The 227,142-nt window shown below is 69.5% G+C and carries 207 protein-coding genes, 1 tRNA gene and 1 riboswitch (2 of these 209 running past the window's edge); of the genes, 100 read left to right on the top strand and 108 right to left on the bottom strand.

Annotation, left to right across the window (positions count from 1 at the left end):
* Positions 1-340 carry the 3' portion of a CHAD domain-containing protein gene (locus Q0C38_RS01305; protein WP_291295239.1) on the top strand. Its footprint begins 1,133 nt before the window's first position, so only the last 340 of its 1,473 coding nucleotides appear in the window; its start codon lies off the left edge, out of view; it ends in the stop codon at positions 338-340.
* A 3-nt stretch (positions 341-343) separates the two neighbouring features.
* Here the strand turns inward: Q0C38_RS01305 and Q0C38_RS01300 are convergent, their stop codons facing one another.
* The 3 genes from Q0C38_RS01300 to Q0C38_RS01290 form a co-directional block, all read right to left on the bottom strand.
* Positions 344-1,147, bottom strand: a complete 804-nt coding sequence (locus Q0C38_RS01300; RefSeq protein WP_291295238.1) for a sulfite exporter TauE/SafE family protein — start codon at positions 1,145-1,147, stop codon at positions 344-346.
* A 75-nt stretch (positions 1,148-1,222) separates the two neighbouring features.
* Positions 1,223-2,899 (bottom strand): iron ABC transporter permease, encoded by a 1,677-nt coding sequence (locus tag Q0C38_RS01295; RefSeq protein WP_291295237.1) that lies wholly within the window; start codon positions 2,897-2,899, stop codon positions 1,223-1,225.
* A 15-nt stretch (positions 2,900-2,914) separates the two neighbouring features.
* Entirely contained in the window at positions 2,915-3,940 is a 1,026-nt protein-coding gene (locus Q0C38_RS01290) for an ABC transporter substrate-binding protein (RefSeq protein ID WP_291295236.1), read from the bottom strand.
* Between the two features lie 160 nt (positions 3,941-4,100).
* Between Q0C38_RS01290 and Q0C38_RS01285 the strand changes: the two genes are divergently transcribed.
* The gene (locus Q0C38_RS01285; protein ID WP_291295235.1) at positions 4,101-5,024 is read left to right on the top strand and encodes a glycerophosphodiester phosphodiesterase; all 924 of its coding nucleotides are present in this window, start codon (positions 4,101-4,103) and stop codon (positions 5,022-5,024) included.
* 22 nt (positions 5,025-5,046) lie between these two features.
* Here the strand turns inward: Q0C38_RS01285 and Q0C38_RS01280 are convergent, their stop codons facing one another.
* From Q0C38_RS01280 to Q0C38_RS01270, 3 genes are all read right to left on the bottom strand, one after another.
* The gene (locus Q0C38_RS01280; RefSeq protein WP_291295234.1) at positions 5,047-5,682 is read right to left on the bottom strand and encodes a hypothetical protein; all 636 of its coding nucleotides are present in this window, start codon (positions 5,680-5,682) and stop codon (positions 5,047-5,049) included.
* A gap of 420 nt (positions 5,683-6,102) precedes the next feature.
* A complete protein-coding gene (gltA, locus tag Q0C38_RS01275) occupies positions 6,103-7,452 on the bottom strand; it encodes a citrate synthase (protein WP_291295321.1) in 1,350 nt (449 codons plus the stop codon).
* 181 nt (positions 7,453-7,633) lie between these two features.
* On the bottom strand, positions 7,634-8,269 hold the full coding sequence (locus tag Q0C38_RS01270; RefSeq protein ID WP_291295233.1) for a thermonuclease family protein: 636 nt from the start codon (positions 8,267-8,269) through the stop codon (positions 7,634-7,636).
* A 151-nt stretch (positions 8,270-8,420) separates the two neighbouring features.
* Between Q0C38_RS01270 and Q0C38_RS01265 the strand changes: the two genes are divergently transcribed.
* Both Q0C38_RS01265 and Q0C38_RS01260 read left to right on the top strand, forming a co-directional pair.
* Complete coding sequence (locus Q0C38_RS01265; RefSeq protein WP_291295232.1) at positions 8,421-9,332, top strand: 3-hydroxyacyl-CoA dehydrogenase NAD-binding domain-containing protein; 912 nt, start codon at positions 8,421-8,423, stop codon at positions 9,330-9,332.
* Complete coding sequence (locus tag Q0C38_RS01260) at positions 9,325-10,032, top strand: aspartate/glutamate racemase family protein (protein WP_291295231.1); 708 nt, start codon at positions 9,325-9,327, stop codon at positions 10,030-10,032. The genes Q0C38_RS01265 and Q0C38_RS01260 overlap by 8 nt, the downstream gene beginning before the upstream one ends.
* Here Q0C38_RS01260 and Q0C38_RS01255 read toward each other — a convergent pair.
* From Q0C38_RS01255 to Q0C38_RS01230, 6 genes are all read right to left on the bottom strand, one after another.
* Complete coding sequence (locus Q0C38_RS01255) at positions 10,029-10,217, bottom strand: hypothetical protein (RefSeq protein WP_291295230.1); 189 nt, start codon at positions 10,215-10,217, stop codon at positions 10,029-10,031. The two genes, Q0C38_RS01260 and Q0C38_RS01255, sit on opposite strands and share 4 nt — an antisense overlap.
* A 101-nt stretch (positions 10,218-10,318) precedes the next feature.
* Positions 10,319-10,558, bottom strand: a complete 240-nt coding sequence (locus Q0C38_RS01250; protein WP_291295229.1) for a hypothetical protein — start codon at positions 10,556-10,558, stop codon at positions 10,319-10,321.
* 170 nt (positions 10,559-10,728) lie between these two features.
* Positions 10,729-11,799, bottom strand: coding sequence for a tartrate dehydrogenase (locus tag Q0C38_RS01245; protein ID WP_291295228.1), 1,071 nt, complete (start codon positions 11,797-11,799; stop codon positions 10,729-10,731).
* A 115-nt stretch (positions 11,800-11,914) separates the two neighbouring features.
* Complete coding sequence (locus tag Q0C38_RS01240) at positions 11,915-12,328, bottom strand: hypothetical protein (protein ID WP_291295227.1); 414 nt, start codon at positions 12,326-12,328, stop codon at positions 11,915-11,917.
* A 91-nt stretch (positions 12,329-12,419) separates the two neighbouring features.
* On the bottom strand, positions 12,420-13,829 hold the full coding sequence (locus tag Q0C38_RS01235) for an amidase (protein WP_291295226.1): 1,410 nt from the start codon (positions 13,827-13,829) through the stop codon (positions 12,420-12,422).
* A gap of 48 nt (positions 13,830-13,877) precedes the next feature.
* On the bottom strand, positions 13,878-14,858 hold the full coding sequence (locus Q0C38_RS01230) for a mitochondrial fission ELM1 family protein (protein ID WP_291295225.1): 981 nt from the start codon (positions 14,856-14,858) through the stop codon (positions 13,878-13,880).
* A gap of 62 nt (positions 14,859-14,920) precedes the next feature.
* Between Q0C38_RS01230 and Q0C38_RS01225 the strand changes: the two genes are divergently transcribed.
* The 5 genes from Q0C38_RS01225 (at position 14,921) to Q0C38_RS01205 (ending at position 21,348) form a co-directional block, all read left to right on the top strand.
* On the top strand, positions 14,921-15,634 hold the full coding sequence (locus tag Q0C38_RS01225) for an orotate phosphoribosyltransferase (protein ID WP_291295224.1): 714 nt from the start codon (positions 14,921-14,923) through the stop codon (positions 15,632-15,634).
* Entirely contained in the window at positions 15,631-17,355 is a 1,725-nt protein-coding gene (locus Q0C38_RS01220) for a peptide ABC transporter substrate-binding protein (RefSeq protein ID WP_291295223.1), read from the top strand. Before Q0C38_RS01225 ends, Q0C38_RS01220 begins: the two co-directional genes overlap by 4 nt.
* 7 nt (positions 17,356-17,362) lie before the next feature.
* A complete protein-coding gene (locus Q0C38_RS01215) occupies positions 17,363-18,307 on the top strand; it encodes an ABC transporter permease (protein WP_291295222.1) in 945 nt (314 codons plus the stop codon).
* A gap of 10 nt (positions 18,308-18,317) precedes the next feature.
* The gene (locus Q0C38_RS01210; protein ID WP_291295221.1) at positions 18,318-19,202 is read left to right on the top strand and encodes an ABC transporter permease; all 885 of its coding nucleotides are present in this window, start codon (positions 18,318-18,320) and stop codon (positions 19,200-19,202) included.
* A 103-nt stretch (positions 19,203-19,305) separates the two neighbouring features.
* Entirely contained in the window at positions 19,306-21,348 is a 2,043-nt protein-coding gene (locus Q0C38_RS01205; protein WP_291295220.1) for a PhoX family phosphatase, read from the top strand.
* Positions 21,349-21,406: 58 nt separating this feature from the next.
* Here Q0C38_RS01205 and Q0C38_RS01200 read toward each other — a convergent pair whose 3' ends face one another.
* From Q0C38_RS01200 to Q0C38_RS01190, 3 genes are all read right to left on the bottom strand, one after another.
* Positions 21,407-23,080 carry a PhoX family phosphatase gene (locus Q0C38_RS01200; protein ID WP_291295219.1) on the bottom strand — a complete coding sequence of 558 codons (1,674 nt, stop codon included), beginning with the start codon at positions 23,078-23,080 and terminating at the stop codon, positions 21,407-21,409.
* 10 nt (positions 23,081-23,090) lie between these two features.
* A complete protein-coding gene (locus tag Q0C38_RS01195) occupies positions 23,091-25,397 on the bottom strand; it encodes a molybdopterin-dependent oxidoreductase (RefSeq protein ID WP_291295218.1) in 2,307 nt (768 codons plus the stop codon).
* Between the two features lie 105 nt (positions 25,398-25,502).
* Positions 25,503-26,639: an alpha/beta hydrolase gene (locus tag Q0C38_RS01190; RefSeq protein WP_291295217.1), complete on the bottom strand. Its 1,137-nt coding sequence runs from the start codon at positions 26,637-26,639 to the stop codon at positions 25,503-25,505.
* Between the two features lie 167 nt (positions 26,640-26,806).
* Between Q0C38_RS01190 and Q0C38_RS01185 the strand changes: the two genes are divergently transcribed.
* Complete coding sequence (locus Q0C38_RS01185) at positions 26,807-28,222, top strand: aspartate aminotransferase family protein (RefSeq protein WP_291295216.1); 1,416 nt, start codon at positions 26,807-26,809, stop codon at positions 28,220-28,222.
* Positions 28,223-28,396: 174 nt separating this feature from the next.
* Here the strand turns inward: Q0C38_RS01185 and Q0C38_RS01180 are convergent, their stop codons facing one another.
* From Q0C38_RS01180 to Q0C38_RS01170, 3 genes are read right to left on the bottom strand one after another with little or no spacing between them, the layout of a single operon-like run.
* Positions 28,397-29,347 carry a DUF697 domain-containing protein gene (locus Q0C38_RS01180; protein ID WP_291295215.1) on the bottom strand — a complete coding sequence of 317 codons (951 nt, stop codon included), beginning with the start codon at positions 29,345-29,347 and terminating at the stop codon, positions 28,397-28,399.
* Positions 29,344-30,747, bottom strand: a complete 1,404-nt coding sequence (locus Q0C38_RS01175) for a YcjX family protein (RefSeq protein WP_291295214.1) — start codon at positions 30,745-30,747, stop codon at positions 29,344-29,346. Before Q0C38_RS01175 ends, Q0C38_RS01180 begins: the two co-directional genes overlap by 4 nt.
* Positions 30,748-30,755: 8 nt before the next feature.
* Positions 30,756-31,751, bottom strand: coding sequence for a polyprenyl synthetase family protein (locus Q0C38_RS01170; RefSeq protein WP_291295213.1), 996 nt, complete (start codon positions 31,749-31,751; stop codon positions 30,756-30,758).
* A 224-nt stretch (positions 31,752-31,975) separates the two neighbouring features.
* Here Q0C38_RS01170 and Q0C38_RS01165 point away from each other — a divergent pair, with 224 nt between their 5' ends.
* The 3 genes from Q0C38_RS01165 (at position 31,976) to Q0C38_RS01155 (ending at position 33,455) form a co-directional block, all read left to right on the top strand.
* Positions 31,976-32,197: a DUF2007 domain-containing protein gene (locus tag Q0C38_RS01165; protein WP_291295212.1), complete on the top strand. Its 222-nt coding sequence runs from the start codon at positions 31,976-31,978 to the stop codon at positions 32,195-32,197.
* Positions 32,194-32,946 carry a tRNA1(Val) (adenine(37)-N6)-methyltransferase gene (locus Q0C38_RS01160; RefSeq protein WP_291295211.1) on the top strand — a complete coding sequence of 251 codons (753 nt, stop codon included), beginning with the start codon at positions 32,194-32,196 and terminating at the stop codon, positions 32,944-32,946. Before Q0C38_RS01165 ends, Q0C38_RS01160 begins: the two co-directional genes overlap by 4 nt.
* Positions 32,947-33,098: 152 nt before the next feature.
* Positions 33,099-33,455 carry a hypothetical protein gene (locus Q0C38_RS01155; protein WP_291295210.1) on the top strand — a complete coding sequence of 119 codons (357 nt, stop codon included), beginning with the start codon at positions 33,099-33,101 and terminating at the stop codon, positions 33,453-33,455.
* 22 nt (positions 33,456-33,477) lie between these two features.
* Here the strand turns inward: Q0C38_RS01155 and Q0C38_RS01150 are convergent, their stop codons facing one another.
* From Q0C38_RS01150 to Q0C38_RS01140, 3 genes are all read right to left on the bottom strand, one after another.
* Positions 33,478-33,759, bottom strand: a complete 282-nt coding sequence (locus Q0C38_RS01150; protein ID WP_291295209.1) for a hypothetical protein — start codon at positions 33,757-33,759, stop codon at positions 33,478-33,480.
* Between the two features lie 182 nt (positions 33,760-33,941).
* Positions 33,942-35,024 carry a ribonucleotide-diphosphate reductase subunit beta gene (locus Q0C38_RS01145; protein ID WP_291295208.1) on the bottom strand — a complete coding sequence of 361 codons (1,083 nt, stop codon included), beginning with the start codon at positions 35,022-35,024 and terminating at the stop codon, positions 33,942-33,944.
* A 96-nt stretch (positions 35,025-35,120) separates the two neighbouring features.
* Positions 35,121-37,016, bottom strand: a complete 1,896-nt coding sequence (locus Q0C38_RS01140; protein ID WP_291295320.1) for a ribonucleoside-diphosphate reductase subunit alpha — start codon at positions 37,014-37,016, stop codon at positions 35,121-35,123.
* A gap of 366 nt (positions 37,017-37,382) precedes the next feature.
* Here Q0C38_RS01140 and Q0C38_RS01135 point away from each other — a divergent pair, with 366 nt between their 5' ends.
* Together Q0C38_RS01135 and Q0C38_RS01130 are read left to right on the top strand one after the other, a co-directional pair.
* Complete coding sequence (locus Q0C38_RS01135) at positions 37,383-37,511, top strand: hypothetical protein (RefSeq protein WP_291295207.1); 129 nt, start codon at positions 37,383-37,385, stop codon at positions 37,509-37,511.
* 231 nt (positions 37,512-37,742) lie between these two features.
* On the top strand, positions 37,743-38,069 hold the full coding sequence (locus Q0C38_RS01130) for a hypothetical protein (protein WP_291295206.1): 327 nt from the start codon (positions 37,743-37,745) through the stop codon (positions 38,067-38,069).
* A gap of 51 nt (positions 38,070-38,120) precedes the next feature.
* Here the strand turns inward: Q0C38_RS01130 and Q0C38_RS01125 are convergent, their stop codons facing one another.
* The 7 genes from Q0C38_RS01125 to Q0C38_RS01095 all read right to left on the bottom strand — a co-directional run bounded on the left by Q0C38_RS01125 (position 38,121) and on the right by Q0C38_RS01095 (position 46,211).
* Positions 38,121-38,465, bottom strand: a complete 345-nt coding sequence (locus tag Q0C38_RS01125; RefSeq protein WP_291295205.1) for a DUF5368 domain-containing protein — start codon at positions 38,463-38,465, stop codon at positions 38,121-38,123.
* Between the two features lie 12 nt (positions 38,466-38,477).
* Positions 38,478-39,770, bottom strand: a complete 1,293-nt coding sequence (locus Q0C38_RS01120; protein ID WP_291295204.1) for an NAD(P)/FAD-dependent oxidoreductase — start codon at positions 39,768-39,770, stop codon at positions 38,478-38,480.
* A gap of 141 nt (positions 39,771-39,911) precedes the next feature.
* Positions 39,912-41,495 carry an aspartate:alanine exchanger family transporter gene (locus Q0C38_RS01115; protein ID WP_291295203.1) on the bottom strand — a complete coding sequence of 528 codons (1,584 nt, stop codon included), beginning with the start codon at positions 41,493-41,495 and terminating at the stop codon, positions 39,912-39,914.
* A 76-nt stretch (positions 41,496-41,571) separates the two neighbouring features.
* On the bottom strand, positions 41,572-42,540 hold the full coding sequence (locus Q0C38_RS01110; RefSeq protein ID WP_291295202.1) for a D-2-hydroxyacid dehydrogenase: 969 nt from the start codon (positions 42,538-42,540) through the stop codon (positions 41,572-41,574).
* The gene (locus Q0C38_RS01105; protein ID WP_291295201.1) at positions 42,540-43,763 is read right to left on the bottom strand and encodes a Xaa-Pro peptidase family protein; all 1,224 of its coding nucleotides are present in this window, start codon (positions 43,761-43,763) and stop codon (positions 42,540-42,542) included. Before Q0C38_RS01105 ends, Q0C38_RS01110 begins: the two co-directional genes overlap by 1 nt.
* A gap of 82 nt (positions 43,764-43,845) precedes the next feature.
* Positions 43,846-45,222 (bottom strand): oxygen-independent coproporphyrinogen III oxidase, encoded by a 1,377-nt coding sequence (hemN, locus tag Q0C38_RS01100; RefSeq protein WP_291295200.1) that lies wholly within the window; start codon positions 45,220-45,222, stop codon positions 43,846-43,848.
* A 68-nt stretch (positions 45,223-45,290) separates the two neighbouring features.
* Positions 45,291-46,211 carry a LysR substrate-binding domain-containing protein gene (locus Q0C38_RS01095; protein ID WP_291295199.1) on the bottom strand — a complete coding sequence of 307 codons (921 nt, stop codon included), beginning with the start codon at positions 46,209-46,211 and terminating at the stop codon, positions 45,291-45,293.
* Between the two features lie 171 nt (positions 46,212-46,382).
* On the opposite strand from Q0C38_RS01095, the gene Q0C38_RS01090 reads away from it, so the two are divergent.
* Positions 46,383-46,631, top strand: a complete 249-nt coding sequence (locus Q0C38_RS01090; protein WP_291295198.1) for a DUF1127 domain-containing protein — start codon at positions 46,383-46,385, stop codon at positions 46,629-46,631.
* A gap of 232 nt (positions 46,632-46,863) precedes the next feature.
* Here Q0C38_RS01090 and Q0C38_RS01085 read toward each other — a convergent pair whose 3' ends face one another.
* Positions 46,864-48,159 carry a M20/M25/M40 family metallo-hydrolase gene (locus tag Q0C38_RS01085; RefSeq protein WP_291295197.1) on the bottom strand — a complete coding sequence of 432 codons (1,296 nt, stop codon included), beginning with the start codon at positions 48,157-48,159 and terminating at the stop codon, positions 46,864-46,866.
* Between the two features lie 77 nt (positions 48,160-48,236).
* On the opposite strand from Q0C38_RS01085, the gene Q0C38_RS01080 reads away from it, so the two are divergent.
* Both Q0C38_RS01080 and Q0C38_RS01075 read left to right on the top strand, forming a co-directional pair.
* Positions 48,237-49,007, top strand: coding sequence for a class II aldolase/adducin family protein (locus tag Q0C38_RS01080; protein ID WP_291295196.1), 771 nt, complete (start codon positions 48,237-48,239; stop codon positions 49,005-49,007).
* Positions 49,008-49,069: 62 nt separating this feature from the next.
* Positions 49,070-49,774 (top strand): RraA family protein, encoded by a 705-nt coding sequence (locus Q0C38_RS01075; RefSeq protein ID WP_291295195.1) that lies wholly within the window; start codon positions 49,070-49,072, stop codon positions 49,772-49,774.
* Between the two features lie 48 nt (positions 49,775-49,822).
* Here the strand turns inward: Q0C38_RS01075 and Q0C38_RS01070 are convergent, their stop codons facing one another.
* A complete protein-coding gene (locus tag Q0C38_RS01070) occupies positions 49,823-50,614 on the bottom strand; it encodes an HpcH/HpaI aldolase/citrate lyase family protein (RefSeq protein WP_291295194.1) in 792 nt (263 codons plus the stop codon).
* 249 nt (positions 50,615-50,863) lie between these two features.
* Here Q0C38_RS01070 and Q0C38_RS01065 point away from each other — a divergent pair, with 249 nt between their 5' ends.
* The 7 genes from Q0C38_RS01065 (at position 50,864) to Q0C38_RS01035 (ending at position 57,995) form a co-directional block, all read left to right on the top strand.
* Positions 50,864-52,219, top strand: a complete 1,356-nt coding sequence (locus Q0C38_RS01065) for an ABC transporter substrate-binding protein (protein ID WP_291295193.1) — start codon at positions 50,864-50,866, stop codon at positions 52,217-52,219.
* Between the two features lie 74 nt (positions 52,220-52,293).
* On the top strand, positions 52,294-53,247 hold the full coding sequence (locus tag Q0C38_RS01060; RefSeq protein ID WP_291295192.1) for a carbohydrate ABC transporter permease: 954 nt from the start codon (positions 52,294-52,296) through the stop codon (positions 53,245-53,247).
* Between the two features lies 1 nt (position 53,248).
* Positions 53,249-54,145 carry a carbohydrate ABC transporter permease gene (locus Q0C38_RS01055; protein WP_291295191.1) on the top strand — a complete coding sequence of 299 codons (897 nt, stop codon included), beginning with the start codon at positions 53,249-53,251 and terminating at the stop codon, positions 54,143-54,145.
* 9 nt (positions 54,146-54,154) lie between these two features.
* Entirely contained in the window at positions 54,155-55,255 is a 1,101-nt protein-coding gene (locus tag Q0C38_RS01050) for an ABC transporter ATP-binding protein (RefSeq protein ID WP_291295190.1), read from the top strand.
* Positions 55,256-55,257: 2 nt separating this feature from the next.
* Entirely contained in the window at positions 55,258-56,016 is a 759-nt protein-coding gene (locus Q0C38_RS01045) for an SDR family oxidoreductase (protein ID WP_291295189.1), read from the top strand.
* Positions 56,017-56,091: 75 nt separating this feature from the next.
* The gene (locus Q0C38_RS01040; RefSeq protein WP_291295188.1) at positions 56,092-57,171 is read left to right on the top strand and encodes a malate/lactate/ureidoglycolate dehydrogenase; all 1,080 of its coding nucleotides are present in this window, start codon (positions 56,092-56,094) and stop codon (positions 57,169-57,171) included.
* Between the two features lie 11 nt (positions 57,172-57,182).
* Positions 57,183-57,995, top strand: a complete 813-nt coding sequence (locus Q0C38_RS01035; RefSeq protein ID WP_291295187.1) for a VOC family protein — start codon at positions 57,183-57,185, stop codon at positions 57,993-57,995.
* Here Q0C38_RS01035 and Q0C38_RS01030 read toward each other — a convergent pair.
* Genes Q0C38_RS01030 through Q0C38_RS00935 form a run of 20 tightly spaced genes read right to left on the bottom strand, consistent with a single transcriptional unit; the run spans position 57,992 to position 84,816 of the window.
* On the bottom strand, positions 57,992-61,639 hold the full coding sequence (locus Q0C38_RS01030; RefSeq protein ID WP_291295186.1) for a DUF6519 domain-containing protein: 3,648 nt from the start codon (positions 61,637-61,639) through the stop codon (positions 57,992-57,994). The genes Q0C38_RS01035 and Q0C38_RS01030 overlap by 4 nt on opposite strands.
* Positions 61,640-61,691: 52 nt before the next feature.
* Complete coding sequence (locus tag Q0C38_RS01025; RefSeq protein WP_291295185.1) at positions 61,692-63,983, bottom strand: hypothetical protein; 2,292 nt, start codon at positions 63,981-63,983, stop codon at positions 61,692-61,694.
* On the bottom strand, positions 63,980-67,528 hold the full coding sequence (locus Q0C38_RS01020) for a baseplate J/gp47 family protein (protein WP_291295184.1): 3,549 nt from the start codon (positions 67,526-67,528) through the stop codon (positions 63,980-63,982). Before Q0C38_RS01020 ends, Q0C38_RS01025 begins: the two co-directional genes overlap by 4 nt.
* Positions 67,529-67,531: 3 nt before the next feature.
* Entirely contained in the window at positions 67,532-70,120 is a 2,589-nt protein-coding gene (locus tag Q0C38_RS01015) for a hypothetical protein (protein ID WP_291295183.1), read from the bottom strand.
* The gene (locus Q0C38_RS01010; protein ID WP_291295182.1) at positions 70,117-70,494 is read right to left on the bottom strand and encodes a GPW/gp25 family protein; all 378 of its coding nucleotides are present in this window, start codon (positions 70,492-70,494) and stop codon (positions 70,117-70,119) included. Before Q0C38_RS01010 ends, Q0C38_RS01015 begins: the two co-directional genes overlap by 4 nt.
* 4 nt (positions 70,495-70,498) lie before the next feature.
* Entirely contained in the window at positions 70,499-70,768 is a 270-nt protein-coding gene (locus Q0C38_RS01005; RefSeq protein ID WP_291295181.1) for a hypothetical protein, read from the bottom strand.
* A 6-nt stretch (positions 70,769-70,774) separates the two neighbouring features.
* Positions 70,775-71,497 (bottom strand): phage baseplate assembly protein V, encoded by a 723-nt coding sequence (locus tag Q0C38_RS01000; RefSeq protein ID WP_291295180.1) that lies wholly within the window; start codon positions 71,495-71,497, stop codon positions 70,775-70,777.
* Positions 71,498-71,511: 14 nt separating this feature from the next.
* Positions 71,512-72,645, bottom strand: coding sequence for a phage late control D family protein (locus tag Q0C38_RS00995; protein ID WP_291295179.1), 1,134 nt, complete (start codon positions 72,643-72,645; stop codon positions 71,512-71,514).
* 3 nt (positions 72,646-72,648) lie between these two features.
* Positions 72,649-72,930 carry a hypothetical protein gene (locus Q0C38_RS00990; protein ID WP_291295178.1) on the bottom strand — a complete coding sequence of 94 codons (282 nt, stop codon included), beginning with the start codon at positions 72,928-72,930 and terminating at the stop codon, positions 72,649-72,651.
* Positions 72,931-72,939: 9 nt separating this feature from the next.
* The gene (locus tag Q0C38_RS00985) at positions 72,940-73,587 is read right to left on the bottom strand and encodes a hypothetical protein (RefSeq protein ID WP_291295177.1); all 648 of its coding nucleotides are present in this window, start codon (positions 73,585-73,587) and stop codon (positions 72,940-72,942) included.
* On the bottom strand, positions 73,584-75,068 hold the full coding sequence (locus tag Q0C38_RS00980; RefSeq protein ID WP_291295176.1) for a hypothetical protein: 1,485 nt from the start codon (positions 75,066-75,068) through the stop codon (positions 73,584-73,586). Before Q0C38_RS00980 ends, Q0C38_RS00985 begins: the two co-directional genes overlap by 4 nt.
* A 2-nt stretch (positions 75,069-75,070) precedes the next feature.
* Positions 75,071-75,988 carry a DUF4157 domain-containing protein gene (locus Q0C38_RS00975; RefSeq protein ID WP_291295175.1) on the bottom strand — a complete coding sequence of 306 codons (918 nt, stop codon included), beginning with the start codon at positions 75,986-75,988 and terminating at the stop codon, positions 75,071-75,073.
* A 50-nt stretch (positions 75,989-76,038) separates the two neighbouring features.
* Positions 76,039-77,271 carry a DUF4157 domain-containing protein gene (locus Q0C38_RS00970; RefSeq protein WP_291295174.1) on the bottom strand — a complete coding sequence of 411 codons (1,233 nt, stop codon included), beginning with the start codon at positions 77,269-77,271 and terminating at the stop codon, positions 76,039-76,041.
* 5 nt (positions 77,272-77,276) lie between these two features.
* A complete protein-coding gene (locus tag Q0C38_RS00965) occupies positions 77,277-77,501 on the bottom strand; it encodes a hypothetical protein (RefSeq protein WP_291295173.1) in 225 nt (74 codons plus the stop codon).
* Positions 77,498-79,441: an ATP-binding protein gene (locus tag Q0C38_RS00960; RefSeq protein ID WP_291295172.1), complete on the bottom strand. Its 1,944-nt coding sequence runs from the start codon at positions 79,439-79,441 to the stop codon at positions 77,498-77,500. Before Q0C38_RS00960 ends, Q0C38_RS00965 begins: the two co-directional genes overlap by 4 nt.
* A complete protein-coding gene (locus Q0C38_RS00955) occupies positions 79,438-80,706 on the bottom strand; it encodes a Pvc16 family protein (RefSeq protein ID WP_291295171.1) in 1,269 nt (422 codons plus the stop codon). The genes Q0C38_RS00960 and Q0C38_RS00955 overlap by 4 nt, the downstream gene beginning before the upstream one ends.
* A gap of 3 nt (positions 80,707-80,709) precedes the next feature.
* Positions 80,710-81,486: a hypothetical protein gene (locus Q0C38_RS00950; RefSeq protein ID WP_291295170.1), complete on the bottom strand. Its 777-nt coding sequence runs from the start codon at positions 81,484-81,486 to the stop codon at positions 80,710-80,712.
* Positions 81,483-82,232 carry a hypothetical protein gene (locus Q0C38_RS00945; protein ID WP_291295169.1) on the bottom strand — a complete coding sequence of 250 codons (750 nt, stop codon included), beginning with the start codon at positions 82,230-82,232 and terminating at the stop codon, positions 81,483-81,485. The genes Q0C38_RS00950 and Q0C38_RS00945 overlap by 4 nt, the downstream gene beginning before the upstream one ends.
* Before the next feature lie 12 nt (positions 82,233-82,244).
* Positions 82,245-82,769 carry a phage tail protein gene (locus Q0C38_RS00940; protein ID WP_291295168.1) on the bottom strand — a complete coding sequence of 175 codons (525 nt, stop codon included), beginning with the start codon at positions 82,767-82,769 and terminating at the stop codon, positions 82,245-82,247.
* Between the two features lie 46 nt (positions 82,770-82,815).
* The gene (locus tag Q0C38_RS00935; RefSeq protein ID WP_291295167.1) at positions 82,816-84,816 is read right to left on the bottom strand and encodes a phage tail sheath C-terminal domain-containing protein; all 2,001 of its coding nucleotides are present in this window, start codon (positions 84,814-84,816) and stop codon (positions 82,816-82,818) included.
* 406 nt (positions 84,817-85,222) lie between these two features.
* Here Q0C38_RS00935 and moaA point away from each other — a divergent pair, with 406 nt between their 5' ends.
* The 4 genes from moaA (at position 85,223) to Q0C38_RS00915 (ending at position 88,482) form a co-directional block, all read left to right on the top strand.
* The gene (gene moaA / locus Q0C38_RS00930) at positions 85,223-86,212 is read left to right on the top strand and encodes a GTP 3',8-cyclase MoaA (protein ID WP_291295166.1); all 990 of its coding nucleotides are present in this window, start codon (positions 85,223-85,225) and stop codon (positions 86,210-86,212) included.
* Between the two features lie 58 nt (positions 86,213-86,270).
* Positions 86,271-86,717, top strand: a complete 447-nt coding sequence (locus tag Q0C38_RS00925) for a hypothetical protein (RefSeq protein ID WP_291295165.1) — start codon at positions 86,271-86,273, stop codon at positions 86,715-86,717.
* A 30-nt stretch (positions 86,718-86,747) separates the two neighbouring features.
* A complete protein-coding gene (locus Q0C38_RS00920) occupies positions 86,748-87,578 on the top strand; it encodes a carbon-nitrogen hydrolase family protein (protein WP_291295164.1) in 831 nt (276 codons plus the stop codon).
* Positions 87,579-87,723: 145 nt separating this feature from the next.
* The gene (locus tag Q0C38_RS00915; RefSeq protein ID WP_291295163.1) at positions 87,724-88,482 is read left to right on the top strand and encodes an NAD kinase; all 759 of its coding nucleotides are present in this window, start codon (positions 87,724-87,726) and stop codon (positions 88,480-88,482) included.
* A 63-nt stretch (positions 88,483-88,545) separates the two neighbouring features.
* Here the strand turns inward: Q0C38_RS00915 and aroB are convergent, their stop codons facing one another.
* Positions 88,546-90,294 (bottom strand): 3-dehydroquinate synthase, encoded by a 1,749-nt coding sequence (gene aroB, locus Q0C38_RS00910; protein WP_291295162.1) that lies wholly within the window; start codon positions 90,292-90,294, stop codon positions 88,546-88,548.
* Positions 90,295-90,338: 44 nt separating this feature from the next.
* Between aroB and Q0C38_RS00905 the strand changes: the two genes are divergently transcribed.
* Genes Q0C38_RS00905 through Q0C38_RS00890 form a run of 4 tightly spaced genes read left to right on the top strand, consistent with a single transcriptional unit; the run spans position 90,339 to position 92,956 of the window.
* A complete protein-coding gene (locus tag Q0C38_RS00905; protein WP_291295161.1) occupies positions 90,339-90,512 on the top strand; it encodes a hypothetical protein in 174 nt (57 codons plus the stop codon).
* A gap of 18 nt (positions 90,513-90,530) precedes the next feature.
* Complete coding sequence (locus Q0C38_RS00900; protein ID WP_291295160.1) at positions 90,531-91,451, top strand: tyrosine recombinase; 921 nt, start codon at positions 90,531-90,533, stop codon at positions 91,449-91,451.
* 36 nt (positions 91,452-91,487) lie between these two features.
* Positions 91,488-92,447 (top strand): acetyl-CoA carboxylase carboxyltransferase subunit alpha, encoded by a 960-nt coding sequence (locus Q0C38_RS00895; protein WP_291295159.1) that lies wholly within the window; start codon positions 91,488-91,490, stop codon positions 92,445-92,447.
* Positions 92,448-92,452: 5 nt separating this feature from the next.
* Positions 92,453-92,956 carry an MAPEG family protein gene (locus Q0C38_RS00890; protein ID WP_291295158.1) on the top strand — a complete coding sequence of 168 codons (504 nt, stop codon included), beginning with the start codon at positions 92,453-92,455 and terminating at the stop codon, positions 92,954-92,956.
* Between the two features lie 3 nt (positions 92,957-92,959).
* Here the strand turns inward: Q0C38_RS00890 and Q0C38_RS00885 are convergent, their stop codons facing one another.
* Positions 92,960-93,625 (bottom strand): hypothetical protein, encoded by a 666-nt coding sequence (locus tag Q0C38_RS00885; protein WP_291295157.1) that lies wholly within the window; start codon positions 93,623-93,625, stop codon positions 92,960-92,962.
* Positions 93,626-93,647: 22 nt separating this feature from the next.
* Positions 93,648-94,109 (bottom strand): GNAT family N-acetyltransferase, encoded by a 462-nt coding sequence (locus Q0C38_RS00880; protein WP_291295156.1) that lies wholly within the window; start codon positions 94,107-94,109, stop codon positions 93,648-93,650.
* A gap of 98 nt (positions 94,110-94,207) precedes the next feature.
* Here Q0C38_RS00880 and Q0C38_RS00875 point away from each other — a divergent pair, with 98 nt between their 5' ends.
* Positions 94,208-94,963: a hypothetical protein gene (locus Q0C38_RS00875; RefSeq protein ID WP_291295155.1), complete on the top strand. Its 756-nt coding sequence runs from the start codon at positions 94,208-94,210 to the stop codon at positions 94,961-94,963.
* Here Q0C38_RS00875 and Q0C38_RS00870 read toward each other — a convergent pair.
* Positions 94,923-95,540 carry a Crp/Fnr family transcriptional regulator gene (locus Q0C38_RS00870; RefSeq protein ID WP_291295154.1) on the bottom strand — a complete coding sequence of 206 codons (618 nt, stop codon included), beginning with the start codon at positions 95,538-95,540 and terminating at the stop codon, positions 94,923-94,925. The two genes, Q0C38_RS00875 and Q0C38_RS00870, sit on opposite strands and share 41 nt — an antisense overlap.
* Positions 95,537-98,266, bottom strand: coding sequence for a preprotein translocase subunit SecA (secA, locus tag Q0C38_RS00865; RefSeq protein ID WP_291295153.1), 2,730 nt, complete (start codon positions 98,264-98,266; stop codon positions 95,537-95,539). Before secA ends, Q0C38_RS00870 begins: the two co-directional genes overlap by 4 nt.
* A gap of 314 nt (positions 98,267-98,580) precedes the next feature.
* On the opposite strand from secA, the gene Q0C38_RS00860 reads away from it, so the two are divergent.
* Genes Q0C38_RS00860 through Q0C38_RS00845 form a run of 4 tightly spaced genes read left to right on the top strand, consistent with a single transcriptional unit; the run spans position 98,581 to position 102,495 of the window.
* Positions 98,581-99,471: a peptidylprolyl isomerase gene (locus Q0C38_RS00860; protein ID WP_291295152.1), complete on the top strand. Its 891-nt coding sequence runs from the start codon at positions 98,581-98,583 to the stop codon at positions 99,469-99,471.
* 12 nt (positions 99,472-99,483) lie between these two features.
* Positions 99,484-100,713: a bifunctional glutamate N-acetyltransferase/amino-acid acetyltransferase ArgJ gene (gene argJ / locus Q0C38_RS00855; protein WP_291295151.1), complete on the top strand. Its 1,230-nt coding sequence runs from the start codon at positions 99,484-99,486 to the stop codon at positions 100,711-100,713.
* Positions 100,694-101,698: a bifunctional GNAT family N-acetyltransferase/(deoxy)nucleoside triphosphate pyrophosphohydrolase gene (locus Q0C38_RS00850; protein WP_291295150.1), complete on the top strand. Its 1,005-nt coding sequence runs from the start codon at positions 100,694-100,696 to the stop codon at positions 101,696-101,698. Before argJ ends, Q0C38_RS00850 begins: the two co-directional genes overlap by 20 nt.
* Positions 101,699-101,724: 26 nt before the next feature.
* A complete protein-coding gene (locus Q0C38_RS00845; RefSeq protein WP_291295149.1) occupies positions 101,725-102,495 on the top strand; it encodes a molybdopterin-binding protein in 771 nt (256 codons plus the stop codon).
* A gap of 7 nt (positions 102,496-102,502) precedes the next feature.
* On the opposite strand, the gene Q0C38_RS00840 is transcribed toward Q0C38_RS00845, so the two are convergent.
* The 3 genes from Q0C38_RS00840 to Q0C38_RS00830 form a co-directional block, all read right to left on the bottom strand.
* Entirely contained in the window at positions 102,503-103,522 is a 1,020-nt protein-coding gene (locus tag Q0C38_RS00840; RefSeq protein WP_291295148.1) for a succinylglutamate desuccinylase/aspartoacylase family protein, read from the bottom strand.
* Positions 103,512-104,672 carry an acetylornithine deacetylase gene (gene argE, locus Q0C38_RS00835; RefSeq protein WP_291295147.1) on the bottom strand — a complete coding sequence of 387 codons (1,161 nt, stop codon included), beginning with the start codon at positions 104,670-104,672 and terminating at the stop codon, positions 103,512-103,514. The genes Q0C38_RS00840 and argE overlap by 11 nt, the downstream gene beginning before the upstream one ends.
* A gap of 134 nt (positions 104,673-104,806) precedes the next feature.
* On the bottom strand, positions 104,807-104,950 hold the full coding sequence (locus Q0C38_RS00830) for a hypothetical protein (RefSeq protein ID WP_291295146.1): 144 nt from the start codon (positions 104,948-104,950) through the stop codon (positions 104,807-104,809).
* 279 nt (positions 104,951-105,229) lie between these two features.
* On the opposite strand from Q0C38_RS00830, the gene Q0C38_RS00825 reads away from it, so the two are divergent.
* The 8 genes from Q0C38_RS00825 to Q0C38_RS00790 all read left to right on the top strand — a co-directional run bounded on the left by Q0C38_RS00825 (position 105,230) and on the right by Q0C38_RS00790 (position 114,645).
* Positions 105,230-106,201: a metalloregulator ArsR/SmtB family transcription factor gene (locus Q0C38_RS00825; RefSeq protein ID WP_291295145.1), complete on the top strand. Its 972-nt coding sequence runs from the start codon at positions 105,230-105,232 to the stop codon at positions 106,199-106,201.
* A gap of 12 nt (positions 106,202-106,213) precedes the next feature.
* A complete protein-coding gene (gene metH / locus Q0C38_RS00820; protein WP_291295144.1) occupies positions 106,214-109,714 on the top strand; it encodes a methionine synthase in 3,501 nt (1,166 codons plus the stop codon).
* Positions 109,715-109,939: 225 nt separating this feature from the next.
* The gene (locus Q0C38_RS00815) at positions 109,940-110,827 is read left to right on the top strand and encodes a cation diffusion facilitator family transporter (RefSeq protein WP_291295143.1); all 888 of its coding nucleotides are present in this window, start codon (positions 109,940-109,942) and stop codon (positions 110,825-110,827) included.
* Entirely contained in the window at positions 110,811-111,626 is an 816-nt protein-coding gene (locus Q0C38_RS00810; protein ID WP_291295142.1) for an ABC transporter substrate-binding protein, read from the top strand. Before Q0C38_RS00815 ends, Q0C38_RS00810 begins: the two co-directional genes overlap by 17 nt.
* Positions 111,627-111,628: 2 nt before the next feature.
* Positions 111,629-112,555, top strand: a complete 927-nt coding sequence (locus tag Q0C38_RS00805) for an iron ABC transporter permease (RefSeq protein WP_291295319.1) — start codon at positions 111,629-111,631, stop codon at positions 112,553-112,555.
* Positions 112,552-113,277 (top strand): ABC transporter ATP-binding protein, encoded by a 726-nt coding sequence (locus tag Q0C38_RS00800; protein WP_291295141.1) that lies wholly within the window; start codon positions 112,552-112,554, stop codon positions 113,275-113,277. Before Q0C38_RS00805 ends, Q0C38_RS00800 begins: the two co-directional genes overlap by 4 nt.
* On the top strand, positions 113,274-114,032 hold the full coding sequence (locus tag Q0C38_RS00795) for an energy transducer TonB (RefSeq protein WP_291295140.1): 759 nt from the start codon (positions 113,274-113,276) through the stop codon (positions 114,030-114,032). Before Q0C38_RS00800 ends, Q0C38_RS00795 begins: the two co-directional genes overlap by 4 nt.
* Before the next feature lie 22 nt (positions 114,033-114,054).
* Positions 114,055-114,645: a cob(I)yrinic acid a,c-diamide adenosyltransferase gene (locus Q0C38_RS00790; protein ID WP_291295139.1), complete on the top strand. Its 591-nt coding sequence runs from the start codon at positions 114,055-114,057 to the stop codon at positions 114,643-114,645.
* A gap of 56 nt (positions 114,646-114,701) precedes the next feature.
* Here the strand turns inward: Q0C38_RS00790 and Q0C38_RS00785 are convergent, their stop codons facing one another.
* From Q0C38_RS00785 to Q0C38_RS00775, 3 genes are all read right to left on the bottom strand, one after another.
* Complete coding sequence (locus Q0C38_RS00785; protein WP_291295138.1) at positions 114,702-116,690, bottom strand: TonB-dependent siderophore receptor; 1,989 nt, start codon at positions 116,688-116,690, stop codon at positions 114,702-114,704.
* Between the two features lie 158 nt (positions 116,691-116,848).
* Positions 116,849-117,071: riboswitch (cobalamin riboswitch) on the bottom strand.
* A gap of 45 nt (positions 117,072-117,116) precedes the next feature.
* Positions 117,117-117,806, bottom strand: coding sequence for an exopolysaccharide biosynthesis protein (locus Q0C38_RS00780; RefSeq protein ID WP_291295137.1), 690 nt, complete (start codon positions 117,804-117,806; stop codon positions 117,117-117,119).
* A 194-nt stretch (positions 117,807-118,000) separates the two neighbouring features.
* Complete coding sequence (locus Q0C38_RS00775) at positions 118,001-118,846, bottom strand: enoyl-CoA hydratase (RefSeq protein WP_291295136.1); 846 nt, start codon at positions 118,844-118,846, stop codon at positions 118,001-118,003.
* Between the two features lie 100 nt (positions 118,847-118,946).
* Between Q0C38_RS00775 and Q0C38_RS00770 the strand changes: the two genes are divergently transcribed.
* The 4 genes from Q0C38_RS00770 (at position 118,947) to Q0C38_RS00755 (ending at position 124,051) form a co-directional block, all read left to right on the top strand.
* Entirely contained in the window at positions 118,947-119,627 is a 681-nt protein-coding gene (locus Q0C38_RS00770) for a DUF1194 domain-containing protein (RefSeq protein ID WP_291295135.1), read from the top strand.
* 77 nt (positions 119,628-119,704) lie between these two features.
* Positions 119,705-120,844: a 2-aminoethylphosphonate--pyruvate transaminase gene (locus tag Q0C38_RS00765; protein ID WP_291295134.1), complete on the top strand. Its 1,140-nt coding sequence runs from the start codon at positions 119,705-119,707 to the stop codon at positions 120,842-120,844.
* Positions 120,845-120,931: 87 nt separating this feature from the next.
* Entirely contained in the window at positions 120,932-122,320 is a 1,389-nt protein-coding gene (locus Q0C38_RS00760; protein WP_291295133.1) for an aminotransferase, read from the top strand.
* 60 nt (positions 122,321-122,380) lie between these two features.
* The gene (locus Q0C38_RS00755) at positions 122,381-124,051 is read left to right on the top strand and encodes a formate--tetrahydrofolate ligase (protein WP_291295132.1); all 1,671 of its coding nucleotides are present in this window, start codon (positions 122,381-122,383) and stop codon (positions 124,049-124,051) included.
* A 3-nt stretch (positions 124,052-124,054) separates the two neighbouring features.
* On the opposite strand, the gene Q0C38_RS00750 is transcribed toward Q0C38_RS00755, so the two are convergent.
* From Q0C38_RS00750 to Q0C38_RS00720, 7 genes are all read right to left on the bottom strand, one after another.
* Positions 124,055-124,927 carry an N-formylglutamate amidohydrolase gene (locus Q0C38_RS00750; RefSeq protein WP_291295131.1) on the bottom strand — a complete coding sequence of 291 codons (873 nt, stop codon included), beginning with the start codon at positions 124,925-124,927 and terminating at the stop codon, positions 124,055-124,057.
* A gap of 2 nt (positions 124,928-124,929) precedes the next feature.
* Positions 124,930-125,619, bottom strand: a complete 690-nt coding sequence (locus tag Q0C38_RS00745) for a DJ-1/PfpI family protein (protein ID WP_291295130.1) — start codon at positions 125,617-125,619, stop codon at positions 124,930-124,932.
* Complete coding sequence (locus Q0C38_RS00740) at positions 125,616-126,602, bottom strand: ABC transporter ATP-binding protein (protein ID WP_291295318.1); 987 nt, start codon at positions 126,600-126,602, stop codon at positions 125,616-125,618. Before Q0C38_RS00740 ends, Q0C38_RS00745 begins: the two co-directional genes overlap by 4 nt.
* An 80-nt stretch (positions 126,603-126,682) precedes the next feature.
* Positions 126,683-127,660 (bottom strand): ABC transporter ATP-binding protein, encoded by a 978-nt coding sequence (locus Q0C38_RS00735; protein ID WP_291295129.1) that lies wholly within the window; start codon positions 127,658-127,660, stop codon positions 126,683-126,685.
* A gap of 3 nt (positions 127,661-127,663) precedes the next feature.
* On the bottom strand, positions 127,664-128,578 hold the full coding sequence (locus tag Q0C38_RS00730) for an ABC transporter permease (protein ID WP_291295128.1): 915 nt from the start codon (positions 128,576-128,578) through the stop codon (positions 127,664-127,666).
* Positions 128,575-129,552: an ABC transporter permease gene (locus Q0C38_RS00725; protein ID WP_291295127.1), complete on the bottom strand. Its 978-nt coding sequence runs from the start codon at positions 129,550-129,552 to the stop codon at positions 128,575-128,577. Before Q0C38_RS00725 ends, Q0C38_RS00730 begins: the two co-directional genes overlap by 4 nt.
* Positions 129,553-129,660: 108 nt before the next feature.
* Positions 129,661-131,250 carry an ABC transporter substrate-binding protein gene (locus Q0C38_RS00720; protein WP_291295126.1) on the bottom strand — a complete coding sequence of 530 codons (1,590 nt, stop codon included), beginning with the start codon at positions 131,248-131,250 and terminating at the stop codon, positions 129,661-129,663.
* 562 nt (positions 131,251-131,812) lie between these two features.
* Between Q0C38_RS00720 and Q0C38_RS00715 the strand changes: the two genes are divergently transcribed.
* Positions 131,813-132,097: a hypothetical protein gene (locus Q0C38_RS00715; RefSeq protein WP_291295125.1), complete on the top strand. Its 285-nt coding sequence runs from the start codon at positions 131,813-131,815 to the stop codon at positions 132,095-132,097.
* Between the two features lie 69 nt (positions 132,098-132,166).
* On the opposite strand, the gene Q0C38_RS00710 is transcribed toward Q0C38_RS00715, so the two are convergent.
* Positions 132,167-136,015, bottom strand: coding sequence for a tandem-95 repeat protein (locus tag Q0C38_RS00710; RefSeq protein WP_291295124.1), 3,849 nt, complete (start codon positions 136,013-136,015; stop codon positions 132,167-132,169).
* Positions 136,016-136,320: 305 nt separating this feature from the next.
* Between Q0C38_RS00710 and Q0C38_RS00705 the strand changes: the two genes are divergently transcribed.
* A complete protein-coding gene (locus Q0C38_RS00705; protein WP_291295123.1) occupies positions 136,321-136,569 on the top strand; it encodes a hypothetical protein in 249 nt (82 codons plus the stop codon).
* A 76-nt stretch (positions 136,570-136,645) separates the two neighbouring features.
* Here the strand turns inward: Q0C38_RS00705 and Q0C38_RS00700 are convergent, their stop codons facing one another.
* The 8 genes from Q0C38_RS00700 to Q0C38_RS00665 all read right to left on the bottom strand — a co-directional run bounded on the left by Q0C38_RS00700 (position 136,646) and on the right by Q0C38_RS00665 (position 146,947).
* Entirely contained in the window at positions 136,646-137,410 is a 765-nt protein-coding gene (locus tag Q0C38_RS00700; RefSeq protein ID WP_291295122.1) for a DUF1217 domain-containing protein, read from the bottom strand.
* 10 nt (positions 137,411-137,420) lie between these two features.
* Positions 137,421-137,858, bottom strand: coding sequence for a flagellar biosynthesis regulator FlaF (locus Q0C38_RS00695; RefSeq protein WP_291295121.1), 438 nt, complete (start codon positions 137,856-137,858; stop codon positions 137,421-137,423).
* 97 nt (positions 137,859-137,955) lie between these two features.
* Positions 137,956-139,185 (bottom strand): flagellin, encoded by a 1,230-nt coding sequence (locus Q0C38_RS00690; protein WP_291295120.1) that lies wholly within the window; start codon positions 139,183-139,185, stop codon positions 137,956-137,958.
* A gap of 346 nt (positions 139,186-139,531) precedes the next feature.
* Entirely contained in the window at positions 139,532-140,770 is a 1,239-nt protein-coding gene (locus Q0C38_RS00685) for a flagellin (RefSeq protein ID WP_291295119.1), read from the bottom strand.
* A 284-nt stretch (positions 140,771-141,054) separates the two neighbouring features.
* Entirely contained in the window at positions 141,055-142,200 is a 1,146-nt protein-coding gene (locus Q0C38_RS00680) for a flagellin (RefSeq protein WP_291295118.1), read from the bottom strand.
* 14 nt (positions 142,201-142,214) lie between these two features.
* A complete protein-coding gene (locus Q0C38_RS00675; RefSeq protein WP_291295117.1) occupies positions 142,215-143,798 on the bottom strand; it encodes a flagellar hook-associated protein FlgK in 1,584 nt (527 codons plus the stop codon).
* 29 nt (positions 143,799-143,827) lie between these two features.
* Positions 143,828-146,335, bottom strand: a complete 2,508-nt coding sequence (locus tag Q0C38_RS00670; RefSeq protein ID WP_291295116.1) for a flagellar hook-basal body complex protein — start codon at positions 146,333-146,335, stop codon at positions 143,828-143,830.
* 222 nt (positions 146,336-146,557) lie between these two features.
* Positions 146,558-146,947, bottom strand: a complete 390-nt coding sequence (locus Q0C38_RS00665; protein WP_291295115.1) for a flagellar biosynthesis repressor FlbT — start codon at positions 146,945-146,947, stop codon at positions 146,558-146,560.
* Between the two features lie 584 nt (positions 146,948-147,531).
* Here Q0C38_RS00665 and Q0C38_RS00660 point away from each other — a divergent pair.
* The 11 genes from Q0C38_RS00660 (at position 147,532) to Q0C38_RS00610 (ending at position 159,757) form a co-directional block, all read left to right on the top strand.
* Positions 147,532-149,079 (top strand): flagellar hook-length control protein FliK, encoded by a 1,548-nt coding sequence (locus Q0C38_RS00660; protein WP_291295114.1) that lies wholly within the window; start codon positions 147,532-147,534, stop codon positions 149,077-149,079.
* An 18-nt stretch (positions 149,080-149,097) separates the two neighbouring features.
* Complete coding sequence (locus Q0C38_RS00655) at positions 149,098-149,763, top strand: flagellar hook assembly protein FlgD (RefSeq protein WP_291295113.1); 666 nt, start codon at positions 149,098-149,100, stop codon at positions 149,761-149,763.
* Between the two features lie 136 nt (positions 149,764-149,899).
* The gene (gene fliF / locus Q0C38_RS00650; RefSeq protein WP_291295112.1) at positions 149,900-151,579 is read left to right on the top strand and encodes a flagellar basal-body MS-ring/collar protein FliF; all 1,680 of its coding nucleotides are present in this window, start codon (positions 149,900-149,902) and stop codon (positions 151,577-151,579) included.
* Positions 151,580-151,592: 13 nt separating this feature from the next.
* Positions 151,593-152,609: a flagellar motor switch protein FliG gene (gene fliG / locus Q0C38_RS00645; protein ID WP_291295111.1), complete on the top strand. Its 1,017-nt coding sequence runs from the start codon at positions 151,593-151,595 to the stop codon at positions 152,607-152,609.
* 1 nt (position 152,610) lies between these two features.
* Entirely contained in the window at positions 152,611-153,369 is a 759-nt protein-coding gene (locus Q0C38_RS00640) for a hypothetical protein (RefSeq protein ID WP_291295110.1), read from the top strand.
* Positions 153,359-153,715 carry a flagellar motor switch protein FliN gene (gene fliN / locus Q0C38_RS00635; protein ID WP_291295109.1) on the top strand — a complete coding sequence of 119 codons (357 nt, stop codon included), beginning with the start codon at positions 153,359-153,361 and terminating at the stop codon, positions 153,713-153,715. The genes Q0C38_RS00640 and fliN overlap by 11 nt, the downstream gene beginning before the upstream one ends.
* 28 nt (positions 153,716-153,743) lie before the next feature.
* On the top strand, positions 153,744-155,147 hold the full coding sequence (locus Q0C38_RS00630) for a sigma-54 dependent transcriptional regulator (protein ID WP_291295108.1): 1,404 nt from the start codon (positions 153,744-153,746) through the stop codon (positions 155,145-155,147).
* 14 nt (positions 155,148-155,161) lie between these two features.
* Positions 155,162-157,282, top strand: coding sequence for a flagellar biosynthesis protein FlhA (flhA, locus tag Q0C38_RS00625; RefSeq protein ID WP_408869993.1), 2,121 nt, complete (start codon positions 155,162-155,164; stop codon positions 157,280-157,282).
* 3 nt (positions 157,283-157,285) lie between these two features.
* Positions 157,286-158,254, top strand: a complete 969-nt coding sequence (locus Q0C38_RS00620; RefSeq protein ID WP_291295107.1) for a hypothetical protein — start codon at positions 157,286-157,288, stop codon at positions 158,252-158,254.
* Between the two features lie 19 nt (positions 158,255-158,273).
* The gene (locus Q0C38_RS00615) at positions 158,274-159,059 is read left to right on the top strand and encodes an AAA family ATPase (protein ID WP_291295106.1); all 786 of its coding nucleotides are present in this window, start codon (positions 158,274-158,276) and stop codon (positions 159,057-159,059) included.
* Between the two features lie 35 nt (positions 159,060-159,094).
* A complete protein-coding gene (locus tag Q0C38_RS00610) occupies positions 159,095-159,757 on the top strand; it encodes a DUF2889 domain-containing protein (RefSeq protein WP_366937224.1) in 663 nt (220 codons plus the stop codon).
* On the opposite strand, the gene Q0C38_RS00605 is transcribed toward Q0C38_RS00610, so the two are convergent.
* Positions 159,682-160,017 carry a ribbon-helix-helix domain-containing protein gene (locus Q0C38_RS00605; protein WP_291295105.1) on the bottom strand — a complete coding sequence of 112 codons (336 nt, stop codon included), beginning with the start codon at positions 160,015-160,017 and terminating at the stop codon, positions 159,682-159,684. The two genes, Q0C38_RS00610 and Q0C38_RS00605, sit on opposite strands and share 76 nt — an antisense overlap.
* 93 nt (positions 160,018-160,110) lie before the next feature.
* A complete protein-coding gene (locus Q0C38_RS00600; RefSeq protein WP_291295104.1) occupies positions 160,111-160,401 on the bottom strand; it encodes a BolA family transcriptional regulator in 291 nt (96 codons plus the stop codon).
* A 59-nt stretch (positions 160,402-160,460) separates the two neighbouring features.
* Between Q0C38_RS00600 and Q0C38_RS00595 the strand changes: the two genes are divergently transcribed.
* The 4 genes from Q0C38_RS00595 (at position 160,461) to Q0C38_RS00580 (ending at position 165,033) form a co-directional block, all read left to right on the top strand.
* Positions 160,461-161,048 carry a J domain-containing protein gene (locus tag Q0C38_RS00595; RefSeq protein WP_291295103.1) on the top strand — a complete coding sequence of 196 codons (588 nt, stop codon included), beginning with the start codon at positions 160,461-160,463 and terminating at the stop codon, positions 161,046-161,048.
* A gap of 79 nt (positions 161,049-161,127) precedes the next feature.
* Complete coding sequence (gene cobS, locus Q0C38_RS00590) at positions 161,128-162,138, top strand: cobaltochelatase subunit CobS (protein WP_291295102.1); 1,011 nt, start codon at positions 161,128-161,130, stop codon at positions 162,136-162,138.
* Positions 162,139-162,151: 13 nt separating this feature from the next.
* Positions 162,152-164,035 (top strand): cobaltochelatase subunit CobT, encoded by a 1,884-nt coding sequence (gene cobT / locus Q0C38_RS00585; protein WP_291295101.1) that lies wholly within the window; start codon positions 162,152-162,154, stop codon positions 164,033-164,035.
* A gap of 113 nt (positions 164,036-164,148) precedes the next feature.
* Complete coding sequence (locus tag Q0C38_RS00580; protein ID WP_291295100.1) at positions 164,149-165,033, top strand: esterase-like activity of phytase family protein; 885 nt, start codon at positions 164,149-164,151, stop codon at positions 165,031-165,033.
* Here the strand turns inward: Q0C38_RS00580 and Q0C38_RS00575 are convergent.
* The 6 genes from Q0C38_RS00575 to Q0C38_RS00550 form a co-directional block, all read right to left on the bottom strand.
* Positions 165,025-165,906, bottom strand: coding sequence for a trypsin-like serine protease (locus Q0C38_RS00575; RefSeq protein ID WP_291295099.1), 882 nt, complete (start codon positions 165,904-165,906; stop codon positions 165,025-165,027). The genes Q0C38_RS00580 and Q0C38_RS00575 overlap by 9 nt on opposite strands.
* A gap of 225 nt (positions 165,907-166,131) precedes the next feature.
* On the bottom strand, positions 166,132-167,352 hold the full coding sequence (tgt, locus tag Q0C38_RS00570) for a tRNA guanosine(34) transglycosylase Tgt (protein ID WP_291295098.1): 1,221 nt from the start codon (positions 167,350-167,352) through the stop codon (positions 166,132-166,134).
* Positions 167,349-168,122 (bottom strand): queuosine precursor transporter, encoded by a 774-nt coding sequence (locus Q0C38_RS00565; protein WP_291295097.1) that lies wholly within the window; start codon positions 168,120-168,122, stop codon positions 167,349-167,351. Before Q0C38_RS00565 ends, tgt begins: the two co-directional genes overlap by 4 nt.
* Positions 168,123-168,208: 86 nt before the next feature.
* Positions 168,209-168,502, bottom strand: coding sequence for a 50S ribosomal protein L28 (rpmB, locus tag Q0C38_RS00560; RefSeq protein WP_291295096.1), 294 nt, complete (start codon positions 168,500-168,502; stop codon positions 168,209-168,211).
* 135 nt (positions 168,503-168,637) lie between these two features.
* Positions 168,638-168,886 (bottom strand): hypothetical protein, encoded by a 249-nt coding sequence (locus tag Q0C38_RS00555; RefSeq protein WP_291295095.1) that lies wholly within the window; start codon positions 168,884-168,886, stop codon positions 168,638-168,640.
* Between the two features lie 62 nt (positions 168,887-168,948).
* A complete protein-coding gene (locus Q0C38_RS00550) occupies positions 168,949-170,733 on the bottom strand; it encodes an ABC transporter ATP-binding protein/permease (RefSeq protein ID WP_291295094.1) in 1,785 nt (594 codons plus the stop codon).
* 296 nt (positions 170,734-171,029) lie between these two features.
* On the opposite strand from Q0C38_RS00550, the gene Q0C38_RS00545 reads away from it, so the two are divergent.
* Both Q0C38_RS00545 and Q0C38_RS00540 read left to right on the top strand, forming a co-directional pair.
* On the top strand, positions 171,030-171,911 hold the full coding sequence (locus tag Q0C38_RS00545) for an NUDIX hydrolase family protein (protein WP_291295093.1): 882 nt from the start codon (positions 171,030-171,032) through the stop codon (positions 171,909-171,911).
* 118 nt (positions 171,912-172,029) lie between these two features.
* Positions 172,030-173,718 (top strand): methyl-accepting chemotaxis protein, encoded by a 1,689-nt coding sequence (locus Q0C38_RS00540; RefSeq protein ID WP_291295092.1) that lies wholly within the window; start codon positions 172,030-172,032, stop codon positions 173,716-173,718.
* Between the two features lie 8 nt (positions 173,719-173,726).
* Here the strand turns inward: Q0C38_RS00540 and gluQRS are convergent, their stop codons facing one another.
* The gene (gene gluQRS, locus Q0C38_RS00535) at positions 173,727-174,584 is read right to left on the bottom strand and encodes a tRNA glutamyl-Q(34) synthetase GluQRS (RefSeq protein WP_291295091.1); all 858 of its coding nucleotides are present in this window, start codon (positions 174,582-174,584) and stop codon (positions 173,727-173,729) included.
* 42 nt (positions 174,585-174,626) lie between these two features.
* Here gluQRS and Q0C38_RS00530 point away from each other — a divergent pair, with 42 nt between their 5' ends.
* Both Q0C38_RS00530 and Q0C38_RS00525 read left to right on the top strand, forming a co-directional pair.
* Entirely contained in the window at positions 174,627-175,325 is a 699-nt protein-coding gene (locus Q0C38_RS00530) for an alpha/beta hydrolase (protein WP_291295090.1), read from the top strand.
* Between the two features lie 201 nt (positions 175,326-175,526).
* Positions 175,527-176,102 carry an HNH endonuclease gene (locus Q0C38_RS00525; protein WP_291295089.1) on the top strand — a complete coding sequence of 192 codons (576 nt, stop codon included), beginning with the start codon at positions 175,527-175,529 and terminating at the stop codon, positions 176,100-176,102.
* A 3-nt stretch (positions 176,103-176,105) separates the two neighbouring features.
* Here Q0C38_RS00525 and Q0C38_RS00520 read toward each other — a convergent pair whose 3' ends face one another.
* Positions 176,106-177,509, bottom strand: coding sequence for an MFS transporter (locus Q0C38_RS00520; RefSeq protein WP_291295088.1), 1,404 nt, complete (start codon positions 177,507-177,509; stop codon positions 176,106-176,108).
* Positions 177,510-177,818: 309 nt separating this feature from the next.
* Here Q0C38_RS00520 and Q0C38_RS00515 point away from each other — a divergent pair, with 309 nt between their 5' ends.
* The 6 genes from Q0C38_RS00515 (at position 177,819) to Q0C38_RS00490 (ending at position 179,748) form a co-directional block, all read left to right on the top strand.
* Positions 177,819-178,061, top strand: coding sequence for a hypothetical protein (locus Q0C38_RS00515; RefSeq protein ID WP_291295087.1), 243 nt, complete (start codon positions 177,819-177,821; stop codon positions 178,059-178,061).
* A 57-nt stretch (positions 178,062-178,118) separates the two neighbouring features.
* Complete coding sequence (locus Q0C38_RS00510) at positions 178,119-178,589, top strand: OmpA family protein (RefSeq protein WP_291295086.1); 471 nt, start codon at positions 178,119-178,121, stop codon at positions 178,587-178,589.
* A gap of 53 nt (positions 178,590-178,642) precedes the next feature.
* Positions 178,643-178,954: a BON domain-containing protein gene (locus Q0C38_RS00505; RefSeq protein WP_291295085.1), complete on the top strand. Its 312-nt coding sequence runs from the start codon at positions 178,643-178,645 to the stop codon at positions 178,952-178,954.
* A 43-nt stretch (positions 178,955-178,997) separates the two neighbouring features.
* On the top strand, positions 178,998-179,207 hold the full coding sequence (locus Q0C38_RS00500; RefSeq protein WP_291295084.1) for a DUF3185 family protein: 210 nt from the start codon (positions 178,998-179,000) through the stop codon (positions 179,205-179,207).
* A gap of 70 nt (positions 179,208-179,277) precedes the next feature.
* A complete protein-coding gene (locus Q0C38_RS00495) occupies positions 179,278-179,430 on the top strand; it encodes a DUF3309 family protein (RefSeq protein ID WP_366937226.1) in 153 nt (50 codons plus the stop codon).
* 162 nt (positions 179,431-179,592) lie between these two features.
* Positions 179,593-179,748 (top strand): DUF3309 family protein, encoded by a 156-nt coding sequence (locus tag Q0C38_RS00490; RefSeq protein ID WP_291295082.1) that lies wholly within the window; start codon positions 179,593-179,595, stop codon positions 179,746-179,748.
* Here Q0C38_RS00490 and Q0C38_RS00485 read toward each other — a convergent pair.
* The gene (locus tag Q0C38_RS00485) at positions 179,745-180,329 is read right to left on the bottom strand and encodes a demethoxyubiquinone hydroxylase family protein (protein WP_291295081.1); all 585 of its coding nucleotides are present in this window, start codon (positions 180,327-180,329) and stop codon (positions 179,745-179,747) included. The genes Q0C38_RS00490 and Q0C38_RS00485 overlap by 4 nt on opposite strands.
* Positions 180,326-180,826, bottom strand: a complete 501-nt coding sequence (locus tag Q0C38_RS00480; protein ID WP_291295080.1) for a disulfide bond formation protein B — start codon at positions 180,824-180,826, stop codon at positions 180,326-180,328. Before Q0C38_RS00480 ends, Q0C38_RS00485 begins: the two co-directional genes overlap by 4 nt.
* 112 nt (positions 180,827-180,938) lie before the next feature.
* Between Q0C38_RS00480 and Q0C38_RS00475 the strand changes: the two genes are divergently transcribed.
* The 4 genes from Q0C38_RS00475 (at position 180,939) to Q0C38_RS00460 (ending at position 183,057) form a co-directional block, all read left to right on the top strand.
* A complete protein-coding gene (locus Q0C38_RS00475) occupies positions 180,939-181,565 on the top strand; it encodes a glutathione S-transferase family protein (protein WP_291295079.1) in 627 nt (208 codons plus the stop codon).
* A 10-nt stretch (positions 181,566-181,575) separates the two neighbouring features.
* Positions 181,576-181,974, top strand: coding sequence for a cupin domain-containing protein (locus Q0C38_RS00470; protein ID WP_291295078.1), 399 nt, complete (start codon positions 181,576-181,578; stop codon positions 181,972-181,974).
* Positions 181,971-182,909, top strand: a complete 939-nt coding sequence (locus Q0C38_RS00465; RefSeq protein ID WP_291295077.1) for a tripartite tricarboxylate transporter substrate binding protein — start codon at positions 181,971-181,973, stop codon at positions 182,907-182,909. Before Q0C38_RS00470 ends, Q0C38_RS00465 begins: the two co-directional genes overlap by 4 nt.
* A 59-nt stretch (positions 182,910-182,968) precedes the next feature.
* A tRNA-Leu gene (locus Q0C38_RS00460) sits at positions 182,969-183,057 on the top strand.
* Positions 183,058-183,464: 407 nt separating this feature from the next.
* Here the strand turns inward: Q0C38_RS00460 and Q0C38_RS00455 are convergent.
* The 7 genes from Q0C38_RS00455 to Q0C38_RS00425 form a co-directional block, all read right to left on the bottom strand.
* On the bottom strand, positions 183,465-184,592 hold the full coding sequence (locus Q0C38_RS00455) for a hypothetical protein (RefSeq protein ID WP_291295076.1): 1,128 nt from the start codon (positions 184,590-184,592) through the stop codon (positions 183,465-183,467).
* Positions 184,593-184,602: 10 nt separating this feature from the next.
* Entirely contained in the window at positions 184,603-186,870 is a 2,268-nt protein-coding gene (glf, locus tag Q0C38_RS00450) for a UDP-galactopyranose mutase (RefSeq protein WP_291295075.1), read from the bottom strand.
* A 73-nt stretch (positions 186,871-186,943) separates the two neighbouring features.
* Positions 186,944-187,867, bottom strand: coding sequence for a manganese catalase family protein (locus Q0C38_RS00445; protein WP_291295074.1), 924 nt, complete (start codon positions 187,865-187,867; stop codon positions 186,944-186,946).
* A 122-nt stretch (positions 187,868-187,989) separates the two neighbouring features.
* Positions 187,990-188,451, bottom strand: coding sequence for a DUF421 domain-containing protein (locus tag Q0C38_RS00440; RefSeq protein WP_291295073.1), 462 nt, complete (start codon positions 188,449-188,451; stop codon positions 187,990-187,992).
* An 11-nt stretch (positions 188,452-188,462) separates the two neighbouring features.
* Complete coding sequence (locus Q0C38_RS00435; protein WP_291295072.1) at positions 188,463-188,990, bottom strand: hypothetical protein; 528 nt, start codon at positions 188,988-188,990, stop codon at positions 188,463-188,465.
* 28 nt (positions 188,991-189,018) lie between these two features.
* Complete coding sequence (gene ligD, locus Q0C38_RS00430) at positions 189,019-191,412, bottom strand: DNA ligase D (RefSeq protein ID WP_291295071.1); 2,394 nt, start codon at positions 191,410-191,412, stop codon at positions 189,019-189,021.
* A gap of 1 nt (position 191,413) precedes the next feature.
* The gene (locus Q0C38_RS00425) at positions 191,414-192,316 is read right to left on the bottom strand and encodes a Ku protein (RefSeq protein ID WP_291295070.1); all 903 of its coding nucleotides are present in this window, start codon (positions 192,314-192,316) and stop codon (positions 191,414-191,416) included.
* A 339-nt stretch (positions 192,317-192,655) separates the two neighbouring features.
* Here Q0C38_RS00425 and Q0C38_RS00420 point away from each other — a divergent pair, with 339 nt between their 5' ends.
* Positions 192,656-193,525 (top strand): SDR family oxidoreductase, encoded by an 870-nt coding sequence (locus Q0C38_RS00420; protein ID WP_291295069.1) that lies wholly within the window; start codon positions 192,656-192,658, stop codon positions 193,523-193,525.
* Positions 193,526-193,618: 93 nt separating this feature from the next.
* Here the strand turns inward: Q0C38_RS00420 and Q0C38_RS00415 are convergent, their stop codons facing one another.
* Both Q0C38_RS00415 and Q0C38_RS00410 read right to left on the bottom strand, forming a co-directional pair.
* On the bottom strand, positions 193,619-196,018 hold the full coding sequence (locus Q0C38_RS00415; RefSeq protein ID WP_291295068.1) for a PAS domain-containing protein: 2,400 nt from the start codon (positions 196,016-196,018) through the stop codon (positions 193,619-193,621).
* Between the two features lie 370 nt (positions 196,019-196,388).
* Positions 196,389-198,269: an AsmA family protein gene (locus tag Q0C38_RS00410; protein WP_291295067.1), complete on the bottom strand. Its 1,881-nt coding sequence runs from the start codon at positions 198,267-198,269 to the stop codon at positions 196,389-196,391.
* A gap of 197 nt (positions 198,270-198,466) precedes the next feature.
* On the opposite strand from Q0C38_RS00410, the gene Q0C38_RS00405 reads away from it, so the two are divergent.
* The 5 genes from Q0C38_RS00405 to Q0C38_RS00385 all read left to right on the top strand — a co-directional run bounded on the left by Q0C38_RS00405 (position 198,467) and on the right by Q0C38_RS00385 (position 204,223).
* Positions 198,467-198,964 (top strand): PRC-barrel domain-containing protein, encoded by a 498-nt coding sequence (locus tag Q0C38_RS00405; RefSeq protein WP_291295066.1) that lies wholly within the window; start codon positions 198,467-198,469, stop codon positions 198,962-198,964.
* A 109-nt stretch (positions 198,965-199,073) separates the two neighbouring features.
* A complete protein-coding gene (locus Q0C38_RS00400; RefSeq protein ID WP_291295065.1) occupies positions 199,074-200,609 on the top strand; it encodes a glucan biosynthesis protein in 1,536 nt (511 codons plus the stop codon).
* Positions 200,597-202,807, top strand: a complete 2,211-nt coding sequence (gene mdoH, locus Q0C38_RS00395) for a glucans biosynthesis glucosyltransferase MdoH (protein ID WP_408869992.1) — start codon at positions 200,597-200,599, stop codon at positions 202,805-202,807. Before Q0C38_RS00400 ends, mdoH begins: the two co-directional genes overlap by 13 nt.
* Positions 202,808-202,893: 86 nt before the next feature.
* Positions 202,894-203,385 (top strand): ferritin-like domain-containing protein, encoded by a 492-nt coding sequence (locus Q0C38_RS00390; protein ID WP_291295063.1) that lies wholly within the window; start codon positions 202,894-202,896, stop codon positions 203,383-203,385.
* A 247-nt stretch (positions 203,386-203,632) separates the two neighbouring features.
* Positions 203,633-204,223, top strand: coding sequence for a PRC-barrel domain-containing protein (locus Q0C38_RS00385; protein WP_291295062.1), 591 nt, complete (start codon positions 203,633-203,635; stop codon positions 204,221-204,223).
* 83 nt (positions 204,224-204,306) lie between these two features.
* Here Q0C38_RS00385 and Q0C38_RS00380 read toward each other — a convergent pair whose 3' ends face one another.
* A complete protein-coding gene (locus Q0C38_RS00380; protein ID WP_291295061.1) occupies positions 204,307-204,597 on the bottom strand; it encodes a hypothetical protein in 291 nt (96 codons plus the stop codon).
* A 223-nt stretch (positions 204,598-204,820) separates the two neighbouring features.
* Here Q0C38_RS00380 and Q0C38_RS00375 point away from each other — a divergent pair, with 223 nt between their 5' ends.
* The 5 genes from Q0C38_RS00375 to Q0C38_RS00355 all read left to right on the top strand — a co-directional run bounded on the left by Q0C38_RS00375 (position 204,821) and on the right by Q0C38_RS00355 (position 207,993).
* Positions 204,821-205,408 carry a sigma-70 family RNA polymerase sigma factor gene (locus Q0C38_RS00375; protein ID WP_291295060.1) on the top strand — a complete coding sequence of 196 codons (588 nt, stop codon included), beginning with the start codon at positions 204,821-204,823 and terminating at the stop codon, positions 205,406-205,408.
* 162 nt (positions 205,409-205,570) lie between these two features.
* The gene (locus Q0C38_RS00370) at positions 205,571-205,699 is read left to right on the top strand and encodes a hypothetical protein (RefSeq protein WP_291295059.1); all 129 of its coding nucleotides are present in this window, start codon (positions 205,571-205,573) and stop codon (positions 205,697-205,699) included.
* Positions 205,700-205,796: 97 nt separating this feature from the next.
* Positions 205,797-206,669, top strand: a complete 873-nt coding sequence (locus Q0C38_RS00365) for a hypothetical protein (RefSeq protein WP_291295058.1) — start codon at positions 205,797-205,799, stop codon at positions 206,667-206,669.
* A gap of 170 nt (positions 206,670-206,839) precedes the next feature.
* A complete protein-coding gene (locus tag Q0C38_RS00360; protein ID WP_291295057.1) occupies positions 206,840-207,250 on the top strand; it encodes a hypothetical protein in 411 nt (136 codons plus the stop codon).
* A gap of 35 nt (positions 207,251-207,285) precedes the next feature.
* Positions 207,286-207,993, top strand: a complete 708-nt coding sequence (locus tag Q0C38_RS00355; protein ID WP_291295056.1) for a PIG-L deacetylase family protein — start codon at positions 207,286-207,288, stop codon at positions 207,991-207,993.
* A 175-nt stretch (positions 207,994-208,168) separates the two neighbouring features.
* Here Q0C38_RS00355 and Q0C38_RS00350 read toward each other — a convergent pair whose 3' ends face one another.
* On the bottom strand, positions 208,169-208,420 hold the full coding sequence (locus Q0C38_RS00350; protein WP_291295055.1) for a hypothetical protein: 252 nt from the start codon (positions 208,418-208,420) through the stop codon (positions 208,169-208,171).
* Between the two features lie 233 nt (positions 208,421-208,653).
* Here Q0C38_RS00350 and Q0C38_RS00345 point away from each other — a divergent pair, with 233 nt between their 5' ends.
* The 4 genes from Q0C38_RS00345 (at position 208,654) to Q0C38_RS00330 (ending at position 212,182) form a co-directional block, all read left to right on the top strand.
* Positions 208,654-210,822, top strand: a complete 2,169-nt coding sequence (locus Q0C38_RS00345) for a hypothetical protein (RefSeq protein WP_291295054.1) — start codon at positions 208,654-208,656, stop codon at positions 210,820-210,822.
* Positions 210,823-210,956: 134 nt separating this feature from the next.
* A complete protein-coding gene (locus tag Q0C38_RS00340) occupies positions 210,957-211,310 on the top strand; it encodes a Rap1a/Tai family immunity protein (RefSeq protein ID WP_291295053.1) in 354 nt (117 codons plus the stop codon).
* Positions 211,311-211,336: 26 nt separating this feature from the next.
* Positions 211,337-211,639, top strand: coding sequence for a YMGG-like glycine zipper-containing protein (locus Q0C38_RS00335; protein ID WP_291295052.1), 303 nt, complete (start codon positions 211,337-211,339; stop codon positions 211,637-211,639).
* An 84-nt stretch (positions 211,640-211,723) separates the two neighbouring features.
* Complete coding sequence (locus tag Q0C38_RS00330; RefSeq protein WP_291295051.1) at positions 211,724-212,182, top strand: N-acetyltransferase; 459 nt, start codon at positions 211,724-211,726, stop codon at positions 212,180-212,182.
* Between the two features lie 2 nt (positions 212,183-212,184).
* On the opposite strand, the gene Q0C38_RS00325 is transcribed toward Q0C38_RS00330, so the two are convergent.
* Genes Q0C38_RS00325 through Q0C38_RS00315 form a run of 3 tightly spaced genes read right to left on the bottom strand, consistent with a single transcriptional unit; the run spans position 212,185 to position 215,127 of the window.
* On the bottom strand, positions 212,185-213,111 hold the full coding sequence (locus tag Q0C38_RS00325) for an alpha/beta fold hydrolase (protein ID WP_291295050.1): 927 nt from the start codon (positions 213,109-213,111) through the stop codon (positions 212,185-212,187).
* A 10-nt stretch (positions 213,112-213,121) separates the two neighbouring features.
* Positions 213,122-214,579 (bottom strand): carboxylesterase, encoded by a 1,458-nt coding sequence (locus Q0C38_RS00320; RefSeq protein WP_291295049.1) that lies wholly within the window; start codon positions 214,577-214,579, stop codon positions 213,122-213,124.
* 17 nt (positions 214,580-214,596) lie between these two features.
* A complete protein-coding gene (locus Q0C38_RS00315) occupies positions 214,597-215,127 on the bottom strand; it encodes a hypothetical protein (RefSeq protein ID WP_291295048.1) in 531 nt (176 codons plus the stop codon).
* A gap of 261 nt (positions 215,128-215,388) precedes the next feature.
* On the opposite strand from Q0C38_RS00315, the gene Q0C38_RS00310 reads away from it, so the two are divergent.
* Positions 215,389-215,628 (top strand): hypothetical protein, encoded by a 240-nt coding sequence (locus Q0C38_RS00310; RefSeq protein WP_291295047.1) that lies wholly within the window; start codon positions 215,389-215,391, stop codon positions 215,626-215,628.
* An 86-nt stretch (positions 215,629-215,714) separates the two neighbouring features.
* Here Q0C38_RS00310 and Q0C38_RS00305 read toward each other — a convergent pair whose 3' ends face one another.
* The gene (locus Q0C38_RS00305) at positions 215,715-217,403 is read right to left on the bottom strand and encodes a methyl-accepting chemotaxis protein (protein ID WP_291295046.1); all 1,689 of its coding nucleotides are present in this window, start codon (positions 217,401-217,403) and stop codon (positions 215,715-215,717) included.
* A 47-nt stretch (positions 217,404-217,450) separates the two neighbouring features.
* On the opposite strand from Q0C38_RS00305, the gene Q0C38_RS00300 reads away from it, so the two are divergent.
* On the top strand, positions 217,451-218,176 hold the full coding sequence (locus tag Q0C38_RS00300) for a DsbA family oxidoreductase (protein ID WP_366937223.1): 726 nt from the start codon (positions 217,451-217,453) through the stop codon (positions 218,174-218,176).
* Here the strand turns inward: Q0C38_RS00300 and mfd are convergent.
* Positions 218,173-221,649, bottom strand: coding sequence for a transcription-repair coupling factor (gene mfd / locus Q0C38_RS00295; RefSeq protein WP_291295045.1), 3,477 nt, complete (start codon positions 221,647-221,649; stop codon positions 218,173-218,175). The genes Q0C38_RS00300 and mfd overlap by 4 nt on opposite strands.
* Positions 221,642-221,944, bottom strand: a complete 303-nt coding sequence (locus Q0C38_RS00290) for a succinate dehydrogenase assembly factor 2 (protein WP_291295044.1) — start codon at positions 221,942-221,944, stop codon at positions 221,642-221,644. The genes mfd and Q0C38_RS00290 overlap by 8 nt, the downstream gene beginning before the upstream one ends.
* 86 nt (positions 221,945-222,030) lie before the next feature.
* Between Q0C38_RS00290 and recG the strand changes: the two genes are divergently transcribed.
* The gene (recG, locus tag Q0C38_RS00285; RefSeq protein WP_408869991.1) at positions 222,031-224,142 is read left to right on the top strand and encodes an ATP-dependent DNA helicase RecG; all 2,112 of its coding nucleotides are present in this window, start codon (positions 222,031-222,033) and stop codon (positions 224,140-224,142) included.
* Between the two features lie 32 nt (positions 224,143-224,174).
* Complete coding sequence (gene gltX / locus Q0C38_RS00280; RefSeq protein WP_291295042.1) at positions 224,175-225,569, top strand: glutamate--tRNA ligase; 1,395 nt, start codon at positions 224,175-224,177, stop codon at positions 225,567-225,569.
* Here the strand turns inward: gltX and Q0C38_RS00275 are convergent.
* Entirely contained in the window at positions 225,566-226,516 is a 951-nt protein-coding gene (locus Q0C38_RS00275) for a ketopantoate reductase family protein (protein ID WP_291295041.1), read from the bottom strand. The genes gltX and Q0C38_RS00275 overlap by 4 nt on opposite strands.
* A 25-nt stretch (positions 226,517-226,541) precedes the next feature.
* Positions 226,542-227,142 carry the final stretch of a M20 family metallopeptidase gene (locus tag Q0C38_RS00270; protein ID WP_291295040.1) on the bottom strand. It continues 794 nt past the right edge of the window, so only the last 601 of its 1,395 coding nucleotides appear in the window; its start codon lies beyond the right edge, outside the window; the stop codon is at positions 226,542-226,544.

Raw genomic sequence — 227,142 nt, 5'->3', positions numbered from 1 at the left:
TGGCGAGGATCTCGCGGGGCTTCCGGTCGAGGCGCTGCACGCGCTCAGGCTCGATGCCAAGCGGCTGCGCTATGCGGCTGAGATGTTCGGCCAGTTGTTCTCGCCGAAAAAGGCGCGTCGCTTCCTCCGCGCGCTCGCCGCCGTGCAGGAGGAGCTTGGCCACATCAACGACGCCGCCGTTGCCGCCACGCTGCTCGGCCACCTCGCGGAACCGCATGAGGCCCGTGCCTTCGCGGTCGGCGTGGTCGAGGGCTGGATCGCGGCGAAATCCGACGGTGCGCGCGAGGCCGCGTTCAAGGCCTGGGACAAGTTCCTCGAGCGCGAGACCTTCTGGGACTAGCGCTCAGGCGATCAGCCCGTCGTAGAGAAGCTTCAGGCCCGTCACGAACAGGAGCGCGAAGACGATCCTGTAGAACAGCGCATCGGTCACCCGCCGCGACAGCCAGAGGCCGAGGAACACGCCGATCGGGGCGGTCGGCAGAAGCAGGGCGGAGGTGGCGAGATTGGTTACGTTCAGCTGGCCGAGCCAGGCGTAGGGCACGAGCTTCACGTAGTTCACCATCGCGAAGAACATCACCGTCGTGGCGTTGAGCAGCGCGCGCGTATAGCGCCGCGGCAGGAGATACATCGCCAGCGGCGGCCCCCCGGCATGGGCGAGCGTCGAGGTGAAGCCGGAGGCGAGCGAGGCAGCGAAGGCGGCTGGCCGGTTCTCCCCCGGCGGTTCCCCTGCCGCCATCCCCCGCGCGAGCCAGGCCTTGCCCCAGGCATGCAGGGTGAACAGCACCGCCACGGCGCCGATCAGCGTCTTGACCGCGCGGTCTGAGAGTTCGCCGAACGCAAAGGCGCCGAGCGCGATGCCGACGAGCGCGCCGGGCGCGAGGATCAGCATGAGCCGGCGGTTCCATTCACGCCGGTAGGCCCAGATGCCGACGATGTCCATCGCGCAGAGGATGGGGAGCACGATGCCGGCTGCCTGGCCGGCTGGGATGGTCAGCGCCAACGCCGGCACGGCCAGGTTGCCGCCGCCCGAGGCGAAGCCGCCCTTGCTGATGCCGGTGACCAGCAGCGTCGGGATCGCGAGCGCGTAGAACCAGGGCTCGGCGATCGGCCCGGGAAAACCCGCGGCAAGGCTTGCAAGCAGCGACATCGCGGATGCTTCTGACGAGGGCAGGGAGTGGCGTGTATGGCACGCGTCGGCTGGTTCGTCCCGCAGTGGCGCGGATCAGGCACTCCAGGGCAGCGTGCCGGGCGGCAGGCGGCGGGCGAGAAGGCTTGCGGCCCCCATCAGCCCGAGCACGAGCGCGAGCCCGACGACGGACACGGCAGCGGCCTGCCCCACCGCGCCGCCGTCATGCAGCCCGAACACGACGACGCCGAGCGTCTGGCTGCCCGCGGCATAGAGCAGGATCGAGACGGTGATCTCGTTGAGCGCCGCCAGCGCGACAAGGATGCCCGCGGCAGCGGCCGAGGGGGCGAGCAGTGGCAGCGCGATCGTGATCAGCCTGCGCAACGGTCCTGCGCCGGCCAGCCGCGCTGCTTCCTCGAGCGCCGGGTCCAGCCGCGCGGCGGAACCTGCGATGGGCTTCAGTGCGAGCGACTGGAAGCGGGCGAGATAGGCGATCAGGATCAGCCCGAGCCCGCCATACAGGGACACGCCGATCAGCGGCAGCGGGCGGAGATGCACGAGGATCACCGCCACGCCAAGGCACACGCCGGGCAGCGCATAGGGCAGGTCGATCATCGCGCGCACCACGCCGGCAAGCCTGACGCGCACCATCGCGAGGGCGAGGCCGACGAGGACCACTGCCGCGGCGGCAGAAAGGGCAAGGCTGTTGCGGAACGCCAGCGCGGTATTCTGCTGCACGAACAAGACAGTCTCGAGGTTGCGCAGCGTCACCGTGGCCAGCGTCAACGGAACGCCGATCGCCGGGACAAGAGCGGTGGCGACGAGGGAGGCAAGCGGCAGCGCCAGCACGGCGGCGAGATAGAACACGAGGGCGGCGAACACCGCCCAGCGCCAGGGCCCGAGGGCGAGCTTCGGGGCAGGTGCCGTCGCACCGGCCGTGATGAAGCGCCGCGACCGCCGCCCTGCCCGCGCCTCGGCCCAGAGCGCGGCCGCGGCGAGGGCGGCGAGCAGCAGCGACAGGAGTGCGGCTTCCGACAATCCCGCAGGCCCGAGCCCGGCAAGCCGTTGCCAGATCAGCACGGTGAGCAGCGTGTGGTTGGCCGGGATGCCGAGCAGCGCGGCGATGCCGAAATTGCCGATCGCGGCGACGAAGGCGAGCGCCAGCGCACCGGCCAGCGCCGGCACCAGCAGCGGCAGCACGACGCCCTGCAGCACTGCACCCCGCCCGGCACCCGCCAGCCGCGCCGCCTCGACGAGCCCTGCGGGAAAACGCCTGAGGGCGGCCATCAGCGGCAGGAACACGAGCGGCGCATGCTGCACGCCGAGCAGCAGCGCGATGCCGCCAGGCCCGTAGAGCGGGTGCCGCGCACCGAGCGGCGGGGCGAGGCCGATGGCGTTCAGCAGCGTCGATGACGGCCCGAGCGCGCTGATCCAGGACAGCGCCGCGATCTGGGGCGGGATCAGCATCGGCACGACGAAGAGAAAGGTGAGCATGCGCCGCGCAGGAATCCGGCAAAGCCCGAGCGCGAGTGCCGCCGCCGTGCCGATCAGGGCCGAGAGCGCCGTCGCGGCGGAGGCGACGATGAGCGTGCGCCACGCCGCGCGCCACACCCGCGGATCGGAAAAGACGCGGAGTGCCAGGTCAGGCGGCGCGCCGGGCAGCGAGGGCGCGACGCCCTCGAGCGCGAGCCGCGCCATCGGCAGCACCGAGATGGCGAGGATCCAGGAAAGCAGGAGGGGGAGGAGAAGCCTCTCCCCGGCCGTGCGGCCCATCCGGCGCGCGAACGCCTAATGGCCCATCATGATGGCGAACCGGCGCTGCACGTCCTCCGCCTCGGCCAGCGCGCGCTTGGGGTCGAGCGGCATGACGCGGATCGTCTCCGGATCGGGAAAGCCCGCGGGCGGCGCGATGGCCGGGTCGGCCGGCAGGAAGCCCTGGCGCGCGGCAAGCTCCTGCCCCTCGCGCGACAGCAGGAACGCGACGAAGGCCTTCGCCGCCGCCTCGTTGCGCGTGCCCGCAAGGATCGCCACCGGCTCGGTGATGGCGGAGACGCCTTCGGCCGGGAACACGAACTGCACCGGCGCGCCCTTCGCCGCCTCGCGGATCGGCAGGTAGTCGATGATCATGCCGAACGCCTTCTCTCCGCCGGCGACCGACTGCATCACTGCCCCGTTGCCGCCGCGCACGGAGAGCCCGTTGGCGGCCACGCGCTGCAGATACCCCCACCCAAGCGCAGGGTTCTGCACGATCGCGTAGAGGTGGATCAGCGCCGCCCCGGAGACGCTGGGCGAGGGCATGGTGGCGAGCCCGCGCGCGCGCGGATCGGCGAGGTCGGCCCAAGCGGTGATGGGCATCGGCGCGCGGGCGTTGCGCGCGATGCCGGTGGTGATGAGCTTGGTGCCCCAGTAGAAGCCATCGGCATCGACATGCGCCGCCGGCACGCCGCCGCGCGGCGCATCGGCCCAGCGCAGCAAGCGGTTTTCGGCCTTCAGCGTTTCCATCGTCAGGCTGTCGGCGATCAGCAGCAGGTCGGCCCGCGGGCTGCCAGCCGCGAACTCCGCGCGCAGCCGGGGGATCAGCGCGCTCGTCCCGCCCCTCACCCATTCGACCGCGACGCCCGGATGGCGCGCGCGGAATGCATCGACCGTCCCTTGCGCGTCGGCATCGAGTTGGCTCGTGTAGAGGACGAGGCGGCCGGAGACGGATTGAGTAAGCGGCTGGGACGTCCCTTGGGCCTGAACGCCCTGCGGCATGAGGCCGAGCAGCGAAGCGGCAAGTGCCGCGGCAAGCGGGCGACGCGGATACGACGTCATCGATGAGGTCCTTTGGTCGGGGCGGGGCGTTGCAACGCTTCTCTAGCGGTGCAAGGGATGGTGGGGCAGAGGGGAAGCGTGAAGAATGCATGACACACGGCATTACCTGAGCGGGTTTGCTGCGTTCGTCATGGCAGGTCTGATCGGAGGGGGAAGCGGCATGGCGTTCGACTTGCAGGGCCATCGCGGGGCGCGGGGGCTGGCACCGGAGAACACGCTCGAAGGCTTTGCGAAGGCACTCTCGCTCGGCGTCACCACGCTCGAGATGGATACCGGCATGACGGCCGACGGCGTCGTCGTCGTCATGCACGACCTGTCGCTCAACCCGGACATCACCCGCCTGCCCAACGGCGCCTGGCTCGCGGGGCCGGGCCCTTCCATCCGCTCGCTCACCCTCGCGGAGCTCCAGGCCCACGATGTCGGGCGGATCCGCCCCGGAACACGCTATGCCGCGACCTTCCCCGACCAGGTGCCGGCCGACGGCGCGCGGGTGCCAACGCTCGATGCCGTGCTCACGCTCGCCAACGCCGCGAGCCACACGGTGCGGTTCAACATCGAGACCAAGGTGTCCCCGCTACAGCAGGGCCTGACCGTCGCACCCGAGGTGCTAGCCGCGGGCGTAGCCGATGCGCTCGCCCGTGCGGGGCTGACGGAACGGGCCGTGGTGCAGAGCTTCGACTGGCGGTCGCTCGACTGGCTGAAGCAGCATCGCCCGGAGGTCGTGCGCAGCTACCTGACCTCTCAGACCCCGGGCTTCGACACGGTGTCCTCCCGCGACGGTCGCCCCTCGCCCTGGCTCGGCGGGCGGGACGCCGCGGCCTACGGCAATTCCGCGCCGAGGCTCGTCGCTGCCGCCGGCGGCAACGTGTGGTCACCCAACCATCGCGACGTGACGGAGGCGAGCCTGGCGGAGGCGCGGCTGCTCGGCCTCACGGTGGTGCCCTGGACGGTCAATGACGTGCCGACGATGGAGCGGCTGATCGGCTGGGGAATCGATGGCATCATCACCGACAGGCCAGACCTGCTGCGTGGCGTCCTGGCAACGAGGGGGATCGCCCCTCCCCCACCCTCCCCCGCCCCTTGACGGGGAGGGGTATCCTTCACGATCAAAGGCTTCCGTCGAAGAAGTTGTTGGATGCCGATAGCCGCGACATGAGGGATCGCATGCCCGGCTTATCGTAGCCCTTCTCCTCCGTCAGCGCGCCCATCGGGCAGAAGAACTCGTGCGCATGGGGCACCTGCCCGGTGACGAAGTGGTCGTATTGCCGATCCTTCAGGCCGTAGAGCACCCGCATGTCGCGCACTGGAAGGGTGAGCGGGGCGACCGGTTCGTCCTTCAGGATGCCGGTCAGGCGCCAGCGCGGTGTCGGATCCTCGGGCGAGACGGGGCCGGTGAGCCACGGCAGCGGGCAGATCGCCAGCAGCGAGTGCGTCGACGGCGCGAAGCGGGAACGCTTATCGAGCAGGTTCTGGAACGAGGAGCAGGCCTCGATCGCGACGACGTCGCACCATGGCTCAGCTGCCGTACCGCCGAACTGGAGCCACATCCCGTCAGGCAGGGTGCGGAGCCGGTCGGTGCCCGGGATCTTGAGGAAGGGCGAGGCCGGCGATTGGTGTTCCGATGGTCTCGCACGGAGGGTCGGGACGGGGCCGTTCCCCCGCGGCGCCAGGCCAGGAAGGACCTGGGGCCACTTTCGCAACTGCTGCCGAACCAACGCGTCAAGTTTCGCGTGTCGCTCCATGAGTCAAGGCTCCCTGTCTGCGACGCATGCCATGATGTGAATCCTGGGGACAACCCTGGGGAAAATTCAAGCGCAAATTTCAACCTGGAATAGAATTAACGCACTATGGCGCATGCAGTGAGTCAGATGAGAGCTGACGGGACACTCACGGAGAGCGCGCATGCAGCCGCGTGAGTCGCGTCTCATGGGACGAAGACGGACGGTGACTTTGATTCAAGATCAGCGATCTACCGTCATGACCTGATACGGGCCCACGCGGCGCCCGATCGGCTGCGGGACGCCTTGGGCCCGATCACGGCGGCGTGGGTGAATGACGATGCACGTGCAGCGTCGATATCGATTCAACCCTAGCGCGATCTGTCTGTGGATAAACAAAAGGGCGCGCCCGGCTTGGCGCGCCCTTCCGTAGAAGCCGGGCGCTCAGCCGCGGTCAGCGAGCGCGCTGACATCACGCTGCGGCGCGCCGGTGTAGAGCTGCCGCGGCCGGCCGATGCGCTGCGTCGGGTCCTCGACCATCTCCTTCCACTGGCTGATCCAGCCTGTGGTGCGCGCGACCGCGAACAGCACGGTGAACATGCTGGTGGGGATGCCCATCGCCTTCAGGATGATGCCCGAATAGAAGTCGACGTTCGGGTAGAGCTTGCGGGCAACGAAGTACTCGTCATGCGTGGCGATGTTCTCGAGCTCAATGGCGAGGTCGAGCAGCGGCTCGTCCTTGATGCCGAGCTCGCGCAGCACCTCGTGGCAGGTCTGCTGCATGATCTTCGCGCGCGGGTCGAAGTTCTTGTACACGCGGTGGCCGAAGCCCATCAGCCGGACGTGGCTGTCCTTGTCCTTCACCTTGGCGATGAAGTCGGGGATGTTCTTCACATGGCCGATCTCGGCCAGCATCTTCAGCACCGCCTCGTTCGCGCCGCCATGCGCCGGGCCCCAGAGGCTGGCGATGCCGGCGGCGATGCAGGCGAACGGGTTGGCGCCAGTCGACCCGGCGAGGCGGACCGTCGAGGTCGAGGCGTTCTGCTCATGGTCGGCGTGCAGGATCAGGATGCGATCCATCGCACGCGCGAGAACCGGGCTCACCTGGTACGGCTCCGCCGGCACGGCGTTCATCATGTAGAGGAAGTTCTCGGCGTAGCCGAGGTCGTTCCGCGGATACATGAAGGGCTGGCCGATCGAGTACTTGTAGGCCCAGGCGGCGATCGTCGGCACCTTGGCGATCAGGCGGAATGCGCTGATCGTCCGGTGCGTCTCGTCGGTGATGTCGAGGCTGTCGTGGTAGAACGCGCTCATCGCGCCGACCACCGCCGTCATCACCGCCATCGGGTGGGCGTCGCGGCGGAACCCGTCATAGAACCGGCGAAGCTGCTCGTGGATCATGGTGTGGCGCGTGACACCCGTGTCGAACTCGGCCATCTCGGCCTTGGTCGGCAGGTCGCCGTTCAGCAGCAGGTACGCCACCTCGAGGAAGCTGCACTTCTCGGCCAGCTGCTCGATCGGGTAGCCGCGATGGAGCAGGATGCCGGCATCGCCGTCGATGTAGGTGATCTTGCTGTCGGTCGCCGCCGTGCCGCCGTAGCCGAGGTCGTAGGTGAAGAGGCCGAGCTCCGGGTAGACCTTGCGGATATCGACGACCGAGGGCCCGATCGTGCCGGGGATCACCGGCAGGGTGATCGACTTCCCGGTGCCATCCAGCGTCAGCGTCGCGCTGCCTGGCTGATTATGGCCATGCTGCGCATCGGGGAGTTTGGCCTCTGCCCCTGGCTTGGACATCTCGTTCATGGCCTTTCTCCCCTACCCTCTGGACCCGCGCTGCCCCTCGCCGCGCAGGTTGTGCCAAACGGCCGATATCGGCGGCCTCGACGGAAGCCTCGCACGGACCGGTAAACGCAATGCACCATACGCCCCGCACGCCCGGGCACGCAACGTGCGGCAGTGCAGCATTGCTGCGGCGTCAGTTGGCTCTGCGCCAGCTTTCCGGCGTGTCGAATCGCCCTTCCCAGAGGCCGTTGCGCGCCGAGCGTGCCTGCGCTTCCGCCACGCCATAGCGCGAGGGGCCGCGCCTGCCCTCGGCGAGCGCAAGCGCCCAGCCCGAGGCGACCATCGCCTCGGCGAGGTCCAACCCATCCGCATGACAGATGCCCACCGCACGCCCATACCGGTCGCGCCCGGTGACGCCGCAGGCAACGCCGCGGCGCCGCACCAGCGTGAACAGGTGACGGGCAGCCGCCTCGCCGCAATCGAAACGCGAACCGTTTGCCCGCTGGCAGACTTGGCCGCGCTCAGGCGCGTCGAGGCCGGCGAGCCGCACCGTCGCATCTCCAAGCTTCAGCGTATCGCCATCGACGACGCGCACATCGGTCGCGCGCACCACGATCTCGCGCGGCAGCGGCGCCTCTGCCTCAGGCTTGGATGGCGGCTCCGGCGCCAGGCCAAACCAGGCGGCAAGGGCGGCACCGGTGAAGCTCGCGAACGCAGCCGCGATCCAGCCGCCACGGCCGCCGCGCGCGCGGGCGCCGCTCCCGATTGACGGTTTCCGCGCGAACAGCCGCCTGCCGCCTTGCGCGTGCCCGCCCCGTGCGCCTCTCACCGGCCCCGCCCCAAACCCCATCGCCCCCGTGCCGTTTTGGCCCCATCCTGGCGTGGCCAATCGACACGAGAGGTGCTAGCCCGCGCGTCGCGCTGGAGCAAGGCGAAGGGGTCGGGCCATGCAGCAACCTGGAGGCGAGCAATTGGGGCCGGTGGCGATCATCGGGACCGGGCTGATCGGCGCCGGCTGGGCGGCGCTGCTGCTGTCGCGCGGCATCGCCGTGCGTGCGTGGGACCCCTCGCCCGGCTTCCGCGACCGGCTCGTCGCCGCGATCGGCGCACGCGCCCCGGCGCTCGCCGCCCTCGGCGGCGCGCCTGACCTCGCGCTGCTCACCTGCCACGACACGCTCGAGGGCGCCGTCGCCCCGGCCCGCTTCGTGCAGGAGAACGCGCCCGACACCGAGACCGCGAAGCGCCCCCTCTTCGCCGCGCTCGATGCCGCGACGCCACGGCAGACGGTGATCGCGTCATCGACGAGCGCGCTGATCCTCACCCCGCTGGTGTCCGATCTCGCGGGGGCGGATCGTTTCATCCTCGGCCATCCCATCAACCCCGCCGATCTCATGCCGCTCGTCGAAGTTTCGGGAGGCGAACGAACCGCTCCCGAGACGATCGCCGCTGCCGTCGCGTTCTACCGCGCGATCGGAAAGCGCCCCGTCGTGCTCAGGCGCGAGATCGCGGGCCACATCGCCGGCCGCCTCGCCGCCGCGCTCTACCGCGAGGCGGTCGCGCTGGTCGAGGACGGCATCGCCGATGCAGCGACCGTGGACGAAGCGCTCTCGGCCTCGATGGGCCTGCGCTGGGCAGCGACGGGGGTTCACCTCTCCTACCATCTCGGCGGCGGCCCGGGCGGGCTTGCGCACTATCTCGACCATCTCGGCCCGGCGCAGGAGCGGCGCTGGGCCAGCATGCGCACGCCGCGCCTCGATGCCGCGCTGAAGGCGAGGCTGGTCGCGGGCGTCGATGCCATCGCTGGCGGAAAATCGATCGCTGAGCTCGAGGCAGGGCGCGACGCGCGCCTCGTGGCCCTTCTCCGCGCGCTCGGGAGCACGTCCAATGGCTGAACCAATCATCGGCATCCTGGGCGGCATGGGGCCGCTGGCTGGGGCGGATTTCCTCGCGCGCCTGACGCTCGCGACGGAGGCCGCGCGCGACCAGGACCATCTCCGCGCCGTGCTCTGGTCGGACCCCACCGTGCCTGACCGCACGGCGGCCGCACTCGCGGGCGGCCCCTCGCCGCTGCCGGCGATGCTCGCCGGCGTGCGCGTGCTCGAACAGGCCGGTGCCGGGTGCCTCGCCATCCCCTGCAACACCGCCCATCTCTGGGCAGACGGGATCACCGCGGCGACGCGCCTGCCGCTGATCCACATCGTCGACGCTGCCGCTGCGGCACTCGCGGCACGGGGCATCGGGGGCGGAACGATCGGGCTGATGGGAACGGCAGCGACGCTGCGCCTCGGCCTCTACCAGGACCGGCTCGCCGCGCACGGCTATGCCTGCCTGGTGCCGACGGAGGCCGAGATGGCCGAGGCTGTGAGCCCGGCGATCGCACGCGTCAAGGCGAATGACCTCGCAGGTGCCGCGGCGCCGCTGCTCGGCGTGGCGACGGCGCTGGCGGGGCGTGGCGCGGCGGCGGTCGTCCTCGGCTGCACCGAGATCCCGCTGGCCCTGCGCGGGCCTGACGCGGAAGCCTCAGGCCTGATGCTGGTCGACACGATCGACGCGCTCGCCCGCGCCGTGCTCGCGTGGGCGAGACCTGGCTAGACCAGCAGAAGGATCAGCAGCGCTGCGGCGAGCGAGACGAAGGCGAAGGCGTTCAGCGCCGTGACGGTGCGCGCGGGGAGCGCATCGATCACCCGGTCGAGCAGCAGGCGCGAGCGGCTGGCGCGCAGCACCACCTTGCGCTGGCGTGGCTGGCGGTCGGCGCGTGAGGTGATGGTCTGTGTCATCGATGGTCCCCTCGGCTTGGCCGGCACACGGCGCGCCCGGCGGCGGGGAGCATCAGGCATCGATACGTCGGAAACGGACGCAGCAGGAGAGGCGAGCAGCCTCAGTCACATGCGCAGCCCGGCGTGGGAGCAGCGTCGCGGCGCACGACGTGATGGTCGATCCATTCCGCGACGAGCCGCCGAGCCTCGCTGACGGAGGCCTCCGGGTGGTGGATGCGATAGAGCGTCGTGCAGGCGCCGAAGGCGGCCATGTCGTCCGTCCCGTGCGCGCGCAGATCCTTGTAGGCCGTGACGACAGCCCGTTCGCAACGCCGCGTGATCTGGCCGAAGTCCCGTCCCATCAGGCAAACCCCGCTCGGCCCGGTGGGCCGCCCTGTTCCCGCACGCACCGCTCCGGCGCGTCGTCAAATGCGAGTCACTCGCAACTGACGCCGATAGTTATAGGCACGATTCAACGACCGTTCAATCGTCATCACGGCCTGACACTCCCGGCATGGCGGGCCGGGCACCCTCACCCTTGCGCGATCACCTCGGCGATCGCCCGGCCCACATCCACCGTTCCCGCCTGCCCGCCCATGTCGCGCGTCCGCGGGCCCCGCTCCAGCACCGTCTCGATCGCAGCGACAATCGCATCCGCCGCGGCCTTTTCACCCAGATGCTCGAGCATCATTGCACCCGACCAGATCTGCCCGATCGGGTTGGCCACCCACTTGCCGGCGATGTCGGGCGCCGAGCCGTGCACCGGCTCGAACATCGAGGGGTGCGCCTTCTCCGGGTTGATGTTGGCCGAGGGCGCGATGCCGATCGAGCCCGCCACGGCAGGCCCGAGGTCGGACAGGATATCGCCGAAGAGGTTGGAGCCGACGACAACGTCGAACCAGTCGGGGTGCTGCACGAAATGGGCGCAGAGGATGTCGATGTGGAACTGCTCGGTCTTGACGCCGGGGTAGCGCGCGGCGGCGGCGGCGAAGCGCTCATCCCAGTAGGGCATGGTGAAGGTGATGCCGTTCGACTTGGTGGCCGACGTGACCAGCCTGCGCGGCCGCGTCTCGGCGAGCCTGAACGCATAGTCGATGATGCGATCGCATCCGATGCGGCTGAACACGCTCTGCTGCGTCACGAACTCGCGCTCGGTGCCGGTGAACATCCGGCCGCCGGAGGAGGAGTATTCGCCCTCGGTGTTCTCGCGCACGACGATGAAGTCGATGTCGGCGGGAGTGCGGTTGGCCAGCGGCGTCCTGGCCCCAGGCATGAGCCGGCAGGGGCGGATGTTCGCGTACTGGTCGAAACCGCGGCGGATCGGGATGAGAAGGCCCCAGAGCGAGACGTGGTCAGGCACGCCGGGCCAGCCGACGGCGCCGAGGAAGATCGAGTCGCTCTCGGCCAGCAGGTCGAGGCCATTCTCGGGCATCATCGCGCCGGTCTTGGTGTAGCGGTCGCACGACCAGTCGTACTCGGTGCAGGCGAGCGAGAAGCCGAAGCGACGGCCAGCCGCCTCGAGCACGCGCAACCCCTCCGGCACGACCTCGCGACCGATGCCGTCACCCGGGATCACGGCGATCCTGTGCGTGCGTTCGGCCATTGCAGCGTCCCCCATGTTGCCATTCCGTCAAGGCGGGGCGGACCATAGGCGGCGGGAACGGTTCGTCAATCGCCAGCCCGCGCTGTCGCGGGCTGGCGCTGGACGGAAGTGGGGGTCAGCGGCGCTTGGGCGTCCGCTTCGCCGCCGCCGGCTTGCGCGTGGCCGGCTTGGCCTTGGCTGCCCGTGCGCGCGGCGTGGCGCTGCGCATCACGGAGGCCTGGTGCACCGGCATCGCGCGGCGGACGGCACGCTCGGTGACCTCGCCGGCCGCTTCGACCATCTCCGTAACCGCTGCCGCTGGCCCGCTCGCGCCTTTGGTGGACGGCATGGTCCATGCCGCGCTCCAGAACCGCATGGCTTCGCGGTTGAAGGCGTCGAAGCCTGCCGCCTGCATCCGGGAGAGCTCGGCAGTCCAGAAGCCGCGGACGGTTCCCGCCATCGTGTTGGCGAGGCTGAGCCACTGGCTCATGAAGGGATTGCTCATGAAGAGCCGTTGCATGGTCTTTGGGTCGATTGCTGTGTATGTCATGGAGGAGAAATGGTGCGCCGCAGCATGAATTGCGACCAAGCAGTCGCACCCTGCTGATCACAACCCCGATACTGTCGTTGCGCGGGCGGGGTCAGTCCTCCACCGGTGGAACATTCGCCACCAGCCACCGGGCGATGCCCGCCACCGCGGCATCATCATGCTGCTGCCCCATCACCTGCACGCCCACAGGCAGGCCCCCCACTGCCATCAGCGGCACGGTGACGACGGGCGCGCCGAGGATCGAGCTCATCGCGTTGTAGGAGGGATCGCCGGTGGTGTGGCTGATCGTGCCGCGCGTGCCGGCCTCGGTGCCGAGCTTCGGGGCGGGGCCGAGGGCGGCGGGCGCGATGAAGCCGTCGGTCACGGGCGAGAGAGCCGCGAGCCTTGCCCGCGCCTCCGTCCGCCGGCGCAACAGGTCACGATAGGCATCGAGCGTGATCGACCGGCCGAGCACCAGGCGCGCGCGAAGGCTGTCGCTGATCCCGTCAGGGTGCTGCGCGATCATGTTCTCGACCGACCAGCGCATCTCGTACGCGCACATCTCCGTCGAGAGGTTCATGCTGTCGGCCACCGCCGCCTCGAGCGCATCGAGGGCGGGATTCTCGCCCGGGTGGATCACCGCGACGCCCGCTGCGCGCAGCGCCTCGAGCACGCGCGCGAAGGCGGCCTTCGTCGGCGCATCCGTCAGCTTCCAGCCCTCGCCGTGCAGCACGGCGAGCGTCGCTGGCTTGCGCGGCTCAGGCGGCGCTGCCGGGCCGAACAGGCCGGGGTAGCCAGGGTCGCCACCCGCGCGCCGCGCGATCTCGGCGGCGACAAGCCACATGTCCTCGGCCACCCCGGCATGCACGCCGACCGTGGAGTGCGACAGCCCCTGCCTCTCCCCACGGTTCAGCGCGCCCTGCGTCGGCTTCAGCGCCCAGTTGCCGCAGAAGCTCGCGGGACGGATGACGGAGCCGACCACCTGCGTGCCGATCGCCACCGGCACCATCCGTGCGCCGACCGCCGCACCCGAGCCGGAGGAGGAGCCGCCTGGCGTGCGCGAGGCGTCGAAGGGGTTCGTCGTCGGCCCCGGATGGCTCATGCCAAGCTCAGTCGTGACGGTCTTGCCAAGGACTAGCGCGCCCGCCTGCCGCAGTGCCTGGACGAGGGCGCTGTCACGCTTGGGGTGATTGTCCTTGAACAGGGGCGAGCCCATGCGGGTTGGCATGTCGTGCGTCTCGATCAGGTCCTTGATGCCGATGGGCATGCCGTCGATCGGCGAGAGTGGCATTCCGGCCCTCCACCGCGCGGTGGAGGCATCCGCCGCCTCGCGCGCACCCGCCTCGTTCAGCGCCACCCAGGCCTGCACCCGCGGCTCGCGCGCGACGATCGTGGCGAGGCACCGCTCGAGATAGTCGCGCGGGCTGTCGGTGCCTGTTGCGAACACCTCTGTCGCATCGTGGAAGGTGAGTGGGCGGAAGCTGCCCGGGCTGTAGCTCTCGCGCATCGGTGCATCGGTCATCGTCGTGCCCCTCCCGTTGATAAGGCCAGTGTGCCGTGCCTCGCCGGATCAGACCACACCGCGTGCGCGGATTTCCCCGGCCACGCGGGACGCTTCGTCGAGCCGGGCGCGCTCTGCTCCCTCCAGCGTATCGGCCAAGGGTGCGGCAAGCCCGGCAGCGACCAGGCTCGCATGGAACCGCGCATGGCGCGGGCCAGCGAGGCCTGGTGGCGACCAGAAGAACACCGGCGCCTCGCTCATGCAGGCTTCCGACAGCATCGAGACGCTGTCGCCTGTCACCACGATCGCGTCGGCCGCACCCAGCAGCCCGGCATAGGGGTTCTCTCCCGCCTTGCCGAAGCGGTGCAGCAGGTGCGGCACGGCATCGAGCCCGGCGGCCAGCGCCTCCTCGGCCAGCGTTCCGGTGCGGCGGCTGGTGGTCGCAAGAACCGATCCACCCGCCGCGAGCGCGAGGCCAGCCACGCGCGTCGCGAGGTCGCGCGCCAGCGCGGGGTCGAGCCCCTCGGCTCGGACAGGGCCGCCGACGAGGAGCGCTACGCGCGGCCTTGGCAGTTCGGCAATGCGCGGGGCAAGGCGCGCAGCGGCTTCGGCGAGCACGCTGGGCGTCATCCGGTGCGGCGCGCCGATCACCTGGAGGATGTTCGCCGTCGTGGCCGGCGCGTCATGCACCGGGATCACGAGGAGGTCGAACCGATCCGGCGCGATGCCAGGCCGCATCACGTGCACCAGCCGCGCGCCGGATCGTCGCTTGAGCCAGAGTGCGACGGGTGCGGCGCGCCGCCCAGCGGCGATGACAAGCTTCGGCCAGGGCGGGGCGAGCGCGGCCCGCGCCTCCGCCGTGAGCCCCGTCAGCGAGCCCCAGGGCAGCAGGTTCGGCAGGCGCGACAGCGCGGTCCAGCCGAGGGGCTTGACGGCGAAGGGCTCGCCCAGCCGCTCGGCGATGCCAAGCGCCTGCGCCGCCGTTCCCGCACGAGGGTCTGCCAGCACCCACACCGCTTCACGCGCGGCTTCGGTTGTGAAGCTCTCCATGCAAGGCTAGGTAGGGAAAGACAAGTAATCAGCTGACACCAAGACTTGGGAGCCTCCACCGCATGTCGGATCGCCACGCCACCGTCTGGGACCGCGACGCAGCACTCATCGCCGCCCGAATCCTGCTCGACATCAAGGCGGTCAACTTCAGGCCGGAGGAGCCCTACACCTTTACCTCCGGCTGGAAGTCACCCGTCTACATCGATTGCCGCAAGATCATCTACTTCCCCCGCGCGCGCGCCAAGATCTGCGATCTCGCGGTGGAAAAGATCGGCCGGCATGTCGGCTACGAGACGTTCGACGTGGTGGCGGGCGGCGAGACGGCCGGCATCCCCTTCGCAGCCTGGATCGCCGACCGGATGCTGACCCCGATGGTCTACGTGCGGAAAAAGCCCAAGGGCTTCGGCCGCAACGCGTTGATCGAGGGCGATGCGCCGGAGGGGCAGCGCACGCTGCTGGTCGAGGACCTGACGACGGATGGGCAGAGCAAGATCCGCTTCGCCCAGGGGCTGCGCGATGCCGGTGCCATCGTGAACCACACCTTCGTGGTGTTCTACTACGGCGTGTTCCCCGGCTCGTTCGAGACGCTGAAGGCGATGGATGTCAGCCTCCACCACCTCTGCACCTGGTGGGATGTTCTCGAGGTCTGCCGCACCAACCCCTATTTCAGCGACAGCGCGCTCGCCGAGGTGCGGAAGTTCCTCGATGACCCGGTGACGTGGTCGACCTCCCGCGGCGGCATCGGCTCCACCGCCGAGGCGAAGGCGGAAGGATGAGGCGCGCGGCCCTCGCCGTCTTCGCCGCATGCCTGGCCACGGCGCCGGCAGCGGCGCAGCCGCGCGAGGCGCCCGCGCCTTCATCCGCGCAGCCGCGCGAGGCGCCCGCTTCTTCATCGGCGCAACCGCGCGATCAACTGACGATCGGCATCACGCAGTTTCCCTCGACGTTCCATCCCGCCATCGAGAACATGGCGGCGAAAAGCTACATCCTCGGCCTCGCCCGCCGGCCCATGACCGTCTACGACGCCGACTGGCAGCTCACCTGCATGCTCTGCGTCCGCCTGCCGACGATCGAGAACGGCGATGCGGTGCCCGAGACTGCGCCGAACGGCAACCCGGGCATCCGCGTCACGTATCGCATCCGTGACGATGCCACCTGGGGCGACGGAGCCCCCGTCACCGCCGATGACCTCGTGTTCTCGTGGACGGCAGGGCGTGAACCCACCACCGGCATGGGCCCTGCCGAGTTCTACCGCTCGCTGCACCGCATCGAGGTGATCGACGCGCGCACGCTGACGCTGCATTTCGACAAGCTCACCTTCGCCTACAACGCGATCAACGATTTCCATCCCCTGCCTGCGCGGCTCGAGAAGCCGGTATGGGAGGCCGATCCGCGCGGCTACCGCACGCGCACCCTGTACGATCGGGAAACGACAAATCCCGGCCTCTGGAACGGCCCCTATCGCGTCACGGGCGTGCAGGCCGGTGCCTCCGTCACGCTCGAGCGCAACCCTGCCTGGAGGGGTGCCGCCCCCGCCTTCCGCCGCATCGTCGTGCGCACGATCGAGAACACCACGGCGCTGGAAGCTGCCCTTCTCGCGGGCCAGATCGACATGATCGGCGGCGAGCTCGGGCTGGCACTCGACCAGGCGCTGGCGCTCGAGAAGCGGGCAGCCAACCGCTTCCGCTTCCACTACCAGCCGGGGCTGATCTACGAGCATCTCGACGTCAACCTCGACATCCCGGCGTTGCAGGACGTGCGCGTGCGTCGCGCGCTGTCGGCGGCGATCGACCGCAGGCAGATCGTCGACCGCCTCTTCGAGGGGCGGCAGCCGGTCGCGCGCAGCTTCGTCAACCCGCTCGACTGGATGGCGGACGAGAGCGTGACGGCGCCGGAGTTCGACCTCGCCCTCGCACGCCGCCTGCTCGACGAGGCCGGCTGGCGGCCGGGGCCCGACGGCATCCGCCGCAACGCCACCGGCGAGCGCCTGTCGCTCGAGCTCATGACCACCGCCGGCAACCGCTCGCGCGAACTCGTGCAGCAGGTGCTGCAGGGCATGTGGCGGCAGGCCGGAATCGAGGTGCGCATCCGTAACGAACCGCCGCGGGTGTTCTTCGGCGAAACCGTCTCGCGCCGCCGCTTCCAGGGGCTCGCGCTGTTCGCGTGGATTTCCTCGCCCGAGAACGTTCCGCGCACGATCCTGCACTCCTCCGAAATCCCGCGCGAGGAAACAAACTGGTCGGGCCAGAACTACACCGGCTTCCGCAACGCCGAGATGGACGAGCTGATCGAGCGCATCCCCCTCACGCTGGAGAAGGAGGAGCGCCGGCCGATGTGGCGCCGCGTGCAGGAGATCTACACGTCCGAGCTTCCCGTGCTGCCACTCTTCTTCCGCTCCGACGCGCATGTCTGGCCGCGCTGGCTCGACGGCGTTCGCCCGACGGGCCATCTCGCGCCATCGACACTCTGGGTCGAGCAGTGGCGGGCCACGCAGTAGGGCCGGTATGCTGCGGCTGATCGGCGGGCGGCTCGTCCAGGCCGCGATCACGCTCGCCATCCTCTCCTTCGCGACGTTCCTGCTGATCGGGCTGATGCCCGGCGACCCGATCGACCTCGCCATCGCCGGCGACCCCCGGCTCGGGGCTGAGGATGCCGCGCGGATGCGCGCGCTGCATGGGCTCGACCAGCCCTTGCTCGCGCGCTACTGGGCCTGGGCGACCGGCGCACTCCAGGGCGAGTTCGGATTCTCGCGCCTGTTCGCGAAACCCGCCGCCGAGGTGCTTGGCGATGCGCTCATCGCCTCGCTCGCGCTGCTCCTGCCGGCGACGTTCCTGTCGGCCGGCATCGGCATCACGCTCGGGGTGCTGGCCGCGCGCAAGCCGCGCTCGGCGCTCGACTACACCGTGAACGTGATCGCCTTCGCGGGGGTGTCGCTGCCGTCGTTCTGGCTCGGAATCCTTCTCGTCATCCTGTTCGCCGTCACGCTCGGCTGGCTGCCGGCTGGCGGACCGCCGGATGCGCCGGGGATCATCCCCTGGCTGCGCCATCTCGCGCTGCCCATGCTCACGCTGACCGTGCTCGGCCTCGCCGGCTACGCGCGGCAGACGCGGGCGGCGATGATCGAGGCGCTCGGCGATCCGTGGATCCGCACGGCATTGGCGAAGGGAGCAAGCGAGCGGCGCATCGTTCTCGGCCACGCCTTCCCCAACGCGGCGGTGCCCATCGTCACCGTCGCGGCGCTCGATTTCGCGACGCTGGTGTCTGGCGCACTCGTCACGGAGGCGGTGTTCGCCTGGCCTGGCATGGGCAAGACGATCTACGACGCGATCCTCGGCAACGACTACAATCTCGCCCTTCTTGCCCTGCTGCTCTCGGCGGCCGTGACGCTTGCCGCGAGCCTCGCGGCCGACATCGCGCAGCTCGCGATCGATCCCAGGGTCAGGGCGTGAGCGTGCGCGCATGAACGGGCGGGCGTGGCAGCGGTTCCGGGGCCATCACGCGGCCGTCGCGTCGGTGTTCCTGCTCGCGCTGATCGCTGCCGCGGCACTTGCCGCACCGCTGGTTGCCGCGGCACTGGGGCATGACCCGTTCATGCCCGATCTGTTCAAGCGCTACGAACCCGCCTCTGCCGCGCACCCGCTCGGCACGGACGAGCTGGGGCGCGACCTGCTGCTGCGGCTGCTCTACGGCGCGCGGGTGTCGCTTGCGGTGGGCCTCGTCGCGGCGCTGGTATCGGCGATCATCGGTACTGCCGTCGGACTCGCGGCGGCGTGGTTCGGCGGCGCGCTGGATGCCGCGCTGATGCGTCTGGCGGATGGGCTGCTCGCCCTTCCCTCGCTGCCACTGCTGATCGTTCTCGCCGCGGTCGATCCGGCCCGCCTCGGCCTGCCGCGCGGAGCGATGTGGTTCGACCTCGCGCGCATCGTGCTGATCATCGCGGTGTTCGGCTGGGTGAAGGTCGCGCGGCTGGCCCGTGCCTCGGCACTCTCGATCCTGCGGCGCGACTATGCCCGCGCGGCGGTGGCCCTCGGCGCCTCGGGCGGGCGCGTGCTGTGGCGGCACGTGGCCCCCAACCTCGCCGCCCATGTGACGGTGGCGAGCACGCAGACGGTGGGTGCCGTCATCCTGCTCGAAAGCGTGCTGTCGTTCCTGGGCCTCGGCATCCAGCCGCCGCTGCCCTCCTGGGGCAACATGCTGGCCGGCGCGCAGGAGCTCGTGTTCGCCGCCCCGATGGCCGCCGTGTGGCCGGGGATGATGATCTTCGCGACCGTGGTCGCGACCAATTTCATCGGCGATGGCCTGGCCGACGCGCTTGACCCGCGCGCGGAGATGGTACGGGCGTAAGGCTGGTTGCGGCTGTCACGAAACCTTCGCGGAGACCGTGCGCGCCAGCCGCTAGATATCCACGGCCGTTGCGGCCAACGCAGCGCATCCGATGGAGCGATCGATGAGCAACACCACCGTCACCCTGCATGACGCAGGCGAGGGCGACGAACCCGTTTGCAACACTTCCGGCAACCCGACCTTCGGCGACATCATCGAGGCGCATCTCTCGCGCCGTGGCGCCCTGCTCGGCGGGCTGACGGCCGCCGTCGGCGCGATGCTGGTCCAGCCAGGCCCGGCCGCGGCGCAGGGGACCACGCCGGCTGCCTCGTCAGAGCCGATGCTTGGCTTCAGCGCCGTGCCGACCGCGGAAGGTGACCGGATCGTGGTGCCGCAGGGCTACACCGCGCGCGTGATCGCAGCGTGGGGCGAGCCGATCACGGGCAGCTTCCCGCGCTTCAGCGCCAGCGCCAGCGGCGCCGACCAGGGCATGCAAGTCGGCCAGCACCATGACGGGATGCACTTCTTCCCGATCGAGGGCCGCTCTCCCGACCGGGGCAGCTCGACCGACGGGCTGCTCGTGCTGAACCACGAGTATGTCGAGCCGCGCTTCCTCCACGCCGCCCGCTATGCCGGGCAACGGCTCGGCGGCTCCGCCGTCGTGATCGCGAACGACAAGCGCGAGACGGACGAGGTGCTGAAGGAGATCAACGCCCACGGCGTCAGCGTCGTCCGCATCGCACGCCAGGCCGATGGCACCTGGGCGGTCCAGCGCGATGCGCGCAACCGCCGCATCACCGGCCAGACGCCGATGGAGATCGCCGGCCCCGTGCGCGGCACCGACTTCCTGCGCACGAAGTACAGCCCCGAGGGCACCCGCACGCGCGGCACACTGAACAATTGCGCGCATGGCGTGACGCCCTGGAATACCTACCTCACCTGCGAGGAGAACTGGGCCGGCTATTTCCGCAACGGCACCACCTCAGGCGACCGTCCCACCCTGCCGCGCGAGCAGGCACGCTACGGCGTCTCCACCCGCCGCGGCCGCTATGCGTGGGAGCTCGCCACCTCCGGCGCCGACGAGTTCGTCCGCTTCGACGCGACGCCCACCGGCGCCAACGCGACGGCCGACTACCGCAATGAGCCGAACGGCTTCGGTTGGGTGGTCGAGATCGACCCGTTCAACCCGGAGAGCGTTCCGGTGAAGCGCACCCATCTCGGCCGCTTCGCGCATGAGGGCGTCGTCTTCGGCCCGGCACGCGAGGGCCGCCCCGTCGTCGCGTATTCGGGCGACGACGCGATGTTCGAGTACATCTACAAGTTCGTCTCCGCCCGCCCCTACACGGCAGCGACGGCGAATGGCAGCCTGCTCGATGAAGGCACGCTCTATGCCGCCAAGTTCAACGATGACGGCACGGGTGAGTGGCTTGCACTCGCCCCCGGCCAGAACGGGCTGACGGCGGCTGACGGGTTCGGCACGCTCGCCGAAATCCTCGTCAACACGCGTGCCGCCGCCGACAAGGCGGGCGCGACGAAGATGGACCGGCCCGAGTGGGGTGCCGTCGATCCGCGCAGCGGCGAGGTCTACTTCACGCTGACCAACAACACCCGCCGCACCGCGGAGCAGGCGGACCGCGCCAACCCGCGCGGGCGCAGCCAGTTCGGCCACATCATCCGCTGGCGCGAGGCGAATGACGACCACGCAGCGACGCGCTTTGCCTGGAACATCTTTGTCCTCGCCGGCCCCGAGGCCGACAGCCGCACTTCGGCTGGCCGCGCGCTCGGCACCGACAGCATCTTCGCCTGCCCCGATGGCCTCTGGTTCGATGCCGCAGGCCGGATGTGGATCCAGACCGACATCGGCGAGAGCCAGCAGAACAAGGGCGACCTCGCCGTGTTCGGCAACAACCAGATGCTCGCCGCCGACCCGACCACGGGCGAGATCCGCCGCTTCCTGACCGGCCCGGTCGGCCAGGAAATCACCGGCGTCATCACCACGCCGGACCGGCGGACGATGTTCGTCAACGTCCAGCACCCGGGTGCGACAACGACGTCTGACGATTTCGCCGCCGGCAAGCCCAACAGCCTCTGGCCGGATGGCGAGGGCGTGCCGCGCTCGGCCACGATCGTCATCACCAAGAACGACGGTGGCATCATCGGCACCTGAGGCGACGCCCCTCGCAACGCCTGGAAGGGCCCCGCCGCGCGCCGGGGCCCTTCTGCGTTCAGCCGCCGAAAGGCCCGCCCCTGTCGCGTGAGAGCGCGATCACGGTCGAGCGTGGCGGGCGGTTCGGGTCGAGGTCCGGCCAGCGCGTGGCGGGCCGCGTGAAATCCGCCCCCTGCTCGAAGCCAGGGGTGCGCACGGCGGTGATGAGCGTGGACCCATCGGGCGTGAGCGCGACGCCGCCCATCCGCGCCCCGCGCGGGGCGGCGTAGATGGCCTGAACCACGCCTCGCTGCGCGCCAGAGGCGGTGCCGCAGACGAACACGCCATCGGCGATGTTGGTCGCACGCTGCAGCCCCGGCGTCGCGTTGCCCTGCGCTGTGCCGATCCAGAGCCGCCCGCGCTGGTCGACCGCGAGCGATTCAGGTGCGGCCAGCCAGGCACGCGTGCCTGGGCCGTAGCGCGCCGTCGTCGCAGGTGCCGCGAGATCGCCGCCGAGGATCAGCACGGTTGCCTCGGCCTCCGCCGCCGCATGGTCGCCACCCGCTGGCGTGATTTCCGCCACGTGGCCCCAGGTGTTGACCGCGCGCGGGTTGACGATGTTGGTCCGCGCAGCACCGCGCGAGGGGTTGCCGCGGCAGGCGAGGAACACGCGGCCATCGGGGTGGACCGCCAGCCCCGCCGGCGCGTCGAACACAGACCCGCCTGCTGCCGTGGCGGCGGCGCGAAGGTCGAGCAGCGCCTCGGGTGTCGAGGGCAGAGCCCGCCACTCGATGCGCCGTGGCCCGACGCCGGCGACCGAGAGCGTGCCCTCGTCGAGCAGCCCGTCATTCGCCGCACGGTCGGTCGCATCAACGGGGCGGGCGGAGACGAAGCGGTAGAGATATCCGTCAGCCCGCCCCTCGCTCATGTAGACGACGAGCCTGCCATCGGCCGCGAGTGCCGTCGCGAGTCCGGAACGGGGGAAGCGGCCGAGTGCCGTGCGCTTGGAAGGCACGTAGGTCGGCTCCAGCGGGTCGAGCTCGACCACCCAGCCGAAGCGCATCTCCTCGTTCGGATCGGCGAAACGGCCGCCGAGCGACCGCCAGCGCGAGAGCGCAGGTGCTGCATCGCCCTCGCCGAGCAGCATGGTGCGCCAGGGCGTCGGGGTCCCTGCGGTGGGTGCGATGATGCCGCGCACGGCGGCCCCTGCCGGGTCCTCGGCGGTTCGCTGGCGGACATGACCGGCAAGCGGGCCGCCGACGCGGCAGAGCGTGGTCGCCGTCAGCCGCCGTTGCTGGAAGCCGCCGCGTGCGATCACCCAGCGTCCACCCTGCGCGACGAGGTTGATCACCGAGGCGCCGACGGAGGCGATCTCCACCTCCGGCATGCTGCGCATCGCGGGGAACATCATCGCGGGCTCGGCGTCCGGGTGCGCGACGACGAGGACGAGGCGGGCGACGCCATCGGCCGCCGGAGGGGGCGAGACGATGCCGACCGTGACGGCATCCCACGCGAACTGCCCGCGCGCGGCAGCCTCGCCCGGCACGTCCGGGTTCCAGGGCGGGGCGTCGAACGCCACCGCATCGCCCCAGCGGATCAGCACGTCGCGGTGATAGCCGCGCGCGACGCGGTCATCGAGCGCGATCTCCTGCGTCACGTCGATCACGTCGGACAGGCGCGACTGCGCCGAGGCGGGCACGGCCGCGAGCGCAGCGGCGCCGGCGAGCAGCGTGCGTCGGGTGGTGATGATCATGCCGCCCCCTTCAGGTGGTTTCCGTCACCGGCGGCTCGTGCACGCGAACCGGTGGCGCCGTCTCCTCATACCGCACGATCTCGACGAGACAGGATTGCGCGACCGGCCCCTGGCCGAGCCTTGATGTACCTTCATCGCGCGTGAGCACGTTCGGGTTGCCATGCACGCAGAGGGAGCCAGGCTCGCCCGGCACCGCCGGGTCCATCCATGCACCTGTGGCCATGGCGACGACGCCGGGCAGGATCCCCTCGCTCACCACCACGCCGGCGAGGCAGGCGCCGCGATCGTTGAACACGCGCACGATGTCGCCGGCAGCAAGCCCGCGTGCGGCGGCGTCCTCAGGCCCGATCAGGATCGGCTCGCGCCCCGCCACCTTGGAGGCGAGGCTGACGCGCCCCTGGTCGAGCTGGCTGTGCAGGCGCGTGGCAGGCTGGAACGAGAGCAGGTGAAGCGGGAAGCGGCCGGCCTCCGGCGCGCCAAGCCACTCCTTCGGTGCGAACCACACCGGATGATCCGGGCAATCGTCATAGCCGAAGCCGCCGATCGTTCCGCTCACGAGTTCGACCTTGCCTGACGGCGTATTCAGCGGGTTCGCTTCCGGATCGTTCCGGAAGTCCTCGAACAGCACGAAGGGCTTCTCGGGTGCGGGAAACTCGACATGGCCCGCTGCCCAGAACGCATCGAAATCCGGCGTCTCGATGCCCGCCCGCGTCCAGGCAGCACGCGCCTGGCCGTAGAGGTGGCGCAGCCACGCGCTCTCGTCGCGCTGTTCGGTGAAGGCGTGGCGCACGCCAAGCGCATCGGCGATGTCGGCGAAGATCGCAAAATCATCCCGCGCCTGGCCCTGTGGTGCCACGGCCTGCTTCATCGCCATCACGTGCCGGTCGCGGCTCGAGGCGCCGATGTCGTTGCGCTCGAGTGTCGTTGTCGCCGGCAGGACGATGTCGGCGTGCCGGGCGAGGGTGGTCCACCACGGCTCGTTGACGACGATCGTCTCCGCCTTCGCCCAGGCGCGGAGCAGCCGGTTGAGGTCCTGGTGGTGGTGGAACGGGTTGCCGCCCGCCCAGTAGATCAGCTTCGTGTCGGGATAGGTGATCCACCGTCCGTTGTAGTCGCAACCGCCGCCTGGCTGCTCGAGCATGTCCGTCACGCGCGCGACGGGGATGAACAGGCCGACGGGGTTGCGCCCGGCGTTGAGCTGCGGCACTGGCAGGTCGATCCGCGGATTGCCGACGCCGTTGATCGAGCCGTAGCCGAAGGTGAAGCCCGTGCCTGGGCGGCCGATGCCGCCGGTGATGGCCGCAAGTGCCACCGTCATCCAGTAGGGCTGCTCGCCCCAGTCCTGCCGCTGGATCGACCAGGCCGAGGTGATCATCGTCGGGTTCGCCGCCATCGCGGCGGCGAGGCCGGCGATCGTTTCCGCATCAATGCCCGTGACCGGGGCGGCCCAGGCGGGTGTTTTCGCCACGCCGTCAGCCTCGCCCAAGATGTAGGCGCGCAACTTCTCCCACCCGACGCAGTGGGTGGCGAGGAAGGCGCGGTCCTCGCGCCCGGCGGCGACGATCGCGTGTGCCAGCGCCAGCATCAGCGCCGTGTCGGTGCCGGGGCGGATCGGCAGCCACTCCGCGCCCAGCCAGTCAGGCGTGTCCTGCCTGAGCGGCGAGATGTTGACGATGCGCAAGCCAGAGGCCGCCGCCTGGCGCAGCCAGTGGCGATACTGTCCCTCGCCCGCCCCGCCGGCGCAGACCTCGCCATTCTTCAGCGGCAGCCCGCCGAAGCAGACCATGAGTTTCGCGTTGTCGATGATCGAGGGCCAATCGGTCGCCGGCCCCTGGATGCAGTCATTCGTGCCGACGATGTGGGGCATCAGCGTCATGCCCGCGGCGTAGCTGTAGTTCGTCACCTGCCCGGTGAAGCCGCCGGCGACGTTCAGCATGCGGTGGAGTTGCGTGCGCGCATGGTGGAACCGCCCGGCCGAGGCCCAGCCATAGGAGCCGCCGAAGATGCTCGCATTGCCGTGATCCTGCCGGACGCGGCCAATCTCGCCGGCAACCAGCCTGATCGCCTCGTCCCAGCTCACCGGCACGAAAGCCTCGCCGCCGCGCATCGCCCCGGCGCGCTCGCCGCGCAGCCAGCCGGCGCGCACATAGGGCCGGTCGATCCGCGTGCGGGAGTGGACGATGTCGGGGACGCTGTCGATCAGCGTTCCGGGGTGCCTGTCGCCGGCGAAGGGGCGGACGGCGGTGACCTGCCCGTCCTCGACGAGGGCATCGAAGGCGCCCCAGTGGCTCGCATGCGGGATCGCGGTGACGGTCATGGCCTGGTCCTTCGTTCCACCCCTGCGCAGCGGGGGGCCCTCGCCCTTTGGCCAAGGGTGTTACACCGGGACGGAGCGCTCGGCCAACCTTCTGCGCAACCGCGATCAGGCGAGGCGATAGCGGCGCAGCCCGATCGGCCTTCGGTTCGCGATCGCCTCGGGGGCACTGCCAGCCATCACGCGCACCATGTCGCGCTGCACAAGGGGGGAAAGCCTGCCGTAGAAATGCCCGGCCATGTCCCCCTCCCCCGTGATCACAGCACCGACATCGACAGTCGAGAGCGCTGGACCCGGCAGGGGATCATCGGGCCCGGCTCGGCCGAGCCGCAGGCCGGCAAAACGGACAGCCTCGCTCGCCTTCAGCGCACCATCGGTCTCGCTGCTGTAGACGACGACGTGGCGCGCGAGGGCAAGCAGCGGGCGAAGCGCGCCGCCCTTGGCGAAGGCGTTCTTCTCGATATCAGCGCCCGTGCTCAGCACCGTGTCGAGCAGCCAGCCAGCTTGGCTCCCCGCCTGCACGTACCCAGGGCGCATAGCGGCAAGCGCGGCGGCGAGCACCTGGTGCCCCAGGCTCTGCACCACGAGGTGGATCCGCACCGGCCGCGGCGGCGGGCCAGGCCGCTTCGCCTTGGCATGGCGAAGTGCGGCCGCCCGCGCACGATCGGCCACGAAGGCGGAGAAGCGGGCGAGGAACCGATGAAGGCCAACGCCCGACATCGCCGCATCCCCGGCATCCGACCAGTAGGCCTTGGCGGTCAGCGCACCGTCGGACGGCCAGGTGAAGGCGATCGGCACGAGCGGCAGCAGGCGCGCATCATCCGCGATCGCTGCCTGCACGGCGATGTTGTGGGCCACCTGGGCGGTCACCGCGAGGGCTTCGTCGAAGCTCGTCTGGTAGCCATGCACGTAGACTAGGATGTCGGCCCGCGCGTTGCCGGCCTTGTCGAGCAACCTGTCCTCGATGCTGCTCAGCAGCGCGGTGCTTCCAAGCGCGAGGTGATCGGGGTCGGCAAGCTCCTCCCTGTACACGGCGAGTGAGACGCGCGTCGGCCGGTCGAGGGCAGGAATGCCGGCGGCAAAACCGGTGAAGCTGGCGCTGCCGTAGCGGAGCTCCTTCGGGCCTTGCGGGCCGAAGCCTTCGCCGAAGCCGGTCGGCGCCTTGGCAGGGCCGGTCGGGTTGCGGTTGGTGCAGAAATGGATCGACAGATCGCCTGCCTGCTCGCTCGCTGGTCCCTTGCCCATGGCCTCGCGCCTTTTCCTGCCCTTGGCGAAGGCTCACGGAGGGCGGGGGCGGCGTCTGTGCGCAGGCGCACAGCATCGCATTCACGCAGGGCGGCCTTTCGTTCCGCGCGGGGTTCCGGGCGGCGTCGCACAGGCCTAAGGTGGTCCATCCGACGAAGGAGAGCCCCATGACCCCGCCGCCGATCGGCAACAGCGCCGCAGCCCGCGACATCGCCGCAGTGCTCCACCCCTACACTGACCTGAAGGCGCACCAGGAGAACGGCCCGCTCGTGATCGCACGCGGCAAGGGCGTGCGCGTATTCGATGAGAACGGCAAGGCCTACATCGAGACCGTGGCGGGCCTCTGGTGCGCCGCACTCGGCTTCGACAACGAGCGGCTGGTGCAGGCCGCCGTGCGGCAGATGCGGGAGCTGCCCTTCTACCACGCCTTCACCGGCCGCTCGCACGAGCCGATGATCCGGCTGGCCGAGATGCTGCTCGAGCGTGCGCCCGCTGCGAATGGCGGGCGGATGAGCAAGGTGTTCTTCGCCAATTCCGGTTCGGAAGCGAACGATACCGCAATCAAGATGATCTGGTATGCCAACAATGCCTGGGGGCGGCCGCAGAAGAAGAAGATCATCGGCCGCGTGCGCGGCTATCACGGCATCACGATCGCCTCTGGCTCGGCCACCGGCCAAGTGGCGAACCACAAGGCGTTCGACCTGCCACTCCCCGGCTTCTTCCACACGATGTGCCCTTCCTACTACCACGCCGGCCTGCCGGGCGAGAGCGAGGAGGCGTTCAGCCAGCGCTGCGCCGATGAGCTCGAGAAGCTGATCCTCGCCGAGGGGCCGGACACGATCGCGGCGATGTTCGCCGAACCCATCCAGGGGGCCGGCGGCGTGGTCGTTCCGCCGAAGGGCTATTTCGCCGCGATCCAGAAGGTGCTGCGCAAGTACGACATCCTGCTCGTCGCCGACGAGGTGATCACGGGCTTCGCGCGCACCGGCAACTACTGGGGCAGCCAGACCTACGACATGGAGCCCGACATCCTCGTCTGCGCCAAGGCGCTCTCCTCCTCCTACCTCCCGATCAGCGCGGTGATGGTGAACCAGCGCGTGTTCGACGGGCTGGCGGCGAAAAGCCACGAGATCGGCACGTTCGGCCACGGCTTCACCTATTCCGGCCACCCGGTTCCGGCCGCGGTCGCGATCGAGACGCTGACGATCTATGACGAGATCGACATCGTCGGCCATGTTCGCGAAGTGGGCGCGCATTTCCAGGCCGAACTTCGCCGCCGCTTCCAGGACCATCCGCTGATCGGCGAGGTCCGCGGCATCGGGCTGATCGGCGCGGTGGAGCTGATCGAGGACAAGGCAGCGCGGAAGAACTTCGATCCCTCGCGCAAGGCCGGCCCGAAGCTGGTGAAGCTCGCGGAGGCGAACGGGCTGATCTGCCGTGCGATGGTGCTCGACAGCATCGGGTTCAGCCCGCCGCTGATCATCACCAAGGAGGAGATCAACGAGATGCTCGACCTGTTCGAGAAGACCGTCGACGACCTCGCCGTCCAGCTCCGCCGCGAGGCCATCGCGCCCGTCGCGTAGCGCTGATGCGCGCCGCGCCGGCAGCGGCGAAGCCGCGCGAGGCGCGCTCTTTCAACGCCTCAGCGGCGAAGCCGCGCGAGGTGCGTTCTTTCAAGCCTTCGCCGGCAGCGGCGAAGCCGCGCGAGGCCCGCTCTTTCAACGCCTCAGCGGCGTAGCCGGGCGAGGCGCGTTCTTTCAAGCCTTCGGCGGCAGCGGCAGGCAGGCCGCTGCCGTCGCGACCGCGAGGCGGTAGAGGCGGAACGCGGCGATGCCGGCGCCGGGAACGGCGGCGGCAAGGTCGCGCACCACCGGCGTCGCCCCGACGAACCCCTCCGCCGCCGTCTGCGCGATCAGGTCGGCGCCCGCCGTGGTGGCGGCGATCGAGATGGTCCGCCGCATCAGCCGCGCGGTGCCGAACAGCCCGGGCCTGAGCCCGTGCAGCGTTGCCACCTCACGCACCACGCGCAGGCCACGCCACAGCGCGATCACTCCATCGAGCCCAGGCGAGGGAGAGAGGGCGACGATCGCGCCCCCCTGGACCGCGGCGCGGCGGCCGATGCGGGCCGCCTCACCCGCGAGCGGCGCGGCGACGCCGGCGCGGAGATGAGCCGCGATCTCGGCGACGGAGCCAGCAGCGCTGATGGCCGGTATGACGCGGTCAGCCTCAGGCACGCGGCGCGCCACGCTGCGCACCCATGCAAGAGCACGCGAGCGCGTCTCCTCGATCGGTGCGGCAGGATCGGCGAGCAGCGCGGCAAGCCCATCGACGGTGCCGAGCGAGGCGAGCCCCCGCACCTCGCGCAGCATCGCAGCGCCCAGCAGCGCCGCACCCGTCCCGGCAGCGGCGAGCGAGAGCCAGCCGAGCAGCGGCGAGGTCGCGAACTGGTCTGCCACCACCGAGGCGAGCCCGAAGCCCGCCCAGGTGGCGAGCAGCACCGCGATCCCTGACGCTGCGAGCCCGAGCGTGCCCATTCCCGCGCGCGGCACCGAGAGATCAGCCGGCGCCCAGGGAACGGCGACAGCACCCTTGCCGCCCTCCTCGACGAGCAGAGCGGGCGTGCGCAGCGCATCGCTCGTGCGCGTCGGCGGCGGCTCAGCGGCGCTGTCATCAGCAAAGCCGGGTCGGCGCGGTGGGTCGGCGCTCATGCGAGGGCATCCCCGATCAGGTCGGCGAGAAGCGTGTCGAGCCCGAGATGCGGCACGCCGAGGCGCGCATCGGGCGCGAGCAGGGCCGGGCGGAACCCCTCGAAGCGGAACGGCGGGCCGGCCCAGAAGGTTGCGCCTGGCCGTTGCGGCGGGACGTGGCCTGGATCGAAGCTGCGGCGCCCGCCTTCGCCGAGGGGAATGCCCGAGACGGCGGCGATCTCCGCCCCGCCGCGCTTGACCGCCGTGTCCTCGGTCGCGCGGAGCGCGGCGATGGCGTGAACGCTTCGCCCCTCCCCCGATGCGGCATCGCCAACCAGATCGCGCAGCAGGGAGGCGAGTGCGGGGCGGGTCGCCGCAGGCACATGGTCGGCCTTCGTGGCGGCGAAGGCGAGATGCGTCGGCTGCGCCTGCCCAAGCAGGCGCGCGAGCAACCCGTCACGGCGGAGCACCTTCGCGATGGCGCCGATCGCACGCGCCGTGTCCTCGAACGCCGCTTCGCCGGCGTGCAACGCGCCAAGCACGTCGACCAGAACCACCTGGCGGTCGAACCGGTCGAGCTTGCCGCGAAACTCGGTCTGCTCCATGTCGACGAGGTAGGCGGCGTGGCGGTCGGCCAGCAGCGCGCCGAGCGTTCCGGGGGCAGGACGGTCGCCCGCGTCCGGCAGCGGGAAGAAGTAGAGAACCGGCGCCTCGCCGCGCGGCCCCGGGTTCAGCGCACGCCCAGGCTGGAGCCAGCGGAGGCCGTGGTCGCGCAAGGCGAGCAGCGCGTCGCGGTAGAGGCCCCAGCCGCGGCGGGCCACCGCTTCGTCGCCCGGGTCGGACGCGCGCACGCCGGAGAGCCAGGCGAGGAACTGCGCCGCCTCCCCCGCGCGCATCGGGTGGGCGAGAGAGGCCATGGTCTCGCGCGACCAGTCGGCGTAGCCCTGGCCGAGCATCGGCAGGTCGAGCAGCCATTCGCCGGGATAGTCGAGCACCTCGAGCGTCACGCGGCGCGGGCCTGCGAGGCGGCTGAACGCCCCGGCACGGTCGAGCGTGAGGGTGAGCGCGATGCGCGAGAGATCGGTCGTGCGGTCGGGCCAGGCGGGCTCGCGCCCGGCCAGGCGGTCGAGCTTCGGCGTCAGGTCGAAATGCGGAAGCGTCGAGGAGCCAGAGGGAGCGACCGTCACCTGCCGCAGCCGCCCGACATCGCCGATCCGCCGCGCGAGGGCGGGGAGCGTGTCGAGCCGGCGGCCCATCGCCAGCAGGTTGGCGATCATCGAGACGATGAACACCGTCTTGCCCGCTCGCGACAGGCCGGTGACGGCGAGGCGGATCGTCGTCTCGTTCAGCGTATCGTCGGCTGTGCGAAGGCCGCTCTCGATCAGCGAGCGGAGATAGGCGACGGGATCGGCGAGGGGCAATGCCCGGCCTATCTGACCCGCGCGATGCAGAAATCCACGATGCCGGAGAGCGCGCGACGCTCGGCGCAATCGGGGAAGGCGGCGAGTGCGGCGCGCGCACGCTCGCCATACGCCTCGGCGCGGCGGATGGATTCCGCCAGCGCGCCGCAGCGTGCCATCAGCCGCATCGCGGTGGCGAGGTCATCGTCGTTCTGCTCCTGCGCCTCGATCACGCGGCGCCAGAACACCCGCTCCTCCTCGTCGCCGGCGGCGTAGGCGAGCAGGACGGGAAGCGTCACCTTCCCCTCGCGGAAATCGTCACCCACGGTCTTGCCGAGTCGCGCCTGCTCGGCGCCGTAGTCGAGCACGTCATCGACCACCTGGAAGGCGATGCCGAGGTTGAGGCCGTATTCCTCGAGTGCCCGCTCCTCCTCCGGCCCGCGATCAGCCACCACGGCGCCGATCCGGGTGGCGGCGGCGAAGAGCGCGGCGGTCTTGCAGCGGATGACCTCGAGATACTGCGCCTCGGTGGTCGCCAGGTCGTTCTGGGTGACAAGCTGCAGCACCTCACCCTCGGCGATCGTGCTCGAGGCGGCGGAAAGGATGGCGAGAACGGCGAGCGACCCATCCTCGACCATCAGCTCGAAGCTGCGGCTGAACAGGAAATCACCCACCAGCACCGAGGCCTTGTTGCCGAACACGGCGTTGGCCGAGGCGAGGCCGCGGCGCAGCGTGCTTTCGTCAACCACATCGTCATGCAGCAGCGTGGCGGTGTGGATGAACTCGACGCAGGCGGCGAGATTGATGTGCCGCGCCCCGCTGTAGCCGGAGAGCCTCGCCGCAGCGAGCGTGAGCATGGGGCGGATTCGCTTGCCGCCGGCGGCGACCAGGTGGGCAGCGAGACGTGGGATCAGCTCGACCGGGCTGTGCATCCGCGCCACGATCACGCGATTGCAGGTCTCCAGGTCGTCACCGACGAGGTTGGAGAGGACGGTGAGCGCATCCTCGGTGACGGATCCTGGCACGGATCCTGGCACGGATCCTGGCACGGATCCTGGCACGGATCCTGGCACTGTTCCCGGGGCCTGGGGCGCGCGCAGGGGCGGCATGGCCCGCTCTGCGCCCGGCATCTCCTCTGCAGTCGTCTGCTCGGCCAAGGCCCGCACGCGGCTCTCCGGATTGCTTGACCATCCCCTGGTCCAGGTCAGGATATTGGCCGGCGGAAAACCGGGTCAAGGCAAGTGGCGCGATGCATGAGCTCCTGCGCACCAATGATGTCGTCCGCTTGAGCTATCTTCGGGCGGTCCTGGCCGATGCCGGCATCCCCACAATCGTGCTCGACCAGCACATGAGCGTGCTCGAAGGCAGTGCCGGGGCGATTCCCCGCCGGCTGATGGTGGCGGAGGAGGACGAGCGGGCGGCGCGCGCGCTGGTCGCTGCCGCCGAGGCCGATCTCGGCCCAGCGGCGTGAGTGCCACGAGAGAGCCGACTCGGCTGCTCGGCGGCCGCGTGCTGCTCGACCAGCGCGAGGCGGGGCTGCGCGCGACGATCGACCCCGTGCTGCTGGCCGCCTTCGTGCCGGCACGGCCTGGAGAGGCGGTCCTGGAGGCTGGAGCGGGGGTCGGGACAGCGTCGCTCTGCCTTCTCGCGCGGGTTTCCGGCGCGCGCGCGGTGGCGGTGGAGCGTGACGCGGCGCAGGCAGCGGCAGCAGAGGCGAACGCGGCACTGAACGGCTGGAGCATGCGACTGGGCGTGATCGCCGGCGACATAGCAGCCCGGGGCACCGCCCATGCAGCCGCGGCGCTGGGGCCGTTCGCCCATGCGATGGCCAATCCGCCCTGGTTCTCCGAGGGCAGCCTGCCCGATGCGCCACCAAGGCGGGCGGCCAAGCACGCGGAGGCTGCGGCCACGCTGGGGCCCTGGGTGTCATTCCTCGCCCGCAGGGTTGAGCAGGGCGGGACGGTGACGCTCGCGCTCACACCGGCACACCTCCCCGACGCCCTCGCAGCCCTCGCTGCCGCGCGACTCGGGTCGGCCACCCTGCTGCCGCTCTGGCCGCGGGCAGGGCTGCCTGCGAAGCGGCTTCTGCTCGCGGGCCGGAAGGGCGGGCGGGGGGCGTGCCGCATCCTGCCAGGCCTCGTGCTTCACCGCGCCGACGGCGCGTTCACCGACGAGGCAGAAGCGGTGCTCCGGCACGCCGGCACGCTCCCGCCAACGTGACCCGGCCAGGAGCGTGCAGCGGTGCGCGATGCCCGATCGAAGGCGGATTCGTGGCGGGGGCGGACATGGTCCCGCCATGGGGTGGGCGGAGACTCGGCAGGGCTGGATCAGCGCCGCGGGGATCGTCCCGGCGGCAGACCAGGGAGCGGACGATGCCGGACCGTCGCGTGACCACACCACTCGCTGCTTTGCTGCTGGGCGGCGGGCTCGCGCTCGCGCCGACGGCAGCAGAAGCTGATCGTGACCGCGGCCGCCACGGCGGATGGCATGGGCACCAGCGTGGCCATGGGCCCGGCTGGGGACACGGGCCGAGTTGGGGGCATGGCGGCGGCTGGGGCTATCGCCCGCCGGCGGTCATCATCTTGCCACCGCGCGCCTATCGCCCGCCGCCGGTCATTGTCATCCCCGGCTACGCGGTGCCCTACGGCCATGGCTACGGGCAGGGTTGGGGCTATGGCCCCCACGGCGGCGGCGGGGCTGAGTTCGGCGTGCGCATCCCGTTCCGCTGACTGGAGCGCACGGCGCGGCGGCTCAGTCGTCGCGCGCCTCGGGGTGGCGGAGGTGCCAGAGCCGCTCATGCGCGGCGACCAGGCTCTCCATGTTCTTCCGCCGGTTCGTGTCGGGAGAGAGCGGGCGGCGCGTCAGCATCATCTCGAGGATGTGCAGCAGTTGCTCGCCAACCTCGAAATCGCCCTGGTCGCACGCGTGGTGGAACGCAATCAGGATCTTGTCCGACAGGCGGCGGCTGTAGCGCGGCGGGTGCCGTACCCCTTCCCGCGCCGGATGTTCAAGTTCAGCATCGTCGACACCCATGACATCCCTCTCCGGCCGCGAACGCCACCACGCTCGCCCCAAGCCCTGCCTTCACGAAGCATGAGACTAGCGCGGAATCACCACGCAACTGAACCCCTCACCGCAGCCGCGTGACGGGACCGTGATGCCGCAGCGCAGCATCACGCTCGCAGCATCACGCCCAGCACACTGCGGCAACGCGGTCAGGCGAGCGCGATCGCCCCGCTCGGCTGCTTGTCGGTGAAGGTGGCATCCGCGAACGCCTCCTCCCACGTGCCGACGGTCGAGGCCTTGGAATACTCGGTCGCGCGGTTCTCGAAGAAGTTCGTGTGCTCGATGCCGTTCAGCATCTCGTCGAGCCACGGCAGCGGATTCTTCGCGACGTGGTACATCGGCTCGAGGCCGAGCTGCACGAGGCGCCGATCGGCGATGAAGCGGATGTACTGCTTCACCGAGGGCGCATCGAGCCCCTCGACGCCGCCGAGCTCGAAGGCGAGGTCGATGAACGCATCCTCGTGCTCGACGATCGTTGCGCAGATGAGATAGATTTCGCGGCGGAGTTCGTCCGTCCAGATCTCGGGGTTCTCCTGCACGAAGGTGCGGAACAGGCGGATCACGCTGAGGCAATGCAGCGTCTCGTCACGCACCGACCAGGAGACGATCTGGCCCATCCCCTTCATCTTGTTGAAGCGGGGGAAGTTCATGAGGATGGCGAAGGAGGCGAAGAGCTGCAGCCCCTCGGTGAAGGCGCCGAAGGCGGCGAGCGTCTTGGCGATCTCGGGTTTGCTGTCGACCCGGAAGGTCTGCATGTAGTCGTACTTGTCCTTCATCTCCTTGTAGCGGAGGAAGGCCTGGTACTCGAGTTCCGGCATGCCGATGGTGTCGAGCAGGTGGCTGTAGGCGGCGATGTGCACCGTCTCGATGTTGGAAAACGCCGAGAGCATCATCAGCACTTCGGTGGGTTTGAACACCTGGCTGTAGTGCTTCATGTAGCAGTTGTTCACCTCGACATCGGCCTGGGTGAAGAACCGGAAGATCTGCGACAGCAGGTTGCGCTCACCGGCGGAAAGGTTCTTGTGCCAATCCTTCACGTCATCGGCGAGCGGCACTTCCTCGGGTAGCCAGTGGATGCGCTGCTGCGTCAACCACGCGTCATAGGCCCAGGGGTAGCGGAAGGGCTTGTAGACAGGGTTCTCGGTGAGCAGGTCGAACCGCACCGGCAGCTCGTCGGGCGAGTGCCCACCGTTGCGGTGCCCGTTCGTTCCGTTCGGGTGTCCATCAGCCATCGCTCGTCTCCCGTCATGATCCGCAGGTGACGCGGGGGCCAGACGGCCCCCGCTCACGCATCCCCATGCCATCGCCACCCAGCCTGACTGGCTGCCTCACTGGCAGGCGAGGCATTCCTCGTAGTCCGTCGTTTCGCCGGTCTTCGCTGCTGCCGCCACCAGCGGGAGCGGCACCGCGATGTCGTTGGCCACGCCCGGCACCGGCGCGCGCACGGTGCCGATCGACATCTCCGCCTTCTCGCTCACCGTGTCGGCGCGCTGGATGGAGAGCGAGCGGCAGTAGTAGAGGCTCTTCACGCCCTTCTTCCAGGCCTGGTAGTGGATCTGGTGCAGGTCGCGCTTATGCGCGTTGGCGGGCAGGAACACGTTCACGCTCTGGCTCTGGCAGATGAAGGGCGTACGGTCCGCCGCATGCTCGATCACCCAGCGCTGGTCGAGCTCGTAGGCCGTGCGGAACACCGCCTTCTCGTGCTCGTCGAGGCAGTCGAGATGCTGCACCGAGCCCTTGTTCACCGTGATCGACGTCCAGGTGTCCTCGTCGTCGCGGCCCTTCGACGCGAGCAGCTTCTGGAGGTCGCGGTTGCGCACCACGAAGCTGCCCGACAGCGTCTTCTGGATGAACACGTTCGCAGCGATCGGCTCGATCCCCGGGCTGGCGTTGCCTGCGATCACCGAGATCGAGGCGGTCGGCGCGATCGCGATCTTGTTCGAGAAGCGCTCCATGATGCCGTAGTCGGCGGCATCGGGGCATGCGCCACGCTCCTCGGCCAGCGTCCGCGAGGCAGCGTCGCACTGCGCCTTGATGTGCCGGAAGATGCGCTTGTTCCACACCTTCGCGATCACGCCCTCGAACGGCACCATCTTCTGCTGCAGGAACGAGTGGAACCCCATGACGCCGAGGCCCACGCTGCGCTCGCGCATCGCGGAATAGCGCGCGCGCTCCATCCCCTCCGGCGCACGGTCGATGAAGTCCTGCAGCACGTTGTCGAGGAACCGCATGATATCCTCGATGAAACGTGGCTCGTTCTCCCACGCATCCCACGTCTCGAGGTTGAGGGAGGAGAGGCAGCACACCGCCGTACGCTGCTTTCCGTCCTTGTCGAGGCCCGTCGGCAGCGTGATCTCGCTGCAGAGGTTGGACGTCTTCACCTCGAGGCCGGCGAGCTTCTGGTGCTCGGGGCGCGCGTTGTTCACATGGTCGGAGAACACGAGATAGGGCTCGCCCGTCTCGATCCGCGCGGTGAGGATGCGGATCCAGAGCGCGCGGGCAGAGACGGTGCGCACCACCGCCCCGTCCTTCGGGCTGGTGAGCGCCCACGGCTCATCGGCCTCCACCGCCCGCATGAAGGCATCGGGCACCAGGACGCCGTGATGCAGGTTCAGCGCCTTGCGGTTCGGATCACCGCCGGTCGGCCGGCGGATCTCGACGAACTCCTCGATCTCCGGGTGGCTCAGCGGCAGGTACACGGCCGCAGAGCCGCGGCGGAGAGAACCCTGGCTGATCGCGAGCGTGAGGCTGTCCATCACCCGGATGAAGGGGATGACGCCGGAGGTCTTGCCGTTATGGCCGACACGCTCGCCGATCGAGCGCAGGTTGCCCCAGTAGCTGCCGATGCCGCCGCCCTTCGAGGCGAGCCACACATTCTCGTTCCAGAGCCCGACAATGCCGTCGAGGCTGTCGGTCGCCTCGTTCAGGAAGCAGGAGATCGGCAGGCCGCGCGTCGTTCCGCCATTGGACAGAACCGGTGTCGCGGGCATGAACCAGAGCTGCGACATCGCATCGTACAGGCGCTGCGCATGGCCGGCATCGTCGGCGTAGTAGGAGGCTACGCGGGCGAACAGGTCCTGGTAGCCCTCGCCCGGCATCAGGTAGCGGTCATCGAGCGTGGCACGGCCAAAATCCGTCAACAATGCATCGCGCGAACGATCGACGCGCACGGGGTGCCGGCCGGGCAGTTGCACCGTGTCGAGGTTCACAACGTCAAGCGTCATCGTGTCCGGCACGCCACCCTCCCGATCCGCATTGCCGATCCGCCCGGCACGCCATGGCGAGCATGCAGAGGCTGAGCCTCCACATCAAGATGTAGCGCCAAGTGACGGCGCGAAACACGAAATACGGTGTCGCGCCTGTCACCCGGTTGCCACAGCCGCTTGGCCAAGCCACCCTATGTTCCTGCTATGTTCGCAGGGATCGGGCCGGTCCGCCAGCGCCGCGTGTGTCATAGGCGGCGACTCCGCCTTCCGCCATGCCGCCGACAGCACCATGCCCGCGATCCACGTTTTCCCCATCATTAGCCGGCGGCTTCATCGCGTTATCCCCGCTGCTCACCCAATCCACAGGGGGCCAGCACCGGCCGGTTGCGCACACCCACCGACACGACGCTCGCACTGCTGAACGAGACGACGTTCCTCGCACGGCGAATGCGCGAGGATGCCGGTGCCGAACGTGCCGCGATCTCGCCATCGCGAACCGGGCGGGTGAACTGAACACCGCCCGCCTGTCCCGGTTGATGACACGCCGCGGTGCGGCTGAGCTCGCCTGGCGCCGCCTCGTCGAACTCAGCCCGGCTGGCACGGCAGCGCCGGAGACGCGGGCGGCCTTCGCGGCCACCAGCGATCTCTATTTCGGTGGCTTCATCCCAGTGCGCGACAGGGTGCTCGCCGCCGCAGCGGGAGGTTCCCCGCCGCCGATCGCCTTCGCGAGATGGCAGGCCCTCGATGACCGCACCGGGGAACACCAGGCCGGCGCTTCCACGCACCGTACGCGAGGACGACGACGTTGGCGTGATCGTCCGCGCCGTCGGTGCGCAGGGCGAACAGACTGCTGCAAGGCTGGCGGAGGAAGCAGATCGGCAGCGCGTCGCGGCGGAGCAGATCGAACGCGTCAAGCGGCTTGAAGCGTTCGTCGCACAGCAGGCGGGGATCGTCCGCGCCCGGATCAGCGACTTTCGCAAGGACGTTCGTGCTGCCGAGAGCATGACCTGCCGTCGCTGCCCATGGCCCGGCGCTATCCGTCGCGGGGAAACACCACCCGCGTCAGGATAGCGTCGGCATCAGCGGCGGGGCGCGCTGCGGCAGCGCATACTGCTGCACGGATCACGCCGCGCGACGGAGCATGCCCATCAACCCATAGACGCCCATCGTCGCGCCCACCGCACCGGCGGCGAAGATGAGCGCGATGAGCACCCAATCGATCGGCCCGCCGATATCGCGGAAGCCGGAATTCGTCACCGCCTGCATGACAAGGACGGCGGCGACACCGCCGACAAGCCCAGCCCCCTCGGCCCAGAGCAGGCGCCGCGACACCACGCCACGGTCGCGAAGCAGCACGACGGCGAGCAGCACCGTCGCTGCAACGGCAAGCGCTGCGATCACCCACAGCCACGGCCCCAGCATCTCCTGGAACACCGCGACGAAGGTGCCGATATCGAGTTCCTTCATGGTCCCCTCCCCCTACGCCAGGCCGCGCAGCATCGCGAGATAGGTCGGCTTCAGCCCGACCTCCTTCATGATCCAGCTCACCCACAATTCCTCGAGCGGCGCGATCACGCCGGGGAATGACGGGACGAGATTGTCGTCGTAGTCGAACTCGACCAGCATCGCGCGGCCGACGCGCGTGATCATCGGGCACGAGGTGTAGCCGTTGTAGCGCTCGGTGCTCTCGCGCCCCTCGATGTCGGCGACGAGATGATCGACGGCAACGGGCACCTGCCACTTCACCGAGGCGGCCGTCTTGCCCTTCGGCACGCCGGCGACGTCACCCACCGCGAACACGTTGGCGTAGCGGCGATGGCGCAGCGTCGCGCGATCGACCTCGGCCCAGCCATCCGCGGCAAACGGCCCCTGCTGCCAGCGGAGCGGCGAGTTGCGCACCACCTCTGGCGCGCGCATCGGCGGCACCACATTGATGAAATCGTATCGTATCGGCACCATTCCGGAGGCTGTCCTGAACGTGGCCGTCCGCGCGCCCGGGTCGATCGCCGCGAGCTCATGCTCGTGGTTCACCGTGATGCCGCGGTCGCGATACAGCATGCGGAGCTTTTCCGCGACGATCGGCACGCTGAACAGCACCTTGTTGTGCGCGTTGTAGATGAGCTCCGCCTTGCCGCGGTTGCCGCGGCGCCGCAGCGTATCGTCGGTCAGGAACGCGTATTTCAGCGGCGCGCCGGCGCATTTCATCTCGGTCGAGGGCCGGCAGAACAGCGCGGTGCCGCCACGGTCGGCGAAGGCCGACATCGCGCGCCAGGTCGCCGCCGCAGCCTCCGGCCCGGCATAGACGGAGCCAAGGCCATCGCGGCCGATGCGCGCGATATCCATGCCCGCGATGGCGGCGTAGTCGAGCGAGAGGCCGGTGGCGAGGATCAGGAAATCATAGTCGAGGCGCTGGCCACCGGCGGTCGTCACGCGGCGCGCCTCGGGGTCGATCTCCACCGCCCTGTCCTCGACCAACCGCACGCTGGGGCTGACGAAGTCTGCGGTCCGGCTGACAGCGTAGGCCGCCGGCTTCAGCCCGGCCGCAACCAGGGTGAAGCCAGGCTGGTAGTAATGCGCCTTCCTGGCATCGACGAGGGTGATGGTCGCCCCATCAAGGCGCTGCGCCAGTCGCGAGGCCATCGAGAGCCCGGCAGCGCCAGCCCCGAGGATGACGATGCGCGCCCGCGTCGCGACGGAGGCGCGCGTCGGGGCGAGCGTCGCCGTGGCCGCGAGCGCCGATGCCGCGGCAAGGAAGAAGCGGCGGCCGGGCATGCCCTGCCGTACTGGTGCTGGCAACATGATCCTCCCTTCCGGCCGTTGCGTCCGGCCAATAACACTTCATATTCGAAGTTATGAACTTATGAATGGAACCACGATCTTTCATTGATTCACATCAATGGGTGTTCAGCGCGCTCAGCCGGGGGTGGAGGCAAGCGTGACGGCAACCTGGGCGGCGATCACCTTCGCGATCGTCATCGAGGGGAAGATCGTTGCGTAGCCGACATCGACGCGGTCAGACTGCAGGCGCCGCGCGCCATAGGCCGGGATGGCCGGGTTGCCTGTCGCCCCCGCCATGACGCCGATCAGCGAATCGTAGGGCACCTTCAGCACGAGCAGCCCGATGAGGAGCACGACGCCGACATTGGCGCTGAGCACCAGCGCGGCGGCGAGCAGGATCGGCACGCCCGATCGCGCCACCTCGTCGACGAAGGGCCTGCCCGCTCCCATTGCGACGGCGGCGAGGAACACCGTCAGCCCGAAATTGCGCAGCACCAGGTTGGCCGTCATCGGCATGCGCCAGCCGATCGGGCCGGTGCGGCCGAGCGCGCCGAGGATCAGCGCCACGATCAGCGGCCCGCCGGCGACGCCGAGCGTGAACACCCCAACGCCCGGCAGCGGGCTCGGCACGACGCCGAGCGCAAGGCCAAGCACCATGCCGAACCCGACCGAGACGTAGGAGAACTCCGCGTTGCCGCGGATCGAATCGCCGAAATGCGCACGCACCTCTGCCAGCTTCGCCGCCGGTGCAAGAACCACCACGCGGTCGCCCGCCTCGAGCATCAGGTCAGGCTCGGCGATCAATTCCGCGTCGCCACGACGCACATGCGTGATGCGCATCGGAAAGCCGGGCGAAGGCAACTCGGCGATCATGCGGCCGAGCAGGCCTGGCTTGGAGACGAACACGCGGACGATGTCGAGGTCGCGCCTGTCCTTGGCGATGCGCTGCGGATCGGCCGTGCCCAGCAACGCGATGGCCGCGTCGAGTGCTGCGGGAAGGCCCAGCAGCAGAAGCGCGTCATCCTCCTCCAGCGTCAGCGCTGGTTCGGCCAGCATGTTCATGTGGTCGCGCCTGAGGCCGCTGATGCTCACGCCAGCGGGGAGCGAGGCAGCGACGGCAGCGATGTTGCGGCCGATCATGCCGGGCTGCGTGACCGTCACCTCGGCGAAGCGCAGCGCCGCCGCGGGGTTCGCGATCACGGGCTTCAGCCAGGCGGTGACGAAGTGGATCGCGAGGATCGGCCCGATCACGCCGATCGGATAGGCCACCGAATAGCCGATCGCGGGGTCCTTGCTGCCGGCCGCGGCGAGCGCTGCCTGGAGTGCCGCGGTGGATGTGCCCGCCCCGGCGAACAGGCCGACCGAGATCGGCACGGAAAGCCCGAGCAGACTGCCCGCCTGGACCGCGACGAGGAGGGACGCAAGGACGGCCGCGAGCGCGAGTGCGTTCCACACAAGCCCGGGACCCGCGAGCCCGGCGAAGAACTGCCTGCCGTACTGGATGCCGACGCCGTAGAGGAACATCAGCAGGCCCAGCGTGCTGACCATCCCCGGCGGAGCCGCGCGCGGCGCAAGCGCGCCGACGAACAGCCCTGCGAACAGCACCGCGCCGACGCCGAGCGAGAAGCCGCGGACCGAGACCTGCCCGAGTGCGTAGCCCACCCCGATGACCAGGAACAGCGCAAGCAGGGGCTGCGCCTCGAGAAAGGCCGCGATCACGGTCGTTTCGCCTCCACGGCATGATGCCGCGCGCCGAGCCTGCGCCCCGGCCTGGCCGCCCCGCAAGCGCCGCGCGTCAGACGACCTGGTTCTTCAGCTCCTTTTCGCCACGCTGCAGCCGCCCGAGATTCTCCATCAGCAGGTCGAGCACGTTGTCCTCGTAGGACCGCGTCTCGCCGCCCGTGTGCGGTGTGATCAGCACGTTCGGCATCGACCACAGCGGGCTTTCCGGCGGCAACGGCTCCGGCTCCGTGACGTCGAGCGCGGCGCCCGCGATCCGCCCCGCCTGAAGGGCCACGACGAGCGCGCCGGTGTCGACCACCTTGCCGCGGGCGGCATTGACGAGGATGGCAGAAGGCTTCATCAGGCCAAGCGCCGCGGCGCCGATCAGTCCCGTCGTTTCGGGCGTCAGCGGGCAGGTCAGCGCCACCACATCGGCGCGCGGCAGCAGCGATGGCAGCGCGGCGAGGCCATGCACCTCGTCAGCCCCCTCCCCGCCCGAAGCGGGGTTGCCGCGGATGCCGATGACGGTCATGTCGAAGGCCTTGGCCAGACGCGCGAGGCGCCCGCCAATGCGGCCAAGCCCCACCACCAGCATCGTCTTGCCGCCGAGCTCGTCCTCGCGCTGGCCAAGGTCGCCGATCATGCCGCGCCAGAACGGCTTGCCCTGGTTGTCGCGCGCCTCGGGGATGCGGCGATACATCGCCAGCACCAGCGCCATCGCATGATCCGACACAGCGCGCGCATTCGCCCCCTGTGCCGAGGCGAGCCGGATGCCGTGCGCGGCGAACACCGCCTTGTCGTACTGGTCGACGCCGGCGCTGATCGACTGCACGAAGCGGAGCTTCTTCGCATCCGGCGCGAGCGCGTTGTTCCAGAAGCCGGAGACGACGAGGACGTCGAGCTCGCCAACGCGCGCGGCAAGCTCCTCGCGCGAGCGGAGCTCGATGAAGGGCAGCCCGGTGTTCCGCAGCGGGAACCGCTCGCCGAAGCGATAGGCGATGTGGGCGAAGCCGATCAGCGGGTTTTTCGGGAAATCGCTCATCACCTGGCCTCCACGCCGAACGGATCGTCAACGGAATGGGCGGGCGCGGTGAACCATGCAGCGCCCTTCTCCGTCACATGGATGTGGTCCTCGAGCCTGATGCCGCACTCGCCATACACGGCGAGTGTCGGCTCGATCGAGCCGCACATGCCGACATCGAGCGGCAGCGCGTTGCCCTTCACGAAATAGGGCTCCTCGTGCCCGTCCATCCCGACACCGTGACCGACGCGATGCGGCAGCCCGGGCGTCTTGTAGCCAGGCCCGAAGCCTGCCGCGACGATCACGCCGCGCGCGGCATCGTCAAGCGCGCCGCAGGCAACACCCGGGCGCGCTGCGGCAAAGCCTGCCGCCTGGCTCTCCTTCACCGTGTTCCAGAGGAAACGCTGGCGCTCAGTCGGTTCGCCGAACACGTAGGAGCGGGTGATGTCGGAACGGTAGTTGTGCAGCGACGCGCCGCAATCGATCAGCACCATGTCGCCTGCCTTGAGCGTCTGCGGATACGGCACGCCGTGCGGATAGGCGGATGCTTCGCCGAACAGCACGATGTTGAACGGGCAGCCGCCATCGAAGCCCGCCTTGCGATGGGCGGCATCGACGAAGGCCTGCACCGCCGTCGTGGCGATCCCCTCGTGCAGGATGCGCGCCGCGGCGGCGTGGATGTCGACCGTGGTCTTCATCGCCTGGGTGATGAGTGCGATCTCGTGCCCGGTCTTGCGCTGACGGAGGAACGAGGCGATCGAGGCCGACCTGCCGTAGCGGTAATCGGCCCCGCCCGTCTCGCGGATGCCGTGCGCGATGAAAGCGTGCGCGAGATCATCGATCGCGATGCCGCCAGAGGTGATCTGGAGCGACCGCAGCGTGTCGTAGAAGAGCGCGAAGGGGTCCTCGTCCTCCTCCCACCCGCGCACCGGGGCGGGGATGGGTTGCATCGCGCGGATGCGCTCGGCCTCGAATTCGGGGCAGATGAAGGTGATCTCGCCGCGGCGCGGCAGGATCGCGCCCACCATGCGCTCCGACTGGCCGTGGCGAAGGCCGGTGAAGTAGGCAAGGTTCGTGGTGCCGTCGAGCCACATCGCCTCGACGCCCTGCTCCTCCATCACCACGCGCGCGGCAGCGACCCGGCGGGCAATCTCCTCCGCCCCGATCGGTGGCACGGCATCGCGCATGGAGGTAATCGCCGCTAGTTCCGCCTCTGCGGTGCTGCCGCCGACGCCGATCGTCATGGTGTGATTGTCCCCGGTCCGTGTATCCCGCGCTCGGGACGCAGGCTGCTACACCCCGCGCCCGCGGTCCAGACCAGGACAGCTACACGGCGCGCGCGTGGCGGCGGGCCCCGGAGTCCTGCCGGGAGTCGAGCCGATGGTCGAACAGCGCGGCGACCGTGCGCAGGAAGGCGCGGCCGCGCGGCAGCACCGCGATGCGCCAGCCCTCGCGCACGACAAGCCCGTCGGCGGCCATCGCATCGACCTGCGGCAGGATGCCGGCAAAGCGGCTGGCCGGGACCTTCCATGCGCGGCAGACCGCCCCGACATCGACGGCAAGGTCGCACATCACCCGCTCGATCAGCGCCGCACGCAGGCGATCCTCGTCATCCAGCGCCGTGCCGCGCGCGATCGCGAGGCGGCCGGCGGTCACGGCATTGCGCCAGGCAGGGATGCCCGCCTCGTTCTGCGCATAGCCATCGGGCAGTGCGGTGATCGCCGAGGCGCCAAGGCCGAGCAGAACGGGGGCAGCATCATCGGTGTAGCCCTGGAAGTTGCGGCGCAGCGTTCCCGCTTCCTGCGCACGGCTGAGCGGATCGTCGGGCTTGGCAAAGTGGTCAAGGCCGATCGCGGCATAGCCGGCCGTGTCGAACACGCGGGAGGCTGCGTGGAACTGAGCGAGCCGTGCGGCGGCGTCGGGCAGCGTCGCGTCGTCGATCATGCGCATGTTGCGCTTCATCCACGGCACATGCGCATAGCCGAACAGCGCCACGCGATCAGGCGCGAACTTCAGCGCCTCGCGAGCGGTCAGCGCCACCGAGAACTCGTCCTGGTGCGGCAGGCCGTACATGAGGTCGAGGTTGATCGCCTCGATCCGCGCGCCGCGCAGCCGCGCGATCGCGTCCGCCACCATCGCGAGTGGCTGAACGCGGTTGACGGACTTCTGCACTTCCGGGTTGAAATCCTGCACGCCAAGGGAGGTGCGCGTCACCCCGCTCGCGGCCAGCGCGGCGATCATCGGCCGCGTCAGCGTGCGCGGATCGAGCTCGACCGCGATCTCGGCATCGGGGGCAAGGTCGAACAGCCGGCGGATTGCGGCATCGACACGGCCCCAGTGCGTGGGCCCCAGGATGGAGGGCGTGCCGCCGCCCCAGTGGATGCGCGTGACGCGCATGCGGGCGGGCAGGCGAGCGGCCAGGAGCTCGGCTTCGGCGATCAGGTCGCGGGCATAGGCCTCCACCGGCGCCATGGTGTTGGCCACCATGGTATTGCAGCCGCAGTACCAGCACATGCGCTTGCAGAAAGGCACGTGGAGATAGAGCGAGACCGGAGCGCCTGGGTCGAGGCGCGCGAGCCATGATCCGACCGTATCGGCATCGATCCCCGGGTGGAACGAGACTGCCGTCGGGTAGCTGGTGTAGCGGGGAACGCGGCCGTCCCAGCGCGCGATCAGGTCAGTCCAGGGAACCGTGGCTTGCATGGCGAAAAGCTTCGACCCGCGCCAGCGGCGGATGCATTGCGCCAGATCAATTCGCGAATGCGAACGAATCACGCAGCGGGTGCGACCAACCCCTCGGCGGCTGCCTCTGCCCGGAACGACGCGGCGATATGGCGGGCGAGCGCATCGGCAAGCGGCTGGCGCGCAGTGGGGGCGACAGCGAGCGCGATCGAGAAGCCGGGCAGCGGCGGCAGGCCTTCCGCAGGGCCGAGGATGCGCAGGCCTGGGGGCAGCGTACAGGGCGTGTTGACCGAGATGGCAAGGCCGGCGAGCACGGCGGAATGCTGCCCAGCCTGGCTGTTTGAGAGATAGGCCACGCGGTAGCGGCGCCCGGCCTCGTCAAGCGCACGCTCCGCGCTCCGCCGCCACGTGCATGCGCCGTGGCCGAGCGCGAGCGGCAGCGGATCGCGCTTGTGCAGGTCGGGATGGTCGCGAGAGCCGACCCAGAGAAGCGGCCCCTGCCATACCACTTCCGCGCGCGGCGGCGCACAGCCGACCGAGATGAGCGAGAGGTCGATGTCGCCGGCCTCGAGCTGTCCGGCGAGGTTCTCGGACGGCTCGCACACCACCAGCATCTCGACATCCGGGTGGGTCGCGGCGAAACGCGCCATGATGTCGGGGAGATAGCGCGTGGCATAGTCGTCAGGCGCGCCGATGCGGACGGTGCCGGTCAGCCGCGGCGCGCGGAAGGCAGCGACGATCTCGTCGGTCATGCCGACCACGCCGCGGGCGCGGGCGAGCAGGAACTGGCCATGCTCGGTCAACTCGGTCCGCCGCCCTGCCTTGCGGAAAAGCGGTTTGCCGAGCAGCTCCTCGAGGCGTCGCATCTGCATCGAGACGGCCGATTGCGTGCGGCCGACGACGGTTGCGGCATGGGTAAAGCTGCGCCCCTCGGCGATCAGCACGAAGCTGCGCAGCAGGTCGGTGTCCAGGCCGGTCGGTGCGTTCATGAGGTGGGTGGGTGCGTTCATCTGGCCCTCCGTTGGCCCTCCGTTGGCCTTCCGTTCGCCTTCTGGCACCGATGATGTTTCATGATCGACCAAATCACATCAATGCATTTCTGTGATGGGTTGGGAGTGTGCAGAGTGCATGGCGCGGCGGCATCAGGCCCCCGCGAACCAGACCAGAGAGGAATCCGGACCATGTCCGCCCCCACCATCGCCACCAGGACCACTCAAGCCGGATTCGCGGGCGGTGCCCAGCCCGCGCCGGTCTCGCTGTGGACGGTCATGCGCCGGATGTGGGTCGCGGTGACGACGCGACACGAGCTCGCCTCGCTCGACGAGCGCATGCTGCACGACCTTGGCCTGTCGAAAGCGGACGTTTTCCGCGAGGTCGGACGCGCCCCGTGGGACACGGCCCCGGTGCGGCGCGGCGACAGGATGCTCTGACGCGCGAAGGGGGCGGCGGCTCCCCGTTGCCAGCCGCCCCCGGAGCGCGATCCACCCCCCCGGCTGGATCGCGCTCCATGACAGGCCTCCCCAGGCCCCTGAAGTCATTAATAAGATAAACCTCGTCAAATCATCCCGAATGACGGTTGTTTACCGCAACCCACGCGCGACCACAAGCGTGAATCGCCGTAATAACGATCATTCTCTGTTTTTTGGACGCGTTGGACCAGCACTACAATCTTTGGTTGCCTCCGCCCCTGAGTGCGAGCCAGTCAAAGGCCGCCAGCGCATGCGCCTTGGCGATGTGCAGGAACTCGGCCACCGTCACGTGCTCGTCAGCCCGCCCCATGCTCACCGGCGAGGGGCCATAGAGGTAGGCCGGCACGCCCGCATAGCGCCAATATCGGCTGTCCGATCCGCCGAGGCTCGAGCACGGCACTGGGCGCGGCGCGCCGAGGTCATGCTCCACCACATCGGCGAGGATGCGCACCATCGGGTCGTCCGGCGGGGCGAGCGACGGCGGGTAAGAGTGTGTCTCCGTCACCACCCATGACGCCTCGGGGAAGCCGCCGAGGATGCGCGCCACGTTCGCCTCAACGGCAGCGCGCGTCAGGCCCCAGGGGTAGCGGATATCGCATTCGAGCTCACACAGGTCGGGCAGCTGGTTCACCTTCCGCCCGCCGCGGATCACGCCGGCGTTGAACGCGATCTGCCGCACCCACCGGCTTGCCCCCTGCCCGAGCCCCGCGTCATGGGCGGCGATCGTCGCAGGATCGTCCAGCGCGCGGGCCACCGCGTCGGGTAGTGGCGGTGCGAAGCCGTGCAGCGCATCGAGGGCCTGGACAATCGCGGCTGCGATCTTGATCGCGCTCGGCGACAGGTGGGGATAGCCGCCGTGCCCGCCGGGGGTACGCACCGTCACGGTGAAGCGCAGCGTGCCCTTCTCCATGAAGCGGATGTTGTTGATGCCCGAAGGCTCGCCGTTCAGCAGCACGTCGCCCCTGATCGCCTCGCCCATCGTCTCGAACAGCCACTTCGTGCCGAGCGCACCGCCCGTCTGCTCGTCGCTCACCGCCGTCAGCGTCACGCGGCCGGGGAGGACATCGCGGAACCGGTGCAGCGCGGCGAAGGCGATGCTGCTCGCCGCCGTGCCGGTCTTCATGTCGGCCGCGCCACGGCCGTAGAGCCGCCCTTCGCGGAGTTCGCCCGACCAGCCATCGGCGTCGTTCGGCGGGAACACGTCGATATGGCCGTTGAACACGAGATGCCCGCCCTCGCCTTCACCCCGGCCATCGAACGCAGCGACGAGGTTGGGCAGCTCAGGCCGCGCGGCATGGATGCGTGCCGGGCACCCCTCGACGTCGAGGAACGCCGCCAGCACCGCCGCCGCTGGCCGCGTGTCGCCGGGCGGGTTTGCCGATGGCGCCCGCAGCAGCCGTTGCAGCAGCGCGACCTGCGCACCCTCCGTCGCGCGCAGATGCGCGATCAGCGCCAGCCGCGCCGCAGCGATCCCATCGCGTTGCCCCATCACCGGTCCCCCGTGTTGCATGCGGGTGAGGCTAGGCCGATGCTCTCCTTCCGTCACGCCACCGGAACCGAGCCGCCATGACCCTGATCGCCCCGCGCCCGCCGCAGCCGAACCATGCGCCGTCGGAGCGCGACCTCCGGGAGGACCTTGCCGCCGCCTACCGGCTGATCGCGAGATTCGGGATGGACGACCTGATCTACACCCATCTCTCCGCCCGCCTGCCGGGGGACGGGGAGCCGCGCTTCCTCATCAACCCCTACGGCATGCTGTTCTCCGAGATCACCGCCTCGTCCCTCGTCGTGATCGATGTCGAGGGCAACCCGATCGGCGAGCAGGCGTGGCCGGTGAATCCCGCCGGCTTCGTCATTCATTCCGCGATCCACATGGGCCGCGACGATGCCCATTGCGTGATGCACACCCACACGCTCGCCGGCATGGCGGTCGCGGCGACGGAGGATGGCATCCTGCCGCTGAACCAGATCAGCATGGAGTTCCACGGCCGGGTCGCCGTGCACGACTACGAAGGGATCGCGGCCGACGACAATCTTGACGAGCGTGGGCGGCTCGTGCGTGACCTTGGCGCGCTCAACTGCGCTCTGCTGCGCAACCACGGGCTGCTGACGGTCGGCGAGACGGTCGCCGAGGCCTTCTACTATATGTACTATCTGGAGATGGCCTGCCGCATCCAGGTGGCGGCTACCGGCATGAGCCGCCCGCTCTCGCTGCCGCCCGCCGCCGTCGTGGCGCGCACGCGCGACCAGTTCAGCGGTGGTTCCGACAAGGGATGGCGCCCGTGGGCGGCACTCCGCCGCCTGCTCGACCGCGAGGACCCCTCCTACCGCGACTGAGGATGCGCAGGCATAGTGCACCAGCCAGCCGCCATGGCCACTCAACCGGGGAAGGAGACATGATGACAGCCCACGATCCTGCGCTGCTCGCCGCACTCGCCAAGATCGATACGCCGACGATCTGCAACGCGCTCGAGGAGCTGGTCTCGCCGCGCCAGCTGATCCGCTTCACGACGAAGCCGTTCGTGACCAATGACAGCCCCGATGCGATCTTCATCGGCTATGCCCGCACCGCGATGATCCGCGCCGAGGCGCCGCCCTCGATGAGCCCGGCCGAGCGCAAGGCGCTCCGCCTCCGCTATTACGAGCATGTCGCGACCGCCACGCCTGGCCCGAACGTCTCGGTGATCCAGGACATCGACAGCACGCCCGGCACCGGCGCCTTCTGGGGCGAGGTGCAGACCACGGTGCACAAGGGGCTCGGCGTCGCGGGCTGCGTCACCAACGGCTCGATCCGCGACCTCTCGATGATGGCGCGGCCCTTCCCGATGATCGCCGGCATGCTGAACCCGAGCCACGCCTTCGTGCATGTCGTCGCCGTCGGCGTGACGGTGAGCATCCACGGCATGACCGTGCATGACGGCGAGCTCGTGCACGCCGACCGTCACGGCGCCTGCGTGATCCCGCACGACGTAGCCGCGAAGATCCCGGCCGTGAACGACCTGCTGACGCGCCGCGAGGCGGTGATCCTCGGTGCCGCCCGCAAGGCCGATTTCAGCATCGACGTGCTGCGCGAGGCGCTGTCGAAGGCCGAAGAGATCCACTGACGCGAAACGGCCGGGCGGGTAACGCCGCCCGGCCGCGATCACGCCGCCTCAGTAGGGGCCGGTGCCCTTGGCCGGGCCTGCCGTGCCCTTCGTCGCCGCCACCGCCGCCTTTGCCGCGTTCACGAGCAGGGCCGTGTCGGCCAGCACCGTGGCGAACTGGAAGCCCATCTCGAACATCCGGCGCGCACCCTCGGGGCTCGAGGTGTGCGTGCCCGGAACGATGCCGTGCTTCTTGGCCGTCTCGCAGATCTTCCGCATCGTCGCGAGCGTCTTCTCGCTCGTCGGGTCGCCGACCGGGCCCTCGCCGAGGGCGAGGCCAAGGTCAGCCGGCCCGACATAGATCGCGTCGAGCCCCGGCGTCGACATGATCGCGTCGAGGTTGTCGAGGGCCGGTGCGGTCTCGATCATCGCGAAGGTGACGATCGTGTCGTTGGCGTGCTTGGCGTAGTCGGAGCCGGCGTACCAGTTCGCGCGCGTCGGGCCGAAGCTGCGGTAGCCGTGCGGCGGGTAGCGGCAGGCCTGCACGAAGCGCTCGCACTCGGCACGGTCATTGATCATCGGGCAGATGATGCCGTAGGCGCCGCTGTCGAGCAGTTTCATGATGATGCCGGGCTCGTTCCAGGGAACGCGGGCGAGCGGCACGATGTCGGATGTGCTGATTGCCTGCAGGATCGGCAGTGCGGTGTCGTAGTGCACCAGCCCGTGCTGGAGATCGACCGTCAGGCTGTCCCAGCCGCCCTGGACCATCGCCTCGGCGGCCGCGCCGGACGGGATGCCGCACCACCCGTTCACCACCGTTCCGCCGGCCTTCCAGATCTCACGAAGCTTGTTGGCGCGCACTGCCCATCCTCCGGTTGTCTTGACCGCGCAGCGGATGCCGCGCCGTGCCGCATCTGAGCGCATCGGCGCGCGACGGCCAAGCCGGCACGAAACATGGCAGTGGTTTCATGGTGCCCGTTGCGTTGCTTCGCAGTGCAACGTTACAGTCCACCACCAGCCCCGGCTGAATCCTTGTTGCAATGCAACAAGCGAGGCACGGGAAACGACGGCAGAAACCCGGATACGGGACGCAAGCAGGGGAGAAACAGGATGACCAACGCGACACTATCGCGCCGTTCCGCGCTCAAGGCGGGGATCGGCGGCGTCGCGGCCTCGGCGCTGGCAGCGCCGGCCGTGCATGGCCAGCCGCGCACCACCATCCGATGCGGCTTCTGGGATCACTGGGTTCCCGCCGGCAACGGCGCGCTGCGCGAGCTCTGCGCGGCCTGGGGCCAGCGCGAGCGCGTCGACGTGCAGGTCGACTTCATCACCTCGGTCGGCCGGCAGAACGAGCTCACGATCGCTGCGCAGGCGCAGAGCAAGTCGGGCCACGACATCCTCTCCTTCCCGACCTGGTTCCCCGCCGCCTATGCCGACCAGCTTGTCCCGATGGACGACGTGATGGGCAGGCTCGCCGCCAAGTACGGCGCAGTGACGCAGGCCGCCGAGTACCTGGCCAAGCGCGACGGCAAGTGGGTTGCCGTGCCGGCCGTGTCCGGCACGCAGATGAAGCCCTGCCTCGGGCGCATCGACCTGCTGAAGCAGCATGCCGGGTTCGACCCGCGCGAGATGTGGCCGGCGGCCGACCGTGCCGGGCCGGGGGCCGATGGCTGGAACTGGGATGCCTTCCTCGCGGCCGCCGAGAAGTGCCACGCCGCAGGCGTTCCCTTCGGCCTGCCCATGGGCAGCTTCTCCGATGCGGTCGACTGGGTGGGCGCGCTGTTCGCCTCGTTCGGCGCCAACATGCTGGACGAGCGTGGCCGCCCCACGGTCAGCGGCAACCAGAAGCTGCGCGCGGCAGTCGAGTACATGGCGAGGCTCGCGCGCTTCCTGCCGAACGATGTGTGGGCATGGGATGACGCCTCGAACAACCGCGCCATCCAGGGCGGTCGCTCGGCGCTGATCTTCAACCCGCCCTCGGCCTGGGCGGTGGCGCGGCGCGACAACATGGCGGGCCACGACCAGCAATGGACCTTCCCGATGCCGTCGGGGCCGGAGGGGCGGTTCACGCCGTACCTGCCGTATTTCTGGGGCATCTGGAACTTCAGCCGGAATGTCGGGCCGTCGAAGGCGCTGATCGAGTTCCTCTCCGAGCGCGAGTCGGCCGATAAGCAGACGACGATCAGCAACGGCTACGACATTCCGCCCTTCGCCAGCATGAACGACTTCGCGGTGTGGCAGAACGAGGGGCCGCCGACGGGCGTGGTCTACAACTACCCGATCAAGCCGCACCACAACGCCAGGACCTCGGTGGCCTTCGCGCCCGCGCCTCCGGAGATCGCGGTGCAGGCCTACACGCAGGGCCTGAACACCGGGTTGATCGCGCGCATCGCCCAGGGCGGGCAGACGGTCGACCAGGCGCTCGGCTGGGCCGAGCGCGAGCTGCGCAATTTCGCGCGCGGCTGACGGTCGCGCGGTCGAGGCACGGTTGGGCGCCGGCGGAGCGTGTTCCGCCGGCGCCCGCATCCCTGGAGGGCGTGATGGCACCTGACGGAACTGCCAGGCCGGCGCTTTCCACGCGGCCGGCGATCAAGGGGCGCTCGCCTGGCGTCTCCTCGCTGGAGCGCCTGGCGCGACGGCGGTCGTCCATCGCGTTCCTCATGACGCTGCCGCTGATCCTCGTGATCGCGGGCCTCGTCGCCTACCCAGCCGCCTGGGCGATCTACCTTTCGACGCTGAACCGCCGGATGACGGCGAATATCGGGTTCGAGAACTACCTGATCCTGCTCGATTCCGAAACGTTCCGGATGATCATCTGGCAGTCCTGCTTCTTCGCCCTCACGGCCGTGTTCCTGAAGGCGCTGATCGGCTTCTGGCTGGCCCACATGCTGCACAACATCCCCACCAAGGGGCAGCGCAAGTGGCGCGGCATGCTGCTGATCCCGTGGGTGATCCCGCCGGCGCTGTCGACCCTCGGCTGGTGGTGGATGTTCGACCCGTCCTACTCGTCGATCAACTGGATCATCAACGTCTTCGGCTTCCCCTCGATCCCCTGGCTCGGCACGCCGTGGTGGGCGCGCATCGCCGTCATCACCGTGAACGTGTGGTATGGCGCGCCATTCTTCATGATCATGTACCTCGCCGCGCTGAAGAGCGTTCCCGAACAGCTCTACGAGGCCGCCGCGATCGATGGCGCGACGTCATGGCAGAGGCTGCGCTTCATCACGCTGCCGATGATGCAGAACATCATCTCGATCACCGTGCTGTTCAGCCTGATCGTGACCTTCGCCAACTACGACATCGTGCGCGTGCTCACCAATGGCGGCCCGCGCGACACCACCCACCTCTTCGCGACCTACGCGTTCCAGGTGGGCATCCTCTCCGCGAACCTGCCGCGCGGCGCGGCGGTGTCGCTGTTCATGCTGCCGATCCTCGCCGTCGCTGCCTACTTCATCCTGCGTGGCGTGACGCGGCGCACCAAGGAGATCGCCTGACATGGCCGACGCAGCGGCGAACCGCGACTTCCCGCGCGCCTACACCAAGGCGGGCAGCCTGCATAGCGAACGGCTCTGGGCACTGCGCGTCTCCTACGTCTCGCTGGCCATCGCCTCGCTGATCTTCCTCGCCCCGCCCTTCTACATGCTCATCACGAGCCTGAAGACGAACACCGAGATGGCCGACCAGACGCTGAGCCCCTGGCTGGTCCGCGACCCCACGCTCGAGCACTACGCCGCCATCCTTGGCAACCCGATCTTCCTGACGTTCTTCAGGAACAGCATCGTGGTGACGCTGCTCGTCGTCGCGATCACGATGGTGATCTCGGTGCTGGCCGCCTTCGCGCTTTCCCGCATGCGGTTCTGGGGCAGCCAGGCGCTGGCCACCGGCGTGTTCCTGACCTACCTGGTGCCCGACACGCTGCTGTTCATCCCGCTCTACCAGATCGTCGGCGGGCTCGGCCTGCTCAACTCGATCTGGGGCCTGGTGCTGGTCTACCCGACGCTGACGGTGCCGTTCTGCACCTGGATCATGATCGGCTACTTCGCGTCCATCCCGAAGGAGCTCGACGAGGCGGCGCTGATCGATGGTGCGACCTGGCCGCAGATGCTGATCAAGATCTTCATCCCCGTGGCCCTGCCCGGCATCATCGCCGCGACCATCTTCGCCTTCACCGTCTCCTGGGCCGCCTTCGTGTATCCGACCGCGTTCATCACGCGGCCCGACCAGATGCCGTTGACGATCGGCATCGTCAGCCAGCTGGTACGCGGCGACACCTTCGCCTGGGGGCAGATCATGTCGGGCGCGCTGATCGCGGCGCTGCCGCCGGTGATCGTCTATGTGTTCCTGATGGACTACTACATTGCCGGGCTGACCGCCGGCGCGACGAAAGGATAGGGCTCGCCCATGGCGCAGGTATCGCTCCGCAGGATCGTCAAGGAATACGAGGGCCAGGTCCAGGCGGTGAAGGGCATCGACCTCGACATCGAGGACGAGGAGTTCGTCGTCCTCGTCGGCCCCTCGGGCTGCGGCAAGTCGACGACGCTGCGCATGATCGCAGGGCTCGAGGAGATCACCTCGGGCGAGATCGCGATCGGCGGCGAGGTGGTGAACGACATCCCGCCGCGCGACCGCGACATTGCCATGGTGTTCCAGAACTACGCGCTCTACCCGCACATGAGCGTCTACGACAACATCAGCTTCGGCTTGAAGCTTCGCAAGTTCTCGCGCGAGGAGATCAAGCGGCGGGTGGACAATGCCGCCCGCATCCTCGGCATCGGCGAACTGCTCGAGCGCAAGCCGAAGGCGCTCTCGGGCGGGCAGCGCCAGCGCGTGGCAATGGGCCGCGCCATCGTGCGCGACCCCAAGGTATTCCTGTTCGACGAGCCGCTCTCAAACCTCGACGCAAAGCTCCGCGTGCAGATGCGCACCGAGATCAAGCAGGTGCACCAGACGGTGCGCACCACCACCGTCTACGTCACGCATGACCAGGTCGAGGCGATGACGCTGGCCGACCGCGTGGTGGTGATGAATCACGGCATCATCGAACAGGTGGGCCCGCCGAACGAGCTCTACCGCAACCCCGCCACCATCTTCGTCGCAGGCTTCATCGGCAGCCCCGCGATGAACATGATCCCAGCCACGCTCACGCAGGCCGCCGGCGCGCTGAGCGTGCAGCTCGGCGACGGACTGTCCGTTCCGGTGCCGGAGGAGCGAACGGCGCGCTACGCCCCGCATGCGAACAAGGACCTACTGTTCGGCATCCGCCCCGAGCACCTGACGGAAGCGACCCGCATCGACAAGCAGAACCTCGCCCCGCTGACCGTGAAGCTCGACGTGATCGAGCCGATGGGGATGGAAACGCTGGTGCATTTCCACATCAACGGCACGAGCGTGTGCGGCCGCGTCGACCCTGCCGCCGGTGCCGTCGCCGGCACGATGATGCCGCTCGCCGCGCACATGGAGCACATGCACCTGATCGACAAGACATCCGGGAAGGTTCTCTGACCATGGCCGGACGGCTCGACGGAAAGGTCGCCTGGGTCACCGGCGCGGGCAGCGGCATCGGCCGCGCGGCCGCTGTCGCACTCGCGGCGGAAGGGGCAAAGGTCGCACTCACCGGCCGCCGCACCGCCCCACTCGAGGAGACGGCCGCGATGATCGGCGGCGGGCCCTTCGTCGCTGCCGCCGACCTGACTGATGCCGCGCAGGTCGCCACGGCACGCGATGCCGTGCTCGCGGCCTTCGGGCGGCTCGATATCGTCGTCAGTAATGCCGGGCTCAACGCGCCGGAGCGACGCTGGGCCGTGCTCACGCCCGCAACGATCTCGGCGCTGGTCGATGGCAACCTGAAGGCGCCGGCCTATGTGGCGCAGGCAGCACTGCCGGCCTTGCGCGCATCGCAGGGCATCATCGTCCACATCGCCTCCTGGGCGGGGCGGTTCATCGGGCACGTGTCGGGCCCCACCTATGTCGCGGCCAAGCACGGGCTCGTCGCGCTCTCCCACACGCTGAACATGGAGGAATGCGGCCACGGCGTCCGCTCGACCGTGATCGAGCCTGGCGAGGTGAACACCCCGATCATGGACCTTCGCCCCGTGAAGCTGCCGCCGGAGGTGCGCGCCCGGATGCTGCAGCCAGAGGACGTTGCCGCGGCGGTGCTGTTTGCCGTGACGATGCCCCCGCACGCCTGCATCAACGAGATCCTGATCAGCCCGACCGCCAACCGCGGCTACCTCGCCGAGATGGCCCGCGCGGCGCAAGGCTGAAGGGCCCGCCTGCGGGGTTGACCTCCCCGGCGCTCCGCGCTTGCTTCTGACCGGTTCCACCATCGGGAAAATTCCATGCTCATCACCGTCGCCGAGCTCAAGAGCTTCGTCGCAACGATCTTTGCCAAGGCCGGAACGTCGGAGGCGGAAGCCGCGCGCATCGCCGGCTACCTCGTCGAGGCCAACCTCGTCGGCCATGACAGCCACGGCGTGGTGCGCGTGCCGCGCTACATCCAATGGCTGAACGAAGGCAAGGTGCTGGCCGACGTGACGCCGGAAACGGTCGTCGACACGCCCGTCCTCGCGGTCGTCGACGGCAAGTTCGGCTTCGGACAGACGGTGACGCCCATCGCGGTGCAGCTCGGCATCGACAAGGCCAAGGCCATGGGGCTCTCGGCCGTGGCGCTCCGCAACAGCGGCCATCTCGGCCGGGCCGGCGACTGGGCGGAGATGGCGGCAGCGGCCGGGCTGATCTCGATCCACTACGTCAACGTCCAGGGCTCGCTGCTCGTGGCCCCGTTCGGCGGCGTCGACCGCAGGCTGTCCACCGCCCCCTATGCAATGGGCGTTCCGCTCCCGAACCGTCCGCTCATCCTCGATTTCGCGACGAGCCACGTCGCGGAAGGCAAGGTGCTGGTGGCCAGCCGCGGCGGCAAGAAGCTGCCGCCCGATGCGCTCATCCGCCCCGACGGCACCTTCTCCGGCGACCCGGTGACGCTCTACGGCGAGAACCCCGATCGCAACCCCGAGAATGGCGAGGGGGCGATCCGCGCCTTCGGCCTGCACAAGGGCTCCGGCCTCGCCTTCATGTGCGAGATCCTCGGCGGCGCGCTCACCGGCAACGGCACCTGCGGCCCGCGCGACGGCGCGCGCGGGCGCATCACCAACGGCATGATGAGCTTCTACATCCGCCCCGATGTGCTCGGCTCCGTCGAGGAGATGGCGGAGCGGGCAGAGCGTTACATCGCGTTCTACAAGTCATCCCGCCCGGCCGAACCCGGTGGCGAGATCCTGATCCCCGGCGAGGTCGAGAACCGCTCCCGCGCCGAGCGTGGGGCGAAGGGTGTTCCGCTGCCGGATGATACCTGGGGAAGCATCGTCGCCACGGCGCGCGAGGTCGGCATCGCCGACGCTGGTATCCCGAAGGCCGCCTGAGGCCAACCGAGATGCTGCGTCACACGGGCGGCGTCGATCATTGCATCGTCCTGGTGAACGACCTCGCCGCCGCGCGCGAGGGGTGGGAGCGCCTGGGCTTCCGCACCTCGCCGCGCGGCGTTCACTCGGCCCTCATGGGAACCGCCAACCACACCATCATGCTGGCCGATGACTATATCGAGCTGCTGGGCACCGTCTCGGAGACGGAGCAGAACCTGAAATGGCGCGAGCGGCTGACGGGCCCCGGCGAAGGCCTCGTCGCGATCGCGCTGCGCGCCTTCGATGCCGCTGCCTCGCGCGCCGAGCTTGCCGCACGCGGGGCTGATCCGCTGCCATTGCTGCATTTCGGGCGGGCCGTTGCCATGCCCGGTGCCGGCGCGATCGAGGCGCGGTTCGATGTGTTCCACCTCCGGAACGAGACCGCCCCCGGGCTCCGCCTGTTCTTCTGCCGCCACCTCACGCCGGGTGCGACCTGGCCGCCAGGCCTGACGGATCATCCCAACGGTGCCGTGGCGCTCGAGCGCTTCACCGTGCTGGCCGACGATCCAGCAGGGGCGGCCGAGGCAACCGCGCGGCTGCTCGATCGCACGGTCGTCGCGGGCGATGATGGTCTCGCGGTCGAGACGGGCCGTGCGCAGCTCGTCTTCGCCGACGCTGCCGGCCGCCCGCCGGGCATTGCCGCGATCGCCGTGCGCGTGCGTGACCTTGACGTGGCAGCCGCGGCACTTGCCGCCGGCGGGATCGACGCGACGCGACGCGACGATGCACTTGATGTCGCCCCAGCAGCGACGAACGGCGCGGCACTCAGCTTCATCAGGGCTTAAGCCACCACGTTCACGACGCCATTGCTGCCGGTGAGCTGGCCGCTCGTCGCGTTGCCGGCCCACGCGACCTGCTTCGGCCCTTCGACGCGCACGGAGGGCGTCCGCCCCGAACCGCGGATCACATTGGCCGAGACGCTGACAAGCGCATCCTCGGTCACGCGCAGCGACACGGTCGCGGCATTGCCGGGGCTGTCGAGCGGACCCCAATGCTCGACCACGTTGCCGGTGACGAGGGCCTGGCGGAACCGCGGCGGATCGCCCTCGGTCTTGATGCCCTCGCGCACCTCGACCAGCGTATCGACCGAGGGCCCCCGCACCCGGTTGTCGGTGATCGCGACACTCGCAGCCCAGAGCTGGTCGTTCGCCGGCGGGAAGCCCTGTGCCGCGAGCGGAATGACGACGATGGCGCGATGCGGCTTCGCACGCTCGTCGCTCAGGATCTTCAGGCCCTCGTCGGTGCGCGCAGGGTTGCTCCAGCTCACGTCGTTGCCGTGCACCGTCACGCGCGGGGCCGCGAGCGAGATCGCCTGGGCGATGCGCGCCCGCTCACCGGTCAGAGGCCAGCCCGTGTCGTGGATCGCGTTGTGCTCGATCACGACCTCGGTGCTGTCGACCAGCGCTTCCTTCTCCACCGCATGGTCCATCGCAGCGAAGGATAGGGCGACTGCGCTCGTGGCATCGACCCCACAGCGCACGAGCGTGTTGCCCGACACCGCGAGCCTGCCGCCCGCCACCTTGCCGGAATGCAGGCCGAGGATGCCCTGCTGCGCGCTTGCCGCGATCACGTTGCCGAGGATGGCGACGCGCGTGACATCGACCGTCATCACGCCGATGCGGCAGCCGAAGGCGCCGTTGCCGTCGATGCGCACGCCCTCGCCGCCGATCGCAATGACGCCGGCATGCGCGCCGACAGCGACGTTGCCCGCGACGAGCCCTGCCTCGCACCCGTTGAGCGCGACCGCATAGGCCCTGCCCGAGACCATGTTGCCGATGATCTCGACGCCGCTCGATGCCGCGCCACCGAGGCCGGAGGCGATGCCGAAGCTCAACGCTTCCGCCCCCTCGCCTTTCGATGCGACGACGATATCGTTGCCGGTGACGAGCCGTGCCCCCTGCCCTGCGAGAACGCCGCCATAGGGCCCCGTGCGCCAGGCCATCACGTTCTCGGAGACGGTCGCGTTCTGCGCCGCGGCGATGATGGCAAACGGGATCCTGTCGAGGCCTGTGCCGACCGTCGTCGACACGCCTGTCGTGGCATTAGTCGCGCCCGTCGTCGTTGCCGTCCCGGCGGATGTGCCGGCAGCATTCGTGATGGGCCCGGTGCCCGTTCCCGCGGTGAGCCGCGACATCGCCGCCGTGACATGCTCCGAGACGTCGATCGCGAGGCCGGGAGGGAGCGACGAGACGCGCGTCGTTCCCACCGTGCGGGAGACGCGCATAGCCTCCGCCGAAATCTCGGCACGCTCGCGCGAGACCACTACGGCATCGCGTCCTGCCAGCGTCCCGCTCGGCGGGGCCGTCGGCGGCGCAGCGACTGCGGGCGTGTCCGCCTCCTCCTCAGCGGCCGGTCCGCTGCGCAGCACGATGTTGTCGGCGATCAGCGCAAGCGTGGTGCCGAGGCTCTTGCCGCCCATCTGCTCGGTGCCGGCGAGAATCCCGATGCGATAGCCGATCGCCGTGTTCCCGGTGACGCGCAGCGCACCGCCGCACGCGAGAACGACGACAGCGGCGAACCCGGCATCGGATGCAGGCAGCCGCGCATCGAGGCGCGCCGTGCCCGCCTCGTCGGACGGATCGGCGATGAACACACAGTCATGCACGGCAAGATCAGCCGTCTCGCCCTCTGCCCTCACGCCGATCAGCAGCCGCTCGACGATCGAGGCCTCGATCGTCACGTCACGCCCTTCGGTGAACACCGCGGCGACGCCACCGCCGAAATCCTGCACCAGGAACCGGCAATGCGAGACATGCACCCGTTGCGCGGAGGCATCGATCATCAGCAGCCCGCCCTCCGTCTTGCGCTCGACCAGGCTGCCCAGCTGGAACACGATGCCGGAGATCGTGACATCGGTGACGGCGGCGCGCTGCGCGGCGGCCCCGCCGATGCGCAGATGCGGCACCTCGCCGGCACGCGTCAGCACGGCCGCCCCCGGCGCCTCGGCGTGCAACGACACGCGCGAGCGGCGGATCATCAGCGCGGCGCGCAGCGGATGGACGCCGGCCTTGAGGCAGACGCAGCCGCCCTCCTGCGGCAGGCTGTCGATCGCTGACTGGATGTCCTCTCCCGGCCGCACCACCACCGTGCAGCATCCCTCGCCGCCCTGGGGGGTGAGCGGCGGCCAGAGCGTGCGGCAATCGGATGGCTCGTCATTGCCGCTGACATTGGCGACCGCCGCTAGCTGCGCGACATGGTGGATCGGCCCATGCGGGGGTGCCGCGCTCAGCTCCTCGACGGAGGCATCGGCCGTGCGCGCGGCGAATACCCACCAATCGCCGGCGCGGAATTGCGCGCCCGCGCCATCGAGCGTGAAGTCGACCTCAACGCCTTCCTCGAGCGCAATCATCCCGCCGGCCACGCTCATCAGCCCGTTCGCGTCGAGGCTGTTGCGTGGGGCTGCCTGGTCCCAGCGGATGATCCGGGTGCGGCGCGCGGCGAGCGCGGCCGCAGTTGCGCCGAACGCGCGCCCGCCCGTTTCCGGAATGACGCGATCGAGAACGACGGCGAACCCGTCCTGCCCCGCCTCCTCGAGCGGCGGCTCCGCCACCTGCGCCATCGCCCCGCTCTCGCCGTTCAGGAACCTGTGCTCGTCGGTGATCTCCACCCAGTCACCGGCAGCGATCCGCAAGGCGGGGTCACGCCCGATGCGAGCGACTGTGAGGATGCTCACCTCCTTCGACCCACGCATTTCCTTCCGCATGCCGAGGACGGGCGAGCGGATCGATGCATTGTCGCGCGAGAACTTGAACCGCGCGGCGGACGTTGCGCCCCCGGCATGGACCTCGACGCGATAGAGGCGATTCTCGAGCCCGCGATACCCTGTCTTCGGCGCGATCAGGCATGGGTCCTCCGGCGCGGGAGGGGCGACCGCCCGCGTCGTGAGTCTGGCCGGTGAGGCGGCATCGAGCGGTGCCCCGCAGGCAGCCTGGCGTGCGGCCGCAACACGCACCTGCCACACCGTCTGCAGCCGTGCTGCCGTGTCGACGCCGCCCAGGGCAACATCGAGGAGAGAGGGGTCCTCGACCCACGTCACCTCGCGCTGCCACACGTCGAGGAACACGTTCGCCCCGCCGCCGGTGGGAAGCGCCAGCGGATCGGGCAGGAAGGGCTGCTTCAGGTAGCTGATCGGCTTGCCGTCCTCGGCGAAGGCCTCGGCGAGGAGGCCCTCCACGTACATTCGCCCCGGCTGGATGGAGAGGTCGCGTGGCGGCCCCGCAATGATGCCGATGCGGAATGCCTGGTCGGTCGAGAAGCGGCTGACGGCAGCGCGGCCGAACGTGTCGCGCGCCTGGCGGCGGATCCGCTCCTGCACGATCTCCGCCTGCTCGTTCCAGTCGGCGTCGACCTGGACGCGGCCCTGCTGCATCAGCACGGCGGCGAAACGCTTGCGCGGATCGTGCGTCTGGCGTGAGTAGTCGCCGGCCATGGCCTCTCTCCTCCGGTCCCGTCCTTGCGGCGCGTGTGCGCCGCGGCGGCCGTTACGTTACGAACACGACACCGGGCTCGAGGCCCAGCGGCAGGTATTCCTCTAGCCGCCGCATCAGGTTGGCGAGGCGCTGCGGCTCCTTCAGGTGGCACGTCACGCCCATCGCAGACCCATCCTCCGCCCCCTCGGCGATGCCCGTGGGGCAGGCGCGGCCGAGCTGCGCATAGGCAGGCTGGCCGTATCGGACGGCGGCAAACACCGGCTGCATGCGAAGCCGCGCGCGCGCTGCCGCTGTCGCACGCTGCGCCGCCGTCAATGCTGCCCCCTTGGCCTCCTCGGCTTCGGCGATCGCATCCGCCTCGGCGAGGTCTGGCTGGCACCGCACGCGGCGCGGTGTCGCACTGCCCTCGCCGGTATAGCTGAACCGCACGCAGCCCTCGCCGCGGCGGGCAATGCGGACGGTGCCACGCACGATGGACGTATCGAGCATCGGCAGGCGGATCGCGCGCACGTCGCCGAACACGGTCGTGCGTTCGATGACGAGCGACGGTGCCTCGCCGTTGGTTCCAGGCCCGGTGATCGCAGCGGTGTTCACCCCATCGACGATGCTGTCGAGGATGACGAGCTGCCGCGCATGCGCAGGCACGCGGAGGGGACCGATGATGGAGAACGCACACTCGACCGAGAGGCCGGTATTGCGCGGGTTCGCCGCCGTGCCGCCCGCGACGGTGAGCGACGGCTCCACCGGTCCGGCTGGCGGCGGCGAGAGCGGGCCGGTACCGGCGATCACGCGCCCCGGCACCAGCGTGCAGTGAATGAACCTCAGCCGCCTCAACGTGCCGGTGAGCGAGACCGCGCCCTCGATCAGCAGGCCCGACAGCGTCACCATGCTTTCGGGATGGTCGCCGGTGATGGCGAGCGGCTGGTCGAGCCGGAGATGCGGCCGGGCACGGTCGGCCGCCTCGATCGCGAGGATGCCGCGGCGGCCCGTGACGGGATCGGGATCGGCCGGTTCGATCGCGAGCGCGCCGGCAGTCGTCTCGTGATAGGAACGACTGTCGTCGACGCGGATCACCGCGTCCGGCTTTCCATCCGCCGCCCACGCCGTCAGCGCCGCGCGCAGCGTGTCGTGGCCGCCCGCACCCACGCGGTAACGCCGGAGGCCGAGGTCACTCCGCAGCCGCCACGCCGCGCGGCCATAGGGGCCGCTGCCGAGATCGGCCACCGACGCCTGCACAATGCCGACCCGCAGCGCCCGTGCCGAGAGCGACGCGCCGAGTGCGATGCGGCCCGTGCGGACGTCGAGGCCGACGAGATCGCCTGACGGCCTCGCCCAGGGATCAAGCGTCACGCACCGCACGCGGTGCGCGGGGATCACGTCCTCCGTCCCATCCGGCCGCACCAGCGTGATCGAGACCGACGTCTCGCCCCCGCCAGCGCCAAAGGGACCGAACAGCGCGCTCACCGGTGCCGAAGCGGCGCGCGCGGCGACGAGGTCGTCATGCAGCAGCCCGGGCCGGATCGGGCCCGGAACGTGCAGCTCCGTCGCCTGGCCGGCCTCGTCATCCTCGCGGCGCTGTCGGAGGAACAGCGGCGCGTCCTGCCCGAGCGGCGATGCGCGCCAGCGCCAATCGGCCGGGCTCGCCTCCGCCCGCGCCGCGACACCGTCGAGCGGCTGCGGCCTCAAGCGCCAGAGAAAGAAGCCGACCTTGGGAATGCCGTGCCGCCCGTCGAACGTGCCGAAGGGGCGCACATCGACGGTGCGCGTCGCTCCATCGAAGGGGCCCTGGATGCGTTCGGCCACGCGCGTGTGGCGCAGATCGGTCCATCCACCCGCCTCCGGGCGCACGTGGTTGCGGATCGCCTGCGTCCAGCCGAGCGTGACGAAGAACTCGACGAGCCGCGTGGGCCAGCCGGTGACGTCGCGCGCCAGTTCCTCCAGCATCGGCGCCGTGCCCTTGCGGCGACGGTAGTAGATCGTCTTGGCCACATCGGGGCGCGCACGGGCGGCGATGCCGGGCATGAGCCGCGCGACCCCCGCAGCAGCGACCGCGCCCGCGAGGTCGGGAAACAGCGTGTGCCACAACGGCGGCTCCGGCTGCGCCGAGGAATCGAATAGCGGCGACGTGCCGACGAGATCGCCGATATAGGGCACCGCCCATGGATCGCATGTCTCGACGAACAGGCCGTCATGGAGGCGATGGACGTCGTTCTCGAGAACGGCCGCCTGCTCCTCCAGCACGCCGAGCAGGGCGCGGAGCTGCCCGCCCGTCTCGGCATCGCGCTGCCGCCAGAAGGCGGGCAGCTGGCGATAGAGCCTGCCTTCGGCCGCATCCGTCGTCATGCGATGCCTCCCGTCGCTGCGAGAACGATGTCGCGCGCCTCGGCAAAGGCCTGCTCTGCCGGAACGATGCGGGGACGCACCGTTCCGAACAGCTCGGCAAGGATCGGGTCAGCCCCCGTGCCGGCGGAGGGGCGCGCGGGGAAGAGGCGGAGATGCGGCTGGAGGCTGCCGGGCGCGAGATCGCGCGCCTTTCGCCCGGCCGCACTGAACCCCGCCATGAAGCGGAACCCGAGCGTGTCGAGATCGAGGCCCGCGACGCCTGGCACCGCCATGACGGCCAAGTCGATGTCGCTCCGGTGCAACGGCTCGCCAAGGCCCATGCGGGTGAAGGAGAGGCGCTCATGCAGCGCCGCGCGCACGGCGGCGAGCACCTCCTCGCGCACGAAGCCATCGGCGACGAAGAGCGTGCCGGAGAGGCGCAGCGGCACGCGCAGCGCAGCCCCGAGCATCAGCCGCCGCGTGGTGTCGCGCGCGGCATCGAGCAGGCCACGCAGGGTCGCGAGCGTCGTGTCAGGCAGCACTGCCCCGTCAGGCCCCGCGACGGTGAGGAACACGGCGCGCTCGATGCCGCTCCACACCCAGTCGGCGCGCGCCTTGGCGGCAAGCCCCGTCTCGACGGCGAGAACCGCAAGGTCAGCCAGGCTGACCGCCCTGCCGAAGCTCCGCACCTTCGCGGGCGCTGCGGTGCGCACGTCATCGGCGCTCTCGGGATCGGCGGCACCCGACGCGGCAAGCGGGTTCGCACCATCGCGCAGGCCCGCGGGGCGGGTGAGCAGGATGGAGAGCTGCCCCGCGCGCACGTTGCCGGCAAGGCCGAGCCCGGTGCGATAGCGCACGCGCACATTGCCGCGCCCTGAGGGCAGCCGTGCGCCGTTCACGCCATCGCCGAAGCGAACGGTCGTCTTGCCGCCCTCCGCCTCCTCGAGAACGCAGATCCGCTCGGCCGGCCCCCGGCCATGGAGCGTGTCGACGACGGGCCACGCCTCGCCATCGACCAGGACGGTGATCTCCGGCTTGCCGCGGATCATTGCGGGATCGGCACGCCGCGTCACCGGCGCCTTGCGCAGGGCGAAGCGCTGGAACGGGCGGGCCGCGTTGCCGTCGCCGAGGATTTCCTCGGCCTGCGTCTCACCCTGGCCTGCAAGTGCGACGTTGCCCTGCATCTCGGCCGTCGCGGCCGCGAGCGGCTTCGGCAGCGGTGGCGTGAAGTCGATCGCCAGCAGCGCGCGGCCGCCGCCGTCGCTGAGCGGGATGGCGGCAGAGCCGGTGACGGTCGCGGTGTGTGTCGTCGTGCCATCGCTCAGCACGATGCGGCGCTTTGCCGGAATGCTTCCCAGCACAGGCAGCGGCACGGTGACGCGACTGCCCGCGATGGTTGCCGGATAATCGTGGCGCCGCGCGGCGATGAACGGCTGCGACACCTGCCAGAACCGCACCGTTCGCCGATCGGTGACCGCACCGAGGCCGGGGGAGAGGATGGTCCAGTCACGCCAGGTACCGGCGATGTTGCTGCGTGCCCGCAACGTTCCGTCTGCCCAGCGTGCGGTGACAACCTCGCGCCCGCCGCCGAAGGCGAGAACCGGATCACCCGCGACGGCGCCGCCAAGGTCGATCGGCGCAGCGGCACCGCCGAAGCTGAGGCGCAGCAGCTTCACCGCCCCCTCGCCGTCACGCCAGGCGAAGGAGTAACCGGATGGAGTCGGCAGCAAGGCAGGGCGGCCGCGCGCACCCTCGGTGCCCGGAAGCGCCAGCCAGCCCGACCATTGGCCGGGAATGCCGAGGGCAAGCCGCAGCGCACTGTCCGCCGCCGTGCGTGCGACGACGACGAACACCGAGCCAAACGTGCCGATCGCGACATCGGGCGCCATCTCGAGCTCCGCGAGCCGCCGCCAGTTGCTCGGCGTGCCATCGGCGCCGACGAAGATCGACCAGATCGACCGGTCGGCCCCGCGCGTGACGGCGCAGGCGGTGCCGGCGATGTTCGCGGGGATGCCGGGGCCAGCAGGGATCGCGGCGGCAACGACGGGGCCCGTGACGATGCCGCGCAGGCTCTGCCAGCCACCCCACGTGATCGTGCCGAGGCCGGAGGCCGACGCGTGCAGCAGAACATCGCCGTCGCCACGCGCGAAGGCGCGCAGCGTTGCGGGAGCAGAGGCGACGACGGCAGGATCGTCCACCACTCCCGGGGCTGCGATGCGCGTCCAGGCCTGCGTGATGAAGCCGGCCGAGTGCAGGTGCATCAGGGCGCCCTCGGTGCGGGCGACGACATCGAGGCGCGTGAGCGTCGACACGAGTTGCGGGTCACCGATGATGGCGCCAGAGGGCGTGGCGCCGATCTGGACGTCGAGCGCCTCCGTCCAGCGCTCGGCAGCAACGCCTGGTGCGTTGGAGGAGCTCGACAGCGGCACGCCCGTGGTGGCGCGGAACACGACATCGACGCGCTGGTCAGCCTGCACCTGCATCGTCGGCCGGCCAAGCGCGGTGGCGGCGACCTTCATCGTCGTCACCGTATCGGTGATGCCGCCGAAGGTCGCAGTCTCCTCGGCGACGGAGGTGGCGACGACGGCGTTGACGCGCCCGCCCAGCGCCTTGGCGATGAAGGCAGCGCCCGGCTTCACGCCGTCGATCTTGCCATCGAGCGGATAGGTTGCATCGCCGGAGGGGAGGGTGAGATTTTCCTTCACCGCCTCCCACCCGGGTGATTTCGTCCAGGCATTGCCCGACTTCACGCCAGGGTCGTAGACCATGCGTTCTTCAGGCTGGTTGTGGCCGAACAGCTTGAAGCTGCGCTCGACCTTCGCGAGCTGCGCGCCGGCCGGCATCGGTGCCTGCATCGGCGGCGTCCAGCCGAGGCCGCGCGCCGGCCCCTCGCCGGAGACACGTTCTGCCGTCTTCTCCTCCAGCGCACCGGCCCAGAAGGCGAGCAGCGCATCGCCTGCCGCAAGCTTCGCCGGTGCAGTCGGGATGGCGGCGGAGCGGCTGCCCGAGGCGAACGGATCGTAGGCAAAAGGAACGCCGCGCACCTCGAGCCGGTTGAGCGCTGCCTCGCCCGCCACCTCCTCGATCAGCTCGAAGACCTGCGGCACTTCGTCCTGGCCCGGCACGCTCATCAGCTTGAGGCCAGGGCGGAGCGCGACGGCTGCGTCCTTCTCCAGCGTGAAGGCGACGAGTGCCTCGGCCGCAAGCCCGGCGAAGGGCTTGTAGTCGAGCAGGCGGGTCAGACGCCGCACACTGTCGCGCGAGACGGCCGTGCGCAGATAGGCCTCGTTGGCGATACGTTCCTGGTAGAAGGTCAACACATCGGCCATCGCGGCCCAGAGCTCGATCAGCGTGATGGCGTGATCATCGCCCTCGCGTGTGGAGAGCGCGGGAAGGGCCACCGTCAGGTCGCGCAGCGCGGCGGCGCGGAAGCCTGCGAAGCTGCCGCTGCGCCAGGCAATGGCGGGCAGCGAGGGGCGGTTCCAGATCGTGGCTGGTGCCTGCGGCGCATCACTGGCGTTGCAGCCGCAGAAGCCAGGATCGGTCAGGCGTGGATCGGCTGCCATGGCTCAGCCCTCTCCATCAATCTCGATGATGAGCACGCCGTTCTCCGGCCGCGATGCATCCGCATCGAGCCGCGGCAACTCCCACAACCCGAAGCGCATGAAGCCGGTGGCAAGTTCCCCTGCCGGCGATGCCCAGTAGCGATGGAACGCCCGCACGATGCAGGAGGAAACACCTGGAATGCCGGCAACCGTCGCGATGATGCGCGAGAGCTGCACCGTATCGCCGAACCGTGCGGTGCGGATGTTGAACAGCCCGCCGCGCCCGACCAGCGCCTCGCGCACCACCGGCACGACGGCGGAGCGGAAATGCCCGGGTGCGACGCAGAGGCCGATGCGCAGCATGATCGGCACGTACTGCCCCGCCCTCACCGCGAGGTCGCGGCCGGCAAGCCGCCAGCGGTTCAGCATCGCCGCGCGCGAGGCAGCGAAGCCCTCGGCGAGCGCTGCACCACCACCAGGCAGTGCGATGAGATCGGCCGGGTCTGATGGGTGAAGGGCGACGAACACGGTGTGCCAGCTTCCGGTCCAGCGGATCGCTGCACGCGCGGCGGCGATGCCGGGAAGCGACAGGGCGGCACGCTCCCAATCCGATTCCGTCACGGCGCGGTACTGCACCGCATGCATGGCCGCGGGCGCATTGCCGCGCACCGCAGCGAGTGCCTCTGGCTCGGTACCATCACGGGCTGCGATCGGCTGCCACACGGCGGTGACGCCTGGGAACGGGGGCGGCGGGGCGGAGGGGTTCGCGGGGTCGATCATCGCGGCCGCATCGGGCCGCGCGACATGCACGAGAGAGCCCGCCCCAATGTTCCCCGCGCCGCCGTTGCCGATGCGGAACCGGGCCACCACAGCGGCATCCCCAGGCAGCCGGCGGCCGAACGCGTCATCGCCAAAGCGGAGGATCGCTGTCCCTGCGTCATCCACCTCGGCCACGAAATGCGTGTCGAACGGATCGCTGCCCAGCAGGTCAGGCACCGCGCGCCATATGGCCGGTTCCTCGGCCGGCGTGTCGACCACCAGCACGACGGCGGCCTTCGCCGCCGCCGCCGGCATTGCCAACACGTGGCGCGAGGCCACCGCCCTGCCGTCGGCCGCGAACACGGCATCGTCGTCCATCGCCTGCATCGTCAAGGGCGCGGCGGGAAGGGTGAGCGTTGTCGTGCGCCCGCGCGTCACGGCCTGGCCGAGCGTTCCGTCATCGGAACGGGCAACGATGGTGCGGCCATGATCGACCGGCACGACGTTGCCGCGCGCCTGGCCGGCATGCGGCACCGCGGCACCCGTCAGGTCACGGCCGGTGATCGTGAGCGGAAAGCCGGGCGCCTCAGCCTTGTCCCAGCTCACGCGCAGCAGCGGCATCACCGGATCGCCACCGGCGGTGACGCGCCGCGGCGCCGGGCCGGCGGGCAGCAGATCGGCCGTCGCGGTGAAGGCAGGGTCGGTGCTGTCGGCAAGCGCGGTGATGCGGACAGCAACGCGGCGGGCAGGATCGGCGTCAGGCGCGGCGCCGGTCTCAGGCCCCTTCGCTTCCCACAGCACGATCCAGTCACCAACGGCCAGCGGGGGACGGATGATCGTGCCGTCATCCTGCACGGCGTAGAGGAACGCCGCCGTCGCCGCCTTCGGCAGGCAGCATGCGCGGCCGCCGAAATCATGCAGCCAGAGGCGGTTCAGGTCAGGGTCGCACAGCGTGCGTGCCGTCGCCTCGAACACCGTGACGCCGGCGAGCGCAGGGTCGCCCTCATGATCGAGCGTGATCGTGTCGGGGATCAGCGGCCCAGGGGCTGCCGCCTCGCCGCGCAGCGGCGCGGTGATGCGCGTCATCGCCTGCGTCTCTGCCGGAACCGTTCCGGGCCCGGACACATCAAGCTGGATGAAGCCCCAGCCATTGCGCCCGTCATGCATCCGGTAGTCCACGAGTCTCGCGTGGCGCCGACCGGAGATGCGCATCCGCGCCGTCTCGATCGAGGCTTCCGTGCCGGCCGCATCCTGCATCCACGCCAGCCTGTCGCCCTCAGCAGCGAAGAGTTCGACGAGCACCGCGGCAGGTTCCGCCGGGTGCGTCTCGGTCCATCGCGGGTTCCGTGCGCGGGCGAGGTCGAGCAGCATCGCGCGGAAGCTCTCGAAATCCCGCGCCATGTAGTCGAGCGCCGGCACCTCTCCCTCGGGCGGATCGCACACGGGCGCGACACGACAGTCGAGGTCGGATGGGCAGCCCGCCTTGAAGTTGATCGCCGCCGAGCCGAGCACGCCGTCGATGCCGTGCGAGGCGGGGTCGCGCACCACCAGGCGATAGGCGGAGAAATCGCCAGCCTCGGTGACGAAGACGCGCAAGCTCGTTCCGCTGCCGGCCTCGGTCCCGGTGATGCCGATGCCGACGACGCGCGCTCCCCCCTCGATCAGCAGGTCGGACGGCGTCAGCGTCGGCGGTGCCTTCAGGAACACCGCCTCGAGCACATGCCTGCGGCCGGGGGCGGCAAGCGGCGCATGGCGATACTCGACGAAGTCCAGCCCGTTCAGCGTCGGGTGGGCGCGGATGATTGCGCGGCGCTCGTCCTCGCCGCAGGCGGGAATGGCGGCGTCGACGCTCATGACCCACCCGCCGGCATGGTGAACGTTTCCGCCCGCGTCTCCGCCGTGCCGCGCGGGGCATACACAACCGTCACGATCAGCGAACTGTCCTCGACCACGGCGGTGACGCGCTGGACGCTCACCCAATCCTCGAGCCAGCGCATCAGCGCACCCTGCACCATCTGCTGCGTCGCGGCAGCGAGCGCATCGGACGCCGGCTGGAACAGGAGTTCGCGCAGCCCGCATCCGAAATCGGGCCGCATCGGCCGCTCGCCAGGGGCGGTGAACAGCACCTGCTCGATCATCTCGCGGATATGCCGCTCGCGCCCGACGGTGGCGGCACGGCCGCGCGCATCCGGCTGGAAGGGATAGGAGAGATAGGCTGTGGCCGGCATCGCCCTACTCCGCCGTGAGGTTCGGGTGGCGATAGACATCGTTCGCACTCGTATCGACATCGATCTCGAACGATTGCTTGCGCGCGACGAGGTGCTTCACCACCCCACGGCCGATGGCGCAGAAGAAGCGCCTGCGCTCGCGCACCGCCTCCTCGTTGCCGTTGGACAGCGTCGGCAGGCCGTCGGCGAGGAGCAACGCGTTCAGCTCTTCCTCGATCGCGAGTGCGATCGAATCGCCAATGTTGTCGGGCGTGCCGCCCTTGAGCTTGCCCATCGCCCACTACTCCAGGAACACTTTGGTCGACAGCATGCTCGGCGGCGGGATCGGGAACACCGGCATGGGTGGGGCCGGCGTCACGGGCAGCACGCCTGCGGCCGTCTCGCCCGGGTGCATATGCGATTGCAGCATCGCCACGAGCTGCCCGAGATAGGCGACCAGCAGGTCGCCCTTCACGTGCGGGTGCGGTGCCGCGACCGACCCGTGCTTAACGAACGGTGCCTCCGACACGACGTTGAGCGCGCCCTTGATCGTGACCGTCGCCGTCGGAACGCTGAGCTCGACCATGTGCAGCTTCATGCCGTCGGACAGCGTCACGGTCTGGGCCATGTCGTCCATCATCACGGTCAGCCCCGTCTCGGTGCGCCAGATGCGCGTCGTCAACGGCTGCGCGGGCCCGCCTGCCGGCTGCACCGGGATCGTTCCGGTGGGCCACCAGCCGCCCGTCCAGATCGGCATCGAAGGGTCGCCCGCCTCGAACTCGATCCACACGCTCGCGCCCACGGGCGGGATGGAGAAGAAGCCCGAGAGCGGCCCCGCGTAGGGTACGCATGGGCTTGCCCAGCCAGACGGGATCTCGCCGAGCACGGCGGGCACCATCGCCTGGATGCGGCCCTGCTGCATCGGGTCGATCGTGTTCAACACCGTGCCGCGATACTTGCCGTAGAAGCGATCGCGTGCCTCGCCGCCGGCCTGTGCGGCCATCTCGTCGATCGTGATGGGCATCGTTCCCCCTCCCCTCAGATCGCGCCAAGCGGATCGATGAAGATCTCGGCCCCTGTCAGGCCAAGCGCATTGCGCGTCGCGGTGAAGCTCTGCGTCCACGCACCGGTGGAGATGCTGTGGCTGACGCGCGTGACGTACCAGACGCCGCTATACGCACGCCCGGCACCGCGCACGAGAACCGGCAGGCCAGGCCTGAGCACCCGGCCGTACTTCACCGCGTCGACCGTACCCGTGCCGGTCAGCGCCCGCGATGACCGGTCGACAATCGCCTGGTTCTGGCGGAACAGCTCAGCCGGGTTCGCCGCATCGCGTGCCGTGGGGCGGCTGATGCGCGGGGGGATGACGCGAAACAGCGTCGGCTCGAGCCCCTCCGGCGGCAGCAGGGGTGCCACCGCGGGAGCAGGGATCGGTACCCCCGAGCGTGGATCGGCTTCCGCCGAGACGGCAGAGGTCGGCTGCAGCGTGTCGTAGGTGACGTCGAAATCGACGAGGTTGGTCGCCGTGCCGAAATCGACGCTGAGCACCCCCTGCGGCGGCACTGTCGTGAGCGGGGGATGGAAATGCCCGGCATCGAGCCCGGTGATCGGATCGGGCTGGAGGTAGCACTCGTAGCCGAGCGCGCGAGCCATCTCGCGCAGCATCCGGCCGTCGGTGCCGCGCTGGATCGTCGTCGTGTCGGCGATGGTGCGCGTCGGCGGGGTGGGCAGCGGCAGCGGCGTGATGGCGTAGCGGCCGAGGATGGTGGTGGCGATCGTCGCCGGGTCCATGTTCGGGTGCGGCATCGGCTGTTCGACGAGGTTCATCAGCGTCGCCGTCGCATCCATCGCGACCACCTCGGCCGTCGTGCCGCTCGCCGCACCGCGGCCGGTCTGGCGCACCTCTCGCACATAGCCGTTGATCAGCGTCTCGGGCAGCGGCGGGCCGGAGGAGACGGAGACGGTGATCGGTACCAGCGGGCGGAACACGTCCGCCACCGGCGGGTCCCAGTCCCCCATGAAGTTGCGCGAGAGGTTGAAGCGCAGCCGCAGCACCGAGGCGGCATCGACCGAGGTCTCGACCTCGATGCCCTCGAGCGCCGACATGAACGGGGGCAGCAGCGGCGCGAAGGCCGCACGCACCATGAAGAAGGGCTGCCCGAATGACGGCATCGGCTACACCCCCGGCCCAGGGACGGCGATCACAGTGCCAGGCTCCGCCACCAGCGCATCAGGGTCGAGCGAGAGCCCCGCATCGGCGATGCGCCACCAGAGGCGGCCATCGCGCATCGTCGCGTAGGCGACACGATCGAGCCGCTCATCCTGCCGCACGGTGAAGAGCGTGGCACCGCCGGCGGGCGGGATGATGCGCAGCGTCTTGTAGCGGATCGTGCGGCCATCCTCCGCGACATGCGTCGCATCCGGCACGGCCTCGTAGCGGCTTCCGCGTTCGAACATCGCTTCCCCCTAGATCGATGCGGACGCGCCGAGCGAGGCGACGTTCGAGACGAGGTTCATCGCTGCCAGCACCTCCTTCTGCGTGAATGCCGCCATGTAGACCCAGTACGCAGGACTCGTCGGATCGAGTTCGCGGTAGGTCAGCACGCGCATCGAGAGTTCCGCCCGCGCGAGCGTCGGGTTCAGGCCCGGGTCGAAGGCCTGTTCCGTGATCGAGACGGATTGCACGCGAACCGGCAGCACGCGCGCAGGTCCCCAGACGAACAGGGCAAGCGGCACCGGCTCGCCACCGATGAACGCACCGCCGGCGAGTGCCAGCGCCTGGTTGGCGATCACGAGCGGCAATGGCGGGTAGAGCAGCCCCTCCAGCATCGCGAGCGCCGGGTGGAGGCCCACCGCGGCGGTCAGCCCATCGCCCTTCTCCAGCTGGTCGGCCGCATCGATCTCGACGGAGAGGCTGATGGTTTCCTCTGGCGGCCCATCCGCGCGCATCGCGTCGCCACGGCCGACGCCACCTTCCGCCGTCCGCGGCGTGAGGCTGCGCGTGAGCGTTTCGGGATTGTACTGGAAGATCACGACCGATGGCACGAGGTCAGGGAAGGCATAGGCGACGAGCGCCCCCTTCAGCACGCGTGGCGCGGTGGACAGGCCCGTCATGGGGTCCACCCTGCGCGAGGAACGACAGGCTCCCAAACATAACCGAACGGCCCGCCGCCATAGGGGACGGCGCAGGTCGTCGGGCAGTTCGGCCGGTTGCCGCCGCTCGCATACGCTGTCGCGCCGCCGTCATAGGTGGCGACGGCCCAGCGCGTCGGCGGCTCCGGATCATCGCGGTCGAGCCGCTTGTAGGCCTGGACCATGAGCGTGGTCGCGTCACGCGAGAACACCGCAGGCGGCAACAGGCAGTTCCCGAGGTCGCCGCTGCCGGCAAGCCAATCATGACACTCGCGCATCATGATCCCGTACGTCCCATAGTTCGCCGTGCCTGACACCCAGCACTCGTTGCCAATCTGTACCGTCGTGGCACAGGTCGTCGGCGTCTCGTGAACGCGGTCGCCGAGCGATGCTGCCGGATCCGGGGTCGGCGGCTGCCCACATGCGGGGCTGAATGGCGGGTCACGGAGATACGCCGCCGAGCCAAGGAAGAGGCCGAGCGTATCGAATGCATCGCGGTTCAGGTTCAGGCCGAGCCCCATCAGGACAGCCTGACCGCCCATCACCACGTTGCCGGTCTCGGCAATATGCCGCAGGCCGGCTCCCACCGTGGAGGGGCTGATCGCGCCACTCCCCACGATGACCGGGTTCACGAGGCGTGTGCAGGCGGCACATTTCTGGTCGGGGGGCAGCGGGCGGAAGCCGCGCTGCACCCGGCCCCAGACCTCGCTCGTCTGCGTCGTCACGTCAGGCCCGCAGATGGAGCCGATCGGCGGGAGGATGCCCAGCTCCTCGGCGGCTCGTTCGCGTTCCGCAATCCGGTCGGCCGTCTCGCGCCGCGACTCTGTCGCCTCCTCGCGAACACCGCCCGCGGCAAGCACCCGGTCAACGGCATCCGCGACGGATGCGCCCGCGCCAGTCACGACGCGCCCTGCCTCGCGTCCGAGCGCGGCCAGGTCCTCCGGCAACGAGGCGACGCGGTCGATACCGGCCTCGACCAGGCGAATGAGCGCGAGAAGGGCACTCGCATCCGTCACGACGGTGAACGCGAGGGCCTGGATGATCGCCCGCGCCACCACCAGCACGGCCTGCCAGAGAAGCATTGCCGCAGCGTCTGCCGCACGCGCCAACTCCGACCCGATCGCCGCGACCGCCTGATCGACCAGGGCGACGAGCTCGGCGAGGTAAGCGTCGGCCAGCTGCTCTCCCCGGGCAAGACGTTCTGCGGCATCCGCGAGCGCTTCCGCCGCCTCCTGCTCGACATCGCCGGCTGTCGGCAGCGCGATGTCCCTGCCAGCACCGCCATCGTCACGCCGCAGGACGCCCGGGTCTGCAAGGCGCTGCGGTGCGGCGGTCAGCCCCGACAGGACCCGTGCGGCAACCCACTCGGCATCGACCTCGGCAGCATCGTTCGCCGCGCCCAGCGTCCAGGGCGATGACGCGTATGGCGCGGGCGCGGGTGCGAGGGCTGCGGCGGCGCGCATCGTCAGCTCCCCCTGCACAGTTTGGGATCACCCGGCTGGGCGAAGCACGAGGCCTCGCAGCTGCGCGGCAGGTCCTCGCCGAACTGGCCGCGCACGACGTGGATGATCTCATGCAGGATGGTGGAGGCGAGTGGCCCACACGTGCCGGCAGCGAGCGCCGCGGTGCCGACGGTGAAGATATTCGCCGGGATCGAGAAGCCGGTCGCCTCTGCGCACGCACCGGGCGTCTGGAGCGCGGCGCTGTCGGCGCAGTGGAAGTCGAGGCCGTGCTTCTTGAGGTTTGCCTGGATAGCCCCGCGCGGCTTCGGCGCGATGCACTTGGCCGTGAAGATGGCATCGAGCGCCGATGTCACGGCCGTCCGCATCGTGGCGAAGGAGAAGCCTGCCGTCGTCTCGCAGTCAGACCGGATCAGCACGGTCACGCCATGGGCTGAGAAACTGCGGTTGCGCGGTGCGGGCGCCGGCTGCCTCCGCAGCGTCGGCGCCCCGCCTTCGGCAACGACGTGGGCGAGCTCGTGCGCGAGCAGGTGCCGCCCCGCGCCCGTCCCGGGGCGATAGGCGCCCTCGGCGAACACGATGTCGCGGCCAAGCGCGAAGGCCCGCGCGCTGACGCTGCGCGCCGCACGATCGGCACGCCCGCCCGTGTGCAGCCTCACGCCGGAGAGATCAGCCGCCATGCCGGCGCCGAAGAACCCAGCATCGTTGGCCGCGAGCGGCTTGCCCGGCTCGGCGAGTGCCGCACCCACCGCACCTGCCGCGTCGGGGGAGACCGCACCGCCATCGCCTCGCCGCGACAGCCTCTCCTCTCGCTCGCACGCGTCGCAGGTCCGCCTGAGCGTGGGGCCCGCGAGGACCCGCGCGGCCACCGCATCTGCGTCCGCCTCCGCCGCATCGTTCGCGGCGCCAATGCGGAACGGCATCGGTGCCGGCGCGGCAGCGTGGCTCGGACCATCTCGGACAGCGAGGCTTCTCATGGCTTCCGCTCCTCACCACCGCCGAACACACCCGGCACCAGCTTGGCGAGATCGATGGTGACGAGGACACCGAGGTTCGGCCGCGTGTCCTTCGGCCCCACGGGCTCGGGCAGCGATCGCATCGGCGTCATCATCTCGCCATCGGGGGAGCGGATCGGGAACGGCCCCGTCATGAAAGGCCCCTGCCCAAGCCCCCCCGTGACGGACAGCCCCGGAATGATCCCCACCTTTGCCTTCAGTGCGGTGAGCGTCCAATTCTCGCCTGTCGGATCAACACTCCACCCAGCATCGATGGAGAGGCTCGTGATCGGCCACGTCGAATCCTCGGGCCTGAGTGCATCGAGCAGCCGCGTGCCATCGAAGCCGAGCTTGAAGGTGAGCGGCCCGTCCTTCGCCTCCGGGAGCTTGTAGGCGAAGGAGGTGAGCGGCCAGCCGGGGATCAGCTCGGTCGGTGCGAGAAGGTTCAACCCCGACAGCGTCTTCCGCCCCGCAGGGTCGCCGAGCATCGCACCGACGCCGAGCAGGTACGTTCCGGCACCAAAACTTGTGACCGCCGCCTGCTCGGTTGGGCTGAGCTGGTCCCAGCGCCGCTCGGCCTCCTGCTTCGCAGGCTCGATGATCTTCTTCTTCACCTTCTCCTGCTTCGCCGCTTCGGCAGCGACGATCTTCAGGCTCTCGATAATGACGTCGGGCTTCTCCTTCGCTTTCTCCGGCTCCTTTCCGCCTGCGGGCGGCTCGCGGCGAAGCACGCCGCGCGCCTGCGCGACATGGGCGAGCTCATGCGCGAGAAGCCGCCTGCCCTCGCCCGTCGCCGGCCTGTACTCGCCGTGGCCGAACACGAGGTGATCGCCGAGCGCGAAGGCACGCGCGCCGACGCTTTGCGCCGCCCGCGCCGCCGCGCCATCGCTGTGGACGCGCACGGCGGACAGGTCATGCCCCATGCGTTCGCCGAAGAATGCCGCGTCAGCCGCGGCGAGCGTCTCGCCAGGCCGCGACAGCGCGGCGTTGACCGAGGCTGCTGCCCTTGGCGAGACGGCCCCGCCATCGGCGCTGCGCGACAGCGTCTCCTCCTGCTCGCACGCGGCGCAACGTCGCCGGAGCGTCGGCGCCGCGAGTACGCGATCAGCGACGGAATCAGCCTCCGCCTCGGCATGATCGTTCGTGGCCCCGATGCGGAAGCCCACCGCCACGGGGGAGGCTTGCATCGGCGCGTCTGTCGCGCGTGCCATTGCCCTCATCGCGCGCGCCCCCGGGCTGCCCGCCCGACGGCCGAGGCGGCGTCGGAGAGTGTCGCGTCATGGCGCAGCGGCGGCTGCGTACGCGTCTGCTGCTCGCCCTGCTCGCGGGCAAAGGCGGCGCCGATCGCGCTCCTCACCTGCTCGGCCGATGGTGCGGGGCCGGCGAGCCCTGTGATCCGCACGCGGCGGATGGTAAGCGGGGATGTGCGATCGTCGCTCATCGTGGCACCCCGCCGGCCAGGCGTCCGAGCTTGGCAAGCTCGCGCCGCGCTGCGGCCTGCATGTGGCGCGTGGCGATCGGCGCCCCTTCTGCCGCGGCCATCGCCGCACCGTTCAGCGCCACGGTGCGGATCGCCCCGCCAGGCAGGTCGAGCCGCGCGAGCGCATCGAGATCGAGTTCGCCGCGCGGTGCCTTCGGCGGCACGTGCCGCTCCCAGATCGCGCGGCGCGCCGCCTCGTCCGGGAACGGCAGGTCGACGGCGTAGCGGATGCGCCTGAGGAAGGCCTGGTCGAGATTGCCGCGAAGGTTCGTCGCCAGCACCGAGAGGCCCCGGTAGCCCTCCATCCGCTGCAGCAGGTAGCCGACCTCGACATTGGCGTAGCGGTCGTGGCTGTCCTTCACCTCGCTGCGCTTGCCGAACAGCGCATCCGCCTCGTCGAAGAACAGAACCGCGCCGCCTGCCTCTGCGGCATCGAACACGCGGCGGAGATTCTTCTCCGTCTCGCCAATCCATTTCGAGACGACTCCGGAAAGATCGATCCGGAAGAGATCGAGCCCCAGCTCGCCGGCCAGGACCTCGGCCGCCAGAGTCTTGCCCGTGCCGGACGGCCCGGCGAGCAGCAGTGCGATGCCCTCGCCCCGTCCGCCGTCATGCGCGAAGCCCCAGTCGCCATCGACGATGTCGCGCACCCGCGCCGCCGCCGCCACCTCGCGCAGGGCTGCAACCGCATCGGGTGGCAGCACGAGATCGGACCATCTCGCGCGTGGCACGATGCGCTGGCCGAGGGATGCGAGCAGCGGCGACGCCTCGTCGCGCGCGCGCCCCCAGAGCCGCTCCGCCCCGCCGCCGCCGGCAGCGGCCCGCGCCAGCGCCTCGGGGGCGAGGGAAAACTGCGCGGCCAGCCTCTGCGCATCGCGCCGTGAGAGCCGGGGCACGGCGCTCCGCCACATCGCCGTGCGATGCGCGAGATCGGCGGACGGGAGCGCATGCTGCACGACGCTCGGGGGCAGGCCAGCGGCGCTGCGTGCGAGGATGAGCAGCGTGCCGCAGGGGTGTTCGATGAGACGCTGCCGCAGCACTTCGTCAAGGTCACTGCAAAGGTCGAGAACGAAGGCGAGGCGCGACAGCACGCCCTCACGTGCCGCAAGGGCCAGCGCGGCATCGCGCGCCGAAGGCTCCGCCGGAAGCCGTGCCGGATCGAGCCGCACGGCAACGCGGCCGGCAAGCGATGCTGCCTCGGCGGCGGCGATGCTGCCGCCTGCCTCGGGCGATCCGATCAGCGCGGCGACATTCCCCTCACCGAGCGAAGCAGCCGCGCTGCGGGCGATTGCGCGAAGCGATGGCGGCAGGCCCTGTCGCGACAGCGGCGCGATGAATGAGGCTTCGGGGTCGAGCCGGTCGAGTCCGAGCAGGAAATCGCGCACACGTGCGCTGAGCCGCATGGGCGCAGAGGCAAGCGGTGCGGCACCGTCGATCTCGATCAGGCGCAGAGCGCTGAGCGTTGCCGAGGGTGCGAAGGCGAGCAGCGCCGACGGTGTCGTGTGCCCCGCAAGTGCCGCCGCGAGTCCCGGCGTCGGGCGCCCTGCGCTTCCCACGCGGGCGAGCAGCGCGGCCACCTCGGCATCGGCTTCAGCCGCGAGGCATAGCAGCATCGCATCGGCCTCGAAACCGCTGAGCCCGCAGCGGTCGGCAAGCGCCTGGCGCGCCGGCACGTGCCCGCTTGCCGCCAGCGCAGCAGCGGCCTCTGCCTCGGCGAGGTCGATTGCCCTCTGCCGCTCGGCAACAGCGTCTGACGCTGCGCGGTCAGGCGAGACGCGGGCGGCGAGCGCAAGTTTGATCCGCTCGATGCCGAGCGCGAGATGCCGGTCGTTCCAGCCCTGCCAGCCTGTCGGCTGGCCAACACCCTGCCAAGCCGGAAGCGGTGAGACGGGCGCGTTCATGATGGCAGCGCCACGGCGTCGGCGCTGTCGGCGCCGTTCACGCGCACGCGCACCGGCTGGCCCGCCGCATCGGCGGCGGCAAGGCCGAGATCGGCAAGCCGCACCTGTATGGACGCAGGCGTGGCAGCCGCCGTTCCGAGGGGCGGGTCGATCACGGCGGCTACCGCGTCACCCACCGTCACGAGCGTCGCCGCACCTGGTGCGAACAGCCGCTCACCCGTCACCGAGACACGCGCGGAAAGGCCCCCGCCCGCTGGCAGGACCGCGGCGGACGTGACGCGCGGGATCAGCATCAGCACGGTGGTATCGGAGAGGTGCCGCGGCGCCGGCGGATCGGCGAGGTCGGCGATCGGCAGCCCCTTTCCCTCACCGCCGCCGACGCCTTCCGGCGTGCGTTCCACGATGACACGGAGTGCGAGCACGCCAGGCTGAAGCGCTGCATCGTCAGGGATCGCGGGCGTAATGATCGTTCCGGTCGCATCGGGTGCCACCACCACGGGCGCGAGATCGCCGAACTGGACGAGCGTGCGCAGGCCGGTGACGTTGCGCCCCTCGATCGTCACGGCATCGCCGATGCGCACGCGACGCTCGCCTGGCACGCCGGTGCGCCAGGCATCGCCGATGATCGGCGGCGCGAAGGGCTGGAGGTGGATGCGCCGCTCAGTGACCGGAAGCGGTGCAGGGCGGCGGTCGCGCGCGGCGAGCTCCACCACCGAGACGCTGATGAGTGCGCCGCGGCGCAGCGGGCTCGTGTTCAGCGCCGACCAGATCTGCGTGAGCTCGCCCAACTCGGCGCGACGCAGGGTGATGGTCAGCCGCTCGGTCTGGCCGAGCAAGGCCAGGTCCATCACCGGTGCCCCCAGCGGCGCATCGACCACGCCGGTGCGGCGGACGCGCATCGCAGGCGTGATCACCGCATGCTCATGCAACGTCGCGAGTGCATCGGCGAGGGCTGCCTGTGCCTCGAGCTCCGCCCCAGGGGCGACTTCGTCGGCGGCGTGCGTGGTCAGCAGGTAGGTGAGGTCGAGCGCGAGCGGGGTGCGCACCGGCACGCGGCCCTGGAGGTCGGGCCGAGGTGCCAGGTTCATCAGATGCGGGCTCGGCGAGAGATGCAGCAGGTAGAGATTGACGCGCAGCCCAGCAGCTTCCGACGGCGTCACGTCTGGCGGCGAGAGGGTGACGGCGAGCCCATCCTGCGCCATGCGGTCGAGCAGCAGCGTACGCAACGTGCGCGAGGCACCGGCGAGGGGGAGATGCCCCGCCATCGCCTACCAGGGCCTGTCGCGACCGCTGCGCATCGCGGCGTAGCGGGTGAAGCTTCTGTCGGGCGCCGGGCGCGGGGCCGGGACCGCCCGTTGCGGCGGTGCAGCGATCACCACCTCGACCGTGCCGATGCTGATCGGCGGCGGTGCCGGTGGGGGCGGCGCTGCCTCGGCGGCAGGCGCGGGTCGCATGGTTGCAGGCTCCGGCATCACGCGCTGCGGCAGGACCGCAGGCGCAGCGGTGTCGCGCGGCGCGAGGGCAGCGACAGGTGCGGAGGCCGGCGTGGCTACCTCGCCGCTATCGATCGCGATCGACACGGGTGCGTCAGCCGCCCTGACCGGGCTGCGCAATGGCACCGACGGCGCGGAGGCCGCAGGGAGAGCAACCGGCACCGCGGCGGCCTGTGGCCGTGCGTCGGAGCCCGCTGGCAATGCAGTAGCACGACCCGGCGTCGTCGCGAGCGGCGGCTGCACAGGCGTGGCGGATGCGGGCAACGAAGACGGCAGGGGCAGTTCGATCGCCACGCTTGAGGGCGGCGCTGTCGCGCGTGGATGGAGCGGGTGCCGGGTCGGCTGCGGCGCGGCCATCGCCGGCGGTGCGGCCGCTGCGCGGCGAAGCGATGGCGGCGGCGGCGCGGAGGGAAGGGTCGCGCGCAGCATCGCCGTCCCGATCGCGGCTGGCGCATCGATCGCAGGCTGCGCGGTCTCCGGCATGGCACGTGGTGTCCGCGACGCCGGGGCTGCCGCGCGCGCGATCAGTCCGGCGAGGCGTGCGATACTCATGCCGCACCCAGTGCAGCGGCGTAGGCCTTGCGGCGGCGGCGCGGCATCGCGAGGATTGACGCCTCCTCCCAGCCCGTGCGCGCGGCGATCGCCAGCACCTCGGCAAACAACGCGTCCTCCTGGCCAGCAAGCTCGGCAAGCAGAAATCCGGCGGGATCGAGCACGGCCGACAGCGCCGCACCACAGGACGGACAGGCGCAGGCGAGCACCGTCTCCGCGTTCGGATCGAGGGCGAGCAGATGCGACGCAGCAGCATCGGCCACCGCGTCAGGCAGGTCGGCGATGGGCACGTCACGCCCCCCAGCGTCTGTCGCCGAGACGCAGCGCGTGAGCAGCGCCCGTGCCGCTGCCAGCGGATCGCCCACAGCACCCGCTGCCAGGACATCGGCCACGCGCGGGGCCCGGCAGGTGAGCACGATGCCGGCCGCCACGATCACCGCTTCGACGGATGCGGCCGGAGCGACGAGGTCACGCGCATCGAGGTCCAGCGACAGAACCTCGCCGCAGGCGGAGCAGGTGAGCGATGTGCGCAGCGGACCATCGAGGCTCGCCGAGCGAAGCCTGAGTGCCAGCGCCTGCGCCTCGCCGACCGTGAGGGACGATGCGTCGGGCAGCGCCGCACCCTCCTCCCGCGCCGCGCGTTCCAGCAGACTGGTGACCAAGCCGAGGACGGGTGCACCGTTCGCCGCCTCGGCAGCGATCGCGGCCTCGTCCTCGCCGGTCAATGCGCGGATGGCGATCGCCATGCCGCCCTCCGGTCAGTTCGGCTCGTTGAAGCTCGGCTCCGCCGGCTCGGCGACAGCGTAGTCACGCTCCCAGCCCTCGTTCTCGAGCCGGATCATCTGGATCGCGACGGCGTTGGCGTTCGCATCGAGGTCCGGCAGCGCGGTGAACTCAGCCACCCAGCAGCGATAGACCTTGTAGGAGATCGCAAGCTGGCCCGCCTCGTTCATCAGGTCGATGATGATGTCCTTGCGGAAATCGCGCAGCGACGTCTCGGCGCCGAGGCCAGAGCCGAAATTCCACACCTTGTTGGCCCAGCGCTCGAACTCGGCATCGTGCGTCACGCCGCGCTCGAGCGTGATCGGCTCGTACTTGGCCCGTCCAGGCGATTTCCGCGAGAGCGACGGGTCACCGCCCTCGCGATGCTCGACCACCTCGATCGAGCGCTTGAGCGACGACACCTTCGAGATGCCGGCGACGTAGCGGCCATCCCATCGCACACGGAACTTGAAGTTCTTGTAGGGGTCGAAGCGCTGTGGGTTGACGGTGAACTGGGCCATGGCGGCGTTTCCTCTGCTGGCGATCGTGAGCGGGGGCGATGAACCCTCAGGTCTCGATCTGGCCTGCCATCTGCTGGATGCGGATGATGACGAACTCTGCCGGCTTCAGCGGCGCGAAGCCGACCACGACGTTGACGACGCCGCGGTTGATGTCGTCCTGCGTCGTCGTCTCCCGGTCGCACTTCACGAAATAGGCCTCGCGCGGCGTCGTTCCCTGGAAGGCGCCCTGGCGGAACAGGTTCTGCATGAAGGCGCCGAGGTTGAGCCTGATCTGCGCCCAGAGCGGCTCGTCATTCGGCTCGAACACCACCCATTTCGTTCCCCGATAGAGGCTTTCCTCGAGGAACAGCGTGAACCGCCGCACCGGCACATACTTGAAGTCGGAAGCCAGCGCATCGGCGCCCTCGAGCGTGCGACTTCCCCAGGCAACGGTGCCGTAGACGGGGAAGGTGCGCAGGCAGTTGACGCCGAGCGGGTTCAGCACGCCGTTCTGCATGTCGGTCAACAGGTAGTCGAGGCTGTCGACGTTCCGCAGCCGCGCATCGGTTCCCGCCGGCGCCTTCCACACGCCACGCGCACTGTCGGTGCGCGCATAGAGGCCAGCGACGGTGCCGGACGCACCGATCGCGCGCGGGCGGTTGGCGTTGAGCGGATCGGGCACGCGTGTGCGGGGAAAGTACACCGCGGCATTGCGGTGGCGCAGAACCTCGTTGGCGGTGAGCCAGGCCTGCGCGCGCTCGAGATCGTTCGTCGCCTCAGGCACGTCGATCAGCAGCATCGCGCGGCGGCGCTCGCAATAGGTCGTCGCCTCGGCATAGACGGCGCGCATCGAGGTGTCGGTGAGGTCGGCCGCCCGGGGCAGGCAGAGGATGTTGAAGAGATCGACATCCTCGAGCGCGTAGAGGCCCGTCTTCTGCAGCTCGTTGCCGGTCAACGCGGCATCGGGAACCGGCAACGTGCCGTCCTGCCCACCGGCAAGCCGCCAGAAGGCATCGGCCACCGTCGCTGCCTGGGCGTTGGCGAGCCGGAGGCCATCGGTGCCCGCGCCTGCCGCAGCACCATCGAACACGAACCGCGTGGTGGGATCGAAACCGACGCTGAACCGGCCAGGCACGACATGCAGGCGGAACGGCGTCGTGCCGCCATTGCCGAGCAGCTTGACCGAGACGCCGGCGAGGATGTCGCGATCGGCTGTCGCCACCGTCGTGCCGCGTGCTGCATTGCGGATTGCGGCCTCGAGCAGCGAGCGCACCTCCGTCCAGGCTGCGTTGGCGGCCTTGGTGATCGTCAGCGTCTGGGCGTTCGCGGCGGGGCGGCCGACGAGGTTCACCGTCATCGTCAGCGTCGTCGCCGGACCGCTGGCTAGCCCGGTGAGCTCACCGCCCAGCGTGCCGTTGGCGGCAGGCCGCTGCGGCGGTTCGGCGAGTGCCGCGAGGCTGTCACGGTCGAGCTGGACGATGCGCGAGCCTTCGTTCACCACGTCGATCGCCGACCCGGGAAGGCCTGGCCGCATCGTCAGGTTCCGGAACGTCTCGGTGCGCGCGACCGTCCTGCGTCCGTCACGGTCGACGATCTCGCTGACCGTCATGTTGAACTGCGTCGTCGGGCTCAGGCAGTCATAGTCGATGTCGATGTAGAGGTTGTTGCCCCAGAACCCGGGGTCGCTCGCCCGCTTCCCGCGCACGCGGCGGCCCGCCGTCGCGCGCACCACCTGGAAGGCGCCGCCATCGTTCAGCACGGCGGTCGCGGCGACGGCGTTCTCGGCCGGGACGGCACTGCCGGTGCGCGCGACGCGGACGATCCACGCCTCCGATCCGCCATTCTCGAAGAACTGCCGCACGGCGTACGAACCTGGGCTGTCGCGATGCTGGCCGCCGAACTCGCGCGAGAAATCGGCCATGCCGAACACCTGCACGGCAACGTCCTGCGGCCCGCGGGGGAACCCGTCGACGAAGGCCCCGACGGATGTCGAGACACCGACGATGGTGCGGACGCCGGAGGCGATCTCCTCGATATAGACGCCGGGATAAGTGGGGCGGACGGGCATCGATCCTCTCCTCCGCAGCCTGGGTCACCGTTGGACGGGCCGAGGCGCCGCACGATGGTTGCGGGACGAGGAAATCACAACGCTTACGACACGATTGCCGCGCGCGGCTGCCCTTCCCCTCCCGTGCCACGCGGGTTCGTCGCGTTGGCGGAGCGGAGCCTAAGCCTGCACGCGGTCAAGTTGCAACACCGGTTTGTTCTCTCGTCGGTCTCATTCTGCAACCGGGCCGTTACAGATGCGTTTGAATCACTGCCCTGGTGCCACGTGGTTCACACTTCCGCGACCACGCCGCCACGCTGCCTGCCGGCTGGCGCGCGACCGCCCGGGGCGTGCGGTTGGACAGCACCGCCCTGGGTCACTATATATCGAGATATACAGAGGACGTCGGAAGCAGGGCAGACCCACCATGATCGACCCGTTCGGCCGGTCCATCAGCTATCTCCGCGTATCGGTGACGGACCGCTGCGACCTCCGCTGCGTCTACTGCATGGCGGAGGACATGACCTTCCTGCCCAAGGCCGACCTCCTCAGCCTGGAGGAGCTCGACCGGCTCTGCGGTGTCTTCATCGGCCTCGGGGTGCGCAAGATCCGGTTGACCGGGGGTGAGCCTCTCGTCCGACGCGATGTCATGGCGCTCTTCCGCAACCTGGGCGCGAGGCTGGGGTCGGGGCTGGACGAACTCACCGTCACCACCAACGGCACCCAGCTTGGCCGCTACGCCGAGGACCTGCGGGCGGCCGGCGTGCGCCGCATCAATGTCAGCCTCGATACGCTCGATGCCGCGAAGTTCGCCGCCGCCACCCGCTGGGGCAAGATCGACAAGACGCTGGACGGCATCTTCGCCGCAAAGGCAGCAGGGCTTGCCATCAAGATCAACGCCGTCGCGCTCAAGGGCTTCAACGAGGACGAGTTCGACAGCATGGTGGCCTGGTGCGGCGAGCATGGCTTCGACCTCTGCCTGATCGAGACCATGCCGCTCGGCGAGATCGACGGCGACAGGACCGACCAGTACCTCCCGCTCAGCCGCGTGCGCGAGCGCCTCTCCCGCACCTGGACGTTGACGGACACCGACTATGCCACCGGCGGCCCGGCCCGCTACGTGCGCGTCGAGGAAACGGGCCAGCGGATCGGCTTCATCACGCCGTTGACCCACAATTTCTGCGAAAGCTGCAACCGCGTGCGGCTCACCTGCACCGGCACGCTCTACATGTGCCTCGGCCAGGAGGATGCCGCGGACCTGCGCGCCCCGCTCCGCCGGCCCGGGGCGACCGACGAGGACGTGGCCGAGGCGGTGCGGGCGGCGATCGCGCGGAAGCCAAAGGGCCATGACTTCGTGATCGACCGCCGCGGCGCCGCCCCCGCCCTCTCCCGCCACATGAGCGTCACGGGCGGCTGAGCGCCCTTTCGCCCCCGGGCTGACGAGGGGGCGTCTTGCCGCTACACTGCGGCCCATGATGGACATGCGCATCCCCGGGCTGCCTGATTGGGCCAACCTCGTCATCGTCGTGCTCGGGCTCATGATCGCGCTCGCCTGGGTGCTCATGCCGTTCTCGGTGTTCGGCGTGAAGGGCAGGATCGAGGCCGTGGAAGCCCGCCTCGAGGTGATCCACGAGGAGATCCGCCAGCTCAACCTCCGCATTGCCCAGGCCGGCTGGCGCTCCGGCCCCGATTTCGCCATGCCCGCTGAAGCGCCGACGCTGCGCCGCCCCGGCCCCGTGCCGCCTGAGCCGCAGATGGCCCCGCCCATCCCCCCGCCGCCCGTGGTGCCGGAGCGCAGCGTGCGGCCCATGCCCGCCCCGCCGCACCCAGCCGGGCGCCCAGAGCCTGGGATGCGCGCCGAACCGACGCTGCCGCTGCCCAACCGCGCCGAGCCAAAGCTCTCCTGGCCGCCGCGGGGCTGACGCGCGCCCACCCCTCCGAAGGACAATGCCATGCGCGTGACCGTGGTGCAGATGAACCCGGGCTCCGACAAGGCCGCCAACATCGCCCAGGCCGGGGCGCTCGCCGAGGCCGCGATCGCAGCCGATCGGCCGGACTTGATCGCGCTTCCCGAGATCTGGACGTGCCTGGGCGGCGACCGCGAGACCAAGTTCGCCGCGGCAGAGGCACTGCCCGCGCCCGGGTCGAACGAGGCGCCGGGCGAGGCCTACGCCTTCCTGCAGGACCTGGCGCGGCGGCACCGCATCACCGTCCATGGCGGGTCGATCGGGGAGGCGGCGGGCGAGAAGCTCTACAACACCACCGTGGCGTTCGACGGCGAGGGGCGCGAGATCGCGCGCTACCGCAAGATCCACCTGTTCGACATCGTCGGCCCCGACGGCACCGGCTATCGCGAGAGTGCCACCTATGGCCGCGGCGAGGACATCGTCACCTACGAGGCGGGTGGCATGACCGTCGGCTGTGCGATCTGCTACGACGTGCGCTTCCCTGAGCTGTTCCTCTCGCTCAGGAAGAAGGGGGCGGAACTGATCATGCTGCCGGCCGCCTTCACCCTTCAGACCGGCAAGGACCATTGGGAGACGCTGATCCGCGCGCGCGCGATCGAGACGCAGTGCTGGTTCGCCGCCCCTGCCACCTGGGGCCAGCACATGGAGAAGGCGGGACCGCGCATGACCTACGGTCACTCCCTGGTGGCCGACCCGTGGGGCCATGTCGTGGCGAAGGTGTCTGACGGCACGGGCTTCGCCACCGCGCGGATCGACCGTGGCCGCACCGCCAAGGTGCGCGCCGACATGCCCGTGCTTGACCATCGCGTGCTGTGACAGCGCGCGCACAACGGTACGACTGGCGGTCCGCGGGACCAAGCGCCCGAATGGGCGCCGCGGCTCATGCCGCGAAGCCAGGGGCCGCGGATGCGGCCCGCCCGGCGCCTGAGGGGCACGAAGGTGTAACCTTCGTGCACGCGGGATGAGCATTGCCTTCCTCGCGGCCGACACCGATGTCGCGCGCGCCGCGCGGGCACAGCTGATCGCGCTCTACGGCGAGGCCGATGCCGATACGGCGGAGACCCTCGTGGCGCTCGGCGGCGATGGCTTCATGCTCGAGACGCAGCACCGCTATCTCGGCCGCAACCGGCCGATCTACGGCATGAATTGCGGCTCGGTCGGGTTCCTGATGAACGAGTACCGCGAGGATGCGCTTCCGGAACGGATCGCCGCCGCGCAGCCATCCGTGCTGCACCCCTTGCGCATGCACGCGACGACGGTGACAGGCGGTGCGGCTGAGGCACTCGCGATCAACGAGGTATCGCTGCTGCGCGAGCAGCGCCAGGCGGCGAAGATCCGCATCAGCGTCGATGGCACGGTGCGGCTGGAGGAACTGATCTGCGACGGGGTGCTCGTCTCCACCCCCGCAGGATCGACCGCCTACAACCTTTCCGCCCACGGCCCCATCGTGCCATTGACCGCGAACCTCCTGCCGCTGACGCCGATCAGCGCCTTCCGCCCACGCCGGTGGCGTGGCGCGCTGCTGCCTGGCGCGTCCGACGTGCTGTTCGAGGTGCTGGAGCCCGAGAAGCGGCCCGTCGCGGCGGTGGCCGACTATACCGAGGTGCGCGACGTACTGACGGTGCGCGTGCGCGAGGATCGCACGGTGTCGCTGATGCTGCTGTTCGATCCTGACCATTCGCTGTCCGAACGGATCATCGCCGAACAGTTCACGGCGTAGCCGCCATTCGTCGGGCGCGCGGCCGCCGGCCAACCCCACGCGCGCCTCCCGCAAGCTTTAGGCTTATGGTTCACACCCTTCATCGGCGAGCAGCGCGGCGACCTCCTCCTCCGCCACGTCGCGGCTGACGAACGCGGCACCGATGCCGCGGGCGAGGATGAAGGTGAGCCGGCCCGCCTCCGCCTTCTTGTCCTTCCGCATGTGACCGATGAGGCGCGCGGCGGAGAAGCGGCGGTTCAGCATGCCGAGATCGGCCGGCAAACCGACGGCGGCGAGATGCGCGCGCACCCGCGCCACATCATCGGGCGCGCAGAAGCCGAGCCGTGCCGAGAGCGCGAACGCAAGGCCGAGGCCGACCGACACCGCCTCGCCATGCAGCAACCGCGCGCCGTCATAGCCGACCTCGGCCTCGAGGGCGTGGCCGAAAGTGTGGCCGAGGTTGAGCAGCGCGCGGCCGCCATCGGCGCGCGTCTCGCGCTCGTCATCGGCCACCACGCGCGCCTTTGCCGCACAGCAGCTGCGCACGGCTTCCGCGATCGTCTCCGCGTCGCCGGCGAGCAGCGCCTCGCCATGCGCCTCGCACCAGGCGAAGAACGCTGCGTCGTCGATCAGCCCGTACTTCACGATCTCGGCGTAGCCAGCGCGACGCTCGCGCATCGGCAGCGTCGCCAGCACCGACGTGTCGCAGAGCACCAGGTTCGGCTGATGGAAGGCACCAACCAGGTTCTTTCCAGCCGGCAGGTTCACGCCCGTCTTGCCGCCGACGGAACTGTCGACCTGTGCGAGCAGGCTGGTCGGGATCTGCACGAAGGGCAGACCACGAAGTGCAACCGCTGCCGCGAAGCCGGCAAGATCACCCACGACGCCGCCGCCGAAGGCGACGATCCCCGTGCGGCGGTCGATTCCAGCCTCGGTCATGCGGCCGAGCAGGTCGGATAGCGCCACCATGCTCTTGGACTGCTCGCCAGCCGGAACGGTCAGCATCGTGTGGGCCACGCCCGTGTCGTCGAAGGCCTTGGCGAGCGCGGCGCCATGCAGGCCCGCGACCGTCTCGTCGGCGATCACGATGACGCGGCGGCGCGGCAGCACGGCAGCGGCCAGCGCACCCGCGCGCGCGATCAGCCCAGGGCCGATCAGGATGTCGTAGGCGCGTTCCGCCAGCGCGACATGCACCTTCAATGGCGGCGACCAGGCGGCGATCGCGGCAGCGACCCGGCTTGTCGTTCCCTCTGCCGGCTCGTCGGCGCAGTCGACCACGATGTCAGCCTCCGCGTAGGTGGGGTACCGCCGCTGCGCGAGCTCGCCCAGCACCACGGCGGGGTCCTTGCCGGTGAGCAGCGGGCGATCGGTCCGGCCGGAGACGCGGCGGACGAGAACGGGCAGCGGCACGCGCAGCCACACCGAGAGCGCCCTGGCGCGCACCAGCGCGCGGGTCTCGTTGTCCATGAAGGCGCCCCCGCCGGTGGCGAGCACGAGCGGCCCGTCGGCCAGCAGGCGGGCGATCACCCTGCGCTCGCCGTCGCGGAAGGCCTTCTCGCCGAGGCGCGAGAAGATCTCGGCGACGCTCATGCCGGCGGCCGCCTCGATCTCATGGTCGGCGTCGACGAAGGGAAGGCCGAGGCGCGCGGCGAGGCGGCGGCCAATGGCGGTCTTGCCGGCCCCCATCAGGCCGACGAGGACGATCGCAGGCCCGCTCGCCGCCACCGCGCCGCCACCACGGCGCGCGCGCGCCTCGCTTCGCGCCGCTTCGTCATGCGGGCGATGATGGGTAGAGTGGGGGGGCGGCGATTCGGGAAACATGGCGTCGATCATCCTGCCGCAACGCTACCATGCGTGCACGCTGCGGGCACCGGTCGATGGCTTCGCAGCCTCATGGGAAGGAAATGATGGGCCGCCTCGCACTCATCCTCATCGCAGCGCTGCTCGGCCTTGCCGCCGCGGGCGCGGTGATGGTCGGGCTGTTCCCGCCGGAGCCGCGCCAGGCGCCGGTCGAGCGCGTGCTGCCGGCCGAGCGGTTCGGCACGCGCTGACGGCCCCCGGGGATGGCGATGGACCGCCACGCCGAAGCCTTCCTCGAGATGCTCAGCGCCGAGCGTGGGGCCGCGCGCAACACGCTTGCCGCCTACGCGGCCGATCTCAACGACGCGGAGGCCTTCCTCGCCGCGCGCGGCCTCGCCCTGTCGGGCGCTGATGCCGCAGCGCTCCGGGCCTATCTCGAGAGCCTCGCCGCTGCCGGCCTGTCGCCGCGCACGGCCGCCCGGCGGCTCTCCGCGCTCAGGCAGTTCCACCTGTTCCTGTACCGCGAGCGCATCCGCGCCGACGACCCGACGGCCGAGCTCGACCGGCCGAAGCTCGGCCGACGCCTGCCGCGCATTCTCAGCGTCGCCGAGGTCGGAAGCCTGATCGAGGCCGCAGCCGCCGCCCCTCCGCCAGAGGGCACGCGCGATGCGGCGCTGGTCGAACTGCTCTACGGCAGCGGGCTGCGTGCGTCGGAGGTGATCGCGCTGCCGCGCGCCGCCTTCCGCGAGGGGGCGGGCTCGTTGCTCGTGCGCGGCAAGGGGGGAAAGGAACGCCTCGTGCCGCTTGGTCGGCACGCCCGCGCCGCCGTTGCCGCGCTGCTCGCCTCAGGGGCCGGGAAGCCGCCATCGCGGTGGCTGTTCCCCGCCCGCGGCGCCTCGGGGCACCTGACACGCCAGAGCCTCGGCAACATCGTCAAGCGTGCGGCGGTCGCGGCCGGCATCGACCCTGCCCGCGTGTCGCCGCACGTGCTGCGCCATGCCTTCGCCACCCACCTTCTCGATGGCGGCGCGGACCTGCGCGCGCTGCAGACCATGCTCGGCCACGCCGACGTCGCGACCACCGAGGTCTACACGCATGTCAGCGCAGGCAGGTTGGCTGCGACCGTCGCGGCCCATCACCCGATGGCACGCTCCACCAAGGGCAAGGCCCGCTTGCGCACGCGTCCCTAGTGTACTCTCTGGTCGAGTGTGCTAACGCGCTCCGCCATGCGCCATTTCCTGGACTTCGAGAAGCCGATTGCCGAGATCGAGGGGAAGATCGAGGAGCTCCGCCACCTCCCCGAAAGCCCTGACGTCGATATCGCCGAGGAGGTCGAACGCCTCTCGGAAAAGGTCGACCGTCTGATCCGCACGACCTACGCCAAGCTCACGCCCTGGCAGAAGACACAGGTCGCACGCCATCCCGCGCGCCCGCATGCCGCCGACATGGTGGCGGGGCTCGTGACCGATTTCGTGCCGCTGGCCGGTGACCGCGCCTTCGCCGACGACCGCGCGATCATCGCGGGCCTTGGCCGATTCGCGGGCAGCGCTGTGGCGGTGCTGGGCACCGAGAAGGGCGCGGATACGGAAGCCCGCGTGGCGCATAATTTCGGGATGGCGCGACCCGAGGGCTATCGCAAGGCGCGGCGCGTGATCGAGCTTGCCGGGCGATTCGGGTTGCCGGTCCTCAGCTTCGTCGACACCCCTGGCGCCTACCCCGGCATCGACGCGGAAGCCCGGGGCCAGGCAGAGGCGATCGCCCGCGCCATCGAGGCCTGCCTCGCCGCCCCCGTTCCCATCGTCTCGGCCGTGATCGGCGAGGGCGGGTCGGGCGGGGCGATCGCGCTCGCCGCGGCCGACCATGTGATGATGTTCGAGCATGCGATCTACAGCGTAATCAGCCCCGAGGGTTGCGCCTCCATCCTCTGGCGCGACGCGGCACTCGCCGAGACGGCGGCCGAGGCGCTGAAGCTCACCGCCGACGACTTGAAGAAGCTCGGGCTCATCGACAGCATCGTGCCGGAGCCGCTTGGCGGCGCGCACCGTGATCCCCAAGCGGCGATCGCGGGGCTCGGCAAAGCGATGGGCGCGGCGCTCGCGTCCGTCGCCGGGCAGCCCGGACCGCGGCTCATCACACGGCGGCGGGAGAAGTTCCTGGCCATGGGCCGCGCCGCGCCGGCGGCCTGAGGGCCGTGCGGCTCGTCTCCGCCTCGCTCAGCCTGATCGGGCTCGCGGCCGCAGGCCTCCTCTGGTGGCTCCTCGCCGGGCTGATCGGCGAGCCGCGTGGGGCGGCGAACATGGCCATGCGGCTCGGCCTCGGCCTTGCCGCGCTGCTGCCGGCGCTGATCGTTCTGGCAGCGATGATCCTCGCGCACATGCTGCTGCGCTTCGCCTCGGGCGCGTTCGACCCCCTGGCCGGGCGTGACGGCAGGCTGCTCGCGGTGAACCAGCGGGTGATCGGCAACACGATCGAGCAGATGGCGCTGTTCGCCCCTGCGCTGCTCGCCTGGGCAGCCGGGGCCGGGCCGGGCGAGATGCGCTGGGTGATCGCGCTCGGGCCCGTGTTCGCTGCGGCGCGGCTGGCGTTCTGGGCCGGCTACCTCATCGACCCGATGGCGCGTGCGGCTGGCATGGCGCCGAGCTTCGTCGCAAGCCTTGTTGCGATCGGTGCGGCCGCACTCGCCTGGGCCGGGTAGCGCCTACTCCACCTGGCCGCCGCAGAACACCGACAGCGCGCGGACGTGCAGCCCCTGCCCACCAAGTCCCGGCGGATAGGTGCCGACGGCGACAGAGACCGCCGCCGCGCCGCGATCGCGGCAGCTGCCGCGCACCGGGTCGGTCAACGGCCGCCCGGGCGGCAACACGGTGCGCGACCCGCGCGGATCGGCACCCGGCACGATCGCGAATCCGCCGTCGGGCGCGATGCCGGCAAGCGCCGCGCACTGCACCTGCAGCTGGTCGACCGCTGTGCCCGACGGAACGCGTACGACGGTGGCGCGGAAGCCGGAGACCATTGCCGTCGTCGGGCAGAGCATCGTCGTCGCCTCTCCAGCGGTTGTTCCCGCCGCCGCGAGCCAGGCGGCGCTGTCGGCCCGCCAGCGGCACTGGCCGGAATCGCAGATCGGCGGCGCGCAGGCGAGCTCGACACCGTTCAGGAGCGGGCCGGAAGAGGTCCTGAGGCCGACCATCACGCGCCCATCCGGGCATCGCAGCGCGCCGATGAAGCTGAACCGCCCCGACCCGCCGCCGGCCTGTGCGGTTTCCTGCTCGCCGGCACGCGGGCGGCTGACAAGGTCCTGCGCGACGACGGGCAGGGAGAGGAGGCAGAGCAGCACGCCAACGAGCCGGAATGCGAAACGGTGCATGCCCGGCATGATAGCCCAGGCGTCAGGCCTCGCGCAGCATGTAGACAGCCCCGCCACCATAGCCGTGCAGGGCAGCTTCGGCGGGCGCGAAGCCCTGCCGCGCCCAGAGCGGTGCGGTCCCGTGCACGGCGACGAGGGAGAGGCGCGCGAGCCCCTCCGCCCGCGCAAGGGCGACGAGCAGGGCGACGGCGCCCCCGGGCAGCCTTTGTCCGCGCACGCGCGGGTGCAGCGCGAGATCGTGCAGGTGGAGACAATCCGCACCCGCCGGCAGCGCGCCAAGCGTTTCGCCGAGATGCGGCGGCTCGCCCCGTCGCGCCGGGTGCGCCACGGCATAGCCGGCGAGCCCCTCCTGATCGGTCACGACGAGGCAGCCTCGGGGGAACAGCGCCAGCCGCTCGACAAACAGCGCCTCGCCCTCCGGCGGCAGCGGCGCATGGCAGAGCACCTCGAGCGCGGCGACGGCGGGGAGGTGAGCTGTCGTCATCGGGCGCCACCGCGGCGTCGGCATGACCGTGATCATGGCAGCCAGCGACCGATGCGAGGCATGGTCCAGGCCATGCGGCAGCGGCGAGGAGCTTCGGCGTGAAACAGGGCAGGCGATGGGTGATCTGTGGTGGCGCGTGTGCCTGCCTCGGCCTCGCGGTGCAGGGCGCGGGCGCCGCTGCCGTGTCCGATCCCCGGGGGCGGTTCCGCCTGGACATGGTCGGCAGCTTCCGCGAGACGATGCGGGAGGGGGCGCGTGCGGCCCGGATCTCCGCGGCAGCACTTCCCGCGCGCGGCGTCTGGGCCGTCGGGCCGACGGAGGACCTCGCCGGCGAACTCACCATCCTCGATGGCACGTCGCTCGTGGCCACCCTTGAGCATCGCCGCGTCAGGGTGGTGGAGGACAGGAACGCCCGCGCGCCCTTCCTCGTCTGGGCGGAGGTGCGCGGCTGGACGCAGCGCCCGCTTCCGGCGCTGGCCGATCAGCGCGCGCTCGAGGCGCATCTCGGGACGATCGCGGCGGCTGAGGGCTTGGACCCCGACGGCCCCTTCCCGTTCCTGTTGACTGGCCGGCCGACGGAGGTTGCGTGGCACGTCCTCGGCGGTCCGGCACGGCCCCCAGGGAATAGCGCGGGGCATGGCGGGGGGCATGGGGGACCGCACGGCACGGGCCAGCCACTCCTGGCCGACCGGGCCATGACGCTCGTCGGCTTCTACTCCCGCCGGCATGAAGACGTGTTCACCCACCGGGGCGAGTTCTCGCATCTCCACCTGGTCACGGACGACCGGGCACTCTCCGGCCACGTCGATGCTCTCATCCCCGGCACAGGTTTGACGCTGCATCTTCCTGCCTGAGCGCGGCGAGCGTGATCCGCTGTCCGGCACGGAGGATGGCCCCCTCGCGCTCAAGCGCGGCGAGCGTACGGTAGAATGCGGCTGGGGTGAGCCCGATCGCCTCGGCAAAGCCTGCGAGCGGCCCAGCGATCATGGCGACGGGCGGCTCACCGACTGCGTCGAGCGCCAGGGCGGCAAGCACGCGCCGCCGCGCCGGGCGCATCGCTCGCAGCGCAAGCCGCGTGCGCAGCCGGTGGATGCGCGATGCCATGGCCGCCACAAGCATCGTGGCGAAGGCCGGGTTTGCGGCCATCGCGTCACGCACTGTCGCTGCGGCGATCACGCGCACCTGTCCCGCCTCTGCGGCGGCGACCTCGCATCCGTAATGCGGCTGGGCCAGGGCACCTTCGGCCACAAGGTCGCCGATGCCGAGATGATCGATGACGAGCAGTGACCCATCGGGGAGATGGCGGCGAAGCACGAGGCGGCCGGACGCCACCTCGGCGACATCCCGTGCCGCCTCGCCCTCCCGGAACAGCACCTCGCCCTGGGAGAGCCGCCTGGTCCGCCCGCCGAGCGTGGCGAGCAGCCCGTTCACACCTTGCCGTGGCAGTGCTTGTACTTCTTGCCTGACCCGCAGGGGCAGGCCGCGTTGCGCGGCGTGCGGTGCCACGTCGACGGGTCGGCCGCATCGACCGCATCGGCCCGGCGCGCGGCCGGCCGCTCGATCACGCCAGCGTCCGTCCCGCCACCCATCTCCCCGGCGAAGGCAGGGTCGACGCGCGTCTCGATCATCTCGGGCGCGAAGGCCGGCGGCGGCGCGGGCGGGGCAAGCTCGACGCGGGCAAGCAGGCTCGTCGTCCGCTCGCGGAACTCGCCGAGCATGCGGTTGAAGAGGTTGAACGCCTCGGTCTTGTACTCGTTCAGCGGATCGCGCTGTCCGTAGGCGCGCAAGCCGATGCCCTGGCGGAGATGGTCGAGGGCGAGCAGATGCTCTTTCCACACCTGGTCGAGCACCTGCAGCAGCACCGACTTCTCGACATAGCGCAGCAGGTCGGGCCCGAAATCGGCTGCCTTCTTCGCCATCAGCGCGTTGACCTCGCGGGTGATGCGCTCGCTCACGCCCTCGTCGTCGATGCCTTCCTCGGCTGCCCATTCCTTCACGGGCAGGTCGAGCCCGAACAGGCGGAGGATCTCCTCGTGCAGCGCGGCGGTGTCCCACTGCTCCGGCATCGCGTTCTGGGGGATGGTGCGCGCGACGAGGTCGCCGATGACCTCCTCGCGCATCTCGGCGACGGTCGCGGCGACATCCTCGGCCTTCATGAACTCCTTCCGCTGCGCGTACACCTCGCGCCGCTGGTCGTTCATGACGTTGTCGTACTTCAGCAGGTTCTTGCGCGTGTCGAAGTTGCGCGCCTCGACCTTCTTCTGCGCCTTCTCGAGCGCCTTGTTGATCCACGCGTGGACGATCGCCTCGCCTTCCTTCAGGCCGAGCTTCTGCAGCATCCCGCCCATGCGGTCGGAGCCGAAGATGCGCATCAGGTCGTCCTCGAGCGAGAGGAAGAACTTCGATCCGCCCGGGTCGCCCTGCCGGCCTGAGCGGCCGCGCAACTGGTTGTCGATTCGCCGGCTCTCGTGCCGCTCGGTGCCGATGACGTAGAGGCCGCCGGCTGCCTTCACCACCTCGCGCGCGGCAGCGACCTCCTCGCGGATCGCGGCAATCCGCGCCTCCTTCTCGGGGCCTTCCTCCATCGTGCCGAGCTCGAGCCCGATGCGCATGTCGGCATTGCCGCCGAGCTGGATGTCGGTGCCGCGGCCGGCCATGTTGGTCGCGACCGTGACGGTGCCGGGCCTGCCGGCCTGGGCGATGATGGGCGCCTCCTGCTCGTGGAAGCGGGCATTGAGCACGTTGTGCGGAATGTTCCGCTCTCGGAGCAGGGTCGCGACGAGCTCGCTCTTCTCGATCGAGGTGGTGCCCATCAGCACGGGCTGGCCGCGCTTGATCGCATCCTCGATCAGCGTGCAGACGGCGTCGTACTTCTCGCGGGCGGAACGATACACCTCGTCATCGGCATCCTTGCGCGCCACGGGAACGTTGGTGGGGATCTCCGTCACCTCGAGCTTGTAGATCTCGGCGAACTCGTCGGCCTCGGTCGCGGCCGTACCGGTCATGCCGGCGAGCTTGGGGTAGAGGCGGAAATAGTTCTGGAAGGTGATGGAGGCGAGCGTCTGGTTCTCCTGCTGGACCGGCACGCCCTCCTTCGCCTCGAGCGCCTGATGCAGCCCTTCGGAGTAGCGGCGACCCTCCATCATCCGGCCCGTGAACTCGTCGATGATGACGATCTTCTGCACGTTGTCGCGCGGATCGCGCCTGACGACGTAGTCCACGTCGAGGCGGTAGAGGGTGTGTGCGCGAACGCTCTGGTTCAGGTGGTGGACGACGGAGATGTTGGCGATGTCGTAGAGGTTGCCCTCCTTCACCACGGCCGCCTCGCGCAGCATCTCCTCGACACGCTCGCTCCCCGCTTCGGTGAGCGAGACGGTGCGCATCTTCTCGTCCTTCTCGTAGGTGGACGGATCCTCCACGAGCACGCGCACGACGGCATCGACCTGGCGGTAGAGCTCGGAGCTGTCATCGGCAGGGCCCGAGATGATCAGCGGCGTGCGTGCCTCGTCGATCAGGATGCTGTCGACCTCGTCGACGATCGCGAAGTTGAAGTCCCGCTGGCACATGTCCTCGACGCGGTACTTCATGTTGTCGCGGAGGTAGTCGAATCCGAACTCGTTGTTGGTGCCGTAGGTGATGTCCGCCGCATAGGCGGCGCGCCGCTCCTCATCCGTCATCCCGTGCACGATGGTGCCGACGGTGAGCCCGAGGAAGCCGTAGACGCGGCCCATCCAGGCGGCGTCGCGCTTGGCGAGGTAGTCGTTTACGGTGACGACGTGAACGCCCTTGCCCGCGAGAGCGTTGAGATAGGCGGGCAGGGTCGCGACCAGCGTCTTGCCCTCGCCGGTCTTCATCTCGGCGATGCGGCCCTCGTGCAGCACGATGCCGCCGATCATCTGCACGTCGAAATGCCGCTGGCCGAGCACGCGGCTGGCCGCCTCCCGCACCGCCGCGAAGGCCTCGGGCAGGAGAGCGTCGAGTGTCTCGCCCTTTTCCAGGCGGGCACGGAACTCCACCGTCTTGGCGGCGAGGCCCTCGTCGGTGAGCGCCTTCATCGCAGGCTCATGTGCGGCGATCGCCGGCACGCGCTTGCGATAGGCCTTCAGCATCCGGTCGTTCGTGGTGCCCAGGATGGCGCGGGCGAGGCGGTTCAGCATCGGTCGATCGGGTCCTGCTGCGGTCCTGTCGCATGGGCCGGGAGGAATGGCGCCGTTGCCGTTCCTGCCTCGGGTCCGGCACGGCCGCCTGAGGATCACTGGTGACGATCTCTGGGCGGATGGCCGGACTGGTACGGGGGTCATATGGGACCGCACCTGCCACCCCGTCAATCACGCCCCCGGGAAATGGCCCCTCGCCCCCCCCAGGGGCGCCCTTGGGGGCTTGCCGGGCCTTGCTTGTGGCGGGCGCGTGGCTGGGCCATCATCCGCCCCCCGGGCAGCACCGAGCCGCCCGGCCGCGCGAAGGGTTCCAGATGCCTCGTCTCGATGCTCGCTCCGCCGTCATCCTGGCGGGGCTTCTGCTCGCCGGAAGCCCTGCTTCGGCCCAGGTCCTTGCCCAGATCCAGCCCGTCAACCCGGCCGCCGACCCCGTGGTCGCGCGGATCGACGGCACGCCGATCCTGCTGTCGGAGGTCGAGGAGGCAGCACGCGCCCTGCCCGAGCAATTCCGCGCGATGCCGCCGATGATGCTGTTTCCGCTGCTGATCGACCAGATGATCAGCCAGCGCGTGCTGGCTGATGCCGCGCGGAAGGCGAACCTGCAGAACAGCCCCGAGGTGCGCGCCCGCGTGCGCCAGGCCGAGGAGGAGGCGCTGCAGCAGGCCTTTCTCGCGCGTGAGATCGGGCCGCTGATGTCCGAGGAGGCGCTGCGCGCCCGCTACCAGCGCGACATCGCGAGCCAGCCCGCTGAAGCGCAGGTGCGCGCGCGTCACATCCTCGTGCAGACCGAGACGGATGCGCGGGGTGTGATCACCGCGCTGCAGGGCGGGGCCGATTTTGCCACCCTCGCGCGGGAGCGTTCGCGCGGCCCAGGTGCTGCGGAAGGCGGCGATCTCGGCTTCTTCAAGAAGGAGGAGATGCCGGACGCCTTCGCCGAAGCCGCCTTCGCGCTCCAGCCCGGCCAGATCACCACCACCCCCGTGCGCACCCAGTTCGGCTGGCACGTGATCAAGGTCGAGGAACGTCGCGAGGAGCCGCGCCCCTCCTTCGAGGAGGCAGAGGAAGGCATCCGCCGCAGCGTGATCGAGGAGGCAGCGACCAGCGTGGTGGACAAGCTGCGCGCCGCCGCCACCGTGCAGCGCTTCAACATCGATGGCTCGCCGATGGCAACCCCGCCCGCCGCACCGACGCCCGCGCCCCGCTGACGGAACCCCCCCATGGCCCTCACTGTCTCTCCCCTCGCCCTCCCGCTGCCCGCACTGCCGCCGGTCGCCGGGGTTCGCCTCGGCGCGATGGCGGCGGGCATCCGCTATGTCGGGCGCGATGATCTCGTGATGGCGGAATTCGCGCCCGGCACAACGGTGGCCGGCGTGTTCACCACCAACAAATGCCCGGGCGCGCCGGTGGATTGGTGCCGTGCGGCATTGAAGGGCGGAAAGGCACGCGCGGTCGTCATCAATGCCGGCAATGCCAATGTCTTCACCGGTCGCGCGGGTGCGCAGGCGGCCAAGGCCTCGGCCGAAGCGGCCGCGAAGCTCGTCGGCTGCAGGCCGCGCGAGGTTTTCCTCGCCTCCACAGGCGTGATCGGCCAGGTGCTGCCGGCCGAGAAGCTCACCGCTGCCCTGCCCGGCCTGTACGGCGCCCTGAGCGAGAGCAACTGGGAAGCCGCCGCGCGTGCGATCATGACGACCGACACCTTCCCCAAGGCGGTGACGCGCACCGCCGAGATCGGCGGCGAGACGGTACGCATCACCGGCATCGCCAAGGGCAGCGGCATGGTCGCGCCCGACATGGCGACGATGCTCGCCTTCGTGTTCACCGACGCGAAGCTCCCCGCCGCATTGCTCCAGGCGATGCTGTCCAGGGGTGTCGCGAAGAGCTTCAACTGCACGACGGTGGACAGTGACACCTCCACCTCCGACACGCTGCTGCTGTTCGCCACCGGTGCCGTGAAACATCCCCGTGTACCCGCCGAGGGTGGGGCGATGCTGAAGGGCTTCCGCGCCGCCCTCGATGCCGTGCTGCACGACCTCGCCTTGCTCGTGGTGCGTGATGGCGAGGGCGCCCAGAAGCTGATCAGGATCGACGTCACCGGTGCCGTCAGCGCGAAATCGGCCAAGCGGGTGGCCCTTTCCATCGCGAACTCGCCGCTGGTGAAGACCGCCGTGGCGGGAGAGGACGCGAACTGGGGCCGCATCGTGATGGCCGTCGGCAAGGCCGGCGAGCCCGCCGATCGCGATCGCCTCTCGGTCGCGATGGGCGGGGTGTGGATGGCGCGCGAGGGCACCGTCGTGCCCGGTTATGACGAGACGCCCGTGGTCGCGCACATCAAGGGCCGCGAGGTCGACATCACCGTCGATCTCGGCCTCGGCTCAGGTGCCGCGACGGTGTGGACCTGCGACCTGACCCACGCCTATATCGACATCAATGGCAGCTACCGCAGCTGATCCCGAAACAGGGCTGCTGACGGAGCGGCTGAGGCTTCGCCCGCTTGGCGAGGAGGATGCCGCACCGCTGCACCGGCTGATCAACGACTGGGAAGTCGCGCGCAATCTCGGGCCCGTTCCGTTTCCGTATCAGCTCGAGAACCTCGCCACCTGGATCGGCCGCACTGCCGCCGACCGCGAGGCGGACCGAGCCTTCCATTTCTGCATCACCGGGCGCGAGGAGGAGCATCCCATCGGCGTGATCGGGCTCACGCGCACCGAGCGCGGCACGGGGCGGATCGGCTACTGGGTCGGGCGGCGCTACTGGGGCCATGGCGTTGCCGGCGAGGCGCTCGCGCGCGTCACCTCCTGGGCCCTCGGCACGCTCGGGCTCGACCGGCTGATCGCCTACGTGGCCGATGACAACGCAGCCTCGATGCGGGTTCTCGAGAAGGAAGGGTTCCGCTTCACCCACGAGGCCGAGCACGATTTCGCGTCCCGCGGCGGCGCCTTCCCGGTGCGCTGGTTCGCGCTGACGCGGGCCGACCGCATGGCAGCGTCGGGCCATGGCAGGGCTGCACCTGGGCTCGCGACGCTGGGCGACGAGCGGAAGCTGCTGCTGGTCGCTGCCGTCGCACTGATCGATGGCGATGGCCGCGTGCTGCTCGCCCGCCGCCCAGAGGGCAAGGCGCTGGCGGGCCTCTGGGAGTTCCCGGGCGGCAAGGTTCAGCCAGGCGAGACGCCGGAGGCTGCGCTGATCCGTGAGCTGAAGGAGGAGCTTGGCATCGACGTCTCCGCCTCCTGCCTCGGGCCCTTCACCTTCGCGAGCCACGCCTACGAGAAGTTCCACCTGATGATGCCGCTCTATCTCTGCCGCCGCTGGCAGGGGACGCCCACGCCGCTCGAGGGCCAGGCGCTGGCCTGGGTGCGCCCCAACAAGCTCGCCGACTATCCCATGCCGCCGGCCGATATCCCGCTCGTCGCGATGCTGCGCGACTGGCTGTGACGATCACTGGCTTTGAGGACGATCCGATGACAGACAAGCGCCCCACCGCCTGCCTCCTCGTGATCGGGGACGAGGTTCTCTCCGGCCGCACGCGCGATGCCAACATCCAGTTCCTCGGCCAGCGCCTGGGCGAGCTCGGCATCCCACTCCGCGAGGTGCGCGTGATCCCCGATGACCGCGCGGTGATCGTCGCCACCGTCCGCGACGTGCGCGCCCGCTTCACCTACGTGTTCACCACCGGCGGCATCGGGCCGACGCATGACGACATCACCTCCGAATGCATCGCCGAGGCGTTCGGCGTCGCCTGGGTGGTGCACCCCGAGGCCTATGCCGAGATGGCCGCCGACTATGCAGCGCGTGTCCCGCCCGTGGAGTTCAACGCCGCCCGCCTGCGCATGGCGACGGTCCCGGAGGGGGCGACGCTGATCCGCAACGCCGTGTCGGTGGCACCCGGGTTCCGCATCGGCAACGTCCATGTCATGGCGGGCGTACCGAAGGTGATGCAGGCGATGTTCGAGGCGCTGGCGCCGACGCTCGAGGGCGGCGTTCCGACCGTCAGCCGCTCGGTGCACGCGATCGGCGTGTTCGAGGGCGCGATCGCCGAGCCGCTTGCCGCGATCCAGGCCGAAAGCGAGGGCGTGTCGCTCGGCAGCTATCCGTACTACCGCGCCTCCGGCAATGGCGTCGCGATCGTCGCGCGCGGCGTCGATGCAGCAGCGGTCGAGGCCGCGATCGCCAGGGTTGCCGCCATGTTCAGGGCCGACGGCAAGGAACCGGCGATCGGCGAGCCGACGTAGAGGGCATTCAGCCGCGCATTGGCTCGCCGACCCCGACCAGCTTCGCCAGCCTGACCGCGGTGTGGCCGCGGCAGGTGCGGAGCGAGGGCATCACCAGGATGCAATCGTCATGCGGGGTGCGGATTTCGGCATCGCCGTCGAGCGCGATCAGGGTGTTCCGATCGCGCACCACCTCACCGCCCCTGAAGGCACGGACGAAGCGGAAATCGCTGCTCTCGGCCGTCACGGTCATCGTCACCTGCGCGAACACCGGCGCTGGCGCGTGCTTCTGTGGCGCGAGTGCCGCGGCGCCTGCCTCGCCGATCTGGCCCGTGTGGCGGAGCAGGCCCGCGATCGTGGCGAACAGGGTCTCGACCGTGCCCTCGACCCAGTGCTGCCCCGCCTCGACCAGCACCGCCGCCCGTTTCGTTCCCGGATCGGCGAAGGGGCGGTAGTCGATCAGCCTGCGGCCGCCGACATGGCCCTGGTCACCGACGACCAGCCGCGGCGCGCCGATCGCGAGCGCGAGGCGGCGGGCCTTCTCGGTCGTGCCCGAGAGCAACAGCGGATCGCTGTCCCACAGCATCGAGTGGAGGTCGAGCAGCACGTCCACCGTGTCGATGAGCGGGCGAAGCTCGCGCGCGCGACGAAGTTCCGCACTCTCGCGCGGGCCGTCGAGGACGGCACGGCACCAGACGCGGTTGAGGTCCTCGTCGACATAGCGGCTGGCCGTCGGCTGGCGCAGGTCGAAGCGCACGAAGGCTTCGAGATTGGCGAAGACGAGGGATAGCCGCCCGCGGAGCGGCGTGACGCCCGCCTCGAGCAGGCGCAGGAGCGCGATCGCGCCCGCGTATTCGTTTCCATGCACCATCGAAACGATCGCGGTGTGCGGACCCGGCTGCGCAGCGGCGAAGCTCCAGACGCCGGGTACCCCGACATTGCCCCGAGTCCATGGCCGGAGGTCGGGCGCGACGAGGCCGACAGAAAACCCGGCCGGGCCTGCGTGGTGTGCCGGACGGCCGGCGGTATGGCGGTGGTCAGGCTGCAAGTCGATCGCCCAGGCGAATCAGGAACGCATCGCAGGCGGCGAGTTCGCTTTCGGCGATCCACTCGTCCGGCGTATGGGCCTGGGCGATGTCGCCGGGCCCGCACACGATCGATGCCATGCCAGCCTCCTGGAAAATGCCGCCCTCAGTGCCGTAGCTGACATGCCCGGCATCGTTGGCGCCGGTCAACCCGCGCACGAGATCGGCAAGCGCGTGGCCCCGCGGCAGCGCCATCGGGGCGAGCGCCGGGCGCGTCTCGATGTTGATGGCGGCGGCGGGGTGGACGGCGCGCATCGCGGGAAGCAGCACGGCCTCTGCGTAGGCGCGCACCTCGTCGAGCAGCGCGAAGGCATCGTGGCCGGGGATGTTGCGGTACTCGAACACGAACTCCGCGCGGTGCGGCACGATGTTGAGCGCCGTCCCGCTGTGGAACGTGCCGGTGTGCACCGACGTCCATGGCGGGTCGAAGGCCGGGTCGAAAGGGCCCTCGGCGCGAATCCGCCGTCCCTGCGCATTGAGGAAGGCGACGATGTCGACGCCGATCTCGAGCGCGTTCACCGCGCGGTCTGGGTGCGCGGAGTGGCCGGCCAGCCCCTCGACCGTGCAGAAGGCCGAAACCTTCCCCTTGTGGCCGATGATCGGCTTCATCGACGACGGCTCTCCCACGATCACCATCTCGGGCCGCACCGGCAGCATCGCGAGATCGGCGGCGAGGCGGCGCGCGCCGTGGCAGCCCACCTCCTCGTCATAGGTGATGCAGAGATGGATCGGGCGCTTGAGGTCGCGCGCCTTGAACGCCGGCACGGCGGCGAGGATGGCAGCGACGAAGCCCTTCATGTCGGAGGTGCCGCGGCCGATCAACCGCCCGTTCTCGCGGCGAAGGCGGAAGGGATCGCCCGTCCACGCCTGGCCCGCGACAGGCACGACGTCGACATGCCCCGAGAGTGCGACGCCCGGCCGGTCATCCGGCCCGATCGTGGCGTAGAGGTTCGCCTTCTGGCCCGTCTCGTCATGCGTGATGCGCGAGGCGACGCCGTGGCCGGCCAGGTAGCCGCGGATGAAGTCGATGCAGTCGAGGTTGCTGTTGGCGCTGACCGTGTCGAACGCCACGAGCCGGTCCAGCATCTCGATTGTGGTCGGTGCCTTGGTCATCAACACCCGCCTGATCTCCGGCCAGGGAACGAATCATCGCCAACACGCATAGCTCCGATGAAGTGAGATGATGCCCGGCGGAGTGGCGCGGTCAACCCCGCTGCATCCGAGACCCGCGCCCGCCCCGTCGATAACTATTCGCAACGAAATGCCGTACGTCGCGGAATGGCAGGTGACGCGACAGCGGAGCGGAAGCGCTGCGCGACGAGTGGGTCGGCGAGTGCCGCGGCGATCTCCGCCTCTGTCACCGCGGCAATGACGCGGCGAAAGAAGGGCACCTCCCCACGCGCACGACGGATGAAGAGGCGGTGCAACGCGTCCACCAGCGCCGCGCGGGGCGTGCAGCAGATGCATGCGAGTCCGTGGGCTGGCAGAGATGGCGCCAGGCGTTCGACCGCCACGCCCTCGGCCGCCGCGCCTCCCTCACTGCCGGCGCCAAGGACGTAGGCGTCTCCCGGGCGATGCTCCAGGCCGACAGCGGCGGTTGGAAGCACAACGATGCGCGCATCATCCATCATAATGTGGACATAAGCATATCTTTATGTCATTGACCAGCGATGGATGCCGTCCTCGCCCCCCTCCGCGCCATCGCAGAGCCCACGCGGCTTCGCCTGCTCCCCCTCTGCGCCAACGGGGAATGGTGCGTGAGCGACCTCGTCGAGATCCTCGGCCAGTCGCAGCCGAGGCTCTCCCGCCACCTCAAGCTGCTCTGCGATGCCGGCGTTCTCACCCGCCAGCCCGAAGGGGCGAATGTCTATTTCCGCCTCGCCGCCGACGGACCCGGTGCCGCGATCGCCGCCACCGCTCTCGCAAGCCTCGCCGCCGATGACCCCCTGCTCGCAGCCGATCGCCGCCGCGCGGCCGCCCGCGGGGCCGACCGTGCCCGCGAGGCAATCGCCGCCTTCCGCGACAACCCGGCCGCCTGGGACGAGATGCGCGCCCTCGACCTGCCCGTCAGGGCAATCGAGGAGGCGCTGCTGGCCCGCCTGCCACCAGGCCGGCTCGGCCGTGTGCTCGACATCGGCTGCGGCACGGGGCGGATGATGTCGCTCCTCAGCCCCCGCGCCGACAGCGTTCTCGGCATCGACCTTTCCCGTCGCATGCTCGCACTCGCCCGCTCGCGCATCGGCGGCGAGGGCCTGGCCAACTGCACCGTGCGGCAGGCCGATATGGCGCGCATCCCGGGTGGTGACCAGGCGTTCGACCTCGTGATCCTCTGCATGGTGCTTCACTACGCCGACGATCCTGCCGCGGTGCTGGCCGAAGCGGCCCGCGTCGTTTCCCCGGGCGGGCAGATCGCGGTGATCGACCTTGCCCCGCACGGGCGCGATGACCTGATCCGCCGCCTCGCCCATCGCATCCCAGGCCTCTCCGAAGCCGCCATCGCCCGCCCACTCGCCGCCGCAGGCCTCGCCCTCGCGCCGCCGACCGGCGTTAACGGACCGCTACCTGTTCTCGTCCATGTCGCATCCGCCCCCCTCGCCGTGCCGAGAGCGCGGCGCGAGACGCGCGTCACCCTCGCCCTCTAGGAACACATCACCATGTCACGCCCCCATCTGCTCGACGCGCTCAAGGACCAGGTGCTGCTCTGCGACGGCGGGTTCGGCGCGCGCATCCAGGCGATGACCCTCGACATCGAGCGCGACTACATGGGGAAGGAGAACTGCACCGAGGTGCTGCTGATCTCGCGGCCCGACATCGTGCGCGAGATCCACCACGGCTACTTCGCCGCCGGCGCCGACATGGTGGAGACGAACACCTTCGGCGCGAGCCCGATCACGCTCGCCGAGTTCGGGCTGGAGAGCGAGGCCTTCGCGCTGAACAAGCGCGCCGCCGAGCTTGCGCACGAGGCAGCCGCGATGTTCGCCGATGACCGCCCCCGCTGGGTGATCGGCAGCGTCGGCCCCGGAACGAAGCTGCCCTCCCTCGGCAACATCGACTATGACACGCTCGAAGCCGCGCTCACGCTCCAGGCCGACGGGCTGATCGCCGGCGGGGCCGACGCGATCCTGATCGAGACATGCCAGGACACGCTGCAGATCAAGGCAGCGGTGAACGGCGCCAAGGCCGCCCGTGCCAAGGCCCGCACCGATACGCCGATCTTCGTGCAGGTGACGGTCGAGACCACCGGCACGCTGCTGGTCGGCCCCGACATCGCCGCCGCCGCTGCCGTCGTGCACGCGCTCGACGTTCCCCTGCTCGGCCTCAACTGCGCCACCGGGCCGCAGGAGATGGCCGAACATGTGCGCTGGCTCGCGCAGAACTGGCCGGGCTTCATCTCGGTGCAGCCCAATGCCGGCCTTCCCGAGCTCGTCGATGGCCGCACGCACTACCCGCTCTCGCCCGACGATCTCGCGACGTGGATCGAGCGTTTCGTCGCCGAGGACGGGCTCAACCTCGTCGGCGGCTGCTGCGGCACGCACAACACCCACATCACCGCGCTCGACGCCATGCTCCGCCGCCGCGCCGGTGCGCGGCTGCGCCCCGCCCCGGTCGCGCGGAAGAGCTTCTGGATCCCTTCGGTCGCCAGCCTCTACGGTGCGGTTCCGTTGCGCCAGGAGAACAGCTACTTCTCGATCGGCGAGCGCTGCAACGCCAACGGCTCGAAGAAGTGGCGCGAGCTCCAGGCCGTGAATGACTGGGACGGGTGCGTGGCGATGGGCCGCGAGCAGATCGGCGAAGGCTCCAACAGCCTCGACATCTGCACCGCCTTCGTCGGCCGCGACGAGATGTTCGAGATGACGGAGGTGATCAAGCGCTTCACCTCCTCGGTGAACTCGCCGCTCGTGATCGACAGCACCGAGACGCCGGTGATCGAGGCAGCGCTGAAACTGCATGGTGGCAAGCCGATCATCAACTCGATCAACTTCGAGGAGGGCGAGCGTGCGGCGGCTGACCGCCTGACGCTGGCCAAGAAGTTCGGCGCGGCCGTCATCGCGCTCACCATCGACGAGGTGGGCATGGCCAAGACCGCCGAGGACAAGCTCCGCATCGCCCGCCGTCTCGTCGAATTCGCCTGCGACCGCTACGGCCTGCCGCAATCGGACCTGATGATCGACCCGCTGACCTTCACGGTCGCCACCGGCAACGAGGATGACCGCAAGCTCGGTGCCTGGACGCTCGATGGCATCAGGATGATCCGCGAGGAGTTTCCCGACATCCAGATCATCCTCGGCCTCTCCAACATCAGCTTCGGGCTGAACCCCGCCGCGCGCCACGTGCTGAACTCGGTGTTCCTCGACCATGCCGTGAAGGCGGGCATGACGGGTGCGATCGTGCATGTCTCGAAGATCAAGCCGCTGCACCAGATCCCGCCCGAGGAGGTGAAGGTGGCCGAGGACCTGATCTTCGATCGCCGCACCGAGGGCTACGACCCGCTGCAGGCGCTGCTGGCGATGTTCGCCGAGCGCAAGGCTGCGGATACCGGCAAGAAGAAGCGCGCCGAGACGGTGGAAGGCCGCCTCAAGGACCGCATCGTCGACGGTGACCGCAAGGGCCTCGATGACGAGCTGGCGGACGCGATCTCTGCCGGCCACGCGCCGCTGTCGATCATCAACGACATCCTGCTCGACGGGATGAAGGTGGTGGGCGAGCTGTTCGGCGCAGGGAAAATGCAGCTGCCGTTCGTGCTGCAGAGTGCCGAGACGATGAAGGCGGCCGTTGCGTACCTGGAACCGATGATGGAGCGTGTCGAGGGGCAGCAGAAAGGCACCATCGTGCTCGCCACCGTGAAGGGCGACGTGCACGACATCGGCAAGAACCTCGTCGACATCATCCTGACCAACAACGGCTACCGGGTGGTCAACCTCGGCATCAAGGTCACGCTCGCCGACATGGTGAAGGCGGCGAACGAGAACCGGGCGGATGCCATCGGCATGTCGGGGCTTCTCGTGAAGTCCACCGTGGTGATGCGCGAGAATCTCGAGGAGATGACGCGCCAGGGCCTCGACATTCCCGTCATGCTCGGCGGTGCCGCGCTGACGCGGAACTATGTCGAGCAGGATTGCGTCAACGCCTACGGCGCGGGGCGCGTGGCCTATGCCCGCGATGCGTTCGACGGGCTCCACCTGATGGACAAGGTGGCGACGGGGCAGTTCGACGACTATCTCGCGGCCGTGCAGGCCAAGCGGAAGGGCAAGCCGTCGAACACGCGCCGCACCCTGGGCAAGGCGACGGAGGCAGCGACCGCACCGGTCGATCGCGGCTACGCGGCCGCACGCCGCCGCCGCATCCTCGGCGATGAGCCCGTGCCGCCACCGCCCTTCTGGGGCCCGCGGCTGCTCGAGGCGCCGACCAAGGCCGTGGTGCCCTTCATCAACGAGCGCTCGCTCTACCAGTTCCAGTGGGGCTTCCGGAAACAGGGCCGCCGGCTCGAGGATTTCCTCGGCTGGGCGAAGCAGGAACTCCGCCCCATCCTCAAGCGCATGCTGAAGCTCGCCGAGGACGAGGCCATCCTTCGCCCGCAGGCGCTCTACGGCTACTGGAAGGCGGCCGGCGAGGGCAACGACGTGGTGATCTTCGACCACGACGGCACGACCGAGCTCACCCGCTTCACCCTGCCCCGCCAGGCGAAGGAGGATGGCGAGTGCATCGCCGATTTCTTCCGCGACATCGACGACGGGCCGGAGCGGCGCGACGTGATCGGGCTTCAGGTCGTCACCGTCGGGCAGAAGGCGTCCGACATGGCGCGCGACTGGTTCGAGGCCAACCGCTACCAGGACTATCTCTACCTGCACGGCCTCTCGGTCGAGGTCGCCGAGGCGATGGCGGAGTACGTGCACAAGCGCATCCGCGCCGAGCTCGGGTTCGCTGCCGATGATGACCGCGACCTCGAGAAAATGCTGCAACAGGGCTATCGCGGGAGCCGGTATTCCTTCGGCTACCCCGCCTGCCCGAACCTCGAGGACCAGGAGGCACTGCTGCGCCTGTTGGGTGGCGAGCGGATCGGCGTGAGCCTCTCCGACGAGTGGCAGCTGCACCCCGAGCAGTCCACCTCGGCGATCGTGGTGCATCACCCGCGGGCGAAGTACTTCTCCGTCTGAGGGGCAGCACCCTCACCCTGTCCCTCTCCCGCACGCGGGAGAGGGAACGCGCTGCGACATCTCGCCCCGGGGTTCCCTCTCCCCCTCGGGAGGAGAGGGTCAGGGTAATCGCAGTGCCGGTATGGGGGGGCCCGCCGCCACGCAATGCGCTCATGACAGTCAAACACTTGAACAGGTATTCAAGTGGCTTCGCGCTGGCCGGCCCAGCGTGCTAAGGGGCCGCGGATGACGCGTGCGACCGTCCTTGCCGCCACGAGTCTGGTGGTGGCCCTGATCGTGCTGGGCCTGAAGGGCACTGCCTGGTGGATCACCGGCAGCGTGGCGCTGCTCGCCGATGCGGTGGAGAGCATCGTCAACGTCGTCGCCGCGCTCGCGGCCCTCGGCGCCGTCGTCTACGCGCAGCGCCCGGCGGATGCGAACCATCCCTACGGCCACGCCAAGGCGGAATACTTCTCGGCCGTTCTCGAAGGCGCGCTCATCGTCGTGGCCGCACTCGTCATCCTCCGCGAATCCTGGCTCGCCCTGTTCGACCTCCGCGTACCCGAACAGCCCGGCCTGGGCCTTGCGGTGAACGCGTTCGCCACCGCCATCAACGCCGGCTGGGCAACGGTCCTGATCCGCCGCGGGCGGCAGCTTCGCTCGCCCGCCCTCATGGCCGATGCGCGGCATCTCTTCGCCGATGTCGTCACCTCGATCGGCGTTCTCATCGGTGTCGGCCTCGTCGTGCTGACCGGCCAGCTCTGGCTCGACCCGGCGCTCGCGGCCTTCACGGCCTTCAACATCCTCTGGTCGGGCTGGCGGCTGATGCGCGAGAGTGTGGGCGGGCTGATGGACGAGGCCGTGGGGCCTGAGCTTCTCGCGCGGATCAGGCGCCTGGTCGCGAGCCATGCCGAGGGAGCGCTCGAGGCGCATGACATCCGCACGCGCCATGCCGGCCGCTTCACCTTCATCGAGTTCCATCTCGTGGTTCCGGAGGAGATGCGCGTCGGCACCGCGCATGAGATCTGCGATCGTGTCGAGGAAGCGCTGAAGGCGGAGATCGCCGGCAGTATCGTCACCATCCATGTGGAGCCGCCGCACAAGGCGAAGCACCAGGGTGTCGTGGTCCTGTAGGCTCCGCGCGGCGTGCGCGGCACTCCTGCTCTCGGCCGCGCTTGCCACGGCTGCGCCCGCCAAGGAACCACCCGGGCGCGTGGTGTCGCTGAACCTCTGCGCTGACCAGTTCCTGGTGCTGCTCCTGCCGCCCGCGCGCATCGCCGCGCTGTCACCGCTGGCGACCGACCGCACGTTGTCTGCCGTCGCCGATCGCGCGCGCGACATCCCCCAGGTGCGCCCCTCGGCGGAAGCCGTTCTGCCGCTCGCGCCCGACCTCGCCATCGCCGGCCCCTGGGGCGGGGCGGGCGCTGCGGCGGCACTGGCGCGGCGCGGCGTGCCTGTGCTGCGGCTGGAGCTGGCGGAGGATTTCGCGGCGATCGCCGGGCAGCTTCGCCGCGTCGGCGAGGCCGTTGGCGAAAGCGCGCGCGCCGAGGCGATCGTGGCGGAGATGGACCATGCACTTGCCATCCTCCCGGCACGCGCGCCATCGCCGCCGACGGCACTCGTGTGGCAGGCGCGCGGCTTTGCGCCGGGAACTGGAACGCTGGCCGATGCGGTCCTGCGCGCGGCGGGATATGCCAATGCAGCACCGTTCTCGGGCTATGGCTTCGTGCCGCTCGAACGCCTGCTGGCCGACCCGCCCGCGCTGCTCGTCACCTCGCCACGCGGCGGCCCGCCCTCGCTTGCGACGACGTTGACGCATCACCCGGCGATCGCGAAAAGCGGCATTGCGCGCGCCGAGGTCGAGCCGGCGTGGCTTGCCTGCGGCAGCCCCTACACCGTGCGAGCGGCGAGCATCCTGGCGATGCACCGGTGACGATGGCGCTCTCCATCCTGACGGCGCTTCTTGCTGCGCTGTCGCTCGCGATAGGCCAGGCAGGCTTCGGCATCACCGACCCTGCCATCCTGTGGGAGTTGCGTGCCCCGCGCACGCTGCTGGCCATTCTCGTCGGCGGCGGGCTTGGCCTCTCGGGCGCGGTGCTGCAGGGACTGCTGCGCAATCGCCTCGCCGATCCCGGCCTGCTCGGCGTCACCGGCGGGGCATCGCTCGGCGCTGTGCTGGTCTACTATTACGGGCTCGCAGCGATCCTGCCGCTCGCACTTCCACTCGGCGGGCTCGCGGGGGCTGCATGCGCCGCGGCGCTGATCCTCGCGATGGCGGCACGCACGGGCACGGGCGCCTCGCTGGTGCTCGCCGGCATTGCGGTCGCCTCGCTCACGGGCGCGGCCGTCGCGGTCGCTCTCTCCTTCGCACCGAACCCCTTCGCGCTCGCCGAGATCACGATCTGGCTCCTCGGCAGCCTCGAGGATCGGGGCTGGAACGAAGTCGTGCTCGCGCTGCCCTGCATCGCGGCGGGTTCGGCACTGCTGCTCGGCCTCGGAACGCGGCTCGACGCATTGACGCTCGGCGAGCAGGCGGCGGCCAGCCTTGGCATCGACGTCGCGGGAACGGTGCGCCGTGCGGCAGCGGGGGCGGCACTTGCCGTCGGTGCCGCGGCGGCAATTGCCGGCGGCGTCGGCTTCGTCGGGCTGATCGTGCCGAACCTGCTGCGTGCCCAAGTCGGCGAACGGCCGGGCGCACTGCTGCTGCCCTCGCTGGTCGGCGGTGCGGCACTCGTGCTTGCCGCCGACATCGCCGTGCGGCTGATCCCCTTGCAGCAGGAGATGCGCCTTGGCGTCCTGACAGCGCTGATCGGCGCGCCGCTGCTGCTTCGGCTGGCCATCGCGCATCGGGGCCAGGCGTGATCGCGGCGCACGCCATCGCCGTCACGCGTGGTGGGCAGCGCGTTCTCGATGGCATCGACCTCACAGTCTCACCAGGAACCCTCACGGCACTGGCGGGCCCGAATGGTGCGGGCAAGTCGACGCTGCTTGGCGTTCTCGCTGGCCTCACGACGCCGGATGGCGGCAGCGTGACGCTCGACGGTGCGGCGATCGTGGCGATGGCGCGGGCCGAGCGCGCGCGACGCATCGCCTGGCTCGAACAGGGCGCGCGCGCGGCCTGGGGCCTCTCGGTGCGCGAGATCGCCGCCCTCGGTCGCCTGCCCCATGGCGACGCGGGTGCTGGTGCGATTTCCGCGGCACTTGCCGCCTGCGGGCTCGAGGATTTCGCCGCGCGCCGGATCGACACGCTGTCGGGCGGCGAGGCGCGGCGGGCGATGCTCGCCCGCGTGCTGGCGACCGAAGCCGAGGTGCTGCTGCTCGACGAGCCCACGGCCGATCTCGACCCCGCCCAGGGCTTCGCGCTGATGCGCGTGCTGCGCGCCGAGGCCGCGAAGGGGCGTACGGTGCTCGTCGTGCTGCACGACCTCGATCTTGCTTCGCGCTTCGCCGACCGCATCGTGCTGCTCGCCGATGGCAGGATCGCGGCCGATGGGCTGCCCGGCGCGGTGATGACGCCGGAGGCAGCGGGCCGCGTCTTCGGGGTGCGCATCGGCAGCGATGACCTGCCTCGCGTGCTGCCATGAGGGTCTTCGCGCTCGCCTCGCTCACGATCCACGCGCTCGCTGTGCTCGCGCTCGCACTCTGGGGCACGCCGCGGCCGATCGGCGATGCCGACAGCGAGCCGCCTGGCATCCCGGTCGTGTTCTCCGCCGGCAGCGGCGGCGAGCGCGTCGGCGAGGAGACCTCGGAACCCCCGCCGCGCACGGAGCCGGCGCAGCCCGAGGCACCAGGCCAGCAGCCATCGGAAGCCGTCGCGGCAGAGGCGGAAGCGCCACCACCGGAGCCCCAGACCCCACCGCCCCCGCAACAGCGGCCGGAGCCTTCCCTCGCCCTGCCGCTTCCGCCCCCGCCGCCGCCACCGCCTCCGGAGCCGAGGCAGCCGCGCGAGATGGCCGAACCGCCTTCGCCGCCATCGGCGCAGGGGGCCGCACGCGCTGAAGCGGCAAGCGAGGCGGAGGAGGCGGGGTCCGTGCCGCGCGAAGGCTCCGCCGCCTTCCTGCTCAGCTCCCGCGACGCAACCGTCGGCCGCCGCGTCGATCCCGTCGTGCCGGTCGAGGCGCGGCAGGCGCGGATGCAGGGAACGGTGGTGCTCACCGTCACCATCAGCCCCGAAGGCGTGCCGATGGCAGTGGACGTTTACCGGTCCAGTGGCCACATGCTGCTCGACAGGGCGGCACAGGAAGCGCTCTGGCAATGGCGGTTCGATCCGGCGAGGCGCGGTGGCGTGCCGATCGAGGACAGGATCGCCGTTCCATTCGTCTTCCGCATCGTCAACTGACGCGGCAACAGGGGTTTCAGGCATGGTCAGGCTCGATCGCATCACCACCCGCGGCGGCGACGCCGGGCAGACATCGCTCGGCGATGGCACGCGCGTCAGCAAGGACACGTTGAGGATCGAGGCGATTGGACGCGTCGACGAAGCCAATGCCGCGATCGGGCTGATGCGCCTCGTCACCGCCGCCGGCGACCCAGGCTCGGACCTTGCCACGGCCGATGCGATGCTTGCGTCGATCCAGAACGACCTGTTCGATCTCGGCGCCGATCTCTGCGTCCCGGTCGCTGAGAACGAGGCGGAAGGGGCTGCGCTGCGCATCGTTGCCGCACAGCTGCTGCGACTCGAGGAGGAGGTCGCGCGCATGAATGCCGATCTCCCGCCGCTCCGCTCGTTCGTGCTGCCTGGCGGCACGCCGGCGTCGGCCTGGGCGCATCATGCGCGGACGGTCGCGCGCACAGCCGAACGCGCGACCGTCTCCCTCGCCGCCGCCGAGACGCTCAACCCCGACGCGGTGCGCTACCTCAACCGGCTGTCCGACCACCTCTTCGTGATGGGCCGCTGGCTGAACGGCCGCGGCGGATCGGAAGTGCTGTGGAAGCCGGGCGCGACGCGGTGACCCACGTCGCGCTTTGCGAGGCTCACCACCGCGTGGTGAGGCCGTTCAGATAAGCCTCACCACCGCGTGGTGAAGCCGGCGAACACGCTGCGGCCAGGCTGGACGAAGCCGTTCGCTGGTTCGTAGCGGCTGTTCGTCAGGTTGCGCCCGATTCCGAATACCTCCCAGCCCTGCACGATGCGCCAGCGCGCGGTGAGGTTCAGCGCCACGCCGCCATCGTTCATCTGCGACGTCGAGATCGCGTTGCCCTGGTCGTTGTAGCTCGCGAAGGCGTTCTCGCGCGCCGGGCCGAACACGATGAGCTCAGGCGTGACGACGACGCCATCGACGGGGACGATCCGCACGCTCGCCGCCCCCTGGTGCCGCGGGCGTCGGGCGAGCTGCTGGCCCGTCGTGCCGCTTTCCGCCTGCGTCCAGGTATAGCTGAGCGAGAGCGTCGCCCAGGATGCGGGGGCGAGGGTGAGCGTGTTCTCGACACCCTTGATGTCGGCCGAACCGGCGTTCACCTGGGTGTAGACGGGCGAGAACTGCGTCACGATCAGGTCGGTGATCTCGGTCTGGAAATAGGTCGAGGAAAGGGTGACGAGGCCAAGCGGGCCGGCGGGAATGTCGGCCGCAAGCCCGGCTTCCCAGCCGCTGCTCTTCTCCGGCTTCAGGTTCGGGTTACCGCGATAGCCGAACCCGTCGGTGCCGAAGCGGTCGAACAGCGTCGGCGTGCGGAAGCCTGTGCCGTAGGCAGCACTCGCGCGCACCGGCAGCGGCATGGAGGGCAGGCGCCACACCCCGCCGAGGCGCCAGGTCATCTCGTCCTCGAAATCACGTGGATCGTCGTAGCGCACGCCGCCCACGAGATCGAGGCGATCGAGCACGGTTCCCTGCAGCCCGATGTTGCCGCCCGTGGTGTGCGTGCGGGCATCCACATCCTGGTTGAACGCGCCGAACGCTGAGCGGCTGCGCACGCTCACCTTCGCCTCGTCGCGCGTGTGCTGCACGCCGAACGTCGCGACCGTGGCCGCAATCCCCGGTGCATCGGGAAGGCGCAGGCTGTTGTTCCATTGCAGGTCGGTGCGCCAGGCCTCGTAGCGGTTGTCGTCCGACTGGCGGTTCGGATCGGTGCCATGGGGCAGGTTGCGGAAACGCCGGTCCTCGTTGATGCGCGCGAGCGAGAGGCCGGTGCGCCACTTGCCGTCGAACAGCGCCGTGTTGGCCGAGCCCTGCAGCGCGCCCATCTCGGTTCGGCCGGACTGGTCGGGGTCGTCCACGATCGGGCTGCCGATGTTGTCGAGGCCGAAATCGTTGCGCCGCCAGCGCGCGACGAGGCCAAGCCGCGTGTCCTGGCCGATGGACGCGCCGACATTGGCCGTCACGGCCTGCGCGCTCTGCCCGTCGCGCTCGCCGATCTGCGTGCTGATGCGCGGTGGAACGATGTTTGACCCGCGCGTCGAGACGGAGCCGGCGGCGAGCATGCCGTCGAACGCGCCGGCCTGGCCGCCGGCATAGGCGCTGCCGCGCACCGTGCGCTGCGTGCCGCCGCCAGCTTCCGCCACGCCGTTGAAGGCGCCGGCACCACGACGGGTGATGAGGTTGATCACGCCGCCGATCGCGCCCGAGCCGTACAGGGAGGCGAGCGGCCCGCGCACGACCTCGATCCGCTCGACATCGTCGAGCAGGTCGTCGCCGAAGTTGAACAGCCCGTTCGGCGTCGACGGATCGTTCACCGGAACGCCATCGCGCAGCACCAGCACGTGGTTGCTGTTGGTGCCGCGGACGAACACCGTCGCCGTCTGCCCCGCCGGACCGGTCTGGACGATGCGCAGGCCCGGCACGGTCGAGAGCGCCTCCGCCAGCGTGGCGTAGCCACGTTCCTCGATCGTCTGCCGGTCGATCACGGTGATGCCGGCAGCGACGCGGGCAGGCTCGGTCGGCACGCCGGTGGCCGTCACCACCGTCTCGGGCAGGGTGCGGATCGGCGCCTGGGCGCTGGCGTTGGACGCGAGGGCGGGAAGGCTCAGGGCCGCAATGGCTGCGGCATGGGTGGTGCGCATGGAGGACTCCGCTGTTGCCGGGATCCGGCGGAGCAGATGCGCGCGAACGCGGAACGATCTGATGTCGACATGATTATCCGCCCCCGCGAAACGACAGCCCCAACCGGTTGTCGCCGCATGCGGACAAGTCCGTTACGCCGGTGCACCCCGCCCGACGCGCGCGTACGACCGGTGCCGGCCGGTCTCCTGGCTCGCGAGTGAGGACCCTTTCGGGCCCTGTGCCTCCTGCCGCCTTCCCGGTCGTCGCCCGCGGGCAATGACCAGTGGCGTGTGGCAGGATGCGCCTCGCCTACAGTTGCGGGGGCAGCCGCGGCTTCGGGCATGACCCTGACCGCATTCCCGTTTCAGCCCTTTCGGGCCACCGGCACCATGGATGAGTGTGCAACGCGCAGGCGTGCCGCGCCAGTCCCCGCGATGGATGCGATGTCAGAAGATGAACGCAAGGCCCTGGGCGAGCACCCAGCCGAAGCCGCCGATGATCGACAGCGCGAGGATGGATGCGCCGATGCCGACGACGGCCCCGCCGATAATCGAGCGCGTGTCCTCCTCCATCAGCCCGAAGGCCATGATGGCGCAGGCAAGGCTCGTCGGGCCATTGGTGAGCGGCAGCGGGACGATGACAAGCGAGGACAACCACATCCCGTAGACGCCGATGGCCCTTGCCCCGACGGGCCCGGTGAGCACCGAGGGGCGGGGCCTCACGTAGCGTTCGATCCGCCTGAGCCACGGGTTCGACTTCTCGACGATCATCAGCAGGTCTGACTTCCTCATCGACCGCCGCGTCAGGATGCCAGGCAGCCGCGGCTCAGGCAGGCCGAGGGCGAGTTGCATGCACACGATGAACAGCGGCACGCCGAAGATCGGCGACCAGCCGGGAATGTAGATCGGGATCAGGTTCGGGATCGCGAACAGGATGATGAGCAGACCATAGCCGCGCGTTCCGAAGGCGTGGATCATCTCGCCGAGGCTGATCCGCTCCGCCGGCCAGTCGCGCGCGAGATGCAGCATCAAGTCGGAAACGGGCAGGTGCGCGTAGTGGTCGGTCAGCGAGGCCCCATGATGGGCGGGCCGCGCGTCCGCAGTCGCAATCGCCGTCGGATCAGACGTATCCAGCACCTAAGCCCCCATCCGCCAAGGGTCCTCAGTCGGACCCTTTTCCCTGTCGGCGCCAGGACCTGTCGCGGCGAGCATTGCCGCGCAGCCGGCTTCTGCCGGACCCCGATCACCGGGCGCGACAGTAGCGGCTGCGGATCGCCAGATCAGATTAATTCGCTGTCACGCAAAGCGACCGCAGGTTGCGCCGCGCCGCTTCAGGATCCTGTGAACACGGGCGTACGCTTCTCCATGAAGGCGCGACGGCCCTCCTTGTAGTCGGTGCTGTCGAAGCAGGCGCGGAACACGTCCTGCATCCGCGCCGTGTCACGCTCGGCCGCATCCTTCAGCATCTCGTTGATCGTCACACGTGCGGCGCGGATGGTCAGCGGCGCGTTGTTGGCGATCGTCGTGGCAAGCGTGCCCACCGTCTCCGCCAGCGCCTCGACCGGAACGATGCGGTTGACGAGGCCGATACGCAGCGCCTCCCCGGCATCGTACTGGCGCGCGGTGAACATGATCTCCTTCGCCTGGGCCGGCCCGACGAGGTCGATCAGCCGCTTGAGCCCGGTGGAGTTGTAGGCGAGGCCGAGCTTGGCCGCCGGCACGGCGAAGCGCGAATCATCTGAGGCGATGCGGATGTCGGCGCCGAGTGCGATGGCAAGACCGCCGCCGATGCAGTAGCCGCGGATCATCGCGATGGAGGGCTTGTCCATCGCGGCGAGCGCGGCACGGCCTGCCGCTGTCATCTTCTCGTACTCGGCCTGGGCGTCGGCATCGCCGCGCAGCTTCTCGAACTGGCTGATATCGGCGCCCGACACGAACGCCCTCTCGCCGGCACCGGTGATGACGACGACGCGCACAGCCTCGTCTGCCGCGAAATCGGCGGCGATCTGCTCCACCGCCTGCCACATCTCGACCGAGACGGCGTTGCGCTTCTCCGGCTGGTTGAACACGATCCAGCCAATGCCGCCGCCCTTCCGCGCGATCATCTTCTCGGTCGAGAGACTCAGCGTCACCTGATCCCCGGCCATCGCTGTCTCAGCCATCATGCCCTCGGCCATCTGCTCTCTCCCTGCCCTGCCCGTCGTCCGTCGCCCGTCCTCTATCGACGGAGAGAGAGGGCTTGCCAAGCCCCACGCGCGATGCACAACCCTTCCCACGATGCCGCCGACGCGACGATCCCTCCTGGCCGCCCCTTTCCTGCCCGTGCTTCCGGTGGAGGTCGTGCCGGTCGACCTTGCCCTCGTCCTTGCCGTCGATGTCTCGGCGAGCGTGGATTACGACGAGTTCGGCCTGATGATCGCCGGCTACGCCGCCGCCTTCCGTGACGCCGACCTGGTGGCCCGCGCTACGGCAGGCGCCCAAGGCGCGATCGCGGTCGCGATGCTGTTCTGGGCAGGGCCTGGCGCGCGCGACCTCGCAATTCCCTGGATGCGCATCGCCGACCAGGCGGGGGCAGAGGCCGTCGCCGCCGCGATCGAGGCAGCCCCCCGCACCGTCCGCCCAGGGGCGACGGCACTTGGCGAAGCGTTGCTGGCCGCCGCGGCGCTGGCCATGCGCTCTCCCTGGCCCGCCGCGCGACGGGTGATCGACGTTTCGGGAGACGGGCCGGCCAATGCCGGCATCGTCGCCACCGCCGGGCGTGACGGGGCAGCCACGCTCGGTATCACCGTCAACGCGCTTGCCATCGTGCATGAGGAGCCGGAGCTCGAGGCCTACTACGCGGCCGAAGTCATCACCGGCCCCGGCGCCTTCGTGCAGCGGGCCGAGAACTACGAGGATTTCGCCGAAGCGATCGGCCGCAAGCTCCTGCGCGAGGTCGGCGGGGCGCTGATCGCCTGATGGGCATGAGATTCGCTGATGCAACGGATCAGGCCATCGGAGTGGAAAAAGGCACCGTCCCATGGCATCACGCGGCGATGACACAGCCCCCGCTCCTCCTCATCCCCGGCCCGGTCCAGACCGACCCACGCGTCAAGGCCGCCATGGCCCAGGACATCGCGCCCTGGGACAACGAGACACGCCCCCGCTACGCCAGCCTGCGCGAGCGGGTGCGCGTGATCGCCGGCGGCGTGGAGGGCGAGCATGTCTGCCTGCCGCTGCAGGGCTGCGGGCATTTCATCCTCGAGGCTGCGCTGCGCACCTTTGTGCCGCCCGGGCAGAAGGTGCTCATCCCCAACAACGGCAATTACGGCGTGCGAATGATTCGCCTCGCCGCCGAGGCCGGCCGCGTTCCGGTGGCAATCGACATCCCCGAGGGCGAAGTGGCCACGGGGGCGATGATCGCCCGCGCGCTGGCGGAGGATCCCGCGATCGGCACGGTCAGCGTCGTGCACAGCGAAACGGCGACGGCCCTGGTCAACCCGATGGAGGAGATCGCAGCTTCCGTGAAGGCAGCCGGGCGGCGGCTCATCGTCGATGCCGTCTCGGGTTTCGGCGCCATCCCGTTCGACATGGGCGCGCACCCGGAAGCGGACGCGGTCGTGTTCTCCTCGAACAAGTGCATGGAGGCGATGCCCGGGATCGGCTTCGCCATCGCGCGTGTCGACCGGCTCGAGGCGTGCCGTGGCAACGCGGGAAGCTGGAGCTTCGACCTCGCCGATCTTCTGCACCACGCCCGCACCTTTGGCTGGGGCTCGATCCGCTTCACCCCTGCGATCCAGTCACTCGCGGCGTTCGAGGTTGCCCTCGACATCTTCGAGGCGGAGGGCGGGCAGCAGGCGCGGCTCGCGCGCTACACCGAGAACGCGCGCATCCTGTATGACGGCATGGTGGACCTCGGCCTCACGCCCTGGCTTCCGAAGGACCGGCAGGGGCCGATCATCGTGAACATGCACCAGCCGCCCGACCCGGCCTTCGCGCTCCAGCCCTTCGTCGATGCGCTGAAGCGCCGTGGCTTCCTGATCTCGAACTTCTCGACGACGACGGCACCGACCTTCCGCATCGGCGCGATCGGCCGCCTGTTCCCCGACGACATGCGGCGGGCCGTCACCGCGGTCGCCGAGACGCTGGATGAACTCGGCGTCCGCCGCCTCTCGCGGACCGATATCGCAGCCTGATCGTCCGCCCCGCTGGGTGTTCGCCGGCCCCTTCCCGTTTCGGCGTCGATGCGCAACACTCCGTCCTCCCAGGCGGAGGACAGACCCATGCGCGCCAACTCGCTCCACACCCTCGACCTCGCCCATGTCGTCCACCAGCAGACCGACCTCGACGCGCATGCGCGCGACGGCGCGCTGCTGATCGCGCGCGGCGAAGGCATCCATGTGTGGGACACGGAAGGGCGGAAATACATCGAGGCGATGGCAGGCCTCTGGTGCGCCTCGCTCGGCTTCTCGGAGAAACGGCTGGCCGACGCTGCCTATAAGCAGCTCCTCCAGCTCCCCTACTACCACACCTTCTTCCAGAAGGGGCATGAGCCCTCGGTGCGCCTTGCCGAGAAGCTCGCCGCCCTCGCGCCGGGCGACCTCAATCACGTGCTGTTCCAGTGCTCCGGGTCGGAGGCGAACGACGCCGCGATCAAGGTGATCTGGTACTACAACAACCTGGTCGGCAGACCCGAGAAGAAGAAGCTGATCGGCCGCGTCCGCGGCTATCACGGCAACACGGTCGCCTCCGCCTCGGTGTCGGGCCAGCCGCATATGCATGCGGATTTCGACCTGCCCTTCGGCGGCCGGTTCTTCCATCTCTCGAACCCGAACTACTACCGCGCTCATGAGGCCGGGGAGAGCGAGGAGCAGTTCAGCGCCAGGATGGCGGCTGAGCTCGAGGCCCTGATCGAACGCGAGGGCGCGCACACGATCGCTGCGATGTTCGCCGAGCCGGTGCAGGGCGGCGGTGGCGCCATCACCCCGCCGCGCGGCTATTTCGAGGCGATCCAGCCGATCCTCAAGAAGCACGACATCATGCTGGTGGCCGACGAGGTGATCTGCGGCTTCGGGCGTACCGGCAACCTCTGGGGCACGGACACCTACGGGCTCCAGCCCGACATCCTCACCTGCGCCAAGCAGCTCTCGGCGAGCTACCAGCCGATCAGTGCCACCATCATCTCCGATCGCATCCACGCAGCCCTGATCGAGGGCAGCCGCAAGAACGGCAGCTTCGGCCACGGCTTCACCTATGGCGCGCACCCCGTCGCCTGCGCCGTGGCGCTGGAGACGCTCGCGATCTACGAGGAGCGTGACCTCCTCGGCCACGTGCGGAAGGTTTCGCCCGCGTTCCTGTCCGGCCTCGAACAGTTCCGCGACCATCCGCTGGTGGGCGATGTGCGCGGCATCGGGCTGATCGCGGGTGTGGAAGTGATGGCCGACAAGGCGACGCGCACCCCCTTCCCCGCCGCCCGCAAGGCCGGCCTCGTGGTCCAGCAGGCCTGCCAGGAGCATGGCCTGATCGTGCGCGCGATCGGCGACCGCATCGCCTTCACCCCGCCGCTGATCATGACCGAGGCCGACATCGCCGCGATGTGCGACGCCTTCGGCCGCGGTCTCGACACCGCCTGGGCACAGCTGCGCGCCGACGTCGCCCGCGCCGCTGAGTAGCCGCTTGCGCGACCCTCTCCATCGCGGCACAAGCGCTGCGGAACAGGGAGGAGCGTAACGATGCCCCAGGGGTCTGACCTCGAGATCGCGCGCGCCGCGCGGCTTCGGCCGATCGGCGAGATCGCCGAGACGGCCGGCATCGCGGCGGAGGCGCTCGAGCCCTTCGGCAAGTACAAGGCAAAGGTCGCCCTCGACGCCATCTCCGGCAAGCCGGTGCGCGGCAAGCTCGTTCTCGTCACCGGCATCAACCCGACCCCTGCCGGCGAGGGCAAGACGACCACCACCGTCGGGCTGTCGGATGCCCTGCGGCGGATCGGCGTGCGCGCCATGGCGGCGTTGCGCGAGCCTTCGCTCGGCCCTTGCTTCGGGGTGAAGGGCGGGGCCACGGGCGGCGGCTACGCCCAGGTCGTGCCGATGGAGGACATCAACCTTCATTTCACCGGTGACTTCCACGCGATCACATCGGCCAACAACCTGCTCGCCGCGCTGATCGACAACCACATCTACTGGGGCAACGCGCAAGGCCTCGACAGCCGCCGCATCACCTGGCGGCGGGCGATGGACATGAACGACCGCGCGCTGCGCACGATCACGCAGAGCCTGGGCGGTGTCGCCAACGGCTATCCGCGCGAGGATGGGTTCGACATCACCGTTGCCTCGGAGGTGATGGCGGTGTTCTGCCTCGCCAACGACCTGGCCGACCTCCAGGCGAGGCTCGGGCGCATGATCGTCGGCCAGCGGCGGGATGGTTCCTCCGTCACCGCCGCCGACCTCAAGGCCGATGGCGCGATGGCGGTGCTGCTGCGCGATGCGCTCGCACCCAACCTGGTGCAGACGCTCGAGGGAACGCCTGTCTTCATCCATGGTGGGCCCTTCGCCAACATCGCGCATGGCTGCAACAGCGTGATCGCCACGCGCGCTGCCCTCTCGCTCGCCGATGTCGTCGTGACCGAGGCCGGCTTCGGCTGTGACCTTGGCGCGGAGAAGTTCCTCGACATCAAGTGCCGCCAGGCTGGCCTCGAACCCGGCGCCGGGGTGATCGTTGCCACCGTGCGCGCGCTCAAGATGCACGGCGGCGTCGCCAAGGCCGATCTCGGGCGCGAGGATGTCGCCGCCGTTCGCCGCGGCGTCGTCAACCTCACGCGCCATATCGAGAATCTTTCGGGCTTCGGCATCCCCGTCCTCGTCGGCCTCAACCGGTTCACGACCGACACCGACGCAGAGATCGCGGCGGTGAAGGAGGCTGTCGCTGCAACCGGTGCCGAGGCGCATCTCTGCACCCACTGGTCGGATGGCGGGGCGGGGGCGGAGAGCCTCGCGCGCGCGGTAATGAATCGTCTCGAGACCGGAACGGCCCGCTTCGCCCCGCTCTATCCCGACGCGATGGGCCTGGCCGAGAAGATCCGCACCATCGCCACGCGCATCTACCGGGCTGGTGACGTGGCCATCGCGCCGGCCGCGATGAAGAAGCTCGAAGGGTTCGAGAAGGCAGGCTTCGCCCACCTGCCGATCTGCGTCGCCAAGACGCAGTACAGCTTCTCGGCTGATCCGACGTTGCTCGGCGCGCCTGAGGGCCACACGCTGCCGGTGCGCGAGGTCCGGCTCTCGGCCGGCGCCGGATTCGTCGTCGCACTCGCCGGCGACGTGATGACGATGCCGGGGCTACCCAGGGTGCCGGCGGCGGAGGCGATCAGGCTGAACGACGCGGGCGAGATCGAAGGATTGTTCTGATCGTCACTCGATCGCGGCGGAGCGTGTGCGGGCATAGTCGCACACGGCCGCCGCAAGGTCGCCCATCGCTGCCTGCACGCGTGCGAAGCCTTCGTTGCGCACGTGCATCGCCTCGTTCATGAACAGGTCACGCCTGATCTCGACCTGCAGGCTGTGGCGGCCCCGCGCCGGATCGCCTGAGCGGCGGACGATCTCCGCCCCCTTGTAGGGGTCGTTCACCGCCACCTGGAAGCCAAACCGCTCCAGCGTCTCTTTCACCAGGCGCGTGAAGGCAGGCTCGCACGACGTGCCGTCACGGTCGCCGAGAACGATGTCGGGACGGCGCGTGCCGGCGGCATCCGGCGTCATGCCGTTGGCGACCGATTTCATCGAGTGGCAGTCGACATGCCAGACGGCGCCATGGGCACGATGGGCACGGTCGAGAGCGCCCTTCAGCGCCGCGTGATAGCGCCGCCAATAGCGCGCGATGCGCTTCTCCACCTCGACGACGCTGAGCTTGCGATCGTAGATGAAAAGGCCGGGCGCGATCGCACGGCGGATCAACCCGATGCCGAGCTCGCTCTTCGGCCCGGGCTTCAGCGCCACAGGCCACTCGCCCTCGATCAGCCGCGGGTCGATGTCGTCCGGTGCGCGGTTCACGTCGATATATGACCGCGGAAACAGCGCGGCGAGCAGCACGGCCCCATGGTCCGGGGCCGCGGCAAAGAGCTCGTCGACGAACGCATCCTCGGCGCTGCGGAGTGCGACGACGGGAAGCGCGGCGCCGAAATCCTCCGGGTAGAAGCGCCCTGAATGCGGGCTGTCGAACACCACCGGAACGGTCGGCGCACCGCGGGGAGAATCGTGCCGCACGAGAACCCCGGGAACGATATGCATCATCAGCCGAGTGCTGCTGCGGCAGCGTCAACCGCCGCCTGCCGCTTGGCCTGGCGCGGGGCAGCGGAGGCGCGCGCGGCAGCGACGATCGCAGCATCGGCAGAGCGTGGGTGGCCGGCCGGGAACGGCGGTGCGGGATCGTATTCGAGGCCGAGCTGGATCGCCTTTGCGACATCCTCGCCGGCGATCATGGCAGCGATCCGAAGTCCGAAATCGATCCCTGCCGTCACCCCGCCGCCTGTGACGATGTTGCCATCGACGACCACGCGATCGGCCACCGGAATCGCGCCGAACGCTGCGAGCATGTCGTGGCTCATCCAATGCGTCGTCGCGCGCTTCCCCTTCAGCAGGCCCGCGGCACCTAGCACCAGCGCGCCGGTGCAGACGGAAGTGACGAAGCGGGCCGCTTCGGCCTGGCGGCGAATGAAGGCAAGCGTCTCGGAATCGTCGAGAAGCGGGTTCATCCCCGCCCCGCCAGGAACGCAGATGAGGTCGAGCTGCGGACAGTCGGCGAAAATCGTATCGGGCAGGATGCGCATCCCGCCGCCGGCGCGCACGGGATCGAGACTTTTCCAGACGAGCCGCACCTCAGCACCCGGGATCTTGGTGAACACCTCGTAGGGGCCGGTGAGGTCAAGTTGCGTGATGTCCGGAAACAGGAGCATCCCGATCCGGAACGGCGTGGCGCTCATGCCCTTTCGTTCAGGTGGCAGGCGCTGATCCGCCCTGGCGCGATCTCACGCAAGGCGGGCGCGACCTCGCTGCAGATCGGCATCGCATGCGGGCAGCGCGGATGGAAATGGCAGCCGGGCGGCGGATCGAGCGGCGACGGGATCTCGCCCTTCACGCCCGAGAAGGCGCGCTTGCGACCGGTGATGCGCGGCACCTCCGACAGCAGCGCCTGCGTGTAGGGATGGTTCGGCGAAGAAAAGACCTGCTCCGCCGGCGCGCTTTCCACGACGCGGCCGAGATACATGATCACCACGCGGTCGGACAGGTGCTCGACCACCCCAAGGTCGTGGCTGATGAAGAGGTAGGTGAGGTTCAACTCGCGGCGAAGGTCCATGAACAGGTTCAGGATCTGCGCCTGGATCGACACATCCAGCGCCGCCACGGCCTCGTCGCACACGATGAACTCGGGCTGCACTGCAAGCGCGCGGGCGATGCCGATACGCTGGCGCTGCCCGCCCGAGAACTGGTGCGGATAGCGCCGCTTGAAGGCGGGGTCGAGGCCCGCGCGGCGCATCTGCTGGTCGAGATACGTGTCCAGTTTCGATGCCGGAACGAGCCCGTGCACCACCGGCGCCTCGCCGATGATGTCCTTCACCCGCATGCGCGGATTGAGGCTCGCATAGGGGTCCTGGAAGATCATCTGCACGGCGAGCTTCGCTGCCTTCGCCTCCGCCGGGGGCAGGCTCGCAAGGTCGCGGCCCTTCCACATCACGGTGCCGGAGGAAGGCGGCAAGATGCCCGCCACCATCCGCCCGAGTGTGGACTTGCCGCAGCCGCTCTCGCCGACGAGGCCGACGACCTCGCCCTGGAACACGTCGAGGTCGACATTGTCCACGGCATGCACGACCTCGTCGCGCACATTGGCGCCGAGGCGCTGTGCAAGCCGGCCGGCGAAGTCGAGCGACTTGCGGAACTGCTTGCTGATGCCGCGCAGGCTGATCATCGGCGTGCGCGATCCGTCCGCCTGGTCGGCGAGCACGCCGACCGCGCCTTGCGTCCTGATCTCGGTCGCCTGCACCACGGTCAGGCGACCACGTCGACGAGGTGGGGATGGAAGCAGCGCACCTCGCGGCCGGGCTTGGGCGAGGTGATCGCAGGCTCCACCATGCAGGCCGCATCGGCGCGTGGACAGCGCGTGCGGAAGGCGCAGCCGGGCGGCAGGTTCAGCAGCGACGGCGTCATGCCCGGGATCTGCGTGAGCGGCTGGCCGCGCACGTTCCGGCTCGGCACCGAGCCGATCAGTCCGCGCGTGTAGGGATGCAGCGGCTCGTCGAGCACCTGGTCGACAGCGCCGCGCTCGACGATGCGGCCGGCATACATCACGCAGATCTCGTCGGCGAGGCCGGCGACGACAGAAAGGTCATGCGTGATCCAGATGAGGCTCGTGCCGGTGTCGCGGCAGAGCTTCTGCACCTCGTAGAGGATCTGGCCCTGGATCGTCACGTCGAGCGCCGTCGTCGGTTCGTCGGCGATGATCAGCGCGGGGCTGTGCAGCAAAGCGATCGCGATCGCCACGCGCTGGCGCATGCCGCCGGAGAACTGATGCGGATAGGCCTTCAGCCGCTCATCCGGGCTGGGGATGCCCACCTGCACCAGCACCTCGCGCGCGCGCGCAAGGGCGGCTTTCTCGCTGACCTTCTCGTGCGCGAGAACGGTCTCGGTCATCTGCGTGTCGATGCGCAGGACCGGGTTCAGCGTCATCATCGGGTCCTGGAAGATCATCGCGATGTCGCGGCCGCGGATCTTCCGCCACTCCTGTTCCGGCAGCCCGGTGAGGTTGCGCCCTTTGAAGATGATGTCGCCGGCAACGACGCGCCCCGGCGGATCGACGAGGCCGAGGATCGAGAAGCCGGTGACCGACTTGCCGGAACCGCTCTCGCCGACAAGGCCGAGCACCTTGCCCTGGTCGATCGAGAACGACACGTCGTCAACCGCCTTGAGCACGCCGGCCTTGGTGAAGAAATGCGTGGCAAGCCCGCGCACCTCGAGCGTCGGTGCCATCGCCTATCTCCTGAGGCGCGGATTGAGCACGTCGCGCAGCTGGTCGCCCACCAAGTTGATGACGACGATGGTCACGAGCAGCGCGATGCCGGGATAGAAGCTGATCCAGTACTTGCCCGACAGCATGTACTCGTAGCCATTGGCGATCAGCAGGCCGAGGGAAGGTTCCGTTACCGGAACGCCGAGGCCGAGGAACGACAGCGTCGCCTCCAGTGCGATGGCGCGGGCGATCTGCATCGTGCCGACGACAATGAGCGGCGGCAGGCAGTTCGGCAGCAGGTGGCGGAACACGATGCGCTTGTGCGAGAGGGCGAGGCACGTCGCGGCCTCGATATACTCCCGCCGCCGCTCGACCAGCGCGGTGCCGCGCACCGTGCGCGCGTAGTAGGCCCACTCGACCATCACGATGGCGATGACGACGTTGAGGATGCCCTTGCCGAGGAAGGCGAGGATCATCAGCGCGACGAGGATCGAGGGGAATGAGAGCTGGAGGTCAACCAGCCGCATGATGACGGTATCGGTGCGGCGCCCGAAATAGGCGGCGAGCAGGCCAAGCCCCGTGCCGACGCAGAACGCGATGAAGGCCGAGCCGACGCCGACGATCAGGCTGATGCGAAGCCCGTAGAGGATGCCGCTGAACATGTCGCGGCCCTGGTCATCCGTGCCGAGGATGTAGGTGAAGCCCGCGCCGCCGACGGTGCCGGGCTCCATCCGCCCGTCCATGATGTCGAGCTGGGCGAGGTCGTAGGGGTCCTGCGGCGCGATCCAGGGCGCGAAAAGCGCGGCCAGCACGATGACGGTGAAGCAGAGGAGCGCGCCGACGGAAACCTTGCTCTCGGCGAAGTCGGCGACGAAGCGGCGGAAGGGCGTCTCCTCGCCTCCAGCGACCGGGGCGGCGGCGGCCGAGGGAGCGCTCATGCCTTCTGGTCCTGCAGCCGCACCCGCGGGTCGAGCACGCTGTAGAGAACGTCGACCGTGAAGTTGATGATGATGAACATGAAGACGATGATCATCAGGTAGGCAACGATCACCGGCCGGTCGAGAACGTAGATGCTGTCGATGATCAGCTTGCCCATGCCTGGCCAGGCGAAGATGCTCTCCGTCACCACCGAGAAGGCGATGGTCGAGCCGAACTCGAGCGCGGTGACGGTGACGACTGGAATCAGGATGTTCTTCAACACGTGCACGAAGATCACCCGGCTCGGCGACAGGCCCTTGGCGCGGGCGAACTTGACGTAGTCCATCATGACCGTCTCGCGCACGCCCGCGCGGGTGAGGCGGATGACGAGCGAGACCTTGAACAGCGACAGGTTCAGCGCCGGCATCACGAGGTGGCGGAGGCCCTGGACGGTCAGGAACGACCATTGCACGCCGAGGAACTCGGCCGTCGGGCCGCGCCCCGTACTCGGCAGCCAGCCGAGCTGCACCGCGAACACCATGATCAGCATGAGCCCGACCCAGAAGGTCGGCAGCGAGAAGCCGAGGATCGACGTCGCCATGATGACGCGGCTCGACACCGCATCGGGCCGAAGCCCTGCCCAGAGCCCGAGCGGCAGGCCGATCAGGATCGCGAACACGGTAGCGGCCAGCGCAAGCTCGAGTGTCGCCGGCATCTTCTGCATGATCAGCTTCAGCGCAGGCTCGTTGAACACGAAGCTGCGGCCGAGATCGCCCTTCAGCGCGTTCTGCAGGAAGGTGACGTATTGCAGCCAGAGCGGCCGGTCGAGGCCAAGGGCCGCGATTGCGCGCTCACGCTCGATCTGGTCGGCATCGGGGCTGATCAGGATCTCGACGGGATCGCCGATCGCGTAGACGCCGACGAAGAGGATCAGCGTCATCGCCAGCACGACGAGGCCACTCTGCATCAGCCGCCTGATCAGGTAGACCGTCATCGGCCCTGCATCATCCCCGTTCCTGCCCTCGTCTGGCGCGCCGCGCAAGCGCACCCCACGCGCGCTGGGACTATGCCCAAGCGTGCAGGGTGCGGCAAGGAACGCGGCTCAGCGCGCGGGGGCAACGTCCATTGCGCGGGTGAGTTCGTCGACCCGCGCGGTGTGGGTGTAGGCCCGACGCGTGGCCCACACGTTCTTTTGGATGTGCAGCGGGATGATGCCGACATCCTGCATCGCCACCCGCGTCGCATCCTGCAGCAGCTTCTCGCGCGCGGCATCGTCGACCGTGCCGAGCGCGCGCTCGAGCAATGCATCCATCTCCTTGTTGGAATAGCGGCCGCGGTTCGAGGCGCCGAAGCCTTTCTCGCGATCGAAACTGGCAACGAGGCTGCGCAGCGGGCTCGACGCCTCGCCGGTGGTCGAGCCCCAGCCGACCAGGAACAGGCTGAACTCCTGCCGGCCCGCACGGGCGACGAAGGTGGTCCAGGGGATCGGCTCGACCGCGGTGCGCACGCCGATGCGCGTCCACATCTGCCCCACGGCCTGGATGATGCGCGCGTCGTTCACGTAGCGATCCGACGGCCCGTGCAGCGTGACGCGCAGCCCATTGGGAAAGCCCGCCTCGGCCAGCAGGCGGCGGGCGCCGTCAGGGTCGAAGCGCGGCGCATCGAGGCCTGGAACGTGGCTGTACGTGCCAGCCGGAAGGAACTGGCCGGCGGGGATCGCCGCCCCTTCCATCACGCGATCGACGATGGCCCCACGGTCGATCGCCATCGAGAGCGCGCGCCGGACGCGAACGTCATCAAGCGGGTTCCTCGCCAGTGCCTCACCGTTCGGGCCCGTCACAAAGGGCGTGGCGTCGGTGCGCGACCGGTCGAGATGCAGGTAGATGATGCGCAGGCCCACGATCTCGCTGATCGCGACACGCTGGTCGGTGCGCAGCCGCGAGACATCGGTCGTCGGCACCTGGTCGATCATGTCGACATCGCCGGCAAGAAGGGCGGCGGTGCGTGCGGCATCATTGACGATGATGCGGTAGTTCACGCGCTGCCAGGGCTCGCGCGGGCCCCAATGGGTATCGTTCCGCTCGAGCTCGACACGGTCGCCTGGGGCGTAGCGCACGAAGCGGTAGGGGCCCGTGCCGAAGGCAACCTTGCCGCTGTTGAAATCCTCGGTCGCGGCGTTCTGGTGCGTCTCGCGGTCGAGGATCGCCACCTGGGCAAGATCGGTCGGCAGCAGCGGGTAGACGCTGCGCGTGCGGATGCGCACCGTCGTCGGGTCGACCACCTGCACCTCGGCGACCGCACGGGTGTAGATGCCGAAGCCAGAGGGGCTGTTCGGCACGTTCGGCGCGCGCGAGATGGTGAAGGCGACGTCATCGGCGGTGAAGTCGCTGCCGTTGTGGAACTTCACACCGGGGCGGAGCTTGAACTCCCACGTCGTGTCGTCGATCGCCCGCCAGCTTTCGGCGAGCCCGGGGATCTGCCGCGCGCGCTCGTCGATGTCGACGAGGCTCTCGAACAGGTGCGCTGCCATCGCGTTGTTGGGCGAGAGGTTGTGGAAGTGTGGATCGATCGAGGTGATCGGCGCGCCGACCGCAAGCGTCAATGTCTGCGCACCCGCCCCGTGTCCGGCGACCAGGAGCATCGTCGCCCCCAGGAGGGCGGATTTCAGCCCGCACGAAACAGACCCAGCCATGACACCATCCCCCCATGCCGCTTGAGCGCAGCAACGGGTTATAGCTGTGCCGTGCAAACCCGGCTAGGCTCTCGGGATCGTGAGCGGTGTCGGGAACCCCAGTGCTGACGCCGACTGCCGCGACACGGCGCAGCCGGACGAGGCCGATCTGGCTCGTGCCACTTCCCCGCCTTCGCCGGCCCATCGGGGGCCAGCCACCTCACCTAGGGCGCGGGTGCCCCCGCCACGTCGATCGACCCGCATTTCTTCAACGCCTCGCCCAACAAATCCGTGGCAATGCACCTGTTCGACATGCTTGTCGCGCGCGATGCGTTCGCCCGCATAGGCCCTGCCCCCGCCGTGACGTGGCAGGCCTCGAATGACGGCCTCGCCCGGGATTTCCGGCGTCGCCGATCGGGCAAAACCCGCTGCGGGACGTGCGGGTGCGCCGGGCACTCTCGATCGGCACCAACCGCGAGCCGATCGCCGACCTCATCATGCAGGGAACGGCGATGCCGAACGGCCAGTGGCTGCCCCCGGGCGTATACAGCCGCCAGCGTTGCCGTTCCGGCGTTCGACCCCGATGGTGCGAAGCGCCTGCTGGCTGAAGCAGGCTATCCGCAGGGCTTCCGCATCCACCCTCGCCGCGCCGAATGACCGATACCCCAACGATGCCAAGACGGCGCAGGCGATCGCCGGGATGTGGACGCGCATCGGCCTTCCCACTGCCGTCGAGATGGCGATGGAGGACGTGGCGCTGAGCCCGATCATGCAGCTGGTGAACGCCTGGGCGACGAAGCGAACGCTGGTGTACGAGCCGCGGATGGATGAACGCACCCTCGCGATGAGCGTCCGCCCCGCCCCGTGACGCCGCCGGCGGCGGTATCGGGGGCGCGGCCGAGCCGGTCGCGCCCCTCCACCTCCGGAACACTCGCCCTCAGAGGGCTGACCACGCCTGCTGGCCGTAGATCACGTAGACGCCGCCCGCGCCGGTGCCGCTGACGATGTCCACCCCTGGCGCGCCGACGAGGATGTCGCCGAGGCCGTCGCCGTTCAGGTCGCCGGCATAGGCGATGGCCGTGCCGGCCGCATCGGCTGCCGCCTCGCCGAACAGCTTGAACCCGCCGAGGGCCGCGGCGGCGCTGTCCAGCGAGATGTTGAAGCCGCCGGCGCTGCCGAACACGATGTAGGCCGCGCCCGCGTTCGAGCCGCCGTCGTCGTCGCCGAGCGCACCGATCAGGAGCTCGGCGAAGCCATCGCCGTTCATGTCTGGCGCGACCGAGACGAAGCCGCCGGCCCAGTCGCCTGCCCCCTCGCCGGCGATGCGGAACCCGCCGATGCCCTGCGCGACGTCCGACAGGCGGATGTCGCCGCCCCCGGCACGGCCGTAAACCACATAGGCAGCCCCGGAGGCGCTGCCGTCAGGATCGGCATTGCGGGCACCAACCAGCATGTCGGCGAGCCCATCGCCGTTGAGGTCACCGATGGCCGAGACCGACCAGCCCGCGTTGTCGGCCGCTGCCTCGCCGATGATGCGGAGGCCACCGGTACCAAGCGAACCGAGCTCCACCGTCCCCATGGTGGGCCCGCCATAGACGACGAAAGCAGCACCGTTGTTCGTGCCCCCGGTATCGTCGAACCGCGCGCCGACCAGGATGTCGGCATAGCCATCGCCGTTCACGTCACCGGCGGCTGAGACGGCACCGCCTGCCTGGTCGCCCGCGATCGCGCCACGGATCTCGAACCCGGCGGTGCCGAGCGCGCCGAGCGACACGCCGGCCCCATCCGTCTTGCCGAACACCACATAGGCGCTGCCTGCATTGGTGCCGTTCGCATCGCTCAGGCGGGCGCCGACGATCACGTCGGCGATGCCGTCGCCGTTCACGTCGCCGGCATGGTCGAGCGCGAGGCCCGCGCCGTCGCTCGCGGTCGCACCAGTTATCCGGAACCCGCCATTGCCGAGCGCGACCTGCGCGAGATCAACCGTGCTGCCATCGGCCTTGCCCCAGACGACATAGGCAGCCCCCGCGCTCGAGCCGCCGGCGTCGTGGCCCTCCGCACCGACGAGGATCTCGGCCAGCCCGTCGCCGTTCATGTCCGGCAGGAACGCGATCGCCTCGCCGGCGTTGTCGTTGGTCGCGGCACCGATGATGGTGAAACCGCCCGCACCACCGCCGAACACCACCGTGACGGAGCCTGCATTGCTCCGGCCCGACGGATCGGCGAAGGGAGAGCCGTAGGCGAAGTCCGACACCCCGTCGCCGTTGATGTCGCGCCCACCTGCGAGCGAGGTTCCGGCAGCATCGCCGACCGCGCCGGTGATGCGATATCCACCCTGGCCAAGCGCGATGCCATCGAGGTTCACGGCATAGGGCGGTTCAGGCCTGTCCTCGACCACGAACACGACGGTTGCCGTCGCCGTGTCGCCGTCGGCGTCGCGCACCGTGTAGGTGAACTGGTCGTTGCCGGAGAAGTGCGGCGCCGGGCGATAGACGAATGTCCCGTTCGCCTTGAGCTCGATCGTACCTCCCTGCTCCGTCTGGAAGGTGCCGGCGACGACAGCGAGGCCACCATCGGGGGCGCTGTCGTTGCGCAGCAGGCTGCGGTTGGTCTGCGCCGTCAGCGTCTGGTTCTCGATCGCGGCGAAGGTCTCGCCGACCGCCGTGACGCCGTCATTCGTGCCGTTCACGCGGAGGCTGACCGTCGCCTGGGACGAGAGCGCACCATCCGATGCGGCATAGACGAAGCTGTCATTGCCGAAGAAGTCGGGCCTCGGAACGTAGGTGAAGCTGCCATCGGCATTCAGCGTGAGCGTGCCGTTGGCAGGCCCTCGCACCAGCACGGCGGCCAGCGCGTCGCCGTCGATGTCGCTGTCATTGCTGAGCACGCCCGGACCGGCGACGGTCAGCACGCCATCCTCGAGCAGCGTGAAGCTCTCGCCCACCGCCTCGGGGGTATCGTTCACCGCGCCGACGACGAGGGTGACGGTGACCGGCGCGCTCCCCGCCAGGCCGTCGCGCGCACGATAGGTGAAGCTGTCGGTGCCGTTCCATTCGGCATGCGGCACGTAGGTGAAGGCGCCGTCGGCGCCGAGCGTCAGCGTGCCATGCGCCGGGCCTGACACCAGCTGCGCGGTGAGCGCGTCGCCATCGCTGTCGAGATCGTTGGCGAGGACGCCGGCCAGCGCCTGCACCGAGAGGACGCCATCCTCGGCCAGGGTGTAGAGATCGGCGATGGCGACCGGCGCCTCGTTGACGGGTGTCACGACGATGCGCACCGTCGCGGTGGCCGACTGGTCCTCGCCATCGGTCGCGCGGTAGGTGAAGTTGTCATTGCCGTACCACCCGGCATCCGGCGTGTAGACGAAGGAACCGTCGGCCGAGAGCGTCACAGTTCCGTTCCGGGGGCCGGCGACGAGCAGGGCGGCAAGCGCATCGCCATCGGCATCGCTGTCGTTGGCGAGCACGCCGGCGCCGGAGATGACCAGCACCACGCCTTCATCGGTCGTGTAGCTGTCGTTCACCGCCACGGGGGCGGCGTTGATCTCCGGCACGACGATCGTGACGGTCGCGACGTTGCTCCACGCCTGGCCGTCGCCCGCACGGTAGGTGAAGCTGTCGGTCCCCGCGAAACCCTCGGCAGGCGTGTAGACGAAAGAGCCGTCCTTCGAGAGGGTGAGCGTGCCGAAGGCTGGGCCATCCACGAGCTGCGCGATGAGCTGGTCGCCATCGGGATCGCGGTCGTTGCCGAGCACGCTCATGATCTCGGAGCCGATGGCGCCGAAGGTGATCACGTCGTCGATCGCCTCAGGGGCGAGGTTGGGCGCGACCAGGAAGATCGTACGGTCGGCGAAAACGATCTGCTCCATCCCGACCAGCGTGTCGAAGCCCTCGTTCCCGGCGATGTCGGTGCGCAGGTCGCGCACCGTCCAGCCCTGCTGGGTTTCGCGGATCTCATAGTTCACCCAGAGATCGACATAGATCGCCGTGTCCCAGCCCGGGCCACCGTCGATCCAGTCATTGCCGAAAGCGCCGGTGACCGTGTCGTCGCCCTGGCCGAGGCGGATCGTGTCGGCGCCCGCGCCACCGGTGACGGTGTCGTTGCCGGCCCCTGCATCGATGTCGGTCGTCGTCCAGCGTCCATCGTAGGCGGCGGTGTTGAAGGAAGTGACCGAGTAGTCGGCGGTCGAGGCGGCGATCGTGATCGTGTCGTTACCGTCACCCGTGGCGACCTTGAAATGGTTGGTCCAGCCTGTGCCGTTGCTGTCGACACCGACCCAGACGGTGTCGTCGCCACTGCCTGTCGTCACCTCGCCGCGCTTGGCGCCGTCGACCGTGATGGACTGGCCGAAATCATTGTCGAGATGCACCCAGACATCGACCCAGTTCTTCAGCGTCAGCGCGGTACCCGTGAAGCTGAAGACTTCGGCGTTCTTGATGGTGTTCCAGGCGCGATCGAGCGAGAGGGTCGCTGTCGTTCCATCGGCCGACCAGTCGAGACTCGCGGCAGTTCCCCCTGACGCCGTGTTGCCGTTGACGGTGTTGCCGTTCTGGAAGCGCACGCCGGTGATGTCGATGCTGCCAGCGGCACTGTCGAAGACGTTGAATGTACCCGCCGTCGCGGTATCGGCGTTGCCGCGGCTGTCCTGCGTGGCCCCGCCCGTGGCCGGGCGGTAGGTGAAACCGGTCGCGAAATTCTGCCAGAGCGCATCATGGCTCGCGGCGGCACCGGGGTCCCAGCCAGGATCGCGCGAGGTGCTCGAAAGATTGAAACCAAGGATCGCCATCGGTCTGCTCCCTGCCCGAATTGACGGTCGCAGCCTTGCTGGGAAAAGGTTAACGGCATCCCAAAAGCGTCAATATTCTGCTGCCTTCTATTGTATTCATCACGCATACGACAGACTATTGTCTGCAATTCACTTCCGATTTCGTCGTTTTGAACTTTTGTCATTGTATTCATTGGTGCGTCGCGTTAGGGTTGCATTGGAGGTTTGCCATGCAAGCGATAGCTCCCCTTTCAGGAACGACCGCGATCCAGAAGGGGTCATCACAGGCTGCCCAGAACCAGGCTCTCCAGGTCCAGAGCCAGGCCATGCAGGAAGCCCCTGCGCGCGCCGCCGCTGCGGCACCGCTCGTGAACCCGTCGCTCCGCTTCGACCAGAAGCTCGGCATCGTCGTCGTCGAGTTCTTCAACGACAGCGGCGAGCTGGCCAACAGCGCGCCTTCGCCGCGCCAGCTCAGGGCCTACGAGGCTGGCATGAACATCCGCTCCGGCCCGATGCCGCTGACGCGCGACCTGCCCGCCGGGACGGACGAGGACGGGCTCTCCGTCGTCGCCTGAAACGCAGTCCATGCCGTAGACTCCGTCCACGCCGCCATGGTCGAACCCCTCCCGCGGCAGCGGGTGAGGGCTCGCATCAGACGCGCCTGCCGATCAGCGACAACAACGCGCCCGATCCACCGCCACCGCCGAACAGCGACAGCATCGGGTTGGAGGCCGCCGGCGCGCGCTCACTCTCGGTCTTGATCAGGAACGACTGTACGAGCCGGTCGACTTCCCTCGGATCCTTCAGCTTCTCGAAGTCGACGCGCTTCTCAAGGATGCGCTTCTGCTGGTCGAATTCGAGCAGCCCGAACTTCTCCGGCAGGCCGAGCGCACCGCGCACAACCGAGGTGAGCACCCTGTCGTTCATCAGCTCGACGACGCTGCCGACCCTGCCGATCATCCGCTTGAAGTAGAGCGCCTCGCGCACGCCGGGATTGGCCTCGCCCTGCGACTTCTCGAAGCGGTTCGTGAGCGCGCGGTCGATGATGCGCTCGACCAGCGCCGCGTTGGCGAGGGGGGCGCCCTCGGTCAGCCCGAAGTCGCGGTTGATCTCGCGATACCGCGGATCGATCATCCGGTTGGCGAAGCTGCGCGTGTTGGCCGGGTCGTCGGTCAGCAGCTTGTTGATGATGCCGCGCTTGTCGATCTCGCCTTCGAGCTGGTAGCCCTCGAGGACGAACTGCAACGTGCGGCGGTCCTTCATCAGCTCTTCGACGGAGCCGATCTGCGAGGCACGCTCGCGGAAGCGCTCCACCTCGCGGGTCACGGTCTTCTGCTGCTCGAAGCGGGTCTGCATCTGCTCCCCGCTTCGCTGCAGCACGGCCCATGCCGTCGGTGCGCCGAGACCAAAGAGCATCTGCCTCTCCTCAGGCGGTCGCTGCCAGGCTGCGCGGGGCAGAGGCCGGGGCGCCCGACTTCGCGGCTGCGGGCGTCGCGGCAACAGGGACTGCCGGCGGCTTCGTCTGCGTCTCCAGCGCCTCGATCATGTCGCGGTTCACGGTGATCAGCGCCGAAAGGCTGCGGCCATCCTCGAACATCGCGCGGTTGCTCTCGTTCTGCGCCCAGAGCGAGAGCGAGGCGAGATGCGCCTTCAGCTCCGCCGGCAGCGCGTTGTCAGGCAGCATCAGGTCGGAGAGCAGCATCGACCAGAGCTGGAAGTTCTTGCGCAGCGCCGTCATGCGGGCCAGCACGTCGCCGTCGGTCACGGCGGCGAGCAGCCCGTTGACGTAGCGGAACGCGCGGATCTCGATCTCGCGCGGGCCCTGCGTGACGGCCATCGTTGCGGTGTATCGGGCGACGCTCATGATGCTGTCTCATGCCTTCTGCGGGAGGGAGCTTCGGGGCCGTCAGGCGTGGCGTGGAGGGCGGCGTCGCCGCTGCCCTCCACGCCGGTAGGATCGATCAGCGGAACAGGCTCAGCAGCGACTGGCCCTGCTGGTTGGCGATCGAGAGCGACTGCACGGCCAGCTGCTGCTTGGTCTGCAGCGAGGTGAGCTTCGCACTCTCCTCGGCGAGATCGGCATCGACGAGGGCGCCGAGGCCTTCCTTCACGCTGTCGGTCAGCTGCTTGTTGAACTCGGCGAGGCTCTCGAGCTGGCGGATCGAGGCGCCGAGGGTGGCCAGCGACACGCCCATCGTATCGATCGCCGCATCGACCGCCGCGATCGCGCTGTCGGTGCCGCCGACCTGGGCGTCGGACGCACCTGCCGCGATGGTGATCGAGGAGTTGCCCACGTCGAGGCCGCCGGTGATGGTGATCGCCGTCTGGCCTTCCGTGCCGGCCTCTTCCGAACGGCCGAGCGACACGCCGAAGCCCTCGGCGCGGATCGCGTCCATCAGCTTCTGCAGGCCGACGGTGGCGCTCTCGGCCGCGCTGTCGTACACGACCGCGACGACCTTCACCTGTTCGTTGCCGCCGGTCGCCGTCGTCGCCGTCGTCAGGTCATCCTCGACCTCGACTGAGGTGACGGCCGTGGCGCCGTCGACGAACTCGAAGATCACCTGGCTGCCGTCGTTGCGCTGCAGCGTCACGAGGTCGGCGTTGGCGAAGGCCATCGCGTCATCGAAGGCGATCTCATAAGCCGCCTGGTCCCACGTCAGGCCATCGATGCCGAGTGCCTGGGCGGAGCTGTCGAGCGCATCGGTCGACTGGGTGTTGCCGAGGATGTCTGAGACGACCGTCAGCGAGTTGTCATCGACGTCGTATGTCGCGTTCTCGCCGGCGTTGATCAGCAGGTTCACGCCATTGAACGAGGCGGTCCGCGTGAACGCGTTGATGTTGTTCAGCGAGTTCTGGATCTGCGCGTTGATCGAGTCCTTGTCGAGGCCCTGCTGCTGGCCCTGCGTGACCGTCTGCTTCAGCGTCGCGAGCTCGTTCGAGATCTTGGTCGCCGCGGCCTGCGCCACCTTCAGCGTCGCCTGGCCGAAGTTCAGGCTGTCCTTCACCGCGTCGAGGCCCTTGAGGTCGGCGCGCATGCCCTGCGAGATCGCGAACACGGCGGGGTCGTTGCTCGCCTGGTTCACACGCAGGTTGCTCTCGATGCGCGCCTGCGTCTTGCCCATGTCGCTGTTGATCATGCTCAGGCTGCGGATCGCAGCCATCGCCGTTGCGTTGGTGTTCAGTGACGTCATCGTCGTCCACTCCTTGCGTCATCCGTTTCCGCCGCCCCGCCCGCCCCGTATCCGTCTGAAGGGAGGGGCAACGGTCGGCCGCGCTGTCTTGCGCGACGAACACTTTGCAACGGGCGTGCCACATCATTCTGTATGCGAGACAAACGTGAATGATGGGTTAATGACGTTTTCTCAATGGCTTGGCGGGCAGCAAAAGCCGCGCAGCAGAGCGTCTCGCCCGGCAGGATTTGCCGCACGCGCGACCTGCCCGGCAGAACCTGCCGCCCGGCAGGAAAGGAATGCCTGTGCCGCGCGCGCCATGCCATGGGCAGGATGGGGGAGGCGCTGTCGCCTCCCCCGTCTCCGATCAGCCCCGGAACAGGCTGAGCAGCGCCTGGCCCTGCTGGTTGGCGATCGAGAGTGACTGCACGGCCAGCTGCTGCTTGGTCTGCAGCGAGGTGAGCTTCGCACTCTCCTCGGCGAGATCGGCATCGACCAGCGCACCGAGACCTTCCTTCACGCTGTCGGTCAGCTGCTTGTTGAACTCCGACAGGCTCTCGAGCTGGCGGACGGAGGCGCCGAGCGTGGCGAGCGTCGTGCCCATCAGGTCGATCGCATTGTCGACCGCCGCGATCGCGGTGTCGGTGCCGCCGACCTGGTTGTCGGTCGCACCCGTGGCGATCGTGCTTGCCGAGTTCGCAACGTCCAGGCCGCCGGTGATGGTGATCGCCGTCTGGCCTTCCGTGCCGGCCTCTTCCGAACGGCCGAGCGAGACGCCGAAGCCTTCGGCGCGGACTGCATCCATCAGCTTCTGCAGGCCGACGGTCGCGCTCTCTGCCGCGCTGTCATACACGATCGCGACGACCTTCACCTCTTCGTTGCCGCCCGTCGCCGTCGTCGCGGTCGCGGGGTCATCCTCCACCGCGACCGACGTGACTGCCGTCGCGCCGTCGACGAACTCGAAGATCACCTGCCGGCCATTGGCCTGCTGAAGCGTCACGAGGTCGCCGTTCGCGAACGCCATCGTGTCGTCGAACGCGATCTCGAAGGCGGCCTGGTCCCAGGTCAGCCCGGCGATGCCAAGGCCCTGGGCGGAGCTGTCGGCCGCGGCGGTCGACTGGGTGTTGCCGAGGATGTCGGAGACAACCGTCAGCGAGTTGTCATCGACGCCGTAGGTCGCGTTTTCGGCAGCGTTGATGATCAGGTTCACGCCGTTGAACGTGGCGGTGCGCGTGAACGCGTTGATGTTGTTGATCGCGTTCTCGATCTGCGCGTTGATCGAGTCCTTGTCGAGGCCCTGCTGCTGGCCCTGGGTGACCGTCTGCTTCAGAGTCGCGAGCTCGTTCGAGATCTTGGTCGCGGCGGCCTGTGCCACCTTCAGCGTGGCGGTGCCGAAGTTCAGGCTGTCCTTCACCGCGTCGAGGCCCTTGAGGTCGGCGCGCATGCCCTGCGAGATCGCGAACACGGCGGGGTCGTTGCTCGCCTGGTTCACACGCAGGTTGCTCTCGATGCGCGCCTGCGTCTTGCCCATGTCGGCGTTGATCATGCTGAGGCTGCGGATCGCAGCCATCGCCGTTGCGTTGGTGTTCAGAGAAGTCATCGTCATCCACTCCTTGCGTCATCCGTTTCCGCCGCCCCGCCTCTCCCCTGGCCATGTGGTGGGGGGCAGCGCTCGGCTGCGCATCGTGCGCGGATGTGCGGCTGCAACCCCCGTGCCGCGCCATGCCAAGTCGGCGCACACTATTTTTATCGTGCTTTTTCAGGGCTTTATCGCTTCTCGTCGAGCCTGCTGGAGACGCAGTCAAGCCCGGCAGGGGCGCTGCCGGGCAGGTTTCGCCGATCGAGTTTTCCGGGCGGAAGATCCTGCCGCCGTATGGCGGCAGGAATGGATCAGAGATATCGCGCGAGACTCATGTCTCGGAGATTGCCGATCAGGCGATAGCTCATCTCGAGTTGCGTCTGCAGCAGCTGCAGCCTCGCCGACACCTCGGCGATGTCGACATCTTCGACGGCGCTGATCTGCGTCCGCAGCACCACGGTCACGTCGGCATGCCGCTCCTTCAGCGCGGCGAGCCGTTGCTCGGACACGCCGAGCGTGCCGCGCTCCTCCTCCAGCGTCTTGTGCGCCGACTGGAGCGTGCCGGCGATGCCGGTGAGCAGCTCGTTGAAGGCATCGCCCGCGATGTCGGTCTGGTCGCGGTCGCGGATGCCCTCGCTCAGCGAGCCGAGCATCGAGAGCCCCCGCATGATATCGCGGATGAAGCTCCCCGTGCTCGGCGGCTCGGTGCGCGACACGGTGGCACCATTCTCGTTTGCACGCAGCCCGTAGGTGATGCGCTGGCCGTCATCGGCAGCGATCCAGGTCCGCGGCTCGCCAAGCCCGCCGGCCGGCGACGTGGTGGAGAGGAAGGTCGAGAACGGCGTGGTGCCGGCAGCGTCGGACGCGGCGATCGGCAGCGTATCGGCCAGCACCTGGCTGGCGCTGCGCGGCACGTCCGGCGTCAGCGGATCGGCGTCGTCGTCCCAGGGGAGTGCGAATTGCTGCACCGCTGCCTGGGTCTGCGTGAAATAACCCGACTGGAGGATGTTGTTCGGGTTCGGGATCGGCGCCCGCGTGCTGTCGGTCCCGGCGAACACGTATTCGTCGCCGGCCTGCGTATTCAGCAGCACAGTAATTTCCCTCAGCGCCGCCCGGGCCTGCTCCGCAACCACCTCGACCGAGACGCGGCCCTGCGTAACGGCCGACAGCGCCTTGCTCGCCATCTCCGACGCAAGCTCGCCGATCCGCCCGAGTGCCGGCTGCATGACCTTCAGGCGAAGCTCCGCCATGCCGATCGCCTGGGTGTAGGTCTCGCGCCGGCTCACCTCCGCCCGCAGCGAGATCGACACCGATGCGCCTGGGGCAAGACCGCCATAGGTCTCCGACACACGGCCCGACGAAGCCTGGCGGGTGAGCAGGTCGAGCCTGTCGCGCACCTGGAGGGCGGATGTCAGTGTCCGCCCGATCGTGCCGTAGCTCGAGATCGACTGCGTCATGGCCTCGTTCCCTCTCAGCGCACGCTGTTGAGCAGCGCATCCCACACCGCCTGGACGGTGGTGAGCACGCGTGCGTTCGCCTGGTAGGCGTTCTGGAGCTGCACGAGCAGCGCCATTTCGGTGTCGAGATTGACGCCGACGACATCGGCATAGCGGTTGGCGAGCAGGTCGCGCGTCGAACGCTCGCTCTCGGCCGTCGCCTTTGCCGCGTTGTGCTCCGCCGTCTGCGTCGAGACGAGCGAGGTGGCATAGCTCGAGAGCGTGCCGGTTGCCGGGATCGGCGAGGAGATGGTGCCGTTTGGCCCAAGCCCGTTGGCGAGGAAGGCAGGGTCGTGCGGGCGGCCGAGGCCGATATTGGCGCCGAATGTATAGTCGATGATGCGCTGGACGAGCCCGGTGAACGCCTCGGGCCCGCCCAATGGGTTCGGCGTGAACGGATCGCCATAGGGCGGCTGCACCTCGCGCGTGGCGGGGAAATCAGGGATGCCGGCCGGGATCGCATGGGTGCCGTCGCGCACCAGGCGCGGGTTGTTCTGCACGTGCTGGAACACGCGGATCTCGGTGGAGAAGCCGACATAGCGCGACTGCGGCACCGCGCCGCCTTCCTGCGGCACGTTGCCCGAGGCATCGGTGAAGAGGCGGAGCCCCTGCTGGTCGAAGCGGCGGGCGAGCTTCTGGGCGAATTCGTCAAGCTCCGCTGTGAAGCGCGGCAGCGTCTCGTCGCGCAGCGAGAGCAGCGCGCCAAGCTCGCCGCCGAACTGGCCGCGCGTCATGTCGAAGGGCTGCTCCGGCCGCGAGGGATCGATGAGAAAGACGCCCGGCGTCGAGCCGCCGGCGGGGCCGTAGAACGAGCCCGGGCCGAGTTCAGCGCCGGTGGTGGAGAAGGCATCGCCACGCAAGGGAATGGACAATCCACCGCGGCTGAAGGCGAGCATCTCGCCGTTCTCCTTCAGCACGACACGGATATCGATCATTGTCGAAAGCTGGCCGATGATCGCATCGCGCTTGTCCTCGAGCTCCGCCGTGCCCTGCACCTCGTTCCGGAGCCGCATGATCTCGCGCGACAGCACGCCCGCCTCCGAGAGCAGGCGGTTCGCCTCGCCGACGCCCGCGGCGAGCAGGTCCTGCGATCGGTTCCGCGCCGAGGTGACGGCACTGGCCATCTCGTTGATCCGCGCGGCCAGCGTCTCGGCGTTCTGCACCACCTCGACATGCAGGCTCGCCGAGGTCGGGTCCGCCGTCAGCGAGACGAAGCTCTCCTGCACACGGCCAAGCAGGCCGGCAAGGCTCGACCCGTCCTCCGGGCGCCCGTGCAGGCTCTCGATCGGGGCGAGGATGTCGGTGCGCGTCTGCGCCGCCGCGAAGGTCGCCTCGCGTGCCCAGACGGCGCGCTGCAGCGCCGTGTCGGTGACGCGCTGGACCTGCTCGATGCCGACGCCGATGCCGATGCCGTCTGCTGTGACAGACCGCGTCGGCACCACCTTGCGGGTATAGCCCGGAACCTCGGCATTGCTGACATTGTTCGAGACCGTGCGCAGTTGTGCCGAGATCGCACGCAGGCCCGATGTCGAGATGCCGATTGCGCCGTCGAGTGACACGGGTGCCTCCTGCCCCTAACGCCTGCCGGTCAGCGCTTCATGTTCAGCGTATCCTGCAGCATCTCGTCCGAGGCCGAGACGATGCGGGTGTTTGCCGTGTAGGCGCGCTGGGCGATGATGAGCTTCGAGAACTCTGCCGCCATGTCGACGTTCGACCGCTCGATCGAGCCGATCACGAGCTTGCCGGCACCATCGCGCGAGGGGTCGAGAACGCGCGCCTCGCCGCTCTCCGTCGTGCGCATGAAGCCCTGCCCGTCGACGCGCTCGAGCTTGTCGGCCTCGTTGAACGTCACCACCGGGATGCGGTTGATGACGCGGCTCTGGCCATTGTCGTAGTTGATGGCGACGTCGCCGTTCTCGCGGATCGCGAGCGAGGAGAAGCTGCCCTGCGGCACGCCGTTCTGCTCGAGGCTGCGCACCGCATAGTCGGCGCCGGCAAACTGCGTGACACCGTCGGCCAGCCCGAAGCTGCCGAGGAAGAGGCGCACCGTCTGCGGGCCGGAGCCGTAGTTCAGCTCGACATCGACATAGGCGCGGTCGCCGGTCAGCTGGTTCGCCGGAACTGTCGCGGTGCCGCCGGCAACATTCGCACCGGACAGCGAGGTGATCGTGCCGGCCCGGGTCGGATCACCCGCTGCGCCGAAGCTCACCTGGATATGCGGCGGGATGTTGCCGTTGGCCGTGCGCGTGCCGCCGGTCGTCGCCGTCACGTTGCCGGCAACCTGGATGTCGAGGGGGTTGCCGGTTCCCGGAACGATCTCGAACGTGCCGGCACCTGTGATGCGCGCCGGCCCCGGCGGGCTGGCGTTGAACTGCGTGATCAGCTGGTCGCGGATCGTCGCCTGCGTGTCGGCGCCACCGGCCGTGTAGGTGTAGACTTCGCCGTTCACGGTCACGGCGTAGACGTTTCCTGGCACGGCCGCGCCGATGTCGATGTCGATCGCCGATCCGTTCAGCGTCGCCGTCACGTTGGTCGCACCCGCGATGACCGAGTTCGGCGCGCCCGCCGTCACCGTCAGCGTATCGGCGTCGACGATCGAGGCGGGGTTCGGGTTCAGCGCGGTGTTGATCTGCCCGATCAGCGCATCGCGGATGTCGTTGGCGGTGTCGGCGCCACCGGCGGTGTAGGTGTACTGGTTGCCGTTCACCGTGACGGAATAGTCGGTGCCGGCGACCACGGCGCCGATCGTGACGTTGCTCTCCGCACCCGCCACGTTCCAGCCTGGAATCGGCACGCCGCGCTTGGCGACGAGCGTCAGGATCGAGCCCGAGACGGTGGCGATCGCGGGGCTCTCGCTGTCGGCGTTGATCAACGCGGCGAGCCCGTTGACCACCGAGTTCATCGAGCCCTCGGTGCCGGTCGTCGTGTAGGTCCAGTTCTTGGTGGCGGGGAAGCCGCCCGTGACGCCGTCGAGGCTGATGGTGAAGGCATCGCCCACTTCGCCGACCGTGCCGGTGAAGGTGAAGCTGTCGGTCTGGAACTGCGGCGTCACGTTCGCCTGCACAGAGCTCGCCGTGAGGTTGGCCGTGGTGGCGAGGGTGTAGGGTGTTCCCGTGCTGGTGGCGTTCAGGCGCAGCGTGTCGGCTGCCTGCGCAGTGGCGTTCACGCCGAGCGTCGCCGCGTCGGTGTTGATGCGGCTGATCAGCTGGTTGCGCACGGTCGTCGAGGTGTCGGTGGCGTTGGCGGTGTAGCTGATGACGATGCCGTTGATCGTCACCTGGAAGAACTGGCCGTTGGTGATGGTGGCAGGGATCTCCACGTCATCCTGCTGCTGCACGGGCTGGACGGTATTCTGCACGTTGAAGCTCGACATCGCCTGGTCGTCGAAGCCGGGGATGGAGCTGCCGCCGCCGACGGGGTCGAGCGTCGAGCCTGGTGCGACCACGTCGAGGCGCCAGTTGTTCGAGCCCGCGCGCGTCCACTCGAGCTCGAGCGTGCGCTGCTCGCCGATCGCGTCGTAGATCGCGACCGAGGAGGAGAAGTTGTTGCGCCCCTCGGGCGGGTTCGCGGGCAGGTTCGCCGCCATCGTCACCTCGGAGGTGGCGACGGGGTTCGAGACGAGCTGGCTCACGCGGATCGGCTGCACCGAGGTGCGGTCGACGTCGCGCGTGTTTGCGTCGACGCCCCAGCCCTGCAGGAAGTAGCCGGCGCTGTTCACGAGGAAGCCGTTGCGGTCGAGCGCGAAGTCACCGGCGCGGGTGTAGAACTGGCGCGGATCGAAGGTCGGCAGCCCGTTCACCTCGCCCGAGGGAGAGGCGACGGAGAAGAACCCCTGGCCGGCGACGGCAAGCGCGGTCTTGTTCTCGGTCTGCTCGATCGTGCCCTGGATGGTGTGGGTGAAGTCGGGCCGCGCCACCACGCTGCCTGGCGTGTGCAGGCGCTGCGACGACGAGGTGATGAAGCTCACGAAGCTCGTATCGATCCGCTTGAAGCCGATCGTCTGGCTGTTGGCGACGTTGTCCGAGATATGGCCGAGCGCGCGCGACTGCGCGGTGAGCCCGCCGATCGCCGTGGTCATCGAACCGAAGAGCGACATGGTCTTTCTCCGAACTCCCGCGGCACAGTGCCGCCTGGGTGTTGATCCAATCTGCCCTGCCCCCTCGCGGGGGCCGGGCGCCGGGCCAACACTCAGCAGGGTTCGTGCCAGGAGGGGGAAGCGAGGAGAAAGGCCGGTTTTGGCTGGGCTTCCGGGTGCGCAGGGCGTTGGGGTGCCCGGCAGGGATGCCCTACTCCCGGCAGGGCCTGCCGGGCGGCCGTGTCACGCGGCGGCGCCGGCCTCGCGCGGAAACAGCATCCGGCAGCGGCGCAGCGCCTGGTAGTGACGGCGAAGCGAGAGCAGTTCGGCGATCGCGGCGAGGTCGTCCTGTGACTCCGGGCGTGCGTGGCGCAGCGCGGCCAGTGCTGCATGCACGGCGTCCTCGCTGCCCTGTCCCAGATAGGCGAGCTGGATCGCGTGGTAGAGCCGACGCTCAGGCCCCACGGCCTCCTCGGCGCGCAGCATCTCGCGCCCGCGCAGGAACTGCGCCTCGTTGTGGAGGAAGATCGTTGCGGTACGATCCCCGGAGCCGATGACGGCGCCGTTGACGACAAGCGTCTCGCCAGGCTTCAGCACGACCTTCAGCGGCATCCTGCCAACCCTCGTTTCCATGCGGCGCCCGGCTGTGGCGCATCGCGCGCGGAACACCCAGCAAGCCACATGCCGCGCCAAACGGCTTGTTCCGGCATGCGATCGGCTGCCGCGCCACGCAGCGGTGTGCGGCCCCCGGCAAGTCCTGCCGCGCCCGGCATGTTTTGCCGGGTCGGTTCTGCCGCGCGCGCACAGGCGCATGCGAGTGGGGAGGAACTGCCCGCCACGGCAGGACTTGCCGGGCAGGGCCGGCGCCGTCCGCATCCCAACCCTATGATACAAAACAAAAGTCTCTCTGGCCCAACAGTTGCGGAGGCCGGGGCATGATCACCGCATCGCCCTCCCCACGCTCGGGGCCATCGCCTGCACCGCCCACCCTCTCCCCTGGCGCGGGTAGCGAGGGCGGTTTTGCAAACGCGCTCGTCACCGCGCTGGCGGCAGACGCTGCCGGAACCGATGCTGCCAGCCCAGCCGAAGCCCGTGGGGCAGAGCCCGATGGGCAAGAGGCCGTTGGGCGAGACGCAGTTGGGCCAGACGCAGTTGGGCAGGACGCTGGGGTGGCTGCGCCGGGCGCTGCCGAAACGACGACGGCGCTGGCCCCTACCATGATCGACACCCTGCCGCCCGACGCCACGAACCCAATGGCGGAGGAAGCGGACGCACCCGAGCCCGCCTCCCATCTCGGTGCCGATGGCCTCGTCATCGACGCAGCGCTGCTGCCGGACGGCGCTGTGGCAGTGCCGGCGGAGATCGGGGTGGCCGAGGCACCCGCCGCGCCGATCGTCCCTACGGCCCCGCACCCGCCAGGGATTGGCATGGCGGACCCCGACGCAGCGCCCATACTGGCTCCCGCCCCTCTGCCGGATCACGCGCCAGCAGCCACGCCGCCGCAAGGCGCGCCGCGTGGCGATGCAGCCGCGCCCGCATCTGGCACAGCACCGGTCGCAGGAGCCATGCCGGGGGACGCGGCATCGGCGCCATCGCAAAACGATCCGTCGCAGCAATCGCCCCTTGCCGCTGTACCGGGGGATGCGACCAAGCCGGAACCGCCCGCCACCGCGGCGGCCTCACCACAGGATCCCACGACGGCCCCGCCGCCGGGAACCAGGGCCGCGGCACCCCCTCCCACAGCCGGAGCGGAGACGGCGCGATCCGACGCACAAGCGGCGGAGACGATCGCGCGGAACCCTGCCGCCGCATCCGTCACGGTGCAGGCTGGCACGCAAGGGTCCGCGCCGCGCGCCACCCGCCCCGCCGCGCCCACCCTGACGGGCGCCGTCTCGGCAGCCGGCGTGGTGACGCTGAACGCGATGCCGGAGGCGACGCCAACGACCGTTCCCGGAACATCGCCCGGACCGGCCGATGATGCGCCGGCAGCGCCGCAGGCGAGCATCGCGCTGGCCGGAGAGCCCGAAAGCCTCGCCCCGATCGAGGAGACGGTCGAGGAAGCGGCCGACGCTGCCGCAACGTCCAAGCTGGAGGCCAAGGCCGAGACCAGGGCGGAGGCACGGCATGCGCCCACCCAGGCCTCGAACCAAGCCTCGAACCAGGCCTCGAACCAGGCCGCGAACCAGGCCGCGACCCAGGCGCAGGCCTCGTCTCCGGTCACGACGCAGGGCCTCACCGCAACCGCCCCCGGCCTCTCCACCCCCAATTCGCCATTCGCCCAGGCGCTTGCACAAGGCCAGGTGCAGCGTGGGCCATTGACGCCGCCGGCGCAGCAGATCATGCCCGTTGTCGTCACCCTCGCCGGCGGCATGGGTGCGGATGGGTCATCCGTCACCATCACGCTCGACCCGGTCGAGCTCGGCCGCGTCGCCATCTCGGTGCAACGCGATGCCGAACAGCGCGCGACCGTGCAGGTCGTGGCAGAGCGGCCGGAGACCCTGCTGCTTCTCCTGCGCGACCAGGCAGGGCTCGATCGTGCCCTCGCCCAGGCAGGCGTGGGCCCGGAAGGCCGCTCGCTCAGCTTCGACCTCGCCCCGAACGACCAGCAGCAGCGTGACGGCAGGCCGGAGAACGGCCGATCCGAGCAGGGAGACGGCGGCCGCCGCGGCGCACGCCAGTCATCGCTCGCGGCCGACGCCGCCCCCATCACCTCCGCTGCCCCCACACGCCAGCGTGCCGCGGGCGCGCTCGATTTCGCCGTCTGAGACCGAAGGACAGGTGCCATGACCACGATCGCGAATACGCTCTCGACCGCCGACCGCCAGGGTGTGGCGAAGACCTCGAGCAACCAGATCGCCAGCAATTTCCAGGACTTCCTGAAGCTGCTGACGACGCAGCTACAGAACCAGGACCCGACCGCGCCGCTGGACACCAACCAGTTCACGCAGCAGCTCGTGCAGTTCGCGCAGGTCGAGCAGCAGTTGGCGACCAACGGCAACCTCGAGAACCTGATCAAGCTGCAGAGCACATCGCAGCTGACGGCGCTGACCCCGATGATCGGGCGGACGGTGGAGATCGACGGCAACAAGGCGCCGCTCCAGGATGGAGAGGCGGCTGGCACCTATACGTTCTCCGCCCCCGTGACCGAGAGCGCGATCACCATCTCCAACGCAGCCGGCCGGGTCGTGCGCACGGCCGTCGGCGAGACGGGTGCCGGCACCCACGGCTTCTATTGGGACGGCAAGGACAACAGCGGCAACACGATGCCGAACGGCGTCTACACCATCGCGGTCACCGGCCAGACAGGTTCGAGCACGGCGACGGCGACGACGACGGTCTATGGCCGCGTCACCGGGGCGGAGCGCGCGACGGACGGGACGATCCAGCTTCGGCTGGGCGAGATCACCGTCAGCTCCGACAAGATCAGGACTGTTCTGCCGGACGAGTGAGTTGGAAGCGGCCAGCGGCGCGGCCCCGGCAGTTTCTGCCGGGGCCTTAACCGCCGGGTAATGGCTTGCACGCCACTGTCCCGACCGCGGCAGGACGCCGCGCCGCCAGGATCGCGCGGATGGAGAGGGTCGGATCGTGAACGGGCTGCTGCAGGGACTGCGCACGCTGGGGCCAACGCGGATTGCCGCCCTTGGGATCGTTGCCGCTGGCCTGCTTGGCCTCATCATCTTCCTCGCCGCCCGCGCCGGCCAGCCTCCGATGGCGCTGCTCTACGCCGACCTCGACCTGCGCGACAGCGCAGCCGTCGTCCAGAGCCTCGAGCGCCAGCGCGTTCCCTTCCGCCTCGAAGGCAACGGTGGGCGGATCATGGTGCCGATCGAGCAGGTCGCGCGCATCCGCCTCACCCTCGCGGGCGAAGGCCTGCCCACCGGCGGATCGGTCGGCTACGAGATCTTCGACCGCGGCGACAGCATGACCGCGTCGAGCTTCCAGCAGGGCATCAACCAGGTGCGCGCGCTCGAGGGCGAGCTTGCGCGCACCATCCGCCAGCTCCAGGGCGTGCGCGCGGTGCGGGTGCATCTCGTGCTGCCCAAGCGCGAGCCCTTCGCCCGCCAGCAGGCCGAGGCGCAGGCCTCGATCGTGCTGACCATGACGGGCGCGCAGCGCCTCGACCGCGAGCAGGTGCAGGCCGTCGTCCACCTCGCCGCGGCGGCGGTGCAGGGGCTGAAGACGCAGAACATCTCGGTCGTCGACAGCCGCGGCTCGCTGCTCGCGCGCGGCGGCCAGGCGGTCAACGGCGTCGGCATGGCGATGAACGCCGACGAGGTGCGCCGCGCCCATGAGCTTCGCCTCTCCCGCGCCGTCGAGGAGCTGCTCGAGCGCACGCTCGGCATCGGCCGCGTGCGCGTCGAGGCGACGGTCGACATGGATTTCGACCGCATCACCGAAAGCCGCGAGAGCTTCGACCCCGACCAGCAGGTCGCACGCTCGACCTCCTCTGTGAACGAGAACAGCCGCGGCCAGGATCGCTCGCAGAACGTCACCGTCGGCAACAACCTGCCCAACCCGGAAGCGCAGACCGCAGGCTCGACCAACGAGGACAGCCGGACGGAGGAGACGACGAATTTCGAGATCGGCCGGACGCTCCGCCAGATCGTGCGCGATGCGCCGCAGGTGCGACGCCAGTCGATCGCGGTGCTGGTCGATGGCGCGTTGGCGCGGCCGGCAGAAGGTGGCGCTGCGGCGTGGCGCGCGCGTACGCCGGAGGAGATCGCCCAGATCACCGCCCTGGTGCGCGGCGCGATCGGCTTCGACGAGGCGCGCGGCGACAAGGTCGAGGTGGTGAACCTCCGCTTCGCCGAGCCCGACGCCGGCACGGCGGAGGAGGAGAACCTGTTCGGCCTGCCGATCGGTCGGACCGAGATCGTGCGCATCATCGAGACGGCGGTCTTCGGCATCATCGCCCTGCTGGCCCTCCTGCTTGTCGTCCGCCCCCTGGCGGGACGGGTGCTGGAGCGCGTCAGCCCAGCCGGCGGCGACATGCTCGCGGGCCTTCCCGGCACCTCCGGCCTGCCCGCGTTGACCGGACCCGCGGCAGCGGCAGCGGCAGCGGCGCTGGCGAGCCCGGGCGGCCAGGCGATGATCGCCGGACCCGATGGCGAGATGGCGGTGATGGACGGCGACAACCTGATCAACATGTCGCAGGTGGAAGGACAGATGCGCGCCTCGAGCCTGCGACGCGTCGCCGATCTCGCGGAGAAGCACCCGGAGGAAGCCCTCGGCGTGATCCGCAGCTGGATGGCGCAAGAGAGCTGAGGGGGGCAGGGTCATGGCACGCGCACGCGAGGACTATCGCAGCCTCACCGGCCCCCAGAAAGCCGCGATCCTGATGCTCTCGCTCGGCGAGGAGCCGGCAGGGCGGCTGTTCGCGATGATGCACGAGGACGAGATCAAGGAGATCTCGTCGGCGATGGCGACACTCGGCGTCGTCTCGGCGAACGTGGTCGAGCGGCTCTGCGTCGAGTTCGCCGACCAGATCAGCGCGACCGGGAACCTCCGCGGCAGCTTCGAGAGCGCCGAACGGCTGCTCTCCAAGAGCCTGCCGAAGGACCGCGTGTCGCAGATCATGGAGGAGATCCGCGGTCCTGCCGGCCGCACGATGTGGGACAAGCTCGGCAACGTGAACGAGCAGGTGCTCGCGAACTACCTCAAGAACGAATATCCGCAGACCGTCGCACTCGTGCTCTCGCGCATCCGCGCCGACCATGCCGCCCGCGTGCTCCAGCTCCTGCCCGAGAGCTTCGCGCTCGAGGTGGTGATGCGCATGCTCAGGATGGAGGCGGTGCAGAAGGACGTGATCGAGGGCGTCGAGCGCACGCTCCGCATGGAGTTCATGTCGAACCTCGCGCGCACGCAGCGCCGCGATGCACACGAGATGATGGCCGACATCTTCAACAGCCTCGACCGCGCGGCCGAGAGCCGCTTCCTCTCGGCGCTCGAGGAGCGCAACCGCGAGGCGGCAGAGCGGATCAAGAGCCTCATGTTCACCTTCGAGGACCTCACCCGCGTCGATGGCGCAGGCGTGCAGGTGCTGATGCGGTCGGTGGAGAAGGACAAGCTCGCCCTCGCGCTCAAGGGCGCGTCGGAAAGCATCCGCGACCTCTTCTTCAAGAACCTCTCCGAACGCGCGGGCAAGATGCTGAAGGAAGACATCGCTGGCCTCGGCGCCGTCAGGCTGAAGGACGTTGAGGAGGCGCAGGCCGCCATCGTCGCCGCCGCCAAGGATCTCGCCGGATCCGGCCAGATCCAGATCAGCGACGGCCGCCAGGAAGAGCTGGTGTACTGAGATGACCGCAGCCCCACGCCCGATCGCGCTCTCCGCCCTTGCGAGGCCCGCAGGGTCGCGCACCGACGCGGTTGCCGGCAACCAGCGCCGCTACCTGTTCGAGGACGATTTCGCCACACCGGGCGAACAGGGCCGCGCGCGCGGACGCCTCGCCCAGGCAGCGCCGGAACCGGAGGTGATCGCTCCCTCCTTCACCGCCGACGAGCTTGCCGAGGCGCGTGCCGAAGGCGTTCTCGAAGGGCGTGCCGCCGGGGCCGCCGAAGCCCGCTCGGCCATCGAGGCGCGCATCGCCGGTGCGCTCGAGACGATTGCGGCGAGGCTCGGTGACGCGAAGGCGGAGGCCAGCCGCGCGGCCGAGCGGGCCGCCGGTGCGCTTGCCGCAACAACACTCGACCTTCTTGCCCGCGCGCTGCCAGAGGCCGCGGCACACCATGCCCAGCAGGGATGCGCCGAGCTCGCCAAGGCACTGCTCGATCAGCTCTCCGGCGTCGATCGCATCGTGATCCGCCTGCCGCCGGAGCATGCGAAGTCACTCGCCCCCCGCCTCGCGGCGGCGGCGGAGGCAGCGGATTTCACCGGCAAGCTCGATGTCCTTCCGACCGACGGCATGGTCGCGGGGGAAATGCGGATCAGCTGGCCAGGCGGCGAGGCGCGGCGTGACCCGAAGGTGCTCGAACAGGCAGCGCGCGACGTGCTCGCCCGGCTTGGGCTTGCGATGAGCGAGACGGACGCAGAACAGGAGGTGGGCGATGGCGACTGAGCAGGGGCAAGGCGCGCAGGGGATCGAGCTCGACGATCTCTCCGGCGGCACCGACGTCACGCTTGCCGACGGCGAGCCTGGTGCCGGGCGGCCGGCGCGGGAACTCGAGGCGGTCTACGACATCCCCGTCCAGGTCTCCGCCGTGCTCGGCAAGAGCACGATGCAGGTGAGCCAGCTGCTCAAGCTCGGCCGCGGCGCCGTGGTCGAGCTCGACCGCAAGCTCGGCGAGGCGATCGACATCTACGTGAACAACCGCCTCGTGGCGCGCGGCGAGGTCGTCATGGTCGACGACAATCGCCTCGGCGTGACCATGACGGAAATCGTGAAGGCCGACCGCGGCAACTGAGGCCGCGCATTCGCAGGAGGGACGCAGGATGCGGATCCTGATCATTGGCTCGCTGTCGGCGGAACTGGGACAGGCAGGCCGCATCGCCATCGCGCGAGGTGCCAAGCTGAACCAGGCCGACGATGTCGCCGCGGCGCTCGCGATGCTGCGTGCCGGCACCGGCACCGACCTGGTATTGTGCGACGTCAGGCTCGACGTCGCGACCCTCGTCCGGTCGATGGCGGCCGAGCGCATCGCCACACCGGTGATCGCCTGCGGCGTCGGCAACGATGCCGACCTTGCTGTCGCCGCCATCAGGGCAGGCGCCCGCGAGTATCTCCCCCTCCCGCCTGACGCCGATCTGATCGCCGCGATCCTCGAGGCGGTCGGTTCCGACGGCCACGCGCTGATCCACCGCGACCCGGTGATGAAGGCTGCGATCAAGCGGGCCGAGCAGGTCGCGGCATCGGACGCCTCGGTACTGATCGCGGGCGAGAGCGGAACGGGCAAGGAGGTTCTCGCCCGCCACATCCATCGCAAGAGCCGCCGCGCCGGAGGGGTGTTCGTCGCACTCAACTGTGCCGCGATCCCCGACAACCTGCTCGAGAGCGAATTGTTCGGCCACGAGAAGGGCGCGTTCTCCGGCGCGGTCGCGCGCCGGATCGGCAAGTTCGAGGCAGCGAACGGCGGCACGCTGCTGCTCGACGAGATCTCGGAGATGGATATCCGCCTGCAGGCCAAGCTGCTGCGCGCCATTCAGGAGCGCGAGGTCGATCGCCTGGGCGGGGCTGAACCCGTGAAGGTGAACGTCCGGCTGATCGCGACCACGAACCGCGACCTGATGACGGAGGTCAAGAAGGGCACGTTCCGCGAGGACCTCTATTTCCGCCTCAACGTCATCTCGATGAACGTGCCCTCGCTGCGTGAGCGGCCGGGCGACATCGCGCCGCTGGCGGAATACTTCTCGCGGAAATACGCCGAGGTGAACGGCCTGCCGGGCCGGCAGATCACCACGGCGGCGATGGCGATGCTCGAAGCCCATTCCTGGCGCGGCAACGTGCGCGAGCTCGAGAACACCATCCACCGCGCCGTGCTGCTCGCCCCGGGCGATGTGATCGATGTCGATGCGATCGAGCTCGGCGGCGGCGCGCCTGCGGCAGAGGAAGCCTCGCAGCGCCTGGTTCCCGCGGCGGCCGCAGCCGTGGCCCGCCAGCGCGAAGGCATGCACAACGGCCAGGCGCAGGCACCCGTCGGCGCGCTGGTCGGCCGCACCGTCGCCGATGTCGAGCGTGACCTGATCCTCGAGACGCTCACCCACTGCCTGGGCAACCGCACGCATGCGGCGACCATCCTCGGCATCTCCATCCGCACGCTGCGGAACAAGCTGCGCGACTACTCCTCCGCCGGCGTAAGGGTGCCGCCGCCCGCGCAGGCTGACCGCGTGATGGCCTGAGCGGCCCGAAGACGATGGCCGAGCCGACGGCAGGCACAGAGGCGGGGGCTGGCGGCGGGATGGGAGCACTCGGCGCGCAGATGAGCCGCGCGATCCCGGCACCCGACGTGATGATGGCGATCGGCGTCGCGATGCTGATCGTCATCCTCGTCGTTCCGCTGCCGCACCTGCTGCTCGATTTCGGCCTGGCGCTTTCGATCACTTCCTCGGTGCTGGTGCTGATGACGGCGATGTTCATGCGCCGGCCACTCGACTTCACCTCGTTCCCGACACTGCTGCTCATCACCACGCTGCTCCGCCTCGGCCTCAACCTCGCCTCGACGCGGTTGATCCTCGCGCACGGCCATGAGGGGCCGCAGGCTGCGGGCGCCGTCATCGCTGCCTTCGGCGGGTTCCTGATGGGCGGCGACGTCGTGATCGGCCTGATCGTCTTCGCCATCCTCGTCCTTGTGAACTTCGTGGTGATCACAAAGGGCTCCGGCCGCATCGCCGAAGTCGCGGCGCGGTTCAGCCTCGATGCCATGCCTGGCAAGCAGATGGCGATCGACGCCGATCTCTCCGCCGGGCTGATCGACGAGGCAGGAGCGAGGAAGCGCCGCAAGGAGCTCGAGGAGGAAAGCGCCTTCTTCGGCGCGATGGATGGTGCGGCGAAGTTCGTGAAGGGCGATGCCATCGCCGGCCTGATCATTACCATCATCAACCTGATCGGTGGGCTTGCGATCGGCGTCGCGCGCGAGGGCATGAGCTTCTCCGACGCGATCACCATGTTCTCGCTGCTGACCATCGGCGACGGGCTGGTGAGCCAGATCCCCGCGCTCGTGACATCGACCGCCGCCGGCATCGTCGTCACCAAGGCCGGCGTCGACGGCACGACCGACGAGGCGCTGCTGCGCGAGATCGCCGGCTCGCCCAAGCCGCTCGCGATGGCAGCAGGCGCGGCCGGTGTTCTCGCGCTGATGCCCGGTATCCCGATGCTCCCTTTCCTGGCCATCGCCGGTGCGGCCGGCGCCGCTGCGTGGGCGCGGCGCAATGCCGGCAAGGGGCCCGATGCCGCGCTTCTTGCCGCCGAAGCGGAGGCGATGGCGGCAGCACCGGTGGAAGAGTCGCCGTCAGCCGCGCTCCGCATCGATGCGGTCAGGCTCGAGCTCGGCTACGGATTGCTCGGCCTTGCCACCGCCGAGGGCGGCGCGCGGCTGACCGAGCAGATCCGCGCGCTGCGCCGCGCGCTTGCGACCGAAATGGGGTTCCTGCTGCCGCCCGTACGCATCCAGGACAACGTGCAGCTCCAGCCGTCCACCTACGTCGTGCGCATCAAGGAGCTCGAGGCAGGCCGCGCCGAGGTTCGCCCCGGCATGCTGCTGGCGATGGACCCGACGGGGGCGCCGGTCGCCCTTGCCGGCGAGAAGACGACCGAGCCCGCCTTCGGCATCCCCGCTGCCTGGATCGACGAGACAATGAGCGAGGAGGCCGGGGCGCGCGGCTACACCGTGGTTGACCCGGCTTCCGTGATCACCACGCACCTGACCGAGCTGGTGCGCGACCAGATGGCCGAGCTGCTCTCCTTCGCCGAGACGCAGAAGCTGCTCGACGAGTTGCCGCGCGAGCACCAGAAGCTTGTTTCCGACCTGATCCCCGCGCAGATCGGCACGGCGGGCGTGCAGCGGGTGCTGCAGGCGCTGCTGGGAGAACGCGTCTCGATCCGCGACCTGCCGACGATCCTCGAAGGCATCGCCGATGCGCTCGCGGGCGGCGCACGCGGTGTTGGCGGCATCGTCGCGCAGGTGCGCATCCGCCTTGCGCGCCAGATCAGCGAGCAGCACACGGGGCCGAACGGCTACATCCCCCTCGTCACCCTCTCGCCGGACTGGGAGCGCGCCTTCACCGAGGCGATGACGGGGCCGTCGGAGGACCGCCAGCTCGCCATGGCGCCCTCGAAGCTGACTGACTTCATGACCAAGCTGCGCGATGCGATGGACCGCGCGGCCAATGCCGGCGAGGCGGCGGTGCTGCTCGTAGGCCCCTCCATCCGCCCGCATGTGCGTGCGGTTGTGGAACGTTTCAGGGCTGCGACGACCGTTCTGAGCCAGGCGGAAATCCACCCCCGCGCGCGTATCCGCACGGTCGGGAGCATCTGAGCCATGCGCATCCGCACCTTCCGCGCGCGGACGATGGCAGCGGCCATGTCGGCCGCGCGCGCGGAACTCGGCCCCGATGCGCTGATGCTCGGCTCACGCCGCGTCACCGAGGGTGTCGAGCTCACCGCCGCGGTGGAGCCGGCCGACGACATCGCCCCGCTCGCGCCCCTGGCGCAGGCGGAGGTCTCAGCACCTGTCATCCCGCTCACGCCGGCCGTACTGCATGAGCCGCTTGGCCCGATCGCTGCGGCACTTGCCGCCCACGGGCTGCCGGAGATGTTCCGCAACCATCTCGCCGCCTCGCCCGACCTTGCCGCGACGCTCGCCGGCGCGCTGCGCTTCGAGGGGCTGCCGCTCGGCCCGGGTTCAGCCGTTCTCGTGGTCGGCCCGCCGGGGGCCGGCAAGACGCTCACCGTCGCCAAGCTTGCCACCAGGCTCAGGCTTGCCGGCGGAACACCGCGCGTGATCGCCGCCGATGGCAGGCGTGCGGGTGCGGTCGAACAGCTCGCCGCATTCACGCGGCTCCTCGGCATCGACCTGATCGCTGCCCCCCACCCGGCCACGGTGCTGCGCGCGCTCGCCACCAACCGCGGTACCGCGCCGACGCTCATCGACACCGCTGGCCTCGACCCGTTCGATGCCGGCGAGCGCGAGGAGATCGCCGCCCTCGCCGCTGCCTCGGGTGCCGCGGTGGCACTGACCATCCCGGCCGGGATGGACGCGATGGAGGCCGCCGACATGGCGGAAGCGATGGCCGAGACCGGCGCGCGCCACCTGCTTGCCACACGCCTCGACCTCGCACGCCGCATCGGCGCGATCCCGGCCGCTGCCATCGGCGGCGGGCTTGCAATCGCCGAAGCCGGAACCGGCCCAGGTGCCGCCGACGGGCTCGGCCCGCTCACGGCAGAGGCGCTGGCCGCGCGGCTGCTCAATCCTCCCGCCGCGCGGCTCGCCCGCGCCTCGGCAGCGTGACAGTGGAGACGAAGCGCCCATGACCGCCCACGCCGTTCTCGCCGCGACGACCACGGCACCCGAACAGGGGGCCGCGGGAAGGCTGATCGCCATCGCCTCCGGCAAGGGCGGGGTCGGCAAGACCTGGCTCGCCATCACCCTGTCGCACGCGCTCGCGCAGCGCGGGCGGAACGTCCTGCTCGTCGATGGCGACCTCGGGCTTGCGAATGTCGATGTGCAGATCGGACTCCAGGTCGGGCGCGATCTCTCCGGCCTGCTGAAGGGCGAGCGTGCCGAGGCACTCGCGACACCGGTACCCGATGCCGGGTTCTCCGTGCTGGCCGGCCGCTCGGGCTCGGGCGCGCTCGCGCAGCTGACACCGGAGCAGATCGAGGTGATCCTTGCCGGGCTGGCGGAGGCGAAGGGCTTCGGCACCGTCATCCTCGACATCGGCGCGGGGCTCGATCGTACCGCCCGGCGGCTGGCCTCGGTCGCCGACACGCTGCTGGTCGTCACGACCGAGGAGCCGACCGCGCTGACCGATGCCTATGCCTGCCTGAAGCTCGCCGCCCTCGACCGGCCTGGCGGTGACAGGCGCATCGTCGTGAACATGGCCGGAACGCAGGCCTCCGGCGAACGCACCTGGCTCGGCCTCAGGAAGGCGGCGGAGAACTTCCTGAAGGTGAGCCCGCCGCTGGCCGGCGTGGTCCGTCGCGATGCCCGCGTCTCCGAGGCGATCCGCCGGCAGGTGCCGTTCCTGACGCGGCACCCCGGCGCGGAAGCGGCGTCGGATATCGGACGACTCGCGGCCATCCTGGCGCCCTGAGGCTCAACGCCGCGTCTGGCGGGGCCGGCCCGCCCATGCCATATCGCCCTGATGCACCGCAGCATGAGCGAGGCGCGACCGTGCCGCTGAGCCCCCCATCCCCCCGCGAGAAGCTCCACACCCGCGCCATCGTCATCGACGGCTACCGCCGCGAGGATGGGCTGTTCGACATCGAGGCGCAGCTCGCCGACACGAAAACCTACGCCTTCTCGACGGAGGATCGGGGCGAGGTCACGCCGGGCGTGCCGCTGCACGGCATGCTGATCCGGCTGACCATCGACGAGGACATGACCGTGGTCGCGGCTGAGGCGAACACGGAGTACGGGCCCTTCGCGATGTGCCCTGCCATCACGCCGAATTTCGCGCGGCTCGCGGGCCTGCGCATCGGCCCTGGCTGGACCCGGAAGGTGAAGGAAGTGGTGGGCGGCGTGCAGGGGTGCACCCACCTCGTGGAACTGCTCGGGCCGATGGCGACGGTGGCGTTCCAGACGCTCATCGTCGTGCGCCGCAAGCGACCGGCAGACCCTGCCGCCCCGCCCGCCCTGCTCAACACCTGCCATGCCTACGCGGCGGACAGCCCGATGGTTGCCCGCCGCTGGCCGGAGTACGTGAAGGCGCGTGGCTACTCGGCGGGACCCGACATGAAGGCCGCGACCGCGGTGCGCAGCGCCGATCCGTTGCCCGACGACCGGGAGTGATCGGCGATGCCGTGGCCGGCCGCGATGTGGCCTTCCTCGGTGGTCGCCGCGCGGAAATACTGCAGCACGTAGACACGCATCGCCGAGGTCCGGCCGCCCTTCAGGCCGAGCTTCTCGATGCGCCGGCAGAGCTCGGACGGGCTCGTCCGCTCGCGCCGGCAGATTTCCGACAGCGCGTCCCAGAGCTCGGGCTCGAGACGCATGCTGGTGCGGCCACGCTCGGCCACGATATTGCGGTTGATCAGGGTGCTGCGCGCCATGGGGGGCTCCTCCGTGTGCGCGCAGAGTGGCCGATATCATTTAATGGGACGTTGAAGCGAAAGGGTGATTCGCGTGCGGGTGTTCGCGCCGCGTCACCGCCCCGAGGCGGCTTCCTCCGGCGTCTGAAGCTTCAGGCTCAGCGCGTGCAGGCCCGTGGCGAACTCCGTCGCCAGCGCTGCGTGAACCCTCCGCTGCCGCGCCACCCGCCCCTCGCCGGCGAAGACGGGCGAGATGGCGTGCACGGTGTAGTGCGTCTCCCCTGCCCCGTCCGGGTTGCCGGCATGGCCAGCGTGGCTGGCACTGTCGTCGACCACGGCGATCTCGGCGGGTGCCAGCGCTGCCTCGAGTGCCGCCCTGATGCGCGCGGCGCGATGTTCCGTCATGTCTTGTCCCCCCTGTTGCTTGCCTTGCCACGTCCATGACCCGTGGCCATAACTGACCGATGCGTAACGGCACCGCCCGCACCCATGGTGCACCCCGAAACTCCCGGCTCCGGGCCGATGCCCCGCAAACCGACGATCTCTCGCGCCCCTGCGACAGGCCCGGCTGCGCCGCCCATGGCGGATTCCGTGCCCCGAAATCGCGACGCAGCCTGAACGACTACTACTGGTTCTGCCTCGAGCATGTGCGCGAATACAACCGCGCCTGGGACTACTACAAGGGCATGAGCCCCGGCGAGATCGAGAGCGAGATGCGCCGCGACACGACCTGGCAGCGCCCGACCTGGCCGCTGGGGCGCATCGGCCTCGGGCCGGACGAGCGGGTCGCGGACCCGTTCGGCGTCCTCGGCAACGCCAAGCCTGCTCCGGCCCGCGAGACGACCGAGATCCCGGCGGAGCTTCGTTCCCCCCTCGCCACCCTCGACCTGCCCTGGCCTGTGACGCGCGTCGAGGTCAAGCGCGCGTACAAGGCATTGGCCAAGCGTCACCACCCCGACGCCAACAGCGGCGACAAGGCGGCAGAGGACAAGCTCAAGACCATCAACGCAGCCTATACGACGCTGATCCGCGTGCTTCCCGCAGGCGGATGACGGCCAATCGCCGGGGCGGCCTTCGCAAGCGCCGCAACGGGGTCTAATCTGTTCCACGACGCAGGAAAGCGGACCGCGCATGACGAAGGTGACCCAGTTGGCTGACGCAAGACCGACCTCGGCGATCGACCTCCCAGACACGAAGGTGCGTGTGGGGGATGTCTTCGGCATCGCCTCCGACCTCGAGGTGCCGGCCTTCTCGGTGCGGACCGAGCACGTGCCCGACATCGACGAGGCCTATCGCTTTGACCGCGAGACGACACTCGCGATCCTCGCCGGCTTCGCCCACAACCGTCGCGTGATGGTCCAGGGCTACCACGGCACCGGCAAGTCGACGCATATCGAGCAGGTGGCCGCCCGCCTCAACTGGCCCTGCATCCGCGTGAACCTCGACAGCCACATCAGCCGCATCGACCTGATCGGCAAGGATGCGATCGTGCTGCGCGACGGCAAGCAGATCACCGAGTTCCGCGAGGGCATCCTGCCCTGGGCGCTCCAGCACCCCTGCGCGCTGGTGTTCGACGAGTATGACGCCGGCCGCCCCGACGTGATGTTCGTGATCCAGCGCGTGCTGGAGGTCGAGGGCAAGCTGACGCTGCTTGACCAGAACCGCGTGATCCGCCCGCACCCGGGGTTCCGGCTGTTCGCAACCGCCAACACGGTTGGCCTCGGCGACACGACCGGCCTCTATCACGGCACGCAGCAGATCAACCAGGGCCAGATGGACCGCTGGAACATCGTCGCGACCCTCAACTACCTGCCGCACGAGCAGGAGACCGAGATCGTGACCGCCAAGCTCGCCATCCCCACCAGCGATGCCGCGGCGAAGAAGCGGGTCGCAGCGATGGTGGCGCTGGCCGACCTCACCCGCGCCGGCTTCATCAACGGCGACATCTCGACCGTGATGAGCCCCCGCACCGTGATCACCTGGGCCGAGAACACCAAGATCTTCGATGACATCGCGTTCGCGTTCCGCGTGACCTTCCTGAACAAGTGCGACGAGGCGGAGCGCGCGACGGTGGCCGAGTACTACCAGCGCTGCTTCAACGAGGAGCTGCCGCTCGGGGCCGGTCCGCGCCGCGCGGCGTGATGGGGCGCTGCTGATGGCACAGCCACCGAAACCGGGCGACACGGCCCGCACCGAGGAGTTCCGCCGGGCGACGGCCGGCGCGCTCCGTGCGGTCGCCGAACGCGGCGATGTCGATGTCGCGTTCCAGCCCGGTCCCCCAGGTGTTGCCGGCAAGCGCGCGCGGTTGCCGGTGCCCTCGCGCGCGCTTCCGGCCGCCGAAATGGCGCGGCTGCGCGGCGCGGCCGACGCCATGGCGCTCAAGCTCAAGCTCCATGACGACACGCTGCACGGCAAGCGACTGCCAGCCCGCCGCGAGGCACGCGAGGTGTTCGACCTGCTCGCCCAGGCCCGCGTCGAGGCGCTCGGCTCCCGCGTGATGGCGGGCGTCGCTGCGAACCTGCGGGCGCGGCTGGCCGAGGAATGCGAGGCCGACGGGCTCGACCGCATGACGCGGCGCGAGCAGCTGCCCGTCGCCAAGGCGATCGAGCTGCTGGCCCGCGAGGCGCTGACGGGCGAGGCAACGCCCGATGCGGCGCGCGAGGTGCTCGGCCTCTGGCGTGCCACGCTGCCCGACAAGGCGTTCGTGGCGCTGGAGAGCCTCGCCGGCAATCTCGACGACCAGGACCAGTTCGCCCGCGCCGCGCGCAAGCTGCTCGCCGCACTCGACATGGCCGAAGAGGAAACCGACGCCGAAGCCGAGGCCGAGGAACAGGACGACGAGCAGGGCGAGCAGGAAGAAGGGGCCGACGAGCAGGAGCAGGACAGCGCCGGCTCCGCCGCCGAGGCCGAGAGCATGCCCGGCGCGCGCGAGGAGGAGGCCGAGGGCCAGGCCGAGGCCGCCGACAGCGTCGAGCAGGAGCAGGACGAGGGAGCGGCGGCCGAGGGCGACGACCGCCCAGCCGGCCCGCAGGCGCGCAAGGACCGTGACCTCGGCAACGAGGCGCATCGCTACGAGCCCTATACGCGACAGTTCGACGAGGAGGTCGCGGCCGACGAGCTCTGCGATACCGACGAGCTCACGCGACTTCGCAGCCAGCTCGACCAGCAGCTCCAGCACCTCCAGGGCGTCGTATCCAAGCTCGCGAACAGGCTGCAGCGCCGCCTGCTCGCGCAGCAGTCGCGCAGCTGGGACTTCGACCTCGAGGAAGGGCTGCTCGACGTCTCGCGGCTGGCCCGCATCGTCGCCAACCCGACCCACTCGCTCAGCTACAAGCGCGAGCGCGAGACCGAGTTCCGCGACACGGTGGTGTCGCTGCTGATCGACAATTCCGGCTCGATGCGCGGCCGTCCGATCACGGTCGCGGCGATGTCGGCCGACATCCTCGCCCGCACGCTCGAGCGCTGCGCGGTGAAGGTCGAGATCCTCGGCTTCACGACGCGCGCCTGGAAGGGCGGGCAGAGCCGCGAGCGCTGGGTGCAGGAAGGCAAGAAGCGCAACCCCGGCCGGCTGAACGACCTTCGCCACATCGTCTACAAGGCGGCAGAGCAGCCCTGGCGGCGGGCGCGGCGGAACCTCGGGCTGATGCTCCGCGAGGGGCTGCTCAAGGAGAACATCGACGGCGAGGCGCTGGAATGGGCGTATCGCCGCCTCGCCGCCAGGCCCGAGCACCGCAAGATCCTGATGGTGATCAGCGATGGCGCGCCGGTCGATGACAGCACGCTCTCGGTCAATCCCGGCAACTATCTCGAACGCCATCTGCGCGAGGTGATCCGCCGCATTGAGCGTGACAAGCGCATCGAGGTGACGGCGATCGGCATCGGCCATGACGTCACGCGCTACTATCGCCGCGCCGTCACCATCGTCGATGCCGAGGAGCTTGGCGGCACGATGATGAAGAAGCTCGCCGAGCTGTTCGACGAGGACGCGGCCGAGGCCTGGCACCGCGCCGCGGCCGAGCAGGCAGCGCTGGTCGCCTGAGAAACGGTGGCCTGAACTCTCGCGGTCTCCACCGCCGCGCGCTGTTCGCCGCACCGCTGCTGGCGGTCAGTACGCCTGCCGCGGCGCTCACGCTTCGTGCGCGCCAGCTCCCGTTGTCGGACGAGGCGCCAACGCTCGACCGCCTCGGCCCCCTCCAGTTCCGGGGCGCGCTTGCGCTCGGCGGCGATGACCGGGCCTTCGGCGGGCTGTCCGGCCTGCTCCTCTCGGCCGACGGCACGATCATCGCGATCACCGACCAGGCGCACTGGTTCCGCGGGCGGATCGAGCGTGGCGGCGAAGGCATGCTGACCGGTATCGCGGACCCACGCCTCAGCCCGATCCGCGACAGCAACGGCGCTGCCCTTCGCGCCGGCCGGGCCGGCGATGCTGAGGCGCTGGCGTTGCTGCCCGATGGGCGGCTGCTCGTCGCCTTCGAGCGCTGGCACCGCATCCGCGCCTTCGCCGATCCGGATGCGCCGGGGCTCTACTTTCCCGCACCGCCCGGCATCGCCACGCTCGTCGCCAACGCTGGTCTCGAGACCCTCGCTGTGCTGGCCGATGGCAGGCTGTTTGCGATCGCCGAGGCGGCGGCCGACGACGGCACCTGCCCCGCCTGGCTCGGGAGCGGCGACGGCAGCAGCTGGACGCAGCGCCGCTATCGCCCGGGGCCCGACCTCGTGCCGGTCGACGCAGCAGGACTTCCCGATGGCGGGGCGCTGGTGCTGGAGCGCCGCGTTAGCGTGCTGACGGGCTTCACGAGCCGCATCGCATGGCTGCCACGCGATGCTTTCGCCCGCGACGTGCTGGAGCCGGTTGAGATCGCAGCGATCGCCCCGCCGCTCGCCTCCGACAACTACGAGGCCATCGCGGTGGCGCGGCGCGAGGACGGAGCGCTCGATGTCGCCATCCTGTCGGACGACAATTTCAGCCTGTTCCAGCGCAACATCCTTATGCTGTTCAGGCTCGACCCAGCCGCGCTCACCACCCGATCACGCTGAAGGGACGCCCCGCCTCCGGGCTGCGAACAACGCAAGCAGCGCTGCGCCGAACAGCGCCATCGTTCCTGGCTCGTCGATCACCTCGACGCCGTGCGAGCGGAGGAACCACGCGTTGTCTTCCTGCCCCGTGTGGACATACGCCACCACATCACCATAGCGGCAGGCTTCGTCGTCCGGCCTCAGCGATCCCGTGACCACGCCGCTCAGCATGAAGTCGCTCATTGTCAGCAATGGACCGCCGCTGTCCCCGCCGCAGGGCGAAGCTTCGACCTTGGAAAACGCGACCTCGCCGTCGCGGAAGCGTGTGCCCGGGTCGTCGGCGCCGAGCTGGTCGAAATCGACCAACGTGTAGTTGGGCGACCGGTCGAGGATGTAGGCCGCGTTCACCCCCGCGCGCTTCCTGTTGTCCTGGACTGATCCTCCAGGGCCGCTCTTGCCGTAGCCGACGATGTCGGCCTGGTTGCCGCCGGGCGATGCATAGACTGCGAAGGGTTGGTATGCGTCGGGAACGGCACTGCTCAGTTCGAGCAGGGCGAGATCGTAGCGCTGGTAGACAGAGGTCCCGTCTGCAACATAAAGGGGGTTGAGATAGATCGCGCTCGCCACGATGCCTGGCGCGGTCGGGCGGAACAGGTCGAGGCCGAGGTCGTTGCCATAAAGGAACTTGACCTCCGAGGGAGCGTAGTCGCTCGTCCCGTCAGCTGACCTGTCGAAGCAGTGTGCCGCCGTCAGCACCATCGTCGCACTCACGAGCGAGCCGGTGCAGAGGTTCCCGGCGCCACCCCGCGATGCGAATACGCCGCCGATGCCCGAGTAGCGCGGCTTCATGCCGAGCCCGAGCGCGGCCTCGTCGATCGTCTCCGCCCCGATCATCCCATCATTGAGCACGACCGCCGGCGCCAGGCCGGGGAAAGCAACCACGGCCGCCAGGGCAACCCCGACGACGGCGGCGCGCCGGCATGGCGCGCGCTGACTTTGTCGCACGGACCTTCTCCCATGCGGGCGCGCACCCCCACGGGCACGTCACCGGCATCGGCGAAGCTTTCCTTCGATCCGGGCGCGCTGCATTGATCAGAAGCAATGGCCAAGCGAGCCCACTCAGCCGAGGCTGGCGCCCCACGCCGCCGCTTCCTCGCGCACCCGCCCTGCCGCGATTGCCGCACGCACCGTGTCCATCAGCCGCATCATGAAGCGGATGTTGTGGCGGCTGATCAGCAGCAGGCCGGCGAGCTCGTCGACCTTCAGCAGATGGTGGATATAGGCGCGCGAGAGTCCCGCGGCACAGGCTGGACAGTCACACCCCTCCTCGAGCGGGCGCGGATCGTCGCGGAAGCGGGCGTTGCGGAGGTTCAGGTGATCGCGCCCGGCGGCACCATCGGTGCCGGCCCGAACGAGCGCCCCGCCATGGCGGGCGATGCGCGTCGGGTGCACGCAGTCGAACGTATCGATGCCGGCAGCGACGCCGTTCCAGATATCGGCCACCTGGCCGATGCCGAGCAGGTGGATCGGCCTGTCGGGGCGCAGCAGCGGCGCCTGGAACGCGACGATGCGGTGCATCTCCTCGCGCGTGCCGCCGAGTGAATCGCCGATCGCGTGGCCGAAGAAATCCTCCCCGTTCACGAAATCGGCCGCCGCGCGGCGAAGGTCCTCGTGCACATGCCCGCCGGCGATGCCCACCACCGCCTGCGGTCCCGCGCTGCCCATGCCGCCTGCCGCATCGAAGGCGGCGAGCGAACGCCGTGACCAGCGGAAGGTGCGGGCGAGCGCGCGTTCGACATAGGCACGGTCAGCGTGGAAGGGCGTGCACTCGTCGAGCACCACGACGAGATCGGCCCCGATCGCGGCCTGGACGGAGAGCGAGATCTCGGGCGACAGCCGCTTCACCGCGCCATCGAGATAGGACCGGAACGTCGCCCCTGCCTCCTCGATGCCGATCAGCGTCGCTGCCGGCGTGCCGGAGCGGTTGCCCTTGATCTCGGCTGCCACGCCGCCATGGCCCATCGAGAAGATCTGGAAACCACCGCTGTCGGTCAGCGTCGGGCCGCGCCAGCCCGTCATGGTGGCCAGCCCACCGAGCGAAGCGATGCGTTCGGGACCTGGTGCGAGCAACAGGTGATAGGTGTTGCCGAGCACGACCGAGGCGCCGAGCCTGCGCACATCGTCCATCGTCGCTGCCTTCAGCGCGCCGCGCGTGGCGCAGAGCACGAAGGCAGGCGTGGCGATGGACCCGTGCGGCGTCTCGATCAGCCCGGTCCGCGCACGGCTCGCGCTGTCACGGGCTGTAACGGTGAAGCGATGCGCGGGATAACGCGCGCTCATCGCTTCTCCGGAACCAGGCGGCCGGCGAGGTACATCGCCGGCGTGTCGGCCACCGCAAGCCCTAAGCGCACGAGCCAGGTGCCAAGGATGTAGGTGCGCCACAGAACGTCCCATGGCACGGGGTTCTCGGCGAACACGACGAAGGCGAGGGTCGAGAACAGCACGCTGTCGATCAGCGCGCTCACCGCCGTGCTCGCGGTGTTTCGCAGCCAGAGGGCACGGCCGGCGGTGGCGATCCCGAGCGCGGTGAAGATGCGGATGTCGATGAGTTGGCTGACGAGATAGCTCGTCATCCCTGCCACGAACAGCGCTGGTGCAGGCGTGAACAGCGCCGCGAGGTGGTCATGGAACGGCAGCGCCCAGGCAAGGCCTTCGCCCGCCGTCGCGGCATCGAGCGGGCGGTAGCCGAGGGCGAGCAGCATCAGCACGGTCATGATCAGGTGCGCGGCGAAGCCGAGCCAGACGGCCTGTCGGGCGGCGGCGGGTCCGTAATGCTCGGCGAGGATGTCGGTCGCGAGATAGGTGGCGGCGAACACCACCGTCCCCTCCGCGACAGGCCCGGGCAGCAGCACGAAGGGAACGACCTTCAGCACCTGAAGGTTGGCAGCGATCACGGCCACCGCGATGAAGACGACGAGGCCTGTCCGGCCGAACGCGGCGAGCATCGCGAGAACGGCGCCGAAGGAAGCTGCCGCCATCATCAGCCAGACGACGTCGGGCGGGAGCGCGTTCAGCGCGGCGACAATGGCGGCCGGGGAGAGCGGCAGCACGGCGTCTCAGCCCCTTGACGAAAAAAGGCCCGCCGAAGCGGGCCCATCCCGGCGCTGCCCGGGGCGATGCCCGGGGCAGCATGCCATCAGGCGGCCTTCTTGGCCTTTGCCCGCTCGAGCCGGCGCTTCAGTACCCGCGCCTCGTCGGACAGCCTGCGATCGGGCGTACCGAGCAGCCACGAATCGATGCCGCCATTGTGCTCGATCGTGCGGATGCCGCGCGTGGTCATGCGCATGCGGATCGTGGTGCCGAGCACCTCCGACATCATCGAGGCGACCTGGAGGTTCGGGAGGAACCGCCGGCGCGACTTGTTGTTGGCGTGGCTGACATTGTTGCCAGTCTGCACACCCTTGCCCGTGACGCCGCAGCGACGCGCCATGACACGTATCCTCTTGCACGACCACAAACGAGGCTGGCCCGGGAAGGGCCACCCCCAACGAAGACGCGGCTTCTACCGGCGGGCCGTGGCCGCGTCAAGGCACGCGGGCAGCCACCAGCCATCAGCCTTGCCTCATCACCCCTGGGCCGGCCCCTCGCCCCGAAGTTCGCCATCACGCACCGAGGCGATGGCATTGTTCAGCACCTGGACGATCGCCTCGTCGCTCATCGAGCGCGAGAGCAGGCCGAGAGCGCCGCCGAGCAGCGCCGAGGCGGCCGAGAGGGAGCCGATCTTCTGCTCGATCATGTACTCGATCGCCTTGTCGACGATCGAGCCGGCATGGCTCAGATCGGCAGGCGCATTCCCCTCGGGGTCGAACTGCATGCCCCGTTCTCCTCGGTTGTTGCATCGCTGACATGGGGCCGGACCACCCCCCAATAAACCCCTCAGCCCGCGACCTCTTCGGTCGTCTCCTCCTGCCCGGCGCCCTCCTGCTCAGCTTGCCGGCGCCACATCGCGGCGTAGAGCCCATCCTGGGCCAGGAGCGCCGCGTGGGTGCCACGCTCGGCGATGCGGCCGGCTTCGAGCACGAGGATCTCGTCCGCGTCCACCACCGTCGAGAGCCGGTGCGCGATCACGAGCGTGGTCCGGTCACGGCTGATCTCGCGAAGATTGGCCTGGATCGCCTGCTCGGTCTGGCTGTCGAGCGCCGAGGTTGCCTCGTCGAACAGCAGGATCGGGGGGTTCTTCAGGATCGTGCGTGCGATCGCCACGCGCTGCTTCTCGCCACCCGAGAGCTTGAGGCCGCGCTCGCCGACCCGCGTGGCGTAGCCGTCCGGCGTCGAGACGACGAAGTCGTGAATGCGGGCGAGCTTGGCGGCGTTCTCGACCTCCGCCTCGCTCGCCCCGATCCGGCCGTAGCGGATGTTGTAGGCGATGGTGTCGTTGAACAGCACCGTGTCCTGCGGGACGATGCCGATGGCCGCCCTGAGGCTCGCCTGCGTCACGGCCGCGATGTCCTGCCCATCGATCAGGATCCGCCCCTCCTGCGGGTCGTAGAAGCGGAACAGCAGCCGCGAGATGGTGCTCTTGCCTGCGCCCGACGGCCCGACGATCGCCACCGTGTGCCCCGCCGGCACGGAGAAGGAGACGCCATCGAGGATGCCGCGGTCGGGCCGGTAGGCGAAGCGCACGTTCTCGAACCGCACCTCGCCGGAAGCGACGCCAAGCGGCGGCGCACCCGGCCTGTCCGCCACCTCGCGCGCGACGCCGAGCAGGCGGAACATCGCCTCCATGTCGACCAGGCCCTGCTTGATCTCGCGATAGGCGAAGCCGAGGAAGTTCAGCGGCGCGTAGAGCTGGATCAGGAACACGTTGGCCATCACGAACTGCCCGACCGTGAGCGTTCCAGCGACCACGCCGCTTGCCGCCAGCAGCATCACCGCCGTCAGGCCGCACGCGATGATCGCCGCCTGGCCGAGGTTGAGTGCGTTCAGCGACACCTGGTTCTTCACCGCCGCCCGCTCATAGGCCGCAAGCGCACCATCGAAGCGCTTCGCCTCATGCGCCTCGTTGCCGAAATACTTCACCGTCTCGAAGTTCAGCAGGCTGTCGATCGCCTTGGTGGTCGCTTCCTGGTCGGTCTCGTTCATCTGGCGGCGGAAGCGCACCCGCCACTCGGTGAAGCCGAGCGTGAAGGCGACGTAGAGGGCTAGCGTGACGAACACGATCGCCGCGAACTGGCCCCCGAGCGCGACCCAGAGCACCGCCGTCGCCAGCCCGATCTCAAGCAGGGTGGGCAGCGTCGAGAACAGGGCGAAGCGCAGCACCGTGTCGATGCCCTTGGTGCCCCGCTCGATCGCGCGCGACAGCCCGCCCGTCTGCCGGTCGAGGTGGAAGCGGAGGGAGAGAGCGTGCAGGTGCTGGAACGTCGCATGCCCGACGCGGCGGACAGTGTGCTGCGCGACGGCGGAGAACACCGCGTCGCGCAGTTCCTGGAACAGCGAGGCGGCGAGGCGGAGCAGCCCATAGCCGACCACGAGGGCGAGCGGAACGGCCACGATGGCCCCGCGCCCGTCCGCCGGCGTCAGCGCATCGACGGTCTGCGACAGGATCACCGGCACATAGACGGTCGCGACCTTGGCCAGGATGAGCGAGACGAGAGCGATCACCACCCTGATCCGCAAGCCCGGCTCGCCTGCCGGCCACACATAGGGGAGCAGCGAACGCAACGTCTCGCGATGGCTCCTGGCCGGAAGGGGCCCCGCGGCCGCTCCCGCCCCTGTCCCCTGGCCGGATGGCGCGGTTGCTCCGTGTGCTGCGTTCGGCGGCGCGTGTGGCGGTGTCACGAGACCTCTGGGTCGGGCTGGATCAACCCCTTATGTCGTGTGCCCGCCGAATGCGCAAAGCCCCAGGCAGGCATGGCACCCATGGCGGCAGGGAAAGCCGCTGGAGAGCCCTAGGGCCGAGGCCGGATACGCCGGCGCGGTCAGTGGCAGCGGCACGGGCTGCATGCGAATGTCGCGCCATGCACGACGATATCGCCCCCTATCTCCGCCACATCGACCGCTGCAACGACATCGCCTCGCCGGCGGGGTTCGAGCCGTTCCTGATCGAGGGTCGCCAGGTCGGCTGGCTCGCGCCCGATATCGTGAGCGCGCTGACCTTCCGCCCCGCCGACTTCCATTTCGACCAGCGCGGCGTCTCGATGGCCCGGCGGCTGCGCAGCCCCGGCGCGCGGTCGGACGCGCTGGCCCAGGCCGTCGCGGGTCTGGTCGAGGCAGGGCTGATCCCGCGCCTGCGTGGCGAGCGGTATGACGTGCGGGAGGCCCCCGGCGGCATCTCGCTCGCCACGCTCGACCGTTCCGCCGTGCCGGTCTTCGGCATCAGGGCCGAGGGGGTGCACGTGAACGGCCTCGTGAGGAAGGGCGGGGAGGTGCATCTCTGGGTCGGGGTCAGGGCAGCGGACAAGGCGGTCGACCCAGGCAAGCTCGATCATCTCGTGGCCGGGGGCATCTCCGCCGGCATGGGGCCGGAGGAGACGCTGGTGAAGGAGGCGGAGGAGGAGGCCTCCATCCCGCCCGAGGTGGCCGTGACGGCGCGCAAGGCCGGCACGATCGGCTACGTGATGGCGTGGAACACCCCGCGCCAGGCGCGGGGCATGCGGCGCGATACGCTGCATGTGTACGACCTCGACATGGCCGAGCACGTCGTGCCGCGGCCGAACGACGCGGAGGTGGCGCGGTTCGAGCTCTGGCCGCTCGCCCGCGTGGTCGAGGCGGTGCGCGAGACGGACCTCTTCAAGTTCAACGTCAACCTGGTGCTGATCGACCTTTTCCTGCGCCTCGGAGTCATCCCGCCGGGGCTGGCAGCCGAGAGGCTTCGGCTCGGCCTCGACCAGGGGGGATGATCCTACCTCCGTAACGAGATCGTCACACATCCGCACGATAGTGGGCCAGCGATGTCCCCTGTCGCCTGGTGGGACACATGACGTAGGTGAGGGATCTGTGCCCATGTCGTTTGAAAACATGAAGATCGGCAGGAAGGTCCTTTTGCTGGTGGTCCTGATGCTTGCCATCACGGGTGCGGTGGCGGGTGTCGGAATCCAGGGGATCAGGATGCTGTCGAACGACCTCAGCGAGGTCAGCGACGCTGGCGGCGAGGCGTTGGCCGGTGCGTACGCGAACCGGGATGCGCTGATGCTCAACCGCGCAGAATTCCGCCTCGCGGCCGACCCGTCGCCCGAGAACATGCGGTATGCCGAGGAGGTTTCCCGCACCGCCAAGGCGCGATTCGCACAGCGGCTCGATGAGCTTCGCCGCGTGGCAGATGGCGAGCAGGTGCGACTGCTCCAGCCGGTCGACGCCGCCTGGCAGCGCTACTCCACGCAGTTCGACAACACCATCGTCACGGTCCGACGCCTTGGCGACCAGGTGCAGTCGAACGAGGCGACGGTTGCGATTGGCCAGACGGTCATGCAGAGCCGCGACGCGGCGGAGGCGTTGATCGCCGCGATGTCGGCCTTCAACGCCTATTCCGACCAGCGGGCAAACCGTATCGCGAGCTATGGCGTGGCTCACGGCAAGCAACTCACGATGATCATGATCGTGGTCGCGTCGCTCGGACTGGTAGGCGGCCTCGCTCTCGGCTGGCTGACCGGGACGCGCGCCGTTGCCCGCCCGATTGCCGTCTCGGTCGCTCGCCTCAACGCGCTTGCCGAGGGCGACACGGAGGCCCCGATCATCGGCGCCGATCGCCGCGATGAGGTGGGCGACATCGCGCGCACGATGGCGGTGTTCCGCGACAACCTCGTCAGGGCGCGCCAGCTCCAGGCAGCCCAGCTCGCCGAGGCAGAGGCGAAGGCCGCGCGGGCGCAGAAGGTCGAGCAGATCACGCGCGTGTTCGAGGACGAGGCCGGCATCATCGTGCGCACAGTAGCCACGGCCGCCACCGAGATGGAGGCAACCGCCACGAGCATGGCGGCAGGGGCGGAGGAGACCTCCCGCCAGGCCACCGCCGTCGCCGCCGGCGCCGAGCAGGCTTCGGCCAACGTCAACACCGTTGCCGCGGCCGCCGAGGAACTCGCGGCATCCGTGACGGAGATCAGCCGCCAGGTGGCGGAAAGCACGCGCATCGCCGGGGAGGCCGAGAGCGAGGCGGGCCGCACGAGTACGACGGTGCAGGCGTTGTCCGACAACGCCCAGCGCATTTCCGACGTTGTTCGGCTGATCAGCGAGATCGCGGGGCAGACCAACCTGCTTGCACTCAACGCCACGATCGAAGCGGCACGCGCGGGCGAGGCCGGCAAGGGCTTCGCGGTCGTTGCCTCCGAGGTAAAGAACCTCGCCGCCCAGACCGGCCGCGCCACCGAGGAGATCGCCGGCCAGGTGAATGCGGTGCAGAGCGAGACCGCCCGTGTCGTCGAGGCGATTACGCGGATGGGCGAGGTGATCCGGCGCCTCAGCGAGATCGCCACCTCGATCGCCGCGGCAGTCGAGGAACAAGGTGCCGCGACCAGCGAGATCGCGCGCAACGTCCAGGAGGCGTCAGCCGGCACTGCTGCCGTGACGAACAACATCAGCAGCGTGAGCGAGGCCGCCTCGGGCTCGGGCGCGGCGGCATCGCAGGTGCAGGCAGCCGCGCGCGAACTCAGCACGGGTGCGGAAACTCTCCGCGCCCAGGTGGACAGGTTCATCGCCGAGATGAAGGCGGCGTAGGTTTTCCCTCAGTCCGGAAAGCCGGCCATGGCGCGCACCTCAGCCGCGCTGCGGCCGGCTGTTCGCAATGCGGCGATGCCGGCAGCACCATCGCGCTTTGCAAGCCGCGCGCCGCCTGGCCCACGCAACAGGGGATGGTGCCGCCAGCGTGGCACCGGCCAGCCCATCAGCGCCTGGAGCAGCCGGTGCAGATGCACCGCTGGCTTCAGGTCGTCCCCGCGCGTGACGAGGGTGATGCCCTGCAGCGCGTCGTCATGCGTCACGGCAAAGTGGTAGCTCGCCGGCGTGTCCTTCCGCGCCAGCACCACGTCGCCGAACAGCGGGGCCGGGTTCGCAGCGAACGTGCCCTCCCCGACCTCCTCGCACATCAGCGGGCCTGGCACCCCCGCCATCGCGCGGGCGATGTCGAGGCGAACAGCATGCGGCTCGCCGGCCGCCACCCGCGCCTGTCGTTCGGTTTCTGGAATGTTCCGACACAGGCCCGGATAGAGCGGCCCGTCGGCCCCGTGCGGCGCACCGCCGGCCGCCTCGATCTCGCGCGCAATGTCGGCACGCGTGCAGAAGCACGGGTAGAGCAGGCCGCGGGCCGAAAGGCGTGAGAGCACGGCGCCATACTCGGCGAAATGCGCCGATTGCATCCGCACCTCGCCGTCCCAGTCGAGGCCGAGCCAGGCGAGATCGTCCAGGATCGCCAGGGCGTATTCGGTGCGGCAGCGCGTGCGGTCGATATCCTCGATCCTGAGCAGGAAGCGACCGCCGGCCTCGCGCGCAAGACGCCAGGCGAACAGCGCGGAATGCGCCGAGCCAAGATGCAGCCTGCCCGTCGGGCTCGGGGCGAAGCGGGTGACGGGAGTTGCGCTCTCCATCGCATCAAGGTATCGCGGTTATGGACCGGGAGGGGAACACCCATGGCGGCGATCGCGCTCGATGGGCAACGCTGGGCGACCGCCTCCGGGCGGCCGGCGCGGCAACTCGTGATTCTGCTGCATGGACTCGGCTCCGACGGGGCCGATATCGGCGTGCTCGCGCCGATCTTTGCCAAGGCGCTGCCCCATGCCGCCTTCGCCGCGCCCGACGCACCCTTCTTCCAGGTGGGCGAGCCGCCGTCGCGGCAGTGGTTCGGCATCGGTGACATTCCGGTCGCCCAGTTGCATGCCGGGATCGCATCCGCCGCCGCCTGCCTCGATGCTTTCGTCGCGGCAGAGGCGGCGCGGCTGAAGCTTCTGCCCCGGTCAGTGGCGCTCGTGGGGTTCAGCCAGGGGGCCATGCTCGCCCTCTACAGCGGCCTGAGGCATGATCCGGGCCCGGGTGCCGTGCTCGCCTACGCAGGCGCGCTGGTGGCCGACACGAAGCTCGAGTCAGAGCTGCGCTGGCGCCCGCCAGTGCTGCTCGTCCACGGCACCGAGGATGCGATCATCGCTCCAGCCTATTCGCAGTCGGCGGAGAAGGTGCTGCGCGATCACGCCGTGCCGGTGCGGGCGCTGTTCCGCCGCGGCATGGCGCATACGATCGACACAGAGTGCATCGGCGCCGGCGCTGCCTTCCTGGCCGACTGGGCAGAGGGCAAACTCGTGACGGCTGCGCCCAGGCACGCCGCCGTATCCTGACCGCCGTTTCCTCAACACCGGCGCACCCACCTCGCAACAGGTGGCCGTGAAGCTTCGGTGATGCCCCCGCGCGGTTGCTGGACTTCGCCACGCCTTCTGTGCATAACGCACATGTCGAACGGCTGCGCCACATCATGTGGTAGCGCCCCGGGAGACGGGGCCGGGCATATGGTGGGGCGCTGCCTTTAGAGGGAGCGGCCCTTGCCTGACGGCGGAGTTTCCTTTGCCAGGTCGCACTATCCGGCGCTCGTCCTGAACGCCGACTTCCGTCCCTTGTCCTATTTTCCGCTCTCGGTCTGGTCCTGGCAGGATGCCGTGAAGGCCGTGTTCATGGACCGCGTCTCGGTGCTGTCGGAGTACGAGACGCTGGTGCACTCGCCGTCGATGGCGATGCGGCTTCCGTCCGTCATCGCGCTGAAGGAGTACATCCCCGCCGCGCGCAGGCCTGCCTTCACGCGGTTCAACGTGTTCCTGCGCGACCGGTTTGAGTGCCAGTACTGCGGCGATGGGTTCCCGACCCAGGAACTCACCTTCGACCACGTCATGCCACGCTCCAAGGGCGGGCGGACGACATGGGAGAACGTCGTCACCGCATGCTCCTGCTGCAACCTGCGCAAGGGCAGCCGGCTGCCGCGCGAGTGCAGCATGTGGCCCCTCAATCCACCGCGACAGCCGACGTCCTGGGAGCTGCAGGACAACGGCCGCGCCTTCCCGCCCAACTACCTGCACGAGAGTTGGCGCGACTATCTCTACTGGGACGCCGAGCTCGAAAGCTGACCGCTACCGCTTGCCCGAGAGCACCGCGCCGGCATCCTTCGGCAGGCGCGCGACCACGGGCACGGACAGCGCCATCACCACAGCCACGATCGCGAACCCCGTGGCGAAATCCACCGGCGCGGGCGAACTGCGGCCGCCTGCATGCATCGATCCCTCGAGCGCAGCGGCGGCGGTGACGACGCCCAGCGTCAGGCTCACCTGCTGCATGGTCGAATAGAAGCCCGTTGCATCCGCCATGCGGTGCTGGCGGATATCGGCGAAGGCGATCGTGTTGAACGAGGTGAATTGGAGGCTGCGGAAGAAGCCGCCGGTGATGAGCACGCCGTGCAGCAACCACCAGGGCGTGTCCGGCCGGAACAGCGCGCAGGCGGCGAGCGTGACGACGCTGAGCAGGCCGTTCCAGATCAGCAACATGCGGAACCCGTAACGGCGGAGCAGCGTGCTGGCCGCGGGCTTCATCGCGATTGCGCCGATCGAGGCCGAGAAGGTGATCAACCCCGCTTCGGCGGCACTCATCCCGAAGCCGACCTGGAGCATCGTCGGCAGCAAAAACGGCACGGCGCCGACACCGATGCGGAACAGCGATCCGGCGTAGACCGAGACGCCGAAGCTCGGCACCCCAAGCAGCCGGAGGTCGAGCACCGGCCGTGCTGCGCGGCGTGCATGGCGGACATAGAGCGCGCAGAATCCGAGCCCGAAGGCGAGGATCGCGAGCCCAATGCCGTGCCCGAAGATCGGCCGTGTGCTGAGCTCCGCCCCGAAGATCAGCCCGGTCAGGCCAAGCCCCGACAGGACGAGCCCTGGCCAGTCGAGCGCGCGACGCCCCGCAGGCTTGCCGCCAGGGATCAGGCGCGAGACGAGCACGAGGCCGAGCAGCCCGACCGGCAGGTTCAGGAAGAACACCCAGCGCCAACTCACATGCGTCACGATCAGCCCGCCGAGCGGCGGCCCGACGATGGGCCCGACCAGTGCCGGCACGGTGAGCCAGGCCATGGCGGAGACGAGCTCCGATTTCGGCACCATCCGCAGCAGCACGAGCCGCCCGACCGGCACCATCAGCGCCCCGCCGATCCCCTGCACCACCCGGCCTGCGACGAGCAGGGCGAGGCTAGGCGCCAGCCCGCTCAGCGCCGAGCCGGCGCAGAACACGACGATGGCGCCCCTGAACACCTCGCGCGGGCCAAATCGGTCTGCGATCCAGCCGGAGGCAGGGATGAACACCGCGAGCGAGAGCATGTAGGCGGTGAGTGCCAGCGAAAGCCGAAGCACATCCGACCCGAAGCTCTCGGCCATCGCCGGCAGGGCGGTCGCGATCACCGTCGAGTCGACGTTCTGCATGAAGAGCGCGGATGCGACGACGAGTGCCGTCAGGCGCGGGCTTCTTGGCGGTGCTGCGGGATCGGCCACGCGGCGATCATGCGGTGCTGGCGGCAGACGGCAAGGCGGAACTGGACAGGTCAGCCCCCCTCGCCGATCGCTCCCGGAGGCATCAGCCTCGGGCCTCGATATGAGCCACACCGAAACAGCAATGGCCAGGGCGTTTCACAGTGCCTGATCCGGATCAAGGCACGCTCAATTTTGTTCATGCGACAATGGTATTGCTCGGATACATTCAAATCTACGAACAATAAAATTCACCGACGTCAACGAAATGGTCCTGCGGATCGAAACCAGCGCATGACACATCGGAGACGACGTCGAGAACCGGAGGGACCCATGATTCGGCATGCATTTGCGGCAGTCTGCATCGTCTCGCTGTTCGCATTCTCAGGCTGCGGCAACACGACTGCAGACCGTGCGATCAGCGGCGGTGGCATCGGCGCTGGTGCAGGCGCGCTTGGCGGGTGGGCCTTGGGCTCGCCGATCGAAGGCGCGCTGATCGGAGGTGCCGTCGGTGCGGGCGCAGGAGCGCTGACCGGACCCGATCAGATCAATCTCGGCAAGCCAATCTGGCGCTAGGCTGGAGCGCCCGGACAGGCGCGCCTCATACCCATGAACAAAAGGACGGAGGGCAAAATGGTCCGATATCGGAATCATGTGGTCACATTGGTCGCCGCACTGGCCATCACAGGGCTTGGGGCATGTACGGAAACGACACAGCAGGCATCACCGCCACGCCACGATGCGGCAACCAGCGGCCCCGAGCTCGCCGGCGTCTGGTACCAGGTCTATTTCGACACCGGCAGCGCCACGGTGAACGATCGCGGCCGAATGATCACGCGCAACGTCGCCTACGTCACGACCAACGAGCCGACGACGCGCGTGACGGTGATCGGGCGGACAGACCGCATCGGCGCCCCGCCGGCGAACCTGGCCCTCTCCGAACGCCGCGCGAACGCGGTGAGGGATGCGCTGATCACGGCCGGCGTGCCCGCCGCGCGCATCGACACGAGCTGGACCGGCGAGGTCAGGCAGGCGGCGAGCCAGGCTGGCACAGACCCGGCGCATAGCCGCGTGGTGGATGTGACGGTCGTCAAGACGCCGTAGGCATCGGCGCGTGCGAACCGCGCTGCACCACACGACGGCGGAAGGAGAACATCATGCGGGGAAAGCCCATCCTGGGCGCCGCTTTGGCGTTTGCGGTGATGAGTGCGACAATCGGCTGTTCATCGACGCCAACGAGCCAGAGCACCGGCGAGTACATCGACGATTCCGCGATCACCACCAAGGTTAAGTCGGAGCTGCTCGGCGACTCGGGTCTCCGCTCATTCGACATCAGCGTCGAGACCTATGACCGCGTCGTACAGCTGAGCGGCTTCGTCGACAGCCAGCCGGTGAAGGCGCGCGCAGGGCAGATTGCCGCAGGCGTCGCCGGTGTCCGATCGGTGAGGAACGATCTTGTCGTGAAATGACCGTGCCGCACTCGCGTGACGAACCACACCAGGGAGGTCGACCATGAGCCCAGCTCGGATCGCCGGCGCGCTCTGCGTGGTGGCGGGGATTGTCCTGCTCGCCCTCGGCTATCGCGCCTCGACAGCGCCGCTCGAGCAGGTGTCGGAGGCGATCACCGGCAGGTTCACAGACCGCACGACATGGCTCTTCGTCCTTGGCGGCGCGGCGGTGCTCGGGGGGCTTTTTCTGGCCCTGTTCGTCTCGCGGAAGTAGCGGCGATACGGCCCGCGCCCATCGCCCGGCGTGCCGGGCCAACGGCCATGGAAGGCAAAGGTGTCACATGATCGGAACGATCCTGCTGGTGGTGCTGATCCTCATGCTGCTCGGCGCCATCCCGACATGGCCGCATAGCCGCGAGTGGGGATACCTGCCGAGCGGCGCGCTCGGCCTCGTCCTGCTGATCGTCCTGGTGCTGCTGCTGATGGGCCGGATCTAGACCCGCGTCCCGCATAGCGCATCGGGGAAACCGCGGTTCCCGCAGGGCGTTGACGGAACGGCGGCATTGTTGCCTCGGAGGGTTTCCCCCCCTGGCGATCGGCCACCACCCGTCACCCGAAGGGTCGCATCGTCGAGCGGCCCGGAACCGGAGAGGTGTCCGATGATCGGAACCGTGCTGCTCGTTCTGCTGATCCTGCTCGTCCTCGGCGCATTCCCGGCCTGGCCGTACAGCCGCAGCTGGGGCTACGCACCCAGTGGCGGGCTCGGCCTGATCCTTTTGGTCGTGATCGTGCTGCTGCTGATGGGGCGGATCTAGACCCGCTCGCTCAAGCGGATCGCAACCTTGCAGCCAGCCTTGATCATGGTGGTGAGGATGCGATAGCCGGGTGTCTTCTCCGCCTCGTGGGCAAGCCCGATGTCGCGATGCTCGATCTCCTCGCGGCGGAACTGCTCGATCGTGTCGCGGAGCGGCTTCTCGTCCTCGCCCAACGCCGCTGCCTGCTCGGCGTAATGCTCGTCGATCACCTCCTCGACGGCCACCGTGCACGCCATCGCCGCGCGCGGGCCCATCAGGGCTGTGCCGGCGCCGAGCACGAAACCCGCGACATGCCAGAAGGGGATCAACGCCGTCGGCCGCACGCCGCGGTCGGCGATCGCGGCGGCGAAGGTATCGAGATGGACCTGCTCCTGGTCCTTCATGTGCCGCAGGATCGGGCCCTTGTCGGTGTGGCCGAGCACCGCGATCTGCCCCGCATAGATGCGCGCCGCACCGTACTCGCCGGCATGATCGACGCGGATCATGCGCGACAGCAGCGCGCGCTTGTCGGGATCGCCGGGCGCACGCGGCGATGCGGTCTCGACCGGCGGTTCGGTGAAGGGGGCGTCGAGGGTGGTCATGCAGTCCTCCGGCTTCGCTGCCATGAGATGAGCAGGGCGGCACCGACGGCAAGGGCGAACACCGCGTTCCAGCCTGCCATGGAGAGCCCGGCGATGACGATGGCGGGCTGGTCGCAGCGCACGATCGGGGCGGCCTTGAGGCGTGCCATCAGTTCATCGATCGTCGCAGCCCCGCCAGAGCCGGCCGCACCACAGCCTGGCAGAGGGCTTGGCCAGAACCCCCATTCGACGCCGGCATGGAACGCCGCCAGCACCGCATTGCCGAGGAAGAGGGCAATCACGACCAGGGCGAGCGGCGTGGCGAGCCGCGGCGCCGCAAACGCGGCGAGGCCTACGCCGACCGCAGCCCAGTAGGGCCAGCGCTGCCAGAGGCAGAGTTCGCACGGCGCGAGCCCACCCAAGTGCTCCGAGGCAAGGGCGACGGCGAGCGCCGCGGCGGCTGCAAGCCCGCCGAACAGGGCGATCGCGCGCGGTGGCATGGTGGCGGTTCCGGTCATCGAGACGTGCTTCTAGCATGCAAGCCCCTCTGCTGGACGGACCGTTGCGCCCCTGGCACCATTGATGTGGAAGGCACGCATCGACGTCGCTGCATCACGGGGGAGGAACTGGATGCGCCGCATCCTTGGCCGGGCGAATTCGATCAACGTCATGAAGGTGATCTGGGCTTGCGAGGAGCTTGGCCTCCCCTACGCGCGCGAGGATCTCGGCGGGCCCTTCGGCGGCCTCGACACCCCTGCCTATCGCGCGATGAACCCCAACGCGCTCATCCCCGTCCTGGTCGAGCCCGATGGCTGGCTGATGTGGGAGAGCAACGCGATCCTGCGCTATCTCGGCACCGCCTACGGCAAGGGCGGCCCCCTCTGGCCCGACGATCCGCGCGCGCGGGCCACGTCCGACCAGTGGATGGACTGGCAGCAGACCGTCGCCAACGCGTCGCTCGGGCCAGCCTTCGTGCAGATGTACCGCACGCCGGCGGAGAAGCGCGACCAGGCCGTGATCGACAAAAGCATCGCCCGCTCGGCCGAGGCATTTCGGGTGATCGAGGCGCATCTGGCGTCGCAGCCCTACGTCGCGGGCGATACGTTCACGCTCGGCGACATTCCCGTCGGCTGCCACGTCTACCGCTACCTGCACCTCCCGATCGACCGGCCCGACATGCCGGCGCTGGCCGCCTACCATGAGCGGCTGCTCCGCCGCCTGGCCTACGCAACCCACGTCGCCTTGCCGATCACCTGAGGAGGCAGCCATGACGACCGTGAGCCACCCCGTCGTCGTCAGCCACGACGACCCCGCGGCCTTCACGCAGGGCTTGCGCAGCTTCTTCGCCTATCGCGACCTCGGCATCCGCCACGTCACCGGCGGGCGGTTCGGCGCGCACGTGATCCGCGCGGTGCCTGGGGAAGGGGCGAAGCCCGCCTGGCACACGCATGACCTCGCCTTCCAGTTCGTCTACGTGCTCAAGGGGTGGGTGCGCTTCGAGTACGAGGGTGCGGGCGAGGTGCTGCTGAAGGCAGGCTCCTCCGTCTACCAGCCGCCCGGCATCCGTCACCGCGAGATCGCCCACAGCGACGATCTCGAGTTAATCGAGATCACGATGCCAGGGGCGTTCGAGACGGCACTCGCCGAGACCGGAGGCACACCATGATCAGGCGGACGCTTCTCGCTGCTGCCTTCGCGGCGCTCGCGGGAACCACGGCAGCACAGGACCATGCGACGCGTACCATCACGCTCATCGTCCCCTACCCCCCTGGCGGCAACACCGACCTCATGGCCCGCGCGCTACAGCCAGAACTCTCGACAGCGCTCGGCCAGACGGTCGTGATCCAGAACAAGGGTGGTGCTGCCGGGACGCTTGGGACGATCGAGCTCTCGCGGTCGCGCGCCGACGGGCTGACCATCGCGATGGTGCCTAACAATCCCATCACGGCGCAGCCGCACATCCAGCGCCTGCCATACAGCGCAGAGGGGCTGCGTTACATCTGCCTCGTCTATGACAACCCGCAGGTGATCGTGCTTGGCCGCGGCGCGCCGTTCAGCGATTTCGCCGGCATGGTGGCGCATGCGAAATCGGGCGAGGAGGCACTGGTGTTCGGCACCCCGGGCCAGGGCAGCACGCAGCATCTGCTGATCGCGGGGCTGCTCGCGCGGCTGGGCGTGAAGGGACTCCACGTGCCGTTCACCGGTGCCGGGCCGATGGCGCAGGCTGCCCTTGGCGGGCAGATCCAGATCTTCGTCGAGAGTGCTTCGATCCCGTCAGCCACGGGGCTTCCGGTGCTTGGCGTGTTCGCGCGCGAGCGGCTGCAGGCCTTCCCCAGCGCGCCCACGCTCGCCGAACTCGGCCACCCGATGGAGGGCGCCTCGCATGGCGGGCTCGTCGCTCCCGCCGACGTGCCTGATGCCGTGGTCGCCCGGCTCGAGAAGGCGTGCGAGACGGCAGTCGGCAGTGCGAGCTTTCGTGGGGCGGCGGAGCGGTTGGCCGCCGTGCCGCGCTTCCTGCCCGGTGCAGCCTTCCGCGAGCGGTTCCTCGCCGAGAGCACGATGAACAAGGACGTGGTGGCAGCCCTCGGCCTCGGCCGGTAGGACCCGGGGTGGCGCGGGACGGCGGGGTTTGTATACTCCGCCCGAACGGTGGTGCTCCTGCGGGCGTGGCGGAATTGGCAGACGCGACGGGCTCAAAATCCGTTTCCCCGTGAGGGGAGTGTCGGTTCGACCCCGACCGCCCGCACCATGTCATCCGGCGGGATACCCTCCGACCAGCCTATCGTGCCAGCGAAAGCCCTACACCGTGACAGCGTCGGCCCTGAGGCAGCGCGCGGCATGGCCCGGGGCGACGGCGACCGGCGCCGGCTCGTCGCGCCGGCACGCCACGTCGGCGCGGCTGCGGCGCGGCGCGGCGCGAAGCTGCAGCCCGGGGGAAGTGCCGCAAGATGGCGTCCAACAGCTCGCGCACATAGACGTGCGCCACGGCGGGGCTGACGTCATGGGCCGCGGGCCCGAAGACGATGCTCTCGACGCCACTCATGCGCGGATTGAGCGAGGAGTGGCTGTCCGGGAACACCCGCTGCACGGCGCATCGCTGCTCGGGGTCGATCCTACGCGGCGCGGTGGCTGATCGATGGTGGCGGCATCGGGCCTCTACTTCCTCTGGAGCGCCGTGGCCTGACCCTGGCCGTCATGCAGCATGCCAGCGACCTTGCCCGCCGCGGCAAGCTGCGCGATCACGGCGCCATGGCCCGCGCGCACGAAGCGCATGCCCTGCCGGTGGCCGATCGGCCCGCAGCGACAATGCCTGCCATCATCCCACCCCGGATAGTCGGCAACCGGGTAGATGCAGACGCCGACGACACGCACGCCAGCCGCAAGCGTTGCCTCCACCTCGGCACTGATGCGCGCGAGCCATTCGACCCCGCCAGGCTCCTCCATGCCGGTCTCGCTGATCGCGAGCGGAAGGCCGGGAAAGCGGTGCGCGGTCGCCGCCAGCAGCTCACGCAACGGGCGGTAGCCCGGATCGCCGGGGAGCACGCGCACGCCATCGGTCCGCCATTGGTTGTGCGGATAGAAGTTGAGGCCGAGCACGTCGATGGCCGCAGGGTTGACATCGCGGATCTGCCTGACGGCGGCGAAGGACGCTTCCATCATCGACGCCGCCTCCGCCAGAGCAGACGCGCCGTCATCGGCGGGCACGACCGAGATGAGCGGCTCGCAGACCATGATCGGGTGCCGCGCGCCCGCCTCGCGCAGTCCCGCGACGGCGGCGAGGTGACCGCGGACAAGTTGCTCCTTGAGCCTGTCCCCGGCCCCGTGGCGATGCGGTGCGAACCCACCCGTCTCGCCGCCCGCCCAGGCCCAGAAGGCCATCTCATTGATGGGAACCCATGCAGAGATGTCAGCCCCCTCGGTGCGCAGCCACTCGGCCGCGGCAAAGGCGAACGCGGCAAGGCGCGAAGGCCAGGATGGTGCCATCACATCGTGCTGATCGGGCACCCCCCAATGGCAGAGCCCCCAGGCCACAGAGAGGCCTGCTGCGCGCGCAGCGTCGAGCTGCCGCCGTGCCGATGACCAGTCGTACCGGCCGGTCCCCGTTTCGATCAGGTGCCAGCGCAGCGACTCCCTGATCGTTTCGATGCCAAGCGAACGCAGCATGGCATGGTGCAGTCGCGCCCTGCCCTCATGTCCGCTGCCGGCGATCGAATCGACCCGCACACCATCGGCACGGCGGTGGCTTGCGCCCTCGAACCCGCCCCAGACGAAGCTGCGAAACATCTCCCGGCCGCTACTCCGCGGCAGCGGCAACCGTCGGGGCGTCCGCAAGGAGACGGTCGGCTGTCCGCAGCGCCTGCGCAACCACCTGGTCCATGTTCATGTACTGGTACGTACCGAGGCGACCGAGGAACGTGACCGAGCGTTCCGCGTCGCCGAGCTCGCGATAGCGCCTGTAGAGCAGGCGATTGGCCTCCGCCGGCACGGGATAGTACGGCTCGCCTTCCGCCGAGGAGCGCTCGCGGCAGATGCTCGTGCGCCGGTGGCGCTGCCCGGTCAGGTGCTTGAACTCGGTCGAGCGCGTGTAGGGTGTCTCGAGGCCAGGGTAGTTGATGGTTGCGACCGGCTGGACGAACTCCGCATCGACCGTGCTGTGTTCGAACACGAGCGAACGATAGGGAAGCGGACCGAGGCGCCAGTCATAGAATGCGTCGATCGGCCCGGTGAACACCGTGCGGCCCACGCGCTCGGTGGCGACAGAGCGATAGTCGGTCGCTGTCAGCACGGTGATGTTGTCGTGATCGAGGATGTTCTCGAACATCCGCGTGTAGCCATTGGCCGGCATGCACTGGTGGCGGTCGAGGAAGTATCGGTCATCGGTGGTGGTGCGCGCTGGCACGCGCGCCGTGACCGAGGCATCCAGCAAAGCCGGGTCGACGCCCCATTGCTTCAGCGAGTAGCCGCGGAAGAACATCTCGTAGAGATGCGGCCCAACGGACCCGATGACGAAGTCGCGTGCCGAGGCGACGGTATCGACCGGCCGAGCCAGGCGCCGGAGGAATGCCTCTGCCTCGGCCTCGGAGCCAAGCGAGACACCGAACACGCGGTTGAGCGTCGTGCGATTGATCGGCATCGGCAGCAGCGACGCGCCGACCCTGGCGAGCACGCGGTGCTCGTATGGGCGCCACGCCGTGAAGCGCGAGAGGTAGCTCAGCACCATGTCGCTGTTGGTGTGGAAGATATGCGGCCCGTAGCGGTGCACGAGGATGCCGGCCTCATCCAGCTCGTCATGCGCATTGCCCGCGATATGCGGACGCCGATCGATGACGGTGACGCGGCGGCCGGCGCGGGCCAGGCGCTCGGCGATGACGCTGCCGGCGAATCCGGCACCAACGACCAGGTCATCGGTGAGCGTCGACCCACGGATCATCGCGGGCTTCGGCAGCTGTTCCGCCTCTGCCTCATCGAGCAGCGTTGCCATGCGGTGATGAATGCCCTCCCACGAGATGGTGGCGAGCAGATCGTCCACCTCGGTGAAATCAGCCGCGTCCTGCCGCCGCATCGCGGCCTCGCAGGCATCGACGAAACCCGCGGCGTCGTCGGCAATCGTGACCGCGGCCATGCCCGCGAAGCGCCGCTCCACATCGACGATGCGCGTCGAGACGACCCGCTTTCCGCCGGCGAGGTACTCAGGGGCCTTGGTGGGACTGATGAAGCGCGTCGCCTCGTTCAGCGCGAACGGCATCAGCGCCACGTCCCAGTGCGCCAGAAACGCCGGCAGCTCGCGATAGTCGCGCGCGCCGAGCCAGCGGATGTTCGCCGCGGCAGGCAGTTCGTCCGGCGCCAGCTTGGCGACGGGGCCGACCATGACGATCGTCCAGTCAGGCCTGCGCGCGGCGAGCTCGGCGAGGAGCGCCATGTCGAGCCGTTCGTCGATGACGCCGAAATAGCCGAGGATCGGGTGCGCGAGGCTAGCCTGGTCGGCCGGCTCGTCGAGCGCGTCGCGCGCCGTCATGAAGTGCGCGAGGTCGACGCCACTCGGCAGGCAGTGGATGTTGTGGTGCCTGTTCCTGCGCGCCGCGTGCAGGCTTGCACCGCCGGTGAAGGCGACATCAACGGAAGCAAGCAGCTCCGCCTCGCGCGCTGCCATGTCGGGCGGTGCGAAGCGGAACCGCGCCAGATCGTCCATGCAGTCGAAGGCCGCGGCGCGCCAGGGTGCATGCGCTGAGAAAGCACGCGCCATCGGCGTGTAGTACCAGGCAGATGCTGGGCCGACCTCGGCGAGCAGTGCATCGAGAAGCCGGCGCCGCTCATCAACGGGTGCATCTTCGGGCAGAACAGGTGTCGCGATGTGAACACCTGTATGCGGACACGTGCGACGCCGCAGGAAGGCAGCATCGCCCGCCTCGGGCTCCTCGAAGACGTAGACGTCACGCTCACGCGCGAACCGTGCCATGAGCTGCTGCGGCCGCTGGAACACGGAGTCCCAGCGCAGGTGGGAGAAGCAGATGAGCGCAGGACGCGCACCGATGCGCGGCGCGGAATACGTGGGGATCGACATGCCTCGATGGCTCCACTTTCTGATGAAGAAACCAGGCGCGCGTGCCGCGCCCGCATGAGGTGTCACGCCGTCGCTAGCGCATGCGGCCGGTCAGCAACGTTGCTACCTCGAAAAGTTCCTCGGGTGCGTAGTCGGGCGTGAAGGCCGAGGGAACGCCGCTCAGCTGATGGATCCTGCCGCCCTCGGGCGCTCCTTCCACGACTTCGAGTTCGCCCTCTGGGTCACCGGGCAGCGCCATCTCCTCGCCACCCCAGATCGCCTTGATTTCGCGGTAGTCATCCGGGCTGAAGGTGTAGAGCCGGCGGTGCGAGCCCTCGCCGAGATACTTGCGGCATTCTGGGATCGCATCGAGGTCGATGTTGGGCGTGGGAAGCATCTGCTCGATCGCGACGCCGGTGAGCTGCTTCAGCGCGAGCGCATAGGCGTGTGCGTGCACCGAGCCACGGACCAGCAGGTATGCGCATACCTCGCGGCCGGTTGGATCGCGCATCGTCTCGTAGACGCGCAGCTTGTGCAGCCGCGCGCCGCATTCGAGGTGGAAATTGTGCAGGAGATCGACGATCACGTTGCCCGTCGTGGTCACGAAATCCATGTTCCACGATGCGCCGTTGCTGTTCATCGGCATCGCACCCCCTGCATGGGCGAAGAATCCCCCTGCAAGGCGGATGTCCTGCATCGCTGCGAAGGGCGCGTCGGAGATGTCGCCGCCCGAGGCTTCGTCGTCATCGTTGTCGGGGCCATTGTTCAGCATCGCGACGGCGTTGCTGACAAGCTCGAGATGACCGAGCTCCTCCGCGGTGATGGCGGCTACAAGGCTGTAGAAGGGGCGGAGCTTCGACTTGCTCCGGAAGTTGAAGCTTTGGAAGAGGTAGTTGCCGAGCGTCGACATCTCGCCGTACTTGCCGCCGAGCAGCTCCTGAAGTGCCGCGCCGGCATTCGGGTCCTGCCGCTCGGGTGCCGGGAGTTCAACCTGCAGACGATCGATGCGCAAGAACATGGGTGGTCTCCTGTCGGGATGCGTCGCGGCCGAGGCGTCCCGGCACGTGCAACGGCGTCACGGCAGCCTGAACCGATCAGGAGCCGGAAGGTTCTGCGGCGCCCGCCGGGCGGAGCGCAGCGCTACCCTGCACGATCGAACTGCGCGCGGGGGATGATCGAGATCGCCCCGCCGACCTCGAGCACTGCCATGCCTATATCCTCGATGCGCACGATCCCCCGCCGTTCGCGCGCTGCCTGCATCACGTCGGCGATGTCGACGCGCGCCATGCGCATCTCCCGCTCGAGCGGCGCGCCGTGCAGGACGAGCAGAGTCGGCTGGCCGTCGAGGACGCGGTCGGCGGACGCGACGTCGCGCTTGATGAACGAGAACGCGATATCGAGCATCAGCAGCGTGACGATCGCGATGATCGCTGTCGTGACGGACATGTCGTCTCCGACCAGTGCTGGCTGCGTTACCTCGCCGATGACGAGCAGGAGCACGAGGTCGAACGTCGTGATCTGGTGGAGCGACCTCCGGCCCGTCAACCGGAACAGGAGAAGCAGGATGATGTAGACGGATGCGGCGCGCAGCACTGTGTCCATTCCGGCTCTCCTCAGGGAAGAGTGATGACGCTGAACGTCGTCATCCACGCGCCGGTGCCGACCTCCACCGCGTGCCTGCCGGGCGTCGCCGGCGCAAGGACGAGCTGCACCCGCATGGGCGCGGCATCAGCGCGCTGGAACTCCATCACCACGGCACCATTGACCCAGCGCTCGACCACCGGCCGCGGCACGATCCGCAGCAGCTCGAAGAGTTCGGTGGCAGGATCGCGGAGCACGAGCGTGCTGGTGTCCGCAGGAAGCGCGATGGACCAGACCGTCGGCCGCGACTGCCGCACGACACGGTCATGGGTGATGGCGAAGCCTCGCTCGCCCTCGTGCAGCGTTCGTTCCGCGAGCGGGCCGCCACCGCCGAACAGGCCGCCGCACGCAGCGGCGAGGATGGCGGCGAGGACCCCCCAGCCAATCCGCTGAACCCGCCACATGATCTGCTGCGACCTCGGACGGTCATCGACCATCCCGCGCGCCTCCGACAGCTGCGGTGACGGGAAGCCAGGTGTCGGGCCATGATCATGCCCCATCGCCGATGCCTCGCTGCTTCTGCGCCATCTAGCCGCGCGCCCGAAGCCGCTTGATGGCATCGGCCAGGGGTGCAGCGGAGGCGTCGAGATCTGTCCAGGGATCGCGCGGCGTCCTCGCTTCTGACGCGGCGCCGAGCCGGTACGCATCCGCCGCGCTGGTCCTGGCCAGCGTCCGCCAGCTGAGCGGGCGTGCCAGCGGCGCGCCAGGCCTTGCGCGCGGAGACCAGCTCGCGATCGCTGTCGCGCGCGAGGCGTTGCGCAGGTAGTCGAGGAAGATCCTCCCCTCCCGCAGGCGCTTGGACATGCGCGTCGTGAAATGCGCGGGATCGTCTCGCTCGAGTACGCGGCATACGTCGTGCGTGAACGCCTTTGCCTCCGGCCAGCCAGGCGCGGGCCCGCTGCGCGCGGTCGCCAGTGCAACGACGAGATGCACGCCCTTGCCGCCCGAGAGCCGCGGAAACCCGGTCAGCCCGCACTCGGCAAGCACCACCCGCAGGCGCAACGCGGCTTCGCGGACCGTGTCGAACGCTATGTCGGCTCCGGGGTCGAGATCGAACACGAGCCTGTCGGGCACGGCGGGGCTGTCTGCCCGCGCGCCCCAGGGATGAAGCTCGGTCGCCGCGATCTGCGCCAGGGCCAGAAGCCCTGCCTCGTCGCGGATCGTCATGTATGGCTTCGCCTCGCCGGGAATGCGCACGGGCAACAGCAGCGGGGACATACCCGCCGTCGCATGGCGCTGGAAGAAGCGTTCGCCACCGATGCCATCGGGCGTGCGGAGGATCGAGAGTGGCCGACCGCCGAGCTGCGCGAGCAGCAGCGGCGCGAAGCGCGTGTAGTAGTCGGCGAGATCGGCCTTCGTGATCGCGGCCGTGCCATCCGCGGCAGGCCAGAGGACGCGCTCAGGGTTCGTCAGCCTTGCGCGGCGGGAAGTGGCAAGCCTGGGCGTGGCGGGCATGGCAAGCGAGACCTCCTCCGGCGGCTTGTCCTCCCTCAGCGCGATGAAGCTCGCATGACGCAGCAGGCCCTCCTCGGTCCAGCCCGCGAAGGCCACCTGTGCGACAAGGTTCGGCCTTGCCCAGGATACGTCCGATATCCGAGCCGGCTGCCGCCCGGAGAATGGCGTCGCTTTGACGCTGAGCGGTTCCAGTCGTGCAAGAAGTCGGCGCGACTGCGCCGCGCCGAAGCCGGTGCCGACGCGCCCAAGATAGACGAGCACGCCATCGCGACGAGCGCCGACGAGCAGGGCGCCAAGGCCGGTGCCGTTCCGGTTGCGGCTCCACCCGCCAATCACGACCTCCTCCGAGCCACGGCACTTGGCCTTGACCCAGGCGCCGCTGCGCCCCGCCGCGTAGGGCCGATCGATCAGCTTCGATACGACGCCTTCCATCGACAGCTGGCAGGCGCTGCGCAGGATCGCTTCGCCGGGCTCGGAGAAATCCTGGGTGTAGCGCAGTGTCGCCTCATCGGCGCTGTGCGCGAGCAGGTCACGGAGGGCGTCCTTGCGTTCGCGCAGCGGCAGCGGGCGGAGATCGCGGTGGCCCACGCGCAGCAGGTCGAATGCGAAGAATACCAGGGGGTGACGCTTGTCTCCCGACAGGACTGCCTGGAGCAACGCGAAGTCCGGCACGCCCTCGCTGTTCATCGCAACGGCTTCGCCGTCCATCACGCAGTCTGGCAGATGGCGGGCGGCGTCGGCGATGCCGGGAAAGCGGCTGGTCCAGTCGAGGCCGGTACGCGTGCGGATCGTTGCGCGTCCTTCGGCAACCGCAATCTGCACGCGATAGCCATCTAGCTTCAGCTCATGGATCCACGCCGACCCCGTGGGGGGCGACGTGGCGGTGACGCAGAGCTGCAGCGGCAGGAACGCGACCGGTTCGCGCGGCGTCGTGCGCGAAGCGGCAGCCGGCACGTCTGCCCGCATGGCGAAGGAATCGTTCTCCTTGATCAGGAGCCAGTGTCGGCGCGTCTCGCGTGAGCCTGGCTTCGGCTTGAGGCGAATGAGGGCAAATCCGCCCTCCATCCTGTCGCCGAGCAGAACAAATTTCAGCTGGCCCGCGGCAAGGTCCTTCTCCACGGTGCGCGCGTCACGCGGCGCCCACAGGCCCTTGTCCCAGATCTCGACCACGCCACCACCGTACTGGCCTTTCGGGATCGTGCCCTCGAAGCGTGCATAGTCGAGCGGATGATCCTCCACCTCGACGGCCAGGCGCTTGATCGACGGATCGCGCACCGGTTCGTTCGTAACGGCCCAGCTCTTCAGCACGCCTTGCCATTCGAGTCGAAGGTCATAGTGCAGGCGGGTAGCGGCGTGTTTCTGGATGACGAAGCGGAGCCGACGCGTCCGGCCAGTCCTGGCTCCGGCGGGCTCGGCCGTGCGAGTGAAGTCTCGCTTGGCGCGGTACTGGTCGAGTGCGCCCTTCATCTTAACGCGCGCGGCGGCGGCGGGCAGGCTTCGCTGCCTTGCCAGGTTTTGCCGCCTGCTTGGCACCCGACGAGGCTGCCTTGCCGCCGCCCTTAGCACGGGCCGCGGGTGCTGCCGCCTTGCCAGGCTTCCCGGCCAGGCTCTGCTTCAATGCGGCCATCAGGTCGATCACGTTGTCGCGCTCGGGTGGCGGCGCGGTCACCCCGCCATCGCCGCCATCGTCCTTCCGGGCGATGAGCTCGCGCAGCGCATCCTCGTAGCGGTCAATGAACTCGGTCGGGTCGAACGCCCCCGCGTGCTGGGCGATGATTTCCTCGGCGATCGTCACCATCCTGGCGTCGACCTTCCGCTCCGGAATGGCGGAGAAGAGCTCCTCGTCCGCGCGGATTTCATCATGGCTCCGCAACGTCGTGACCAGGATGCCGCGGCCGCGCGGCTCAAGTGCCACCAGGCGCTCGCGGGAATGCAGGACGACGCGGCCGAGGGCGACGCGCGCGCTGCCCTGCAGCGCTTCGCGGATGACGATGAACGCCTCGATGCCCGCCTTCTCCGACGGCACGAGGAAGTACGGATTGTCCCACCAGATGCGGTCGATCTCGTTGCGGTCAACGAAACGCTCGATGTCGATCGTCCGGGTGCTTTCGAGGCGCACGTTGCTGATCTCCTCGTCGGTCAGCAGCACATAGTGGTCCTTGGACACCTCGAAGCCGCGGACGAGTGAGCCGCGTTCGACCGGATCGCCCGTTTCGGCATCGACGGTGAGCTGGCGCACGCGGTTGCCCGTCGCCGGGTTGATCAGGCGGAACGATATGTCGCCTTCCCGGGACGACGCGTTGTAGAGCGCGACCGGACAGGAAACGAGGGAGAGGCGCAGATGGCCCTCCCAGCTCGGACGCTGTGCCATGCCGGTGCAACGCGACCTGCACCGCCTGGTTGCGCAGCCGGCTACAGTGGGAACCTTCCCCCGCGTCATGGGTTGAGCCGCCGGTCGCTGTGCCGACAGGGTCCGCTGATGGCCATCTCCGCCCGGCGCGCTGCGTGCGTTGGCTATACGCCCGCGATCCGAGCGACGGATGGGTCGTCCGGCGTGTCCTTGCAATGCGGCGTCGCGCTGTCGCACCACGCTTGTTGGAGGGTCCTTCCGATGAACGACACGCCAGACGCCGTCAGCCTGCAACAGGACGCGCAGGACAACGTGCGACGGGTCGACGAGGCCAGGCCCAGGGAAAGAATGAGGTCGGCGATGCAGGCAGGCGCGCGCGAGTATCCAGCGCCGCCATTCCCGAGGCAGGAGCTGGACAAGCCCGGCCTCGAAGGCGAGCAGCTGCTCGCCCCGATGTACGATGCGCCGTACTACAAGGGATCGGGCAAGCTCGCCGGCAAGAGAGCGATCATCACCGGCGGCGATTCAGGCATCGGGCGGGCCGTCGCGGTGCTGTTCGCACGCGAGGGGGCCGACGTCGCGATCCTTCACCTCGAGGCTGAGCATCCGGATGCGGACGTGACGCGCGCCGCGGTCCTCGACGAGGGCCAGCGCTGCATCGCCATCGCCGGTGACGTCACCGATCGCCGCTCCTGCTTCGATGCTGCCGACAGGGTTGCGGAGGAGTGGGGCGGGATCGACATCCTCGTCAACAACGCGGCGTTCCAGCTGCATGCGAGTCGTTTCGAAGACCTGACGGAGGAGCACTTCGACCTCACGGTGCGCACCAATCTCTATGGGTACTTCCACATGACGCAGGCCTGCCTCCGGCACATGCGGCCCGGTGCCACGATCGTGAACACAGGCTCCGTCACCGGCATCGACGGCAGCGCGGCCATCATCGACTACTCGATGACGAAGGGGGGCATTCATGCCTTCACGCGGGCCCTCTCGGGCGATCTGCTCGTGCGGGGCATCCGCGTGAACGCGGTCGCGCCTGGCCCTGTCTGGACCCCCCTCAACCCGAGCGATGACGCGGACAAGGCACGCCATTTCGGTGCGAAGACCCCGATGCGGCGGCCCGCACAGCCCGAGGAACTGGCCCCGGCCTACGTGTTCCTCGCCTCCGCGCAGATGTCGAGCTACATCACGGGCGAGATCCTGCCCGTGGTTGGAGGCTACGCGGAATAGCGCGCCCCAGCCGCAACGGGCCCCCGCAACTGGGCTCCCGCAACTGGGGCCCGCGCAACTGGGCCCGCGCAGCGGGCGCCGATGCCTCGGCTCTCACGGCGGGCGTAGCGGAAACGTCACGCTGCACCGGAGCCCGTCCTCCTCCCACTCCATCGCAACGCTGCCGCCAAGCTGTTGCTCGAAGGTCGAGCGAACGAGCAACGTGCCGAAGCCCTCCCGCGTCGGGGGTACGCGCACGATGGGCCCGCCGCGCTCCTTCCACGTCAGCGTCACCCTCTGCCGGTGGATCGCCCAGGTGATGGAAATCGTCCCCTGTGGCACGGAGAGGGCACCGTACTTCACGCTGTTGGTGGTGAGCTCGTGCAGCGCCATCGAGAGCTGCTGCGCCGTGTCGGCGTCGACCATCGCCCGCGGACCCTCGATCCGAATGTCACGCGATACCCCGGGGCTCGTCAGGAACGGCGCGAGCTCCTCCCGCGCGAGGTCATCGATCGCAGCACCCGACCATCGCGACCGGCCGAGCAGGGTGATCGCCCGAGCGAGTGACTTGATTCGTCCCTCGAGTATCTCGACGAACTCGTCATGGCTTCCGGCGGTCGTCATCCTCACAAGGCCACTGACGAGCGTCATGGCATTGCGTGCGCGGTGCTCGACCTCGTGGGCCAGAAGGGTTGCACGCGCCTCGGCCTCCTTGCGCTCGGTGATGTCGTAGGCAACACCAATCAGCCGCATGCCACTGCCATCGCCGAGATCGACCGCGCGCGCCCTGATCATGACCCAGGGCTGCCGTGCCGGCGCCCCATCGGCGGAAGGGGTCATGATCCGCAGCTCCACGCGCATGGACTGCGTCGCGGCGGCATCCCGCAGGCCCTGCCACAGCAACGCGCGGTCCTCCGGCAGGATCCTCCGTACGACGCAGCGCCAGCTTCTCACCACCTGGGAGGGGGCGAGCCCGAGCAGTTGGTGCGTTCTTGGCGCGAGATAGAACGTTCCTGTCGCGGGCGACCAGTCCCACGCGCCGATGCCCACGGCATCCTGCGCGAGGAGAAGCCGGGCGTTCGTTCCCGCGAGTGCGACCTCGGTGGAGCGCAGCGAGGTGACATCGACATGGATGCCGCGCAACGTCACCGCGCGGCCCGCAGCGTCACGCTCGATCTCGCCGCGCGCCGAGATCCAGCGAACGTCGCCGGACGGCGTGACTGTCCGATAGGTCTGTGCATAGTCGGTCGAGGGATTGTGGTCGGTGATGGTCCGCAACAGGTGCGCCTCGGCGGTCGTCCGGTCATCGGGGTGCAGGCGGCGTAACCAGTCGGCATGGGTCTCGCGGGCATCCTGCGGTGCCAGACCATGCACAGCCATGTACTCAGGCGACCGCACGCTGCTGCCATTGGTGAGATCGACCTCGAACGTGCCGACAAGCGCGTAGCGCTTCGCCCGCTCCAGCCGATCCTCCGACCGCGCGACATCGCGTGCGAGGGTCGCATTGGCCGCGACGAGCCGCACCTGGTCAGCGCGGACACGGAGGCTGAGCGTCAAAAGTGCCGCGATCGCCGGAAGCCCGAACCCGAGATACGGCAGGAATACCGCACGCCATCGCGCCCGCATCGATTCCAGCGGGCGCGTTGCCACGGCGTGGAGCGGGAACACCTGGAGGCTGCGTACGGCAACGAGGCGATCAGGGCCGCCGGCGCCCTTGCCTGTGCGGTAGTGGCCCGACCTTGCCCCGCTGCGCAGGAGGGCATCGAACGCCCCGTCGTGCTGTGGGGGCGAGAGCGGCAACGCATGCACCATCGTGCTCGCGATCGGGGCGCCGTCATCATGCACAAGCGCCAGGCTGTCGGCTGCGCTGGGAAGGAGCCGGCGCAGGCTTGCGCCCATCCCGTTGGGATCGAATGAGATGGTGGTGAGGCCCTCGAACCTGCCCCGCCCGGCGGTTTCGCCACGGCTTCGCCGCGCGCGGCTGACGGCGACCAGAAGCTGACCATCGAACCGCCCCGTGAACATCCGGCTGACGTGGACGGCCGGCGCATCATCACGCCTGAGCGCCTGGAAGAAGTCGCGGTCGCTGAGGTCATGGTCTGCGGGAACCGGGAACAGATGGCTCGCGGCAAGCGGCCGCCCCTGGCCGTCGATCGCGAACGCGATCACCGGTGGGTTGAGTTCCGACACGAGCTCGGCCAGCAGCTCATGCGCGGAGCGCCTGAAATCGGGCGGCGCCTCCGCGGCGAGATCGAGCAGCCGGTCATTGATCCGCGCCGCCGTCACCGAATAGCCGCCGAGCGCGCGCTCGGCCGTTTCCGCTCCGGCATCGGCGAGGCGCGACAGCTCGACGGTGGCATCCTCCACGACACCGTCCCAGCTCTGCTTCGCCGCGAGCAGGAGAACGAACGCCGGAACCGCGATGGCGAGGATCGGCAGCAGCGTGGTGAAACCGGGAAAGGTGACGCGCGACCGTGACGCGCGGTTAAGCCGCGTTCGCGCGGCCATGGTCATGGCGTCGTCCTGGGCCGGCGTCGGTGGTCCGCGCCATGCGGCGAAATGATCGGCCTGTCCCTGCCCTGGACGGTTCAAGCGGCTGCCTCGTGAGTGAGCGCGCGTGCGTACCCGAGATCCGCTTCGCTAGTGAAGCGTGCGGCGCACCGACGTGCAACCGTCATTGGGCCCGTCAGTGTGTTCTTCATGCGGACTGTAACGTGCGCATGCAGTTCTCCGATTGGGGACAATCGCTGCAAGCGAATATCCCTGCGGCAGGCCCAACATCGGCGATCATAAAGGTCCTGCCCGGTTTCAAGCCGGTCCGACGGAGCGATCGGCTCGCTTCGTCTCGATCGTGTCAACGGACCGAGGGCTGCGGCGCATCGGGTCAGCGGCGCCCCATGGCCGAGCGATAGCAGGCATTCCCGGTCGCGGTGTCGCGGAGCGACGGCGGCAGGGCCGCGACGTGGCGGGCTCCCGTCTGCTGCGCCCGCTCTTCCGGCCCGGCAGCCGCCGGCTCGAACGAGAGGTCGGCGAAGCGGCCGCTGACGCGGACGGGAATGTCGAGGGCGAGCGTGTGCGTCGTCTCGCGCCTGCTCCCGATCACCAGGTCGAGCCATCGGCGGTTGAGATCGAATGTCGCGATGCCACTGACCGCCCCCGTTCCGGCGCGAAGGTGAAGCGGTGCCACGTCCCCTGCCCCATCGCGCAGCACCACGACCGCCAGCATGCACGTGACCTGGGTCGTGCCCTCCGCGGTCCGGAACAGCGCCCTGACATCGGTCGAGGCCATCTCGATCACCTCGCGCGCGATCCTGCCGCTGGACATGCCCAGCACGAGCGTCCCGTCAGCACCGCGCAGCGCCTCGTTCAACGCGGTTCCCTCCGCCTCCATCGCGAGCCGGCCATGGACGCGCCCGGTCACGGGCAGCGGGCCAAATCCGACGCTGCGGCGGAGTGCGTCGAGGTCGCTCTCGCGCAGCTCCGCCTCCGCGACAAGCCGCGCTCCATCGCCGGCCGGCGTGATGTCGACCCGCCCGCTGAGCTGCGCGCCGAAACCGAAGAGCGACAGTTCCTGAAGGGTGATCCGCGAGGGGGCGATTTCCCCCTTGAGGCGGGCATCCCGCGCCTGGAGGCGGCCGTAGGTGAAGGCCTCGGCCGAGATATCGGCCGTCACCAGAGGATCTGGTGCGAGAGCGACCCGCAGCGGCATGTCAGGCCCATCGTCGGCCCCCTCGCCGCCAGGGGAGGCGAGCAGCTTGTCGAAATCGAGCCGGGTGAACGCGAGGGTTGCGGCGATCGATTCGGGCTCGCCCGAAGCGCCCTCCGTCAGCGCGAGCGATGCGCCGGTGAAGGGCGCGCCGTCCAGCTCCCCCTCGATGTCGGTGAGGCGCCACAGAGTGTCCTGTCGTGTCGCGTGGCCCGACAGCGTCAGGCTGACCGGCGGTGACTGGTCGACGCCGCCGATCGCCAGCAGCGTGGCGACCGTGGGGGCGTTCAGGGCGAGCGCACCGTCGAGGCCATCAGCGTCGAGCGGATGGCGCGACGTGCCACGGAAGGTAAGCGTCGTGTCGCCGGAAACGGCCTCTAACGCGACAGGAAACGCAACTCCGGCATCGCGCAGCGCGTCGAAGCTGCCGAGCGTCGCACGCAGCGCGATCGGGACATCGTTGTAGCTGCCGTCGGCGCCCAGCGTGATCGGCTGGGACGCATCCGCCGCAGTGCCCCGCGCCGTGGCGATGACGGTGCGCAGCATGGTGCCACTCGTCGTCCGGAACGTGACCTCGCTGTCGGAAAGGCGGAGGTCGAGGATGGTCGGCACGGAGGCGCGCGCATCAGCTTCGGTCTCAGTCGGGCTCCCGCGCGTGCCGAATCTCCAGTTCGCGCGGCGATCCGCCGCCCGCTCGAGCAGCAGGGAGAATCCCGCCACGTCGATGCTGCGCACCACGACCCTGCCCCGCAGCAGCGGCAGCACATCAAGCTCGGCGCTGAGCCTACCAAGCGTTGCCATCGCCGGTGCGGTGCCGCCGTCGATATTGGCAACCCGGACGTCGCGGAGCTCGATGCGAATACTGCGCCGCGGAATCAGCCGCAGGCTCGTGATCGTCACCGTCCGCCCCAACTGCGCCTCGAGCCGGCGCGCGACGGCAGGGCCGAGCTCGATCCCAGGCAGCAGAATCAGTGTCGCCGCCACAATCGCGAGCGGAACTGCGGCGATGATGAGCAGGATGATCGCGCGACGGCGATTGACGGAAGTGCGGCGGCTCACGGAAGAGCGGTCCTTTCGCTATTCGCTCCCTGTCTCCGGGCCAATCGGCCCAGGCGGATGATGGCGCATCACGAGAACGATCACGGTCGGCGGAGGTTGCGCCCCATACGCTGGAACCGCGGGGCGCTGCGCAGGCGGCGGGAACCTGGGCCCGCCAGGTCGGTTCTGTCCGCATCCCAACCCACGGAGGTTCACCAATGGCCGGCACGACCCACGATACCCGACACAGCGTTGATGCACGCGAGACCACGTCACTGATCGCGTCCGACAAGGTCGAGGGCACCAACGTGTATGACCACGCGGGCAACAAGCTCGGTTCAATCGACACCGTGATGATCGACAAGACGAGCGGCCAGGTTTCCTACGCCGTTCTCTCGTTCGGCGGCTTCCTCGGCTTCGGGGAGAGCCACTATCCGTTGCCGTGGGACCAGCTTCGCTACGACACGCGGCAGGATGGCTACGTGGTCGGCATCACCGAGGAGCAGCTGAAGGGCGCTCCGAGCTACGGGATGCAGGACACGGTCGATTGGACCGACTCAACCTGGCGCGGCAGCATCGACAGCTACTACGGCGCTGGCCGTGCCGACGATCGCCGCATGGGCGAGGGTAGCGGTCGCGCCGGCGGCTCCAGCATGGGCACCGGCTCCAGCATGGGCGCGGGCTCGAGCACGGGCGGCAGCTACCGGAAGGTCTGACCACGGTCAGTTCACCAGGCTGGTGGGGCTGCCGCGCGCGCGGCAGCCCCATTCGCTTCCGGGCTCGCTGGTGAGCCCCTGATGAACCCCCGCAACGGAGGTCGCCAGAGTGCTGCGACGGCATGTGATGATGGGTGGCATCGCCGCAGCAAGCCTGTCGGCCAGCAGCCCTACGCTCGTTGGGACTGCACAGGCAGAGGGGCAACCGTCGGACGCTGACGGCTTCAGCGCCGAGCAGGTCGCCATGCGCGCGCGACACTTGGCAGCGAAGCCGTATGTGGCACCCGACAACGCCTTGCCCCCCTCGCTGCGTGACCTTTCATACGACCAGTACCGCACGATCCGCTTCGATCGCAGCCAGGCCCCGTGGCGCAGCGAAGGCCTGCCCTTCCAGCTGCAGCCGTTCCATCGGGGCTTCCTCTATCGCGATCGGGTGGCGCTTCACGACGTGGATCACGGCGTCGCCCGTCCGCTTCGCTTCGGGTCGCGCCAGTTCAGCTATGGCGAGAAGATAAGGCCGGTGGCGGACGAGGACCTTGGCTACGCGGGCACGCGCGTCCTCACCCGGCTCAACCGCACCGACCACTACGACGAGGTCGTCGCGTTCCTCGGTGCGAGCTACTTCCGCGCCGTTGCCAGGGGGCATGTCTATGGCATCTCCGCGCGCGGCCTCGCGCTCGGGACGGCTGATCCGAAAGGCGAGGAGTTTCCCTGGTTCCGCAGCTTCTGGTTCGAGCGCCCCGATCCCGAGGCCGAGACACTCGTGGTGCACGCCCTGCTCGACAGCCAGAGCGTTGCCGGTGCCTATCGCTTCACTGTCAGGCCGGGTGCGGTGACGACGATGGATGTCGATGCGCGGCTCTATCCACGGCGAAACCTGATCTCCGCAGGCATAGCACCCTTGACCAGCATGTACCTGCACAGCCCGAACGATCGCGGTGGCGCGGATGACTATCGCCCAGCCGTGCACGACTCCGATGGCCTGCTTGTCCTGACGGCGCGCGGCGAGCGGCTCTGGCGCCCGCTGACGAACCCGCGCACCCTGCAGGTCAGTGGCTTTGCCGATCGCGATCCGACCGGTTTCGGATTGATGCAGCGGCGCCGGTTCTTCACGGATTTCCACGATCTCGAATCAGCCTTCCACCGCAGGCCCTCGCTATGGGTCGAGCCGCTGAGCCCCTTCGGCGAGGGTGAGGTGCAGCTCATCGAGATTCCGACGCCGAACGAGATCAACGACAACATCGTCGCGTTCTGGCGTCCGAAGGCACCGCTGCCAGCCGGTGGCGAGACGCGGCTTCAGTACCGGCTGCACTGGTGCTCGGAGCCGCCCATCGGCCCGACGGTCGCTGCGTTCACCGGCACGCGCGTGGGCGCGGGCAGCAACGCGCGGATGCGCCGCTTCGTCCTCGACGTCGACGGCAGGGCACTCGCGGAGCGTCAGGGCGCGCCGCGTCCTGTCCTCGATGCGTGGGCAAGTGCGGGGACCATCCATCACGCGACGATTCACCCGAATATCGAGACGGGTGGCCTGCGCGTTGCCTTCGAATTCGCCTCCGGCGGCGCGCCCATGGCAGAGCTCGGCGTGAGGCTGCTGCATGACGGCGCACCGTTGACCGAGACTTGGCTGTACCGATGGTCGGCATAAGCGAGTTCGCGGGCCGCGCTCGCCGCCGCGGCGGCGATCGGGTGCTCCCTGCGATGCCACTTGGATGCCCGATGGCGATGCCTGTTCAGTCGCTTGGCCGTGCGGAACCCCGCGCGCCAGCGCGGTTGCCATCCTCGCCCCCCGGCATTGCGTGGCGCAGGCTCCTCGTCCTCGGCGGGGCCACGATGCTCGGCATCGGTGCAACCATCGAGATGTCGAAAGTGCTGGACGGTCCTGGCCCTGGCATGCCGGCGATCATCCTGCTCATGCTCTTTGCCATGCTCTTCGCGTGGATCGGGCTTGCCTTCATCAACGCCATCATCGGCTTTGCCGTGTTGCTGCGCGGCCGTACCCATCATCTGCTCGAGGCCGGTGGCAGGCTTGCACTCACGACGCGCACGGCACTGCTGATGCCCATCCACAACGAACAGGCCGCCGCGGTGTTCGGCGCGATCGAGGCGATGCATGGCTCGCTGGTCGAGGCGGGTGCGGCTGCGAGCTTCGACATCTTCGTGCTGAGCGACACGACGGACCCAGATGCGTGGATCGCGGAGGAAGCACAGTTCCTGGCGATCCGCCACCGCATCGCCGGCGGCCCACCGATCCACTATCGCAGGCGCCACGATAATGCGGAGCGGAAGGTCGGCAACATCGCTGAGTGGATCACGCGGTTCGGCGGCGCCTATGCGCATTTCGTCGTGCTGGATGCCGACAGCGTGATGGAGGGCCGTACGCTGGTGCGCCTTGCAGGAGCGATGGAACGACATCCCGATGTCGGAATGATCCAGACCCTGCCCATCAGTGTCGACGGCGAGACGCTGCTCGCCCGGATGCAGCAATTCGCTGGCCGCATCCATGGCGCCCTCATTGCCGCGGGCAATGCCTGGTGGCAGGGCGCGGAGGGCAACTACTACGGTCACAACGCCATCATCCGCACCGCCGCCTTCGCCGCGTCTGCCGGCCTTCCGCACCTCCCTGGCGCCAAGCCATTCGGTGGGCAGATCCTTAGCCACGACTTCATCGAGGCAGCATTGCTCCGCCGCGCGGGCTGGGCGGTGCACACGATCCCATTGCTCAGCGGCAGCCACGAGCAGGGGCCGCCCAACATGATCGACAGTGCGATCCGCGATCGCCGGTGGTGCCAGGGCAACCTCCAGCATGCGGCGATCCTGCCGGCGGCGGGGCTCCACCCCATCAGCCGGCTTCACCTTCTGACCGGCATCGGCGCGTATCTCACGGCGCCGCTGTGGCTCGCCTTCCTGATCGGCGGAATCGTCCTTTCACTAAAGGCCCATCTCGCGGGGCATGTCTATTTTCCGACAGGCCATGCCCTGTTCCCGCACTGGCCCGTCGTCGACCCCGTGCGTGCGAAGTGGATGTTCGTCGCGACCATGATGATGCTGATCGTGCCGAAGCTGCTCGCTGCCGCAGCGTTCCTGCGGAACACGAGCGAAAGCCGCCGCGCGGGCGGGGCTGGCACCGTGCTTGCCGGAACCGTGATCGAGATCATCGTTTCCGGGTTGATTGCCCCCGTCTCGATGCTCACGCACGCGCGCCACGTGGCGAGCATCCTCGCGGGCCGTGATGCCGGGTGGTCGGCACAATGCCGTGACCGCAGGCATGTCGCCTGGCGCGACGCCATCCGGCTCTATGCGTGGCACACATTGCTCGGCGTGGCACTTTGCTTCGTCATCCTCATTGCGCCGTCGCTCGCGCTCTGGATGTCACCGGTGATCCTCGGCCTCCTGCTCGCCATCCCGCTCGTCGTCGTCACCGGCAGCGCAAGGGTCGGGCAGGCACTGGCGCGGGCGGGGCTGCTTGTCATTCCGGAGGAAGCATCGCCGCCACGCGTGCTGCAGCGCGCGGCCACTTGCCGCGCCCGGCTGCGCAGCCTCGATGCGCCGGATGCCGACGGCATCATCCGACTTGCCGCCGACAGAACGCTGCTCGCACTGCATCTCGCACTTCTGCCGGCTGCGCGACGTGCAGGCCATGCGCGTCAGGATCTCAAGCGGGCGACTGGGCGGACGAAGGTCGCTGCGGTGGACGCGCTCACCGATGCGCTCGCCATCCTCGATCGCGAGGAGAAACTGGCGCTGCTCGGCGATGCTGGATCGGTGGCGGCACTCGTCGCGCTCGCCGATGGAACGAAAGCCAGGCGAGACGATCGGTCAGCCGACGCGGTGGCGGCGCAATGAGCGCACCCCGCCGCTGGGAACCCGTCCGCGCCGAGGCGGTTCAGCCCCAGCACTCGCCGCGGGTGCGGTGAACGGAGGTTGATCCAATGCAGTTCAGTGAACTCTTCATGATGACGCTCAAAGACATCTACTACGCCGAGCGTCAGCTGCTGAAGGCGTTGCCCAAGATGGCGCGGGCTGCGCAGAATCCCAAGCTCAAGCAGGCTTTCACCGAGCACAAGGAACAGACCCAGGGCCAGGTCGAGCGCCTGCAGCGCGTGTTCGAAACGCTCGGCAAGAGGGCGCAGGGCCAGACCTGCGAAGCAATCCAGGGCCTGATCCAGGAATGCGAGGAACTGCTCGAGGAGGCCACGCAGCCAAGCCCCGTCCGCGATGCGGGACTGATCGCGTGTGGCCAGGCGGTGGAACACTACGAGATGGCGCGCTACCTCACCCTCATCGCGTGGGCCGAGGGGATGAACCAGCCCGACATCGTCAAGCTGCTGCGCGAGACCCTTACCGAGGAGAAGGCAGCGGATAAGCTGCTTGAGGATCTCGCCAGCCGTTCCGTCATCGCCGAGGCGCAGGCCGCGGCGTGAAGAGCGCGATGTTTTGAAGCCGGTCGTGCCCACCACCGCATGAACAACGGGACGGGCGAGGGCGGCGGCAGATGCTGTCCGGCTTCGCCCGTCGTCCCTCACCCGTCGCGCCAATGCGGCCCTCATGCGATGCGCAGCACCGCGGCCGCCATGCCGCCGACCTGCTCGGTTTGACAGCCTGCTGGCTGGAACCTACCGACACCACACTGGTTCTTTCCGCACCAACAGCATGAACGGGAGAGACACCATGCCGACACGGAACCGCCTTCTCAGCACGAGTATCGTTGCAGCGACGATCATGATGGCCGCCGGCTTTGCAACCGCCCAGGCACCGGCGCAGGCACCAGCCCCGACACCATCACCGGGGATGAGCGGAACCGCCCAGCCAGGCACCGATCGCCCTGTTCCGCCTGGTTCCGTTCCTGGCTCGATGCCTGGCCGCGCACAGCCCGGGCAGCCGGGAATGGGCGCGATCCCCGAGCGGCAGGCAGCCCAGCCCCCGATGGGCGGTGCGGGTTCGACGACCGGGTTCGTGCGACAGGCCGGCGCATCCCACTACCTCGCCAGCAGGCTCGACGGTGCTGACGTCTACACCACGGGCGGCGAGGACAAGATCGCCGATGTCGCGGACGTGATCATCTCCGATCGCGGCGAAGTCATCGGCATCATCCTCTCGTTCGGCGGGCTGGTCGGCATTGCGCAGAGCTATGTCGCAGTCGAGCCAGCAGCGCTGCGGATGCGCCGCGTGTCCGACGACGAAACACGGGTCGAGACGACGCTGACGGAGGAGCAACTCCGCAACGCCCCGAAATTTGACTACACCGCCCGCCGGCGCTGAGCCGAACCGGCCCGGCAGGGTCGGGGACAAAGGAAAGGGCCGCGCGTCATGCGCGGCCCTTTCTGCGTGCGCGGCCCGCGTCATCAGCGACGCGGATCATTGTCAGGCGGGTTGAGGCGCGTGTCGGGCTCTGCCCATACCGGACGGCCGAGATTGACGTCGCTCGGGTCGGTCGTCGCGCCCGTCACGGCGCCGGCGGCACCGCCAACGACACCGCCGACGACGGCGCCCACCGGCCCGCCGAGTGCGCCGACACCCGCGCCCGCGGCCGCACCGGCGGCAGCGCCACCCTGAACGCGTTCATCCTGCTGCGTGCCGCACGCGCCGAGCGTGACGGCTGCGCACACGGCGAGCGTGGAAGCGATCCTTCGCATGGCTGGTCTCCCATTGCGCCCACGGAATGCGGGCGATGGACGACAAACGGGCGAGGTGCGGCAAGGTTCGCAGGAAAACGCAGCGTGCCACTCAACCAGGGCGTCAGCATGGTGTGATGACCACCCGGATGCGGGTGATTCCTCCCCGGCGTGCACCGGTGAGCCGCAACCCTCGCGCGGCATGCGTCGTTGACCCTCACGTGGAACCAGTGAGAGCCTCGCCATGCCGTCGATAGATCGGGACCTGGTCGCCCTCCTGCCAAACATGCGGGCCTACGCATTGTTCCTCACGGGCAACCGGGCGGATGCAGACGACCTCGTGCAGGATACCGCCGTCCGCCTTCTCGCGGCTGCCGATCGTTTTGAGCAAGGCACGAACTTCAAGGCGTGGGCCTTCAGGGTACTGCGAAATCGGTTCCTCAACGAATTCGTCGCCAAGCGGCGGCGGACGCGCCCGCTGCATGAACTCGACGACGGTTTCGCCTCCGTGTTTCCCGACCAGATGGACGGGCTTGAGCTCAAGGACCTGGTGCGACAGTTCATGCGGCTCCCGCCCGAGTTCCGCTCCGTGCTTGCGCTCGCGGGTGGGGCGAACATGTCGTACGACGAGATCGCGGCGATTTCCGGCTGCGCCGTCGGGACCGTGAAGAGCCGTGTGCATCGGGCGCGCGCCGCACTCGAGGCGCTGTTGCGGCAAGCCTATTCGCCCAACTCCCTGCCGCAGCGGCAGCAGCCCGCGGCATCTCCACCCGCGCAGCGTGGGGGCCGCGCGCCACGCGAGGGTGAGGCCACCGACGGGCGGGCGGTGTGACGGCATCGCCTGCCCCGGCGCGCGTCGACGTCCGCTCATGACACTGCCTGAGCGATGCACCGCACGCGGCATGAGGATTCGTGCAACCGCCGCAGTCACCGCGCGTTCCCCAATCTCCGGCACTGGAGAATTCGCATGACCGAGCCGCCGCAGAATGGACCGATGAGGAAGGATGGAGCGCCCGCGGTCCAGGTGCGACAGGGCATCACACCCGGCATCGTGCGCTACGTGCTTGCCGTCTCGCTCGTCCTCGTCGTCATCGGTTTCGCGCTGTCATGGCTGTTTGCCTGAGCGCTTGACCCACGTCGGGGAGGGAACTTCCCGGCGCGCGGACGGTTCGGTTCAGTAAGCGCTTCCTGTCGAAGCCCGTGAGCAAAGGACAAGGCCCATGAACGTTACGCCCTCGGCGCGCATCGACGCCCGCCTCGATCCTGCACCGCCCGATACCATCATGATGCAGGGTGCTGCCCCCACCGTCAGCTGGGGCGCGATCCTCGTTGGCGCGATTGTTGCGATCGCATTCGGATCAATGCTGCACGCCCTCGGCGCTGCGATCGGTGCCTCGTCGGTTGACGCGGTCGACCGCGACAGCCCGAGCGGCAGCACGTTCACCATCGCCGCCGCTTCATGGATGGCCTTGTCGAGCGCTCTCGGGCTTCTGCTCGGCGGCATCGTCGCGGCGCGGCTTGCAGCGACATGGAGCAGGAAGGACGCCCTGCTGCACGGGATGGGCGTCTGGGCTGTCAGCTTCGTCATCGCAATTGCGCTGGTCGGCACCGCGCTCTCAGGCGGAACGGTCGCTGCCATCCGCGGTATCACGGGTGCGGCGACATCGGTCGCGGCAGCGGGCGGTGCGGCCGTCGTGTCGCAGGTCGATCCGAGTGAGATCGCCGCGGGGCTCCAGCGCCGCCTGGCCGCGCCGTCCGATCCCGCTTCGGCATCGCGTGAGGACCTGATGGCGGAGATGGCCGACCTGGCCGGCCGTCGCCTTGCCGATGGCTCCTGGAACCCCGACGACCGCGCGCGGATGGAGCAGCTGATCGCTGCGACGGCGGGCATCGCACCGGAAGAGGCCCGCCAACGCCTCGACCAGGCGGAGCAGGCGATTGTGGCCCGTGCGCGGGCCGTGGAAGAGCAGGCACGCCGTGCTGCGGATGTCGCGGCGACGTCAGGCGCGGTGCTTGCGTTCTGGGCCTTCGCGACGATGCTGCTCGGGCTCGGCGCTGCCGTCGGTGGCGCTGCAGTCGGCGCGCGCCGCTAGCACAGACAACCAGTTTCCGCACATTGCAGGCGCTCGGCGTGAGCCGGTCGCCTGCAGCGTCGCGTGCCCTGCGCTGGGTTGGCGGGTGTTGGCGCAGCGCTGGAACCTTCGCCCGCACCCGTGGTTCTGACCCTACACCCCACCGCCACAGCAGGCATGGAGCGATGAGCATGGATGGCACGACCCGTGATGCAGGGACCAAGCTGCGCGAGGACCGGCTCGATGACGCGCTCGATGACAGCTTCCCAGCGAGTGACCCACCGTCGATGACGGATCCGACTCGCCGGACCGGCGAGCCGATTGCACCAAAGCGGCCGGGTGCTTCGCCCGACATGCCCAGCCCGCCGGTCCGCGGTCCAGAGGACAGGCCGATTCCGACCGAGGATGTTCCGCCCGAGCTGCCGCCGCGCGAGAGCCCTCCGGAGGAGCCTCCCATGCCGGCCGAGATGCCGCCGCGTGACAATCCGCGCCGCCCTGCGGCCATCACGGGCAGCGAGGCGCAGCTTGGGCCGTTCTCGGTCGAGCGGCTGCGCGCACTCTGCCTGCGGCTGATGTCGGGCGGCGCCGGCCAGCCTCGGTGACTGCAACGGCAGCAGCATGCGAGGCGCGGCAGCCGATGTTCCCGCTCGTCGATGTCGGCGAACTGGCGACTGGCGGATCATTCCTGATCGTCGCACCGCATCCGATCGATGAGCTCCTCGGCTGCGGTGGCCTCATCGCCGAGGCGACGCAGCGTGGACTGCCGGTGCACATTGTGATGTTGACGGGCGGCGCGGGCGTTCTCAGGGCGCTGCGAGACATGCCGCTCCGCGACATCCGGCGGGTCGACGTTCTCCGTCGCGCCGAGACATTGACGGCCATCGCGCGGCTCGGGGGGGGCGCCGCGATGGTCTCGTTCCTCGACCTGCCGGAGGGCGCGCTTGCGGCCGACGGGTTCGCATTTGGCATCGCCGTGGACGTCGTCGCAGCCATGCTGCGGCAAAGGTCCGCCGGCATCCTGCTCGCTCCAAGCGATGCGGATCCGCATCCCGACCATGGCGCTGCCGCGCACATTGCACGGGCTGCGGCGCGTGCCGTCGCCTCACCGCCGCGACGCCTCGCCTACGCGGTCTCGGGGTCGCCCGGGCATGCCGGGCATGCGCCACCCCGGGCCGGAATCGCAGTCAATGTCGGCGTCCATGCTGCACGCCGACACTGGGCACTCGAGGCCTATCGGAACGTAAGTGGGACGATGGAGGAACAGGGCCATGCGGTGAGCCACCCGGCGCAACTGCGCAGGATCGTCGCACGCCCCATCGAGTGCTTCTTCACCCCTGAGGATTGAACCCGTGAGATTGAGCACTGGGGAGGGAACCCTCGGTAGTGAATCCCGGGGAGGGAACCCTGGGGCGTCAGTGCCCGGGAAGTCGCGCCGCCCGATAGTCGCCGGCGAACCACCGTGCACGCGGAACCCGCCGGCCTTCCGGCCGACGGATCCAGCATCGGCGCGTGCGGGAAGCTCAGCGGTCCTGGCGACGAGAACCCTGGTCGCGCTGCTCCCCCTTGCCCCCGCCAGGGCCGTTGATGTCGAGCGCCTTGCCACCGGGCTGCTTCTCCTCGGTGCTCCCGCCACCATAGCCCTTCGAGCCCTGCTTGCTGGCATCGCCAGTCCCACGGCCCTGCTCGTGCTGCTGCTTCGGGTCGTTCGGCCCGCCAGGCTGCTGGCGCTGGCCACCGGGGTTGGCCGGATTGTTCTGGTTCGGTTGTGTCACGAGACCTTGTCCTTCCCTCTGTTTGCCCGCCTCTGATCGGCAGCGGGATTGAGGGTTGAACCGGCGTTGCTGCTTCGGGTTCGCGTCGGTGCAGTCACGCGTCGGGGAGCGGGCCGGCCGCTGGCGGTGCCGGTGAAGGCGCATGATCTGGATCACAGCGTTGCACGCTTCAGTGGCACTAGCCTTCCTTGCCACAGCCCAACACGGGAAAGACATGGGGAAGGACACCGCCGATGGCACGCGCGCCAACGACACCCAAGGCCGGCTCCACGACAAAGACGCCACCCGCCGACACCCTGGGCAGGGTGACCGACAGGATTCCGTCCGTCGCCGTCATCGCTGACCCTGACAAGGCACCACTCAACGACATTGCAGCCACGAGGCTGGCAAGGCTCTCTGGCGTCGCGGTCGCAGAACTCGCCAAGCGGCCGGTGGCCGAGCTCGCGGATAGACTTCGCTTCCGCCTCGACCCCGCCTTGCTAGCGTACCGCCGCGTCTGCGGCCGCGTGGTCAAGCGTGGGCCCGATGGCACGATGCTGCCCGTGCCCTTCGCCACAGTCCATGTCGAGGATACCGACTGTTCGCTGCTTGGTTGGTTCCCGCCCGGCTATCCGTGGGGGTGGTACTTCCCGCTCTCGTGCAAGCGCGAGGTGATCGCCACGGCGAAAACCGACGCGTGCGGCCGTTTCTGCGCCTGGGTGCCGCGCTTCGACATCGACTGGGTGCTGCGCTGGCGCGCCCAGCGCGTCTGCTACGACGTGATCTTCGAGCGCCCGACGCTGGCCGACATCCTCAAGGACATCGACGGCATCAGGATCCCCGAGCGCATCCGCTGGCCTGAGCCGCCGATCCCAGAGCCCGATCCGCCGCCGCTGCTGCGCGATGGTGGCTTCGCGATCCGGCGCGTCGAGCAGCTGGTCGGGCGCGAGACGGCCGAGGTGATGGTGCGTGCCGAGCGTGCCAAGGCAGCCGGTGCGCCAGCCGCCGCGATCAACGCCATGCTGGCCGCGACACGCGTGGCGATGGCCCCACCGATGCCGGAGGGCGGCGGCGCCGCGGCAGCGGGTGCAACGACACGGGCGATGATTCCCGACGCCGCACGCCTGCCGCTCGCCCGCGGGATGACAGCGGAGATGCTGAAGCAGGTGCGCCCCGACCGCTGGATCGGACCGTTCCGTCGCTGCCACACCGTTGTCCTGCCGCAATGGCTCCCCGTGCTCGACGTGCCCGACATCACCTTCCGCGTGACGCAGGACGTCGACAATGACGGGGCGGAGGAGACGATCTACTCAGAAGGCTTCTTCGACGTACGCTGGAACAGCGGCGCGATCCCCGATGTGACGCTCGAGGCAAGCCCGATAGCGGTCGCCGGCATCACGTGCGACGTCCCCGACATCGCCTGCGGCACCGTACCTGCCGTCACCTTCGCCGGCCTCATGCCGGTGGTCGACCCGTCGGCGCCGGCAACGCCTTACCACGACGCCGTCACCGGCTACGCCAAGCGGCCGAACCGACCGCGCGCCTCGGGGCTCGACCCGGCACGGGCGTCCGACCTGCCACTCGCGGCAGCCGATACGCCCTATTGCGGCACACTGCAGCTCTATGGCTGCGTCGAGATCGATAACGCAACGAGCTATCGCCTGCTGTATCGCCACAATGGCAGCGTGCAGGTGCCGTTCACCGGCCTCACCTGGCCACTGCACAGGATCACTGGCGGCAGTCTGCAGACGGTTTGGCAGGCGGCAGACGCGACCGGGTGGTACCCCGTTCGCCCCGCGGCGGAGGGCTGGCACCCCGCACGGCTTGCGCTGAACTGGCCGACGGGCGGCTTCGCCAACGGCCTCTATGAGGTGACGCTCGAGACGCGCAACGCTGCGAACGCGGTCAAGACCGCAACGCCTGTCGGCTTCCGCATCGACAACAGCCGCCCGAACGCGCAATTCACCTCGTTGCGGTGGCGCACCGTCGGCGGGGCGTGGAGCCTGCCGATGGAACTGGTCTGCCCCGTCATCCGGCGCCCGGCGGGTGTGGACATCGAGATCGAGGTCGGCTGGCTTGCCTCCGCCAACCACTTCCGCTCTGCCTTCCTCCGCGGCGGTGGCTGCGGCGGCAGTGCGGCACCGGTGCTCGTATCGGCCGAGAACTCGGCTGAGGCCTGGCACACCATGCCGCTCGACACTGCGGCGGTGCGAACCGCGATCTTCCGGCTCGCCGGGATCGAACCGCCAGACTCAGCAACCCCTGGCGCGCAGGTGCAGGGCGCCTTCTCGTTCTCGTTGGATGTCGCCTCGCGGGCCTTCAATCCGGCGGGCGGCGACGGCGGGTTCGAGGCGGACTGGTTCTACGACCCCGTCTCGATCCATATCGTGCCATCGCTGCCGGTGGCGGTGGTGAGCCTTTGAGCCACGGATGAGCGCTGGGTGCGGCCGCGGCATGACGATGCGTGCGCGCGGCCGCACTTCGCGCTAGTCTTGGCCACCAAATGGGAGAGGAACGCCACATCATGCGTCTGGCCATTGCCGCTGCCTGTGCAGCCTTGCTGATCGCGTCCCCGATTGCGGCACAGCCGCGGCTGACCAGTGACACGTTCGACGTGAAGACGATCGGAGACCTCGTGCGCCTCTGCAGCACCCCGACCTCCGACCCGCAATACCTCGAGGCACTCGGCTGGTGCCACGGCTATGGTCGCGGCGCGCTCGACTATCACCGCGCCTCGACGCCGGCCGGAGCAGCCCCCCTGTTCTGCCCCCCGGCGACGGCGCCGACCGGGGCCGAGACGGTGCGCCGCTTCCTCGCCTGGGCGAATGGCGGGGCTGGGCGGATGAACGCGCCGGCCGTCGAGGGCGTGTTCCGCTTCCTGGTCGACACCTACCCCTGCCCGCGCCGCTGACACAGACGCGCGAAGAGGAGCATCTCATGACGAAAGCATATCGTTTCGGGGCCGCCGGACTCCTGCTCGCCCTCGCCCTTCCTCTCGGTGCCTGCGAGAGCGGCGCTGACCCGACGCTGATGCGCGCTGGCACGGGCGCTGCCGGTGGTGCGGCGGTCGGCGGACTGATCGGTGCGATGTCGGGCAATTTCGGCTGGGGCGCCTTGATCGGTGCCGGTGCCGGTGCTGCGGGTGGCCTGCTGTTCGACTATCATCAACGTGAACGCGAGGCGCAGTTCCAGCGCGGCGTGCAAGCCGGCCAGCAGCAGCAACAGCCTCCGCGCCAGTAGGCGGGCAAATAGATGGGCCAGCCGACGGGCCAGTAGGCGGGCCAGCAGACGGGCCAGTGGTAGACGGCCAGCGACGGCAGGGGGATGGCAACAGCGATCCGGGTGGCGACCATCGCCGACGTGCCGGCGATGGCAGCACTCCTCGGCGAGTTGTTCGCGATCGAGGCCGATTTCGCGATCGCGCCGGAGGTCCAGGCACGCGGGCTCGGCCTGCTGCTTGAACGCGCCGATGCCGTCGTGCTTGTCGCTGTCGCCGAGGGTGCGGTCGCTGGCATGTGCACGGTGCAACTTAGCATCAGCACGGCACGCGGTGGGCTTTCGGCCGGAATCGAGGATGTCGTGGTCACGGCGCGCTGCCGCGGCCGCGGCATCGGCGGGACGTTGATCGCGGCCGCGGAATCATGGGCGCAGGGGAAGGGGGCGCTCAGGATCGCGCTGCTGGCCGACGAGACGAACGCGCCGGCACTCGACTTCTACGACCATCTCGGCTTCACGCGCACACGTCTCGTCTGGCTCGCCAAGCCGCTCGACGAAGCCGGGTGAGTTCAGCGCGCGAGGAACGCGGCGATCGGTGGCAGCGACCGGGCCGGATCCTCCTCGTGCGGAACGTGGCCGAGGTTGGGAAGACGAACCACCTCCGCACCCGGCAGCAGGCGCACGTAGTCAGCGGCGTGCGAGGCAGGGATCATCCTGTCGTCCTCGCCCCAGAGCAGCAGCACCGGCGCGGTGATCCGTGGCAGCAGGTCAGCCGGGTACTCGAGAACCGCCTGCGACAGCCGCGCAAGCATCGCCCTGCGCGCTCCGGGGGCGAGCATCATGTCGTGATAGCGCGTGAGCATCGCGTCATCGAGGCGCACGGGGTTGGCATAGGCAGGAGCGATCGTCATGCGCAGCACAGGGCGCGGCAGGAACACCGTCATCAGTGCGAGCGACCTGCCCACCGTCGGCGCCTCGCCATACCCCTTGCCCGGCGTGGCGAACCCATCGGGCGCGACGAGCACGAGGCGCGACACGCGATCGGGCCGCTTGGCGGCGAAGTGCCAGGCGATCTTGCCGCCCATCGAATGCCCGACGAGGGCGGCATGGGCGAGGCCGAGCCTGTCCATCAGCCCATCGAGGATGGCGATGTCGCGCGCGAGCGAATAGTCGTTGCCCGGATCGGGCGGCGACAGGCCGAAGCCGGGGATGTCGTAGCGGATGACGCGATGGGTTGCCGCGAGCACCTCTGCCCACGGCTCCCATGTGTGCAGCGACGCGCCGAAGCCGTGCAGCAGGATCACGGCCGGGGCATCCACCGGCCCGCTCTGGCGCACGTGAAGCCGCGTGCCGGCAACATCGATCATGTCGGACGGTGCCGCGAGATAGCGGGCCTCGAGGGCGGCGCGCGGGCGATCGGGCGTCCACGCCCATGCGATGGCGGCGAGCAGGAAGGCACCGAGGGCGAACAGCGCGAGCAGGATCATGCGTGGCATCGTTCGGGCATCAGCGTGCAGGCGGGATGTGCGCGGCGATCCGGGCCATCATGTGATCGTAGAAGGGGTTCCAGCTCATCCGCGCAAGGTTGTCGAGGCTGACGATCAGCACGCCCACCTCGCCCCTCGCCCCGATCGTTCCGAGCTCGACGCCATATTGCGCCGGCGGATCGGGGCTGGCGCCGTAGAGCGAGTCCCACTCGGGAAACGGCAGTGCCACATGCGAGAGCGAGAACACATGCCGCGGATAGGCGGCGTCAAGCGGTACGAGCCGCTCCTCCACGGCCCCTGCATCGGTCACGCGCGCAATCGTCCCGGTGCTCCCCTCCTCGTCGTTGGTGACGAGCACGAGCCGCCATGGCCGCGGCGCATCGGGCACCAGCCGGCTGGCCGAGACATCGAAGGCAGGACGCAGCAGCGGCCCGAGCTTGGTCGCGCGGTTGCGGTCGAACAGCACGAGCTCGCTGCCATTCTCGGGCAGCAGCGTATAGAGCGCGGTGACGACGGCGCGCGTGCTCACCGTGAAATCGATGACGGACTGGAACGTCAGCACAGGCGGCATGCGCGCGATCCTGCCATCGGCCGCATGCGCGCGAAGCTGCGCCTGCAACGCCTGCGTCAGCCGCCAGGATTGCCGCGCGCCGTTGACGGGGAATGAATTGTACTTGAACGGATTGAACTCCGGGATGATCCCGAGCCAGGCGGCCTTCGAGAACGCAGGCAGGACGGACGGGATGGCAGCGAGCCCGGCGAAGCGCGCGAAGGCGGTGATGCCAACCATGGGCGAGACAAGGATCAGCCGGTCCGGCATCACCAGGCGCTGGTCCTCGACGGCATCGAGCGCGTGCTTGAGCGCGAGCGCCCCGCCATTGGAGAAGCCGACGATATGGATCGGCGCGCCAGGTCCTGCGCGGCGCCGCGCCTCGCGCATCGCAAGCCTGGTCGCTGCCGACCAGTCCTCCCACACCGTGTCGGTCAGCGCCGCCGGCACCGTGCCGTGCGCGGGCACGCGCAGGCCAACGGCGACGAAGCCCTGGTCACGGTAGAGCCCGGCGACGTGGCGAAGGCTGTAGGGCGCGTCCGTCAGCCCGTGCAGCAGCACCACCGCACCGCGCGGCGTGCCCTCGGGCGCGAGCACGTAGGAGCGGTTCCAGTCATTGTCGAACCGCGCGGGGTTGATCGGGCTGTCGACGTAGAAGCGGTTGTCCGGCCGCCGCGCCTCAGGGGGCAGCTTCTCGATCACCCGCCGCCGCACCTCGGCGAACGCCTTCTCCTCCGCGGCGAGATAGCCTGCCCAGTCGAGGCGGTCGATCTCGGCCGCGCGCGGCTCCTCCGGCACCTCGGTGTGCCAGAGGTCGAGCGGCGGCCCGCGCTGGCTGTCGACGGCGCGGATGACCACGAAGGCCACCAGACCGCCGGCGCCGAGCAGTGCAAGTCGCTTCAGCCAGCGCAGCGTGAACCGCTTCATCCCCGGTCGCCGGTCTGTCACCCGCCGGCCCTGGAATCCCTCGCCGCCTGGGCGTTGCGCCCTGCCTGGGAGACGCTGCCGATGCGGCCACCCGTGATGATGCCGCGGCGCTTCTCGCGCGGCCGCGCCGCCATGCCTCCCCCGGCACTGTCACCGCCGTGCGGGTGGTGGACGGGGGCGGATTTCCGCCGCGCCAGCGCCTCCTCCATCGCAGCGACCATGCGCGCGCGCCTGGCCTCTGCCGCGATCAGCCCGAGCTTGGCGTTCACCCGCTTCATGCCGCGCGCGAATACCTGCTTCTTTGCAGCCAACCCTCGCTCCGACGCGCTTTCGGATGCCGTTCCGCGCGCCTCCGCCTTGCCGCTGCGCACCCGCCTGCGGCCGCGGATGATGTCGCGCGCGCGGTTGTGACGCTCACGGATCCAACGGGCGAGGGAAACCAGGTCGTCGTGTGGCAGCGACTCCAGTGCGGGATAGTGGCTGTTCTGCACCGGCCCGAGTTCGTCCTCGGCAAGCAGCCTGCGCTCGGTCGCGAATGAAGCACCCATGCCGGCACGTCCCCCGTGTTGTCTCTCGTCGTCGCCCATTGTGCAGCCTCGGTGCCGAGGCGGCAAAGGGAGAGCGGCTCACGCGGTCGTGATCGGCCCCGCGGGAAGGGGGCGGCGGCGCCGGCCGTTGCTATCGGACAAGGCCGGGCGCGTCGGTATCGAGTGGGACCTCACGGATTTGCGACATGTTCGGCCCTTATCCTGCCATGCCGCCTCAAGACACTCGGGTAGTGAACCACCCGTCACTCATGGAGATGAACGATGCGTCCCCTTCCCCTTCTGGCCCTTGGCGCAGCGCTGCTGCTCGGCGCCTGCGGGAACACGACCGGCGACCGCGCCCTTTCCGGTGGCGCTCTCGGCGCCGGTGCTGGGCTTGCCGTCGGCGCCGTGACGGGGGCGACGCTGCTTCAGGGCGCCATCGTCGGGGGTGCGCTTGGCGCCGCTGCCGGGGCGCTCACCAACACGGACCAGGTCAACCTTGGGCGGCCGGCCTGGCGCTGAGCCTGATGCGACTCCCCCTCAGTCGAAGCGGGCGATGCACCCTCCTGCATCGCCCGCCCGGTTTCCCCAGCACTGGTCCGTGAACGTCAGGCGACCTTGAGGCGCCCGAGGAAGGTTTCGACCTCCTGGCGCATCTGCGTCGACGCGTCGGCGACGTCTGACGACGTGCCAGCGACCACGCCCGCCTGACGGTCGGCGTCGGCGCCCGCCTGCTGCACCTCGGACACGCGCGACGATACTTCCGCCGTGCCGGCAGCAGCCTGCTGCACGTTCCGCGCGATCTCGGCCGTCGCGGCACCCTGCTGCTCCACCGCCGCAGCGATGGCGGACGCGATGGCGGCGAGTTCGTCGATCACCCTGCCGATCGCACCGATCGCCGTGACCGCCTCGGCGGTCGAGCCCTGGATCGACTCGATCTGGCCGGCGATCTCCTCGGTCGCCTTGCCGGTCTGGGCGGCGAGGTTCTTCACCTCGGACGCCACCACCGCGAAGCCCTTGCCAGCCTCGCCGGCCCGCGCCGCCTCGATCGTCGCGTTGAGCGCGAGGAGGTTTGTCTGTCCCGCGATGTCGCTGATCAGCCGCACGACATCACCGATCTTGCGCGCGCCCTCGGCGAGGCCCTGGACGGTATCGTCGGTCCGCCGCGCTTCCTCGACCGCACGGCCGGCGATGCGGGCGGCGTCAGACACCTGGCGGGTGATCTCGCCGATGCTGGCCGAGAGCTCCTCCGCTGCCGCGGCGACGGTCTGGACGTTCGCGGAGGCGCTGGCGGCGGAACCGGCCATGGCCGTCGAGCCGGAGGCCGTTGCCTCGGCCACCGCACGCATGCCGGTCACGGCTGCGCCGAGCGATCCGGCAGCGCCGACGAGACGTTCCATCACTCCGGCCGAGGCGGTCGAGAACCGGCCGATCTCGGCTGCCATCGCATCGGCGCGCGCCGCCTTGGCTGCTGCTTCTGCCCGTGCGGCGTCCTCCATCGCCACCCGCGCGACGAGTGCCGAGCGGAAGCTTTCGGCTGTGTTGGCAAGGCGGCCGATCTCGTCGCCCCTGTCAGCGCCAGGAACCACCGTATCGGTCCTGCCCGCGGCGAGGCCGGACAGCGCCGTCGTCACGGCGCCGAGCGGGTTCACGATCGTGCCCCGCACCATGGTGACGACGAGGATGCCGATCAGTGCCAGCGCACCGGACACGGCACCGGTCAGCCAGAGAGCGGTGATACGGAACATGCCCGCCACCTGGGCCGCGAGTGTGGCCATCTCGTCCGCCGTGGCCTTGGCTGACGCGTCGATGGCAGCGTTGAAGGCCATACGGTTGCGGCGGTTGTCGTCGTTGTTGCCGATGCGGATTGCCTCGGCGATCGAAACCTCGGTGCCAAGGCGCGCGAGTTCGCCGCGCAGGCGGACGAAATCGGCGGCACCCGCCTTCACCGGCGCGAAGCCGGCGCGCTGCTCAGCCGGCAGAAGCGCCTCCCAGGCAGCGACCTCGCGCTCGACCCCGCCGAGGAACCGGCGCAGCCCGGCGGCGAAGGGCTTCGCCCTCTCGGTGTCGGCCGACATGTAGATGCCGCGGCTGTCCATCACGACGGCGTAGACAAGGCCGTTCAGCCGCTCGGCAATCGCGGTCCGCTCGCCAGCGTTCTTCACGGCCAACAGCGTTCGGTCATACGCCCGCAATTCGGCAAGCCCGATGCCGAGGCTCACAAGGGTGACGAGCGCCATCAGCGCGATCGCCATGTAGATGCGTGCGCCGATCCCGACGCGTGTAAAGATTGACATCGGTCAAGCCCTTTCCCAGCAGCTCGAACGAACGGTGGGGCCTCGACATGACCAAAGTGGTAACGCCGACGCGTGACCGGGAGGCCGGCGCCGTCTATTCTCGCGCCATGAACATGCTGAGCCCCCGATCAGTGCGGCTTGCCGTCGACGTCGTGTTCGACCTGGTCTGCCCATGGTGCTGGATCGGCGTGCGCCGGCTTACGCGCACTGTCGCGCGGCGGCCTGACCTGTCCGTCGAGATCACCTATCGGCCGTTCCTGCTGAACCCGGACATGCCGGCGCGCGGCATGGCGCGGGCGGAATATCTCCAGCGGAAGTTCGGCGGCGAGGAGAGGGCGAGACGACTGCACGCAGCGATTGCCGAGGTGGGGCGGAGCGAGGGTATCGGCTTCCGCTTCGACCGGATCGGCCGCACCCCCTCGACCATCGAGGCGCACCGCCTCGTCCGGCTCGCCGGCGGCGAGGGCCGTGCAGCGCCGCTGGTCGATGCGCTGTTCGCCGCGCATTTCTGCGAGGGCCGCGACATCGGCGACCGCGGGACGCTTGCCGCCATCTGGGCAGAGACGGGGCTTGCAGGGGAGCCGGCGACGCACGGGCCGGTCGGCTTCGGCACCGATGCGGTGCACGCCGACAACCTCCGCGCCCATCGCCTCGGCATCAATGGCGTTCCCTGCTTCGTGTTCGGCGAGCGGCACGCCATCGCCGGCGCGCAGGAGCCAGAGGTGCTCGAGCGCATGCTCGACATCGCCGCCCTGGAAAACGCCGGCGTCTAGGCGGCCTTGGCCTTCGCCGCGAGGCCGGCGAGCGCGCCGAGCACGTCGCGGGCGAGCCTGACGCGCACCGCCACGTTGTCGAGATCGCGCGTCACCACGAGCTTATGGTCGGTGCGCAGCTTGGCCAGCCCCTTCTGCCCCTGCAGCCACGCGACCAGGCCGACGGCGTCGCGGAACGCATTGCCGCGGAAGCCGACCACGAGCCCCTTCGGACCGGCATCGAGCTTCTCCACCCCAGCCTCGCGGCACAGCCGCTTGATCGCCATGACCGACAGCAGGTTCTCGACCTCTGCCGGGATGGGCCCGAACCGGTCGACCAGCTCCGCCGCCAGCGCCTCGCTCTCGCCGTCGGTCGCGAGCGCGCCGATGCGACGGTAGAGGCCGAGCCGCACCGGCAGGTCGCGCACGTATTGTTCCGGGATCAGCACGGCCATGCCAAGGTTGATCTGCGGCGTCCACTCCCTGTCCGAACCGCCGTGGCGGCCCTCGCCGGCCTTCAAATCCGACACCGCCTCCTCCAGCATCTGCTGGTAAAGCTCGATGCCGACTTCGCGGATATGGCCCGACTGTTCGTCGCCCAGCAGGTTGCCCGCGCCGCGGATGTCGAGGTCGTGGCTGGCGAGCGTGAAGCCGGCGCCGAGATTGTCGAGCGCCTGCATCACCTCGAGGCGCTTGCCCGCCGTCGCGGTCAGCTTCCGGTCGGGCGCGAGGGTAAGGTAGGCGTAGCCGCGCAGCTTGCCGCGACCGACGCGGCCCCGCAGCTGGTAGAGCTGGGCCAGGCCGAACATGTCGGCGCGATGGATCACCATCGTATTGACCGCCGCCATGTCGAGGCCGCTTTCGATGATGTTGGTCGCGAGCAGCACGTCGTGGCGGCCGTCCTGGAACTCGGTCATCACCCGCTCCAGCTCGGTCGGCGTGAGCCGCCCATGCGCCTCAACGACCTTGAGCTCCGGCGCGAGCTCGGCCAGGCGCCCGCGCACGCGCGGCAGGTCCTCGATCCGCGGCACCACGTAGAAGATCTGGCCGCCACGGAAGCGCTCGCGCATCAGCGCCTCGCGCAGCACGACGGGATCGAACGGCAGGATGAAGGTACGCACCGCGAGGCGATCGACCGGCGGAGTGGCGATGATGCTCATCTCGCGCACGCCCGTCAGCGCGAGTTGCAGCGTGCGGGGAATGGGTGTGGCGGTCAGCGTCAGCATGTGCACCTCGGCGCGGAGCTGCTTCAGGCGCTCCTTGTGCGCCACGCCGAAATGCTGCTCCTCGTCGACCACGACGAGGCCAAGGTCGCGGAACTCGACGCTTTTCGCCAGCAGCGCGTGGGTGCCGACGACGAGCGTGATCGAGCCGTCGGCCAGGCCCTTCTTGACCTCGAGTGCCTCCTTCGCCGTCACCATCCGCGACAGCTGCGCGATGCGGACGGGGAAGCCGCGGAAGCGTTCGCTGAACACGCGGAAATGCTGGCGCGCGAGCAGCGTCGTCGGCACCACGACCGCCACCTGCTGGCCCGACATCGCGGCGATGAAGGCAGCACGCAGCGCCACTTCGGTCTTGCCGAAGCCCACGTCGCCGCAGACGAGGCGATCCATCGGCCGGCCGGCGGCGAGGTCCTCGAGAACATCGGCGATCGCGCGCGCCTGGTCCTCCGTCTCGGCGAACTGGAACCTGGCGCAGAACTCGTCCCACAGGCCTTCGGGCGGCATCAGGCTCTGCGCGCCCTTAAGCCGCCGCTCCGCCGCCACCTTCAGCAGCGCTGCCGCCATGTCGCGGATGCGCGTCTTCATCCGCGCCTTGCGGTTCTGCCAGGCGACGCCGCCCAACTTGTCGAGCGCAACCCCCTCGCCCTCGCCGTAGCGCGACAGCACCTCGATGTTCTCGACCGGTACGAACAGCTTGTCGCCGCCGTCGTAGACGAGCTTCAGGCAGTCATGCGCCGCGCCATTCACCGAGAGGGTGACGAGGCCGTCGTAGCGGCCGATGCCATGGTCCATGTGCACGACGAGGTCGCCTTCGCCGAGCTCGGTCGCCTCCGCGATGAACTGGTCTGCCCGCTTCTTCCGCCGCGCAGGGCGCGAGATGCGCTCGCCCAGGATGTCCTGCTCGGCGATGACGGCGACATCATCCGACACGAAGCCGCGCTCGAGCCCGAGCACGGCAAGTGCGACCGTCCCCTTCGCCAGCGCGCGGGCTGCGCCGACGTCCTCCACCGCCTCGGCCGCGCCGAGGCCATGCTCGGCCAGAAGGTGCTTCAGCCGTTCGCGCGAGCCAGCCGACCACGCGGCGACGATGACGCGGCGGCCCTGGGCGGCGAGCGCCCTCGCATGTTCGGCGAGCGCATCGAACACGTTGCCGCCGGCCGTCCGCACATCGGCGAATTGCCGCCCGGCGCGGGCGCCTGCCTCGATGATCCCAGGCTCGGCACTCTCGGCACGCGCGAAGGGAACGAAACGCATGACCGTGTGCGACGCGAGCATTGCGGCCCATGACGCTTCGTCATGGTAGAGCAGCGCCGGCTTCAGCGGATTGTACGGCAGCTCGCCTTCCGACAGGCGGCGAAGCTCGGGGTTGCGGCGGGCGGCAAAATGATCCGCGATCATCTCGAAGCGGCCCTCGAGCACGCCGTCGACCTCATGGTCGAACGACACGCGCGCACCGGGCACATAGTCGGCCAGGGTGGCGAGGCGGTCATGGAACAGCGGCAGCCAGTGCTCCATCCCCTGGTGGCGGCGGCGGGCGGAGACGGCCTCGTAGAGCGGGTCGTTCGCCGCCGCTCCGAACAGCTCGCGATACGCGGTGCGGAACCGCGCGACCGAGGCCTCGTCGAGCAGCACCTCGCTCACCGGCTTCAGCACCACCGCATCGAGGGCAGCGGTCGAGCGCTGGCTGAATGGATCAAAGCTCCTGATCTCGTCGATCTCGTCGCCGAACAGGTCGATCCGCACCGGCTCGTCGCGGCCGGCGGGGAACAGGTCGATCAGCCCGCCGCGCACGGCGTATTCGCCAGGCTCGATCACCGTGTTGGCGCGGCCATAGCCGTTCGCCTCCAGGAAGGCGACGATCCGGTCGATCCCCGCGCTGCTGCCTTTCCGGAGCGTGAGCACTGCGTTGGCGAAGGCCTCCGCCGGCGGCACGCGCTGGATGAGCGCGTTGACGGTCGTCAGCAGGATGAAGGGGTCGGCGGGCGGGTCGAGCAGTTCAGTCAGCGAATCGAGCCGGCGCGCGGTGATCTCGGGGTTCGGGCCGACGCGGTCATAGGGCAGGCAGTCCCACGCGGGGAATTGCAGCACGGGGACGCCCGGGGCGAAGAAGCCAAGCGCCTCTGCCATGCGTGCCATGCGTGCATCGTCGCGGCAGACATGCAGCAACGGGGCCGCATGCTCGGCCCGCGCGCGGGCGAGCATCAGCGCATCGAAGCCCTCCGGGCAGCCGGCGACGGTGAGCCGCGCGGCGGTGGCACCCCCATCAGCCATTCGTCGGCCCTCCAGGCGCTGTCATCCCCCGCTGCGCGAGCGCCCAGGCGACCATGCGCGCAAGCAACGGCGAGGCCACCTCCTGCGGCACGGCACGGCGGCCGGTCAGCCAGTCGAAAAGGTCGACATCGGGGAGTTCGAGGATAGCCTCGAGATCATCGAGCGCGGCCTCGTCCATCGCCGCGATGGTGGCCGCGACGAAGCCGCCGACCAGCAGGTCGGTCTCATGTGTGCCGCGGTGGCTCGCCCGGAAGATCAGGCGGCGGCGGCGGGTCTCGTGGCGCGTATGGTCCATGTGCGGCGGTGTCTGCCAAAGCACCAAAGGGGCGGAGGACAAGCGGGGGGCAACCCTTCCGGGCGCCCCCTTCCGAACCGTGATATATGGCGCCGGAGCGATCCTGTCAGCCCGTGAACCGTCCCACCCTCCTCTTTCCCCTCTTCGCCGGCGCGGCTTCGCTGCCCGGCATTGGGCCTCGGCGCGAGCAGCTGCTTGCCCGGGCCACGGGAGGGGCGCGCGTGCTCGACCTCCTCTGGCACCTGCCGGCCGGGGTGATCGACCGTCGCGCGCGGCCGACCGTGGCGGAAGCGCGCGCCGGCACGATCGTGACGATGGAGGTCTCGGTCGAGGCGCGCCGGGCGCCGCGGAGCGCGAGCGCACCCTGGGTCATCACCGTCGGCGATGGCACCGACAGCCTCGACATCCTGCTGTTCGGCCAGGGCAGCCACAGGGCGGACCATCTGCCGGAGGGGGCGCGGCGGATCATCTCCGGCGAGCTGAAGCTCGACCGTGGCAGGCTGGTGATGCCGCATCCCGACTTCATCCTCGCCCCCGAGCGGGCGGCCGAATTGCCGCTGATCGAGCCCGTCTATGGCCTCACTTCCGGCCTGCGCGCGTGGGAGCTGCGCCGGGCGGCAGAGGCTGCGCTCGACCGCGTTCCCGACCTGCCCGAATGGGCCGACGCTTCCCTCCTCCGCCGCGAGCGCTGGCCAGGCTGGCGCGATGCGCTCATCGCCGCGCACAAGCCCGACGGCCCCGATGCCGTCTCCCCCACCCACCCCGCGCGCGTGCGGCTCGCCTATGACGAGCTGTTCTCGCAGCAAGTCTCCCTCGCGCTCTCGCGTCGCGCGCTCAAGGCCCAGCCGGGCCGGGCGCTTGCCGGCAACGGGGAGTTGCGCCGGAAGGCACTCGCCGCCTTCGGCCATGTGCCGACGCTCGCCCAGGCCACGGCGCTGGCCGAAATCGATGCCGACCTTGCCGCCCCCCGCCGGATGCTGCGATTGCTGCAGGGCGATGTCGGCTCGGGCAAGACACTGGTTGCACTCATGGCGATGCTGCGCGCGGTCGAGGCCGGCGCGCAGGCGGCACTGATGGCACCGACCGAGATCCTCGCCCGCCAGCATCACGCGACGATCTCGCGCCTCGCAGCTTCAGCCGGCGTGACGGTCGCGCTCCTGACCGGTCGCGAGAAGGGAAAGCCGCGCGAGGCGGCACTCGCGGGGCTCGCGAGCGGGGCGACCTCCATCGCCATAGGCACGCACGCGCTGTTCCAGGAGGGCGTGAGCTTCGCCGACCTTGCACTCGCCGTGATCGACGAGCAGCACCGCTTCGGGGTTCACCAGCGGCTGATGCTGGCAGCCAAGGGCGAGGCGGTGGACGTTCTCGTGATGACCGCCACCCCCATCCCCCGCACGCTGTTGCTGACCGCCTGGGGCGACATGGAAGTGAGCCGGCTCGCCGGCCGCCCGCCGGGACGTATCCCGGTCACCACCCTCGCCAAGCCTCTCGGCAAGCTCGGCGAGGTGGTCGAGGCGATCGGGCGAAGGCTGGCGGCCGGCGCCCGCGCCTACTGGATCTGCCCCCTGGTGGGCGAGAGCGAGGCGTCCGACCTTGCCGCCGCCGAGGCGCGCGCGCGCGACCTCTCGCGCCACTTCCCGGGCCGCGTCGCACTGCTGCATGGCAAGATGAAGGGGCCGGAGAAGGACGCCGCGATGGCCGCCTTCGCTGCCGGGGAGAAGACCATCCTGGTTGCCACCACCGTCGTCGAGGTCGGCGTCGACGTGCCGGAAGCTTCCGTCATCGTCATCGAGCAGGCGGAGCGCTTCGGCCTCGCCCAGCTGCACCAGCTCCGCGGCCGCGTCGGGCGCGGGCAGGAGGCGTCGTACTGCCTGCTGGTCTACGACGAGGGGCTGACCGAGGTGGCACGCAAGCGCATCGAGACGCTTGTGGGAACGGAGGATGGGTTCGTGATCGCCGAGGAGGACCTGAAGCTCCGCGGCGGGGGAGAGGCGCTGGGCACGCGCCAGTCGGGCTTGCCGGCCTTCCACCTCGTCGAGCCGGGCGCGCACCAGCACCTGATCGGCATCGCACGCGACGATGCCGCGCTGCTGCTCGAGCGTGACCCCGACCTCGTCGGCGCGCGGGGACAGGCGGTGCGGCTGCTCCTCCATCTGTTCGAGGCTGAGGCGGCGATCCCGACGATCGCGTCAGGCTGACGGCCCGGCCATGCCGTGCTAGAGGCCCGCGCATGACCGTCACACGCTTCGCCCCCTCGCCAACCGGGTTCCTGCACATCGGCGGCGCCCGCACGGCCCTGTTCAACTGGCTGTTCGCCCGCAGCACGGGGGGCAAGTACCTCCTGCGCATCGAGGACACCGACACCACGCGCGAGGTGCCGGGCGCTGTCGAGCAGATCATCGAAAGCCTCGCCTGGCTCGGCGTTCCGGCCGATGAGCCGCCCGTGTCGCAGCGCGCGCGCGAGGCGCGGCACGCCGAGGTGGCGAAGGCCATGGTGGCCGCCGGCACGGCCTATTACGCCTACGAAACGCCCGAGGAACTGCAGGCGATGCGCGAGCGCGCGACCGCCGAGAAGCGCCCGCCGCGCTACGACGGCACCTGGCGCGACCGTGACCCGAAGGACGCGCCCCCCGGGGTCGCCGGCGCGATCCGCCTCAAGGCACCGCGCGAAGGCGAGACGGTGGTCGATGACCTGGTGCAGGGCACCGTGCGCGTCGCCAACGCAGAGCTCGACGACATGATCATCCTGCGCAGCGACGGGCGGCCGACCTACCTCCACGCCGTGGTGGTCGACGACCATGACATGGGTGTCACGCACGTCGTCCGCGGCGACGATCACCTGACGAACACGTTCCGCCAGGTGCAGGTGTACCGCGCGATGGGGTGGGAGACGCCGCGCTTCGCCCACATCCCGCTGATCCACGGGGCGGACGGATCGAAGCTCTCGAAGCGCCACGGGGCGGTGAGCGTCCTCGACTTCCGCGACCAGGGCTACCTGCCGGAAGCGGTCGCGAACTACCTGCTCCGCCTCGGCTGGGGCCGCGCCGACATCGAGGTGATCGGCATGGAGGAGGCAGCCGCGATCTTCGACCTCGGTGATGTCGGCCGAGGGGCGGCGCGGTTCGACTACGCCAAGCTCAAGCACCTCAACGGCGTCTACATCCGCAAGGCCGACGATGCGCGGCTGACGAAGCTCGTCCTCGAACGCCTCGCACGACGCACAGAGGGTGCCGTCGGCGCCATCGCGGCGGAGCGTGTGGCGAAGCTCATGCCCGCGATGAAGGAGCGTGCGCAGACGCTGGAGGAGCTCGCCGATGGAGCCTCGTTCCTGGCGCGCACCGTTCCGCTCGCGTTCGAGCCGAAGGCCGAGGCGCTGCTGACGCCGGAGGCCCGCATCGCGCTGCGCGGCCTCGCGGCTTCCTGGGCCGGCGTGGCCTGGGACGCGCCGTCACTCGAGGCCGCGACGCGCACACATGCCGAGGCCACTGGCCAGAAGCTGAAGGACCTCGCGATGCCGCTCCGCGCCGCGCTGACGGGCTCGACCGTCAGCCCGCCGGTATTCGATGTTGCCGCAGCGCTCGGCGAGGCGGAAACCCGCGCGCGGATCGCCGCCGTCTCCGGCTAGCTTCCCGCCATCGGCAGGCGCCCCGCCGCGCGCCTGGCCTCATAGGCCTTCGCGTTGAGGAACGCCGCCTCGTGCAGCGCGTCGGGAACGCCGGCACGGCGCGCCGCCTCCAGCAGGTAGCCGAGGATATGGTCTGCCTCGATCCGCCCGCCGCCTTCGAGATCGCGCAGCATCGAGGCGGTGGCCGCGTGGCTTGAGCGGAAGAACGTCGCGTAGCCTTCGAGCTGCGACGGCGGCACCGGGTGGCCGTGCGCCGCGGCGATCTCGGCGCTCCGCGAGAGCAGCCGCTCGAGCCACGCCGCACCGCCGGGCGCAGCGGCGATCTCGCCGAGGTTTGCCCGCATCAGCACCGTCGCCGCCGCCAGCGTGCCGAGGAAGACGAGCTTCGACCACATCGCGCCGCGGATATCGGTGCTCGCCGTCGCGGTGACGTGCGTGCGGTCGAACGCGGCCTTGAGCGCGGCGACGCGGGGCGAGACCGGCCCAGCAAGCTCGCCGAAGGTGATGAAGGTCAGCGGTGCGAGATGGCGTACGACGCCCTCTGCTGTCAGCGTCGCCTGGATGCCGGCAAGGCCGCCGAGCACCCGCTCCTCCCCGAACGCCTGCACGAGGACGTCGATATGCGACAGGCCGTTCAGGATCGGCAGCACCGCGCTCCGACCGTCGACGGCTGGACGGATCGTTTCGATCGCGTCGGCAAGGTCATAGGCCTTGCAAGCGAACAGGACCACGTCCCACCCGGGCCGCACATCGCCTGGCAGCAGCGCCGTGACGGGCTGCCGCAGGTCGCCGGCGTGAGGGCTCTCGATCACGAGCCCGTCGCGGTCAAGCGCCGCGCGGCGGTTCGGGCGAACGACGAAGGCGACCTCCTCCACCGCACCTGATGCTGCGAGACGCCCGCCGAGATAGCCGCCGACCGCGCCGGCCCCGAGCACCAGGATGCGCATCGTCCTCTCCCTCGATCGCAACGCCTCAGCGCGGCGCCCCGCCCGCGCCGATGTCCCACCAGAGGCCAGCCATCAGCGCGATGCCCGAGCGCAGCGTGGCAGGAATGACATGCTCGTCGGGCCCATGCTGCTTGCAGCCGTTGTAGCTGTGCGGGATCCAGAGCAGCGGCACGCCGAGATGATCGACGAATACATCGCCTGGCAGGCCGCCTGAGCTGTTGGGAATCACCTGCGGCGGGGCGTTGAGCGTGCGCGCGATCGAGCCTGCGGCGAAGCGGACCCAGGGGTGAGCTGGATCAGTGCGGCTCGCCGGCATGCGCGTGCCGCCACGCTCGATCCGAACCTCGCGGAACCCGTTGGCGTCGAGGTGCCTACGCAGCGCGGGTTCGAACACGGCAGGGTCGGTATCGACGGTGTAGCGGATCTGGCAATGCGCGCGCGCATCGGGGGCTACCGCGTTCACCGGCCCGTCAGGCTTGCCCGAGAGCATCGCCAGCACGATGAAGCTGTTCCAGCCATACACCTTCTCAGCCGGCGTGAGCCCAGGCTCGCCCCAGCCCTGGTCGATCGTCGCCGCACCGTCGCCACCGCCGAGCGGGCAGCCATCGAGCACCGCCTTCACCGCT

It is taken from the genome of Elioraea sp., assembly GCF_022842375.1.
Lineage (GTDB): Bacteria > Pseudomonadota > Alphaproteobacteria > Acetobacterales > Acetobacteraceae > Elioraea_A.
Note: the sequence above shows the minus strand (reverse complement) of the source record. Positions and strands in the feature narration are given on the sequence as shown.

Coding starts and splice junctions, on each gene's coding strand:
- Q0C38_RS01300 (WP_291295238.1), bottom strand. CDS start 1,147: ATGTCGCTGCTTGCAAGCCTTGCCGCGGGTTTTCCCGGGCCGATCGCC.
- Q0C38_RS01295 (WP_291295237.1), bottom strand. CDS start 2,899: ATGGGCCGCACGGCCGGGGAGAGGCTTCTCCTCCCCCTCCTGCTTTCC.
- Q0C38_RS01290 (WP_291295236.1), bottom strand. CDS start 3,940: ATGACGTCGTATCCGCGTCGCCCGCTTGCCGCGGCACTTGCCGCTTCG.
- Q0C38_RS01285 (WP_291295235.1), top strand. CDS start 4,101: ATGGCGTTCGACTTGCAGGGCCATCGCGGGGCGCGGGGGCTGGCACCG.
- Q0C38_RS01280 (WP_291295234.1), bottom strand. CDS start 5,682: ATGGAGCGACACGCGAAACTTGACGCGTTGGTTCGGCAGCAGTTGCGA.
- gltA (WP_291295321.1), bottom strand. CDS start 7,452: ATGTCCAAGCCAGGGGCAGAGGCCAAACTCCCCGATGCGCAGCATGGC.
- Q0C38_RS01260 (WP_291295231.1), top strand. CDS start 9,325: ATGGCTGAACCAATCATCGGCATCCTGGGCGGCATGGGGCCGCTGGCT.
- Q0C38_RS01255 (WP_291295230.1), bottom strand. CDS start 10,217: ATGACACAGACCATCACCTCACGCGCCGACCGCCAGCCACGCCAGCGC.
- Q0C38_RS01250 (WP_291295229.1), bottom strand. CDS start 10,558: ATGGGACGGGACTTCGGCCAGATCACGCGGCGTTGCGAACGGGCTGTC.
- Q0C38_RS01245 (WP_291295228.1), bottom strand. CDS start 11,799: ATGGCCGAACGCACGCACAGGATCGCCGTGATCCCGGGTGACGGCATC.
- Q0C38_RS01240 (WP_291295227.1), bottom strand. CDS start 12,328: ATGACATACACAGCAATCGACCCAAAGACCATGCAACGGCTCTTCATG.
- Q0C38_RS01235 (WP_291295226.1), bottom strand. CDS start 13,829: ATGACCGATGCACCGATGCGCGAGAGCTACAGCCCGGGCAGCTTCCGC.
- Q0C38_RS01230 (WP_291295225.1), bottom strand. CDS start 14,858: ATGGAGAGCTTCACAACCGAAGCCGCGCGTGAAGCGGTGTGGGTGCTG.
- Q0C38_RS01225 (WP_291295224.1), top strand. CDS start 14,921: ATGTCGGATCGCCACGCCACCGTCTGGGACCGCGACGCAGCACTCATC.
- Q0C38_RS01220 (WP_291295223.1), top strand. CDS start 15,631: ATGAGGCGCGCGGCCCTCGCCGTCTTCGCCGCATGCCTGGCCACGGCG.
- Q0C38_RS01215 (WP_291295222.1), top strand. CDS start 17,363: ATGCTGCGGCTGATCGGCGGGCGGCTCGTCCAGGCCGCGATCACGCTC.
- Q0C38_RS01210 (WP_291295221.1), top strand. CDS start 18,318: ATGAACGGGCGGGCGTGGCAGCGGTTCCGGGGCCATCACGCGGCCGTC.
- Q0C38_RS01205 (WP_291295220.1), top strand. CDS start 19,306: ATGAGCAACACCACCGTCACCCTGCATGACGCAGGCGAGGGCGACGAA.
- Q0C38_RS01200 (WP_291295219.1), bottom strand. CDS start 23,080: ATGATCATCACCACCCGACGCACGCTGCTCGCCGGCGCCGCTGCGCTC.
- Q0C38_RS01195 (WP_291295218.1), bottom strand. CDS start 25,397: ATGACCGTCACCGCGATCCCGCATGCGAGCCACTGGGGCGCCTTCGAT.
- Q0C38_RS01190 (WP_291295217.1), bottom strand. CDS start 26,639: ATGGGCAAGGGACCAGCGAGCGAGCAGGCAGGCGATCTGTCGATCCAT.
- Q0C38_RS01185 (WP_291295216.1), top strand. CDS start 26,807: ATGACCCCGCCGCCGATCGGCAACAGCGCCGCAGCCCGCGACATCGCC.
- Q0C38_RS01180 (WP_291295215.1), bottom strand. CDS start 29,347: ATGAGCGCCGACCCACCGCGCCGACCCGGCTTTGCTGATGACAGCGCC.
- Q0C38_RS01165 (WP_291295212.1), top strand. CDS start 31,976: ATGCATGAGCTCCTGCGCACCAATGATGTCGTCCGCTTGAGCTATCTT.
- Q0C38_RS01155 (WP_291295210.1), top strand. CDS start 33,099: ATGCCGGACCGTCGCGTGACCACACCACTCGCTGCTTTGCTGCTGGGC.
- Q0C38_RS01150 (WP_291295209.1), bottom strand. CDS start 33,759: ATGGGTGTCGACGATGCTGAACTTGAACATCCGGCGCGGGAAGGGGTA.
- Q0C38_RS01145 (WP_291295208.1), bottom strand. CDS start 35,024: ATGGCTGATGGACACCCGAACGGAACGAACGGGCACCGCAACGGTGGG.
- Q0C38_RS01140 (WP_291295320.1), bottom strand. CDS start 37,016: ATGACGCTTGACGTTGTGAACCTCGACACGGTGCAACTGCCCGGCCGG.
- Q0C38_RS01130 (WP_291295206.1), top strand. CDS start 37,743: ATGACCGCACCGGGGAACACCAGGCCGGCGCTTCCACGCACCGTACGC.
- Q0C38_RS01125 (WP_291295205.1), bottom strand. CDS start 38,465: ATGAAGGAACTCGATATCGGCACCTTCGTCGCGGTGTTCCAGGAGATG.
- Q0C38_RS01120 (WP_291295204.1), bottom strand. CDS start 39,770: ATGCCCGGCCGCCGCTTCTTCCTTGCCGCGGCATCGGCGCTCGCGGCC.
- Q0C38_RS01110 (WP_291295202.1), bottom strand. CDS start 42,540: ATGAGCGATTTCCCGAAAAACCCGCTGATCGGCTTCGCCCACATCGCC.
- Q0C38_RS01105 (WP_291295201.1), bottom strand. CDS start 43,763: ATGACGATCGGCGTCGGCGGCAGCACCGCAGAGGCGGAACTAGCGGCG.
- hemN (WP_291295200.1), bottom strand. CDS start 45,222: ATGCAAGCCACGGTTCCCTGGACTGACCTGATCGCGCGCTGGGACGGC.
- Q0C38_RS01095 (WP_291295199.1), bottom strand. CDS start 46,211: ATGAACGCACCCACCCACCTCATGAACGCACCGACCGGCCTGGACACC.
- Q0C38_RS01090 (WP_291295198.1), top strand. CDS start 46,383: ATGTCCGCCCCCACCATCGCCACCAGGACCACTCAAGCCGGATTCGCG.
- Q0C38_RS01085 (WP_291295197.1), bottom strand. CDS start 48,159: ATGGGGCAACGCGATGGGATCGCTGCGGCGCGGCTGGCGCTGATCGCG.
- Q0C38_RS01080 (WP_291295196.1), top strand. CDS start 48,237: ATGACCCTGATCGCCCCGCGCCCGCCGCAGCCGAACCATGCGCCGTCG.
- Q0C38_RS01075 (WP_291295195.1), top strand. CDS start 49,070: ATGACAGCCCACGATCCTGCGCTGCTCGCCGCACTCGCCAAGATCGAT.
- Q0C38_RS01065 (WP_291295193.1), top strand. CDS start 50,864: ATGACCAACGCGACACTATCGCGCCGTTCCGCGCTCAAGGCGGGGATC.
- Q0C38_RS01060 (WP_291295192.1), top strand. CDS start 52,294: ATGGCACCTGACGGAACTGCCAGGCCGGCGCTTTCCACGCGGCCGGCG.
- Q0C38_RS01055 (WP_291295191.1), top strand. CDS start 53,249: ATGGCCGACGCAGCGGCGAACCGCGACTTCCCGCGCGCCTACACCAAG.
- Q0C38_RS01050 (WP_291295190.1), top strand. CDS start 54,155: ATGGCGCAGGTATCGCTCCGCAGGATCGTCAAGGAATACGAGGGCCAG.
- Q0C38_RS01045 (WP_291295189.1), top strand. CDS start 55,258: ATGGCCGGACGGCTCGACGGAAAGGTCGCCTGGGTCACCGGCGCGGGC.
- Q0C38_RS01040 (WP_291295188.1), top strand. CDS start 56,092: ATGCTCATCACCGTCGCCGAGCTCAAGAGCTTCGTCGCAACGATCTTT.
- Q0C38_RS01035 (WP_291295187.1), top strand. CDS start 57,183: ATGCTGCGTCACACGGGCGGCGTCGATCATTGCATCGTCCTGGTGAAC.
- Q0C38_RS01030 (WP_291295186.1), bottom strand. CDS start 61,639: ATGGCCGGCGACTACTCACGCCAGACGCACGATCCGCGCAAGCGTTTC.
- Q0C38_RS01025 (WP_291295185.1), bottom strand. CDS start 63,983: ATGACGACGGATGCGGCCGAAGGCAGGCTCTATCGCCAGCTGCCCGCC.
- Q0C38_RS01020 (WP_291295184.1), bottom strand. CDS start 67,528: ATGGCAGCCGATCCACGCCTGACCGATCCTGGCTTCTGCGGCTGCAAC.
- Q0C38_RS01015 (WP_291295183.1), bottom strand. CDS start 70,120: ATGAGCGTCGACGCCGCCATTCCCGCCTGCGGCGAGGACGAGCGCCGC.
- Q0C38_RS01010 (WP_291295182.1), bottom strand. CDS start 70,494: ATGCCGGCCACAGCCTATCTCTCCTATCCCTTCCAGCCGGATGCGCGC.
- Q0C38_RS01005 (WP_291295181.1), bottom strand. CDS start 70,768: ATGGGCAAGCTCAAGGGCGGCACGCCCGACAACATTGGCGATTCGATC.
- Q0C38_RS01000 (WP_291295180.1), bottom strand. CDS start 71,497: ATGCCCATCACGATCGACGAGATGGCCGCACAGGCCGGCGGCGAGGCA.
- Q0C38_RS00995 (WP_291295179.1), bottom strand. CDS start 72,645: ATGCCGTCATTCGGGCAGCCCTTCTTCATGGTGCGTGCGGCCTTCGCG.
- Q0C38_RS00990 (WP_291295178.1), bottom strand. CDS start 72,930: ATGTTCGAACGCGGAAGCCGCTACGAGGCCGTGCCGGATGCGACGCAT.
- Q0C38_RS00985 (WP_291295177.1), bottom strand. CDS start 73,587: ATGACGGGCCTGTCCACCGCGCCACGCGTGCTGAAGGGGGCGCTCGTC.
- Q0C38_RS00980 (WP_291295176.1), bottom strand. CDS start 75,068: ATGCGCGCCGCCGCAGCCCTCGCACCCGCGCCCGCGCCATACGCGTCA.
- Q0C38_RS00975 (WP_291295175.1), bottom strand. CDS start 75,988: ATGCCGTTCCGCATTGGCGCCGCGAACGATGCGGCGGAGGCGGACGCA.
- Q0C38_RS00970 (WP_291295174.1), bottom strand. CDS start 77,271: ATGGCACGCGCGACAGACGCGCCGATGCAAGCCTCCCCCGTGGCGGTG.
- Q0C38_RS00965 (WP_291295173.1), bottom strand. CDS start 77,501: ATGAGCGACGATCGCACATCCCCGCTTACCATCCGCCGCGTGCGGATC.
- Q0C38_RS00960 (WP_291295172.1), bottom strand. CDS start 79,441: ATGAACGCGCCCGTCTCACCGCTTCCGGCTTGGCAGGGTGTTGGCCAG.
- Q0C38_RS00955 (WP_291295171.1), bottom strand. CDS start 80,706: ATGGCGGGGCATCTCCCCCTCGCCGGTGCCTCGCGCACGTTGCGTACG.
- Q0C38_RS00950 (WP_291295170.1), bottom strand. CDS start 81,486: ATGAGTATCGCACGCCTCGCCGGACTGATCGCGCGCGCGGCAGCCCCG.
- Q0C38_RS00945 (WP_291295169.1), bottom strand. CDS start 82,232: ATGGCGATCGCCATCCGCGCATTGACCGGCGAGGACGAGGCCGCGATC.
- Q0C38_RS00940 (WP_291295168.1), bottom strand. CDS start 82,769: ATGGCCCAGTTCACCGTCAACCCACAGCGCTTCGACCCCTACAAGAAC.
- Q0C38_RS00935 (WP_291295167.1), bottom strand. CDS start 84,816: ATGCCCGTCCGCCCCACTTATCCCGGCGTCTATATCGAGGAGATCGCC.
- moaA (WP_291295166.1), top strand. CDS start 85,223: ATGATCGACCCGTTCGGCCGGTCCATCAGCTATCTCCGCGTATCGGTG.
- Q0C38_RS00925 (WP_291295165.1), top strand. CDS start 86,271: ATGGACATGCGCATCCCCGGGCTGCCTGATTGGGCCAACCTCGTCATC.
- Q0C38_RS00920 (WP_291295164.1), top strand. CDS start 86,748: ATGCGCGTGACCGTGGTGCAGATGAACCCGGGCTCCGACAAGGCCGCC.
- Q0C38_RS00915 (WP_291295163.1), top strand. CDS start 87,724: ATGAGCATTGCCTTCCTCGCGGCCGACACCGATGTCGCGCGCGCCGCG.
- aroB (WP_291295162.1), bottom strand. CDS start 90,294: ATGATCGACGCCATGTTTCCCGAATCGCCGCCCCCCCACTCTACCCAT.
- Q0C38_RS00905 (WP_291295161.1), top strand. CDS start 90,339: ATGGCTTCGCAGCCTCATGGGAAGGAAATGATGGGCCGCCTCGCACTC.
- Q0C38_RS00900 (WP_291295160.1), top strand. CDS start 90,531: ATGGACCGCCACGCCGAAGCCTTCCTCGAGATGCTCAGCGCCGAGCGT.
- Q0C38_RS00895 (WP_291295159.1), top strand. CDS start 91,488: ATGCGCCATTTCCTGGACTTCGAGAAGCCGATTGCCGAGATCGAGGGG.
- Q0C38_RS00885 (WP_291295157.1), bottom strand. CDS start 93,625: ATGCACCGTTTCGCATTCCGGCTCGTTGGCGTGCTGCTCTGCCTCCTC.
- Q0C38_RS00880 (WP_291295156.1), bottom strand. CDS start 94,109: ATGACGACAGCTCACCTCCCCGCCGTCGCCGCGCTCGAGGTGCTCTGC.
- secA (WP_291295153.1), bottom strand. CDS start 98,266: ATGCTGAACCGCCTCGCCCGCGCCATCCTGGGCACCACGAACGACCGG.
- Q0C38_RS00860 (WP_291295152.1), top strand. CDS start 98,581: ATGCCTCGTCTCGATGCTCGCTCCGCCGTCATCCTGGCGGGGCTTCTG.
- argJ (WP_291295151.1), top strand. CDS start 99,484: ATGGCCCTCACTGTCTCTCCCCTCGCCCTCCCGCTGCCCGCACTGCCG.
- Q0C38_RS00850 (WP_291295150.1), top strand. CDS start 100,694: ATGGCAGCTACCGCAGCTGATCCCGAAACAGGGCTGCTGACGGAGCGG.
- Q0C38_RS00845 (WP_291295149.1), top strand. CDS start 101,725: ATGACAGACAAGCGCCCCACCGCCTGCCTCCTCGTGATCGGGGACGAG.
- argE (WP_291295147.1), bottom strand. CDS start 104,672: ATGACCAAGGCACCGACCACAATCGAGATGCTGGACCGGCTCGTGGCG.
- Q0C38_RS00825 (WP_291295145.1), top strand. CDS start 105,230: ATGGATGCCGTCCTCGCCCCCCTCCGCGCCATCGCAGAGCCCACGCGG.
- metH (WP_291295144.1), top strand. CDS start 106,214: ATGTCACGCCCCCATCTGCTCGACGCGCTCAAGGACCAGGTGCTGCTC.
- Q0C38_RS00815 (WP_291295143.1), top strand. CDS start 109,940: ATGACGCGTGCGACCGTCCTTGCCGCCACGAGTCTGGTGGTGGCCCTG.
- Q0C38_RS00805 (WP_291295319.1), top strand. CDS start 111,629: ATGGCGCTCTCCATCCTGACGGCGCTTCTTGCTGCGCTGTCGCTCGCG.
- Q0C38_RS00795 (WP_291295140.1), top strand. CDS start 113,274: ATGAGGGTCTTCGCGCTCGCCTCGCTCACGATCCACGCGCTCGCTGTG.
- Q0C38_RS00790 (WP_291295139.1), top strand. CDS start 114,055: ATGGTCAGGCTCGATCGCATCACCACCCGCGGCGGCGACGCCGGGCAG.
- Q0C38_RS00785 (WP_291295138.1), bottom strand. CDS start 116,690: ATGCGCACCACCCATGCCGCAGCCATTGCGGCCCTGAGCCTTCCCGCC.
- Q0C38_RS00775 (WP_291295136.1), bottom strand. CDS start 118,846: ATGGCCGAGGGCATGATGGCTGAGACAGCGATGGCCGGGGATCAGGTG.
- Q0C38_RS00770 (WP_291295135.1), top strand. CDS start 118,947: ATGCCGCCGACGCGACGATCCCTCCTGGCCGCCCCTTTCCTGCCCGTG.
- Q0C38_RS00765 (WP_291295134.1), top strand. CDS start 119,705: ATGACACAGCCCCCGCTCCTCCTCATCCCCGGCCCGGTCCAGACCGAC.
- Q0C38_RS00760 (WP_291295133.1), top strand. CDS start 120,932: ATGCGCGCCAACTCGCTCCACACCCTCGACCTCGCCCATGTCGTCCAC.
- Q0C38_RS00755 (WP_291295132.1), top strand. CDS start 122,381: ATGCCCCAGGGGTCTGACCTCGAGATCGCGCGCGCCGCGCGGCTTCGG.
- Q0C38_RS00750 (WP_291295131.1), bottom strand. CDS start 124,927: ATGCATATCGTTCCCGGGGTTCTCGTGCGGCACGATTCTCCCCGCGGT.
- Q0C38_RS00745 (WP_291295130.1), bottom strand. CDS start 125,619: ATGAGCGCCACGCCGTTCCGGATCGGGATGCTCCTGTTTCCGGACATC.
- Q0C38_RS00740 (WP_291295318.1), bottom strand. CDS start 126,602: ATGATCAGCCTGCGCGGCATCAGCAAGCAGTTCCGCAAGTCGCTCGAC.
- Q0C38_RS00735 (WP_291295129.1), bottom strand. CDS start 127,660: ATGGCACCGACGCTCGAGGTGCGCGGGCTTGCCACGCATTTCTTCACC.
- Q0C38_RS00730 (WP_291295128.1), bottom strand. CDS start 128,578: ATGAGCGCTCCCTCGGCCGCCGCCGCCCCGGTCGCTGGAGGCGAGGAG.
- Q0C38_RS00725 (WP_291295127.1), bottom strand. CDS start 129,552: ATGACGGTCTACCTGATCAGGCGGCTGATGCAGAGTGGCCTCGTCGTG.
- Q0C38_RS00720 (WP_291295126.1), bottom strand. CDS start 131,250: ATGGCTGGGTCTGTTTCGTGCGGGCTGAAATCCGCCCTCCTGGGGGCG.
- Q0C38_RS00715 (WP_291295125.1), top strand. CDS start 131,813: ATGGTGCGAAGCGCCTGCTGGCTGAAGCAGGCTATCCGCAGGGCTTCC.
- Q0C38_RS00710 (WP_291295124.1), bottom strand. CDS start 136,015: ATGGCGATCCTTGGTTTCAATCTTTCGAGCACCTCGCGCGATCCTGGC.
- Q0C38_RS00705 (WP_291295123.1), top strand. CDS start 136,321: ATGCAGGAAGCCCCTGCGCGCGCCGCCGCTGCGGCACCGCTCGTGAAC.
- Q0C38_RS00700 (WP_291295122.1), bottom strand. CDS start 137,410: ATGCTCTTTGGTCTCGGCGCACCGACGGCATGGGCCGTGCTGCAGCGA.
- Q0C38_RS00695 (WP_291295121.1), bottom strand. CDS start 137,858: ATGAGCGTCGCCCGATACACCGCAACGATGGCCGTCACGCAGGGCCCG.
- Q0C38_RS00690 (WP_291295120.1), bottom strand. CDS start 139,185: ATGACGTCACTGAACACCAACGCAACGGCGATGGCTGCGATCCGCAGC.
- Q0C38_RS00685 (WP_291295119.1), bottom strand. CDS start 140,770: ATGACGATGACTTCTCTGAACACCAACGCAACGGCGATGGCTGCGATC.
- Q0C38_RS00680 (WP_291295118.1), bottom strand. CDS start 142,200: ATGACGCAGTCGATCTCGAGCTACGGCACGATCGGGCGGACACTGACA.
- Q0C38_RS00670 (WP_291295116.1), bottom strand. CDS start 146,335: ATGTCGCTCTTCGGTTCGATGACCACGGCGATCGGCGGGCTCACCGCG.
- Q0C38_RS00665 (WP_291295115.1), bottom strand. CDS start 146,947: ATGGAAACGAGGGTTGGCAGGATGCCGCTGAAGGTCGTGCTGAAGCCT.
- Q0C38_RS00660 (WP_291295114.1), top strand. CDS start 147,532: ATGATCGACACCCTGCCGCCCGACGCCACGAACCCAATGGCGGAGGAA.
- Q0C38_RS00655 (WP_291295113.1), top strand. CDS start 149,098: ATGACCACGATCGCGAATACGCTCTCGACCGCCGACCGCCAGGGTGTG.
- fliG (WP_291295111.1), top strand. CDS start 151,593: ATGGCACGCGCACGCGAGGACTATCGCAGCCTCACCGGCCCCCAGAAA.
- Q0C38_RS00640 (WP_291295110.1), top strand. CDS start 152,611: ATGACCGCAGCCCCACGCCCGATCGCGCTCTCCGCCCTTGCGAGGCCC.
- fliN (WP_291295109.1), top strand. CDS start 153,359: ATGGCGACTGAGCAGGGGCAAGGCGCGCAGGGGATCGAGCTCGACGAT.
- Q0C38_RS00630 (WP_291295108.1), top strand. CDS start 153,744: ATGCGGATCCTGATCATTGGCTCGCTGTCGGCGGAACTGGGACAGGCA.
- flhA (WP_408869993.1), top strand. CDS start 155,162: ATGGCCGAGCCGACGGCAGGCACAGAGGCGGGGGCTGGCGGCGGGATG.
- Q0C38_RS00620 (WP_291295107.1), top strand. CDS start 157,286: ATGCGCATCCGCACCTTCCGCGCGCGGACGATGGCAGCGGCCATGTCG.
- Q0C38_RS00615 (WP_291295106.1), top strand. CDS start 158,274: ATGACCGCCCACGCCGTTCTCGCCGCGACGACCACGGCACCCGAACAG.
- Q0C38_RS00610 (WP_366937224.1), top strand. CDS start 159,095: ATGCCATATCGCCCTGATGCACCGCAGCATGAGCGAGGCGCGACCGTG.
- Q0C38_RS00605 (WP_291295105.1), bottom strand. CDS start 160,017: ATGGCGCGCAGCACCCTGATCAACCGCAATATCGTGGCCGAGCGTGGC.
- Q0C38_RS00600 (WP_291295104.1), bottom strand. CDS start 160,401: ATGACGGAACATCGCGCCGCGCGCATCAGGGCGGCACTCGAGGCAGCG.
- Q0C38_RS00595 (WP_291295103.1), top strand. CDS start 160,461: ATGCGTAACGGCACCGCCCGCACCCATGGTGCACCCCGAAACTCCCGG.
- cobS (WP_291295102.1), top strand. CDS start 161,128: ATGACGAAGGTGACCCAGTTGGCTGACGCAAGACCGACCTCGGCGATC.
- cobT (WP_291295101.1), top strand. CDS start 162,152: ATGGCACAGCCACCGAAACCGGGCGACACGGCCCGCACCGAGGAGTTC.
- Q0C38_RS00575 (WP_291295099.1), bottom strand. CDS start 165,906: ATGATCGGGGCGGAGACGATCGACGAGGCCGCGCTCGGGCTCGGCATG.
- tgt (WP_291295098.1), bottom strand. CDS start 167,352: ATGAGCGCGCGTTATCCCGCGCATCGCTTCACCGTTACAGCCCGTGAC.
- rpmB (WP_291295096.1), bottom strand. CDS start 168,502: ATGGCGCGTCGCTGCGGCGTCACGGGCAAGGGTGTGCAGACTGGCAAC.
- Q0C38_RS00555 (WP_291295095.1), bottom strand. CDS start 168,886: ATGCAGTTCGACCCCGAGGGGAATGCGCCTGCCGATCTGAGCCATGCC.
- Q0C38_RS00545 (WP_291295093.1), top strand. CDS start 171,030: ATGCACGACGATATCGCCCCCTATCTCCGCCACATCGACCGCTGCAAC.
- Q0C38_RS00540 (WP_291295092.1), top strand. CDS start 172,030: ATGAAGATCGGCAGGAAGGTCCTTTTGCTGGTGGTCCTGATGCTTGCC.
- gluQRS (WP_291295091.1), bottom strand. CDS start 174,584: ATGGAGAGCGCAACTCCCGTCACCCGCTTCGCCCCGAGCCCGACGGGC.
- Q0C38_RS00530 (WP_291295090.1), top strand. CDS start 174,627: ATGGCGGCGATCGCGCTCGATGGGCAACGCTGGGCGACCGCCTCCGGG.
- Q0C38_RS00515 (WP_291295087.1), top strand. CDS start 177,819: ATGATTCGGCATGCATTTGCGGCAGTCTGCATCGTCTCGCTGTTCGCA.
- Q0C38_RS00510 (WP_291295086.1), top strand. CDS start 178,119: ATGGTCCGATATCGGAATCATGTGGTCACATTGGTCGCCGCACTGGCC.
- Q0C38_RS00505 (WP_291295085.1), top strand. CDS start 178,643: ATGCGGGGAAAGCCCATCCTGGGCGCCGCTTTGGCGTTTGCGGTGATG.
- Q0C38_RS00500 (WP_291295084.1), top strand. CDS start 178,998: ATGAGCCCAGCTCGGATCGCCGGCGCGCTCTGCGTGGTGGCGGGGATT.
- Q0C38_RS00490 (WP_291295082.1), top strand. CDS start 179,593: ATGATCGGAACCGTGCTGCTCGTTCTGCTGATCCTGCTCGTCCTCGGC.
- Q0C38_RS00485 (WP_291295081.1), bottom strand. CDS start 180,329: ATGACCACCCTCGACGCCCCCTTCACCGAACCGCCGGTCGAGACCGCA.
- Q0C38_RS00480 (WP_291295080.1), bottom strand. CDS start 180,826: ATGACCGGAACCGCCACCATGCCACCGCGCGCGATCGCCCTGTTCGGC.
- Q0C38_RS00475 (WP_291295079.1), top strand. CDS start 180,939: ATGCGCCGCATCCTTGGCCGGGCGAATTCGATCAACGTCATGAAGGTG.
- Q0C38_RS00470 (WP_291295078.1), top strand. CDS start 181,576: ATGACGACCGTGAGCCACCCCGTCGTCGTCAGCCACGACGACCCCGCG.
- Q0C38_RS00465 (WP_291295077.1), top strand. CDS start 181,971: ATGATCAGGCGGACGCTTCTCGCTGCTGCCTTCGCGGCGCTCGCGGGA.
- Q0C38_RS00455 (WP_291295076.1), bottom strand. CDS start 184,592: ATGTTTCGCAGCTTCGTCTGGGGCGGGTTCGAGGGCGCAAGCCACCGC.
- glf (WP_291295075.1), bottom strand. CDS start 186,870: ATGTCGATCCCCACGTATTCCGCGCCGCGCATCGGTGCGCGTCCTGCG.
- Q0C38_RS00445 (WP_291295074.1), bottom strand. CDS start 187,867: ATGTTCTTGCGCATCGATCGTCTGCAGGTTGAACTCCCGGCACCCGAG.
- Q0C38_RS00440 (WP_291295073.1), bottom strand. CDS start 188,451: ATGGACACAGTGCTGCGCGCCGCATCCGTCTACATCATCCTGCTTCTC.
- Q0C38_RS00435 (WP_291295072.1), bottom strand. CDS start 188,990: ATGGGGCATGATCATGGCCCGACACCTGGCTTCCCGTCACCGCAGCTG.
- ligD (WP_291295071.1), bottom strand. CDS start 191,412: ATGAAGGGCGCACTCGACCAGTACCGCGCCAAGCGAGACTTCACTCGC.
- Q0C38_RS00425 (WP_291295070.1), bottom strand. CDS start 192,316: ATGGCACAGCGTCCGAGCTGGGAGGGCCATCTGCGCCTCTCCCTCGTT.
- Q0C38_RS00420 (WP_291295069.1), top strand. CDS start 192,656: ATGCAGGCAGGCGCGCGCGAGTATCCAGCGCCGCCATTCCCGAGGCAG.
- Q0C38_RS00415 (WP_291295068.1), bottom strand. CDS start 196,018: ATGACCATGGCCGCGCGAACGCGGCTTAACCGCGCGTCACGGTCGCGC.
- Q0C38_RS00405 (WP_291295066.1), top strand. CDS start 198,467: ATGGCCGGCACGACCCACGATACCCGACACAGCGTTGATGCACGCGAG.
- mdoH (WP_408869992.1), top strand. CDS start 200,597: ATGGTCGGCATAAGCGAGTTCGCGGGCCGCGCTCGCCGCCGCGGCGGC.
- Q0C38_RS00390 (WP_291295063.1), top strand. CDS start 202,894: ATGCAGTTCAGTGAACTCTTCATGATGACGCTCAAAGACATCTACTAC.
- Q0C38_RS00385 (WP_291295062.1), top strand. CDS start 203,633: ATGCCGACACGGAACCGCCTTCTCAGCACGAGTATCGTTGCAGCGACG.
- Q0C38_RS00380 (WP_291295061.1), bottom strand. CDS start 204,597: ATGCGAAGGATCGCTTCCACGCTCGCCGTGTGCGCAGCCGTCACGCTC.
- Q0C38_RS00375 (WP_291295060.1), top strand. CDS start 204,821: ATGCCGTCGATAGATCGGGACCTGGTCGCCCTCCTGCCAAACATGCGG.
- Q0C38_RS00370 (WP_291295059.1), top strand. CDS start 205,571: ATGAGGAAGGATGGAGCGCCCGCGGTCCAGGTGCGACAGGGCATCACA.
- Q0C38_RS00365 (WP_291295058.1), top strand. CDS start 205,797: ATGAACGTTACGCCCTCGGCGCGCATCGACGCCCGCCTCGATCCTGCA.
- Q0C38_RS00360 (WP_291295057.1), top strand. CDS start 206,840: ATGGATGGCACGACCCGTGATGCAGGGACCAAGCTGCGCGAGGACCGG.
- Q0C38_RS00355 (WP_291295056.1), top strand. CDS start 207,286: ATGTTCCCGCTCGTCGATGTCGGCGAACTGGCGACTGGCGGATCATTC.
- Q0C38_RS00345 (WP_291295054.1), top strand. CDS start 208,654: ATGGCACGCGCGCCAACGACACCCAAGGCCGGCTCCACGACAAAGACG.
- Q0C38_RS00335 (WP_291295052.1), top strand. CDS start 211,337: ATGACGAAAGCATATCGTTTCGGGGCCGCCGGACTCCTGCTCGCCCTC.
- Q0C38_RS00330 (WP_291295051.1), top strand. CDS start 211,724: ATGGCAACAGCGATCCGGGTGGCGACCATCGCCGACGTGCCGGCGATG.
- Q0C38_RS00325 (WP_291295050.1), bottom strand. CDS start 213,111: ATGCCACGCATGATCCTGCTCGCGCTGTTCGCCCTCGGTGCCTTCCTG.
- Q0C38_RS00320 (WP_291295049.1), bottom strand. CDS start 214,579: ATGAAGCGGTTCACGCTGCGCTGGCTGAAGCGACTTGCACTGCTCGGC.
- Q0C38_RS00315 (WP_291295048.1), bottom strand. CDS start 215,127: ATGGGTGCTTCATTCGCGACCGAGCGCAGGCTGCTTGCCGAGGACGAA.
- Q0C38_RS00310 (WP_291295047.1), top strand. CDS start 215,389: ATGCGTCCCCTTCCCCTTCTGGCCCTTGGCGCAGCGCTGCTGCTCGGC.
- Q0C38_RS00305 (WP_291295046.1), bottom strand. CDS start 217,403: ATGTCAATCTTTACACGCGTCGGGATCGGCGCACGCATCTACATGGCG.
- Q0C38_RS00300 (WP_366937223.1), top strand. CDS start 217,451: ATGACCAAAGTGGTAACGCCGACGCGTGACCGGGAGGCCGGCGCCGTC.
- mfd (WP_291295045.1), bottom strand. CDS start 221,649: ATGGCTGATGGGGGTGCCACCGCCGCGCGGCTCACCGTCGCCGGCTGC.
- Q0C38_RS00290 (WP_291295044.1), bottom strand. CDS start 221,944: ATGGACCATACGCGCCACGAGACCCGCCGCCGCCGCCTGATCTTCCGG.
- recG (WP_408869991.1), top strand. CDS start 222,031: ATGGCGCCGGAGCGATCCTGTCAGCCCGTGAACCGTCCCACCCTCCTC.
- gltX (WP_291295042.1), top strand. CDS start 224,175: ATGACCGTCACACGCTTCGCCCCCTCGCCAACCGGGTTCCTGCACATC.
- Q0C38_RS00275 (WP_291295041.1), bottom strand. CDS start 226,516: ATGCGCATCCTGGTGCTCGGGGCCGGCGCGGTCGGCGGCTATCTCGGC.